The sequence below is a fragment of the Corallococcus sp. M7 genome (assembly GCF_054512695.1).
In genome coordinates, this window is sequence record NZ_CM137252.1 from 9704323 (window position 1) to 9932583 (window position 228261).

Below are 228261 nucleotides of genomic sequence, written 5' to 3' on the forward strand. Positions count from 1 at the left end.
AGCGGTAGAGGTCCTCCACCGTCGAGTACAGCGACCCGGCGGCATACGGCAGGGACATGTCCAGGTAGGTGGCGTTCACGTAGCCGTCCGGCGCGAGCTCGTAGCCGCTGGCCCGCTTGGGAATCACCGTGGTGGCGACGTCGTAGCCGGAGTCCTTCATGCCCAGCGGCGTGAAGATGCGCTCCTGCACCGCCTGCGCGTACGTCTTGCCGGTGACGCGCTCGATGATGGCGCCCAGCAGGAAGTAGCCGGAGTTGTTGTAGGCGAACTTCGAGCCGGGTTCGAACTCCAGGTCCCCGCTGGCGAACTGCTTCACGAAGTCCGCGACGGCGTAGGGATTGCGCGACACCTTGGCGAAGAAGTCCGGCGCGTTCGTGTAGCTGGGGATGCCGGACGTGTGGTTGAGCAGGTGGGTAAGGGTGATGCGCGAGCCCGTGTCCTTGCGGTAGTCCGGCAGGGCCGACACCAGCGTGTCGTCGAGCTTCAGCTTCCCCTCCGAGACCAGCTGGAGGATGACCATCGCCGTGAACTGCTTGGTCACGGACGCGATGCGGAACTTCGTGTCCGGCGTGTTGGGCACGTTCCATTCGAAGTTGGCCTGGCCGTAGGCCTTCTTCAGGATGACGCCCTTCTCGTTGGCGACGAGCGCCGCGCCGTTGAACTGGCGAAGCTGGTGGTACTGCGTCAGCAGCTTGTCCAGCTCCTGCTGCCGCGTCGCGGCACCGGCGGCGACCGCGGTTCCGGAGATGAGCAACAAGGCCACGGCCAGGAAGCGCAACGGACTCCAGTTCATTCGGTCTCTCCCACGCACGAGCCTACCTACGTCCCGCTGGCGGGGCGATTGCATCCTCAGGCGGTGTCGAAGCGGCGGAAGAACCAGCGGTTGAGCACCACCGCGCAGCCCAGGTACAGCGCCACCAGCGCGCCCAGCGACGCGAGGATGGCGGGCGGCGGCGGCACGAAGCCGAAGTAGTGCCCCATCGGCGTGAAGGGCAGCACGCAGGCCACCGCCACCACGCCCAGCGACGACAGCACCAGGAGCCGCGCGGGGGGACTGCGCGCCGCTCCGCCCCGGGTGCGGATGATGAAGATGACCAGCACCTGCGTGGTCAGCGACTCCATGAACCAGCCCGTCTGGAAGAGCGGCGCGTCGGCGCGGAAGCCGTGCAGCAGCACCGTGAAGGTGGCCGCGTCGAAGAGCGAGCTGAGCGTGCCGAACACCGCCATGTAGAGGCGCACGAAGCGCAGGTCCCAGCGGGGAGGCCGCGCGAGCTGCTCCGCGTCCACCGTGTCCAGCGGGATGGCCAGCTCCGACACGTCGTACAGCATGTTGTTGAGGAGGATCTGGATGGGCAGCATGGGCAGGAACGGCAGCACCAGCGACGCCAGGGCCATGCTCAGCATGTTGCCGAAGTTGGAGCTGGTCCCCATGCGGATGTACTTCATGACGTTGCCGAAGGTGCGCCGCCCCTCCTGGACGCCGTCGTGCAGGACGCCCAGCTCCTGGCGCAGCAGGAGCAGCGCCGCGGCCTCGCGCGCGACGTCCACCGCGCCCGCGACGGAGATGCCCACGTCCGCCTCGTGCAGCGACGGCGCGTCGTTGATGCCGTCTCCCAGGTAGCCCACCACGTGGCCGCGCTGTCTCAGCGCGCGCAGGATGCGGCTCTTCTGCGAGGGGGACACGCGCGCGAAGACGGTGGTGTCCTCCGCCCGCGCGCGCAGGCCCGGGTCGTCCAGCAGGGCCAGCTCCGCGCCGGTGAGCACGCCCCGCACCTCCAGCCCCAGCTCCTGGCAGACGTGCACCGCCACGCGCGCGCTGTCGCCCGTCACCACCTTCACCGCGACGCCCGCCGCGTGCAGCGCCGCCAGCGCGGGCCGGGCGCTCTGCTTGGGAGGATCCAGGAAGGAGGCGAAGCCCGCGAAGACAAGGCCCGTCTCGTCCTCCGGGGACAGCCGCCGGTCTTGAGCTGGGACGTCGCGCCAGGCGAGCCCCAGCACCCGGAAGCCCTGTTCGCCCAGGGCGTCGGCGCGGGCTTGCAGCGCCTCCCGCGCGGCCACGTCCAGGGCTCGCGGCGGGCCCTCCGGGACTTCACACGCTTCGCAGCGGGACAGCAGGGCCTCCGGCGCGCCCTTCACCACCAGGACGCGGCGCCCGTCCTTCTCCAGCAGCACGGACACGCGGCGGCGCTCGAAGTCGAAGGGCAGCTCGTCCTGCTTCCGCCAGCCCTGCGTGCACGCCACGCGCCGGGCCAGGATGGCCTCGTCCATGGGGCTGCGCAGGCCGGTGGCGAAGTGGCTGTTGAGGAAGGCCCACGCGAGGGTGCGCTCGCTGTGCCGGCAGGTGGCGTCCTCGGTGTGCTCCAGCCGGATGTTCGCCTCCGTGAGCGTGCCCGTCTTGTCGGTGCACAGCACGTCCATGCAGCCCAGGTCGTGCACCGCGCTCAGCCGCTTGACGATGACCTCCTGGTCCGCGAGCCGCAGGGCGCCCCGGGCGAGCGTCACCGAGACCACCATGGGGAGCAGCTCCGGCGTGAGCCCCACCGCCAGCGCCATGGCGAAGAGGAAGGACTCCAGCAGCGGGCGCTCCAGGGTCAGGTTCACCAGGAGCACGAACAGCACCATCAGGACCGTGAGCCGCAGCAGCATCCCGGAGAAGCGGCGCGTGTCCCGCTCGAAGGCGGTGGAGGCGACGGGCGCGTCCAGCCCCCGGGCGATGCCGCCGACCTCGGTGTCGCGGCCGGTGGCGAACACGAGCGCGAGCCCCGCGCCGCCCAGCACCGACGTGCCGGCGAAGACGGTGTTGCCCACCTCCGCGAGCGGTGCGTCCGCGGACACGAGGCCCGGCGCCTTCTCCACGGGGTAGGGCTCACCGGTGAGCAGCGACTCGTTCACGGACAGCGCATGGGACTCCAGGAGGCGCGCGTCCGCGGGGACACGGCTGCCGGTGGCCAGCAGGACCACGTCTCCGGGGACGAGCTCCGTGGCGGGCCGCACCTGCTCCGCGCCGTCGCGCAGCACCCGGGCGCGCAGGGCCACGGCGCCGCGCAGGTGCTCCGCCGCGTTGCTGGCGCGGTGCTCCTGGACGAAGTCCAGCGTCACGCTGACCAACACGATGACGGCGATGATGGCGGAGCTGGTCAAATCGTGGACCACGGCCGAGATGCCGCACGCCACCAGCAGCACCAGCACCAGCGGGTTGCCCAGCCGCAGCAACAGCTCCAGGGGGAGCGGCCGGCGGCGCCGGGACTCCAGCGCGTTGGGGCCCAGGGACTCGAGCCGCGCCCCGGCCTCCTGCTGGCTCAGTCCTTGGGAAGTGCTGCCCAGCCGGGCGAGGAGGGACTCCGCCAGCTCGCTCCAGGAGGGGGGCCCTTCACGCTTCGGTGCCGGCCCGCGCCGGTGGTGGCGCGGGGGATGCGCCACGGGCCTGGCACCCTGGCCGCTCAAGCGTTCGGCGCCCATCCCCGCAACGTGCGCAGTGCCCTCCGGGGAGACCAGCCGGCAGCGCGTGGAGGGGCGCTAGCTGGCGCCGTCTCCCTTGAAGGTGAGGACCGAGGCCGCGTCCAGCGCCTGGAGGAACCGGACCGCGAGCGGCAGGGCGACGCGGCCTCCCACGCCGCCGCCCTCCACGAACACCGCGAAGCCGATGCCGTCACGCACGCCGACGAACCACGCGTGCGTTTCGGGCGGCACGGACGTGCCGAACTCCGCCGTGCCCGTCTTGCCCATGAGGCCCGGGATGCCGGCGGCGGACTTCGCCGTGCCGTCCGTCACCACCGCGCGCATCAGGTCGCGGAGCATGACCGTGGTGCCCGGGTTCAGCCGCGCCTCCGGGCCGGGCGCCGCGTCCACGAGCAGGCGCGGCGCGTGCCAGACACCGGTGGCCGCCGCCGACACGACGGTGGCCATGTGCAGCGGCGTGACCAGGACGCGCCCCTGGCCCATGGCGTCCGCCGCGCGCTCGGCGTCGTCCTTCGGCGGAGGGAAGGTGGCGCCCGGTGACGGCAGCCCCACGTCGTAAGGCACCCCGAAGCCGAAGCGCCGCGCAGCATCCTCCAGCACGCGCGGGTCCAGCTTCGCCGCGAGCTGGATGAATGTCGTATTGCACGACAGCGCGAACGTCCGTCGCAACGTGGTGACGCCCAGCACCTCGGACTCGAAGTTGCGGAAGCGCTTGCGGCCCACCGTCACCTCCAGGGGGCAGTCCACGCGGGAGTCCGGCTTCAGGCCGCTTTCGAGCAGCGCCGTGGCCGTCACCAGCTTGAACGTGGAGGCCGGGGGATAGCGCCCCATCAGCGCGCGGTGCCACCCCTCCCCCAACGGCCGGCTGGCCATCGCGAGCACCTCGCCCGTCCGCGTGTCCACCGCGACCAGCGCGGCGGGCTGGGTGACGTCCATGAGCGCCGCCTCCGCCGCCGCCTGCACGTCCAGTCGCAACGTGGTGCGCACCGCGCGTCCCGGCTCGCCGTCGAAGCGGTACAGCAGGTCGCTGCCGCCGGCACGGCGCTGGAGCAGCACCTCGCCGGAGGGGCGTCCCGCCAGCGTCCGCTCCTGCGCGCGCTCCAGGCCGGACAGGCCCACCACGTCGCCCGGCTGGTAGGGCTGGCCCAGCGCCTGGAGTGCCTCCGCCGTGATGTCCCCCACCCGGCCCACCGTGTGCGCGGCGAAGCCCTCCGCGGGGGTGAGCCGCGCGGGCTTCTTGCGGAAGAAGATGCCGGGCACCGGCGCGAGCACGGGGCGCACCTGCTGGTAGCGCTCCGGGCGCACGTCGATGAAGGCGAGGAACTGCTCGGGCTGCGCGCTCGAGGCATTCAGCGCGGTGAGCACCTTCGCGGGGTCCACGCCGAGCTGCGACTGGAGCACGCTGGCCACGGCCGCGCGGTCCTTCACCTTGCCCGGCATCACGCCGATGCGAATCACCTCTCCCGGCACGGTGAGCGACTCACCGTCCGCATCGAGCAGGTCCGCGCGAGGGCCCCAGCTCCGCGTGCGTGCGAAGCGGTCTCCGGGCCGCGCGTCGGGATGGAACACCTCCGGCGTCCAGCGCAGGTGCCAGCGCTTGTTCCGGAGCACGAAGCGCAGGCGGGACTCGACCTCCCAGTCGCCCAGGCCCCGCAGCGAGTGCACGCCGTGGAACCGCACCACCGCCGTGGCGGCGTCCTGGGACTCGACCACCACCTGGTCGAAGCGCGAGGCGATGACGCCCAGGTCCTGCCTCCAGCGCGCGTGCTGCGCGTCGAAGTCCTGGGGCGCGTCCACGAGCACCTGGCGCTGCGCGGCCACGTCGTTGCGCGCCCAGGCCTCCAGGTACCGCAGGGCCCGGTCCTCGGCGCCTCCGGGCACCACGGCAGGCGCGGTGGGCGCGGCGGGCTTCGTGGCTCGCGGCGCGCACGCGGGAAGCAGCAACAGGAGCCAGAGCCCCACCCAGGAAATGACCGCCCGTCCGTACACGCGTCCCCCTCTACCGCGACCTCATCGCCGAGGCGAACATCCGGCGAGGGTCGCCTCCATCTGGACCGGCTGTCGGACCACCGCGCGCACGCACAGCGTGGATCAACGGACCGTCTGCTCCTGGGTCTTGCTCGCGCCGTCGCCCGTCGCCGTGATGGTCAGCGGGCCGGCGGTCGCGGCGCGGACGAAGAAGAGGCCTTCGCGCTGCGTGTTCTTGAGGCTGACCACCGTCACGGGCGCATCCGAGCAGTCCGGCAGCAGGTGGAAGGTCGCGCCCGGATCCGACGCGGCCAGCGTCACCTCCGGCACGGACAGCGCGGCCAGGTTGCCCACCAGGTCCCAGCCCTGCACCGCCAGCTCCTCCGAGCACGTCCCCACATCCAGCGTCCGCGCCGGAGTGGCGAAGCCCACCTGGCGCTCATCGCCCTGCGTCACCACGTCCACGCCGATGGCGTTCTCGTACAGCTCGCCGTTGTACCCGTCACCGCTGATCCGGTTGCGGCTGATGAGGTTGGCGGTCCCGTTGTCCGAGATGGCGGCCTGGTAGACCTGGTTCGTCAGGTCCTCGTTGCTCAGCTCATTGCCAATCACCTGGATGTTCTGGGGCGTGGCGGGCGGGTCGTAGTCGTTGCCCTCCGCCTGGATCAGGTTGATGCCGACGTCGTTCCCCACCAACTCGTTGTCCTGGATGAGCAGGTCGTGGCACAGCTCCCGCCCCGCGCCGTAGGACGAGCCGCCCACCACCAGGATGCCGGAGCCGTAGTCCGCGAACTGCAGGTCGTCGAACAGGAACGCGTTGCCCTGCACCTCGTTGCCCACCACCTGCCCGGAGGCGCCATACGCGAGCTGGATGCCGGTGCGCGAGATCCGGCTGGTCGGCCCCAGGCCGTCGATGGTGTTGTCCTCCAGCGTCACCGCCACCCGCCCCTGCACCACCACGCCCACCTTCTGGTAGCCCGTCAGCCGGTTGCCCCGGATGACCACCGGCAGCGGCGCTCCACCCGTCGCGCTGTTGCGCACGTCGATGGCGAAGCCCTCCTGGCAGCCGCTGATGTTGCTCGCCTGGTTCAGGTTCTCCACCGCCGTGTTCTCGATGGTGCCGCTCGCGTCCTCCAGCAGGATGCCGCGCAGCCGGTCCACGCCCGCGTCGCACACGTCCGACAGGTTGCGCGCCGTCACCGTGACGAACCGCACGTTCGCCACCGCGCCCCGGTTGCGCAGCACCGCGCCCTTGTAGTGCTCCCCCGCCCCTTCCTCGGACGCGGTCAGCGTGTGCCCGCCCCCGTCGAAGGTGTAGCCGTCCGGGATGAACACCGCGCTTTGCACCACGCAGTCCTCGCGCAGCGTCACCTGTCCCGGCGACAGCGTGATGGAACAGGCGGTCTCACCCGGGCCGCAGCGCCGGCCCATCCAGGTCACGGGGAAGGAGTGCCGCGAGCTCGCGCCCGAGGCGTTCGTCACCACCAGGTCCACGGTGGGCGTCACGTTCGCCGGCAGGCAGGAGACCTCCGTCCAGTCCACCGTGCTCGTCGCGCCAGTCCCCACCGGCGTGCCGAGCGCGCCGACGTTCGAGGACCAGGCGAACGTCATCGCCTCGCCACGCGGATCCGTCGCGGCCACCGTGAACGTCACGCGTTCACCCGCGAGCGCGCTGTTGGCGGACTGTGACGTGGTCTCCAGGACCGGCGGCGCTTCCGCGCGCACGCACAGGTTCACGAGCTGCGTCGTGCTTCCACCGAAGCCGTCCGTCACGGCGCCCTTGAGCTGACAGCCGCAGCCGTCCGTGGGCTCCGCCGTCGGCTTGAAGGCGGGGGTGGCCAGGGTGACGTTGTCGAAGGTGCCCTCGCACGTCGCGCTCCAGGCGTAGGTCATCCCATCTCCGTCCTCGTCCTTCACCGCCGCCGTCGCCGGGACCTGGAAGGTGCTGCCCAGCATCACGTCCTGGGGCTCACCGGCTTCGGAGGGGATGGGGGCCCGGTTGAAGCGCGTGTCCCCCAGCCACGCGGGCCCACGCACGGTGCCCACGGCGATCCGGAACTGGAGCGTGGACACCGCGCCCCGCGCGTCCGTGACCTGCAAGCCAATCAACGTGCCCTTCTTGCGCTCATCGGCGTCCTTGGGAAGGGCCGCCGTCCACTTGCATGAAGCCTCCGTGCAGTCGAGCACGCTGGAGGAGGCGGTCCAGGCGTAGGTGAGCGCGTCCGCATCCGGGTCGCTCGCGTGCGCGAGCAGGTCCACCGTCTCCCCGTCCTCGACGATGGCGGCCGGTCCGGTCACCGCGAGGATGTTCGGCGCATGGTTCGCCAACCCCGGGGGCGGGTTCCTCGTCAGCGTGGGCACCAGGACGGCGAGCGCTTCGCCATACCGGGGAACCCGCACTCCCGTCTCCAGCCTCACGGAGGCCGCGACGGTGTCCGGCGAGTCCATGATGTCCGCGGACAGGCGGACCTCTTCCCCGGGAGCATTCGGCTTCAAGCTGCCGGCCCAGGTGGGGCCACCCTCTGGCTCCTGCGTCAGGTTCTTCGTCGCGGTGCCCGCGCTCGCGCCCACGTAGAGAGGCGTCACCGCGCGGGGCGCCGCGACCACCACCCTCACGCCACCGGCCAGCGGCGCCGTGACGGCGGGCTCCTCCTCCACGCAACCGAACGTGGACAGCAGCAACAGCCCCACGAGGTGCAACGCACGGGCGGGCTTCAGGGTCACGGCATCCTCGGGGAAGGGGGACGGGAGTGGGAACGATACCGGGCCCTTCCCAGCCGTCCAATCCACGGGGAGCACGGGCCGTGCGCGTCCGGCATGCCGTCCAATGCCCGCCAGTCCCCCGCGACCCGAGGGTCGGTGCCACGGCAATCCTTGCTCGGCGCTGTACGGATCCACCCATCTCCCGCCGCATGGTCCCGCACGGCGTCGCGGTGTTGGGTTCCACCGCGTGCACCCGCCCGAGTCCCGCCGTCCCCAGCCCTGGCCCATCCGGTTCGCGCACTGGGCCAACGTGCCGCTGCTCGCCATCCTCGCGGCCAGCGGGTTGCAGATCCTCGTCGCGTATCCGCGCATGGGCGCCCGCGGGCGGCCCTTCGCGCTCTACCCCTTCCAGGACGCCACGCCGCCGTCGTGGCTGCGCCTGGGGGACTGGCTCGCGGGGGCGCGGAGCTGGCACTTCGCGTTCGGCTGGTTCCTGGCCCTCAACGGCTTCGTGTACGTGCTCTACCTCGCCCTCAGCGGCGAGTGGCGCCGCCGCCTGTTCCTCCCGCGCCGCGACACGCGCGATGCCGTGGCCACGCTCGCGTACTACCTGCGGCTGCGCCCCGCGCCCGTGCAGACGGGCCTCTACAACGGGCTCCAGCGGCTGGCGTACACCGCCACGCTGCTCATGGGCGCGCTGTCCGTCCTGTCCGGGCTCGTCCTCTACAAGCCCGTGCAGCTCCAGTGGCTCACCCGGCTCTTCGGTGGCTACGACCCCGCGCGCTTCGTGCACCTGCTGCTGCTCGCGCTGTTCGCGTTCTTCACCGTGGGCCACGTCCTCCTCGTCGCCCTGCACCCGCGCACCTTCGGGGAGATGATCACCGGCGGGAGGAAGCCCGATGCCCGCTGAGCGAGTCCTCACCCGCCGCCGCGTCCTCCTGGGCGCCGCCGCGCTCGCCACCAGCGCCTGTGACTCCCAACGTCCGCGCGCGGGCTTCCTCGGCGTGATGGACCGCTTCAACGAGCGCGCCCAGTCCGCCCTCTTCCACCCCCAGCGGCTCGCCCCCGAGGAGCCCATCGAGCAGCTCACTCCGCCCGGCGACTTCCCCCACTACTTCATCTCCGAGACCGTGCCCCTGGCCCCCGCGGGCTGGAGGCTCGAAGTGGGCGGACTCGTGGCCCGGCCGCGCGCCTTCACACTGGAGGAGCTGCAAAGGCTGCCCCGGACCGACTACCGGATCCGCCACCACTGCGTGGAGGGCTGGAGCGCGGTGGCGTCATGGCACGGCGTGGCCCTGCGCGACCTGGCTCGGGCCGTGGGCGCGGATCCGCGCGCGGGGTTCGTGGAGTTCCGCTCGTTCGACCAGGGCTACTACTCGTCGTGGGACGCGCCGAGCGCGCTGCACCCGCAGACCGTGCTCGCGTACGGCATGAACGGCGCGCCGCTCATCCCCGGCCACGGCGCGCCCCTGCGCCTCTATTCGGGCGTGAAGCTGGGCTACAAGATGGTGAAGTACCTCACCACCGTGCGCTTCCTCCCGGAGCCCACGGGGGGCACCTGGGAGGACCGCGGCTACGAGTGGTTCGCCGGCGTCTAGCGCTTGGAGTTGATGACGCCCGGCAGGAACGGCGTGAAGCCGCGCTTGCGCAGGCTCTCGCGCTCGGCGAGCAGGGCCGCCAGGGCGGCCTCGCGGGTGGGGTAGTGGTTCACGGCGGCGCCGTTGATGGCGCCACTGGTGTTGATGAACACGAGCGTCGTCGTGTCACCGCCGTAGCGGTACGAGCGGTGCGTGTTGCGCTCCAGCACCTCGCGGCGGACCTTGCCGAAGGTGCGCCCCGCCGTGTGGCGGACGACGAGCCCATCCAGGTTGATGAGCAGGTCCACCCGGCCGTTGAACTTCGCGAACTGGGCCTCCACCTCGTCCCGCCAGCGGAACACGTCCTCGTCCGTCACCAGGATGCAGTCGGTGAAGTTCGCGGTGACGACGTCGTGCTCGACGTCGCGCTCGAACGACATACTCCAGGCCATGTCACGTCCTCCTTCAGGCCTGCGCGACGTTGCCCGCGAGGAAGGCCGACACCAGCGCGGCCGTCTCCGCCGGACGCTCCACCTGGGGGTAGTGCCCCGGCCCCGGCAGGTGCGTCAGGCGCGCGTTGCGGATGAGCCCCACCACCGCCTGCTTGAGGAACACGGGCGGCAGGAACGGATCATCCGTGGCCACCACCAGCGTGGGCGCGGTGATGGCGGACAGCCGGTCCGCGAAGCCGCCCGCCGTCCAGGAATCGAAGCACTGCTCGATGGCGTCCTTCGACACCGCGCCCGAGTCCTTCAGCAGGACCTCCAGCGACTCCGGTGACAGCTGCTTGCAGGCCAGGCCCAGGATGGTCTTCTGCTTCTCCCGGTCCCCCGCGGAGGTGCGGAACAGCCCGGCCGCGTCCGGAGGCAGGGGCAGCCCCGAGGCGGGCACCGTGTTGAGCAGCACCAGGCCGCTGACGCGCGAGGGCGCATCCGCCGCCACCCACTTGGCGATCTGCCCGCCCATGCTGTGGCCCACCAGCGCGAAGCGCTGCGCCTTCGCGTGGTCCGCCACCGCGAGCACGTCCTTCGCGTACTGCTCCAGCGTGTACCCCGACGCCGGCCGCCCGGAGGACCCGGTGCCCCGGTGGTCCGGGACGATGAGCCGCAGGCCGGTCAGGTCCAGCTTCTCCACCATCGAGTCCCACACCGCGCCGGACACCATCCACCCGTGCACCAGCACCACGTCGCGAGGACCGTCCCCGAACACCCGGTAGTGCAGGGGTGTTCCATCCGTCGCGTGGGTCGTGGGCATGGGGGCTGTCCTCTTCGGGGGGAAAGACTGAGAAGTCACGTCTTGCAGGGGAGGCGTAGCAAGCCACGACTGGGGCGTGGCCGTCCACATGCTCGGGGGTTGCCTGACGGTCCGAGGAGCGAGCTGTCCTGACGGGTAGGTGCGTGGGGGAGGGAATGAAGGGTGGGAGCGGGTGCGCGCTTACGGCAGACTCGGGTGCGTCATGACGGATGGACGCAGCGGGACGGCGGGAGCGAAGCGCACGGTGTACTGCGAGGACGCGCTCGCGTGGCTGGACGCGCGGCCGGTGCTGGAGGGGTGCTCGATGGTGGCGTCGTTGCCGGACGTCTCCGAGTTCCCCCAGCTCACGGTGCCCCAGTGGAAGGACTGGTTCGTGGGGGCGGCGGCGAAGGTGCTGTCGCGGGTGCCGGAGGACGGGGTGGCGGTGTTCTACCAGTCGGACGTGAAGAAGGACGGCGCCTGGGTGGACAAGGGCTACCTGGTGTCGAAGGCGGCGGAGCTGGCGGGGTGCGACACGCTCTGGCACAAGGTGGTGTGCCGCAGGACGCCAGGGACGGTGACGTTCGGAAGGCCCGCGTACTCCCACCTGCTGTGTTTCAGCCGGGGGCTGAAGGCGGACGCGGCGAGGTCCACGGCGGACGTGTTGCCGGACCCCGGCGAGGTGACGTGGACGCGAGGCATGGGGCTCAACGCGTGCCTGGTGGCGTGCCGCTTCATCCTGGAGCAGACGCGAACGCGAACGGTGGTGGACCCCTTCTGCGGCCACGGCACCGCGCTCGCGGTGGCCAACGCCCTGGGTCTGGACGCGGTGGGCGTGGAGCTGAGCCGCAAGCGCGCACGCCGCGCGAGGAACCTCCAGGCGGCGTGGACGGGCGGAAAGCTGGTGCTCTCCAGCGCGGCTGGTGGCGACGAGGACGAGTCGTCGCCAGAGTGACGGCTCAGGCCGCCTGCGCTCCCGCGAGCGCGTGGGTGACGTCCTTCTCCAACTGGGAGAGGAACGTCTCGAACAGGCGCTCCTCCAGCGCGAGCGCGGGCTCCAGCGTCACTCCCGCCTTCTCCAGGCGCTGCTGGCAGGCGTCCTCGATGGCGCGGCGGTGGGACTGCTCCTCCACCACCACGCGCCCCAGCTCCTCGCGCACCACCGCGTGCCGCGTGGCCGCCTTGTAGAGCGGGTAGAGCACCATCGCCCGGCGCTCCACCACCGCCGTGGTGAGCAGGTAGTGCAGGTACACGTCCGTCGTCCCCGTGACGCCCGTCACCCACTCCGCCAGGTGCCGATCCAACGACTGGAACCACGCGGACGCCGCGCCCACGCTCAGGAACTCCGTCACGTCCTCGCGGCCCGCCACCTCACAGGCCAGCCGCTTGAACGTGAACGCGTGGCGCGTCTCATCCGCCAGGTGCCCCAGCACCTCCAGCGACGGGTGCCGGTCCGCCACCGTGCGCGAAATCTTCCGCGCCCCAATGAACTCCAGCAGCGACAACGTGTGCAGCCACCGCACTTCCAACTCGGGAGATTGAGCCAGCTGCCGCAACACCGTCTGGATTCTGTCACGCATGGTGCGCCCCTCTATCGCGCCGCGCACGCCCTCCCAAGCACTGTCGCTCCGGACAGGAGTCATCCCCCGCCCTGGCCGGAAGGCCAGGGACGGCGGACTGGCCAACAATGGCCATGCCCCCGCGTTTGACCGGAGGGCCGCCGCCGCCGTTTGCTTGCACCTGTCGAGGGCTGCGCCTGGTGCCGGGGGGTTGACCAGCATGCGTCCGTATCGCGGAGACCTGCATCCGTCCGGGCATCGTGCTGCCCGCGCCGCCGTGTCGCGGTCCGGCACCGGAGCGTGCGCATGAAGTCCCCGCCCCTGTCCTCCCGCCTGGGAGTGACAGCCTTCCGCCGCTGGATGCGCGCCCAGGACGCGGGCCGGCTCCTCGCGTCCCTGCGCGCGCGCCCCCTCGCGGGCCACCTCCTCCGGGGCTCGGCGCTCGTGGGCGCCGTCGCGTGGGCTCCCGGCCTCCACGCCTTCTTCGCCGTGCCCCTCACGCCCGCGCTCGCGTGCTTCCTGCCCGGCGCCGTCCACCGCGTGGCCTTCGCCTTCGTGCACGCGCGCCACCGTCGCGTGGGCGCGGGAAGCTGGCTCGCGTGGCTGCCGGGCCTGGCGCTGGAGCACTTCTTCCTCGCGGGCCTCACCGCGCTCGCCGCGCCTCCCGGGGCGCTCGTCCTCGGCGTGCTGCTCATCGGCGTCTCGGCGGTGCACGGCCGGCGCTACCGCGTGACGTGGCGTGAGCCCTTCCTCATGATCGGCACGCTCGCGGCCCTGCTGGGCGCGGCGGTCCTGGCGTGGCACTCCCGGAACGGGCTGCTCCTCGCTGTCATGGGGCCCACGGCCCTGGGCGCGCAGGTGTACCTGGGCTCGCTCGCCATGCGCTACGACCAGGCCCGCGCGGACGCGGACCGCCTGCGCGCCGCCGTGCACGCGCAGCTCGTGGAGCAGCAGGAGCGCGACGTGGGCCGCCTCACCCAGGCCATGGCGGAGATCCTGGGCCACCACCAGGGCATGGACCAGGCGCTGCACGAGGCCGGCACCGCCGCGGACATGATGAAGGCCTTCGGCACGCAGCGCGGCGTGCTCGCGCGCAGCGGCTTCGAGGACCAGGCCCGCCAGCTCCAGGACAGCCTGCGCCAGCTCCAGGAGATGGTGAAGGAGGTCCGCGCCAAGAGCCGCCGCTTCGCCGGCACGGAGCCGGAGGCCGTGGACCTGGGGCTCGTCCTGGAGTCCGTGCAGGCCCAGGTGTCCCTGCGCTTCCCCGACGTGGACATCCACGTGGAGATGCAGATGTCCCAGCCGCCTCGCGCGCTCCTGCGCGGCGGTCCGCTCACGCTGCGCCGGGTGGTGGAGAACCTGGTTGTCAACGCATGCGAGGGCAATGGCGAACAGGGCGCGTCCCGGGTCTTCATCCGAGCGCGCACCGAACCCCTCAGCGGACGCCTGGAGGTGGAGATCGAGGACGACGGACCCGGCTTCCCTCCGGAGCGCCTCAACGCGCCCGCGGAGGAGCTCTACACGACCAAGTCCCAGGGCACGGGGCTGGGCCTCTACACCAGCGAGTGCCTGCTCCGCGCCAGCGGAGGCCTGCTGCACCGGCACAACGGACCAGGAGGCGGCGCCCTGCTCCGCATCCTGCTGCCCCGGGAGTACCAATGAAGCCCCTCAGCGCACCCACCCCGACGCCGCCCACGCCCCTGACGCGAGGGCGCGCCGCGAATGAGTCGGTGGCCCCGTCCACCAGCCCGGCCCTGCTCACCCCGTTCGACGTGCGCGCCTACCACGAAGCCCTCGCCGCGCGCGGCCTCGCCCGCCAGGGCACGAGCCCCCGCGTGTACTGCCACACGGGGCTGGTGGACCGGCTGCCTCCCCCCGGCACGCCGGGGCCGGAGCTGCGCGAGCGGCTGAGGAGCTCGCAGGAGGCGATGCTCGCGGAGCTGGCGCGCGCCATGGGCCCCTTCCCGGAAGGCGGCGAGGTGCTGGACGTGGGCAGCGTGCTGGGCGGCAGCGCGCTCTACTGGGCCCAGGAGCACCGCGCGCGCGTGACGGCGATGGTGAGCGTGCCCACGCACGTGGAGCAGGTGCGCCGCTTCGTGCACGAGGCGGGCATGAGCGCGCACGTGCAGGTCCGGCAGTGCACGGGCGAGCCGCCCCGGCCCCGCGAGTGCTACGACGCCATCATCGCCGTGGAGAACACCTGCGACCTGCCCCGCGCGGAGAGGCTGCGCGGCGTGCACGACCTGCTCAAGCCCGGCGGAGTGCTCGCCATCGCGGACTGCTTCTGGGTGCGGCCCGACGCCGTGCATCCGACCGAGAACGCATGGAGCCGGCACCTGGGCAGCGTGAACGCGTTCCTCGCCGACGCGCACGAGGCGGGCCTGGAGCTGGAGGTGCACGACGACGTGTCCGCGCGAGCGGTGGGCTTCTGGACGCTGAGCTCGGAGCTGCGCGTCCATGAGCACATGGCCCGCGCGACCACGGACGCCCCCAGCCTGCGCGCCGCGCTCAACGCCATGCGCACCGAGTCGCGCCGCGAGCACCTGTGGCTGCAACAGGGCCTGATGGATGGAGGCCTGGAGTACGCGCTGCTCGTGCTGCGCCGCGAGGACTGATCCGCTCTTCATGGACAGACGGCCTGGCGGGCCCCTGTCCCATGGCCCGTGGGGAGGGCGGCCCGGCGTCATGCAGCGCCCGGACGATGCTCCCGCCCCGTTCCACCCCCAGCCTTGGGTTCGTCACACCAACAAGGGGGGACGTGCATGAAGGGTTTCACGCGATGGGTGGTGCTGGGGGCGGTGGCGGGCGCGATGGCCCTCACGGGGTGCCAGAGCAAGGAGCGCTCGCAGGAGGGCGGCGGGACGGGAGGCTCCGGGAGCATGCAGGGGACGGAAGGCACTCAGGGGACCCAGGGCACCGAACCCAGCATGGGCGCGGGGCAGGAACCGAGTACGCCCCCGCCCCAGGGCTCGACGATGGAGCAGGAGCCGAGCATGGGCGGCGCCGGTGACGCGGGCATGGGCGGCTCCGGCTACGACTCGGGCACGGGCGGCTCCGGCATGGAGCAGGGCTCCGGCATGGAGCAGGGCTCCGGCATGGAGCAGGGCTCCGGTGGCTCGGGCAGCGACACCGGCAACACGGGCTCCGGCACGGTCCCCGAGCCCACCCGCTAGGCACCGGTCATCAGGACGGCGCGGGCGTGCCCTGCTGGCGCGCCCGCGCCTCGCTCAAATCTTCACCATCAACGCGCCGGTGAGGCGGTTCTCCGTCTTCACCAGGTCGGGGCGCCAGCCGTCCACGAGCGAGCCCGGCGCGCCCTGGTTGCCACCGGGCGGCGTGACGCCTCCGCGTCCGGAGAAGTACGGCACGCTGGCGGCGCGGTGGTTGAACTCCACGCGGAAGGTGATGAACGGCTGGGGGATGACGTCCGCGGCCACCTGGACGTCCCAGGCGCGGTAGCGGTCGCCCGGGTTCGCGGTGAAGTACGGCGTGCCGGAGGCCGCGGTCGTCCCGTTGATGGGCGGCAGCAGCACCAGGTAGCGCCCGGGATTCGTGATGGCGCCACCGCCCACCGTCAGCGCCAGCCGGTTCTGGAGGAACCACGCGCGGTGGTACGCCATGAACCCCAGGAAGTATTGCGACCCGCAGTCCACGCCGCCGCCGAACTCACAGCCCGCGTCCAGCGTGAGTGATGCCGCCGCCTTGCTGACGAAGCCGCCCGGCGCGTCGTGGTACTTCACCATCACGCTGTCGTCGGTGTGCACGCGCTTGCGGCCCGGATTCCCCAGCGTGTCCGAGCCGTAATACTGGTTGCCCACCACCGACAGCCAGCCCGTGGGACGCCAGAGGATCTGCCCGCCCACGCCGTAGCCGTCGTTGAAGCGGCCATACGACTGCCAGCCATTGACGAGCCACGGTTCAATCTTGAGCGTGTCGCTGACGAAGATCTGGGCGCGCACGCCGTTGAAGAACCACGGCGTGTTCGACGACACGTAGGACGGCTGGTAGGTCCAGTTATCCGCGTTGTAGTAGCTCCACAAGCCGATGTAGCTCATGAAGATGCCGGCCTGCAGGTTGATGCCTCGCAGCGCATCGAAGTGGTAGCCGCCGTAGGCCTCGGAGACGTAGCGGTAGGCGTTGTCCAGGCTCCACTGGCCGCGCGTGGGGCTCGCGTCGTTGCGCGGCGTGGTCTGCGAGTACATGCCGAACTGGGTCATCAAGCGGCCCATGACGTTCTTGTAGAGAAAGTCCCCGCCCATCCCGAGCTGCGTGACCTGCACCTCGCCGTGGCGGAACACCTCGCTGGAGCCGGAGAGTGTGTCGTCCTGGGGGCGGTTGAAGCTGTAGTGGTACGCCGTATCCAGGCGGAACTCGCCGGTGAACGGACCGAAGCTCAGCGGCTTCTCGTTGGCGCCCGCGTTGCCGGGCAGCCAGGAGAAGTCCGCGAAGGCCAACGGCGCGGGGCGCTCATCGGACGGGGCCTGCGCTTCGGCGCGCGGTGCGAGCAGCAACACGGCGAGCGCGGGTAGGAACGGGAGCGGGGGCAGCCAGGAGGTGACGGGTCTCATGGCCGGGCGGGATTGCAGCCGTCGTACCCGGGGGTGGAACGCGCGGGACTCCAGCAACCCCGCGAGGTTGGCGAAGGGGTGCGGGCCCTGACGTCGTGCGAATCGCACGGAGCCCGCGCGGGACTTCGCGCGAAGCGCAAGAGGGGCGGACCGCGCGTCCGACGTGCGGGGTTTCCAGAGGTGAACGCGGCATGGGACCCGGGGGCATCCCCTGTGTCCACCCGCGCATCACCCCGGGGGGCGGGAAAGTCGGGAGGAAGGCAGGACTCGGGTACGGTGCCCGCACGATGCGCTTCTCCTTCGTGCACGCTGCGGATCTCCATCTGGACACGCCGTTCCGAGGAGTGGCCACGCACGGCCCGCTCCTGGAGCGCTTCCAGCAGTCCACCTTCCATGCACTCGCGCGCATCGTGGACGTGTGTTTGCGCGAGCGCGTGACGTTCCTCCTCCTGGCCGGGGATCTGTTCGATGTGAAGGACCGCTCGGTGCGCGCGCGGCTGGCGCTGCGCACGGAGCTGTCGCGGTTGGACCGCGCGGGCATCCAGACCTTCATCGTCCACGGCAACCATGATCCGCTGAGCGGAGACACCGGCACGCTGGGGCTGCCCGCGTCGGTGAAGGTGTTCGGCCCGGAGTGGGAGGACGTGGAGGTGCGGCGCGAGGGCCGGCGCCTGTGCCACGTGCAGGGCGTGTCCTATCCGGACGTGGAGGTGCGCGAGAACCTGTCCGCGCGCTTCCGCCGCACCGGCGAGCACTTCAGCGTGGGCCTGCTGCACGCGAACCTGGGCGGTGACGCGGGCCACGCGAACTACGCGCCCTGCACGGCCGCGGACCTGGCGGCGGGCGGGCTGGACTACTGGGCCCTGGGCCACGTGCACACGCGCGCGGAGCACCTGCTGCCCGGCGGCGGCGTGGCGGTGTACCCGGGCAACCCGCAGGGCCGGCACGTGCACGAGACGGGCGAGCGCGGCTGCGTGGTGGTGGACGTGGAGGACGGCGTCGCGCGCAGGAGGTTCGTGCCGGTGGACCGCGTGCGCTGGCACCGGCTGGACGTGCCGCTCGCGGGCGTCACGTCGCTGGACATGCTCCAGGCGGTGGCCACGGAGGTGGTGGAGTCGCGCTGCGCGGAGGACTTCGACGGGCACGCGGTGCGCCTCACGCTGGCCGGACGCGGCCCGCTGCACCGGGAGCTCGCTCGGCCCGGCGCGAGGACGCAATTGGAGGCGGACCTGCGCGAGCGGCTGGCGCGCGCGCATCCGCCGGTGCTGCTGGAGTCGCTGCGCGATGGCAGCCGGCCGGAGGTGGACCTGGAGGCGGTGCGCGCCGGGGGCGGCTTCCTGGGCACGCTGCTGGAAGAGGCGCAGGCGCTGACCCATGACGACGAAGCGCTCGCGGCGCTGTGGGACGACGAGGACCTGACGACGCTGGGACAGCGCCTCAAGCGGTTGGGCGTGGATGCGCTGGAGGCGCCCCGGCCGGAGCTGGTGTCGCAGGCGGGCCAGCGCGGCGTGGAGCAACTCCACGAGGAGGCATCATGAAGCCGGGCCTGCGCATCAACCGCTTCCAGGTGGACGGCTTCGGGCACTTCCGGGGGTACTCGGGCACGCCGGGGCCGGGGCTCACGCTGCTGTACGGGCCCAACGAGGCGGGCAAGAGCACCCTGCTCGCGTTCCTGCGCGGCGTGTTGTTCGGCTTCGAGAAGCGCGGCCAGCCGGAGCGCTACGAACCGGAGGGCGCGCTCTTCGGCGGCGAGCTGTGGCTGGACACGGCCTGTGGCCCGCTGGTGGTGCACCGCCACGGCGGCAAGCGCGCGTCGGAGGGCACGCTCACGGTGCGCGGCCTGGATGGACAGCCGCTGCCGGAGACACTGCTCGACCAGGCGCTGGCGGACGTGCCGCGCGAGCTGTTCTTCGAGGTGTTCGCCTTCCGCCTGGATGAGCTGTCCTCCTTCCAGCGGCTCGCGCAGCAGCGCGGCGTGTCGGAGGCGCTGTTCGCCGCGGGCATGCAGGGCGCGCGGCGGCTGCCGGAAGCCGTGGAGCGGCTGCGCAAGGACGCGGAGGCGCTGTACGCGCCGCGCGGGCAGAAGCCCGAATTGAACCGCGTGATGAAGGAGCTGGAGGAGGTGCAGCAGGCGCTGCGCGAAGCGGGTGACCGGCCCGCGCTCTACTTCTCCACGCGCGACCAACTGGCGGAGCGCATCGCGGAGGGCCACGCGCTGGAGATTGCGCGCAAGCACACCGAGCATGAGCTGGACCACGCCTCGCGGCTGGAGTCCGCGCTGGGAGACCTGGCGGTGCTCGCGCGCGACCGGGCGGAGCTGGCCACGCTGCCGGTGCTGGACACCTTCCCACCGGGTGCGGAGACGCGGCTGGAGGACGTGCTCCAGCGGCGCAAGACGTACCGGGCCCAGCAGGCGCAGTTGCACGAAAGGCTCGCGCCCATCGAAGAGGCACGGGAGCGGCTGGCGGCCCCATGGCCCGTGCGCGAGCGCGCGGAGTCCCTGCGCACGGCGCTGGCCACGTACTCGGGACACTCCGAGCAGCTCCGCTCGCTGCCCGCGCGCAGGGCGTCGCTCACCTCGCGGCGGCGGCAACTGGAGCAGTCGCTGGGAGAGCTGGGGCTCGCGGTGGACGCGGGCGGACTGCTCGCGCTGGACCTGGGCGCGCGGGCGCGAGGTGAGCTGGAGTCGCTCGCGGGACGGCTGGACGCGGCGGACACGGCGCTCGCGCAGGCGGAGGCGGAGCAGGCGCGCACGCGCGAGGAACGGGCCCGGCTGGAGACCGCGCTGGGGCGCGTTCAGGCGGAGCTGGAGGAACTGCCCGAGGCGCGGCCCGCGCAGGTGCGGCAGCGGCAGGCGGCGGTAGGACGGATGCGCGCGGTGCGCGGAGACCTGGAGCGGCTGGCCGAGCAGCGGCTGGAGCAGCGCCGTCAGATGGACGGTGTGCGGGCGCCCACGGACGCGGTGCCGCTGCGCTCGTTGTTGCCGCTGTCCTGGGTGGTGGCGGCGGCCATCGTGGCGTGGGGGTTCGCGGCGCTCGCGGCATGGCTCGCGGGCCCATCGGTGGGCGTGCTGTGCGCGGTGGGCGGTCTGTTGCTGGTGGGGTTGCTGCTGTTCGTGCGCCACCGCGTGGAGACGGCGCGCAAGGCCAGCCTGGACGCGCAGGCGGCGCGGCACCGCTGGCGGCAGCAGGAGGAGGAGCGCTTCCGCTCGGTGCAGGCCGCGATGTGCGCGCGGGAGGAGCTGCTCCAGCGGGAGCTGCTGAACGCCTCCGGCGCGGCGGGACTGTCCCCGGGAGCATCGCTGTCGGACCTGGCCGCGCAGGAGTCACAGCTCGCGGAGCTGCTGACGCAGGCCGAGCGGCGCGAGCTGCTGGTGCGCGAGGAGGACACGCTGCGCACGGCCTGGGACACGGCGGTGCGAGAGGACCAGCGCGTGGAGGAAGCACGGCTGTGCGCGAGCCAGCGCGAGGAGGTGCTGCGCGAGGAGTGGATGGCGTTCCTGGTGGCGCGCCGCTTCCCGGAGACCCTCTCCGCGGCATCGGCGCTGACGCTGTGGCTGGATGCCGCGGCGCTGCGGCAGCGGCTGTTGGACCTGCGCACGGACGAAGAGGAGTTCACGGTGGCGGAGGCCGCGTGCGACGCGGTGACGACGCGGCTCTTGCAGGAAGCGCGGGCCGCGGGCCTGCCCGAGGGGCCTCCGGAGACGGTGGCCGCGCGGGTGTCCGTGGCGCTGGAGGAGGCGCGCTCGCGGGCGGCCGACCAGCGGCACCTGGACGGTCAGCGCGGAGAGCTGCTGGCGGAGAAGGCGCGGCTGGACCAGCTGGCGCTGGACGAGGACCAGGCGTGGGAGGCGCTGCTCACGGAAGGCGGATGCCAGGACGAGGCCACCTTCCGCCGCCGCGCGGTGCAGGCGCGAAGGTACGCGGAGCTGGCGGCCCGGGTGCGCGAGCACGTCCAGCGGGTGCAGGCACTCACCGGCCTGGGTGAGAACGCGGCGAACGAGGAGGTCCACGCGGCGGGCGGTGAGACGGGCCTGAAGGAACAGCTCGCCACGCTGCGCGAGCGTCACAAGGCCGAGGGCGAGCGCCACAAGGCCGTGCTCACGGAGCAGGGCAGCCTGAAGACGCAGCTGTCGCAGTGGGAGAACGACGACCGCGTGTCACGGCTGCGCATCCAGGAGGAGACGCTGCGCGCCAAGGCGGCGGAGCTGGCCACGCGCTACGCGGCGGACCGGCTGACGCTGGCGCTGCTCGGGAGGGCGCGCCGGAGGTTCGAGGAGGAGCAGCAGCCGCGCGTCATCCAACTGGCGAGCGAGCTGTTCTCCGAGCTGACGGCGGGGCGCTACCGCCGCGTCTTCATCCCCGCCGGGGACGCGCGCGAGCTGCGCGTCAGCGACGGCACCCGGGACTGGAGCGCGGAGCAGCTGTCCCGGGGCACGCGCGAGCAGCTGTTCCTCGCGTTCCGGCTGGCCGTCATCCGCGACTTCGGAGAGACGCGGGGCGCGCTGCCGCTCATCACGGACGACGTGCTGGTGAACTTCGATCCAGAGCGGGCCCGGGGCGCGGTGAGGCTCTTCGCGAGGCTGGCGGAGGCCCACCAGGTCATCGCCTTCACCTGCCACCCGTGGCTGCGCGAGCACTTCGAAGCGGAGGGCGCCCACGTGCTGGAGCTGCCCGGCGCCACGAAGCCCCCCCGCGAGAGTCTGCGAGTCGTCTCCAGCGGCTAGCTAGAAGTCCTCCGCCACGAGCAGGCAGTCCCAGCCTTCATACGTGCCGTGGTACGACTCCACGATGTCGTGGATCTCCTCGGACACCGCGTCCACCCGCGCGTCGTCCACGGTGTCCACCCGGTGGAAGTCCAGGCGCCACTCGAACCCGAGCACGCGCCCGGGCGCCCGGACGAGCTCACACCGGAAGCCCTGGAACCCCGCGCCCCTCAGCCGGGCCTCCGCGTCCTTCGCGAGATGCTCCACCTGGAAGGACACGCGGTGCTCCACCTTCCGGGCCACGTCCAGCGGCTCCCCCTCCGTTCGAAGGAGCGCGACCCGCTGGCGGTTCATCCGCAACTGATAGTGCAGGGGCGGCGGGAAGAGCATCTGGAGATACGCCGTCCAGTGGGGGTCCCACGTCCGCGCCACGCCCACCTCATAGGCCCCCTGATGGGCCTGCACGAGCGGCCGTACCTGCCTGGCCGTGATGGACTTCGGGCCATACAGGTAGACGAACTGCACGCCTTGATCCACGAGGTGCCCGACCCTCAGCAGCCCCAGGGGACGCAGACACTCCTCCAGCGCGCCCTGCACCGCGAACACCGCGTCCTCCTCATCGCTGTCCCGGAGCCCGTTCGACATCGGGTTCTTCAAGGGCAGGGCCAGCCGCCAGAGCACGGGGTGGCTGGCCATGGGCGCGAGCGGATTGGCGCCCAGGTCGATGCCCACGGTCTGCGGCCCCTGCGTGGACCACCGGAAGTAGTCCTCGAAGGCTTCACGCCAGGGCTTCGCGAAGGACGGAGCGTTCATGCCGGGCAAGTCTACCTCCCGCGCGGCTCCAGACCCTGGCGCACAAAAAAATACTGGGAGCGCGCCCCCTCGACGCGCTCCCAGTAACTCAACCCCTCCCCCGAGGGGTCCCCCTCTCGGATGCGGCCCCCAAAGCTCCGCGTCCGTCCTGCTTTTCCTTCAAGACGTCGACTACCGAAAACCTTGAGTCCCGGAAGATCGACCCCCGAAACCCTTTCCCCCTCTGCCCGGTCCGCTCTTGCGTCCCGAGCCCTTGGACCCTGGTGGCTCTGCCCCCAGCATCCCCACCTCGCCTTCAATACGTCGGCCGCGAAAAACCTTGGTTCGGCCCTGTTTTTTTTCGCCGTCCCCCTCTGAAGAGGCCCGCGTCAGCGCTCCTGCTACAGTCGCCCACCCTGGAGGGGCGCCATGCGGAAGACGTCGGCGGTGGTCATTGGAGGCGTCGTGCTCCTGCTCCTCATGGGAGCCGGGGTCTTCTGGTGGCTGCGCCCCACTCCCACCGCCCCCGCGGCCCCACCCGCGGCCCGCGCCTCGCGCCGCCAGCTCCCCCCCGCGCCGCCCCCGCCGCCCCAGGGCGCCCTCCAGGTCCAGGGCCGCGTCGTCGACCTCCAGGGGCAGCCCGTCGCCGGCATCGAGGTCTCCGCCTCCGTCCCCCTCCCCGGGGAGACGCTGACGGAGCTGCCGTGTGACCCGAACGAGCCCGACGTGTCCCTGGCCTCGGAGGACTGCCTCTCGTCCGCCGGCAACCTCTGGGTCCGGGAGCTGGTGGAGGCCCACCGGGGCGGTGCCTTCGTCCTGTCGCGCACCACGTCCGCGCAGGACGGCTCCTTCACCCTGGAGGGCCTGCCCCAGGGGACGGTCACCCTCTGGGCCCTGGGCTCCCAGGGCGCGGGCCTCCTGGAGGATGTCGCCTCCAGCACCCGGGACGTGACGCTGGAGCTCGAAGCCAGCCAGCCGCTCACGGGCCGCGTGGTGGACGATGACGGCGCCCCCCTCTCCCAGGTCCAGGTGACCGTGATGCACCTGGGCACGGCGCGCTTCTTCGACGCGAAGACCGGCGCGGACGGCCGCTTCTCCGTGGGCCCCCTGCCCGACGACAGCTATGGCCTGCTCGCCGCCCAGCAGGGGCGCATCACCCTGTGGATGCGAGGGGTGGCCGTGGGCCCCCTGCCGGAGGACGTGGTGCTGTACTCCCCCCGGCGCATCGTGGGCACCGTGGTGGACGGCGAGCACCCCGTGGCCGGCGCCACCGTCACGGTGGCCGACACCGGGCTCGTCGCCACCACCGACGAGCGGGGGCGCTTCACCTTCGACGACATGTCCCCCGACGAGTACACCCTGGAGGCGGAGCAGGGTGGCCTCCTCGCGCGCGAACCGGTGACGCTCCCGGAGGACCAGCGCGAGGTCCAGGTGACACTGCGCCTGGGCACCACCTTCTTCGTGGAGGCCACCGTGCGCGACACCGCCGGCAAGCCCGTGGCCGACGCGGAGGTGAGCGCCGACCTGCCGGGTGAGCTCTCCAAGCACTACGGCACGCCCATCTATCAGCCGCTCGGCACCACCGACGCGGACGGCCGCGTGCGCCTGGGCCCCCTTCATGCCCGCGACTACGGCTTCCAGGTGGTGGCGGACCGGATGCTGGACCTCACCGAGACCCGCACCGTCGCCTCGGGCGGCCCCGCGCTGGACTTCGTCCTCTCCCCCGCCATCCTCGTGGAGGGAATCGTCACCGACGCCGCGGGCCAGCCGGTGGTGGACGCCGCCCTGTCGCTGCAACCCCCGGACCGCAAGCGCACGGTCAGCGCGCCTCCGCCCGTGTACGCGCGCTCGTTCATCCTGAGGCACCCGTCCTACGAGGCCCCCCTCACCTTCGACGCCACCTCCGACGCGGAGGGCCACTTCGCCATCAAGGTGGACCAGCCCCTCTCCGGAACCCTCACCATCGAGGCCGAGGGCTACCTGCCGCGCACGCTCCAGGTCCGCGCCCCCACCTCCGGCCTGAAGCTCACCCTGGACTCGGGCGCCACCGTGCGCGGCACCGTGACGAGCTCGCGCGGCACGCCCGTCAACGAGGTGGACGTCTCCCTGGAGAAGCAGGAGCCGGAGGCCCCGGAAGGAGAAGAAGACGGCGACGCGTCCGACAGCGAGCGCACGACCTTCGCGGGCTCCTCGGGCGAGGACGGCCGCTTCGAAATCAAGGGCCTGCCGCCCGGCACCTATGCCGTGTGGATGCGGACCTCCACGGGCGGCTTCGAGCGCCACCTGCCCGACCGCGTGGTGCTGCGCGGCTCGGAGACCGTGGACCTGGCGCTGCGCCTGGACATGGACGGCCGGGTGGGCGGCATCGTCGTGGACGCGGAGGGCCGGCCCCTGGCGGACGTCACCGTGGAGGCCACCGCGAAGGAGGAGGAGGACAGCACCGGCCGCGGGTACTCCCCCCTCTCCGCCACGACGGGCCCGGATGGCCGCTTCGTCCTGGAGCCGCTGGCGCGCGACTGGGACTACGAGCTGACGGCGGCGAAGCCGGGCTACGCGCGGCCCAAGCCGCCCAAGAAGGAGCGCCCCGACGAGGCCCCGGACGACGAGACCTTCGAGCAGCTGAAAGCGCGGCACAAGCGATGGATCGAGGAGCAGGAGGCCCCCAAGATCATCGCCCGCGCGGGGAACATGGAGGTGCGCATCACCCTCGCCTTCCAGGGCCGCATCACCGGCCGGCTGGCGAAGAAGGACGGCACGCCCATCACCCGCTTCACCGTGAACGAAGAGGCGGTGCGCGACCCGAAGGGCGCCTTCACCGTCTTCGTGGACGAGCCCGGCCCCCAGCACCTCACCTTCGAGGCGCCGGGCCACGCCCTCACCCAGCGAGACGTGGACGTCCCCGCCGGCCGGGACGTGGACCTGGGCACGGTGCCCATGGAAGCGGGCCACGTCATCAAGGGCCGCGTGGTGGATGACGCCACCGGCGCTCCGCTGGAGGGCGTGTCCATCTCCCTGTCGCTGCCGGAGGAAGGCGCCGCCAACGCGGAGCAGGCCAGGTCCTTCGCGGACGTCGACACCGGCCCGGACGGCACCTTCCAGTTGCCCTCCGTGGAGTCCCGGCCCTACCTGCTCACCGCGCAGGAGGAGGAACACGCGCTGCTCGAGCGCATCGTGGGCCCCACCGAGGACACGCTCGAGCTGCGCCTGCCCATCTCCACCCGCCTGGAGGTCACCGCGCGGGACGCCCAGGGCCGGTCGTCGTCGAACGTCCTGGCGGTCGTCTCGAAGGCGGACCCGGAGAAGGAAATCTCCGCCCCGGCGATGGACGGCGTGGCCCTGTTCCGCGACCTGGCCCCGGGCGACTACGTGGTGAAGATCGCGGGCGGGAACACCGGCAGGGCCGTGCCTCGCGTCGTGCGCGTGGAGCCGCACCGGGTCAACCGGGTGGACCTGCCGCTGACGACGACGGGCATCATGCTGAGGCTGCGCTGGGGCGAGCGCGGCAGGCAGGGCACCTCCTATCTCCTCCCCGGCCGGGTCCCCGCGCCGCCCGAATCGGCCTCGGCCGCGGAGGTGCGGTGGCTGCGCGAACAGGCACTCCCCGCGTTGATCCCCAGCATCGGAGGGCACTGGGCCCTCGTTCCTCCCGGTCCGTACACGCTTCTCGTGTTGCAAGAACGTGATGGACGCTGGCTCTCGTTCCGCGAGGACGTGACGGTGGGCCCGGGCACCCCGCGGGACACGCAGGAGGTGGAGCTCCCCGCGCTTCCGTGGTGAGGCGGGTCCGACATGCCTCGCGGTCCAGGGGAGCTGTGTTAAACCCCACGTATGACCCCGAGTGACGCGCTGAGCGCAGCAGACCTCGAACGTCTGGCCAGGGCGGAGGCACCGGACCTGGCCGAGTCCGTGCTGGCCTTCCTCGACCAGCCGGACCGCACGTCCGACACGCCGCTGCCGCAGGGCGCGCTGTCCTTCGACGCGCTGAAGCAGCTCCTGGAGCAGGCGCGCATGGACGGCGACAAGGCCGGCCGCCGCAAGGGCTCGCATGAGGCGTGGCAGCGCTTCCTCGCGCAGAAGGACGTGCCGCTGCCGCCGCGCCTGTTGCTCGCGGACCTGCTGGTGTCCCTCTACGAGAAGAACACCGAGCCCGCGCGCGCCGCCCTCATCACCCTGGTGAAGGAAGCGCCGCTGAAGTTCGGCCTGTGGGCGGGCCTCAAGCGCATCTACAAGCTGGCGGAGGCGCGCCACGACGCGGAGATGTTCGGCGCGCTGGCCTGGCGCTTCGACACCGAGCGCGGCGGACGCCGTCACCGCGAGGTGGGCGCCGGCACCCTCACCTACCTCCAGCGCCGGGCCTGGCGCTTCCTGCGTCAACTGGGCGCGGCCGTCCCGGAGCTCTACCCGCAGTTCGCGGTGGAGGTCCTGCGGCACTACGACCCGGACACCTCGTGGTCGCAGTGCTGGGTGGCGCACCACATCTGGGCGCACAACAGCAAGAACTACGGCGCGTCGCGCTTCCCCATCCAGCCCCCGGGCGACATGGTGAAGCAGCGCATGTACCCGGACGCATGGAAGCGCTCGCCGGACGCGCTGATGCGCCTCTTGGACACGTGCCAGTCGGACCCTGCCGCGAAGTTCGCCATCCAGGGCCTGCGCAAGGACCACCCGGAGGCGCTGCGCAAGGTGACGCCCGCGTGGCTGGACCGCCTGGCGCGCCGTCCGCTGGGCAGCGCGCACGACTTCCTGGTGGAGACGCTCCAGGGCTCGCCGGACTTCCACCAGGGCAAGCTGCGCGCGGCCGGGCTGCACGAGGCCGTGCTCGCGCTGCTGTTCTCCCCCAGCGACAAGGCCCGCGCCTACGCCATCGAGTACGCGCGCGGCCACGCGCAGGACCTGGCCCCGGACCGGCTGGCGGACCTGGTGGAGAAGGGCGAGGACGACGTGCAGAAGTTCGCCGCCGCCGCCCTGGAGAAGCACAAGCCGCGCGACCTGGGGCTGCCGCTCCTGGGCCGGCTGCTCGTGTCCAAGCCCACCGCGGCGTTCGCGGCGAAGTCGCTGGAGCAGTCCTTCGACCGCGCGGAAATCACGCACGACTTCCTGCGCGAGCTGCTCTGGGGCAAGCAGCAGCAGCTCGACTGGGCGAAGGGCTATGTCGCCACGAAGTACGCGGCCGGGGAGATGCCGGCGGACTTCTGGAAGGTGGCGCTCACGGAGGCGAAGCAGCGCTCGACGCGCCAGCGCATCGTGGAGGACGTGGCGATGAAGGCCCTGTCCACCTACAAGGTCGCGGACATCGGGCCGGAGTGGGTCCTGGACCTCGTCGCGCACCCGCGCCTGGGCCGTCAGGCGGCGCAGTGGCTCACCCGCGCGGACAGCCTGCCGGGCCTGGACGTGGAGCGGGTGAAGGCGCTCGTCTTCAACGGCAGGTTCCGCGGCACGGCGCTGGAGCTCCTGGGCAACCGCAAGCTCTTCACCGCGCGGCAGCTCACGGTGCCCTGGCTCTTGGCGCTGGCGCGCCGGGCGGACCCGCAGCTGCACGACTTCGCGCACCGCTACCTGCTGGCGAACGTGGTGCCCGCGGACTTCAGCGACACGGGCGACGCGGACGCGGACCTGGAGCGCCTGTTCGACCTGGCGCTGGGCGCGAAGCAGCCGCCGCCGGTGCGCGCGTTCGCGCAGATGTACCTGCGCTGCCACCACCCGGGCATCGGGCCGGAGCAGCCGGAGTCCAAGTCCTACGAGCTGCGCCCCCGCGCGCCGCGCAAGGCGTACTCGGCGGAGCGGCTGTGGCCCGCCCTGTTCGACGCGCGCGACGACGTGCGCCGCTTCGCGCTGACCATCGCCCGCTCGGAGCTGCGCGCGTGGGGCTACCAGACGCGCGTGTACGAGCTGGCGGACTCGGACGCGAAGGAGATCCGCAACCTGGCCTACGACGCCCTGCTCAACGCGGGCGAGCCGGGCGCGGACGCGCGCCACACGCTCCAGCCGGAGGAGCTGGACGCGGGCAAGGTGTTCGCGCTCACGGAGTCCACCAAGCGCAGCACGCGTGAAGTCGCCGTGGAGCTCATCCGCCGGCACTACGCGCGGCTGGGCGGCGCGGAGCGGCTGTCCGGCCTGATGCAGAGCGCGGACCGCGAGGTGGGCCTGTTCGCGGTGCGCCTGCTCTGGGAGAAGCACCGTCCGCTGCACCTGCCGGAGGGCTGGAAGCCGGCGGGCGGTGGCAAGGACGAGCGCGAGGCGGGTGGCACCACGCGCTTCAGCGACGTGGAGGCGCTGCGCACGTTCCTGCGGCGCATGATGTTCGGCCTGCCGCCCGGGCGCGCGAAGGAAGCGCGCGAGGGCGACGTGCAGCGCCGGCTGTCCGCGAGCGTGGCCAAGCGCCGCGTGGTGGAGCTGGTGCGCGACCTGGACCTGGAAGACGAGAGCTTCGCGCGAGTGGTGGCGCCCGTGCTGGGCGAGTTCACCGGCTCCGTGGCGAAGGGCGAGTGGCAGAGCTGCCTGGCCTCGCTGGTGCAACTGCGTGCGGCACACCCGGGCGTGCAGCTCGGCGGCATCTAGGACAACGACACCATGGCCAACCTCTCCATCGGCAACATCGAGAAGGTCCGTGCGCTGGCGGCCAATGCGCGCCTGCTCATCGTGGGCGGCACCCGCGCCGCCGCCGACAGCCGCCTGACCGCGTACGACGCAGCGAACAACAAGGTCCTGTGGACCAGCCCGCTGCCCGCGCACGTCCTGGGCGTGGCGCTGTCCGGCGAGCAGTTCGCCGCGGCGGGCGCGGACGGCACCGTGCGCTTCGGGTCGCTCACCGACGGCACCGTGAAGTTCCAGCTCCACAACGCGCACCCGGGCGGGTGCACGGCGGTGGCGGCCAGCCCGGACGGCAAGGTGCTCTACACGGCCGGCGCGGACGGCTTCGTGCGCGCGTGGGACTGGGAGAGCACGAAGAAGCTCAAGGAGTGGAGCGCGTCCTCGCAGCCGCTGCGCGCGGTGGCGGTGGACCCCACGCACACGTACGTGGCCTGCGCGGGCGACGACAGCGTGGTGCGCTCGTTCACGGTGGCGACGGGTGCGCGCCGCGACATGCCGGGCCACGAAGGCGCGGTGCGGGCGCTGGCCTTCACGCCGCGCGACGGTCGGCTCGTCTCCGCGGGTGACGACGGCAAGCTGCGCATCGGCTACCTCGTCGGCGCGGTGGAGTTCGAGGTCCGCGGCGACAAGGACAGCGGCCACGCGGGCTCCGTGCTGGGGCTGGTGTTCCCGCCCACGCCGCAGGCGGAAGCGGGCCAGGACCCGGCGGAGCGCATCGCGTCCGTGGGCAGCGACGGCAAGCTGAAGGTCTGGCGCCTGGACGAGCGCCGCAAGCCGCGCACCTTCGAGCTGGGCAGCAAGGCCCTGAACGCGGTGGCCTTCGCGCCCCCGGCGAACCCCCGCCAGGCGAAGCAGCTCCTGGGCTTCCTCTTCGTGGCCGGCGAGGACCGCCGCGTCACCCGCGTCACGCTGGGCACGGACGGCAAGCCCACGGACGAGACGACGGCCTACGGCCACGGCTTCGACGCCTTCAACGAGGCGCTGAAGGCCGCCCTCCCCCGCCGCGAGGCCGCGGTGAAGGAGGCGGTGGCCCTCCAGGAGCCGGAGGCGCTGGACTTCGTCCTGGGCGTGCTGTCCTCGGACAAGGACGTCGCGGCGCGCCGGCTGGCCGCCACGGAGCTGGGCAACCACGGCCGCACCGCCGCGCGCCCGAAGCTGCGCGACCGCCTCAACGACGACGACAAGACGGTGCGCGCCGCGGCGCTGGACGCGCTGGTGAAGCTGGAGACGGAGTCCCCGCTCGCGGCCCCTCGCGCCGCGCTGGACTCGCGCTTCACGGACACGCGCGTGCAGGGTCTGCGCCTGCTGGCGAAGCAGGGCAGCGTGTCGCCGCTGGTGCCGGGACTCATCGCCAGCAAGCTGCCGGACACGCACGCGGAGGTGGGCACCGCCGCGCTGGACGCGCTCACCACCGTGTCGCCCAAGGGCAGCACGGAGCCGCTGAAGCTGGCCTTCGAGCGCGGCCCCGCGGCCCTCAAGGTGGAGGTGCTGCTGCGCGCGTCCGTGGCGGGCCTGCTGGGCGACCCGCGCCTGCAACCGCTGGTGGCGCGAGCGCTGGACGACGCGGACCGGGACGTGCGCCGCGTGGCCTTCGCGGTGCGCGTGCTGGAGCGCCGCGCCCTGGCCGCCACGCTGGAAGCGAAGGACGAGGAGTTCGCGCGCACGGTGCGGGAAGTCAGCCGCATGCTGACGCTCCAGGCGAAGCGCGCGGCCGGAGAGACGGAGGCGAAGTTCACCACCGACGCGGAGCTGGCCGCCTCGCGCGAGCAGCTCTTCGGCAAGACGCCCGCCGGCACCGCGCTGACGGAGGCGGACCTGGAGCCGCTGCTCGCCGCCATGGCGTGCCGCATGCCGGACACCGCCGTGCGTGGCGCGCGAGTGCTGGCGCAGCTGGGTGACGGCCGCGCCCTGGGCGCCCTGCTCCAGCTGTCGCGCGAGGATGACGCCGCCATCCGCCGCGAGACGGCCACCGCGCTCCAGGCGTTGCAGGATCCGCGCGCCCGCGAGCGGCTGGTGTGGATGCTGGACGACGCGGACGGCGACGTGCGCGCGGCGGCGCTGTCGGCCGTGGTGGCGCTGGACGCGGACGCGCCGCTGTCCGCCGCGGAGGCCGCGCTGCGCTCCGGTCACGAGGACGTGCGCGTGCGCGGCCTGGACCGGCTGGTGAAGCTGGGCGCGAAGGCGGAGGGCGCGGAAGGGCTGCTGGGCGACGCGCTGGAGGACGAGTCCGCCAAGGTGCGCGGCGAGGCCTTCCGCACGCTGTGGGCCTGGAACGACAAGGAGCCCGTGAAGGCGCTGGACCGCGCGCTCGCGGGCCGCTTCCCGGACCTGCGCACCCGCGCGGTGGAGGTGCTCGCGCAGAAGGGCACCGACGACTGGGCGCTGGAGCGGCTGAAGAAGTCCGTGGAGGACCGCGACGCGGGCGTGGCCACCGCCGCCTACGAGGCGTGGGTGAAGCTGGCCGGCAAGGAGAAGGCGGAGCCGCACCTGGCCGCGCTCAACACCACGCACCCGGCCCTGCGCGAGAAGGCCGCCAAGGCCTCCGTGCACGCCCCGGCGGAAGCCATGCGCTCCGCGCTCCTCAAGCGCGTGCAGGACGAGCACCTGGACGTGGCCTTCGCCGCGCTGGAGGCGCTGGACAAGCTCATCCCGAACGAGAACGGGCCGCTGCTCGCGGGCATCGCGGCGTCGGCGCTGCCGGTGCGCGTGCGGGCCTCGGAGCTGCTCGCCCCGCGCGGCGCGGAGGACATCATCGAGCCCATGCGCGGGCTCATCACGGACAAGGACCTGGAGCGGATGTACCCGCCCGCCATCCTCGTCCCCCTGCGCATCCGCGCATCGCGCGCGCTGGCCACGCTGGGCTCGCGCCGCCTGCTGGGCTTCTACGCCACCACGCTCCTGCCCCACGAGGTGTCGGACCTCCAGGAGCAGGGCGCGCGCGGTCTCGCCACGGCCAGCCGCCGGGGTGATGAGGGCGCGCTGCTGGACGCGCTGGGCCACTCGCTGGTGGCGGCGCGTTCCTGGGCGGCGGACGGTCTGGCCCGCCTGGGTGACGTGCGCGCGCTGCCGGTGCTCACCGGGAACCTGCGCCATGAGCACCTGCCCATCCGGCTGGGCGCCATCCTCGCGTTCGCGGCCCTGGGCCACGAGGGCGACGGCGGCCTGCTGCACGGCCTGGAGGACTCCGCGCGCGAGGTGCAGGAGATGGTGTTCGCCATCGTGCTCGCGCGGGACCTGCGCGCCAGCCGCGAGGGTGGACCGCCGGACCTGCTGACGAGCGCGCTGTCCAGCGGCCGTCCGGAGGTGCGCTACGCCGCGGCCCGCGCGCTGGAGCTGCGCACGGAGCCGGAGGCCTACCGCGCGCACCTGGTGGAGGTGCTGCTGCCGCCGCGTCCGGAGAAGGCCGGCGACATGAAGGACTGGCCCTCGGAGGAGGACCGGGCGAAGCGCGTGATTGGCCTCGCGGAGGCGCTCTCCAGCGGTCAGCCGGAGCAGCGCTACGCGGCGGCGCAGGTGCTGCTGCTGCGCAACAAGCCGCTGGACTACTTCCGTGAGGCGCAGAAGGTCGCGCGCCCCAGCTCGCTCCAGGCCCCCTGGAAGCCGGAGACGGCCGAGGGCGCCGCGCACGTCATCCAGGCGTCCACGCCGGAGAAGCAGGGCACGGCCTCCGCCACGGGCAAGAGCTGGCTGCGCCGCCTCTTCTCCGCGGTGAAGCCGCCGGAAGGCGCGGGCACCGGGACGCCGAAGGACGCGACGCAGGCGGAGCGTCAGCACCTGCGCCGCCTCGCCTTCGGTGCCTACGTGGGCCTGCTGCGTCAGGTGACCGCGGGTGACGAGGAAGGCCACCGCGTCCGCCGCGACGCCGTGGACCGCGTGGTGAAGCTCACGCAGGAAGGCTACGCGGGCACGTCCGCCGCGGTGGCCGCCCTGTTGCGCGCGCTGGAGGACCCGCACCAGTTGGTGCGCCGGGCCGCGCTCGCGGGCCTCAAGGAGCTGTACCCCGCCGGCAGCGACGAGCCGCTGGCGCTGGCCCTGGCCTCGCTGTCGCCGGACGTGGCGCGCGCCGCGCTGGAGGAGCTGGCGGAGCGCGGTGACAAGGCCCGTCCGCGAGTGGCCGCGGCGCTCAACTCGCCGCTGCCGGAGGTGCGCAAGTCCGCCTTCGAGCTGCTGGAGAAGCTGAGCCCGCCGGGCAGCCTGGATCCGCTGCTGGCCGCGCTGGGCAGCGAGCACGCGGACCTGCGCGTGGGCGTGATTGAGCGGCTCGCGGGAGCCAACGACCCGCGCGTCACGGAGGCCCTGGGCCGCGCGATGGGCAGCGAGCACGAGGACCTGCGGCTGCGCGCCGCGGAGCTGCTCGCGTTCCGGGGCGACGACCGGGCGGTGGAGGTGCTGGGCACCTTCCTGCGCTCGGAGACGTCGGCCGTGGCCCGCCGCGCACAGGAGGCCCTGGCGCGGCTGGGGACCTCCGCCGCCGTGGCCGCGCTCGCCGCGCGCCTGACGGTGGCCACGGAGATTCCGGAGCGCACCCGGCTGGTGGCCGCGCTGGGCCGCACCCACCGCGCGGACGCGCTGGACGTGCTCGCGCGCCAGAGCGTGGAAGACGAGGCCCCGTCCGTGCGCCTCGCCTGCGTGACGGCGGCGATGCAGCTCACCTGGCCGCCGGAGCAGGAGAAGCTCAAGGAGCACGAGCGCGAGCTGAAGAAGCGCGACGCGGCGCTCGCGGTGCGCTTCCTGAGCGTGGCGGTGAAGAGCCAGGACCCCGAGGTCCGCAAGGCCGCCGCCCGCGAGCTGGAGCACGGCAAGAGCGAGGGCCAGGACGCGCTGCTCGTCCAGCTCTTCAACGACCGCGACGTCACCGTGCGCGCGGCGGCCGTGGAGCACTACTCGAAGCGCGTGGTGGAAGAGGGCGCGGCGGTGGAGCCGCTGGAGGAGATCCTCCGCGCCGGAGCCCGCGAGCTGATGCTGCCCGCGGCGGAAGGCGTCGCGCACCAGCGCCGCGCCAGCGCCCTGCGTCCCCTGCTGCTGTACGCGCGCGCCGGTGAGCCGCACGAACGCGGCCGGGCCCTGCTCGCCCTGGGCACCCTGGGCGACGTGCGGGCCCTCTCCGAACTGGAGACGGTGGCCGGCGGAGGCACGCCGGATGCCCCGGCCGAAGAGGACATGGTGTTCGCCGCCATCGAGGCGCTCGGCCGGCTCGCGAACCGGATGCCCGACGGTGAGGACCGCCGCCGCATCGAGGAGAAGGTGGAGGCCGCGGCCACGGACGGCGCCGCCTTGCAGCGCCAGGAGGCCGGCGTGCGCGGTCTGCGCGCCATCGGCGGAGAGCGCGCCCGGGTGAAGCTGGAGGCGCTGCTCGCCGACAGTGAGACGGACGACGACGTGCGCGCCACGGTCGCGGAGCAGCTCGGGAAGCTCGGAGACCCGGCCGCCGAGTCCGCCCTGGCCGCCGCGTTGAACGAGGAGGACGACGACCTCCGCGCCGCCGTGCGCAAGGCGCTGGACGTGCTCTTCCCCAAGGAGCGCACGCGGGTGGAGTTCCTCGCGGTGCAGAGCGAGCACGAGGACATCTCCGAGCCCGCCGCCACGTACCTCGCGAGCGAAGGCGACCCCGCCCTGCTCGTGCCCCGCCTGGCCACGCTGGACAACGTGGAGCTGCGCCTGCGTCTGCGTCGCGGCCTCGCCCGCCGTGGCGCGATGCCGGTGCCGGAGGTCATCGCCCTCTTCGGCCACGACAAGCCGGAGGCCCGCGAGGAGGCCGCGCGGCTCGTGGGCACCTGGACGGGTGACGCGCGCGAGGCTGGCGCCGTGGACACGGCCGGACTGACCCGCGCGCTGGTGGCCGCCGAACGGCGCACCGCCACCGCGTGGGCCTCCGCGCAGCCTGCGAAGAAGGAGCCCCTGGCCGCCGCCTGGGAGCGCCTGCTCTGGGCGGGCTCGCGGCTGGGCGCGAAGGAGCTGGTGGCGCCGTCCGCCGAAATCCTCCGCAAGGGTGAGGCCCAGGCCCCCGCCGCCGTGCGCCAGGAGGCGGCGCGCGTGCTGGGCCGCCTGAAGGCCACGAGCGAAGCGCAGGCCCTGCGCACCGCACTGGGCGACCCGGACGCGAACGTGCGCTCCGCCGCCGCGTCGGTGCTGGCCGCGCTGGTGCCGGAGCAGTCCTCGGCCTGGGCGCTGGAGGTGAAGCCCTTCGACCCGGTGGCCCTGGGCCCCACGGGCGCGAAGGTCGCCACGTCCGCGCTCACGGCCAGCGAGGGCCGCCGGCTCGCGGTCCCCGCCCTCTTGGCGAAGAAGGACCTGGAGCCGCTCAAGTCCGTGGCCGCCGACCCCAAGGCGGAGGTGAAGCAGGACGCCTGGGCCGCGCTGGGACGCCTGGGCGGAGACGAGGCCGCGGCGCTGCTGAAGACGGCCGCGTTCGACAAGTCGCAGTCGGTGGAGCTGCGCAAGGCGGCCTACCGCGCCCACAAACGTGCACGCCGGGCCGCTGAGCGCGCCCGGAAGGAAGGTCAACCGTCGTGAGCACCGCAACCGCACGTCATCCCGTCGCGCTGAGCTACGCCGCGCAGAGCGACGTGGTCGTCACGCCGGACGCCTCGCGCGTGCAGCTGGCCCTGGAGGGCTCGCGAGGCACCGTGGGCGTCAGTGGCCAGGTGAAGGACCCCACTCTCTTCCGCGACGCGCTGGCCGCCGCCTTCGCGGTGCTCTCCAGCGACCTGCGCTACCGGGGCCGCGACCGCACCGCGTACCTCGCGTACCTGATGAAGCAGGGCAAGCGCGCCAGCGCTCAAATCTGGGAAGCGCAGAAGGCCTTCCTCGACAACGCGCTGGAGGGTGAGGAGAAGAAGGACGCCGTCCTGGACCCCGTCCTCACGGTGGATCCGGACCAGGTCTCGCTGGAGGTCTTCTCCCGCGACGAGAGCGCCTACGCGCGGCTCGCCTTCGACAACAGCCTCTTCGACAAGCGCCAGGCCGCGCACGGCTCCACCTTCCTGGACGTGCCGCAGGACCTGCCCGCCCGGCTGGACCGCCTGCGCGCCTACGCCCCGGTGGTGCTGGAGGCCCACGTCGCCCCCACCGCGAAGCCCGCCCCCGCCACGGAGCCCCGCGCCCCGCGCACGGTGGAGGTGCCGCACGCGTGGCTGCGAGGCTTCCTCCAGGTGCAGTCCGCCGCGACGCTGCCGGCCACCACCTGCTCCATCGCGCCCATCGACCTGTACAACCTGCTCTTCGCGCTGCGCACCCGCCGCTCGAAGAAGGCGCCCCGCGCGCTGCGCTTCGAGCTGGTCCCCGGCGCCCCGCCGCGTCTGGTGCTGGAGCCCTGGGAGCAGGTGCTGGAGTGCCACGGCGGCGTGTACACGGGCGCGGCCCCCGCGGTGGTGCGCACCTTCGGCCGTCAGCGCCTCGCCGCGCTCGCGCGCCTGCTGCCCCACGCGAAGAGCGTGCACGTGCAGCTCCTGGGTCCGGGCCTGCCGGTGTTCTGGGTCATCGACCTGGGCGCGGCCACGCTGACGCTGGGGCTCACCGGCTGGACGGAGAGCGGCTGGTCCAGCGCCGCCGCCTTCGACGCGCTGATGCCGCGCGACGTGCCGGAAGGCCTGGCGGAGCAGCTGCGCAACCGCCTGCGCAAGGACGGGCCCCTCTCCTTCGACGTGCTGACGAAGGACGCGGGAGCACCGAAGGATCAGGTGCGCGCCGCGCTCCAGCTCGAATGCCTGCGAGGCCGCGTCCTCTTCGACGTGTCCCGAGGCACCTACCGCCCGCGCGAACTGATGCCCACGCCGGTGGACGAGGCCGCTCTGCGCTACGGCAACGAGCGTGAGGCCCGCGCCCACCGCCTGCTGGGCGACGGCGGTCCGGGGTCGGGCGAGGTGAAGCTCACGCAGGTGCACGACCTGGTCGGAGAAGGCACGCGCATCCAGGGAGAGGTCGTGGACCGCGAGGCGGTGCGCAGCTTCTTCCCCAGCTTCACCATGGACCTGGAGGGCCGCGTGAAGGACGCGAGCTGCGGCTGCCCGCACTTCCGCCGCTCCGGTCTGCGCGAAGGCCCCTGCGAACACATGCTCGCGCTGCGACTGGCGTACGCCCGCCGCCGCGCCGAGGAAGAAGCGCTCCGTCAGACGCCGGAGGGCCGCAAGCTCATCCGCGCGGAGACGCGCGCGTACGTGCGCCGCGACCCGGCCACGGGACTGGAGCAGGTGTATCGCGTGTCGCTCGACGGCAAGGTGGTGGCCCTCACGTGGGGCCCCCGCCTGGGCGACTCGCGTCACCAGCGCCTCTGGTTCGACACGGACACGGAAGCCCGGACGGCGTACTTCAGCCGTTTGGAGAAACTAACCGCGGACGGCTACATCGACGCGGCCTCGACTCTGGTGTAAACACTCACTCAACGGCCCGGCCGCCGACGGGGCGGCCGGAAGGATGGTGGCGCCGGACGAAAATCGAATAGCGAGTGGTCGAGAGAGGTCTGGACCGCATCAGCCTCAACGCCTCGAGCGTAGGAACGGCGCTGCGCCGTTCTGGTTGAAATGCTGGACACTCTCCGCAAGGTAGCCTGTTCTTGGCTCTCTCCCTCCCGAGCACTACCGTCGGGGCGGGAAGCGGAACCAACGACGCAGCCGCCGTTTTCCCACCCCGACGGTAGTGCTCGGGAGGGGAGAGCCGGTGAGGCTACCGTGCCCCAGGTGAGCTGGTGGTGCCTTCCTGGCCTCCCTCGACCGCTCGGATTCGTCTCCGTCGCCCCTCCCTGAGCCGCCGCGCCCGTCGAAGGTATTCTCGATGACCGCCAAGCTGGAGTCGTTCGTCCCCGCCGCTCCGCCGCAGGCAGCACCTGAAGTCACGCCCGCGGCCTCCCCCAACACCGTCGCGAAGCGCGAGGCCGCCAAGGCCGCGCACGACGCCCTCATCACGCGCTGGAAGGCCATCACCGAGGCCGGCGGCGCGGACGAATGGGTGCAAGCGCAGCTCGTGGCGAAGGGCGCGCTCGCGGATGAAGTCGACTTCTCCTCGTTGAAGGAGAAGGAGAAGACGGCCTGGAAGGAGAAGAAGAAGGCCGAAGCGGTGGAGCGCCGCGCGCTGGAGCGCCAGGCCCACGAAGCGTGGAAGGCCACGCACGTGAACCACCTGGGCGTGGGCATCTTCTGGAGCGAAGCCGGCCTGCCGGACAAGTTCGACCTGGAGCACCGCGAGGAGCGCGCGCGCCAGAACGGCCTGCCCACGCTGAACAACGCGGAGGAGCTGGCCAAGGCGCTGGGCCTGAGCGTGTCCAAGCTGCGCGGCTTCGCGTTCCACCGTGACGTGGACACGGGCTCCAACTACGTGACGTGGAGCATCCCCAAGCGCACCGGCGGCGAGCGCACCATCACCTCGCCCAAGCCGGAGCTGAAGCAGGCGCAGCGCTGGGTGCTCTCCAACGTCGTGGAGCGGCTGCCGGTGCACGGCGCGGCGCACGGCTTCGTGGCGGGACGCTCCATCCTCACCAACGCGCTGGCGCACCGGGGCGCGGACGTGCTGGTGAAGGTGGACCTGAAGGACTTCTTCCCCTCGGTGAGCTGGCGCCGGGTGAAGGGCCTCCTGCGCAAGGGCGGCCTGCCGGAGAACACCTCCACGCTGCTGGCGCTGATGTCCACGGAGGCGCCGCGCGAGCGCATGTCCTTCCGGGGCAAGACGCTGCACGTGGCGAAGGGTCCGCGAGCCCTCCCGCAGGGCGCGCCCACCTCCCCGGGCATCACCAACGCGCTGTGCCTGCGCCTGGACAAGCGGCTGTCGGCGCTGTCGCGCAAGCTGGGCTTCACGTACACGCGCTACGCGGACGACCTGACCTTCTCCTGGACGAAGGCGAAGGCGCCCAAGGCCCGCCGCGCGCAGGGAGCGCCGGTGGCGGTGCTGCTCGCGCGGGTGAAGGACATCGTGGAGGCGGAAGGCTTCACGGTGCACCCGGACAAGACGCGGGTCGCGCGCAAGGGCAGCCGTCAGCGCGTCACGGGGCTCGTGGTCAACGAGGCCAAGGACGGCACGCCCGCCGCCCGGGTCCCCCGCGACGTGGTGCGCCGCCTGCGCGCGGCCATCCACAACCGCCTGAAGGGCAAGCCGGGCCGCGAGGGCGAGTCGCTGGATCAGCTCAAGGGCATGGCGGCGTTCATCCACATGACGGACCCGGAGAAGGGCCGCATGTACCTGGCTCAGCTCGCGAAGCTCGAAGCCGCCACGCCCGCCCAGGCCTAGCGGGCCCCTGCCTTCTTCGTCCGCCGGGAAGGCTTCTTCGCCGGAGCCTTCTTCTCCACGGACGGAGCCACGGGCGTCTCCACCTCGGGAGCCACCGCCGGCTTCAACGCCGAGTCCGCGAACTCCCGCAGCCTGCGCGGATACTCCGCAGGCGCGGCAGCGGTGAAGTTGCCGTGCGACGCACCCGGGATGCGCCACGTCTGTGCATACGGCGCGACGTGCGTGAACAACTCATCCAGCAGCGGCTGCCCGGACTCCTCCGTCCCCGCGACGATGAACAGCGGCCGGGGCTTGATGCGGTCCACCGCGTCGATGGTCCGCACCTCATCCAGGGCAATCCCCCGCCGCCAGAACGGCACCAGCGCCCCCGTCTGGGTGACGACGCCGAAGCGGCGGAAGTCATACGCCGCCGCCAGCCACAGCGTGTTGAACGGGGACAACAGCACCACCGCCGCGACCTGCGGGTCCTTTGCCGCCACCTCCGCCACCGCCGCGGAGCCAATGGAGAACCCCAGCGCCCCCACGCGAGCCGGATCCACCTCCGGCTGAGCCCGCACGTACGCCAGCGCCGCGCGCACATCCTGGCGCTCCTTGTCGCCCCAGGTGGACGTCTCGCCCCCACTCTGCCCATGCGCGCGCAGGTCGAAGAGCAGCACGCCATACCCCGCGTCGCGCAGCACACGGGCCTCCGGCAGCAAATCCATACGGGTCTGCGACAAGCCATGCGCCAGCACCCACGCCGCCTTGTTCCGGGACGGCACGTACCAGCCGCGCAGCTCCACCCCATCATCCGTGCGCAGCGTCACCTCGCGCGCGGAGGCGAAGTCCGCGGGCAGCACCGCCGCCGGCCTCGCGTAGTGGAAGTACTGCTCGGAGCGCCATGCCGCGCGTCCGCCCAACGCCAGCGCCACCAGCAGCAACGGCAACACCAACACACCCAGCACCCGCCCCCACCGAATCCGCTTCAACAACCCGGCCATGTCCGCACCTCTCCGACAGCAAGCGACCCGTAAGCCAAGGCGGAAGTCACTGCCCGAGGCTGGTGTTGGATCCCGCCAGACATCTAGACCCTATAGGCGCCAATAGGGTCCTGATTTACAATTCAGGCGAACTTTAGCAGCGGCGGCAGAGTGACCGTCCTGGGTGAGCAGGCATGAAGACGTCGAAGACGGTCTATGACGCGGTGGTGGTGGGTTCGGGGGCCTGCGGTGGATGGGCAGCCAAGCAACTGACGGAGGCCGGGCTCCAGGTGCTGGTGCTGGAGGCGGGCCGCGGCGCGAACGCGGACCGGGCGCTCCACCTGATGCACCGTGTGAAGCAGAAGCTGGGCTACCGCATCGAGTCGGACGCCTCCCGCAAGTCGCGCCAGTCCATCCAGGCCACGAGCTTCGCCTGGCCATTCCATCCGCACGCCTTCGTGGATGACGTGGACAATCCCTACACCACGCCAGCCGACGCGCCGTTCGCATGGATCCGCGCGAGGCAGGTGGGCGGCAGGACGAGCGTGAAGGCTCACGGCCGCCAGTTCTACCGGCTGTCTGACTTCAACTTCCACGCGGGCAGCCTGGACGGGCTGAGCCCGGATTGGCCGCTGTCGCACGCGGACCTGGCGCCGTCCTACGAAATCGTGGAGCGGTGGATGGGCCTGTACGGCAACTCGGACGGCGTGGACACGCTGCCGGACTCCGTCTTCGCGGGGCCCGCGCCGCTGTCCCCCGGCGAGGTCCGCCTGCGCGAGAAGGTGAAGGCCCGCTGGCCCGACCGCCACGTCGTCGCCCGGCGGACCTCGAACGCGCCGGTGACGCTGCCGGCGGCGCTGAAGACGGGGCGGCTGACGCTGCGCTCGCACGCCATCGCCAGCCACATCCTGCACGACCCGAACACGGGCAAGGCGACGGGGGTGTCCTTCATCGACGCGAACACCGGCACCTCCGAGGAGGTGCGCGCGAAGGTCGTGGTCGTGGCCGCGGGCACCATTGAATCCACGCGGTTGCTGTTGCACTCGCGCAACCGGGCGTTCCCGGACGGCCTGGCGAACAGCACCGGGCTCGTGGGCAAGCACCTGATGGACCACATGTACCTGCGGGGCATCGAGGCGCGGATGAACCTGCCCTCGCACCTGCACCAGAAGGAACACGGCTGGGCGTACATCCCCCAGTTCCGCAACGTCACCGAGCGCCACCCGGACTTCGCCCGAGGCTACGGCGTGCAGGTCTTCACCTTCGATGACCAGATGCACATGGTGCCCTTCGGAGAGATGGTCCCGCGCGCGGAGAACCGCGTGACGTTGAGCGACACGGTGAAGGACCGCTGGGGCATCCCGGCGGCGCACATCGAGTGCCGTCACTCGGAGAACGACCTGAAGATGACCGAGGACGCCGTCACCTCCTGCCTGGAGATGCTGGAGGAGTCGGGCTGCACGGTGGAGAAGGTCAACAAGCAGCTCTCCGAGCCGGGCATGGCCATCCACGAGGTGGGCACCGCGCGCATGGGCAAGGACCCGAAGACGTCCGTGCTCAACCCGTTCAACCAGAGCTGGGACGTGCCCAACCTCTACGTCACGGACGGCTCCTGCTTCCCCTCGCAGGGCCCGCAGAATCCCACCCTGACGATGATGGCCCTCACCGTCCGCGCCTGCGCCCACCTGGTGGGCGAGCTCAAGGCCGGCCGCATCTGATTGCCCTCTGAAGTCACCGCGAGGGGCCCGGAAGCACGGGCCCCTTGCACGACTGGCTCGGATTTATTACCTACCAGTCAGTAACTAACCCTTCGCGCCATGTCCCGTCCCCCACGCGTCACCGACCTGCAGATCGATGAAGCGGCCCGAGCCGTCTTCCTGGCGCAGGGCCCGTCCGCGCCGCTCCAGGACATCGCGAAGCGGCTGGGCATCTCGCAACCGGCGCTGCTGCACCGGGTGGGCACGAAGGAGGCGCTGATGGCGCGAGCCCTCCGCCCCGTCCCGCCCACCGCGCTGGCGCTGCTGGCCCCAGGACCGAAGGACACCGCGTCCATCGAGGACCAGCTCCTGGAAGCGCTCCTGCACCACCGGGACTTCCTGCGCCAGTTGGTGCCCTGGTTGTTCGTGCTGCACTACTCGGCACTCGGCGGCGCGAGGGCCATGCACCTGGACACGCCACCCCCTGTCGCGCTGCGGGAGGGACTGACGAAGTGGCTCACCCGCGCGAAGCGGGCCGGAAGGGTGGACCTGGCCGAGCCCAGGGTCGCGGCGGAAGCACTCTGTGGAGCGCTGGAGGCCCGCTGCTTCAACGCCCACGTGGGCGGCGCCACCTACGCCCCGGGCGATGACGAAGCCGTCCTGCGCCAGCTCATCCGGATGCTGCTGACGCCAGCGGAAGCGCCCGCACGAAAGCCGCGCAAGAGGACCCCTCGATGACGACCACCACCCCCAAGCTGTCCCGCTCCACGGAGGGGCCCTGGCTGACCCTCATCCTGGGGGTGCTCATCGGCTTCGGGCCGCTGTCCATCGACATGTACCTGCCGGCGTTCCCCGCCATCGGCGAGTCGCTGCAAGCGACCGCGGGCGAGGTGGAGCGCACGCTGGCGACGTTCTTCGCGGGGCTCGCGGTGGGGCAGCTCTTCGCAGGCCCGGTGAGCGACCGCTTCGGCCGCACGAAGCCCCTCTACGCAGGCCTGCTGCTCTACGTCGTGGGCAGCATCGGCTGCGCGACCGCACCATCGGCGGAGGTCCTGGCGGCCTGCCGGTTCGTGCAGGCGCTCGGCGGCTCGGTGGGCATGGTGACCTCGAGGGCGGTCGTTAGGGACCTGCACTCCGGAGCGGCCGCGGCGAGGATGATGTCGCGCCTGGTGCTGGTGATGGGCCTGGCCCCCATCCTGGCCCCGCTGCTGGGAGGCTGGGTGCTGCGCGCCGCGGGCTGGCGAGCCATCTTCGCGAGCCACGCGGTCCTCGGGCTCATCGCCCTGGGAGCGGTCTTCGCCATCCTCCCGGAGACAGCGCCCCCGAGGAGCGGAGCCGCCCCCTCCAAGCCCTTCCAGACCATGTGGGGCATCACGAAGGCGCCGGACTTCATGGGGCACGCGTTGGCGGCGGGGCTCTCGCAGGCAGGGATGTTCGCGTACATCGGCGGCTCGCCCTTCGTGTTCATCACGTTGCACGGCGTGAAGCCGGAGCACTTCGGTTGGTTCTTCGGAGCGAACGCGGCCGGACTGGTGGCGATGTCCCAGATCAACCACTGGCTGTTGTCGCGCTCCTCGCCGGCCCGCGTGTTGAAGCAGGCGGTGCGGGTCGCCACGCTCGCGGGGATTGCGCTCGTGGCGGTGGCGTCGACAGGCTTCGGTGGGCTGTGGGGCATCGCGCTGTCGCTGTTTGTCTTCGTCTCCAGCCTGGGCGCCATCACGCCCAACGCGACGGCGCTGGCCATGGAGCAGCACGCGAAGCAGGCAGGCATCGCGTCAGCGGTGCTGGGAGCGCTGCAGTTCATGCTGGCGGCGGGAGCGTCCGCGGCGGTGAGCGCGAGCCACGACGGCACCGCGAGGCCCATGGCCCTGGGAGTCGCCATCGCCGCCCTGCTCGCCCTGGGAGCACTGAGCCTCGCGAAGCGAGCCCCGGCGCACTGAGCCACGGGTGGGATTGACACCCCGGAACGCGAAGCCCGATGGTGCGGCGCGAAATGCTCGCACCCTTCTACTCCGCGTGCCCTGTCTGCAATGAGACCAGTTCTCGTCCGGTCGTCGCGTTCCAAGAGCTGAGCTACGGCCGCTGCACGGGCTGTGGGCTCATCTACAAGCGGGAGCAGAAGCCAGGGCTGGGCGAGGGCTACGAGGAGAAGTACTTCAAGCACAACCGCGCGAAGTACCTGAGCCGCTGGGACCACCGGGTGCGCAAGTGCCTGCGGCAGGTGCTGGTCTGCCTGGAGTACGCGCCGCACGCGAAGGACCTGCTAGATGTGGGCTGCTCCGCGGGCTACGTGCTGGAGGCAGCGCAGCGAGCAGGCCTGAAGGCCACGGGCCTGGACTACTCCCAGTTCTCGGTGAACCTCTGCCGCGAGCGAGGCTACACCGCCGAGTACGGTTCGCTGACCCAGATGCCGTTCCCGGATGCGTCCTTCGACATCATCACGTTGAAGCACACGCTGGAGCACGTGGATCAGCCCATGGACGGGCTGCGGGAAATCCAGCGCGTGCTGAGGCCCGGAGGCGTGGCCTTCGTCATCGTGCCGGACGCGGCCTACTACAAGATCATCGTGATGCCGAAGAAGGGCCGCTCCTTCCGGCCGGACCGCCGAGGCTGGCAGCACCACGTCTACTTCTACGAGCACAACCTCGCGGACGCCTGCGCCCGGGCCGGAATGCATCCCGTGAAGGCCGGCAAGGACATCTTCCGGAGCAGGCTGGCGAAGGGAGTACGAGCCCCCTACGAGTACGTCCGCTTCGCCTTCCTCTGGGCCTGGGTCCAGGTGTGCCGCCTGACGCACATGCGCCGGGAGATTCAAGTCATCGCCCAGAAGCCCAACGCGGACGCGCAGCTCCCCGCCCCGCGCGCCGAAGCTGCCTGAGCGAGGCCGTTACACAGGCCGGCGAATCCACACCCCCAGCACCACGGCCAGCACGAGCGCCACGGGCCCCAACCAGTCCCCCCAGGTCCCCGCGAGCGAGCTCAGCCGATCCGCCGCCGGCACCCGCATCACGGTGCCAGCGCGCTGGTTGTCCTCGAGCTCCGAGGTCCACGTCCCCGCCGGGTCGATGAACGCGGAGATGCCCGAGTTCGTCACCCGCACCTGGGCCGTGCGCGTCTCGATGCTCCGAAACGCCGCATGCATCAGGTGCAGCCGAGGCGCGGGAGTGCCCGAGAACCACGAGTCATTCGACAGCGTGAGAATCAGGTCCGCCCCCTGGCGCACCTCCGCCGCGACGTAGTTGGGAAAGAGGGCCTCGTAGCAGATGAGCGGAGCGACCTTGAGCACCCGGTCGCCGTTGATCCGGAAGTCCACCAACCGGGGCCCCGGTCCACGCTTCCATCGGCCGGTCCACGGAAGCATCGCGCGCAGGGTGGGCGTATCCACCGCATCCGGAACCCACTCCGTGAGCGGGAACAGCATCGTCTTCCGGTACGCGGCCTGAGCCAGCTCGCCCGTCGCGGAGGGCCCCAGGAACATGGCGGCGTTGAACTCGCGTTCACCGTCCAGGTCGTAGGTACCGAACACCAGCGGGACACCCCGCTCCGCCACCCAGGAGCGGATCTCATCATCCAGAGCGCCGCCGTCCTCGCTCTTCGGGGTGCCGAACGTCGTCGGATACACCGTCTCCGGCCACACCAGCAGGTCCAGCGGCCCCGAGCGCAACAGCGCATCCGACATCGCGTAATGCGTATCCAGGATGTGGCGAACGACCTCGTAGGTCCCCTGCTCCGCGGCCAGCTTCTCGATGTGGGTGATGTTCGCCTGCACCGCGCCCACCACCAGCGAAGGAGCCGAGTGCACCGCCGAGCGCACCTGCCCCAGCCGCACCCATCCATAGCCCCAGCCCACAACGGCCAGCATCACCGCCAGGACCACTGACCGGAGCCGCAAGCCCTGCCGGGAAGCCAGTCCCTTACCCACGGAGACAACACACTCGTTGATGAGCAGCAGGCCCAGCGTGAGCCCCGGAGCACCAGCCAGGTCCGCGCCCTGGCGCAGCGTCTCCGAGGCATAGAGCGCGTGGCCCAGCGTCTCGGCGAACAGCTTGGGCGTGAACCACTCGGTGCCCACATACACGAGCGCGGTGAGCACGGGAGGCACCCACGCCAGGCGCGGCACATCCCCCACCCGCCGGCGCGCATACCAGCGCACCCATGCGGCGGTGATGAACTGGAGCTCCAGCACAGGTGCGATGAGCAGGAACACGCCCCAGCACAGCCACAACGGAGCACGGGAGTACGCCGCGATGGCGCCCGGGAACCAGCCGAACACCGCCGCGGTGAACGTCACCGACAGCAGCACGCCCAGCCCCACGGCGGCGCGAGCGGAACGAGCCCCGTCCAAGGCCGCGAGCCAGGGAGCCATGACCACCACGCCCAGCCACACCCAACCCGGTCGCAGCTGTCCAAAGGCCGCGAACAGCACGGTGGTCGCCGCGACGCCCAGGAGCGCCCCGGCCCACCTCTTCGCGGACGTCACTGCGAGTCCTCGTCCTCGACAGGAATCTCCAGCAGTTGGTGGGGCATGCCGGGGGGAGCCATCTCCTCGGGCACCACGCGGTTCTCCGGGATGGGGATGGGCTGCCCGTTGGCGTCCTTAGGCGTGAAGTCCGGATGGAACATCAGGATGGCCGCGAGCGGCTGTCCGTTGTCCGTCGTCTGGTAGTGGCGCATGTAGCCAGGAGGCAGCTCGAAGCCGTCGGGCACCACGAGCCCCCGCTTCAACGGCTTGGTGCCGCGCTGATACAGCGCCGTCCCGCTCTTGCCCTCGGAAGGAGGCGGCGGCTCATCGACAGGCATGGGAGCAGCTTCCTCCACGGGCAGGGGCGCGGCGACACGCGCGACGGCAGGACGCACCGAAGGGCGCGCAGGCTCCAGGGAGGGAGTCACCGGAGCGGGGCGCTCGGCCACGACCACCTGGGGCAGCTCCTCGACTGGAACAGGGCGGGAGAGCCACCAGAGACAGAGCCCTACGCACAGCCCGGTGATGCCGACGGCCCCACCGATGAGCCAGGAGCCCACGCCACCCGAGGACTCTCGCGAGGGCGTCACCCGCGTCACGCCATCGGAATCCGTGCGACGCTCAGGGCCAGGCTGCGGGGAACGCATGTTTTGAGGGGCCTCCGGGGTGCGTATGCTACGGAAGCCGCTCGCATCGAGGCAATGCGCGCGCGGCCATGCCCCTCCCATGACCGTCGACGCGTCCGGCCCCTTCCCCATCCACGCCTTCACACCCCGTCTGCGCGCCCTGGGAGCGTCTCTGCACGCCACGGTGCTGGGCACACTCGGCTACGCCACCGCGCTGCTGTTCAAGGACGTGCTCGCGGGCACCCAGACGCTGGCACCCGGGCCACTGGCGACGGGACTCGTGGTGGGGGGAGTCCTGCCGTTCATCGCGCTGCGCCTGCTGCGCCTGGGAACGAAGGCCACCGTCACGGTCCGGCCAGAAGGCCTGGTGCTCACCCAGTCCGGGGGAGCGCACTTCGAGATCCCCTTCGAAGCACTGGAGTCCATCCGCCCCTGGTGTCTGCCCATTCCAGGCCCGGGACTGACACTGCGGCTGCGCACGGGGAGAGCCTTCGACTACGGCCTGGAGGTACAGGCGCCCATGCCCCTGCTCGAGGCGATGGGGACGCTGGGAGCGGCACGAGATGATCCGCGGGTGCGCTACGCACAAGCACGAAGCGAGAAGTGGCGGGGGCGTTGGTACGACTGGACCTTGAAGTACGGCCTGGTCCCCGGAGTGCTCGCCGGCATCTTCTTCCGAGCGCACCAATACATCTCCTTCGGAGGCCCGTTCGGAGAGGCCCAGATGTACGGATGGACGGCGTACTTCACGTCCTTCGCACGCACCTGGTTGCCAGTGTTCCTGGCCCTGCTGTTGTTTGGTTGTTTCTGGAGAGCCTTCGCTGAAGCGTTTTGCTTCGGCGCCGCGTGGCTGGGTCCACGGTGGGCACGCAACGTCCGCATCGGAGCGGAGTGGACCTGCCGGACGCTGTATTACGTGGCCCTGCCAGTCTTTCTCGCGGTTCGCCTTCTGGGCTGAGTCTCAAAGACAAACAGCTGCGGGCGCGGATCATGCGCAAGCACAAGCCCGCAAAGACAAAGCCCCTGGCGCCTTGCGGCACCAGGGGCTTTCAAAAAGAATCCGGCAGCGACCTACTCTCCCACGCGGTTTCCCGCGGAGTACCATCGGCTCTGGAGGGCTTAACTTCCGTGTTCGGGATGGGAACGGGTGTGACCCCTCCGACATTGCCACCGGAAAAACGAATGACGGTGCATACGAAGGGTAAGTTGCAAGCTTCCGCTTGAGTGAAGCCTCTTCGAGAAGTCGAAGAAGCAATTGAAACAGCTGCCTTCCGGGCGGACGTACATGACGTCCTGGCCTCGGCCTTGGCCCCGAGTCCCTTACTCCCCTTGAGGGGGCATGCAAGAGAATGGGGGAAGTAAGCCGCTCGACTTATTAGTACTGGTTAGCTTAACGCGTTACCGCGCTTACACACCCAGCCTATCAACGTGGTAGTCTTCCACGAGTCTTCAGGGGCTTGCGCCCGGGATACCTGGTCTTGAGGTCGGTTTCCCGCTTAGATGCTTTCAGCGGTTATCCAATCGGCACATGGCTACCCAGCGATGCCTCTGGCGAGACAACTGGTACACCAGCGGTGCCTCCAACCCGGTCCTCTCGTACTAAGGTCAGAGCCTCTCAAGTATCCTACGCCCACAGCAGATAGGGACCAAACTGTCTCACGACGTTTTGAACCCAGCTCGCGTACCGCTTTAATTGGCGAACAGCCAAACCCTTGGGACCTGCTCCAGCCCCAGGATGCGATGAGCCGACATCGAGGTGCCAAACCTCCCCGTCGATGTGAACTCTTGGGGGAGATAAGCCTGTTATCCCCGGAGTACCTTTTATCCGTTGAGCGATGGCCCTTCCATTCAGGACCACCGGATCACTATGACCTGCTTTCGCACCTGCTCGACCTGTCGGTCTCGCAGTCAAGCTCCCTTATGCCATTGCACTCGACGCCCGGTTTCCAATCGGGCTGAGGGAACCATCGCGCGCCTCCGTTACTTTTTGGGAGGCGACCGCCCCAGTCAAACTACCCACCAGACAGTGTCCCAGTCCCGGCTGACGAGACGTGGTTAGACACCAGAAATCAACAGGGTGGTATTTCACCGTTGCCTCCACCGAACCTAGCGGCCCGGCTTCAAAGGCTCCCACCTATCCTACACAGTCAATCCCTAGTGTCACTGTCAAGTTGTAGTAAAGGTTCACGGGGTCTTTCCGTCTTGCTGCGGGTAAACTGCATCGGCACAGCTATTTCAATTTCGCTGAGTCCCTCTCCGAGACAGTGCGGAAGTCGTTACTCCATTCGTGCAGGTCGGAACTTACCCGACAAGGAATTTCGCTACCTTAGGACCGTTATAGTTACGGCCGCCGTTTACTGGGGCTTCGGATCATCGCTTCGCCTTGCGGCTGACGAATCCCCTTAACCTTCCAGCACCGGGCAGGAGTCAGACCCTATACGTCGGCTTGTCGCCTTCGCAGAGTCCTGTGTTTTTGGTAAACAGTCGCTACCGCCATTTCTCTGCAACCTCTCTCGGCTTCGGCTGTACGCCTACACCTACCAGAGGCCCACCTTCTTCCGAAGTTACGGTGGAAATTTGCCTAGTTCCTTGGAGGAGAGTTCTCTCAAGCGCCTTAGGATTTTCTCCTCACCCACCTGTGTCGGTTTGCGGTACGGACACCCTGCAGACTCCCTGCGGGACTTTTCTTGGAAGCCGAGCATCAGCGACTTACCCCTTGCGGGGCGCCATGGGGTCTCGGGGATGACTGCCGCGCCTTTATTCGTACGCGACACCCCTACGCCTTTAGACTGACACAACCACCGGTCAGCTCGCCTAGCTTTCTCCGTCCTCCCTCAGTTCAACGTCTGCAAGATGGCGCAGGAATATTAACCTGCTTGCCATCACCTACGCCTTTCGGCCTCGGCTTAGGACCCGGCTAACCCTGGGAAGATTAACTTGACCCAGGAAACCTTGGGTTTACGGCGAGGGGGTTTCTCACCCCCTTTATCGCTACTCATTTCGGCATCAGCACTCCCAGTCGCTCCAGCGGCCCTTTCGGTCCACCTTCGCTGCAACTGGGACGCTCCCCTACCGCCATGCATGCCAAACATGCATGACCCGAAGCTTCGGCACTAGTCTTGAGCCCCGTTACATTTTCGGCGCGGCCTGTCTTGACCAGTGAGCTATTACGCTTTCTTTAAAGGATGGCTGCTTCTAAGCCAACCTCCTGGTTGTCAATGACCTGCCACATCCTTTCTAGTGTTCACTTAGACTAGATTTGGGGGCCTTAGCTGTCGGTCTGGGTTATTCCCCTCTTGCCAATGGACGTTATCACCCACTGACTGCGTCCCGGGATAACAATTGCCGGCATTCGGAGTTTGATACGGTTTGGTAATCTGGTGAGACCCCTAGCCGTTTCAGTGCTCTACCTCCGGCATTGAATTACCCGAGCCGATACCTAAATATCTTTCGGGGAGAACCAGCTATCACGGAGTTTGATTGGCCTTTCACCCCTACACACAGCTCATCCCAGAAATTTTCAACTTTCATGAGTTCGGTCCTCCATGCGGTGTTACCCGCACTTCAACCTGGCCATGTGTAGATCACCCCGCTTCGGGTTATAATACACGCAACTTAGCGCCCTATTCGGACTCGCTTTCGCTCCGGCTCCACCTAACGGCTTAGCCTCGCTACGTATATTAAGTCGCCGAATCATGATGCAAAAGGTACGCTCTCGCACTGGCTTGCGCCGTAGTGCTCGAACTGCTTGTAGACATGCGGTTTCAGGTTCTTTTGACTCCCCTCACCGGGGTTCTTTTCACCTTTCCCTCGCGGTACTTGTTCACTATCGGTCGCCAAGGAGTATTTAGGCTTACCGGATGGTCCCGGCAGATTCAGACAGGATTGCACGTGTCCCGTCTTACTTGGGTAACCCGCTCAGCTCCAAAAGGCTTTCGTGTACGCGACTATCACGCTCTTTGGTGCGTCTTTCCAGGACGCTTCCACTAGCCTCTCAAAGTCCTACCGCGGACCCGCTACCCCATCGCCATTTGCATGGCGCTGGTTTGGCCTCTTCCCATTTCGCTCGCCACTACTTTGGGAATCACTCATTGTTTTCTCTTCCTCAGGGTACTGAGATGTTTCACTTCCCCTGGTTTGCTCTGAAACCCTATGAATTCAGGTTGCAGTAACGCAGCTATTCGCCGCGCTGGGTTTCCCCATTCGGACATCTCCGGATCAACGTTTGGTTGGCAACTCCCCGAAGCTTTTCGCAGCCACCCACGTCCTTCATCGCCTCTTGGCACCTAGGCATCCACCGCACGCCCTTAGTAGCTTACTTGCCCTAATCTCTTGTCTAACGCCCGCCTCCCGGCGGATTGTCGAAACTCGGAGACCAATGCCCAGACCTCTGCTCTTCGCTAGCAGGCCCGGAAGACATTCTTTATTGCTGTTTCTCACTGCTTCTTCTTGTGTGGGAGACTTCGCTTTTGTCCCGCCCAACTGCCTCGCGGCGCCAGGTGAGACTCATTTCGAAGTCGGCACTTCTGTTGAGAACTTCACTCAGCAGAAATTGCAACTTACCCTTCGTATGCACTTGTCAAAGAACGTCCCTGCGACTTCCAGGAAACTTGTGGAGCTGATCGGGATCGAACCGACGACATCCAGCTTGCAAAGCTGGCGCTCTCCCAGCTGAGCTACAGCCCCGACTTTCGCGTCGGCTCCCATTCGCATCCCTCCGTTGAGGGAGAATGGTGGGCCTAGGTGGACTTGAACCACCGACCTCGCGCTTATCAGGCGCGCGCTCTAGCCAGCTGAGCTATAGGCCCAAGCGGGGCTAAAGCATCGGCAGAACCCTACAGCGTCCTTCATTCTCAAAGAGCCGAGCACTGCTTCGCTCGGTCCTTCAAAACCAAACAGCAAGCCCGAAGTTCATAATGGATTGTTTATCGGAAACATTGACCTAGAGATGACCTGACAGCCCGAAGGCTGCTGGTGTTGCCTACTCGCCCGAAGGCTGAGTCCAACACCCGGTCTCCTTAGAAAGGAGGTGATCCAGCCGCAGGTTCCCCTACGGCTACCTTGTTACGACTTCACCCCAGTTACCGAGCACTCCTTGGGCATCTCTTGGTGAGATGACTTCTGGAGCAATCGACTCCCATGGTGTGACGGGCGGTGTGTACAAGGCCCGGGAACGTATTCACCGCAGCGTGCTGATCTGCGATTACTAGCGATTCCGCCTTCATGGAGTCGAGTTGCAGACTCCAATCTGAACTGAGACCGGTTTTCTGCGATTAGCTCCCCCTCGCGGGTTTGCAGCGCTCTGTACCGGCCATTGTAGCACGTGTGTAGCCCTGGTCATAAAGGCCATGAGGACTTGACGTCATCCCCACCTTCCTCCGGTTTAACACCGGCAGTCCCTCTAGAGATCCACTTGCGTGGCAACTAAAGGCGAGGGTTGCGCTCGTTGCGGGACTTAACCCAACATCTCACGACACGAGCTGACGACAGCCATGCAGCACCTGTCTCTCGGTTCCCTTGCGGGCACTCCCTCATCTCTGAAGGATTCCGAGGATGTCAAGACCAGGTAAGGTTCTGCGCGTTGCGTCGAATTAAACCACATGCTCCACCGCTTGTGCGGACCCCGTCAATTCCTTTGAGTTTTAGTCTTGCGACCGTACTTCCCAGGCGGAGAACTTAATGCGTTAGCTACGGCACCGCGGGGGTCAACTCCCACGACACCTAGTTCTCATCGTTTACGGCGTGGACTACCAGGGTATCTAATCCTGTTTGCTACCCACGCTTTCGCGTCTCAGCGTCAGTTACCGTCCAGGTGGCCGCCTTCGCCACCGGTGTTCCTCCCCATATCTACGAATTTCACCTCTACTTGGGGAATTCCGCCACCCTCTCCGGCACTCAAGCTCTGCAGTTTCGGGCGCACTTCCTCAGTTGAGCTGAGGGCTTTCACACCCGACTTGCAAAGCCGCCTACACGCGCTTTACGCCCAATAATTCCGAACAACGCTTGCACCCTCTGTATTACCGCGGCTGCTGGCACAGAGTTAGCCGGTGCTTCTTCTCCCGGTACCGTCAAGGCAAAGCGTATTAGGCTTTACGGTTTCGTCCCGGTCGAAAGTGCTTTACAATCCAAAGACCTTCATCACACACGCGGCGTTGCTGCGTCAGGCTTTCGCCCATTGCGCAAAATTCCCCACTGCTGCCTCCCGTAGGAGTCTGGACCGTGTCTCAGTTCCAGTGTGGCTGATCGTCCTCTCAGACCAGCTACCCGTCGTCGCCTTGGTGGGCCATTACCCCGCCAACTAGCTGATGGGCCGCGGACTCATCTGGTTGTGATAGCTTGTATACAGAGGCCACCTTTTCCCTCAGTCTCCGAAGAAACCGTGGGCTTATCCGGTATTAGCCAATCTTTCGACTGGTTATCCCAGGCATCCAGGCAGATTATCCACGTGTTACGCACCCGTGCGCCGCTCTACTAAGGGTTGCCCCTATTCGCGCTCGACTTGCATGTGTTAGGCACGCCGCCAGCGTTCGTTCTGAGCCAGGATCAAACTCTCCAATTGTATTCTTGGTTTGCTTGAACCGGCGTTCCCCGAGACCCGGCTAAGGAGTCTCGGCTCGCTGATTCGTCGGCACTCCCCTCCTCGCTGCGCTTTTCAGCGCTGCTCCTGGAGGTGAAGATGCCCTCAAAAAATTGACTGCGGTTTCCGCAATCCATTACTGCTTGGGCTTGCTATTTGGTTTTCAAAGACCGAGCCGCTTGTTTTGCTTCGCGACTTTTGCTACCGTCTACTTCGTTGCCGGTTTCGCTTCAACCGGCGGGGTTGCAGCTTCTATTTCAGTTCGCAGTCAGCGTCAACTTCGCTTTTGCGTCCTGCGGGCTGTCTCGAATCTCGTCGGCGCCGTCCAGTGACTTCCGCCGCTTCGTTTCGAGGGAGGCGGCTTCTACTTCAGCGCCGTCTTCCTTGTCAACCGCCTGCTGTCAGCTTTTCCCACCGCTTTGCGTCCGTCGTGTTGCCTTCCGGACTGCTGCTTCTTCGGTGGGGCGCGGCTTCTATCTCTTCGCCGCGTTCGCTGTCAACTCGCTTGGTTGACCGCCCTATTTCCTTGTCGGTGCTGCTCTCTCCACGAAGTACCTTCCGCGCCAGTGCGCGGGCTTCGTAGCGAGGGGCGCGGCTTGTACCACCACCGCATCCGCGATCAACCATTTTGGTGGCGACCGTTTGCTGCTTTCCGCCCTGCGTTCCGAGCTGCTTCGTTCGGATCCGGTCGAGCGGGGCGCGGCTTCTACCTCTTTGCCGCGTTCGGGATCAACAACCTTCGTCGATCCTTTTCTTCCCCCCGCGCTGACTTTCCGAGGCCCGGGGGCCAGCGGTTCGTTGCGCGGGGGTCCAGTCTCTAACGCTTCGGTTCGGCGACGTCAAACCCTGATTGATCCGGGCCTGATCATTCGCCCTCAGCCGCCGGGGATATGGGCACGCCGTTCCAAGGTGTGAACCCCCGGCTCCGGCTTTCTTCTTTCCCCGTCACTTCCCTCGGCGTGCTGCCTGCTCCTCGTCCAGTGGGGCGCGCCATCGTGTCCCGAAGAGCCCGTCCGCCAGAGGGAAGGTGATGTTGAAGTTGTGCCGGCCCATCCGGCTGGGATCGTGGTGCACCTGATGGTGGCGCCGAAGGAAGGAGACGCCGGGCAGCCGGGCGCTCCAGTGGTTGCCCGGCAGGTGCGTGGCGAAGTGCACCCATTCGTACGCCAGGTAGTAGCCGAGCGCCGTGGCGGCGAAGAGCCAGCCCGCGTTGGGGGAAATCAGCAGGAAGCAGAGCGCTCCGAGCGGGGCGGCGATGGCTCCCAGGAAGAAGAGGAGCAGCACCGGCGGGAAGAGCACCATCTTGAAGTCCCGGGGGGACTCGTAGGCCATCGCCTCGTGGGTGAAGAAGCGGTGGTGCTGGACGGTGTGCCGCTCGAACATCAGGCCCAGGCCCCGGGTGCGGTGGTGCATGGGGCCCCGGTGGCCGAGGAATTCGACGGTGTTCGCGAGCGCGATGACCGCGGGGACGCCGAGCAGCTCCCAGAGGCGGGGGGCCTCCACCTGGCTCAGCGCCAGGGCGATTCCGCCCAGGCAGACGAGGCTGGTGAAGGCGAAGTGGACCTGCCCCCGGTAGCCGGGCCCGATGGCCCGGCCCCGGTACTCCTCACGGAAGGCCTGGACCTTCTGGGGGACGGGGCGCGGGTCCATGCGTCAGGAGCGCTTCGGTCCCTTGTCTTCCGAGGGCTCTTCCTTCCGGCGCGCGAGCGACTTCTGCAGCTTCTTCATGCGGTCCAGGATGAGGGTGCGCTTCAGGCTGGAGAGGTGGTCCACGAAGACGTGGCCGTCCAGGTGGTCGATTTCGTGCTGGAGCACGTGCGCGAGCCGGCCGTCCGCCTCCAGCTCGTGCCACTGGGCCGTCTTGTCCTGGTAGCGGACCTTCACGCGCTCGACGCGGGGGCACTTCTCCCAGACGTCCGGCACGGAGAGGCAGCCCTCCTCGTACTTCACGCTCCCCTCCTTCGAGAGCATCTGGGGGTTCACGATTTCGAACTGGGTGCCGTCCTCGCGGCCGACGATGGCCACGCGAAGGGGGACCCCCACCTGGTTGGCCGCGATGCCGATGCCCTTGGCTTCCGCCATGGCCTCCGACATCTCCTGGAGGAGCGTTTCGAGCGCCGGGCCGAAGTCGGTCACGGGCTGGGTAGCGGTGGTGAGAACCTTGTGGGGCCAGATGACGATGTCGCGAGCCATGCGCGGACTCTGCCATGCGGCCCCTTCCATTGCTCGGCAGTTCCGCTAGACCGGCGGGATGCACCCGCACTCCCAGCTCATCACTGACTTCTATTCGGCCTTCCAGCGGCGCGACGCGGACGGCATGGCCGCCTGCTACCACCCGGACGTGGAGTTCAACGACGCCGTGTTCCAGGGCCTGCGCTACGCGGGGGCCACCTCCATGTGGCGCATGCTGCTGGAGCGCGGCAAGGACCTGGAGCTCGACTTCAGCCAGGTCCAGGCCGATGACCGCACCGGCAGCGTCCACTGGGATGCGCGCTACACCTTCAGCCAGACCGGCCGGAAGGTGCTCAATCGCATCGACGCGACCTTCGAGTTCAAGGACGGGAAGATTGTCCGCCACACCGACCGGTTCCCCTTCTGGACCTGGTCGCGGCAGGCGCTGGGGCCGGTGGGCTGGGCGCTTGGGTGGACTCCGCTCCTGCACAACAAGGTGCGCGCCCAGGCCGCCGCGGGCCTGCGCAAGTACATGAAGGAGCGCGGCGTTCAGGGGCCGTGACTCACTCCCTCACGTCGAGCGTCTTCAGCGTCACGGGCTCCTTGGGGCCCCGGCGTGACAGCGTTGCCTCGCAGCGCACCTGGCCCATCCAGTCCGTGTAGCGCAGCGACGCCCTACCGTCCGCGTGCAGCCAGAGCGTCGCGTGACCGTGGTTGCTCCGGTCCTGGCGCACGCCCGTCCATTCCGGGAAGCGCGGCCGGGATTCGAAGAAGCGGACCGGTGCCACCGGGTATTCCGGTGCGTCCCTGCGCTCGGAGGGAAAGCCTCCGTGGCCCAGGCTGGCGCCGAGGAAGGGCAGCCCTGGCGCGCGGTCGTAGAGCGCTCCGGCCTGGGCGCCTCCCCAGCACCAGAGGTCCACCCACTCACGCTCCACGACCAGGGGGCTCAGGTCCTCCGTCACCAGCGGGGCGAGCCGCTCCGCGTCCGGACCGTAGGGCGCGGCGTGGGTCAGCAGGATGTTCATCGCTCCGCGCCGGCGTCCCTCCGACAGGCGTTGCTCCAGCCATTGCAGCAGCGCGGGCTCGCGGTGGCGGTCCGCTTCGAACCACGCGGTGTCCAGGCCGATGAGCTGGAAGCGCTCCGAGGCGAGGCAGAAGTAGCTGCCCTCCTGCGGGTGACGGGAGCTCGCGCCCCGCCGCTCGTCCAGGTAGCGGAAGTAGGCGCCCGCGCCCGAGCGCATTTCCGGCGGCGCGTTCAGCGTCAGCAAGGCCGTCGTCCCGAGCAGCGGCTCCAGCGGCTCCGCCATGTGCGCGTCGAATTCGCCCTGACGGCCCGAATAGAAGACGCCGCCCAGGTGCACCGCGCAGTCCAGCCGCTCGCCGCGCATCACCAGTTGCCGGGCGATGTACCGGGAGGCGTATTCGCCCGTGCCGAAGTCCCCGAAGAGCGCCACCTCCACCGGATGACCGGGCTCCGGCTCCCGCAGCGGATAGACGAAGCGGCTCTTCGCTCCGAAGTGCCAGCGAAAGGGGGCCTGCCGCGCCGCCGCGCCCTGCTCCAACCAGACCGGGCCGCTGAACAACAGCCAGCCGCGCAGGTCCGCCCGCGGCTCGAAGCGCGTGCGCGTGGGGTCGATGGGGATCTCCTCCGTCCTCAGCGGGAAGGTGAAGTCCGCGGGCAGCCCTCCCGTCCCCTGACGGGCGTGGCGCTCCGTCGCGTCCAACTGCTCCTGGAGCTGGCCGGGGTCCGTGAAGAGCAGCTCGAGCTCCCGCAGCGCCTCCACGAACGCGCCCACCGTGACCTTCGCGCCCAGGCCCGTCTCCGTCCAGCGCAGCACGTCCTCCGGCTCCCGCAGGAAGGCGGACTTGAGCGCCTCCAGTTCCTCCGGACCGAGGAGGGGCAGGTCCGTGTCCTGCGGCGGCGGTGCCTCCGACGACTGCACGGGCCTTCCGCTCGCGGGCGGCCGATAGCCGAGCGATTCGTAGAGCGGATTCCACCTGCTTTCCATGCGTCCCCCTGGTGATGGCTTCGGATGCCCAGGGACGTATTCTCCCAGGCAACCCCGACATTCCTGCTCACCCTGGGGTGCTGCTCAGGGCCTGGCGGCGCCCGTGCCCTCCTTCCGGAAGGTGTAGAGCGTGTAGTGCGAGCCCGTGGCGAAGCCGGGCAGCTTGAGCGGGTTGAACACGCTCAGGTTCGTCATCACGCCGCCCACGAAGCCCGGTGGCACCTCCACCAGCTTGAGCGCGCCTCCCGCGAGCACCACGCCTGACTGGGGCTGGTCGTTGCTCACGAGCACGCACTCGCCCTGCGCGGTGAAGGCGCCCACCGGCAGGAGGAAGCGCGCGTAGAACGGGACCTGCGTGCCCGGGGTGAAGGCCCGGTCCGTCAGCCGGAAGCAGGCCGTGGCCGAGCCCACCCTTTCGTAGGTGCCGTCGCCCGCGGGCACGTAGAGGCCCGCGCCCAGCTTCACGGTGGGCGTGAAGGGCGCCGCCGCGCACACCGCTTCATCCGGTGGCGTCGCGGCGTCCTCCTGCGAGCGAAAGGCATACACCCACTCCGCGCCGGACTGCAGACGCACCGTCGCTGCCGCCTGTTGCTGGGACATGTCCAAACCCATCCTTCGTCGAGGACAGCGAGGACTGCGTGGGTCGTGCGCCGGTCACTGCCAGGACAGCGTGTACTCCGTGTCCACCGGGCCCGTCTGCCGGCCCTTCACCTGGACGCCTCGGGCACCGAGGGCCTCGATGACCGCCTGGAGCACGCCTTCGTGGTACGCGGGCGGCATGAAGTCCCGCTTCATCAGGAGCTTGCCCGCGCGCTCGCTGGTCCACTCCACGCTGCGCTCGCCGTAGCTCACCGCCGCGCGGTAGCCCGTGGGCAGGTTCGTCACCAGCCGCTTGGGGCTGTCACCCGCGAGCAGGAGCAGCGTCTTGCCCGCGGCCGACGACAGGAAGTCCGTGGTCGCCTGCGTGCCCATCTTGCGCAACATCGCGTCGAAGCCGCCCAGCTGCGGGCCCATCAGCTGCGCGCCCGTGAAGGACAGCTTCAGGAAGCCCGCCACCGGGTAGTTGAAGAAGTCCACGAACTTCTTCTCCAGCACCGCCGCCAGGCACTTCTCCACCGCGGCGTCGCCGCCCAGGATGCGCACCGCGTTCAGCGCGCCGTTGAAGAACATGCCTCGGGCCGTGTCGTCGGGGGTCGCCAGGGCCAGGCGCTTCTCCAGGTCCTGGGCAATGGCCGGCTCCAGGACCGTGACTTCCTTGCGCTGCTCACTCATAGAGGGGGGAATCTCCGGGGGGGAGGAGATGAACACCCGTGCGCACTACAGCCGCACGAGCTGGGCCCCATAATGGACGTTGGCTCCGACGGCCGCCACCACCACCAGGTCCCCACTGCCGAGTGCGACACGACCCTGCTCCAGGTCGTCCGCCAGGAGAATCAGCATCCCGGCCGCGGACGTATTGCCAATGCGATCCACGTTGCAGGCCACGGCCTCCTTCGGCAGGCCCGCACGGGCCACGAACGAGTCCATCACCCGCTTGTTGGGCTGGTGGAAGTAGTAGCGCTTCACCTGTTCACGCACCGTGGGGGTGAGCACCGCGTCCAGGCACTTCTGCATGTACTCCGGGTAGCTGCGCGCGACCTTGAAGCCGTCCACCACGAAGGCCATCTCGGACGGGCGCGTGCGGCCCGGCTGGTAGGGCAGCTTCAGCATGCCGCCGCCCCGGCGCGACACGAGCTCCGCGTACGCGTTGCCGGAGAACGAGGAGAGGATGCCCGGACCGTCCTCGTCACCCTCCTGCTTGCGCAGCACCACCGCGCCCGCGCCATCTCCGAAGACATACATGGACAGGTAGGCGTTGAGCGCCTTGGGGCGGCCCGGCGTGGGCGGCAGCTCGTCCGTGTAGACCTCGCGGTTGAGCAGCGGCGAGGTGAAAGCCGAAGCCACCACCGCCACCGTGCGGAAGCGGCCGCCTTCCATCATCTTGCGTACCAGGTCCAGCACGTAGGGCGTGCCGCCGCAGCCGTCGTCCACCACCAGCGCGAAGGCGTCCTCGCGCAGGCCCAGCCGCTCGTGCAGCGCCATGGCGTCGTGGTTGAAGTGCGGCGCGTCCGGGGTGCACGTCACCACGAAGAGCGCGTCCAGCTCCTTCGCCTCCACGCCGCCGCGGGAGAGGGCCTGGCGCAGCGACACCTCGCACATGTCCGTGTTCGTCGCCGGGTAGAAGCGCCCCAGCACGTCGTCCGGCGGCGGGATGGCGCGGCCCGTCTCGTCGTCGAAGTCCCAGAGGAAGCGGCGCTCCTTGATGCCAATCTTCTCTTCGATGCGGGCGGCCGACCAGCCGGGGATCGCCTTCGCGATCCGCTCGTTGGAGATGGTCCGTGCTGGGACGAACGAACCCGCTCCCACCACACACACCCGTTCGGTCATTTCCATGGCCTCGCGATTTCACAGCCTTGCCGGACGGGATGGATTCCCTGGCCTGGGTGCATAGAGCACGTTCCAGGCCACCTCCTAAGCCCTTGGAAAGACGGAGTTCCGGCTCCTGAATGCTTCACTCATGAAGTACAGGCCAGGACAGAACCGCCCCAGAGGCCTGTGAAATCCGCAGGATGCGGAATGTTTCAGAAGTGAAGCCATCGACGTGGAATGAATCACACGCGACGTGTCAATTCACCACTAGTGGACACCGGAAAGACTCACGGTGTCTGTCTTTGGTCCGGCCCTGTCAATGGCCCTCGCGTCGGCAAGGGTCCGCCGCCCCCTGCCGGGCGGGCGGTGGACTGACGACAAGCCCGCCGCGCCTCCCCCCCTTTGCCAGCAGGTCGCTCCGAGCCCGGACCGCACTACGGAGGACGCGGAAAATCGGATTTCGGCCACCCGGCCGCGCCGAATTTCTCTTCGGATATTGCGCGGGGCGGGGCCGAGTGGATCGCGCCCCTTTTAGAAGGGGATGTTGTCGTCGTCGCCGGGAGGCGGGATGTCGCCGTCGTCCGGCGGGTTGCCGTAGCCGTAGCCACCACCCCGGCCACCACCACTACCGCGCGCGGGGGCCTCGCCACCGCCGCCCTCACCGCGCTGCCGGGCAATCTCCGCCTCGATGGCGGCCAGGAGCTGGCGCTCCTTGTCGTGCCAGCGCGACTTGCTGGGGTCCGCCAGGGAACGGCGCGCGCCGTTGGCGTAGAACTCGAGGTCCTGGAGGCTGGCGCCGTAGACGGGGGCGCCCTTGCTGCGGCCGTAGTTGGGCAGAAGCGTGCCGTCGCCACCACCACCACCACCACCGGACGGGGCGCCCGAGGACGCGGGACGGCGATACGCCGGGGCCGACGCCGCGACGGGCGTGGCGCTCATGGACAGCTCGCCCAGTTGCAGCGTGAAGCCTTCGCCGTTCCTGTACGCCGTGCCCACCCGGACCTGCTCCACCGAACCGTCGGGACGGCGGACCGCGACGGTGACTGGATATTGCTCGCTCATGGGGCCGGGATTCACACCGCCAGGGCCCACATGTCAATCGAAGGAAGCAAGCCGTGTCGGGCCCGAGGCACGCACGGCGGGCCGCTCGGGGCGACCCGCCACGCGGGGAGGCGCGCGGACGACGTCCTCCGTCAGGTCAGCGACACCATGCCGCCGCTGGAGCCCTTCTTGCGCACCCACGCCTTGGGCTTGGGCGGCGCCGCGGGCGCGGCCGGCTTCGCGGCTTCCTTCAGCGCCTGGCTGCCCGCGCGACCGCGCGGCAGCGTGACGTCCGGGACCGACTGCGGCTTCGCGCCATCCACCCACGCGTCCGGGCGGCGGCCCGTGCGGATGAGCAGGCGCAGCTTCTGGTAGTGCGCCGAGCAGTAGCCCTTGGAGCGGCTCTGGCGCTTGCAGCCGATGACGGCGCAGGCCTCGTTGCCTTCCGCGGCGGCGGCCTTGGGCGGACGGCCCGGAGACTTCGCGGCGGGCGCCTTCACGGGCGCGGCCTTCGCGGCCGGCGTCTTCGCGGCGGGCGCGGCCTTCGCGGCGGGCGCGGACTTCGGCGGACGGCCCGGACGGCGGCGGGCCACCGGCTCCGGCGCCAGCGTGGGCGTGCGCACGCCCGCCACGGCTCCCAGGCGGCTGGACAGCGGCGCCAGGCGGTCGGTCACCGCGCGCAGCGCATCCAACGCATCCAGCCCCTTGGCCATACGGGCCACGGCCTTCTGAACGGGAGCCAGTTGCAGTTGCAACTCGCGGCGGACCATGTCGCGAAGTTCGGTTTCAAGGGAAAGTGGGGCCATGTGGGGCAGGATATACACCCAACCGCCTGGGGAGGGATGGAAACATTCCCCAGGATGTTAAAGGAACCATCCATGACTCCGGTTCCCACTCCTGTTCGCTTCCGCGGCACCGACTCCTACCTCACGAGCGAGGGCCTGCAGGCGGCCGTCAATTGCGCCCTCACGCTCCAGCGCCCCCTGCTGGTCAAGGGCGAGCCCGGCACGGGCAAGACGCTGCTGGCGGAAGCGATTGCCCAGGGACTGGGATTGAAGCTGCTCACCTGGCACGTGAAGAGCACCACTCGCGCGCAGGACGGCTTGTATGTCTACGACACCGTGCAGCGGTTGTATGACTCGCGCTTCGGGGACGGGGACGTGCGAGACATCCGGCGATACATCCGCATGGGTCCGCTGGGCGAGGCGTTCGCTTCTCCGGAGCGCGTGGTGTTGCTCATCGACGAGGTGGACAAGGCGGACCTGGAGTTCCCCAACGACCTGCTCCACGAGTTGGACCGGATGCGCTTCCGCATCTCCGAGACCAACGACGAGGTCGTGGCGAAGCACCGCCCCGTGGTGCTCATCACCAGCAACAACGAGAAGGAATTGCCTGACGCGTTCCTGCGCCGGTGCGTGTTCCACTTCATCGACTTCCCGGAGCGCGAGCTCATGCAGCGCATCGTGGACGTGCACCACCCGGGGCTGGACTCCGCGCTGGCGGACCAGGCGCTCAAGGTCTTCTACGAGCTGCGCGCGATGACACGCCTGCGCAAGCGGCCGTCCACGAGCGAGCTCATCGACTGGATTTCGGTGCTCAAGGCCAACGGCGTGGTGGAGCTGAAGCTGGAGGAGCAGCTGCCGTTCCTGGGCGCGCTGCTCAAGAAGGAGCAGGACCTGGTGGCGGTGGCGGAAGCCTTCGGCCGCGGCCGGCGGACGCGCGCTTAAGGCAGCACGGAGGCCACGCCATGTTCCTGCCGTTCTTCTACGAGCTGCGAAAGCGCGGGGTGAAGGTGGGCGCGCAGGAGGCGCTCGCCCTGGCCGGGGCGCTGAAGGCCGGGCTGCATGACAGCAGCCTGGATGGGTTCTACCACGTGGCTCGCGCGCTCCTGGTCCACTCGGAGACGCAGCTGGATGCCTTTGACCAGGCGTTCCTGTCCCACTTCCAGGGCGTCGCCTCCGACGCGCTGAAGCTCACCGAGGAGCTGCTGTCCTGGCTGGAGGAGGCGAAGGAGCGCACCGACCTGAGCCCGGAGGAGCTGGCGCTCCTGGAGCAGTGGGACCCGGAGGAGCTGCGGCGGCAGTTGGAGCAGCGGCTGAAGGAGCAGACCGAGCGCCACGACGGCGGAACGCGCTGGGTGGGCACGGGCGGCGCGTCTGCCTTTGGCAACAATGGCGCGGCCCGGCAGGGCGTGCGCATTGGCGGCACGGGTGGACGTCAGGGCCAGGCGCTGTGGCAGGCCGGGGCGCGCAAGTACGCGGGCTACCGCGACGACCTGGTGCTGGACACGCGGCAGATGGCGGTGGCGCTGCGCAAGCTGCGGGCCTTCGCGCGCGAAGGCGTGGCGGAGGAGCTGGACGTGGACGAGAGCATCGCCGCCACCGCGAAGAACGCGGGTGAGCTGGAGGTGGTGACGCGTCCGCCGCGCAGGCCCAACACGCGCGTGGTGTTGTGCATGGACGTGGGCGGGTCCATGGACCCGTACGCGCACCTGGTGAGCCGGCTGTTCAGCGTCGCCAGCCAGGCCACGCACTTCAAGGAACTGCGCACCTACTACTTCCACAACTGCGTCTACGGGAAGCTGTACGCCACGCCGCAGCTCACCGGTGGCATCACGGTGCCGGAGCTCACCGCGCAGGTGGGAAGGCATCACAAGCTGGTGATGGTGGGCGATGCGTCCATGGCCCCGTATGAGCTGGGCATCCGCACGGATGCCAATGGCCAGTACCGCCAGGAGGGGCTGGAAGGGCTCACGTGGCTGATGCAACTGGCGCAGCACTTCGAGCGCAACGTGTGGCTCAACCCGGAGCCTCGTGGGTCGTGGCGCTCGGGGACCATCGCGGTCATCGCCAATGTGTTCCCCATGTTCGCCCTCACCGTGGAGGGGCTGGGTGAGGCGGTGAACCACCTCACCCGGGGGAAGACGCCCCGGGGCGCGATGGCTCGCCGGTAATCATTGCTCCGGGCCGGAGAGGGGGTCGTCCTCCTTCCGGCCCAGGCGCCGCTCGATGGCCTTGCGGTGCACGCCCAGCAGTCTCGCGGCGGCGCTCTTGTTGCCCTCGGCGAGCGACATGGCTTCGGTGATCATCGCCTGCTCCAGGCGCTCCAGCTTGTCTCCCGCGTCGGGCATCCGCAGCAGCGTTCGCACGAGTTCCTTCATGGGGTCCTCACGTGAGCCCCCCTGCTTGGGACGACCGGGCAATCCGGCGAGGACCTCGGGCGTGATTTCGTCCGTTTCGGCGAACACCGCCAACCGGTCCACGAGGTTGCGCAGCTCACGCACGTTGCCGGGCCAGGCCATCCGCGTGAGCTGGTCCACGGCTTCGGAGGAGAAGCGCAGGGGCCGCCGCTGCTGCTGGACGAAGTGTGCGAGCAGCGCCGGGATGTCCTCGCGCCGCTCCTCCAACGATGGCACCCGGACCTCCAGCACGTTGAGCCGGAAGTAGAGGTCCTCGCGGAACTTCCGCTGCCGCACCAGCTCCTCCAGGTCCGCGTGCGTCGCGGCCGCCACCCGGCCCTGGAAGGCCTGCTCCGCCGTCGCTCCGATGGGACGGAAGTGCCCGGCCTCCAGCACTCGCAGCAGCTTGGCCTGGAGGCTCAGCGGCAGCTCCGCGATTTCGTCCAGGAAGAGCGTCCCCTGCCCTACGGCCTTCATCAGGCCGTCCTGCCTCCGGTCCGCTCCGGTGAAGGCCCCCCGCTCGTGGCCGAAGAGCTGTGACTCCATGAGCTGTTCGGGGATGGCGCCACAGTTGATCTCCAGGAGCGGCGCGTCCGGCCTGGGTCCCAGGGCGTGCAGCGCTCGGACCGCGCCTTCCTTTCCGGCGCCCGTGGGGCCCAGGACGAGGACGGGGCGGTCCGATAGCGCCACCCGGCGCACCAGGGACAACAGGCGCTGGTGCGCGGCGGAGCTTCCCACCATCCCTGGCATCCGCTGGGCGCCTTCGCGCGCGCGGAGGACCTGCACCTCCTGCTCCAACTTCCGCCGGTCCCGCAGTCCTTCGAGGATGGGGACGATGAGCTCCGCGCAAAGGTCGTCCTTGAGGACATAGTCGTAGGAGCCCAGGCGCATCGCGGTGCGGATCTCCGCCATCTCGCTGGAGGCGGTGACGACGATGGGGACCGTACTCGTGCGCTTGCGGATCTCCTCGATGAGGATGAGCCCGTCGCGGTTGCGTGAGTCCGCGCTCAGGCGGATGTCCACCAGCGCCACGTCGATGGGCTCCTCGGAGAGACACCTTCGCGCCTCGTCGAGACTGGCTGCCTCCCGGAACTCCAGGCCCGCCATGGAGGACAGCACCGTCGTGAGGACCCGCCGTGCGCTGCGCTGGTCGTCGATGATGAGGATCTTCATGCACTCTCCAGCGAACGGGGGTCCGCGAGGCGGTGGGCGTGGATGCGGAAGCAGGTGCGCCCCTGCTCGCGATGGACGGCGATGTTCCAGCCGAAGCGCCGCACGATTCGCTGCGTGACGGACAGGCCCAGGCCCAGCCCTTCCTTGCGCGTCGTCACCCAGGGGTCGAACAGCGTGTCCTTCGCGGCATCCGGGATGCCCGGGCCCGAGTCCCAGACCTCCAGGAGCTGCTCCGGGCCCTCCTCCCAGGCACGCACTCCCATCTGTCCGCCGTCCCCCGCGGCCTGGACGGCGTTGCGCAGGAGGTTGGCGAAGAGCTGCACCATGGCGTCAGGCTCCGCCAACAGTTGCAGCGATTCGGGGACGTCGACCGTGACGTGGATGCGCCTTGCCTGGACCTGATCCCGGATGAGGTCCAGGGCGCGGCGGGCTCGGGGCAGCACCGCCACCGGCTCCACGCGCGGCGGTGGCAGCGACAGCCGGCGCAGGGATCCGAGCATGCGCTCCAGCCGCTCAATCTCCTCCCGGCCGATGTCGACGTCCTCGGCTTCCAGTGGCTGGGATTGGCCTCCCTGGCGGAGCAGGTGGCGGAAGAAGTTCAGCGGATAGGCGATCTCGTGGGAGATCTCCGCGCTCAGCACCGCGAGGGCGAGCCGCTTCTCCTCGTGCGCCGCGCCCACCTGCGCCTGGCGGAGCACGTCGAGTTCCTGGAGGACCTGGGCATTGTGCAGCGCGACTCCGCCCAGGCTGGCGATGGTGTGGAGCAGCTCCAGGTCCGCGTTCGTGTAGAGCGCGGCCTGATGCTTGGGGGCCAGCAGCAAGACGCCTCGCAGCTCTCCGGATGAGCGCATGGGGACGAGGAGCTTCCGGTGCCAGGGGCCCTCCTGCGTCCACAGGTGTTCGCCGGATTGAAGGGTGGCCAGCGCGTCCTCGGGCAGGTGCTCCACCGTCGACCCTTCTCCCAGGTCGAGGACCTGGACCTGCCCCGTGGGCAACCAGCGCCGGACGACTCGCTCCAGCGTGTCCCGGAGGGCACCGGATTCACGTGGCGCGGACAGCTCGTCGCTGAGCTGTTCGACGGTGGGACGGAACTGGAGGGTGGCGGGGAAGAAGAGTCGGACCACGAGCGGTCTGCCGAGCAAGACCAGGGCCAGGAAGGTGGCGAACGCGACCAGCAGCGGCAGCGCCTGCGACACCGTGGAGACATCCAGGAACCGCCGCGTCGCGAGCCAGGCGAACGAGGCCGCGAGCAGTCCCGCCAGCACCAGGGGAATGGCCAGCAGGCGCCGCGTGAGCACCGCGGTCACCGCCAGCACGTTGTGCCGGATGAGGCCGTAGCCGATGGACAAGGGCAGCAGCGCGATGAAGCAGGGCACCACCAGGTAGAAGCCCCGGCCGGAGAACACAATCACCGCGAGCACGACCGGGAGCGCGGCGAGTCCCCAGGCCGCCGCGAGCAGCTCCGCCCGCGCGCGTCCGGTGCTGCCCTTGAGGCGGACGAGAATGGCCACACCGCAGACCAGCAGCGAGCCCTGGGACGCGACGTCCACCCAGTGGCGGACCCGGGCCGTGTCCAGGCCCAGGCCTGGCGCGATGAGGAGCCACGCCGCCGCGAGCACGGCCGCCACCGCCAGCAGCCACAGCGCGGTCAGCCAGAAGCGACGCAAGCGCACGGGCCGCTCCGGGAAGGCGTAACCCAGCCACACGCTGCCCACCGCCGTCCCCAAGCGCGACAGGATGAAGAGCGGCATGAAGGTGGCTTGCGTGTGGTAGTCGAACAGCGTGAGCAGGAAGACATGGCTGGAGATGCACAGCACGCCGTAGGCCAACGCTCCGTCCCTCCGACCCGCGAGCAGCAACACCAGCAGGCCGGACCACAGCAGGAAGCCGCCCACCAGGGCGTAGACCCCGAAGAGGAACAGGCCTTCTTCCACTCCGAAGTGGCGCAGGGGCTGGTTCAGGGTGAGGCGTTCGCCCCCTCGCCGGAGGAACGTCAGCGCCACGTGCGTGCGGCCCTGACGTTCGGCCTCCTGAACACAGATGCGCAGCTGCGTTCCGGGCAGGCCTGACTTCGCGACGTCTCCGTCTACCGGAGTGCCCTCGCAGGCCACGAGGAGGTCCGGGTGGCGCAAGGGCATCCGGCGGCCCTCGCTCCACGTGGGCAGGTAGACGGAGGAGAAGGCTCCGTAGGGATCCACCAGCAGCGATGCGAAGGGGGTGCCGAGCGTGGTCGACACCCGCCATGCCACTGCCGCGCTCAGCCCCACGCCCAGGACAGCGAGGAGGAGGACGGTCCACCACCGGCTGCGCGTCACGCCAGACGTCATGTCCCCGGGCTCCTTGCCCCTGCGGGTTCATGGGTTCGTGACGGCGGGCCCCCCATAGAGCTGTGTCACGGCCGCCACCAAGGCGAGAGCGCTCATCTCCGCCTGGAGTGACGACTTCCCGGAATGGGATTCATCCAGGGAACGTGCGCGTTCCGCAAGCCAGGCGCCCAGTTCGTGGAAGCCGCCTTCGCGCGCTACGGCCGCCCCGAGCCGGGCCACCCCGGGCGCGGTCCGCAGCAGGCCTCGGGGTGGATGGCCCAGGGCCTCCGGGAAGCCGATGCCGTGGAGCCGGGCGTCCTCGTCCGCGTCGAGGGCGTCATCGAGACACTGGGAGCTGAGCAGGAGCAGGTCGAAGGCGCGGCGGAACGTGGGCAGCCGCGCGGGGTCGCCGTGGGCGAGCAGGAGACAGAAGGCGCTGGTCCCCAGCCAGGAGACCTTCTGGCTCACGAGGCAGGCGTACTGGGCCATGGACAGCCTGCGGCGGGACAGCAGGGCCTTCTCGTTGGACACGGCCTCGGCCCAGTCCTCCAGGGCCGCCTTGATGGCCTCGGTCGCGAGGACTTCGTTTCCGGTCGCGTCCGTCAGGGATTGCAGCCACTGGTCGAACAGGGCCTGACGGAGCCGGGGCCACTCGGGGCGCTGTGGGACCTGGCCGTCGTCGAGCCGGTCGATGAGGAGCCCGAAGAAACCTCCGCGGTGGTGGGCGCGGAGGTAGCGGGCTTGGAGCTCTGGGGTGAGTGCGGGGCCCTGGCGCTCCGCTGCGTAGGCCGGGAGCTGCTGGAAGGGGGCCAGGGCGCTGTAGTCGTCCCAGCCTCCTTCGGGGTGCGCGGTCAGGCCCAGGTGGAAGGGGAGCTCCTTCGCGAAGGGCTGGAGGTCCGTGGGCAGCGCTTCGAGCGTGGCTGTGTATTCGAGGTCGCTGGGGCCCATGGGGTCAGTAGCACTTTCCTCCCTCAGGCATTCCAGGTGCGATGCATACGCCTCCTCCCTCGTAGGGTTCCAAGTCGCTCATACGTGAATCCCTGAGAAAAACAGCCATCTGACCAAGCAGCTCAGGATCAAACTCAAGCGAAACAATTGAACCATCCTCCTCGCCCACCAACCGATAATCATTATAAAGCAAGCCAAGAATAGCCTCAATAGCTCTCGGCTGCTTTCTCAAAGCCGCCATCTTCAAAGCATGAAGGTAGTTATGCGAAAGATGCCGGTCCCTGCCCGCAAACAAGCGGAAATAGATGGAAGCCAGCTCATGCGGCCCTACTTTCACGACCTCCCTAGTCCCAGGCGCATGTGGCAACTCTCCATCACCGAGCACAACAACACGCAATTTCGCAAACGCAGGATCAGTAAATGCGGTTTTCAATCCACCCCACTGCTTCTCACTCAACTCATACTTCACAGTCCCGTCTCGAACAGGGCCCGGGTTTATCTCAGCAAGCAAGCTATTAACCCGTGAAAGCGCCGCAGCATCGCCGCCTGGATCCCCAATAGCATTGCAGATTTCCCTAAGCTTCCCCGTCAGCTCGCGCATTCCCGTAGCAGGGGGCTTCGTGAAGATCTGACCATAAACAATTCTTAAAGACTCTCGCTCGTACTCCTTAACGGGAAGATTCGATTTCGATTCTCGTTGTTCACGCCCATCTTCCGACATGTACTTTCCTCCTCGAAGGATTGACGTCCTGAATAGACGGCCCATCGGGCATCAAGCATTCAAGCAACAGGCGTGCCTTTGCGTCCAGACACGGGCACATGACTGCCTCTAGGACGTAGCGCCTGTCTGGAGTGGACGAATCCGTCCACCTTGGTCAGGAAGCTGGCCGGATTCGGCCAATGCCTCGCGGCCTTGCCCTGGCGCACGGGCGGCATGTGACTTGCTCAACAGCGAGTCCTGTCAGGCCGACGCCGGGCTTCGCGGCTCCGCGTCCGGCTGGACCCGACCACAAGGAGAGGCACATGGCGAGTTCACCGAAGACGCGCAAGCGTTCGGGTTTGCGAAAGCAGGGAACCGGTACGCGCGCAAAGACTGGAAAGGTTCCGACAAAGAAGCGTACGGCAACAGCTGACAAGGCGCTGCTCGCGTTCAACGACACCGCAACCCGCCGCGTAGTGCTTTCGATGCCAACGGGCGAGGGAGGTACGGGGGGAAGCGTGTTCCGGCGGCGTCCAAACTCCGACGAACTGGTCGAGACTGATGTGACCGTCCGTCGCGGAGCGTCACACCCCCTGGAGAAGCGCTTGAAGCCTGGCCGCTACTACTACCAGATCAACTCTGGCATCGGAGACGGCAAGTTCACGCTCACCGCGAAGAACCTCGAGAACGGGCATGAGTGCGCGCGCGAGGAGCTTGAGGGTGTGCGGCCCGGCCTGGTCTTCGACTTCGAGGTCTGCTGATGCGAACGCTCCTTACCTCCATTGCACTGGCCTTGGGCTTGCTGGCCTCGGTGACGGCATCCGCCGGAAGCGACACGAAGGACGACGCGTCTCGCTTCGCGCCGCCGCGGCTCGAGCTGAAGGCAAATTCGAGCGGCGATGCCGAGTTCCTGGTCGCTCCCGGATGGCTCTTCGCGAGCAAGAACACGATGGTTGACTGGGTACCCCGGCTGGAGTTCACGGCCAAGACGTCCAAGGGTGTCGCATCCCTCCTGTCGATTGAAGAGGGTGACCTGGGTGACGCGGGCGAGTGGACGGTCGGCGCGTCACTGACCGTCCGCGACATGGAGATCAGCGACGAGGACGAAGGTGCCCAGCTCCTTCAACCGGTTCGTCAAGCCGCCTACAAAGAATGCTCGAGGATGTGTCGCGCCGAAGCGCAGCGGACGGACGAGGACAAGAAGTTCTGCGCCCTCCGCCAAAAGCATGTCCAGGCCGAGCTCCGCGAATGGCTGGAGGAGCAATCCGCCCCTCTCACCTCTGACCGCTTCTGCGACGCCAAGCGGGAGGCGGTGGCACATGCAGAGGCCAACCATCGAGCCAACAGGATCACGACCGAAGAGCTCAACCAGGTGAAGACGGAGGCACTCAACGTCTGCCTGACGCCGTGTTCCGATCCCACCGCGGCGCCCGAAGCCCGGGAGTACTGCTCGGCGACGGTGTTCGCCGGCAAGCCTATCGAGATCGACGCCGCCAGTGTCGGCCGGCAGAACATGTGCTCCGCTGGCCAGTTGAAGTTCGATGAGTTCTACAAGGCGAATCCCTGGTTGGTTGCGCGATATCCGCACAAGCAACTGAATGTCGGCGCCCGGTTCGGTGATGCGACGGTGAAGTACCTGGGCGGCGAGTCCACGGCCCTGGAGCTGAACAGCGATCACGCGTTCACCTGGTCATCGGGGGCGACGGGCTCTTGGCTGTTGGGGCGCGGCCAACGCGTCATGCCCATCGAGGGCATCCTCACGGTGGGCCGGACCGTCGAAGCACAGGACAAGGCGCGATGGTGTGTTCCATCCGGCACCGTGGTCTCCGACGATGTCCCCAGCGCACCCGCCGAGGTGTGTAACGAAGCACCTCTCGGCGCACCTGACTTCCCCACCAAGCTGCGACTTGGGCTGTATGCCGGGTACTTCAACGAGTTCGCCAACAGCTGGCGCATTTCCGCGGGTGTCGATGCGCGCCTTCCCCTCGGACGGGGAACCCGGTCGGTGTCCGTGGTGATGCCCATCTGGTTCAACGCCTCGAACGCCAGTGCCGAGTACAAAGGGCTGTTCCGAGTGCTCCCCTCCGTCAATTGGAGCAAGGCACCCGACAAGGAGACAGAGGTCACGTTCACCGTCTCGCTCGAGGTGCTCACACAGCCCACGATGTTCACCGAGCGGTTCGACGCGATTTGAGTGCCCTGCCGGACCTGCTCCCCCTGCTGAATCCAGGCGAGTAGGCCGCGATGGCGGTATCTCTTCCCCATGTTCCCGCCCATCAGCGTCCTGGATGCGCCTTCCAACCTGGGCCTGCGGCCCGCTTCCCCAGGTGCGATTCCGGGCGTGTACCGGCTGCCCCAGGCCCTGCGCGCGCAGGGCATCGTGGCGCGGCTGGGCGCGGAGGACGCGGGTGTCGTCACGCCTCCTCCGTACTCCCCCGACGCGGAGCCGGACATCGGCTTCCGCAACGGCGCGGCGCTGGGCCGCTACAGCGTGGCGCTCGCGGACCGCGTCGGCGCGCTGCGGGCCCTGGGACGGTTCGTGCTCTTGCTGGGCGGGGATTGCAGCGTGCTCGTGGGCTCATCGCTTGCGCTGCGGCGGGCCGGGGCGCATGGGCTGGCGTTCATCGACGCGCATGATGACTTCTCCTACGTGAAGGACCGTGCCCGCCTGGCGGGCTGGTTCACCGCGGCGGGACTGGACCTGGCGCTGGCCACCGGACATGGCCCCGATGCCCTGTGCGACCTGGAGGGCCTCAAGCCCTACCTGCGCGAAGAGGACGTCGTGCACCTGGGCCTGTCCCGCACCGCCGAGGACACCGCCGAGTGCGCGGTGCACGAGTTCGACACCTCGCGCATCGCTTCGCTGCCGCTCATCGCCATCCGCGAGCGCGGCGCGAAGGCCGTGGGCGACGAGGCCCGCTCCCGGCTGGAGGCACGAGGACTTCCGGGCTTCTGGATCCACGTGGACGCGGACGTGCTGGACCTGCGCGTCATGCCCGCCGTGGACTCACCGAACCCGGACGGGCTGCGCCTGGAGGAGTTGACCGCGCTGCTGGCGCCCCTGCTCGCGAGCCCCCAGGCGGTGGGCCTGGAACTCACCATTCTGGACCCTGACCTGGACCCGGAGGGCCACTGCGCCCGGGCCTTCACCGACGCCGTGGTCGCGGCGTTCGTCCAGAGCGGGCGCATTCCCGGAAAAACGCCCTGAGGTCCCCCGCCCGGCCGTCGGTGTGCCTGCCGACGGACGGGCGCGTTTGGTGCGGCGCGGCGGCTCCAGTTACGGCATGGTGCGCCCGCGACGCAGTCCTGCGCGGGAGGCCGCATGACGACCGAGAAAATCGATACCCAGGCAATCAACACCATCCGCACGCTGTCCATGGACGCGGTGGAGAAGGCCCATTCCGGCCACCCGGGCGCGCCCATGGCGCTGGCTCCCGTGGCCTACCAGCTGTGGCAGCAGGAGCTGAGATACGACCCGGCCACGCCCAACTGGCCGGACCGCGACCGCTTCATCCTGTCCAATGGCCACGCGTCCATGCTGCTCTACAGCCTGCTGCACCTGGCCGGCGTGAAGCGCGTGAAGGACGCCAAGGTCCTGGACGTGCCGGCCGTGTCCCTGGACGACATCCGCAACTTCCGCCAGCTGGACTCCGCCACCCCCGGCCACCCGGAGTACCACTGGACCACCGGCGTGGAGACCACCACCGGCCCCCTGGGCGCCGGCGTCTCCAACAGCGTGGGCATGGCCATCGCCAGCAAGTGGCTGGGCGCCCACTTCAACAAGCCCGGCTTCGACCTGTTCACCCATGACGTCTACGCCCTCTGCGGCGACGGCGACATGATGGAGGGCGTCGCGTCCGAGGCCGCGTCGCTCGCGGGCCACCTCCAGCTGCCCAACCTGTGCTGGATCTACGACAGCAACCACATCTCCATCGACGGCAGCACCAACCTGGCCTTCACGGAAGACGTGGGCCGCCGCTTCGAGGGCTACGGCTGGCGCGTGCTCAAGGTCACCGACGCCAACGACCTGGACGCGCTGTCCAAGGCCTACAAGTCCTTCAAGGACGAGCGCGGCAAGCCCACGCTCATCATCGTCAACTCGTTCATCGGCTTCGGCTCGCCCAAGAAGCAGGGCTCCGCCAGCGCGCACGGCGAGCCCCTGGGCGCCGACGAAATCAAGGCCACCAAGAAGGCCTACGGCTGGCCCGAGGACGCGCAGTTCCTGGTCCCCGACGGCGTGCAGCAGCGCTTCCAGGAGCGCCTGGGCGCTCGCGGCAAGGGCCTGCGCGAGGCGTGGGACAAGTCGCTCGCGGACTACCGCAAGCAGCACCCGGAGCTGGCCCGTGAGCTGGACGCGCTGCTCAAGCGCGAGCTGCCCGAGGGCTGGGACAAGGAGCTGCCGGTGTTCCCCGCGGACGCGAAGGGCATGGCCACCCGTGAGTCCGGCGGCAAGGTGCTCAACGCGCTGGCGAAGAACTACCCGTGGCTCGTGGGCGGCTCCGCGGACCTGAACCCGTCCACGAAGACGTACATCTCCAGCTCCACGTCCATCAAGCCGGGCGAGTACTCGGGCCGCAACATCCACTTCGGGGTGCGCGAGCACGCGATGGGCTCCGTGGTCAACGGCCTCAACCTGAGCCACGTGCGCGGCTACGGCGCCACGTTCCTCATCTTCAGTGACTACGAGCGCCCCTCCATGCGCCTGTCGTCCCTGATGGAGATTCCGTCCATCCACATCTTCACGCACGACTCCATTGGCCTGGGCGAGGACGGCCCCACGCACCAGCCGGTGGAGCAGCTGATGTCCCTGCGCGCGGTGCCGGGCAACATCGTGCTGCGCCCCGGCGACGCCAACGAGGTGACCGAGGCGTGGCGCTACATCGCGCAGCAGCAGCACCACCCGGTGGTGCTCGTGCTGTCGCGCCAGCCGGTGCCCACGCTGGACCGCACGAAGTTCGCTCCCGCTTCCGGCGTGGCCAAGGGCGCGTACACGCTGCTGGAGGCGGAGGGCGGCACGCCGGACGTCATCCTCATCGGCACGGGCACGGAGGTGGCGCTGGTGGTGGAGGCCGCGGAGAAGCTCAAGGCGGAGGGCGTGAAGGCCCGCGTGGTGAGCATGCCTTCGTGGGAGCTGTTCGAGCAGCAGCCCCAGGACTACCAGGACAGCGTGCTGCCCCCGGGCGTGAAGGCTCGCGTCGCGGTGGAGAAGGGCGCGGCGTTCGGCTGGGAGCGCTGGACGGGCCACACGGGCAGCGTCATCGGCATGCGCAGCTTCGGTGCCTCCGCCCCCATCAAGGCGCTCCAGCAGAAGTTCGGCTTCACCGTGGAGAACGTGGTGAAGGAGGCGCACGCCACCATCGCCAAGGCGAAGAAGCACTGACGCGCCTGTAGAAAAGAGAAGTGCCCCGGACCCTCCCCCGAAGGTCCGGGGCACCTCTGACTTCCAATCCCCCTACTTCAATCCCCCCGACTTCATCCCCCCCACTTCACCTCAGGCCGCGAAGAACACGGGGCGCGTGGGGCGCGGGTTGCTGACGAACTTCATCTCGTTGATCATCTTCTTGAAGTCCTTCTGGTCGATGCCCGTGGAGCCCTGGGCCTGCGCGCGGGTGGCGTACTTCTCGTAGGTGTCGACCACCTTCTTCGCCTCCGGCGTGAGGCGGTCGTAGTTCTGGCGCGCCCACTTCATCGTGTCGGTGAACTCGGTGCCGGCCGCCTGGCCGTCCAGGTCGCCCGCGCCCTTCTCGATGGCGGCGGTCAGGTCGTTGCCGGAGATCTTCCCCTTCTTGGAGTCCAGGCCCTCCAGCGCGTCGCGCATGGAGCTGTCGTGGAAGGTCTTGAAGCCCTCCATCTTCTTGAACATGGCGTCCGTCTCCTTCTGGGTCATGCCGTCCTTGCCGGCCTTCTTCGCGGCCTGCTGGTAGGTCTTCAGGACCTCCTTGGCCTCGGGCGTGAGGCGGCTCTCGTTCTTCGCGGCCCACTTCTCGAACTCCTTCAGCTCGGAGGTGGTGGAGTGGGCGTCCTTGTCGGAGATGCCGTCCTTGATGGCCTTGGTGAGGTCCTCGCCGGAGATGGGGCCCTGCTCCTTGTCGAGCGCCTCCGTGGCCTTGCGGGCGCTCACGTCACCGGCGCCCACCTTGGTCAGCTCCTTGTTGAGGGCGGCGGTCTCCTTGTCCGTGAGGCCGGTGCGGCCCTGGGCCTGCGCGGCCTTGGCGTGCTTGCGGTAGACGTCCAGGACCTCCTTGGCCTCCGGGGACAGGCGGCTCTCGTTCTTGGAGGCCCACTTCTCGAACTCCTTCAGCTCCGCGCCGCCGGCCTGGCCGTCGTGGTCCGCGGTGCCGTTCTTGATGGCGCGGGCCATGTCCTGGCCGGAGACCGTGCCGCCGTGGGTCTTGCTGTCCAGGTTGGCGAGCGCCTTCTTCGCGCTGGCGTCACCCACGTCGCGCATCTCCGCGAGCATCTTCTTGAAGTCGCCCTGGGGGATGCCGGACTCGCCGCGTGACTGGGAGAGCGCCGCGTACTTGCTGTAGATGTCCATCACCTGGCGGGCTTCCGGGGTGAGGCGCTCGCGGTTGTTGGCGGCCCAGTCCGCGACGGCGCGGTACTCACCGGAGGCGGCCTGGCCGTCCAGGTCACCGACCGCGGCCTCGATGCTGTCCGCGAACTGCTCCGCGCCGATGGAGCCGGAGGTCTGGTTCAGCTTGTTCATCTCCACCATGGCGCCCAGGTCCTTGGGCTGCCAGTTGTCGCGCGGGCCCCAGCAGCCGTGGCCCTGCGTGGAGAAGCCGTCGCCCAGGTGGGAGTGGCGGGACTGGAGGTCCTGGAGCTGCGACTTCAGGCCTTCCATCTGCGACTTCATGTTGTTGATGGTGGCCTTCATCTCCGCCGCCTGCTTCGCCGGGGACGAGGTGCCGCGCAGGACGGCGAGCTGCTTGTCGTTGACGGACGCCTTGTTGATGTTCGCGGTGACGGTGGCCTTGATGGTCATTTTTGATCTCCGGGTGGAGCGGCTTCCGTTGCGGAAGCGGTCATGCCGGGACCTATTGCGCGCGTCGTGCCAGCCCGCCGGGCCAGCACACCCTGAAGGATTCCGTGGGGTTACGCGGCGATGACGCAAAATCCGGGGTGGTGACAACAGTCACCAGCGGTGATGACTGTCACCATCCCCCCCGCCCCTGGGGTGGTGACGAAAGGCATCACTTCCGGCGCGCGGGCCTGAGCGCCTTGCGCACGCGCTGCTTGCCGGCGGGACGGTCCGCCACGTGGACGTAGCCCCGCTTGAGGAAGAACGGGAGCGTGCCCGTGTAGGCCATTCCGTTGCTGATACGCGCCGACCCCTTGGGCGGTTTCACCGGATAGCCTTCAAGGGTGGCGGCGCCTTCGCGACGCACCGCGGCCTCCACGGCGGCGAGCAGCGCGGTGGCCACGCCCTGGTTGCGCCAGTCGCGGTGGATGAAGAAGCAGGGCACGGAGGTGACGGCGTCCGCGTCGTCGCACTTGAAGCTGGGGGCTCGGTCCAGGCGCGAGAAGTGACGGCGCGGGCCGAAGGTGGCCCAGCCCACCGGTTCGCCGTCCGCGTAGGCGAGGATGCCCCTGGCCTCACCGCTCGCGACCAGGGCCTTGAAGCGGCGTTTGGCCTCGGGGCCTCGGACGTCGTCGTAGCGCTCGCCCTCCGGGATGCGCCAGTACATGCACCAGCAGCCGCCACAGGCGCCGTTGGGGCCGAAGAGCTTCTCGAGGTCGGGCCAGAGCTCCGGGGTGAGCTCCACGGTCTTCAGGTCGGGTGGCGCCATGGGGCGCCCGTTCTAGACGCCGCCGCGCAGCTCTGTCTCGGGCCAGAGGGCTCCGTCCCTGGGGGTGAGCAGGAAGGTCAACTTCCCCTGGTGGAAGCCTCGCACCGGCCCTGGGGGCTCCGGGTAGCCCGGGGGCAGGCGCCAGTCCGGGGGCTGGAGCGGCGTGGCGGCGATGGACTGGCCCTGGCGCAGGGCTCCCACGTCCTGGTCCGTGAGCGCTCGCGAGTGCGTCCAGGGGAGCAGGTCGCGGCCGTGCCGTTCGATGCGGGCGCCGGGGCCCGGGTCCTTCCATGGACCGATGGCCGTGCGCTTCAGCGCGGAGAGGTGCGCGCCACAGCCGAGCGCGCGTCCCAGGTCCCGGGCCAGGGAGCGGACGTAGTAGCCGCCCCGGCAGGTGAGCTCCAGGATGCTGGCCTTGGGCAGGTCGTGCGACAGCCAGCGCGCGGTGTGCAGGTACACGCGCGAGGGTGGCAGGTCCACGGCTTCGCCCCGGTGGGCCTTGCGGTAGGCGGGCTCACCGCCGAGCTTCTTCGCGCTGGTGGCGGGGGGCACCTGATCCGTCCAGCCGAGGAAGGGGCGCAGCGCGGCTTCGAGTTGCCCGGGCGTGAGCGCGGTCGCGTCTCCCTGGTGCACGGGGCGGCCGTGCAGGTCTCCCGTGTCCGTCTCCGTGCCCCACTCCACCCGGGCCTCGTAGACCTTGGGTGCCGCGTGCAGGTGTTCGAAGAGGTGCGTGGCCGGGCCCACCAGCATGAGCAGCAGCCCTTCCGCGAACGGATCCAACGTGCCGCCGTGGCACAGCGCCGTGCGGCGGCCGGGCCTCGTCGCCTGGGCTTCCTCCTGGAAGGCCCGGACGGTGGCGAAGCTGGTGGCGCCCACGGGCTTGTGCGTGAGGTAGAGGCCGGGCGTCATTCGTCGTTCCCGTCGCGCTTCACCGTCGTCGCGCCCATTTCCTTCTCCAGGTGCACGGGCGAAGTGCCGGTCTTGTCCGCGATGACTCGCGCCAGGGCCTCCGCGTGCGTCGTCACCCAGACCTGGCTGTATTCGGAGGCTCGCACGATGAGCCGGCCCAGGGGCTCCAGCAGGTCCGGATGCAGGCTGGTCTCCGGTTCGTTCAACGCGAGGAACGGCGGTGGCCTGGGACTGAGCAGCGCCGCCAGCAGGCACAGGTAGCGCAGCGTCCCGTCCGACAGCTCCGGCGCGGCCATGGGCCTCGACAGGCCGGGCATGTGCAGGAAGAGGCTGAAGCGGCCGTCCTCCGCGCGTATCTCCAGCCTGGAACCAGGGAAGGCGTCGTCGATGCCCTGTGCCAGGGCGCGGTCATCGCCAATCTCCCAGATGGTCTGGAGCGCCGCCGCGAGGTCGCGCCCGTCCGACGCGAGCACCGGCGTGCGCACGCCCACCTGCGGGTGCCGGGGCAGCGCGTCCGGGTCGGTGCGGAAGTGGTGGTAGAAGCGCCACGCGCTCAACGTGCGCTGGACCTCGCCCAGCCTGGGGAAGCGGTGCGGTTCGGCGAGTTGATCCATCACCGACTCCGAGCCCCACAGCTCCGTGGGGAACGTGATGCGCTGGCCGTCCGCGTCCCGGATGAAGGCCGTGCGGTCCTTGCGCTCCATCAACACCAGACGCCGCCCCCCCGCGTGCGCCCAGAGGTGCTCCTCCTTCACCTCCGGATCCAGGGTGAACATCGTCTGGGGTGGCGACGTGGGGACCACGCCGCATTGCAGTTCGTAGGTGAGGTCGTCCAGGTCCACCGTCACGCGCATGCGCGCCGGCTTCTTGGGGTCACGGGGGCCGGCCCACATCACGCTCGAGGTGCCGCCCTCGTCCGCCAGGGTGCGCGCGAGCCGGCCTTCCGCCGCCGCCGCGAGCAGGTACAGCGCCCGGTACAGGTTCGTCTTGCCGCTGCCGTTGGGCCCCACCACCACGGTCACCGGTCCCAGCTCCAGGTGGAGCTGACGCACGGAGCGATAGCCTGCGATGTCCAGACGCGTGAGGGGCATGGCGTGCGCGCGAGCCTATCCGGCCTGGAGCGCAAGAGCCTTCCCTTCATGCGGGGGGATGCTTGCGGGATGAATGGGACTTCAGTCACTCCGCGTGGAGGGAGCGTTCCTGCGTCCGAACCATTTCCAAGGACGCTCCACATGACTCCATTTCCCCGCTGGCTCCTGCTGCTGGCCCTGACCGGTTGCTCCTCGTCTTCATCCCCCTTCAGCGGTGACATGGAGGGGATTCCCGAACGGAACACCGCGCCCTGGGACGGCCGCGCGGAGGCGCTCCCCGAGCGCACCGACTCCGTGGACCCGGGGCCCTATTCGGACTGCGCCTTCACGCTCGCCGTCGGGGCCGCGGCCGTCTCGTGCGACGACGTGTCCCTCTTCGACCGATCCACGTGCACGCCGGGCGCGCTCGATGACCTGGACACCGTGGGCCTCTACTCCCTGAAGGTCCGTCCCTCCTCGGGCGACACCGCCTCGTCCAGCTACACCCTCCAGCTGCCACTCGGGGGTGGCAAGGGCACCCTCTCCGGCCAGGCACTGACCCGGCAGGAGATTGGCGCGGGTTCGTTCTTCACCTCGGCCGGGGACCTGGTGTTCATGGGCTGCACCCGGCCCACGCCCGACCGCATCAACGGCTGCTACGTCCAGTGCACGCAGGGCAGGGTCGGCACCGTGGGCACCTTCACCGCGACGCGCCCGGGCATCCGGGCCCGCGGTGAGTCCGAGTCCTCCGGCCTCACCCTCATGTCCGAGGCCTCCGTCTCCCTGGGCAGGCCCGTGGACGTCTACGTCACGAAGGGCCACGCGTACGTGGTCGCCGTGGGGACGGACAGCAAGCCCGGAGGCCTGGCGGTGTTCAACGTGAGGGACCCGGCCCATCCGGTGCTCACGAAGACCGTGCAGCTGGCCGGGGACTCGAACTGGAACGGCGTGTGGGCCAAGGACAACGCGCTCTACATCGCGAGCGCCAGCTCGGGCGTCATCGTCTATGACATCTCCAAGCCCGCGGATCCGCAGTACGTGCGCGCCGTGCCGGACGTGCCCCTCAACGTGCGCAGCGTGTTCGTGGAGGACAAATGGCTCTACGCCACGGCCCCGACGCCCGGTGACGCGGTGCTCATCTTCAACGTGTCCTCACCGCTCAAGCCCGTGGAGATCAACCGGGTGCCCCTGGGCGCCGGCGGCAGCGGCCCCCATGACGCCTTCGTGTACGAAGAGCGCCTCTACGTGAGCCACGCGGAGGCGGGCTACCAGGCCTTCGACGTGGCGGACACGAGGCACGTGTACCCGATGGGCGGATATTCCTTCGACGGTCAGAACGCCCACGCGAGCGCGGTGGGCACCTTCGCGGGCCGCACCATCGCCTTCGAGGGCGGCGAGCACCCCGGCTCGCACCTGCGCGTGCTGGATGTCACCGACCCCGTGAAGATGAAGCTCATTAGCGAGTACGCCCTGCGCCCGGAGACCTCCATCCACGACATCCTCCTCCGGGGCTCGAAGCTGTACATCGCGCACTACCAGGAGGGCGTGCGGGTGCTGGACGTGTCGGTGCCGCCGAAGCCGCGCGAGGTCGCGTACTTCCACACGTACCGGGAGACCGACCCGGACCGCACGGGCTCCCCGCTCGAGGGCGCCATCGGCATCCGCGTGCCGGGGGATGGCTTCATCTACGTCGTGGACACGTCCCGGGGGCTGCTCATCCTGTCCGAGCAGCGCTGAGCCGGAGCCTACGGAGGGGGCCGCACCGTCGTCCGGCCGCTGCCCACCTCCCGGCACAGCGCCCAGAAGTTGTTGAGGACCTTGTTGGACGGCAGTGGCTCCAGCCAGCGCTGCTCCTCCTCACCCGCCGTGGAGCTCTCCAGCCGCAGGCGCGCACGGACCTCTCCGCCCACGACCAGCGAGCCCTCCGAGCCGGAGGGCACCAGCAGCTCCACCTCCAGGTCCCCGGTCACGACATGATCCGCGCCCGCGGACAGCGCGCGCACGCGTTCGTTGCCAATCACCACCAGCCCCGAGTCCGCCGGGTCCCCATCCATCAGCGCGCCATGGACGATGAGGTCTCCCAGCACGACCACGGTCCCCGACAGGTGCACGTGGCCATGGAGCTCCAGGGGCCCCTGGTAGATGACCAGTTGATCGGAGTCCGCGCCGAGCGTGGTGAACGTCTCCCCGTCGCGCTGCCGGGTCTCCGAGAAGTGGGGGAAGGTCGCCACTGCCGCGCCGTGGCGTGACAGCGCGTGGGCGACGATGAACTCCCAGTCCGGGGGGCTGCGCGCTTCGGGGATGGAGATGGGCTCGAAGGCCTGCCGCGTCAGCGCCACCTCCAGCGCCTCCGCCATGCTGTCCAACCACTTGTCCCGCAGGCGCTGCTGCTCCGGCGTGGGCCAGGGAGGATTGCTGCTCCAGTGGTCCACCGCCGTCCCCCCGGGCAGGCGGGTGCGCAGGTCGGTGAGCGCGGCGTCGATGTCCGGGCGGCGTGGGTGCATGGCGGGCTTCTAGCGCCTCACGAGAGCCAGTGCATCCGCGCTAGACTCCTTGCGACTTCGCGTCGGCCGTGGACCGCGAAGCTTCCGCGGGGAGCCTCCCATCCATGACGTCTTCCATTCGCCTCCTGGGCACGGGCCTGTTCGCATGCGCCCTGTCCCTGTCCGGCTGTAGCGATTCCAACGAGTCCGTCCCGGGACCGTCGGAGCCGAAGCCACTCGTCGAGCTCACCGACTACGTCGACGTGGTCTCCAACGAGCCCTGCATGGACGCGAGCTACGCGAAGCCGAGCGCGAACTGCTCCGACCCGGCCAGCTTCAAGCTGACCGGCTGTGACCTGGCGGCGGTGGGCGCCGTGGAGCCTTCCGGCGTCTACCAGGCCATCTTCCGCTACAACGCCACCAGCAGATTCGGCGCGGGCTTCCGTCTGGATACCACCCCCAGCTTCCTGGGCGACCCCCTCGTTCGCAACGAGGTGGGCCCCCAGGGGTTCTTCATCACCGGGGAGATCATGAACTCCCAGCTCCGGTTGCAACGGTACGCGCTCGCGGGCTGCCGCGTGCCCGCGCCCGGCCACCTCACCGGCTGTTTCGTGCGCTGCACCGACGGCGTGCCGGACTACTCCGGCACCTTCCACGCCCAGCGGATGAACCTGGCCCACGAGGCGCCCACTGGCGCCCAGAGCATGCGCCTCGTCTCCGAGTCCGCCATCCCGGAGGGAGACCCCGTGGACGTCTACGTCACCCAGGGCCACGCCTACGTGGTGTCCCTGCCTCGGGGCACGACGGAGGACGGAGGCCTGAGCGTCTTCAACGTGGCGGACCCGGCCCACCCCACGCTGGTCACCCGCGTGAGCCTGCCCAACGACAATTACTGGAACGGCGTCTGGGCCAAGGGCGACGCGCTCTACGTCGCCAGCGCCAACTCCGGCGTCATCGTCTACGACATCTCCAACCCGGCCAGCCCCCAGTACGTGCGCGCGCTGCCCGGCGGCGCCATCAACGTGCACACCGTGTTCGTGGACGGCGACCGGCTGTACGCCATGTCCCCGTCCCCCAACGGGGAGACGCTGCTGTTCGACGTGGCCTCGCCGCTGGAGCCCCAGTTGCTCAGCCGCATCTCCGTGCCGCGAGAGGCGGGCGTCAGCTACCCGCACGACGCGTTCGCCTACCAGGACCGGCTCTACGTCAACCACACGCGCACCGGCTACGTCGTCATGGACGTCGCCCGCCCGGACGTGACGCCCGTGCTGGGCACGTATGCCTTCGACGGCCAGTACAGCCACGCGAACGCGGTGGGCACCATCAACGGACGCACCATCGCCTTCGAGGGCGGCGAGCGCTTCGGCGCGCACCTGCGCGTGCTGGACGTCACCGACCCGGCGAACATCAAGCTCATCGGCGAGGTGAAGAAGCGCGCGCAGACGTCCATCCACAACATGGTGCTGAAGGGCACGCGGCTCTACGTGGCCTGGTACCACGAGGGCGTGCGCGTCTTCGACGTGTCCCAGCCCGAGCAGCCGAAGGAGATCGCCGCGTTCGACTCCTTCCAGGAAGCGCACCCGCGCAGCACCGACAGCCTCTACCAGGGGGCCATTGGCATGCGCGTGCCGGGCGACGGGTACGTGTACGTCGTGGACCTGTCGCGTGGGCTGCTCGTGTTCCCGGAGCCGTGACGGCGGCTACTCCGTTTCGATGCGGTCACGGCCGTTCTCCTTCGCCCGGTAGAGCCGGGCGTCGGCGACGCGCAGCAGCTCGTCCAGGGTGGTGCCGTCGCCCGGCGCCACCGCGAGCCCCGCGCTGAAGGTGACGTGGAAGGTCTCGCCCGCGTCGCCCTCGAAGGTCATCGCGGACAGCTCCTCCGCCGTGCGGGAGAGGATCTCCTTCGCGCTCTCCGCGGACTCGCCCAGGAGCGCGACGACGAACTCCTCGCCGCCCCAGCGGGCGCGCAGGTCCTCGCGGCGGAAGCGCGCCCCCAGGAGCCGTCCCAGCCGCATCAGCACGCGGTCCCCCGCGAGGTGGCCGTGCTGGTCGTTCACCTTCTTGAAGTGGTCCACGTCCAGGAAGCACAGCGCCAGCGGCTTGTCGCTCCGGCGCGCCTCCGACAGGCGCGTGGCCACCGCCTCCACGAAGGGACGGCGCAACATCAGGCCGGTGAGCGCGTCTCGCTCCGTGCGCTCGCGCGACAGCCGGGCCCGCTCCAGCCTCGCGTGCACGCGGGCGCGCAGCTCCTCCTTCAGCACGGGCTTGGCCAGGTAGTCGTCCGCGCCGGCCTGGAACGCGGCCAGCCGGAACTCCAGCCCCACCTGCGCGGTGATGAGCAGGATGGGCAGCTCCTGCCACTCCGGCGTCAGGCGCAGGATGCGGCACAGGTCGAACCCGCTGGGCCCGGGCATCTGCACGTCCAGGAGCAGCAGGTCCGGGCGGTGCTGCGCGAGCGCGTCCAAGAGGCCGTAGGCGTTCTCCAGCCCCACGACCTCCACGGCGTCGCTCACCAGCGCCTGGGAGAGGGCTCGCACCGCCTCCGGGTCGTCATCCACCACCATCACCTTCGCGCGCTCCAGCCGGCGCGTGGCCACCAGCCGCTCCGCCGCGGCGGCGAAGTCCTGCTGGGTGAAGGGCCGGGGCAGGAACAGCGACGCGCCCGCGTGCGCCGCGTGCACGCGCTCCTGGAGGCCGCTGCCCGTGCTGGAGAAGGCCAGCGGCAGGGACTGGTGGCCCTCCATCGCGCGCAGCGCGCTCGCGGTGGCGAGCCCCGCGGAGCCCATGTGCAGGAGCGCCCCGTCCACCCACTGCTTCTCCACGGCGGCGCAGGCCTCCTGGGGCGTGGCGGCCGTCACCACGCGCACCCCTTCGCGCTCGCCCATCCGGCGCGCGTCCGCGAGCACGGACGCGTCCTCGTCCACCACGAGCAGCGTGCCCATGGCGGCGACGACGGCCTCCTCCGGCTCCGGCTCCGGGGTGAGGACCGGCAGCGACACCCGGTCCTCCAGCGCGCGGAAGCCCGCGTCCACCCGGGCCCAGTCCAGCGTGCCCCCGGTCTTCACCGGACGCATCACGTCCTCCAGCGCGCCCGCCGCGATGCTCACGTCGCGGAAGCCGTAGCTGCCCGCGGTGCCGTGCAGCTTGTGCACGACGCCGTAGGCCTCATCCAGGGCCGCCGCGTCGCCGTGGCGCCCCTTGCCGAGCAGGGCCTGGAGCGTGGCCAGCCGCTCCGGCAGCTTCGCGCCGTAGTCCGCGCTCAGGAGGGCCAGGCTCGCCGCGAAGTCGTCCACGGGCTCGGGGGCGTCCTCCTCCATCGCCTCCTGTGGCGGGGGCGGCGGCTCGGCCACCGCGAAGAGCTGCTCCAGCCACACCGCCAGCTCCTCCGGCCGGTAGGGCTTGTGCACCACGCGCGCCACGCCCAACTGGCGCGTGAGCAATTCGTGGCTCTTCAGGTCCTTCCAGAAGGCGGACGCGAAGAGCACCGGCAGGTCCGGCTTCGACTTGCGCAGCTCGCGGATGAAGTCCGCGCCCGTCATGCCCGGCAGCAGGCCGTCCACGATGGCGGCGTCCACCGGCCTGGACTGGAGCACCTCGCGCGCCTCGGCGGCGGTGCGCGCGGGGGTCACCTGGTAGCCCTTGTCCCGCAGGAAGGTGCAGACCAGGGCCTGGAGGTCGCGGTCGTCCTCCAGGAAGAGCAGCGTCTTGTCGTTGCGCGCGGTGCTCATGGCATCGCCTTTCGGGGCTCGGCCGCGGCGTCGCGGCGAGCCAGCAGTCCGTTGAGCAGCTCCCGCACGGAGGCCACCAGCTCCTCCTCGGAGGCGCGGGCCTTCGTCAGGTGCCGGGTGATTCCCAGGGTGAGCTGGCGCTGGTCGGTGCGCGTCAGCTCGCGGCCGGTGAAGACGATGAGCGGCGTGGCGCGGCCCTTGCCCTGGCGCAGGATGTCCACGACCTCGAAGCCGTCCAGCCGGGGCAGCCCCACGTCCAGCACGATGAGGTCCGGAGGCGTGTCGCGCGCGAGCGCCACCGCGCTCTCTCCGTCCGCCGCTTCGATGCACAGCGCGCCCAGCCGTTCGAACTGCGCGCACAGCACCCGGCGCGTGGTGGCGTCGTCATCCACCACCAGCACGCGCGCCTGGCCCGGCTGGCGCATGGCGTAGCGCAGTGTCTTGAGCAACCGGGTTTCATCCACCGGAGTCGGCAGCCAGTCCACCAGCAGCGCCGTGCCCGCGTCCTTCGCCCCCTGCTGCTGCGAGCGCCCGGACAGGGCCAGCACGGGCAATTCGCGCGTGCGCGGCTGTTCCCGCAGGCGGCGCACCCAGTCCAGCACGGTGCCGTCCGGCATCTGCGTGTCCACCAGCAGCGCGTCCGGCAGCGCGTGCTCCACCGCCTGCATGGCCTCCGTGAGCGTGGCGGCGCGCACCACCCGGTAGCCCTCGTGCGACAGCAGGCCGCGCAGGAGCGCGGACAGCTCCGCGTCCGCGGTGACGATGAGCACGTTGTGGCGCGACTCGTCCCGGGGCAGCGGCGCGACGGACGGGGCGCGCAGGGCCTCCAGGGTGAAGTGGAAGGTGGCGCCCTGGCCCGGGGGGCTCGACACGTCGATGCGGCCGCCGTGCTGCTCCACGATGGCCTGCGAGATGGCCAGCCCCAGACCGGTGCCGCCCTTGGAGCGGGTGTCGGACGCGTCCAACTGCTGGAAGCGGCCGAAGAGGCGGGGGAGCTTCTCCTCCGGGATGCCGGAGCCCTGGTCCGTGACGCTGAAGCGCACCCGGCCGTCCGCCGTGAAGCCGGCCGCCACCACCACGGAGGCGCCCTGGGGGGAGAACTTGATGGCGTTGGAGACCAGGTTGGTGAGCACCTGGATGAGCCGGTCGCGGTCGCCCTTGACCTGCGGCGCGCCCTCCACGTCCGAGCGCAGGGTGACGTGCGCCGTCTCCGCCATGCCCTGCACGCCCGCGAGCGTGGCGTCCACCAGCTCCTGCGCCGTCTGCGGCTGGAGCTTCAGCTCCAGCATCCCCGACTCCATCTTCTCCAGGTCCAGGATGTCGTTGATGAGGCGGATGAGCCGTTCGGTGTTGGTGCGCGCGATGCGCACCATGTCCAGCGCCTGCGAGGGCAACTCCCCCACGATGCCGTTCTCCAGGAGGCCCAGCGAGCCGCGGATGGAGGTGAGCGGCGTGCGCAGCTCGTGGCTCACGGTGGAGACGAACTCGTTCTTCATCCGCTCCACGGCCTTGCGCTCCGTGAGGTCGCGCACGAAGACGGTGGTGCGCGGCGGGCCATCCGCGTGCACGCGCGCGAAGGTGAGCTCCGCGGGGAACACGTCGCCATCCGCGCGCAGGCACGGCGATTCCAGGCGCGCCGCGCCGTTCTCCTGGAGGAGCGCGGCGTGGACGGCCTCCCGCTGCGCGGCCGGCAGCGTCGCGGGCAGCGCCAGCGACAGGAAGTCCGCGCCCACCGCCCGCGCGGATGGCAGGCGGAAGTGGGACGCCGCCGCGGGGTTGAACTCCGCGACGCGGCCGGACTCGTCCAGCACCACGATGCCGTCCGGAGACGCCTCCAGGATGGCGGCCTTGCGCGCGTCGCTGGCCCGCGCCTCCGCGCTCGCGGCGGACAGGGCCTGGGTGCGCTCCGCCACGCGCTCCTCCAACCCCCGGTTGAGCTCGCTCAGCGCCGCGGACGCCCGCGCCAGCCGCACCAGCACGACGAGCACGTAGACCACCAGCAGCAGGCACACGCCAAAGAGGACGATGCGCGTGCGCTCCGCGCGGGCCTGGGACTGCTCCTGGAGCTGGAGGTACGTGGTGATGAGCCGCTCGGCCTCGCCGGTGGCGCCGTGGTCCAGCAGCGCCTGGAAGGACGCGTCCGTGGCGCGCTGGAGCGTCATCAGCTCCCGCGTGCGGGCCTCCAGGGCGTCCAGCGCGGCGATGGCGGAGGCGGACAGCGGCTGCCTCCCGCGCGCCCGGGCCAGCCTCGCCAATGACGCCTCCACGCGGGCGCCCGACGCCTCTCCCGGAGCGCGCGAGGCGAGCAGCACGTCCACATCCATGGCCTCCACGTGCGCGCGCGGCGCGCCCTGGGGCAGCGCGGCGGCGGTGGCGGCGACGACGCCGGGGTAGGCCTCACGCAGGGCGGCGAGCCGCCGGTCCTTCTCGCGAGCCGCCGTCAGGATGGCGCGCGAGCCCTCCAGCACGCGCAGGTACGTGTCCAGGGAGGCGTTGAGCGAGCGCATCCCCTCCGCCGGGAGGAAGCCGGGCGCCGAGCGCAGCTGATGGGCGCGGGCGGCCAGCGCGTCGAAGTCCCGGTCGGACGAGCCATGCAGCTGCGCGATGCCCACGCGCTGGCGCAGCACGTCCTGTTCCAGCTCCGACGTGGCCACGCGCAGTTGCCGCAACTGGGTGCGGTAGCGGTCATGGTCGGCGGTGGAGCCCGGGCGGCCCAGGATGAACAGGGCACACAGCAGCACCAGGGCTCCGGCGGCCAGCGCGGCGGAGCGTTTGGACAGGCGGGGTTCCATCAGGGCACCAGGCGGCGGATTTCCTGCGGCAGCGTCATGGGGTCGAACGGCTTGCCGATGACGCCCACCGCGCCCAGCTCCAGGTAGCGCGCCACCTCCTGCTTCTGGACCTTGGCGGTCATGAAGATGATGGGCGTGTTCGCGGTGGCGGGCTGGGCGCGCAGCCGGCCGAACGTGGTGGGCCCGTCCATGCCGGGCATCATCACGTCCAGGAGGATGAGGTCGGGGCCCTCCTGGCCCGCCTTCTCCAGGGCCTCCGCGCCGGAGGACGCGAGCACCGTCTTCCATCCCCCCACACGGCTCAGGCTCAGCTGCCCGATGGTGCGGATGTCATCCTCATCGTCCACGAGCAGGACCTTCTCGATTTTCGCCATGGGAGGGAGTGCTCCAGGAAGACGGGTTTGGATCGCGGTACGGAAGGCAGCGGGAACTGGATGTCCGTCAGGCGACTTCAGGCCCGGATTCGCACTCCGGCAGGTCGAAGGAGAAGCGGGTGCCGTCCGTGGGAGAGGTGGTGAAGCGCAGGGTGCCGCCCATGCGAGCGACCAGGCCGTGGGCGATGGAGAGCCCCAGGCCGGTGCCGGGGCGCTTGCGGGTGTCGGACGCGTCCGCCTGGGCGAACTTCTGGAAGACGCGGTCCTGGAAGGCCTCCGGGATGCCGGGGCCGTGGTCCTGCACGCCCACGCGCAGGACGCCGTCCTCGCGGGTGAGGGACAGGGTGACGCGCTCGCCCTGGGGGGAGAACTTGATGGCGTTGGAGAGCAGGTTCGCCAGCACCTGGATGAAGCGGTCCTCGTCCACGCGGGCGCGGGCGTGGGGCAGGTCCACCACGGCCTCCAGGCGCACGCCGTATTCGTCCGCGTAGCCCTGGTGGGCCTGGAGCGCCTGGGCCAGCAGCGGCGCGACCTCCGTGGGCGCCAGGTGGAGGTCCAGCCGGCCGGACTCCATCTTCTCCAGGTCCAGGATGTCGTTGATGAGGCGCAGCAGCCGTTCGCTGTTCTTGTGGGCGATGCCCACCATCTGGGCCACCTGCGCGTCCAGCGGGCCGACGATGCCGCCGCTGAGCAGGCCCAGCGAGCCGCGGATGGAGGTGAGCGGCGTGCGCAATTCATGGCTCACGGTGGCGATGAACTCGTTCTTCATCCGCTCCACGCGCTGGCGCTCCTCCTCCAGCATGCGGGCCTGGGTGACGTCGCGGGCGACGGCGTAGAGCAGCCCCTCCTCCGGGTCCGGCACGGCGTTCCACTGGAGCCAGCGCCAGGTGCCGTCGCGGCAGCGGGCGCGGTGCTCGAACTGGAGGACGGGGAGGCCGTCCCGGGCGCGGGCCAGGTGCCCCGCGGTGGCGGCGCGGTCCTCCTCCAGGGCCAGGTCCACCAGGGACGTGCTGTAGAGCTCCGCGTCGGAGAAGCCCAGCGTGCGGCCCCAGGCGCGGGACAGGCGCAGGAAGGTGCCGTCCATGGCGGCGATGCAGAGCATGTCCACGGAGACTTCGAAGAAGCGCTCCTGCTGCTCCAGCGCCGTGCGGGCCTCGCGCGCGTCCAGGGCGTTGATCTCCCCTTCCGCCCAGGCGGCCATGTCCGCGAGCGCGGCGCGGTCCGCGTCCGGGAAGTCCCGGGGCTGCGAGTCGATGAGGCACAGCGTGCCCACGCGGCTGCCGTCCGCGCTGCGCAGGGGGTGGCCCGCGTAGAAGCGGACGAAGGGGGCGCCCAGCACCAGCGGGTTGTCGTGGAAGCGCGGGTCCTTCAGCGCGTCCGGCACGACGAAGGTGTGGGGCGAGAGGATGGCGTGGCCGCAGAAGGACAGCTCGCGCGGCGTCTGCGTGGCGTCCAGGCCGTGGCGGGCCTTGAACCACTGGCGGTCCTCGTCCACCAGCGAGACGAGCGCGATGGGCACGCGGAACAGGTGCGACGCGGTGCGCACGATGCGGTCGAAGCGCTCGTGGGCGGGCGTGTCCAGCAGACACAGCGCGCGCAGCGCCTGGAGGCGCCGCGGCTCATCCGCGGGCGTCGGGGGAGGAAGCATGGCGTGCCTCCCGTGCTACCCCACTTGTCTGCCATTGGGGAGAGGGACCCACCCGAAGGCCCGGCCCCCGGGTCCGGAGGACAGGCGAGCAACCATCCCATTGCAGTCCGGGAGGATTTGTCTGCTCTTATCGCCGTGCGGCCCGGCGCGATGGCCCCCGCCTCTTGCGGGGCGCGGGAGTGGGCGCGGACCCGGCCCCGGGCTTCGAGGGCATGACGGACACCACGGTGCGTACCACACGCGCCACGGCCTTCAGTTGGCGGGGCTCCAGGTCGCGCAGCGTGCGCACCAGGCGGCGCAACTCCAGCGAGTCCTCCTCGCGCGGCGGGGACCGGGACGGAGCCGGAGCGGAGCCGGCCCCCACGCCCAGGAGCGCGTCCGCGGACACGGACAGCACGTCGCACAGCCGCCGCAGGGTCTGGGCCCTGGGCAGCATGCGGCCGCGCTCCATGCGGCTGTAGACCTCCATGGCGATGCCCACGCGCTCCGCCACGTCCGCCTGAGTGAGTCCCAGGCGCAGCCGGGCGTCTCGGGCGGCGGCTCCAAACACCGTGTTCAGCTTTTCATTCACCGGGGCGGGCACATGCAAAACCTTGCATCTCTCCCCCGGGGCGCAAGTTTTCGTGGGCCCGGCGCTCAGCGCTCACGCAGCGCGAGCGCGCCCTGGATGATGAGCCCCATGGCCTTCAAGGCCTCTTCATCCAGGGGCCGCAGGGCGCGCACCAGCCGGCGCAGGGAGGGCGGATCCTCCTCGCGGTCCGCCAGCGCCAGCGTGAGCGCCTCGTCCGGGGGCGAGGGCCCGTCCAACCCCAGCAGTGTGTCCGCGCGGATGCGCAACACCATGCACAGGCGGCGCAAGGTGGTGGAGCTGGGCAGCACGCGCCCTCGCTCCATGCGGCTGTAGACCTCCATGGCGATGCCCACCTGGCTGGCGACGTCGCCCTGGGTCAGGTCCTGCCGCTCGCGGGCCTGCCGCGCCGCGGTGCCCACCGTGATGGCCAGCTCCTCGTTCATTGCCGCTCACCACCCCTGGCCGGACCGTGTCTCCCATGAAGTCAGGTGTCCGGCATCCTACCTGACACGGCAGCAACACTACCCCAAGGGGCGTGCGCCATGCTATGGACCTGCCACGTCTCATCATCCCTTGCACGCATGCATCCTCCCAGCCCCATTCTCCCTCTCCGATTGGACTCCCCACATCCAGAAGCCGCCTGGCATCCCCCGGGCGTAGGAGGCACCCCGCGATGAGCCTGGAGGGAGGACATCCGCTGCTGCTCCAGCCCCAGGAGGTGGTGGGCAGCTTCCGGCTGTTGAAGCGACTGGCCACGGGGGGCTACGGCACCGTGTTCCTGGCGGAGACCGGGGGCTTCCACGTGGCGCTGAAGTTCGCGCTCCAGGGGCCGCAGGACGCCGAGGACGGCTCGCAGGTGGACGCGCGCACGCTCAAGGAGGTGAGCGTGCTGCACCGCATGACCCACCCCAACGTGGTGGCGCTGCGCGGCTACCACCGCTGGCCGCACCCGCGCACGGGCTACCTGTTCCTGGTCATGGACTACGTGGAGGGTCCCACGCTGTCCGACTGGGCCAAGGATGCGAAGCCCACGGCGCGGCAGGTGGCGCGGCTGTTCGCGGAGCTGGCGCTGACGCTGGACTTCGTCCACCGCGCGGGCGTGCGCCACCGCGACATCAAGGGCAACAACATCATCGTGCGCGCGTCGGATGAACGGCCGGTGCTGGTGGACTTCGGCTCCAGCGACCACGCCTGCGCCCCGGCCATCACGGACGGACGGCCGCCGCCGGGCACGCCCAGCTACCGCAGCCCGGAGCTGTTGCGCTACTGGCTGAACAACCCCAAGGGCATGTCGCGCTACGTGTACCAGCCCACGGACGACCTCTATTCACTGGGGCTCACGCTCTTCCAGGTGCTCACCGGGGACTTCCCCTATCCCCCGGACCTGCCGGCCGCGGCGCTGCTGGGCGGAATCCAGAGCATCAAGGGGCGGGCCGCGCGCTCCATCAACCCGCGCGTGCCCCGCGCCCTCAATGACATCTGTGAGCGGCTGCTGCGCCAGGACGCCAGCCAGCGCTACCAGATGGGCGCGGATCTCTACGCCGACCTGAGCGCCGCGCTGGAGCGAGCCCCGGACAGTTGGGACACGCCGCTGTTCAACGCGCCACCGCCCCACGAGGCCGTCACGGAGGAATCCGACGCGTACTTCGACGGCAACGAGGAGGCCCGGGAGCTGCGCCGCTGGGCCCGCGCCTACGAGCGGCGCCTCCCCGGCGCCGCGCCCCACTCCAGCGCGTCCACGCCGCCCGTGCCGCCTCCGCCCGGCCCGTCACTGGGGCTGGCCGCGCCCATGCCCCCGCCCATGCCCTGGTGGGTGGTCCGGCGGCGGGCGTGGCGGCGGCGGTGGGAGCGGTGGCTCCGGCGTCTGGGATTGCGCCGGGACTCATGAACCCGACGGGTTGACTGTCTTCCGCACGACCCTGGAGGTTTTCCCCACGACAGGGTTTGTGCTACCTGCGGGGTGGAGCGATTTCCGCTCCACCTGAGAGGTAGGAAGGCAGGACATGAAGACGCCCGATACGACGACGGAGGAGAACCCCGGCATGCCCCGCCGGCCGCGCGTGCTGTTCACGGTGGGAGGCACGGCCTTCGAGTTCGTGCGCAAGCTGGAGGTGCGCTCCACCGGGGAGCTGCTGATGCTGGCGCGGCGGCGCTACCGGGGCGGGCTGGGTGGCCCGGTGGTCATCAAGCGGCTGCGCAACCCATCTGGCTTCGTGGAGCGGCGGCGGCTGGTGGAGGAGGTGGAGCTGACGTTCCGGCTCAACCACCCGGGCATCGCGAAGGTCTACCACCTGAAGGCATACCGGGGCGTCCCGCACGTGGTGATGGAGTACGTGGAGGGCCGGTCGCTGGACACGGTGCTCAACCTGGTGGCCATGCGGCGCAAGCCCATGTCGCCGGCCTTCGGCGCGTGGGTCGTCTCGGAGGTGGCCGAGGCGCTGCACCACGCGCACACGCTGCGGGACGAGTGGAACCGGCCGCTGGGCATCGTGCACCGGGACGTGAGCCCCCGGAACCTACGCCTGGGCGTGCATGGCGAGGTGAAGCTCACGAACTTCACCGCCGCGTTCTCCACGCTGCCGGGGCGGGAGATCACCAGCCGCCCGCTGGTGAAGGGAGACGTGGCGTACGCCTCGCCGGAGGCGCTGCGGCGCGAGCCCGTGGACGCGCGCAGCGACCTGTTCTCGCTGGGGCTGGTGCTGCTGGAGGTGCTGACGGGGACGCACCCGCTGGCGCAGGAGGGGGACGTGGCGCTTCCGCCGCCGCCGGACCTGCCGCTGGTGCAGGCGCAGGGGCCCACGTGGATGCCCCTGACGGAGGTGGCGGCGCGGATGGCGCTGGTGGGGCCTGAAGCGGTGGAGCGCATGGCGCGCGATGTTCCCGAGGGGCTGCGCGCGGTGGTGGCGCGGGCGCTACGCCAGTCCCCGGCGGACCGCTTCGGCACGGCGGCGGAGCTGGCGGCGGCACTGAGGGAGTGGCTGCGGGACCATGCGCCCGCGTACGGGAGGCAGGCCGCGGCGGAGGAGGTGGCGGAGGCGGCTCGGGAGGCCACGGGCCGGCGCAACCAGGCGGAGCTGCTGGAGGGCGGGCTGCACCCGGAGGAATTGACCGCCGAGGAGGCCGCGATGACGTCCGAGACCGCCGGGGCTGAAAGCCCGCCGCCGTTCCTCCAGGGCGACGACGTGACGCCGGACCTGAATGACGAGCCCCTGCCCCTCCAGGACCTGGTCGAGGATCTGGACGAGCTGGCCAGCCCGGACGAGGAGACACCGGGAGACGACTTCGAGGACGACGACGGCCACCAACCGGTGTGAACCCGGTGCCTGGGACTCCAGGCACCCGAGTCCCCCGGGACCAGCGGGGTCCCGCAAGGCGGCCATGACTGTCTTTTCCGGATTTCGCGCGAACAGCAAAGCATTGCAGTGTTTCGCGAAGCTTCCGTGAGTTGCCTGAATCCTTTCACTCATCAACCCACTGCGTCACCCGGCCGGCCCGCTCCTCCAGGTGGATTCCGAGAGGGATGACAATTCCTGTCACCGCGCGGGTCCGCCGCGACTGACACGCCTTCCACCCGCCAGTCGGCGCAAACCCAGACATTGACAGACTTTCACAGGAACCAATAAAAGGCGTGACAGCATTTTCACCCGCTGGCACTGTGATTTGAGTTTCCAGCAGTAGCCCAGACATGCGCCGAGGGCCGGGAGGTCCCCCCGGGTCGGCGCAGGCCTGTCCATTCCCTCCGTTCTCCCTGACGTCACCCGGCCGTGCTCGCTTCGAGCGCGGCACGGGGAACGTGTCTCCGGGCTCCGCCCCGGGCACGTGAGGCCGGCGTGTGCCCGCTGCGAGTCATTGGCCCTTTCCCTGGCTGTCTTTGTCTCCCCAAGGAGTGTCGAGTGAAGCGAACGTCTCCCCGTTGGTTCCGGTCGCGCGGCATGCTGGGCGCGCTGCTGCTGTCGCTGTCCTCCCCGTGGATCGCCGCGTGTAGCTCCGGCTCCAGTGCGCCGGAGCCCTCCGCGCCCGCCGAGCAGACCCAGTCGCAGGTCACGCTGAGCATGGGCTCCAGTGACTTCACCGCGCTGGCGAAGAAGGGCCGCGTCTCCGCGATGGAGTTCTCCCACAGCGACGTGAAGCGCCTGCGCGTCACCGTCTGGGAGCAGGGCAAGTCCGAGACGCCGCTCTTCGTGAACTTCGACCTGCTCAAGAACGAGACCACCGGCAAGTGGGCCGGCACCCTGCCCTTCCTCCCCAAGAGCCTGGCGCTCACCTTCTACGCGCAGGCCTACGGCGACGTCAGCGCCCTCACCGAGATCTTCAGTGGCACGCTCGACGTCACCCTCACGCAGGACTTCGAGACGCTCACCATCCCCCTGTCGCCCGCCACCGACGGCACGGAGATCAAGCTGCCGCGCATCGAGCGCATCAGCATCCCCAGGGCCTTCGCTTCCGGACAGAGCGGCAACCTCACCTTCGCCGTCGCCGCCTCCACGGGCGAGAAGCTGCACTACACCATCACCCCCGCCGCGGGGAGCGGCACCTTCACGCCGCAGGCGGGTGACATCACCCTGCTGGCGACGAGCGGCGCCTTCGTCAGCCTCTACACGCCGCCCGACAGCGTGCAGGAGAACACCGTCTTCACGCACACGGTCACGGTGAAGAACGAAGCGGGCCACTCCGTCAGCACCACCTTCACCACCACCGTCCAGCCCCGGGAGACGACGAGCGGCGTGGTCGACACCACCGTGAAGGTGCTCTTCAACCCCGTCATCCAGGGCCTGGATGGCCGGCGCCTCCGCGACGCGGACGGCAACATGACCTCCAACGTCCTCTTCACCGCGAAGGTGAGCGACGACGGCGCCCCGGAGACCCTCTCCTACGCCTGGGGCTTCACCGCCGCTGGCAGCCCCCTGCCGGATCCGCTGCCCGCCTTCACTGGCCAGACGAACCCGTCCACCCTCCAGCACTACACGACGTCCCTGCAGGGCACCCTCACGCTGGCGGTCAAGGACGCGGACAACGGCACCACCACCCTGTCGTACGCGCTGACGCCCAATCAATTCCCCGACACCCCTGTCGCCGAAGGGGAAATTACCGGCGTGAACGCGCTGCGCGCGGGCCAGAACCACACGTGCGCGCTGCTCAATGACGGCTCGCTGCGCTGCTGGGGCTACAACTTCTACGGCCAGCTGGGCCTGGGCGAGTCCCAGAACGTGGGCGACACGGAGAAGCCCTCCGACAAGCCCGCGGTGAAGCTACTGGGTGAAGGCTCCAAGGTCGCGCTGGGCGCCAACCACACCTGCGCCCTGCTGAAGACGGGCCTGGTGCGTTGCTGGGGCTCGGGCACCTCGGGGCAGCTGGGGTACGGCAACACGGCGGACGTGGGCGCGGCGGATGACCTCACCAAGGCGGGCTACGTCAACCTGGGCGGCCTGGCGACGAAGCTGGTGGCGGGCGGCAATCACACCTGCGCGCTGATGAACACGGGCAAGGTGCGCTGCTGGGGCAACAACTACTTCGGCCAGCTGGGCTACGGGAACACCCTCCACGTCGGTGACGACGAGCAGCCCTATACCAAGGGCGACGTGAACCTGGGCGCGGGGGTCACGGCCAAGGACATCACGGCCGGCTTCAACCACACCTGCGCGCTGCTCTCCACGGGCCGGATGCTGTGCTGGGGCCGCAACGCCGCCGGTCAGCTGGGCTACACCCATACGAACCAGGTGACCGAGCCCAGCACGCAGACGCCCGTGAACGTGGGCGACGTGGCGCAGTTGAGCGCGGGCGCCTACCACACCTGCGTGCAGACCCGGCAGGGCGCGGTGCAGTGCTGGGGCGCCAGCAACAACGGTCAGCTCGGCGCCACGGTGTCCACCACGGACTCCACCAACAGCAGCAGCTGCCGCGACTGGTCGCCCTACGGCTGCACCTATCGCATGCTGGCGCAGTCGGTCACCGTCAACCTGGGCGGCGCCACGGCCCTTCAGATAGCAACCGGCTACGACCACACCTGCGCGCTGCTCTCCAACGGCAGCGTGAAGTGCTGGGGCTCCAACGCCAACGGCCGGCTGGGCCTGGGTCCCAACCCGCCTTCGTCCACGACCGTACCCACCCTGGCCGTGGACCTGGACGGCTCCACCGCCTACCAGGTCACCGCGGGTGAGAACCACACCTGCGTGCTGCTGTCGACGGGCGCGGCCCGCTGCTGGGGCTACGGCGCGCTGGGCGCGCTGGGCTACGGGAACACGGCCACCATCGGCGCGAACACCTCGGCCAGCACCGGCGGCAACATCTCCATCACGCCGCCGTCCACGCCGTAGCTTTCATGCCTCTGGAGGCGGGCGCCTGGAGTGCCGGGGCGCCCGCCTCGCGGTCTGTCTTCACGCAGTCCTGCGGAGCGCACGTCGGGCTCCCGATTCGCAAACCTCCCGTGTGAGTCATGACGAAGCCCGCCGCCCTCGCGCTCCTCGTACTGTGCACCGTCGCCGCGTGCACCGCGCCGTCGTCCACGGGCGACACGCCGCAGGGGCCCACGTCCGCCGTGACGTTCACCATCGCCACGGACAGCACCGGCTCCCAATCCCAGACACGGCGAGCGCTGGGCTTCTCCTTCGCGGACGTGACGCGCATCCGCATCGACGTGGAGGACGCCGCCAGCCACAGCGCGCTGTTCACGAACTTCGATCTGGTGCCCTCCCCCTCCGGGTGGTCCGGCACGCTGCCGTCCCAGCCTCGCCATCAATCCCTCACGTTCATCGCGCGGGCGTACGACGGCGATAGCGCGCTCCTCTTCCAGGGCAGCACCACGCAGACGCTCATCGCGGACCGGGAATCCGTCGCCATCCAGCTGTCGCCCTCCGGCACCGGTGCACCCATCACCCTGCCGCGCATCCCCCGCATCCAGCTCCCCGGTGAGCTCGTCTTCGGGCAGCCCGCCACCGTCACCTTCTTCGTCGAAGCCAACGCCAACGAGGCCCTGTCCTTCGTCATCACCGCCGACCCTGCCGGAGGCTACTTCGTCCCCTCCAGCGGGACATTCACGCTCACCGGGACCTCCGGTGCCTTCGTCGCCCGCTACCTGCCCCCCTTCGGCATTCCCAGCCCCACCGACTACACGCACTCGCTCACCGTCACGAACCCGGCGGGGCACTCGGTCAGCACCACGTTCGTGACGCGCGTCCTTCCCGCGGACATGTCCATGGACTCGCTGGGCACCACCGTGCGCATCCTCTTCGCGCCCGTCATCCAGGGCCTGGCCGCGTCCCGCTTCGCGGGCACCTCCGACGTCGCGTGGTCGGCCACCGTGTCGGATGATCAGCCCGCACGCACGCTCGACTTCGCGTGGAACTTCATCCCGGACGCGCCCGTGACGCCGGCCCCTGGCTTCACCGCGCAGGCCAATCCCACCGTCCTCCAGCACTACGCGCCCTCGCTCCAGGGCCGGCTGTCCCTCCAGGTCACCGACGCCGCCGGAGCCCGCACCACCGCCACCTACCGCCTGGGCGCGCAGCAGTTCCCCGACGCTCCCGTGCGGACCGGCGGCTCCACCGACGTCGCCCAGCTCCGCGCCGGGGACAGCCACACCTGCGCCCTGCTCAACGACGGCTCCGTGCGCTGCTTCGGCAGCGGCGCGCAGGGCCGGCTCGGGTACACCGGCACCGCCAACGTCGGTGACGATGAGACTCCGGCTTCCAAGGGCCCCGTCCCCCTCGCTCCAGGCGAGAAGGCCGTGCAGTTGGCCACCGGCCTGGGCCACACCTGCGCACTGCTCTCCACCGGCCGCGTGCGCTGCTGGGGCGCCAATGCCTCCGGTCAGCTCGGCATGGGCCACACGCGCACCATCGGCGACGACGAACCCATCGCCAGCGAGGGCACCGTCGACCTGGGCGGCGCCCGTGTGCTGCGCATCACCGCGGGCGACCGTCACACCTGCGCGCTGCTCACCTCCGGCCACGTGCGCTGCTGGGGCGACAACACCCACGGGCAGTTGGGCCTGGGCCACACCGACGCGATGCCTCCGCCCACCACCGACGTCCCTGTCGGCGCGCCCGTGCAGGACCTGGTCGCGGGCGGCGACCACACGTGCGCCCTGCTCTTCTCCGGACGTCCCCGCTGCTGGGGCGCCAACGCCTACGGACAACTGGGTTACAGCCGTGACGACGATGTTGGTGACACGGAGTCGCCGTCGTCAGCCGGTGACGTGGACGTGGGCGGCACCGCCGTGCAGCTGGCCCTGGGCACCTGGCACACCTGCGCCCTGCTGGACACCGGCGCCCTGCGCTGCTGGGGCGCCAACGCCTACGGACAGGTGGGCAACGGCAACCCCGACTACGCCACGCCCCTGACCTCCGTGGCGCCAGGCTCGGGCCTCCGCGCCGTCCAGGTCGCCGCGGGCGCCCAGCACACCTGCGCCCTGCTCGAGTCCGGCCAGCTCCAGTGCTGGGGCAATGGCGCCCGGGGCCGGCTTGGGTATGCCAACACGCGCTCGCTCTCCGCGCCCGGCACCGCCTTCATCGACGTGGGCGGCGCTCCCGCCACGTCCATCACCGCGGGCGGCCAGCACACGTGCGCCGTGCTCTCCTCTGGCCGTGCGCTGTGCTGGGGCCTCAACACCTCTGGACAGCTCGGTTACGGCCACGTGCGCGCCATTGGCGATGACGAGGCACCCGCGCTCGCCGGGGGCATCCTCCTCGTGTCGCCCTGACACCGCGCACGGGAGGGCCTTGATGCCTGGCTGAATGTCAGACGTGTGTCCTTTGCTCTCCTGGGAGGTGTCACTCCCAAGGGAGCGTGGATGCGAAGGACGCGAAGTGGGGCTGCCTGGCTGTGGTCCGTGCTGTTGCGTCTCTGGGGTGGTGGAGGGGCCGTGGGACTGGGGATGAACCATGCGCGCTGACGCCTTCTTGCTGGCCCTGGTGTTGATGGCCACGGGATGCGCCTCCGTGCCGCAAGCACATGGACGTGGCCGAAGCTTGAGCCATGCGCCGCGCGAGGACTCCTCGCCCGTGTGGATGACGGCTCCGGACGACGAGCCCCCGCGCGCCTGGAGCGCGCCCCCACGCGTCCTCTCCGGGTCCGGGCAACGGCTCCTGCGCCGCCAGCAGCCGCGTGACAACGTGACCTCCGTGGGAGACGGCACTGTCGGGGGCGGGGACCGGAGCAATGCATCGACGCGGCAGGCAGTCCTCAACGCGACGAAAGACGTGAAGGGCTCCTTGCGCAGCGTCGAGGCCGCGTTCAGCAAGCTGGCGGCCCGTCCTCCAGACCCCTGGGGCTTCAGCCTCACCGGTGTCTTCACGCGCTACCTCGACCAGGGCACCCAGCAGGCGACGTGGCTCCATGGTGCGTTGGGGAGCGCCACCGCGTTGACGGAAGCGGCTTCGGAAGTGGGCGACACGGACATGGAGCTGGGCCTGCTGCGCATGACAGGGCCGAAGCTCCAGGCAGCTCAGTTCGGGACGCTCCTCTTGGCCACCTGGGTGGACTTCCTCCAACTCGCTGACGCCATTCTCAGAAACTGTCCCATGTGCAGTGCCGAGAAGCTCTTCACGGACCTTCACCGCGTGCAGGGGCTGATGGAGCCCACGCTGACAGACCTTGCCTCACTGGACCCGGAGCGAGTGGAGGCGGCGACCACCGCGATGCCCCATCTGCTGGGGAAGCTGACGCGTGAGTTCGACACGCTCCATCAAGAAACCCGCGCGACCATGAAACTCGGCGGGCAGGTCATCGCGGCGGTGCAGGCCGTGGAGATGGTCACGATGATCTCCACGATGAAGATGGCCATGCCGCGCGTGCCCCCCTCGGCCCCCGCGACGCTCGGCGTGGGACTGGCAATGAGTTCAGGTGGCGTCATGCTGGGCTCGCGGCTGGTGGTCTCCGCGGAGTGGGTGGAGATGATGCGAAGGCTCGTGCAGGCCGGCGTCATCTCCGTGCCTGCCGTCGGCGCGGCCGTCCTCATTCAGGGCGGACAGGTCACGATGGCTCAGGCGCACCAGGACCTGCCCAAGGGCGTGCGCGAAGCACTGGGGGATAGCCCGGAGGTGCGCGGCATGCGGGTGACCGGCAGGGCGGGGGCGGGCATGTCGGACGCGCCCAAGCACCATGTGCTGCCGCAGGAGCACCGCGAGTGGTTCGAGCAGCGCGGCTTCAAGGGCGACCTGGACATCGACCAGTTCTGCGTCCGGATGGAGCAGGCCCACCACGAGGCCATTCACGGTGGGGGGAGCTGGAAACTGGGACGCACATGGCCCGGCGAGTGGAATCGGCTGATCATGGAGGCTCTGCACGAAGCCGAGATCACCGCGGGCCGGAGGTTGACGCGGAATCAGGTCCTGGACATCGTCGTGGAGCGGATGAAGGTCTACAGAGTCCCAATCACTTTCACGAAAGGGAGGAGCCGATGAGCGACGGACGTGCATGGCGGGAGAACTGGAAGGCCCGCTTGTATGAGCGCGTCCGCGAGCGGGGCTACGACTCACTCACGGCTTTCGCCGAGGCCCGCCCCACCGCATCGTTGGTGGCGCTGGCCGAGGAACTGGGTCCGGACGACGTTGCCGGAATCCAGGTGTACGATGGGTTGGTGGCGGAAGCGTTGCGCAGCAAGCAAGTGACCCGCCTGGTACGTGGACAACTTGTGCGTGAGCTGTGGGGGAGTATCCCTGAGGGTTGGCCGGCCGTGTTGGATGACGACAACCGCTTCAAGGTCGCCAAGGCGGTCGGCCCCTGGATTGCCTATACCCCAGACACGCATAAGGAGCGCGCACGCCAATGCAGGACGTCGCTCCTCGCCAATCCGCCGCCTGCTGGCTGGCGTCCACGCGGTCCTGACGACGAGTTGCTCCGGACGCTCCTTCCCGATGAGGAAGCCTGACCGGAAGCGGTAGCCCTCAGGACACGAGGCCCGCGCTTCACGGGAGGGCCTTGATGCCTGGCTGCCTGCCCTCCAGGCCCGTGCGGGCGCTTCCGGAGCGGGTTGCCGGACACAGGGGGCGATGACGAACCTCCTCGACGGAGGGAATCCTTCATGGCCACCAACGACAAGCGTCCCGCACCCACGCAGCCCGCCGAGGATTTCTACGGACGTCCGAGGGCCCCAGAGCAGGGGGGCGAAACCCAGCGCGAAGGCCAGGGCTCCACGCCCTCCACGCCTCGCGACGAGCAGAAACCCCAGCGCCCCGACACCGAGGAGGAAGACGAGGAGCGCAAGCCCCGCCGCGAGCTGACCGAGGCCGACGAGAAGGGCATCCGCCCGCGCACCGGGGACGACGCCGACGACCGCGACCTGCGCCTGCGCGACGCCAGCGGCCTGCATCCGTATGACCCGCGCGAGCGCGCCCCGGGGTCATCGCTCGACGACATGCCGGACGGCGACGGCCCCCGCAGCGACGCGGGCACCAACCCGGTGTCCGACGTGTACCGCTACGGCCATCCGGACCGCATGCCGGACCGCGAGCGCTGAAGCCGGCGGCGCCTGGAAACACCCAGGGCCAGGAACCGGGCTCTTCCGCCCCGTCCTGGCCCTTCGTCACGTCCGGAGGCCAGCGGCGCTCAGCCCACGCGGCGCGGGGCGTGATCCAACCGGTGCGCGTCCACCCACGCGTCGGCCTGCGCCATCGTGTCCACGAAGACCGTGTCGAAGCTGGCCGCGTGGCCCGTGAGCAGCATGGCCACGGACATCGCCTTGCCCACCACGCGCTGTGACAGGTCGGACCCCACGTACACCACCGAGCGCATCCACTCCGCGCGCACGTTGTTGGCCAGGTACTTGCGCGACTCGGCCGGCAGCTCCGAGCCGGGCACCTCCGCCACCAGGTAGAACGGCCCCTGCGCCGCCATCTCCTCGTAGACGCGCAGCGCCCACTTCGCGTCCTGCAACCCCACGACGCCCGTGTACTTCGTGTGCAACACGTCTGGCGCCGTCATGCGGATCCGGTGCGCGCCACACGTCCACTCGCGAATCTGTTGCTCCATGCGGTCCTCCCCCCAGCTGCTGGAGGGAACCCTACGCCGGACCCCACCACCCCAGGGAAGTGCCCGGACGCGAACCTGCCCTTTCGTACAAGGAATCCCTGTCCATTGGATGTCAGACCCCCTCTGTACTGTGTACCCATTCCGACAGCCTTTCAGAGGGGGAAACACCATGACGGAAACCCGTGAACTGCCGCGAGTCTCGGTGAACAAGCTGGGCGAGTACCTGGTCGCCACGCCCGCCCGCCGCAAGCGCATCATCCACGACCAGAAGCACCCGCCGGATGCCCAGTACCTGCGCTATCCGGAGGCGTCCCAGGCCATCACGGACTTCCTCTGCCGGGGCCTGGACCTGAACGTGCTGCGGGAGTCCCAGCGCCGGTTCGCCTGCGCGGTGCCGCAGACGGAGTTCGAGGCGCAGCGCATGCAACTGTGCTCGGAGGCGCTGGAGCGCTTCGCGGACCTGGTGCCCTGGCTGGACCTGGACGACGCCATCATCAGCGCGGTGGGCGCGGAGCCGCCCGTGCTGGAGATGGCCGGGGTCACCATCAGCGTGCGCCCGGAGGTGGTGGTGCAGCGGCTGGACAAGCAGGGCAACCCGCGCGTGGGGCTGATGAAGCTCTACTTCTCCAAGACGCACCCGCTGGACGAGCGCAGCGGCCAGTACATCGGCACGCTGTTGCAGCGCTTCGCGGAGCAGCACCTGTGCCGCCTGGGCCCGGCGGACCACCGGCTGATGACCGTGGTGGACGTGTTCGCGGGCTCGCTGTTCGTCGCGCCGCGCGCGCACATCCGCCGGCTGGGCGACGTGGTGCTCGCGTGCGAGGAGATCGCCGAGCGCTGGGCCGTCCACTGACGGCCGGGCGAGGCCTCAGCGGGGCGCCGCTTCCTGACGGCGCCGGTGGGCCTCCAGCCACGCGCGGGCCTGGGCCTCCGAGTCCACGAACTCCGCCTCCAGCTTCGTGCCGCGGATGAAGTTGAGCGCCACCACGAGCGCGCGCAGCACTTCGCGGTGCGTGCGCTTGGCGCCGAAGAAGACGACCGCGCGGAACCACGTGGTGCTCACGTGTTCGGCCAGGTACTTGCGTGGCGCGACCGACAGCCCCTCGGAGCTGCTCAGGTCCACGACGAGGTACAGGGGCTTCTCCGGGCCCGCCCCCAGCTCGTGGAACACGCCCACCAGCTCTCGCACGTCCGTCTCTGAAAACGCTCCCCGGACCTTGGTCCAGAGGATGTCGGAGGCCTCCAGCGAGACACGCTGTGTCCCGAAGACCCACTCCCGCAGCACCGCCATGCCCTCTCCCACGCAGAGGGCAGCAGGGTACCCAAAACCCGGGGCCCGTCACCAGTCCGTGACCCCTTCTTTCCGAGGCAATCCGCCCGTCCAACCCTCCGGGTCACGCGCACGCGCACGCCACGTGCCCCTCCGGGCCGGGTCATTCCTCGCACGTCGCGTCATGGCGTGGGGGGGTGGCCGTTGTGTCACGGCCGGGTCAGCGCGAAGCAGGGCCCCCTGCGGGGCGTGGGCGGAAAGCCGCTATGCTCGTGGAGCGGGCGGCCAGACGGACGGCCGCCCCTGGGCGCATCTCCGGCCGGTTGTCGGAACGCGCTTCCTTGCTCACCGTGAAGGGTCGCGCCGCTGGCGCGGGGGATGGGAGCGTTGGTGCTGGAGTCCTTGTGGAGCAGACGCGCCGTGCTCGTGTCGGGCAAGGGCGGCGTGGGCAAGACGACGCTCTCCGCGGCACTCGCGGTGGCGGCGGCGCGCTCGGGCCGGCCGGTGCTGCTGGCGGAGCTGTCCCCGGACGAGGGCGGCCCGTCCACGCTCGCGGGGCTGGTGGGCGTGAAGGAGGCCGGGCCGCGCGTGGTGCCGGCGGGGCCGAACCTGTCCTTCGTGCGCCTGTCCGCGCAGGAGGGCCACCGGCTCTTCCTGGAGGAGACCCTGCCCGTGAAGTGGCTGGCGGAGGCCGCGCTGCGCTCCCGGGCGCTGCGGCGCTTCCTCGAGGCCGGCCCCGCGCTCAAGGAGATGGGGCTGATGTTCCAGCTCCTGGCGCTCCTGCGCCTCACGCACCCGGATGGCCGCCGGGTGCACCCGCTCACGGTGGTGGACCTGCCCGCCACGGGCCACGCGCTGGCGCTGGCCACGCTGCCCCGGAGCATCCTGTCGCTGATGCCGGGCGGGCCCGTGGGGCGCGCGGTGCGTGAAGGGCTGGACCTGCTCCAGGACCCCGCGCGCACGGGCGTGGTGGTCACCACGCTGCCGGAGCCCCTGCCAGTGAGCGAGACGCTGGCGCTGGTGGGCGAGCTGAAGGACGTGGGCCTGCCCCTGTCCGCCGCGGTGCTCAACCGCATGCCGGAGGACCCCTTCACGCCGGAGTCGCGCGCGGCGCTGGAGCGGCTGTTGGAGACGCACGGGCCGCACCGGGGGCAGCGGGCCCTGGAGCGGCTGGAGCGCGCGCGGCTGGCCCGGGAGCGGCTGGCGGCCGGCGTGGGCGTGCCCCACTGGGGCCTGCCGGAGCTGGCGCTGACGGGCATGGCGCTGGTGGAGCGGCTGGCGGAGCTCCTGGAGTCCAAACTCGAAGGGGCCGCGACCCGCGGCGGCCGGGAGGCCACGCCATGAACCTGGACGGCATGCTGCGCGACAAGCGGATCCTCGTGCTGTGCGGCGCGGGCGGCGTGGGCAAGACGACGACGGCGGCGGCGCTGGGCGTGGCCGCGGCGCGCGCGGGGCGCAAGGTGCTGGTGCTCACCATCGACCCGGCGCGGCGGCTGGCGGAGGCCATGGGGCTGAAGGAGAACGGCGCGGAGCCCACCTCCGTGCCTCCGGAGCGCCTGTACGCGGATGGAAAACGCGGCGAGGGCCGGCTGGACGTGTGGATGCTGGAGCCGCGCATCGTCTTCGAGCGCATGGTGCGCCGGCTGTCCGCCACGGAGAGCGCCGCGCGCACCATCCTGGAGCACCGCCTGTACCGCTTCCTGTCGGAGCTGGTCGCGGGCGTGCAGGAGTACGCCGCCGCGGAGGCGCTGGACGGCTTCATCGCGGAGGGCCACTACGACCTCATCGTCCTGGACACCCCGCCCAGCCGCCACGCGCTGGACTTCCTGGACGCGCCGGGCCGGCTGTCGCGCTTCCTGGACGAGCGGATCATCTCCCTCTTCGGTCCGGACTCGGGCCGCACGGGCCGGCTGTGGCAGGGCGCGCAGGCGCTGGTGGGCAAGGTGCTGGATGGCATCTTCGGCGGCGGCTTCGCGCAGGAGATGCGCACCTTCGTCGCCGCCTTCGGAGGCCTGTTCGCCGGCATCCGCCTGCACGCGGACCGGCTGCGCGAGCACCTGTCGTCGAAGGACGCGGCGTTCCTGCTCGTCACGTCGCCGGAGGCCGCCGCGCTGCGCGAGGCCACCTTCTTCCAGGAGGCGCTCCAGGCCAAGGGGCTGCCCTTCGCGGGCTACGTGCTCAACCGCAGCTGGGCGCGGGATGACGACCTGGCCCCGGCCGCCGCGCTGAAGCCGCACGCGAACAACGCCGCGGACACGGACGCCGTCAGCGCGCTGGAGCACCTGGCGGGCGTGGAGGACGCGCGCGCCAAGGCCCACCGCTCGCTGCTGGCGAGGCTGGCCGAAGGGCTGCCCCGGGGCGCGCTGGCCATCGCCGCGCCGGACGCGGGCGCGGACCTGGAGGACTTCCGGGGGCTGGTGCACCTGGGGGACGCGCTCACCGTCGTCTGACGTCCCGCCCGGGCTGCACCTCGCGCCAGGGCGGACGGGCGAGCGGCGCCGCACCTGGCCGGCTGGAGCTTTGCGCGTCCGGGCCCGCTTCCCATGTTCGCAAGTCGAGGAGGCTTGCGACGCACATGGGCACCAAGGACTACAGCAACGGAAACGGCAGGCATGACCTGGGGCGCGCGGACATCTCCACGCCTCCCACCGACGCGATGGCCACGCACCGCTCACCGGACGTGGCGCCGCCGGGCTCGCGCGAGCGCTCGGAGTCCGACGTGAGCGGTTGGAGCCCCGGGCGCGACGAGCTGCCCGCCGACCGGCAGGGGCGCTTCCACCGCGCCGCCGCGTGGCGCCTGGGCCGCGTGCGCACGGACGTGGACGACACCGGCACCTGGCGCGCGGACCGCGAGGGCGAGCGAGACGGCGGCACCACCGGGCCCTATGGCCGCGACGACCGGGACGTGCGCTACGCCACCGGCGCGGTCCCCCGGCGCACCCAGGGCGAGGACACCGTCCAGGAGATGCAGCCCCAGCGCGCCGACTACCGCGAGTGGGACCGCAGCGGCTACGGCGGCCAGGAGCCCCTGCTGCGCGACCGCCCCGCCCGCGCCGCTTCCCGCGAGGACGCGCGCCCGCGCGACCGGCTGGCGCCCCAGCGGGAGGAGCGCTTCCCGCTGGACCCCATGCTCCGCGGCTCCCGAGACACGTCCACCGCGTCCGAATCCTCGCGCCGCCGCTGGAGGCGCGAGCCGCTCACCGCGCGCGACATCATGACCCGCCAGGTGCGCACCGCCCGCCGCGACAGCTCCCTGCGCGAGGTGGCGCAGTTGATGCGGGACGAGGACTGCGGCGTGGTGCCCATCGTGGACGCGGGAGGACGACTCCTGGGACTGGTCACGGACCGCGACCTGGCGCTGCGCGCCTTCACGGGCCAGCGCGCCGTGGACGGCCTGCGCGCCTCGGACGTGATGACGGAGGACCTGGAGGCGGTGCTGCCGGAGGAGGACCTGCACGGCGTCATCGAGCTGATGGGCCGCCGCCAGGTGCGCCGCATCCCCGTGGTGGAGCCCGACGACCGGCTCGTGGGCATCATCGCGCTGGGGGACATCGCCAGCCGCGCGGACCAGGACGAGGAGCTGCAGGAGGCGCTGGAGCGCATCTCGTCCCGGCGCTCGTTCTGGAGCCGGCTGCGCTGATCAGCGCCTGAAAAGACGGGAGGCCTGAAGCGCCTCCCGTCCCGGCCTTCATGATCAGGCGATGGAGACGACCACGCCGGACGCGTCCGCCGTCACGGGGAACGTCTTCAGGTTCACCGTCGCCGCGCCACCGGGGTCGACCACGCCCGTCTTGCTGAACGTGGACGCGTGGCACGGGCAGAGCAGCTCGTCGAGGCCCGTATCGAAGCCCACCTCGCAGCCCTGGTGCGTGCAGACGGAGTCCACCGCGGAGTAGGAGCCGTCCGCCAGCTTGAAGACGAAGATGGTCTTGCCGTAGCCGGTGGGGTTGCCGCTCACCATGCCGCCGGTGTTCTGGAGGTCGGGGAACTCCGCGAAGGTGAGCGTCACCTTGCCGTCGACCACCGACGGGAAGTTGTCGCTGCCGGCCTTGAGGTTGATGCTCAGCACCTGCGTGCCCGCGTTGTACGTGGCCACGTACGTCTTGAGCGGCACCGTGGCGGGCGCCTGCGTCACCGCGCCCGTCGTGACGTCGAACTTCGAGATGTGGCAGGGGCACACGGCCTCCGTCCCATCGAAGCCCATGGGGCAGCCCACGTGGGTGCACGTGGCGGACAGCACCGCGTAGGTGTCCGCGGACGGGTGCACCACCAGCAGGTTCTCCTGCCCGGATCCACCCGGGAAGCGCAGCGTCACCGAGCCGCCCGCGCGGGACAGGTCCGGGTAGCGCTGCACCACCAACGACACGATGCCGTCCTCACCGGGCGTGGGCACGTCCAGCACCGGCGAGGGGTCGATGTTGGGCGCGCACGCGGGCGGAATGCCCGCGACCACCACGCCCGTGCCCAGCAGCTTCTTGAAGAAGTCCCGGCGCGACGAGCTCACGTGCCCTCCGTGAAGACGAGGTGCGGCTCCAGCACCAGCTCGTCATCCACCTTCACGAGCAGCAGCGTGGGGCGCTCGATGTTGTAGCCCTCCAGGCTGATCTTGAAGGACCCGTCCGCCGTCACCTGCTTCGCGGAGTCGAACTTCACCGTCATGGGGATTTCCACGTCCTTCGTCACGCCGTGGAAGGTGAGCTTGCCCTTGAGAGTCACCGGCACGGAGCCCGGGAAGGTGGCGGGCGGCTTCACCCCGGTGCCCACGGCCTTCACCTCCACCAGCGGGTACTTGGCGGCCTCCGTCACCTCCAGCATGTGCGTGTCGCGGTTGGAGTTCTGCGAGTCGAAGTCCTTCACCTGCGCGCGCACGGCCACCTGGAGGGTGCCGTCCGGCTTCAGGATGGCCTTGCCCTCGCTGGGGGCGGCCTTGCCGGACACGGTGTGCATCTTGTGGATGAGCTTGTAGGTGAGGGAGCTGGCGTCCTTCTTCACCGAGTACATCTTCGCGTTCTGCGCGGCGGCGGGCAGCGCGAACAGCAGGGCAGCGGAAAGAACGAGTCGTCGAGCAATCACGGCGTCCTCCAGAGGGGGATACGTCTTGCCTCCGCACAACGGCCGGCGCGCGGAGACATTCACGACAGGGGGAAGGGGGTCAGAAAGTGAGCGTGACGATGCCCGCGGCGACGCAGCCCAACGTGGCATAGCCCACCACCTGGTGCGCGGTGGCGTACTTCGGCTCCGTGATTTCGCCGTAGCTGTGGGTGGCGAGGATGCCGAGCACCGCCTGGGCAATCATCCCGGCGGTGGCCAGGCTCATGAAGATCTTGTGGAACGTCACCGTGTCCCACTGGAACGGACGCTCCACCGGATCCGGCGCCAGGATGCCCAGTGTGCCCACGGTGGCGAACAGCAGCGACGTGCCGATGACCACGCCCCGGTGCCAGGCGAGCAGCGAGCGGTTGTCCCCGCCGCCGTCGGTGAACGAACGGCTGAACTGGATCTGCCCCAGCACGGTGGCCGCGGTGAGGCCGCCCGCCATGGCCAGGCCCAGGCCCTGGTGCAGCTTGAGCATGGTGCGGCGCGTCTCCAGGTCCTTCTGGAGGTCGGGGTCCAGCAGGCCCTTGGAGGCCTCCGCCTCCGGCGTGAGCAGGTCGAAGTCCAGGCTGGGCTCGGAGGTGCTGGAGTCCTGCGGCGCGGCGGAGCCCGTGGAACCGGACTCCGGCGTGGCGGACACGGGCGGCGTGACGTCCGGCGTCACCGGCGCGGGGGCCGCGGGCGCGACTTCCTGCGGCGGAGGCGGCGGCACCGGCTTCGCGGGCTTGCGCTTCACGGGTTTGCGCTTCGCCGCCGCGACCATCACGGGAGCGTCCGGCGCGAGGGCCGCGCCAGCGGGGGAGGCCGCCAGGAACATGACGGCCAGGAGGGGGGAAATGACGCGAGTCATCATGGGGTTCCGGGGGGACGACGCGGCCCGTCGGAAAAAGGGGGGGCCATGCCTTCCCAGGCTACCCCGGCTCGCGGTCCAGGTGCACGGCAGTGCACACTGGGTCCGGGTGAACCTTGCGATGTCGGCATGTCCCTGGATGGCCGCAGCCATAAGAACCCCAGGGACCGCCGGAGGTCGCGTCCGCGTCAGGCCGGTGTCGTCGAGGGCACCTGCGAGCGGGGCGCGGTGCCGTGCGCCAGCTCCTGGCCCAGGGCGTGCGGGTCGAAGTAGGCGAAGAAGCGGCGGACCCGGTCGCCGTCCCACTCGATGATGGAGACGCCCTCGTAGGCGATGGCGGCCCCGTTGCGCCCGGTGCCCTGCGTCTCCCATTCGAGGGCCACGCGGTCGCCGGACTCAATCATGTTGCGGAAGGTGGACTTCACCTGGCCGAGGGTGCCCTTGTACTCGGTCCAGAAGCGGCGGGCGCCGTCGCTGCCGGAGAAGACATTGGGTGACGCGACGTTGCTCACCTGCGCATCGTCGGCGAAGAGGGCGACCATCGGCTCGATGTCGCCGTGCTCCTCCAGTTTCAACAGTGCGTCCACGAACCGCTGCGCTCGTTCCATCGGCATCGGGTGTCCTCGCTCGTCGCGAATGAGAAGTCAGGGGTGTGCCCGGAAAGGGTGCGCACGCGAGGGGGGCATGGCCCACCGCTGGCGGCTGCTCCCTCGTCCTCCGGACGGAGGCCCCACCCCCTTGCCCCCGGGTGGCCCGGTGGAGGAAGACAGGACGCCGACATGTCCCAGGAAGCCCACCGCCCCGAACCGCCGTCCAGCGCCCCGAGGAAGCAGTCCTGGCAGGAGGCCGAGGCAGCCCTGCTGGGCTTGGTTCCCCCCGTGGCCGATGGGAGTCAGACGGAGGAGGCGTCCGACGCTCCGGGGCCCAGGACCGTGGAGCATTCTCCGCCCGGCTGGGGCACGGTGGTCTTCGTATCGCTGTGCGCGCTGTACCAGCTGCGCCGGGTGATGCCGCTCGCGAACGTGACGCCATGGGACTTCCAGGCGCTGTTCACCCGGGGCTACGGCACCGTGGCGCTCCTGGTGCTGTTCCCCTCGCTGGTGTCGCTGTGGGGCATCGCGAGGGACGACCCGAATCGTCGGACCAGCGGGTCGCTGTGGCTCATGCTCCAGGCGGTGATCTGGGCGGTGATGGCCGTGGTGGCCCTGTTCAAGGGCGAGTTCGTCACGGCGCTGCTGATGCCGTGGCACCTGTCGCTGGTGTGCGCCATCGTGATGGCCATGTCGGCTCCGGCGTCGCTGGAGGCCCCCGTGCCGCCGCGCGCGAGCCCGCCCCCGCCCACCGTTCGGCCCGCCACGCCCGAGGACCGGGACGCCATCGAGGGCCTCCAGGACGCGGCGCTCGCGCGGCGTCCCACGACCTTCGAGGCGCCGGTGGAAGGCGAGGAGGACGCACGGCACCCGGTGCTGGTGGCGGAGGAGGACGGGCGCGTCGTCGCGTGCGTGGCCACCCGCGCCTACAGCTCGCGCGAGTGCTACGCGGACATCGCGGACTTCAGCCTCTTCGTGGCGAAGGACGTCCGGGGCCGGGGCCTGGACGAGTTGCTGCTGAAGGCGCTGCTGAAGGCCGCGGCAGAAGCGGGTTTCCACAAGCTCACCACCAGCGTCCTCGCGGACCAGTCGCACACCCTGAAGCTGTTCGAGCGCCTGAGGTTCACCACGGTGGGCACGCATGAGAAGCACGCGCGGGTGGACGGCGCGTGGCGCGACGTGGTGGTGGTGGAGAAGTTCCTGCGCTGAAGGGGCCGGGGCGGTTCCACGGACACTGTCTCCTCCTGGCACCCGAGGGCGGGGGGAGCCCCCCTTGCTCGCGGGCCTCCGCCGGAGGATGACTGTCCTCCAGGAGCACCCATGTCCCAGGAAGCCCTCCGTTCCGAGCCGTCGCACGCCGCCATCGACGAGGCGCCCGCCGACGTTCCCGAGTCCATCGCGGCGGAGTCGTTCCCGCCGCTGACGCTCCTGCTGGAGGAGGTGCGCTCGCCGGGGGTGGTTCGCGCGGACATCGACGCGCTCATCGTGGGCCTGGGCCGTCTGCCCGCGCCGGACGAACCGCTGCGCGAGCGGGCGGATCTGCTGCTGGGGCTCCTGGACCGGAGCAACCCGGTGGGGGACTACACGGGTTCGGGCGGGATGAAGGTGCGGCACGCGGCGAAGGAGTCCCTGATCTCCATGGGCTATCCGTACGCGATGGAGCTGCCGCCCGACCTGCTGGAGTCGAAGGGCACTGACGGCAGGCCGGCGGGGCTCACCGCGGGCAACGTCGTCCTGGCGGTGGCGAGCGCGCTGTACCAGTCGTCGGCCATGGTGGGGTTGTGGTTCTTCCTCAGCTACTTCCGGATGCCGGCGGCGGCCGAGGTGACCTTCGGCGTCGCCTCGATCCTCTGGATCTTCACCGGGCTCTCCCTGATGGGCCACCACACCCGGTCGAGGGACATGCAGTCCATCGGTTCGGTGGTGTTGTGGGTGGCGGCGGTGCTGTGGATGGTCGTCGCGCTCCCGTTGGCCCTGGTCTCGTATGGCGTGGCCCTGCTCTTCGTCCCCTGGCACCTCGCGCTGTGGACCGCCATCTCCCTGCGCCCGGAGGCCGAGGAGCCGGAGGCGCCAGCGAAGCGCACGTCGCCGTGAGCGCACTGCCCACGGTCCGGGCCGCCACGCGCGAGGATCGGGCGGCCATCGCTGCCATCTACAACGCAGCCCTCGCCGAGCGAGCCTCCACCTTCGAGACGCGCCCGCGCACGCCCGAGGACATCGACGGGTGGCTGGGCAAGCGCTACCCGGTGCTGGTGGCGGAGGAGGCCGGACGCGTCATCGCGTACGCCTCCACCGGCGCGTACAGCCCGCGCGAGTGCTACGCGGGCATCGCGGACTTCAGCGTCTACGTGGCACCGGAGGCCCGGGGCCGGGACGTGGGCCGGCACGTGATGGAGGCACTGTTGCGGGAAGCGGAGGCCGCGGGCTTCCACAAGCTGACCTCGCGAGTCTTCGCCACCAACCTGCGCAGCCGCGCGCTGCTGAAGCGGCTGGGGTTCCGGGAGGTGGGCGTGCACGAGAAGCACGCCCCGCTCGACGGTGTGTGGCACGACATCGTGGTGGTGGAGAGGGTGCTGCACGCGAACGTGAGGTAGTCAGCGCCGGGTGTCCTGGGCCCACTCCTCGCGCGTCCAGCCCTGCCGTTCATAGAGGGCGCGGCGCTCCGCGGGCAGGGCCTCCCAGGCGACGCCAGGGTCCAGGTCCTTGGGGCGGCTGAAGAGGCCGGGGATGTCGTCGCGGACGGCCTGGGAGGCACGCTCGGGGGTGAGTCCGCGCAGGCCGTAGCCCAGCTTGAGGCCGGCATGGCTCTGGCTCTCCTTGTCGGAGACCTCGAAGGAGACGCCGCCGCCGAACTCCGCGGTGCGAGGGTTGAGGGACGCATGAGCGCGGGCGTGGGAGCCGGCGCCCAGGGACAGCTCCACCTTGCCTTCGGAGTCGCGGCTCACGCTGGCGATGCCCAGCTCCAGCTGGAGCTGGGCCTCCGTCTTGCCGTGCGCGTCCATCATCACCTCCAGGCCCACAGGCCCGGCCTTGGTGGCGATGCCTGCCTGCGTCTGGACGTCGGTGGTGCCGCGCGCGGAGGCATGGGCGGTGCGCTTGAAGTGGAGCATCTCGAGGGACGCGCTCGCTTCGGCGGAGACGAAGGCACCGGCAGGACGTTCGCCGGAGAGGACCTGCGCGCGGGCGGTGACGGTCTCATAGGCCTGGACGAGCGAGTGTCGGGGGCGTCCCAGGCCGGCCTTCCATTCGGACTCATAGCGTTCGCGCTGCGGGTCGGACCAGGAGAGTCCGAGTGACGTCTCACGCAGGTCCAGCGACCGAGGAGGCCCGAGCGCGCGAAGCGCCTGGAGGCTGCCGGCCTGGGCCACGGCGTCGCCATAGCGTTGCAGGTAGGCGTCATAGGCGACGACAGCGGCACGGCCCGTGTCGGTGGCGTGAGCATTCACCGCGTCGCGAAGGGATGCAGGGAGCTTCGGATCATTGACGAAGGTCTCCGGCCGTCCAGGCATGCCAAGCGGTCCCGCCTCACCGCCAGGGCGCCGCGAGAGGACGCCGTTGGACGCGGCCTGCTCAAGGAAGGCCTGGCGAGACGGAGCATCCATCCGGGACACGTAGGCCGAGAGCAGTCCATCCCGGTCCATGCGCTCCAGCGTGGCGCGGTACGCGTCACGAGGCACGGAGCCGAGCGCATCGTGCGTGGCCTTCACATCGCTGCCGGTGAGGAAGGGGTTCGACAGGCTGCGCGTCAGGTGCGAGCGGACCGAGGCATAGACGTCCTCGGGAACGGGAGCGGAGGAGGAACGCAGCCTGCCCCCCATGGCCGCGAGCTCACGCGCGGACACGGCGGGACCGTCCGCATGCGTAGGGGTACGGGGTGTGGAAGGAGCAACGGAGGGACCGTCATAGGGCCGCAGCTCGTTGCGAGAAGGCGAGGACGCACTGCTCTCACTGACGGAGGTCCTGCGGGACGCGGTCGTGCCCACGCGGAGCTCCGGCGCGGGTGCATCGGGTTCGGGAAGCGTGGGGTCGGGGGACAGCGGACTGCTACCGGGCGCATCGATTCGGGACATCAGGCTCGCTCCGAGGAAGGAGGAGCCCGCGCCCTGTGCAGCCAGTACGCCACGCTCAGGTGCCCGGAATCACAGGCACCTTTTCGCATCCATGCGCCCGGGCGTGGGACCCGGGTCCCACGCACCAGACGGGCTCAGCCCAGCACGTCCTGCGCGCGGCGGTAGTACATCTCGCGGCTCGCGAGGCCGTTGTAGCCGCCGTTGATGCGGCGGGTGACCTCGCGGAAGTTGCCCGCGTCCGCGTAGCTGTTCAGGTTGCGCGAGCCCCAGTACCAACCCGCGATGCGGAACGCGACGTCCGGATCCTTCGCGCGCTCCGGGTGCCCTTCCAGGTCGATGCCCAGCGCCTTGCCCGCCGCACGGTAGTTCGCGCGGCCCGTGAGCTGGATGGGGACCCGGCCCTTGTAGCGCTTGCCGTCGCCCGGCTGCGTGTTGCCCAGGTCCTTGCGGCCCTCGTACGCGGCGCCGGAGGCGATCTCCTCCATGTAGCGCAGCTCGCCGCTCTCATGCGCCAACTGGGCCAGGAACATCTCCTTGCGGCGGGGCGTGTTGATGTTCGCCTCGGCCATCGCCTTGTTCAGGTGCGGCAGGTACTGCTCCGCCTTCGCCTGCGACAGGTTCGGCATGATCCGCCGCAACTGCGCCACCGTCACCCCACCCTTCCCACCCGACGTGCCCGGCGTCCCACCCACGCCCCCCGTCGACGGAGGCGGCTTCGACGTCCCACCCGAGCCTCCCGTGCGGCCCGGAATCGTCAGCTTCTGGCCCACGTAGATCTTGTTCGGATCCGCGATGTGGTTCGCCTGCTGCAACGCGCCCACCGACGTCCCGTACCGCCCCGCGATGCCGCTCAGCGTGTCTCCACTGCGCACCGTGTACGAAGCGCCCCCGGACGGCGGCTTCGACGTCACCGGCGCCGCGCCTCCACCCGCGCCCGGAATCGTGAGCCGCTGGCCCACGTAGATCTTGTTCGGGTTCGCGATGTGGTTCGCCTTCGCCAGCGCGCCCACCGTCGTGCCGTGCCGCCCCGCGATGCCGCTCAGCGTGTCCCCGCTGCGCACCGTGTAGCTGCCCGCCTTCGACGGCGCAGCCTGGAACCCGTCCGGGACCGTCAGCCTCTGGCCCACGCGGATGAGGTTCGCGTTCGCGATGTGGTTCGTCTTCTGGAGCGAAGACACCGACGTGTTGAAGCGCTGCGCGAGGCCGCTCAACGTGTCGCCGCTGCGAACGGAATAGGTCGTCACGGTTAAAACTCCGGGAAAAGAGGTAAATCAGTGCCCGGATTTTCGCGACGGCTGGGAATTAGTTTCCCAGGAAGACCTACTTTTCAGGTTGCTGCATCTATCCGCTATTCCTGCATCTTCGAGTCACGCAACCGTGACTGAAGGTCGCGGGCGGCGCGGGTGTCGTGCATCACGACGAGGCTCTGCACGTAGTACGCGAGCGCCCAGAGGTTCTCCTCCGGGATGGCGCCCTTCCACGAAGGCATCGCGGCGCCACCGACGCCCGCGGCCATCACGCGGTAGAGGTCCTCGCGCTGGGCCTGCGCGGTGTACGGCTGGCCCTCCACGCGGGTGTCCTGCGGCCACACGGTGCGCAGGCGGTGGAAGAGGAAGTCTGGCGGCAGCACCTTGGCGAACTGCGTGGCCTCGCCCTTCGCGTCCACGGTGAGCGAGTAGTCCGAATCCCGCTGCAGCGCCGTGTACGGATCCACGTTCGCCAGGTTCACCTTGCGGCCGGTGACGCTCTCCGTGAGCGCGGCGAGCTCCGCTCGGGGGAGGTACGCGACGTGGCAACTGGCGCAGCCTGCGTTGCCCTTGCCGGCCACGTGGTAGACGGTGCGGCCTCGCGCCACGGCCTCGGCTTCACGGCCCTTCCACGGATCTTCGGACAGGGCGATGGCGGCGCCAGGGGACTCCTGCTTCCAGCGCGGGCTGAAGGTCTTGAGGTACTGCACCACGGCGTCCACGTCCGCCGGAGGCACGTCCCACGCGAACATCGGCGTGCCGTGCAGGCCCCGGCGCAGCGTGCGTTTCAGCGCGTCGTCGGTGGGCAGTTCGCCTGCCGCCACGCCGCCGAACTTGTACAGGCCCTGGTGGAAGTTGCGCGGAGGAGGCCGCATCCCGGAGCCTGCGGGGCCCTGGCCGTCGCCCTTCTCGCCGTGACAGGACGCACAGTAGTGCGTGTAGACGTCATATCCACGCGCCAGCGTCGCGGCGGGGATGACGGTGCCGTCCGCGAGCTTCAGGGGCTCGAAGGTGGGCGTCTCCTTGCGGCACGCGGGAGCGAGCGCCCCCAACGCGAGCACGGCGAGCATGCGGAACGAGAAGCAGGAAGTGGGCTTCATGGGAGGTACACCACCGCGAAGAGGACGCCGTACATCACCGTCGAACACCACCAACCGGGCAGCGCGCGCCGCAACGGAGCGCTGGCGTCCTGACCGCGCAGGACGCGCAGTCCCGCGCGCAGCAACCCCAAGAGCACGACCCCCAGATGCGCGGCCTGCACCGCCGACAGGCCATACAGCGCGGAGGCGAACACACCGCTGTCGGGGACGCGCAGGTCCCGGTACCAGAACAGCACGTGCAGCCACGCGGCCTGCGTCGCCAGGACTCCCGCACCAGCGACCAGCACGCCCGCCAACGTGAGCCGGTTCGGTCGCGACTGCTTGAGTACGACGTGCAGCAGCACGACCCCGACGACGAGGAGCCCACCAGCCAGCGCGGGAACAAGGACACCCGGGCGCGCGGACACCGGAGGCCAGAAGCCGCGCAGCCGGTAGAAGCCCGCGGTGAAGGCCATCGCGCAGAAGAGCATCGCCGCCGCACCATGGGCGATGACGGTGCCGAACCAGAGGTTCGCTTCGTCACGTTGGGGGGACGTGGAGGCCAGTGTCCCGGCGGGGGCGTTCGTGCTCACGGGATTGGACTCTCGCATGCCTGGGCCCGGCGGAAAGCACCAGGAAGCCGGGCGGCCCCCCGTCCCTCGGAGCGGCACCCATCGACCGAATCACCTCCGCGCATCGCACCCGTGAGGAGGACGGCAATCGCGTGGGGCGCGGAGCAACGCACGAGACCAGTCCGGGCAGTGCCTACGGGCATTCAGGCTTCGTTGCATGGAAACCCGGCGCTAACGGCCCCGAGACTCAGGACTGCCAACGTACGAAGCCAGCTCAAGCAGGAGCCCACGCGCATCCGGGCAGCGTGGCACGGCACCTCGGCGCTAACGGCCCCGAGACTCAGGACTGCCAACGTACGAAGCCAGCTCAAGCAGGAGCCCACGCGCATCCGGGCAGCGTGGCACGGCACCTCGGCGCTAACGGCCCCCGAGCCTCCGGGACTGCCAACGTACGAAGGCAGCTCAAGCAGGAGCCCACGCACATCCGGGCAGCGTGGCACGGCACCTCGGCGCTAACGGCCCCGCGCCTCCGGGACTGCCAACGTACGAAGCCAGCTCAAGCAGGAGCCCACGCGCATCCGGGCAGCGTGGCACGGCGACCCGGCGCTAACGGCCCCGAGCCTCCGGGACTGCAAATCGAGCGAAGTCCTCGCGCCTCCAGGCCGCGTGGCATGGAAACCCGGCGCTGATGGCTCCGCGCACTCGGGACGACGAACGTACCAAGCGAGCTCCATCGGGGCTCATGCGCCGCCAAGCCGCGTGGCACGGAACTCCGACGCGAACGGTCCGCATCCCCGGGATGCGATGCGTCCCTGGCTCGCCCGTGCTTCCCGACGCAAGAACTCCGCGTGCGTGTGGGTCCGCCGGTAGTAGCCTGCCGCGCTGACTCCGATGGAACCCGCGCCCACTCCGCTCGCAGCGCCGTCCCTGTCCGTCCCCTCTCGTGCTTCCCGGGGCCTGGACCTCTGGCCGTTGATCATCGTGGCGCTGGGCGCCTGGGTGCTGCGTGCACTGGCGTTCTTCCATCGCTCCGGTGCCATGGGCTATCCCATGGACTACGGCGAGGGCGTGTACTTCTCCGCCGCGTCGCTCCTGCTGCGCGGGGACCTGCCCTACCGCGACTTCATCTTCGTCCATCCGCCCGGCGCCCTCCTGCTCTGGGCTCCCGGCGCCGCGCTCACGCTGGGGCTCGACGCGGCCACCGCCTACGGCATCACCCGCTACCTCGCCGCCGCCGTGGGCGCTTTGTGCGTGTTCCTCGCGGGCCGGGTCGCCTGGCGCGCCTGGGGTCCGGTCGCTGGCTGCGTGGCCGCGCTCGCCTATGCCGCGTATCCGGAAGCCGCCCTCGTGGAGCGCGGCACGTTCCTCGAGCCGCTGCTCAACGTCCTGTGCCTGGGCTTCGCGAACCTCTGGCTCGCCTCCGACACCCACTCCCGAGCACGCCGCATCGGCGCGGGCGTGCTCCTGGGCCTCGCCATCTCCGTGAAGATTCCGGGAGGACTCTGGCTCATCGCCGCGCTGCTCTCACGCCCGGGGAAGGAGTCCTGGCGCCGCGCGCTCCTGCCCGTGCTCGTCGCGTCCGCCACCTTCGTCGTCGTCGTGGGCCCGCTGGCCGCGCTCGCCCCTTCCGAGTTCCTCCGCGACGTCATCACCTTCCAGGCCGTGCGCCCGCCGGACGGCGAGCTGGACCGCTGGCTGCGCCTGCGTGAGATCTTCCACGAGCGCCGGTGGGGCGAAGTCGTCCTCACCCTCGTGGGCCTGGGCGCCGCGTGCGTCCGCGCCTTCCGTGCCGCTCCCGAGCACCGCCCCGCCGCGCGCTTCTTCGCCTCCGCGTTCGTCCTCAGCGTGGCCCTGTTCCTCGCGTCCAAGACCTACTGGAACCAGTACAACGCGCACCTCGCCGCTTCGGAGGCCGTGCTCGCGGGCCTGGGCGCGTCCGTGCTCCATGCCTTCAGCACCCGCTGGGGCCGCACGGCCTCACACGCCGTGGCCGCGCTCCTGTTCGCCGTCGCGTTCGTTCCCGGCGCGCGGCACGTCTACCAGAGCGCCCAGTTGCAGGCCCCGGACGTGGTGGCGCTCGCGAAGCACATCCGCTCCGACGTGCCTCCCAAGGCGTGCCTCTACTCCTTCGAGCCCGGCTGGGCGCTCGCGGCGGGCCGGCTCCCCATGGGCGCCACGCCCATCGTGGATGGCTACGCCACCATGCTCCAGGACGCCATGAGCACCGGCGACCGCTTCGAGACCACCGACGAGGCCCTCTCCGCCGATGAGGCCCAGCAGGCCCTGCGCATCATGCTGGGCGCCTGCCGCTTCGTCGTCCTCGGCTGGCGGGGCGAGTGGCAGCTCACGCCGCAGGGCCGCCCCTGGTTCAAGCAGCACTTCGTCCGCCGCTTCCCCGAGGGCACCGCCGGCGGCGTGGACCTCTGGGAGCACCGCTAGACGGCGCCCTCCACCCCGGGCACCGGCTGCACCACCGGCTCCTCCACGGCCACGCCCGAGGGCAGCGGCTCCGCCTGGCCAATCCAGTCGCGACCCAGTTGCTCCTGGACCTCCGGTTGCGACAGCGCATGCGGCCCGCGCAGCACCACCGCGCCAGGGCCCGCGTCCATCCACTCCAGCGTGCCCACGCGCCACGGGTTCGGCTCCGCGGCCCGGCCCCACCCGAGCGTCCGCACCAGGTTCACCACGAACACCAACTGCGCCGCGCCCAGCGCGAACGCCGCCCAGCTGGTCCACCGGTTCAACGTGAGCAGGTGCGCGAGGAACGTGTACTGGTACGGGTCATAGAGCCGCCGCAGCTGCCCCGCGTAGCCCGCCACCAACTGGCCACCGAAGACGGCGATGAACAGCACCGCGCTCAGGACCACGTGCACCTTGGCCATGCGCTCGTCCAACGCGCGCCCGTACATGCGGGGGAACCAGAAGTAGAGCCCCGCGAACACCGCGAGGAAGCTGGCCGCGCCCATGGTCAGGTGGAAGTGGCCCACCACCCACATCGTCCCGTGCAGCGGCACGTCCGTCGCCACCGCGCCCAGCGCCAGCCCCGTGATGCCGCCCAGGCCGAAGACAATCATCGTCGCCAGCGCCGCGAGCATCGGCGACGTGAGCCGCACGCTGCCCCGCCACAGCGTCATCAGCCAGTTGAGGAACATCACCTCCGCCGGCAGGGAGATCAGCAGCGTCAGCACCATGAACGTGCGCCCCAGCACCGGCGCCATGCCGCTGGTGAACAGGTGGTGCGCGTACACCGCGCCGCTCAGCGCCGTCACCACGCCCATGGCCCCCGCCGTCAGCCGGTAGCCGTGCGCGGGCTTGCGGCTGAAGAAGGCCACGAAGTCCCCCACCATGCCCCACGCGGGCAGGATGAGGATGTAGACCTCCGGGTGGCCGAACAGCCAGAACAGGTGCTGGTACACCACCGGGTCGCCGCCCCCGCCCACCGCCGCCGCGCCCGCGATGAAGAACTGCGTGCCCGCCACCCGGTCCAGCAGCAGCAGCACCGTGGCCGCCGCCAGCACCGGCACGAACAGCACGTTGAGCACCGCGCCGTAGAACAGCCCCCACACCACCAGCGGCATCCGGTCCCACGTCATCCCCGGCGCGCGGCAGCGCACCACCGTGACGACGAAGTTGAGCCCGTACAGGAACGCGGACACGCCCACGCACAGCACCGCCACCGTCACCAGCGTCTGCCCCAGCCCCGGCGTGAACGCGGGCGTCGCCAGCGGTGGATACGACGTCCAACCCGCGCTCGCCGGCCCCAGCCGCACCACGAACGACACCAGCATCAGCGCGCCGCCCGCCGCATAGGCCCAGAAGCCGAACGGCGACAGCCGGGGGAACGCCATCTGCTTCGAGCCAATCGCCAGCGGCAGCACGAAGTGCCCCAGCGCGCCGAAGAGCAGCGGCGTCACCGCGAAGAAGATCATCAACAGGCCGTGCATCGTGAACACGGCCGTGTACGTGGGCGGAGTGAGCGCGCCCTTCGACTCGGGCAGCACCCACGCGAGCCCCGGCACCGGCTGCCCGGGCCACGCCCACTGGAAGCGGATGAGCATGGCCAAGAGGCCGCCCACCAGCAGGAACAGGAACCCGCCCCACAGGTACTGCCGCGCCACGCGCTGGGGGTCCGTCGTCCAGAGCGACTTCAGCAGCGCCCCCGCCTTCATGGCGTCCTCCACACCCAGCCCCAGTGGGCCGCCGTGTCATCCGGGTCGTAGGCCTGCACCGCCTTGAGGCTCGCCTCGCGCAGCCACGCCGCGTACGCCTCCGGGGACAGCGCCGTCAGCATGCCGCGCATCCGGTAGTGGCTGGTGCCGCAGTGCTGATAGCAGGCCACCTCCCACGAGCCCTCGCGAGCGGCCTGGAACCACGTCTGGTTCACGCGGCCCGGGATGGCGTCCAGCTTCACGCGGAAGGCCGGCAGCGAGAACCCGTGCACCACGTCCGTGGAGACCAGCTGCACCCAGACGGGCACGTCCGCCGGCACGCGCAGGTCGTTCCACGTCACCACGTCGTCCTTCGTGCCGAACGCCCCGTCCGCGCCCGCGTACCGCGCCTCCCATGACCACTGGTGCGCGTTGATCTGGATGCGCACCGTGCGCGGATCCTCCGTGGGGACGCGGAAGTTCCAGAGCACGTCGTTCAGGTAGCCCTGGGAGCCCAGGAACAGCGTCCCGTCCACCACGCCGAACGCGCACACGGCCAGCCCCAGCACCCACGCCTTCGAGCGCCGCGTGCCCCCGTCCGGCGCCACCTTCCGGGCGCCCCGGAAGCGCGCCACCGCCAGCAGCATCCACCCGAGCATCACCGCCGCCAGCGCCACGTCGAAGCCATGGCTCGTGGCCAGCAGCGCGTCGATGCGGTCGCCCGTCGCGCTCGCGTTCTCCGGCGGCGCCAGGCTCCAGGCGCTCCGCGCGGGAGGCACCGCCAGGGGCGCCTGCGCATCCGGCGGCGCGACGTCGCTCGGGGATGACGAGGGCAACGCGGGGGACTGCGCCATCACGGGTGCTCCTGTTCCACGGGGGCCGAAGCCCGATCCGCCTTCCCCGCCCGCCAGGCCGCCCAGAGCCCCACGCCCACCAACGCGAAGGGCACCAGCATCAGCGCCAGCAGCAGCTCGCCCGCCCCACCCGGGGACTCCGGCGCCCGGGCCGTGCACGAGGGGCACGCCCACGCCGCCGCCGGCACCAGCCCTCCGACGAGCCCGAGCCAGCCTCCGAGCGCCAGCGCCCGGAAGCCTCCCCATCCGCCCTGCGAAGCGCGTCCACCCGGGGGCTGGAAGAGGGCCTGGGACATGGCCTCCGGGCTAGCACGCACCCAACGTCCCCTCAAGCAGCACCCCGTCCGCTCGGGAGCGGCCACTCTCCCTCATGCCTCGCATGCGGCCAGCCCCTACCCCGCCAGGCCCGGCGCTTGTGCGCCCCCCGCCGATGCCGTACGTGCCGACGCATGTCCGTCGAATCGCCCTCGTCTCCGTCCGCCGCTCCCCGCTCCCGTCCCGTCCGCCGCTCGTGGGTCTGGGCAGGCATCGCCGTGGCGTCGCTCGGCTTCATGGGGGTGGCGGTCCACGACATGGTGAAGGACCGCTCCCAGCCGCCGCCCCGCCTGGGCGCGCTGCCGGACTTCACCTTCACGCGGCAGGACGGACAGCCCTTCGGACTGAAGCAGCTCCGCGGCCGCCCGTTCATCGCCAACTTCATCTTCACCCGCTGCCCCACCGTCTGCCCCGTCTTCACGCAGAAGATGGCGCGCGTGCAGGAGCACACCGCGAAGCTGGGGACGGACCTCCAGCTGGTGTCCTTCTCCGTGGATCCGGCCTACGACACCCCGGAGCGGCTGGCCGAGTACGGGACGAAGTACAAAGCGGACTTCACCCGCTGGAACTTCCTCACCGGCGACTACGCCACCCTCAAGGACACCATCGTCCAGGGCTTCAAGATCAGCATGGGCCGCGAGGCCGGCGCCCCCGAGGACGACCTGCTCTCCATCTTCCACGGCACCCACTTCGTGCTGGTGGACGGCACCGGGGAGATTCGCGGCTACTACGACAGCGCGGACCCCGAGGCGACCCAGAAGCTGGAGACCGACGCCTTCCGCATCACCCGCGAAGAGGGCTGAAGCCCCCCCTTCCTGATCGCGCCCGCACTCCGGGTGCGACACGCCGGGTCGCACTCCACCCGGGCCCAAGCCCGTAACGGAGCCGAAATCGTAGCCCGCAAAGCCGAAAGGCCGGCCCCACCTCGCGGTGAGTACCGGCCTTCGTGCCTGAGTCACGCCAACTTCAGCGGGGAACTCAGTTGAGCAGCGCCGCCTGGGCGTGGGCGAACAGGTTCTGCACGTTCTGCTGCGCGGGCTGGGAGGCCAGCGCGCCGACCTTGTCCGCGCCATCCTTCACCACGCCGGCGATGTCCGCGATGGACTTCACGGTGGGGGCGAACTTGGTCAGCTGGGACAGACCGGCCAGGGGGCCCTTGGAGAGCAGGGACGCGCCGGAGTCGATGAACTTGTCCACGAACGGCTTCGCCAGCTTGCCCAGGCCGAACGGGAGCTTGTCCAGGAGACCGCCCGCGATGCCCTTCAGGCCGCCCGCGATGGCGCCCATGGGGTTCTGAACGAAGTTCAGCGCCTTGCCCGCGATGTTCGCGACGCCGCCCGCGATGTTGGAGACCGTCTTCGCGACGCTGCTGACAACCTTGCCGATGCCGCCCATGGTGAAACCCCCTACTTGAACTTGGTTTGGAGAGTGTGAGCCGGAGTGAAGCTTCAAAAGGATTCTCGGAGGGGGGAGGAAAATGTTTCCTCCCCATTTTCCGATCTATTTCACGGAGATTCCCAGGCGGGCTTCAGCCCCGGGTTCCGCCGCCGCCCTTCTTCAGCTGGTCCATCAGCTCCTTCTGCTTCGCCTCGTCCTGGGGGGCCTTGGGGGTCTCGGCCGCGGGGTTCAGGCTCGGCTTGCCGGCCCCGGCGCTCTTGCTGGCCTCGAACTCGGACTTGGCGAAGGGGTTGCCCTGGCCGGGCAGCTCACCCTTGGCGCCCGCGACCAGGAACTCACCGACCTCCTCCACCGTGTGCACGGGGAAGCCGTTCGCCTTCAGCTCCTCGTCGGACACGACGTTGAGCATGGGCTCCTTGTCCTTGTCCTGGGCGTACTCGAGCACCAGCTCGACGTAGTCCTCCAGCTTCATCCCCACGGCATCCGCGATGCGCTTCGTCTCGGGATCCTTGAGGAGCTCCGCGCGGACGACTTCCACGGGACGGGACAGACCACGCTTCTTGCCAGGGGCTTGCTGGGACATTGCGGTTTCGCTCCGGAGAGGAGAGGAAAGACGGCTGGGAACAACTCTAGCCCATCTTTCCAGTAGTACCCATTCCCCGCCCCGGACCGCCCCCGGCCCCCTCTGGGAGCCCCCCTTCGCGGGAGGCTCCATCGGGTTTCAGCGGACCGCGTTGCGGGGCGCGCCCTTGCGCGCGGGGGCCGCGGCCTTGCGCTTGGGCAGGATGCGGGTGACGGAGCCGGGGCGGCGGGCCGCGGCGGCGGCGCGCTCCTTCTCCTCGGCGGCCTTCAGCGCGGCGGCGCGCACGGCCAGCACCTCCGCCTGCTGCGCCCAGCGGCGCTTGAGCGCGTCCCGCAGGCCGTCGGTCTGCAGGTCCACCTGCGCCTGGTTCAGCCGGTAGTGCAGGTCCTCGCGCAGGGTGCCCCGGGTGAGGGCGGCCATCGCGGTGCCGGACACGCCCACCACCACCTTGGGCCGCTCCTCCTGCATCTGGAGGCAGCGCAGGATGAGGCCCTGGGCGTCCAGCGGCAGCTTGCCCGCGTCCGCGATGAACACCACGCCATTGGGCTGACGGAGCGCCGCGGCCAGCTCCTGGGCCTGGCGCACCTCCGTGAGCGGGACGCCGAAGTTGCGCGCGGCTTCCTCCGCCCAGGCCCTGCGCTCATCCTCGGTGCCCCCGTGGATGATCAGCGATGCTCGGTTGGAGACGAGGTCCTCTTCTCGATAACCGCGAAGAGCCACGGGATGCCCTACCCTTCTGGGAAAGCGGGTCCTCCCAAAGTCTAACGCCCTCCAGGGTCGCCTGTTCAATCCCTTACGTGCGGGAAAAAAACAGGGACCCGTTTCCCGGGGAGCCCCTCCACTGGACGCCCGTTCCCGGGTCAAACCGAAGGCACCACCATCACGGGCCGGCGGCAGCGCAGCACCAGCTCGCGCGCCACCGCCTCCTCCAGCACGTCCGGGACCACCTCGCGCCGGGCGGACGTGCCCACGCAGACCAGGTCCACGCCCTCGCGCTCCGTGGCCTGGCAGATGGCGATGGCGACGTCGTCCCCGCTGACCCCCTCCACGCTCCAGTGCACCGCCTGCGCGACCGTGTCCCCGGGCACCTGCGCCCAGAGCCGCTTCAGCACCCGGTCCCGCTCGCTGTCGGGCTCCGGGAGCACGCCGTGGAAGTCCCGGGGGCCCCGCTCGCGGCCCCGGAGCCGGTGCACGTGCAAGAGGTGCACGCGGCCGCCCGGCCCCACCAGCGAGCACGCCTGCGCGATGGCCTGTCCCGAGGCGACGGTGAAGTCCACCGGCACCAGCGCGCTCCGGGGCGGAGGAAGCCGGCGAGGCTCGCGCACTCCGGGAGGGATGCACGCCACGGAGCGCTCCGCGTGGCGCAGCACCCCTTCCGACACGGAGCCGTGCCACAACCGCTGCATGCCGCCGCGCAGGTGCATGCCCACCACCGTGAGCTCCGCGCTGCGCGCGTGGGCCACGTGCAGCAGGTGGTCCGCCGGGCGGCCATAGCCGGGCTCCAGCACCACCTCCACGCGCCCCTCGCCCTCCAGGTCGCCCAGGCGCTCGCGCACCTCGCGGTGGAGCACGCGCTCCACCAGCGGATCCAGCCCCTCCATGCTGCGCTCGCGCGGGTCCAGGCGCTCCACGTGCACGGGGGTGTGGATGCCCAGCCGCTCGCGCTCCTCCAGGGGCGAGCACACGTACGTGGCCAGCACGTCGCATCCGCCCACGCGCCGCAGCTCCCGCAGGAAGGTGATGGCCGCGTCGGACGTGGAGGAGCGGGGGTCCACCCCCACCATCACCAGCAGCCGGCGCCGGCCCCGGGCCCAGTCCAGGAGCGCCGTGTCCCGGCGCACCGCCAGCACCGGGGCGCAGCCGTGGCGGGCCAGGCGCTCCGCCAGGGACGTCTTGCGCCAGGGAGACGTGCGCCAGCCCTCGGCGGCCACCACCACCAGCCGGGCGCTGCGGCACTCCTCGTCCCCCAGCAGCGTCTCCACGGAGGCGCCCCGCTGCATGCGCGGCTCCACCATGCCCGCGAAGGCCCTCAGGCGCGCGGCCTCCGCGGCCAGCCCCCCTTCCGCGGCGGACAGGGCGTCCGGAGCCTCCGCGTCCGGCACCTCGTCATCCACCCCCAGGAGCAGCAGGGGCTCTCCCAGGCGGCCGGCGAGCGTCGCCGCGACGGTGGCCGCGTGCGCGGCGTCGGCGGACAGGTTGGTTGCGCAGATGATGGCCATGGCAGGGCCCCCCGAGGAGGCAATGCCCGCTGGAGCCTCCCCCGTCAGGAAGGATGCGCACGCCGGGTGCCCGGTGACGTGCGGCCCGGGCATGCCGGCCTGCCTGCCCACCAGGGTGGGGCGGCCCGGCGGCGAGGCCCTCCCTAGCGCAGGAGCTGCTGGTGCCCGTCGTGGTTGGTGTGGTCCTGGTTGTCGCCCGTGCCGCCGCGCTGGTTCTCACGGCCGAAGCTGGACAAGAACACGCCCTGGTCGCTGCTCGCGTAGTGGTAGGGCCGGCCCCAGGGGTCCAGGGGCACGGCGTGGAGGTAGCGGGGCACCAGTATCTCGTCCAGCTTCCCCTCCTCCGGCAGCTTCCCCTCGTGGTCCGCGCGGTAGCGCTCCAGCGCGTCCAGGATGAGGGTGAAGTCGGCGTGGATGCGCTGGGCCTGCTCGGGGTCGCGGCGGCGGAAGGCGGTGAGCACCAGGGCCACGACGAGCGCCACCGCGAACACCACCGCCACCCAGGGCAGCGGGGAGCGGCGGGACTTCTCGGGGATGGCGGACGGGGACGAGGTGGCGGACATGGCCCGCTCACCCTACCGCGTCAGAGGGCGCGGTAAAGCGGCACCGGCTGCTGCTTGCCCTTCAGGCGCACCGGCGGCAGGTCCTCGAAGGCGGTCTCGTTCGCGTCCACCAGCTCGCGCGTGCGCTCGCCCACCAGGATTTCCCCCGGCCCGGCCAGCGCGCACAGCCGCGCGGCCACGTTCACCGCGTCGCCGATGCAGGTGTACTCCGCCCGCATCGCGCTGCCGATGTTGCCGGACACCACCACGCCCGAGTTGAGCCCCACGCCCAGCTCCAGCACCAGGGGCCGGCCCTCGCGGCCGTGGGCCACCCACTCGGCCTCCGCCACGGCGCGCAATTCCGCCACGGCCTCCATCATCATCTTCGCGCACTGCAGGCCGCGGAGCGCGTCATCCGGGCGGCCCACCGGCGCGCCGAAGACGGCCATCAGCCCGTCGCCCAGGAACTTGTCCAGCGTGCCGCCGCAGGTGAGCACCGCGTCCGACAGCCGGCCCAGCACCTGGTTGAGCACCGCCACCACCTGTTCGGGAGGCAGGCTCTCCGCCAGGCCGGTGAAGTTGCGGATGTCCGCGAACAGCACCGTCACCTCGCGCTTCTCGCCGGCGAGCACCGCCGCGTCCGCGCTCTTGAGGATCTCCTCCACCACCGCGTCGGACGTGTAGCGCGCGAACAGCTTGCGCATGCGCTCCGTCTCGTCCGTGCGGCGCACCACGCTCTCGATGCGCGCCGCCAGCTCGTCCATGGACGCGGACTTGTTCACGTAGTCGTCCGCGCCCGCGCGCAGGCCGCGCACGCGCTCCGCCTCGCGGTCGTTGGCGGTGAGCATGATGACGGGGATGGCGCTGCGCGGGCCCTCCTTCAGCCGCCGGCACAGCTCCACGCCGTCCAGCCCGGGCATCTCCAGGTCGCTCAGCACGATGGCCGGCTGGAGGCGCCCCATGCCCTCCAGGGCTTCGTAGGGGTCCTGGAAGCAGAGGACCTCGTAGCCCAGGGCCACCAGCCCCTCCTGCACGAAGGCGCACGCCAGGGGGCTGTCGTCCACCACCACCACCCGGCGGCGCCCCTCCGTCGCGGGACGCGGCAGGTCCTGCCGGCCGACGATGCGGTTCTGCACGCCCAGCGCTTCGTAGATCTGCTTGTACGTGCAGTGGCCCAGCTCGACGAGGATCTCCCCCAGCCGCCGCCCGTCGCGCCGCTGCCGCGCCAGCGCCTCGTCCAACTGCGCGAGCGTCACGTACTTGAGCCCCACCAGCAGCTCGCCCAGGGGCGGCTGCGCGGGCCCCTTCTCGTGGTTCAAGCCCAGGGCCTCTCCCAATGCGTCCTGAATCTGCTCGCGCGACACGTAGCCCAGGGAGATGAGCGCCTCTCCCACGCGCTGGCCGGTGAGGGCCTGGAGCGCGAGCGCCTCCTGCACCTGTCCCGGCGTGACGACGCCCAGCTTGAGCAACAAATCACCGAAGAGGGGGTTTGATGCACTCACGTGGAAGCCTCCGTGACACGCCTGTCCGGCGAGCGTAGCGCAACCGTGGCCGTCAGTGTTCGAACACCCGACTGAAGGCCATGACGATCTCCAGGATGATCAACGCGACGATCATCACCTCCAGGACGTGCGAGCGGTCGATGTCCACCTCGCCCTTGAGCAGGCCATAGGTCTGCGCGAGCAGCTGCTGCTTGCGCGTGACGGAGGCCTGCCACGCGGGGATGCGCAGGCGGCGCACGGCGCCCTCGTAGACCTTGGCCAGGTAGAAATCGCCAATGATCTTCAGGCTGTTCTCCACCCGCTCCACGAACTCGTTGAGGTCCACGAGCGTGCCCAGCGTCTCGCGCGCGAGGTTGCGGTAGGGGCTTCGGAACAGCGTGAGCCAGCCGGGCTTGCGCGCCTGCACCTCGTCGTGGATGCGCGCGATGTGCTTGTCCAACCGCTCGTCGTAGTAGCGGAACTCCAGGAGCTGCGCGTTGGCGATCTCCAACAGGTCCGGGATGTCGCGCGAGCCGGATGGCTCGTAGACGAACGCGCTGTTCCAGTCCACGACGACCAGGTCATGGGCGGTGTAGCTGAAGCGCACCTGGGTGACGGCCTCGCGCTCACGCGGCGCGAGCGGCGCGGTGGTGCTCTCTCCCAGCAACAGCCGCGCGATGTCCGCGCGCTGGAACAGCTCCTCCGCGGAAGGGTTGCCCTGGATGCGCTCGGCGAAGATGACGGTGTAGCTCTCGCTCTGGTCCCAGAGGTGCGGCCCCTGCACGGCGGCGGCGATGGTGCGGCGCACGCCCTCCACCAGCTCGCGCGCCAGGTCCTCCAGGGCCTGGCTGTCATAGAGCTCGTCCGCGACCTGGGTGAGCGTCTCCCAGGTGGTGCCGGGAGCGACGGGGACGCGCAGGATGATGGACGCGGCGCCGTGGTCGAACAGGCGCGCGGTGGCGTCCACGGTGACGGGACCGCCGCGCAGCGCGAGCGGCCTGCGGCCCAGCTCATAGGCCACGGGCGGGTTGGGCAGCTGGATGTACTGGCTGTTCTCGCGCGACAGCTTCAAGCGGCGCGAGTCCTCCGAGAGCGCCTTGCGCGCGCGCTCCAGGTCGATCTCCTCCGCGATGTCGAACGTGCGGTAGCAGAGGATGTGGGCCTGTTCGAAGAGCAGCGTCATTCCGGCGGGCGCGGACATGGTGCGGTGAAGCCTACTCGACGTCCTCCCACAGGACCTTGAGTTCCAGGGGAAGCGCCTCGAAGGGTTCCGCGTGGACGGTCTCCGAGTTCCCGTAGGCCCCCAGTAGCAGGTAGTGGCCGCCTTCCAGCCGGAAGACCTCCAGCATGTGTTCGCGCGGGTCCACCATCCAGACGTGTTTGACGCCCTCTCGGGCATAGATGGGCAGCTTCCGGGCCCGATCCAACCGGAACGTCGACGGGGACATCACCTCGCACAGCCAATCCGGCGCCAGCGTGAAGCCCACGACGTCAGGCACCTTGGGCATCCGCTCCCGGCGCCAACCCGCGAGGTCCGGCACCAGGACGTCCTTGCCCAGGTGCAGCTCCGGCTCGGCAAGGATGATCCACCCTCCAGGGCCTCCACGGCCCCGGTCGAAGGGACCGTAGAGCTCGCCTCCCAGATGCCACGCCGCGACGGCATGCCGCGAAGCCGGCCGGGGGCTCGCGTACAGCTCCCCGTTGACGATCTCCCCCACCTGATTCGAAGGGAGCGCTTCCAGGTCGGCGTAGGTGGCGGGCTTTCGGGTCATCTCAGGGACGTGTAACCTAGCAGGTAGGGACATGCCCGGACACTCTCATGCCCGTCTGACACGTGTACCCCGGTGGCCGGGAGCCCTGGAAGGGCCCCCGGGCCTGAAACATCTCCGGATGTTTCACTCAGTCGCCGCCGCCCTCGGGCAGCTTGATGCCAATGCCACCCGGGCCCTCGCCGTTGTCCGGCATGTTGCCAATGTGGCCCGGCGTGGGGACGGGGCGGTCTCCCGCCTGACGCTTGTTCTTCTGTTCGTCTTCCGGAAGCTGCGGTTCCTTCCGGGGGCTTTCGTGCTCACCCATGGTGGCTCCTTCGCGGGTTGAGAGGATTTGACCTCTCCCAAGCTAGGGAGCCCGTGCCCCGGCTGGCACCCCGCCCCTGCCGGTCCGCGGAGCATGCGGGGGCACGAGCGGGGCCCAGGGGCCCTCAGGCGCCCCGGGGCTTCGCGGGCGGCGTCAGCGCCGTGCGCACGTCCCACAGCTCCGGGAAGAAGCGCAGGTCCAGCGCCTTGCGCAGGAAGCCCACGCCCGACGAGCCGCCCGTGCCCTGCTTGAAGCCGATGATGCGCATCACCGTCATCATGTGACGGTAGCGCCAGAGCTGGAACCGCTCCTCCGTGTCCACCAGCTTCTCGCACATCTCATACGCGTCCCAGTGCTTCTCGGTGTCCTCGTAGATGCGCCGGAACACCTCCATCACCTGGGGGCTCTTCTCATACGGCTGACGCCAGTCACGCTCCACGTGGCTTCTGGGAATGTCGTGGCCCATGCGCGCCAGGTGACGCAGGAATTCGTCGTAGATGCCGGGCGACTCCAGCAGGCGGTCCAGCTCCGCGTGCACGCCCTGCACGTGCTTGAAGGGCCCCAGCGCCGCGTCGTCCTTGTTGCCCAGCAGGAACTCCAGCGCCCGGTACTGGAAGCTCTGGAAGCCGGACGCGTGGCCCAGCGTGTCGCGGAACTCCAGGTACTCGTTCGGCGTGAGCGTCTCCAGCACGCTCCACTGCTCGAAGAGCATCCGCTGGATGTGCGCGACGCGCGCGAAAATCTTGAACGACGGCTCCAGCCGGTCCGCCTGGATGTAACGGATGCAGGCGGACAGCTCGTGGATGAGCAACTTCATCCACAGCTCGCTCGTCTGGTGCTGGACGATGAACAGCAGCTCGTCGTGATGGGGAGGCTGGGAACGGGGCACCTGCGCGGACAACAGGCGGTCCAACTGCAGGTAATCGCCATAGGTCGTCCGGCCCGCGAGGTCCGTGACGATTCCAGGCTCCAGGTCGCGTTTGTTCATGGCCCGGGCACTCATGCACACCAACCCCCTCGCGGCGCAAGCACATCCTCCGCGCGGTCACTCCTGCCACGTGCTTCCAGACGGAAGGACGCGGTCCACCTGTATGCCCGGGCCGGGGCGACGACTGATACTGCTTAAGCGTTCTTCTGAGCGGCTTCCGCGAGCGCCTTGGAGGCGGCGCGGCCACGGGGCAGCTTGATGTCCTCCACGCTGTTGGGGTTGGCGTAGTCGGACCACTCGGAGGGACGGCGGTTGGTCTTCTCCAGCATGCGCAGCTTCTGGTAGTGCGCGGCGCAGTAGCCCTTGGTGCGGCTGGGCTTGCCGCAGCCCTTGATGGCGCACTCACGGGCGCCGCCCTCCGCCGCCGCCGGCTTGCGGCCCCGGCGCTTGCCACCCGCCGCCGCCACCGGCGCGCTCACCGCGGCCCGGCCCGCCGGACGACCCACGGGACGACGACCGGCCTTGCCAGCCGCGGGCGCGTTCGCGCCGAAGAGGGGGCCCACCACCTGAGCCAGGGGCGCCAGCCGCTCGGCCACGCTGCGCAGCGCATCCAGGTCCGCCGTGCCCGACTCCAGACGAGACACCACGTCGCGCAGGGGCTTGAGCTGCACTTCAATCTCGTTGCGAATCATCTCGCGGAACGCCTTGTCAACTGACATTTCGACCAATCCTCGGTTTAAGGGGGGAGCATTGCCTTGGCGTGAACCGGCACGCCGGACTACCAATACCTTCCAGAAAGGCAATTGTCGAAGGAAGCGATAAAAAGTTGTGACGCCACTGCGTATCAGCAGGCGAGAAAGGCCCGGGAAATGGGGGCCGGCGACGCTTTCAGGCGCTTCTCACGCATCCCAATGCAGGGGTTCCAACAACGCTCCACGACCGGAGGCGGGGGGGTGCTGCGAGCGATCCAGCAGTTCCTCGTACGTCAGTGCCAGGTCGTGTCCCAGTTCCTCCAATTCCTCCTCGTCCAGGGACGCGGACAGGCGGGGGAGCACCCCGTGTTCCATGGCCTGCACATGCGCCACGACCTGATCCTCCAGCGTGAACAGGCGTGCCTGCCACTCGACACCGCGAGGCGTCAGCTCCTGCAATTCCTCCATCAATTCTCGCAGGGTGAGATGGTCCTCGGCCTCCTCGCGGGCGCGGGTGCGGCCCTCCACGCGAGTCAGCAGCGGCTGGACACAGCGCTCCTCCAGGCGGGAGTGCAGGCGCAGGAGGCGGGACAGGGCTTCCTGACCGTGAGTCAGCTCCTCCGTGTCCGCCTCCGAAGCCAGCCGCTCCAGCAGCTCCTCCAGCTCGCGGTGTTGCTGAAGAAGGATGTCAAAAGGGCCGGCCATGCCCCCAAGCATCAGCACGGCTCCGGAAGCAGACAACCGCACCCCTCCGGCGGCGGTGAAAGGCAGCCTGCTGGCGTGCATGCCCTTTTCCGGTGATGGCGGCGGTGGAGCCCCTGCCCGGCCGCCTGGTTCCAGGGTGCCGGCGCGCGAGGGCGGCCGCATCATTGGCTCCACCGTGGAAAACCCACTCACCAGCGTCCGTCAGGCCGTCTTCCGTTTCGCGGAGGGCGGCGCCGCCCTGTCCGCGCGTTATCACCGCGCCCGGCTGGTGGGAGCTGAACATTTGCCCAGACAGGGACCGTTGCTGCTCGTGGGCAATCACGGTGTCTGGGGATACGAGACCCCCGCCTTCTTCCACCTCCTGCACCAGGCCACGGGGCGCTATCCGCTGGGGCTCGCGGAGCGGGGGTTCTTCAAGATTCCCCTCGTGCGCACGGTGTTGCCCTGGCTGGGCGGGGTGGAGGGGACGCGGGAGAACGCGCTCCGGTCGCTCCAGGAGGGGCAGCTCGTCGTCTGTTATCCGGGCGGCGCGCGGGAGACCTTCAAACGCAGTCAGGGCCGCTACCGGCTCCGGTGGGAGCGTGCGCTGGGCTTCGTCCGGCTGGCCATGCAGGCCGGGGTGCCGGTGGTGCCCTTCGCCGGCTTCGGGGTGGATGACACCTTCTTCTGGCCTCCGGACGAGGACCGGTGGTGCGTGCGCCTGGCCGCGGAGGACAAATACCGCATGCCGTTGGTGATGGGATTGGGGCCCCTGCCGCTGCCAGTTCAATTAACCTTCGCCGTGGGTGAACCCCATGAGCCGCCGCCGTCGGGTGCGTCGGAGTCGCGCGTGAGAGCCTTCCGGGACCGTGTGGCCGCCAGCGTCCGGCGCCTGCTGCTGAGGGCCTGCCATGCTTGATACCGCCTCGACTCCCGTCCCCGCCCCGCCCCGCCCGCCGCCGCTGGTGCCGGACGTGGAAGACATCCAGCGAGGCTACGAGCGGCTGGACTGCGAGGAGCGCGTCGTCCGGGGCACGGCGGTGCGGCTGTTCACCTTCCCCGGGGGCAACAGGGATGTATCACGCACGGTGGTCTGTCTTCCGGGGCTGGGCGCCAGTGGCCGCTCCTTCGCGCCCATGGAGCCGCTGGCGGAGGCGTGGAACCTGCTGTTGTGGACGCCGCCGCTGAAGACGCCCGCGACCCATACGCCGTTGCAGTGGAACCTGTCGGTGCTCAACCACCCGGAGGCAGGGCTGCCGGAGCGCTTCGCGTTGATGGGGTCCTCCTACGGCAGCCTGCTGTCCATCGCGTATGCGTTGGAGCACCCCCAGCGGGTGAAGGCGCTGGTGCTGGTGTCGCCGGTGGCCAGCGTGCGCAAGGTGCGGCGGCTGGCGTTGACGCTGTCCACGCTGGTCCGTGCGCCCCGGCCGCTGGCGTATGTGTTCGCGCCCACGGTGGCGCGCGTGCTGGGAGGCCGGTGGCTGCCGGCGGAGGGACGGGCGGAGATCGTCCGCGAGGCCCGGCGCCTGTCGTCGCTGGAGCTGATGCGGCGGCTGCGCGACATCCTGGCCGCGGACTTCCTGCACCGGCTCCAGGAGCTGCGCGTGCCCACGCTCATCATCGAGGGCGGCCGCGACCTGCTGGTGCCTCCGGCCGCGGCGCGCGACGTGGCGGCGCATGTGCCGGGTGCCCGGCTGGAGTTCCTGGAGACGGCCAGTCACCTGCCGTACATGAGCCACCCGGAAGCGTTCAATGAACGCGTGTCCGACTTCCTGTCGCGGCACCCGGACTGAGCAGGCGTTATTTCTAGTCGCGGGGGAACACACTCAGATGACCACTGCCTCGGATCAGTTGTCCCGCTCCGCGCTGCTGTTCCTGTCGCGTCAGTCCAACCTGAAGGACGTGGCCACGCGGCTCAAACCCTTTCGCCAGCTGGCGTCCCGCTTCATCGCGGGAGAGACGCTGGAGGAAGCGGTGGACGCGGTGAAGGCCCTCACGGCGAAGGGGCTGATGGCCAGCTTCGACCACCTCAACGAAGCGGTGCGCTCACCGCAGGAGACTCGCGACGAGGTGAAGCAATACCTGCGGCTGCTGGCGCGCATCGACCAGGTGGGCGTGCGGGCCAACGTGTCGCTGAAGCTCACGCAGTGCGGCCTGTTGTTCGACCGGAACCTGGCGCTACAGAACGCGCGGGCGGTGGTGGCGGACGCGACGGCGCGGGACTCGTTCGTGCGCGTGGACATGGAGGAGAGCGCCGTCACGCAGACGACCCTGGACATCGTGCGGGATTTGCACTCGGAGTTCGGTGAGCGGCACGTGGGCGCGGTGCTCCAGAGCTACCTGCGGCGCACGGAGGAGGACGCGAAGGCCCTGTGCGCCGAGCGCGTCCGCATCCGGCTGTGCAAGGGGGCCTACCTGGAGGGTCCCGACGTGGCCTTCCCGGACAAGGCGGACGTGGACGCGAACTTCGTGCGCTGCATGCGCATCCTGTTGGACAGCGGCGTGTATCACGGCATCGCCACGCATGATGAGCGGATGATCGACGCCACGTTGGAATACGCCGCGCGTCAGCATCTGCCCAGGGGCGCCTTCGAATTCCAGATGCTGTATGGCATCCGGCGCGACCTCCAGGAGCAGCTGGCGAAGGACGGGCACCCGGTGCGTGTCTATGTCCCGTATGGGAAGCACTGGTATCCCTATTTCATGCGCCGGCTGGCGGAGCGTCCGGCCAACCTGTGGTTCGTGATGCGCAACCTGATGAAGGGGTAGCCCATGAGGAATCCATACGCCGCGGCCTATGTCGCCGGAGCCGTGGGTACCGGTGCGCTGGGATTGCTGGTCACCGTGCGCAACGCCTGGCTGGGCCATCCGCCGCCCTACGCCGCGCGAAACATCGCGCGGCACGTGCTGAGCCGGCTGTTCCGCCGGAAGCTGTCCCGGCATGAAGCGTCGCAGTGGGCCTTCGCGCTGCGCGCGGGCTATGGCCCCCTGCTGGGCATGGGCTGGGGCCTGGTGCGGGTGCGCACGGCGAAGTGGACCCTGCTGCACAGCGGCGTGCTGCTGGGCCTGGGGGTGCTGGCGTTCGAGCGCGCGGCCTTCCCCGTGTTCAAGGCGACGGCGCTCGCGAACACCTGGTCGCGCGCGGAGCACGTCTGGCTGTTCGCCCAGACGGCCCTGTTCGGCATCGTGACGGAGGCCACGATGCGCTGGCTGGTGAAGGAGGAGGAGCCCGCGCCCCAGGGGAGCGCGGGCTGAGGGCCTCCCGTCAGGACCTGCCGCCCTTGTGGGGGAGCAGCGTCTCCACCACTTCCTTCATGGACTGCTTGAGGAAGCCGCCCGCGTCCGCGTCGCCCTTCACCACGGCGGAGGCGAACATCTTCGCCTGCTCCACGGTGATGTGCGGCGGCAGGGGCGGCACGTCCGGGTCCGTATAGGCCTCGAAGACGACGGGCCGGTCCGCGGCCAGCGCCTCATCCCACGCGGCGGCGACGCGGTCCGGCCGGTCCACGCGGATGCCCTTGAGGCCCAGGGACTCGGCGTATTTCGCGTAGGGGAAGTCCGGCAGGTCCTGCGACGCGGCGTACTTCGGATCGCCGGCCATCACCCGCTGCTCCCACGTCACCTGGTTCAGGTCGCGGTTGTTGAGCACCAGGACGATGAGGCGCGGGTCCTTCCACTCCTTCCAGTACTTCGCCACGGTGATGAGCTCCGCGTTGCCATTCATCTGCATGGCGCCGTCGCCCACCACCGCGAGCACCGGACGGTGGGGGAAGGCGAACTTCGCGCCCAGGGCGTACGGCACGCCGCAGCCCATGGTGGCCAGGTTGCCGGACAGGGACGCCATCATCCCCTGGCGCACCTTCAGGTCGCGCGCGAACCAGTTGGTGGAGCTGCCCGAGTCCGCCGTGAGGATGACGTCCGCGGGCAGCTTCGGGGACAGCTCCCAGAACACGCGCTGCGGGTTGAGGGGGTTCGCGTCCGTCATGGCGCGCGCCTCCAGCACCTTCCACCAGCGCGCCACGCCCTTCTCCACGCCCTCGCGCCAGCTCCGGTCCTCCTTGCGCTTGAGCTGGGGGATGAGCGCGCGCAGCGTCTCCTTCGCGTCGCCCACCAGGCCCACCTCCATGGGGTGGCGCAGGGAGATCATCCGGCCATCCAGGTCGATTTGAACGCCGCGCGCCTGGCCCTCCGGCGGGAGGAACTCCGAGTAGGGGAAGCTGGTCCCCACCATCAGCAGCGTGTCGCATTCCTGCATCAGGTCCCAGCTGGGCTTCGTGCCCAAGAGGCCGATGGAGCCCGTCACGAAGGGCAGCGCGTCCGGCAGCACCGCCTTGCCCAGCAGCGCCTTGGCCACGCCCGCGCCCAGCCGGTCCGCGACCTCCACCACCTCGTCCGCGGCGCTCAGCGCGCCCGCGCCCACCAGCATCGCGACCTTCTTGCCGGCGTTGAGGACGTCCGCGGCGCGGCGCAGGTCCGCGTCCTGGGGAATCACTCGTGGGGATGCGTAGCCCACGCTGGAGTGCACGGTGCCGTGCTTGCGCGGGGGCGGCTCATAGGGCAGCTCCTGCAAGTCGTTGGGCAATATCAGACACGTCACGGTGCGCTCGGCCCGGGCGATGCGCACGGCGCGGTCCAGCGCGTGGCGGGCGGCGGAGGGCGCGGTCACCATGGTGACGTACTCGCTGGCCACGTCCTTGAAGAGCGTGGTGAGGTCCACCTCCTGCTGGTAGTGGCCGCCCAGGGCCGTGCGGGCCTGCTGGCCGACGATGGCCACCACGGGCTGGTGGTCCAGCTTCGCGTCGTAGAGGCCGTTGAGCAGGTGGACGGCCCCCGGGCCGGAGGTGGCCATGCACACGCCCACCTCGCCGGTGAACTTCGCGTGCGCGCAGGCGGCGAAGGCGGCCATCTCCTCGTGGCGGACCTGCACGAACTTCATCTCGGAGTTGCGCCCCAGCGCGCCCAGCACGCCGTTGATGCCGTCCCCCGGGTAGCCATAGATGCGGCGCACGCCCCACTGGATGAGGCGGTAGACCAGGTAGTCGCTGACGGTGGCGCTCATGCACGAAAAGCTAGTGACCAGGGCGCCCCCTGGAGCCCGGTGGCACGCGGGTGCCCGTTCCACCCGTCCGTGAGCGGGCCTGCGTGCAGGCGGCTACTGGCGGCTGGGAGGCTCCAGCTTGGGGTCCTCTGGCCCGCGCCTGCGCCGCCGGGCCCTGTCATGGGCGAGCTCCGGCCGTTTCTCCGCCAGCCAGGCGATGGCGTGGGCGGAGCTGGGGATGGTGAGCATCAGGAACGCGGCGACGAGCAGCCCTCGCAAGAAGAGCCAGGCGTCCGCCGTCGCCAGCGTGGCGCCGATGATGACCAGCGCCCCGCCGAAGGGCACCGCGCCCGCCGCGTGCACGCGCGTGAGCACCGAGGGCAGCCGGTACATGCCGATGATGGCGGCGGTGATGAAGAACAGGCCCAGCACCACCAGGGCATCGGCCACCCACTGCAACAGGGCGGACATCATCGGGTGTCCTCCTCGTCGTGGAAGGTGCGGCCGTGGTGCAGGTAGCGGGCGCCGGCCACGGTCTGCACGTAGGAGAGCAGGGCCAGCACCAGGGCCGCGTCCAGGTAGCCAGCCTCGCCGCGCGTGGCGCCGTACAGCGCCAGCACCGCGCAGATGACCAGGCCCAGCGTGTCCACGGACATGAGCATGTCCGCCGAGGAGCGCTGCCGCGAGGCCAGCAGCACCATCGCGCCCAGCAGGCCCACCATCCACACGATGGCCAGGGTGAAGAAGGTCTCGTGCATCGCCGGCGGCCTCCTACGGGAACACCGCGCGCTGGTAGCGCTGGTAGAAGTTGTCCTGCTGTTGGATCAGCTTGTCCGGATCCGACGCGTCCAGCGCGTGCACGCGCATCAGGCGCTTCTCCCAGTCCAGCTCCAGCAGCACCGTGCCCGGGGCCAGGGACAGGACCCACGAGGACACCTGCACGCCGCGCGCGGTGCGCTCGCCCATGGGGAACTCCACGACGCCCGCGTGGCTCGCGCGCTCGGCGGGACCGAAGATGGTCGCGAGCACATGGAAGCAGCTGCGCGTCACCAGCACGACCAGGGCCCAGCCGAAGCGGGGCAGGTGCAGCGTGCGGCGCCAGCGCTCGCGAGCGCTCAGCACCGGCGGCAGGCCCGCCAGGGGGAACAGGCGCATCACGCCCAGGGCCAGCACCACGCCCAGCGCGAGGTCCACCGGGTGGAAGCTGCCCACCATCAGCGCGTACAGCAGCGCCAGGGGCAGCGCGTGCGCGAGCGTGCGGAGCCTCATGGCAGCGTCCCCAGGCCCTGGATGGCGTCGCGTCCGGCGCGCAGGAGCGGCTCCGGCCAGAGGCCCACGACGATGAGCGCCAGGGACAGCGCGTACACCACGGCCCCCGTGCCCCGGTGCAGGGCCGCGCCCTCCCTCAGCCAGCGCTCGCGCTGATAGGCGCGGAAGAGGGCCAGCAGCGACAGGGCGCTCGCCAGCACCACCAGCCCCGCGAGCCAGGCATGCCCCTGCTCCAGCGCCGCTCGCAAGAGCCAGGCCTTGGACCAGAAGCCCGCGGTGGGCGGCACTCCCGCCGTGCTGAAGGCCGCCACCGAGTAGGCCCGGCGCGCCCGCTCACCGCCCCGGTCCTGCGCCAGGAACAGCGCCGTCTTGTCCACGGAGCCCGCGAGCGCCAGCGCCACCGCCGCGCACAGGCCCTCGCGGCCCTCCAGGCTCAGCGCGGCGATGATGAGCCCCGCCTGCGAGATGGACGCGTACGCGAGCACCTCGCGCGTGTCCCGCCGGGAGAGCGCGAGGATGGAGCCGTAGAGGATGCTCGTCGCGCCCAATATCTCCAGCAGCGGCCGGGCCTGCTCCAGCACCTGGGGCAGCACGTCCACGCCGAAGCGCAGCAGTCCATAGCTGCCGATGTTCGCCAGCGCTCCCGCGAGCAGCGCCGCCACCGTGGGGCCCGCGTCCCGGTAGACCGCGGGCGCCCAGAAGTGGAACGGGAAGAAGCCCAGCTTCACCCCGAACGCGCAGAGCAGCAGCGTGCCCGGCACCAGCAGCGCGAAGGGCGGCCCGGCCTGTCCCGCAGCGATGATGGACAGCATGTCCAGCGTGCCGGTGGTCAGGTACAGCATCACCACCGCCGTGAGGAACAGCGTGGACCCCATCAGGTTCACCACCACGAAGGTGAACGCGGCGCGCAGGTTGCGGGGCTTCTCGCCGTACGACGCCAGCCCGAAGGCGGCCGTCATCGCCAGCTCGAAGAAGACGTAGAAGTTGAACGCGTCCGACGTGAAGAACACCCCCGTGAGCCCCGCGCCCATGAAGACCACCAGCGCGGGGAAGCTGCGCGACGTGATGCCTCCGGCCACGTGCTCGTACACGAGCGTGCCCAGCAGCACCGCCGTGGACACCAGCGCGAACACGATGGACAGCTGATCCGCGCGCAGGCGGATGCCCACGCCCACCGGCCAGTCCCCCGTGACGAACTGGGGCGCCTGCGCGCTCCAGGCCTGGGGCAACAGCCACGCCGTGCACACGAGCGTGCCCGCGAGCCCCACGATGGCCAGCCACGCCACCCACGCGCGGCGTCCATCCAGGAACGCGAGCACCGTGCCCAGCACCCACGGCAGGAGCAGCGGACCCCAGAGCGGCATCAGGGGTCCTCCTTCTCCACGGCGTGCACGCGCTTGAGCTCCGCTTCCACCAGCCGGTCCGTGCGCAGCGAGCCGTGCGCCCGCTGCGTGCGGTGCACCAGGGTGAGCAGCAGCGCGGACACCGCGAAGCCGATGACGATGGCCGTGAGCGCCAGCGACTGGAGCACCGGGTCCGTCACCGGCCAGCCGGGCTGCACGCTCAGCGCCTCGCCCCGCTCCGGGAACGAGCCCGCGAGGATGAGCAGGACGCTGGAGTTGGTGATGAGCACCGTGCCGCACGCCACGCGCACCAGCTCGCGCTCCAGCACCATGCGCACGCCGCACGCGAACAGCAGGCCCACCACCAGGGACGCGATGAGGATCATGGCCCGGACTCCTCCTCCGAACCGGTGCGCAGGGCGAAGCGGTCGATGACGGTGACCACCAGCCCGAAGACGATGAGCATCAGCCCTCCCTCGAAGATGAGCGCGGTGTGCAGGTGGAGGCCTCCCACGCCCAGCTCCGGCTGGTCCGGCCGGGGAAAGAGGCTCATGGGCGTGTAGCCCGCGAGCACGGGCAGGAACGCGGTGCCCACCACGAGCACGAGCCCCACGCCCGCCAGCGGCGCCGCGTACCGCACCGCCACGTAGCGCCGGGCCTGTTCGCGGCCCACCGTCACGTACTGGAGCAGCACCGCGAGCCCCGCGAGCGCCCCGGCCGGGAAGCCGCCGCCCACCGACGCGCCGCCCTTCAGCCAGAGCGACAGCGCGATGATCAACGACGGCCACAGCAGGAGGCGCGACAGGGGTGGGACGAAGGAGATCATCGCTTCCCTCTGAGGCTCAAGAGGCTGGTGACGCCCAGCAGCGCCGCGACCACCACGGTCATCTCGCCCACCGTGTCCAGGCCCCGGAAGTCCGTGAGCACCGCGGCGACGACGTTGGGCGAGTGCGCTTCCTTCGCCAGCTGCACCGTGCGCGCGCCCACGCGGTCGGTGTGGAGATGGGACAGGGCGCTCCAGCTCAGGAGGAAGGCGCTCGCGCCCGCGACTCCCGCGGCCAGGCGGTCGCGTCCGCGGGGTTTCTGGGCCTCGTCCTGGGCGCGCTGGAGGCGGTCGCGGGGCAGCAGGGCCAGCAGGCCCGCGAAGAGCAGCGTGAAGGTGGTCTCCACCAGCACGGAGGTGAGGGCCACGTCGGGCGCGGCGGCGAAGGCGAACACCATCGCCAGGCTGAAGCCCACGCAGGAGATGAGCAGCACCAGCCGCAGGTGGCCCTTCGCGCGCAGCGTGGCCAGCGCGGCGGCGGACGCGAAGGCGAGCGCCATCACCAGCGTGATGTCCGCCCACCCCACGGGGCCCACCTTGAAGCGGTCGCGCAGCGGCGTCACGCCCAGCACCGCGAGGCCCAAGAGCCCCGTGGGCACCAGCACGGACGCCACGCGGTCGCGCAGGTCGCGCACCTCCTTCTCGTGCAGCCACGTGGACAGCCGATCCAACTGGTGCAGCAGCAGGCGGTAGCCCCGCTCGGCGCCCACGTGGGATGCGACGTCCAGCATGCGGGAGAGCGCGGGCGTCCACGCCCGGCGGGTGGCGAACATCGCCGCGCCCAGGATCCAGGCCCCCATGGCGAGCAGGTTCTCCGCGCGCGCGTCCAGGTGGTACGCGAGCTCCAGCGTGGAGGGCTCGCCGCGCATCGCTTCGGCGGCGGCACGCGCGGGCGCGACCAGGAGCCCCGGCATGACACCGCCCAGCAGGATGAGCGCGGCGAGCACGACGACGGGGGCCACGAGCAGGGGCGGCGCGGAGGGCACGTCCTGGCGCGGTCCTCCGAAGAGGCCCCACCACAGGCGCAGCGTGTACGCGAGCGTCATGCCCGCGCCCACGAGCCCGGCCGCCATGAACACGGGGCCCTCTTTCGCGAGCGCGTGGAAGAAGACCTCGTCCTTGAAGAAGCCCACGGTGAGGGGCAGCGCGGCGAGCCCCGCCGCCGCGACGGCGCTGGCGCCCGCGAGCACGGGGAGCGAGTGGCGCAGGCCTCCGACCTCGGACAGCTTCTTCTTCCCGGTGACCTGGGTGACGGCGCCCGCGGTGAGGAACAGGGCGGCCTTGCACGGCGCGTGGGCCGCCACGTAGAGCGGCGCGCCCTCGGAGCCCAGCGCCACCAGCACCAGCGCGTAGCCGTACTGCGCGATGGTGGAGTACGCGAGCACGCGCTTGAACGGGTCCGCCACCAGGGCCATCAGGCTGCCCATGCCCATGGACAGGAAGCCGATGGCGAGCAGGCCGTGGCGCACGTCCGTGGCGGGAGCGAACAGGGGGTAGAGGCGCTGGAGGAGGAAGACGCCCGCGGCGACCATCGCGGCCGAGTGCAGGTACGACGACACCGGCGTGGGCGCGGCCATGGCGCGCGGCAGCCAGAAGTGGAACGGCACCTGCGCGCTCTTGCCCAGCGCGCCCACGGCCAGGCACACCAGGGCGCCGGTGGACGCGGGGGACTGCGCGGCGCGCTCGAAGACGAGCGGCAGGGAGAAGGTGCCGTACTGGAGGCCCAGCGTCATGGCGCCAGCGAAGAAGACGACGGAGGTGGCGCCGGTGAGCACGAGCGACAGGAGCGCGGCGGCGCGCGACTCGGGGTCCTCGCGGTCGAAGCCGATGAGCAGGTAGGAGATGATGGTGGTGAGGTCCAGCGCCACGAAGAGCAGCACCAGGTCATCCACGGTGACGAGCAACACCATGGCGGCCATGAACGCGAGGATGAGCCCCTGGAAGCGCACCTCGTCGCGCGCGGGGCGGCCCTCCTCGTGGAGGTGGTGCGGCATGTACGCGCGCGAGTACAGGACCACGAGCGCGCCGATGCCGAGCGCCATCGCGGCATAGAGGCCGGACAGGCCGTCGCGGGTGAACTCCAGAGACAGGCCCCAGGAGGGGGCCCACGGGAGCACGAGGCGCGTGGGCGCCTGCGTCGTCCATTCATGGACCAGCGCCCCCATCGCCGCGAGCGCGCCCGCGGCGCCCATCCACGCCGCTGCGCCCGGACGCCACCGGCCCGCGACATAGGCGAGCGGCGCGCACGCCAGGGCCAGGAGGATGGGCAGGAGAAGGGGCATGGGCGAAGAGGCCCACGTTAGGAGTGGCCCGCTGACGCAGGCACACAACCGTCAGCCCCGCGTACGGAGCGTCACCCCGAGGTCACTCGTGGAGCCGGGGCCGTGCGCTGGTGGACAGCCGGCCGGCTTCGAGGGCCCGGTGCTACAGCGTGTCCAGCAGCTCGCGGCACTCGCGCCGCCAGTGGAGCGCGGTGGCGGGCACGGGGCTCACCCGCACGGAGCCGTCCGTGGGCTCTCGCGACAGGAGGCGCACTTCTTCCGGACGCACGTGCTCCAGCAGGTCCGGCGAGTGCGTGGCCAGCACCACCTGCACCGGCTGGCCTCCCGTGGACTCGCCTCGCGTCATGGCCCGCAGCAGCTCCAGGACCTCGCGCACCAGGCCCGGATGCAGGGCCCGCTCCGGCTCGTCCAGCGTGAGCAGCTCCGGCAAGGGGCGCTGGTACGGCAGCACCAGGAACGCGAGCAGCCACAGCACTCCGTCCGACACATAGTCGGGGCCGAACCAGACGTCCGGGCTCCAGCGGTCGCGGAAGCGCAGCCGGAAGGAGCGGTCCTCCAGGTCTCGCGCCACGTCCACCTCCGACAGCGACGGCACGCGCCGCGCCAGCTCCTGGGAGATGACGTCCCGCGTGGACATGGGCAGCGCCGCGAAGACGCTCGCGAGGTTGCCGCCCTTGCGCTCCAGCCACGTCGCCTTCGCGGAAGAGCCGCCCTCGCGCAGCGCCTCCATGCTCAGCGACAGCTGCTGCGTGGAGTGCCCCTGGCCGGGCAGCGTGTCCATCACGCTGAACGGATACTCCACGCGCGTGCGGTCGCCGTGCGCGTACGTCCATTCGATGGAGAGCGGGCGGGACTCATCCCGCCGCCAGAAGTCCGAAGGCTCGTACGCGAGCTGGTGCTGGAGCCCCTCCAGCATGGCGGTCTTCCCCGACGCCGAGGGTCCCACCAGGACGGTCAATGGCTCCAAGGCGAGCTGCACACGAAGCAGGCACCGGTAGTGCTCGAAGCGGACGGAGGCAATCACGGCGGGGAGCCTAGCGGCCTCCCCCCAGGGGCCGTCCATGGCTCGCGTCGGACCCATGTCTCGACGCAGGGTGTCCTCCACGCCCTCCAGGCGGTCAGGCCCTTCCCCGGCGCGGCGCCTTCGCTATGGGTGAAGCGGGTCCCCTCTCCGCGCGGGCGTTCCTACCCTCGACGGTGAAGGGAGTGAGGCATGCGGATGCGCGGAAGGATCCGGGCCGTGGACCGCGCGGTGGCGCCGTGGAACCTCCCGCGCGATGTCGTGCTCCCTGGAGCGCTCGCGGGAACGCTGGGCGCCTTCGCGATGGCGGTGCTCGCCTGCGCGTTCTCGGGCGTGCTTCACGGCGAGCCCTGGCGGCCGGCGCTCCTCGTGGCGGGGCTGTTCTTCCGCGATGGCGCGGCCCACGGTGTCATGGCGGTGCTGCTCGGGCTGTTCATCCACTTCGCCGTGGCGGGCGGACTGGCCACGGGCTTCGCGCTCCTGCTGCCACGCCGGGGCACCGCCGTCGCGGCGCTCTGCTTGGGGGTCCTCTACGGCATGGGCCTGTGGGCCGTGATGTCCCGGCTGATGATTCCATTCGCGTCGCCACCCCTCTCGCGCGAAGCCCCGTCCGCGATGCTGTTCCTCCTGCACATCGCCTTCGGCGCGGCGCTCGGCACGGTGCCCGCCGCACGCGACGTCCTCACCCGCATGGACCGGCTGCGCCGCCAGCTCCAGCTCTTGAAGGCCGCCCCACCCTGACCCTCACGGCTCCCTGGGACCCGCGGGCTCCGGTGGCCTCGCGCTCCTTGGGTCTTCCATTGCTCCCGGCAGCGCCTCCACCGGAAAGGGGCCGGGGGGAATCGTGGGCCGGAAGCGCGTGCGCGTCTCCAGCACGCAGACCGCCAGCAGCACCGCCACGAACACCACCGAGGTGATCAGCACCAGCCCGTTGCTCGCGCGCTGCTCTCGCAGGTGCATGTAGAACAGGGCGATGAGCAGCCCCTTCGCTCCCGCGATGAGCAGCGCCACCGGGAGCGACCAGGCTCCGTGCGGCAGCTTGTGCAGTCCGTACGTCAGCGCCGTCAACGCGAGCAGCACCGCGCCCACGAGCAGCACTCCGGCCACGCCCAGCTGACGCCCCGGCTTCTCCACCGCGTCCTCGGTCACGGGCCCGCTCCTCATGACAGGTACAGGATGGGATAGACGAACAACCAGATGACATCCACCAGGTGCCAGTACATGCCGCCCAGCTCCACCGGCGTCGCGTACCCCGCTCCGAATGTCCCCGACGCGGACCGCACGCCCAGCACTGTCAGCACGCTCACGCCCACCGTCACGTGCAGCGCGTGGAAGCCCGTCAGCAGGTAGTACAGCGTGAAGAAGAGGCTCGCCCCCACGCGCGGCACCTCCGTGAACCGGTACGCATCCCCCGGCAGCCCGCCGTCCCTCACGTGGTGCGCGTACTCCACGCCCTTCACCCCCAGGAACACGACCCCCAACAGCGCCGCCACCAGCAGCAACGCTCCGCCCAACCCCGGCCTGTCCTCCCTCACCGCGTGCACCCCGAGCGCCACCACGATGCTGCTCGTCACCAGGATGAACGTGTTCAGCGTGCCCAGCCCCACGTCCATCGTGAGTTGCGCCGCCCGGAACACCTCTGGGTACACCGAGCGATACACGCCGTAGGCCGTGAACAGCCCCGCGAACAGCAACACCTCCGTCGCGATGAAGACCCACATGCCCAGGTACGCCGCCTGCTTGCGCGCGTCCTCGGAGCCCCAGTGCCCGGTCACGGCCTCAGGCGGCATGCGGCACCTCCTCCCGTGCGTACTCGTGCGGACCCGTGGGGTACTCGGGCGTCGTGGTGAAGTTGTGCGTGGGCGGCGGAGACGCGCTCCGCCACTCGAAGCCCTCACTGCCCCAGGGGTTGTCTCCCGCGGCCGCGCCGTAGCGGAGGCTCCACGCCAGGTACCCCGCGATGGCCAGGAACCCGAACGCCAGCAGGGACGCGCCCGCCGTGGACGCCACGTGCAGCGACTGGAAGTGCAGCGGATAGTCCGCGTACCGCCGGGGCATCCCCAGGTTCCCCAGCAAGAACTGCGGCACGAACGTGGCGATGAAGCCGAAGATGATCAACACCGCCGCGCCGTTGGCCAGCTTCGTGGGGAAGCACCTGCCGAACATCTTCGGGAACCAGTAGTGCAGCGCCGCCAGGAACGCCATCACCGTCGCCCCCACCATGATGAAGTGGAAGTGCGCCACCACCGAGTACGTGTCATGCCAGTGCAGGTTCAACGACGTGGTCGCGTACGCCACGCCAATCATCCCTCCGAAGAAGAGGAAGAACATGAACCCCAGCGTGTAGATGAGCGGCGACTCCAGCGCGATGGAGCCCCGGTAGAGCGTGCCCAGCCAGGAGAAGATTTTTATCGCCGTGAAGATGGCCACCAGCATCGACATGGCGCCGAACGCGCCGGAGCCGAAGGTGGACTGGCCGGACGCGAACATGTGGTGGCCCCAGGTGAAGAACCCCACGAACGCGATGCCCAGCGTGGAATACACAATCATCCGGTAACTGAAGGCGTTCTTGCGGCTGAAGGCGGACACCGCCTCGCTGATGACGCCCATGGACGGCAGCACCATGATGTAGACGGCCGGGTGGCTGTAGAACCAGAACAGGTGCTGGAAGAGGATGGGGTCTCCCCCTCGCGCGGGGTCGAAGATGCCCGCGCCCACCACCCGCTCCAGCGCCACCAGCAGCAGCACCATGCCCAGCACCGGCGTGGCCAGCACCTGGATGATGGACGTGCCGTAGATGGCCCAGACGAACAGCGGCACCTTCATCCACGTGAGCCCCGGCGCCCTCAGCGTGTGCACCGTGGCGATGAAGTTGAGCCCGGTGAGGATGGTGGAGAACCCGATGATGAACACGCCCATCAGCACCGGCAGCACCGCCGTGCCCGTGGTCGTGCTGTAGGGCGTGTAGAAGGTCCAGCCCGTGTCCGCGCCGCCCTCGAACATGCCCCACAGCGCGACGCTGGCGCCCAGCACGTAGAGGTACACGGACGCCAGGTTGAGCCGGGGGAAGGCCACGTCCCGGGCGCCAATCATCAGCGGCACCAGGAAGTTGCCGAAGGCGGATGGGATGGCCGGAATCATGAACAGCCACACCATGGTGACGCCGTGGAGCGTGAACATCCGGTTGTACGCCAGGTGCCCCATGATGGTGCGGCCGGGCGTGAGCAGCTCGATGCGCAGCGCCAGCGCGAACAGGCCGCCCAGGAAGAAGAAGAAGAGCGTCAGCACCAGGAACATCACCCCGATGCGCTTGTGGTCGTGCGTCGTGAGCCACGACCACAGGGTCCGTCCGTCCGACAGGTAGGACTCAGCGGCCGGTGGGAACATAGACGGGCTCCTCGGCCGCGGTGACTCCCGGGCGCAGGGGACGCAGGGACTTGATGAACTCCACGAGCGCGCCGGTGTCCTCCGCGCTCAACCGGCTGTGGTAGCCGGGCATCACGGGCGCGTAGCCGGCCACGACCTTCGCCAGCGGATCCATCATGGACTCGGTGAGGTACGCCTCGTCCGCGAGCACTGCGCCGCCGCCCTCCAGAGGTTCCGTCCTGCCATACAGCCCCAGCCACGTGGGGCCGATGTGCGGCGCGCCCGTCACCGTGTGGCATTGCAGGCAGCCCTGCGCGGCGGCGACGCGTTCGCCCCGGACGGCCATGGACTCCGGGGTGCGGGCGCCGGGCAGCGCGGCCACGGGCAGGTTGCGGCGCTGCGCGTCCTGCCACGCCTCGAAGTCCGAGGGCGAGAGCACCACCACCTCGCCGCGCATCTGCGAGTGGTCCAGCCCGCAGTACTCCGCGCACAGCACCGGGTGCCGGCCGGGCTTCGGCGCTTCGAACCAGAGGTCGGTGTAGCGGCCGGGCACCGCGTCCCGCTTCATGCGGAAGTCCGGCACGTAGAAGGAATGGATGACGTCCCGCGAGGTGAGCAGCAGCCGCACGGGCCGGCCCGCGGGCACCACCAGCGTGTCGATGGCGCTCGGCCCTCCGGGATAGGTGAACTTCCACATCCACTGCTTGGCGGTGACGTACACGTCCAGCGAGTCCTGGGGCGGGCTCATCACCCAGACGAACTGTTTGAAGCCCAGGACGAACCAGAGCAGGAACAGCGACAGCGGCACGCCAATGAACAGCGCCTCCATCCACGTGGGCGCCACCACGCGCGGCGTAGGGTCGGACGCCGTGCGCCGGCGGTAGCGCACGAGGAACACGAGGCCGACGGCGCCAATGCCCACTGCCACCGCGAACGTGGTGAGGAGCAGGACGTAGTGCAGGTGGTCCACCTTCACCGCGAAGGTGGAGCCCTGCTCCGGGAGGAAGAAGAGGCGGCGCAGCAGCTCGTTCATCGCGCGCCTCCTTCACCTTCGGAGAGAAGCTGCCGCATGGCCGCGTCGATGGGCTGGTGGATGACGCCCGCGTCCGCGTCCACCCAGCCGTAGCCGTCCAGCCGCTCGCGCTGCCGCGCCTTCAGCTCGTCCGCTCTGCGGTCCAGCGAGAAGGGGGGCTGGTCGAGCATGCCGATCTGTTGGGTGCTCGGAGGCATGGGGAGGGGGCTCTCGGACGCGGGACGCCAGAGGACCCACAGGGCCCACGCCGCGACACTGGCCGCCGCGAGCAGCGCCAGCGCCACGGCCCCCACGCGCAGCAGCCACGCGGTGGGCAGCTTCTCCAGCTCCGGAGGCGGTGGACGGGCTTCGCTCATGGCGGGCGCACCTGGAGCGAGTGGACGAGGTACGGATCCGCCACGGGCACGGGGTAGCCGCCACGTGAGCGCCAGAGGGCCGCCGCCACGGACAGCCCGCCCACGCCCAGCCACGCGGTGAGCGCCGTCCAGGGGATGACGACGCGCTCCGGGGAGAGCGAGGGGAACAGCAGCCACGCGACATCCACGGCGTGCATCGCGAGCATCCACAGCGCCACGCCCCCCAGCACCCTCGGGCGCGACTTGAGCTCGCGTGACAGGAGCAGGGCGAAGGGGATGACGAAGTGCCCCAACACCAGCACGAGCGACAGCACGCCCCAGCCGCCCTCCAGGCGGACGCGGTACCAGCTCACCTCCTCTGGCAGGGCGGCGACCCACATGAGCATGAACTGCGAATAGGCGATGTAGGCCCAGAAGCAGATGAAGGCGAACATCAGCGTGCCCAGCCGGTGGTAGTGGCCTGGGGACATCAGGCTGCCGAAGTGCTGCGTGCCGCGCGTGGCCGCGCCCGCGATGATCATCAAGGCCAGCGCGCCCACGAACGCACCGGAGAAGACGTGGACGGCGTAGACGGTGGACTGCCACGTCGCCTCCAGCGACATCATCCAGTCCAGCGTCATGAAGGAGAACGTGAGGCCCAGCGCGGGCAGCGAGCCCCCGCCCAGCCGCCGCTGCCACACCGTCCAGCGCAGGTCGCCCGTCGCGTCCTGGCGCACGGACCAGCGGTACAGCAGGTGGCCCACCAGCCCCCAGGTGACGAAGTACAGCGCCGCGCGCGCCAGGAAGAAGGGCACGTTGTTGTAGAGCCGCCGGTGTTCGAGCACATGCAGCGTGTGCTCGCCCAGACTCGCGGCCGGAGCGACCCACGGAAACAGGTGCCGCATTCCCAGCGCGAGCGGCACGAACAGCACGAGGAACAGCGGCGCGGTGGCGGCGCAGACCTCCAGCGCGCGACGCAGCACCACGGGCCAGCGCGCCTTCGACGCGTGGAAGGAGGCGAGCAGCAGCAGCGCGCCCAGACACAGGCCCAGCCAGTAGGTAAAGCCGAAGAGGTAGCCCGCGAGGGCCTGGCGCACGTCGAGGAAGGCACCGACGGCGGTGGCCGCGAGGCCCACGACGCCGAGCACCGCGCTGATGCCCATCGCGCGCTGTCCGCCCTCGAAGCGTGGGAGCACGGGAGAGGTCATCGCGCGAGGACCTCCTCCTGGCTGGACCGCGCCCGCACGGTGGCGCGCGCGAAGGATGGCGGCGCCAGGCTCTCGGTCAGGAAGACCGTCTTCGAGAATGAGAAGGCAGGAGCCCGGCGAGGCCACCCCGTCGGCGGTGCCCCGTGGAAACCTGTCCGGCTGTCCGACAGGTTTGGATGCCCGTGTTCGACGGGAGCCGCCGCTCCATCCGGACCTCGGAAACCTGTCCGGCTGTCCGACAGGTTTGGGCTGCCGTTCCGGACGAGGGCTCTGCCGCCCAGAGTTCGGAAACCTGTCCGACTGTCCGACAGGTTTGGATGCCCGTGTTCGACGGGAGCCGCCGCTCCACCCGGACCTCGGAAACCTGTCCGGCTGTCCGACAGGTTTGGATGCCCGTGTTCGACGGGAGCAGCCGCTCCACCCGGGTCGCGGAAACCGGTCCGACTGTCCGACAGGTTTGGATGCCCGTGTTCGACGGGAGCAGCCGCTCCACCCGGGCCGCGGAAACCGATCCGACTGTCGGACAGGTTTGAACCGCCATGCGGGACAGGGACCGCTCCACCCGGGCCGCGGAAACCTGCCCGACTGTCCGACAGGTCGGACCGGAGTGACCGTCCCATCCGGATCGCGCAAACCTGTCCGACTGTCCGACACCTTTGGACGGCTGCGGCTTCGGGGGCTGCCGTTGCATCCGGGTCTCGGAAACCTGTCCGACTGTCCGACAGGTTTGGACAGCCGCGGTCGCGGGGGCTGCCGGTCCACTCCGGCCGAGGAGACCTGTCCGACTGTCCGACAGGTTTGGACAGCCGTGTCGGACGGGGGGTGTACAGAATGGGGGTCCAGGGACCCAGCGCGATGGAAGCCGGGGGCGTCATCGTGCTCCAACCTCCTTGCGCAGCCGTGCCTGCACGTCAGGCGGCGCGGCGGTGAGCGGCGCTCTCTGGCTGCGGCCCAGGGCTCGCAGGTACGCGACCACGGCCCAGCGTTCGTGGGGCGCGAGCTGTGGGCCGTAGGCGGGCATCACGCCGAAGCCGTGGGAGATGACCGCGAAGTAGAAGCCCGGCGGGTGCGGCAGATCTCCCGTCGTGGAGGGCTCGTTGAGCCGTCCCTCCATCGCGAGGCCTCGGGGTCCCACGAGCGCCGCCTGCCGGGCCCTCGCCGCGTCCGCGTCCCCTACCGTCACCTGCCCACTTCCGGAGGACGCCGCCCATGCCCGGGGCCAGCCCGCATCGCTCGTCCAGGCGACCGGGGCTTCGGGCCGCCCCGCATCGGTCGTGTCCCTCACGGCACCCCACCCGTCCACCCTCTGGGGCAGCGGGAACGCCTCCGGCCCCACCCTCGCGGTCACGGCCTGCGTTCCCGTGTACGGGGCTTCGCCCTCCACGACGCCGTAGACCACCTGCTTCGCATGGTCGTGCGGCACGAACAGCCCGGGCGGCCGGCGCTGCGGCATCTTCCTGGCCACGATGGCGTCCCCGTCTCCCGTCAGCCCGTGGCACACCGCGCACCAGGTCTCGTAGGCCGTGCGCCCCTCCTCCAGGAGCTGACGGGTCACCGGCACCGGCACGGCCTGAAGCCAGCCTCCGTCCGCCGTGAGCCCCTGCGTCTCCCCACGCGTGCGCCACTCCTGCGCCACCGTCCCCGGCACCAGGGGACGCATCGCCCGGCCGTCCTCGAAGAACGTGCTCGCCCCGAGCGCCTCCGCTCGCGGCTGCGACGCCATCGGATCCGTGTCGTCGCACGCGGCCATCCCGAGCAGCACCATGAGTGCCTGGCGCCTCATCGCGCCCCCTCCGCCACCACCGACACCTGCCGCGCGCCCAGCTCGCGCAGCGCCGCCTCCACCTTCGGCGCGTCCTCTCCGTCCACCACCACGCTCGCCCAGAAGCCGTCCACGGACGCGCTGCGGAAGGACTCCACGTCGAACACCGGGTGCGTCACGTGCGGGAAGCCGAAGAGCAGCATCAGCGCACCAACCACCGTCAGCGCCGCGCTCAGCACCCCCAGCTCGAACGTGATGGGCAGGTTCGTGGGCACGCTGTGCAGCGGCCGGCCGCCCACGTCCAACGGATAGTCCACCGCGTTCGTGAACCACTGGGTCACGTACGCGAACACCGCCCCTCCCAGCCCCGCCCCCAGGGTCAGCATCGGCAACCACGAGCGCTTCAGCCCCAGCGCCTCGAAGGTCTCCTCCACCGGGAACGGCGTGTGCGCGTCCAGTTGCTCGAAGCCCCTCGCCCGCAGGTCCTTCAGCGCGGCCACCAGCGCGCCACTGGACGCGAACTCCCCCAGCACCCAGTGGCGGCTCATGGCGCACCGCCTGGAGGTGTGCCCTGTTCACGCCGGAAGTGGAGCGACGCGTCCACCTCGCGCTGGAGTTCCTTCATCTCGCTCACGGACACGGCCGGCACGAACTTGAGGAACAGCAGGAACGCCGTGCCGAAGAACGCCACCGTGCCGCCCAGCAGGCTCCAGTCCACCCACGTGGGCCGGTACGCCGCCCAGGACGATGGCAGGAAGTCCATGCTCAGCGACGCCACCACGATGAGGAAGCGCTCCGTCCACATCCCCACGTTGATGAGCAGCGCCGCCACCCACAGCACCGCCACGTTCGTGCGCAGCCGGGGGAACCAGAACAACTGCGGCACCAGCACGTTGCAGAACACCTGCATCCAGAACAGCGGCGCGTACGGCCCGAAGAACTCGGCCTCCGTGGCGTGCATCTCGAAGGGGTTCCCGCTGAACCAGGCGAAGAAGTGCTCCTGGATGTAGCCGTAGGCCACCATCCACCCCGTGGCCAGCAGCACCTTCGCCATGTTGTCCAGGTGCAGCGGCGTCACCACGTGCTCGATGCCCAGCGCCTTGCGCGCCGGAATCAACAGCGTGAGCACCAGCGCGAAGCCGCTGAACACCGCGCCCGCGACGAAGTACGGTGGGAAGATGGTCGTGTGCCAGCCCGGCAACTGCGCCACCGCGAAGTCGAAGGACACGATGGTGTGCACGCTCACCACCAGCGGCGTGGCCAGCCCCGCCAGCAGCAGGTAGCCCGTGCGCCACTGCCGCCAGTGCCGCGCCGAGCCCCGCCAGCCCAGGCTCGCCAGCCCGTACCAGAAGCGCGCCCGGGGCGTCTTCGCCGTGTCGCGCGCCGTGGCCAGGTCTGGAATCAGCCCCACGAACCAGAACAGCAGCGACACCGTGAGGTACGTCCCCACCGCCGCGATGTCCCACGTCAGCGGCGAGCGGAACTGCGGCCACGCCCGCAGGCTGCTGGGATAGGGCACCAGCCAGTAGAACTTCCACGGCCGCCCCAGGTGCAGCAGCGGGAAGAGCCCCGCGCACGTCACCGCGAAGAGCGTCATGGCCTCCGCGAAGCGGTTGATGGACCCTCGCCACTTCTCCTGGAACAGCAGCAGGATGGCGCTGATGAGCGTCCCCGCGTGGCCAATTCCAATCCACCACACGAAGTTCGTGATGCCGAACGCCCACGCCACCGGGATGTTGTTGCCCCACGTCCCCACGCCCACGAAGAGCGTCACGCAGATGGCCACCACCAGCACCGCGGTCCCGGCCAGCCCCAGCCCCAGCAACGTCCACCAGGTCCGGCCCGCGGGGCGGTGCACGAAGGCCAGCAGCGACTCGCTGTAGGCGCGGTCGGAGTGGCGCCCCTCCAGCAGCGGGTGCTCGGTGAGCGGATCCCCGGGCGCGGGCACCTGCGGGTCGGCCGTGCTCATGCGCCTCCCTTCGGCGCCGGGTTCTTCAAACGCACCAGGTGCACCGTGCGCGGCCGGGTGCCCAGCGTGTTGAGCAGCTTGTAGTGCCTCGGGTCCTCGTGCTCGCGGCGCACGCGGGACCCCGGCGCGAGCAGGTCCCCGAAGGTGATGGCCTCCGTGGGACAGGCCTGCTGACAGGCGGTGCGGACCTCGCCGTCACGCACGTCCCGGTGCGCCGCGCGCGCGACGGTGCGGGCCCGTTCGATGCGCTGCACGCAGTACGTGCACTTCTCCATCACCCCGCGCGAGCGCACCGTCACGTCCGGGTTCTGGCGCAGCGTCGTGAGGGGCTCCTTCCGCTGGTACTCCAGGTAGTTGAAGCGGCGGACCTTGTAGGGGCAGTTGTTGGAGCAGTACCGCGTGCCGATGCAGCGGTTGTAGACCATCTGGTTGAGGCCCTCGTCCGAGTGGACGGTGGCGTTCACCGGGCACACGTATTCGCAGGGCGCGGCCTCGCAGTGCACGCAGGCCACGGGTTGGGTGATGAAGCCCGGGTCGTCCGGGTCGCCCAGGAAGTACCGGTCGATGCGAAGCCAGTGCATCTCCCGGCTGCGCAGCACGCCGTCGCGCCCCACCACCGGCACGTTGTTCTCCGACTGGCAGGCCACCATGCACGCGCTGCACCCCGTGCACCGGTGCAGGTCGATGGCCATGGCCCACTGGTGGCGGTCGCTCTTCAGCAGCGCGTTGGGCGGGTAGAGCCGCTCGCCGTCCTCCTGGAGCGAGTGGAGCGCCTGGGGCTTCGCGCGGAAGGACGCCTGCGGGAGCTGGAGCGCCAGTTGGCGGCCCTCCATGCTCCAGTGCTCCTGCGTGAGCGCCAGCGCGTGATGGCGGCCCGTGCGGGTGAGGCTCACGGTGGTGCCGCCCCACGGCCAGGAGGGGATCCGCAGCGCGTTCGCGTTGACGCCCACGCCCTGGCCCACGGGCCCGACGCGCTCGCGGCCGTGGCCCAGCGCCAGCGTCACCGTGTCGTCCGGCTGACCGGGCAGCACCAGCACGGGCACCTCCACCGCCCGGCCCAGCAGCTCGATGCGCGCGACGTCTCCCTTCTCCAGCGACAGGGCCCGCGCGGTGGCCGGAGAGAGCAGCGCCGCGTTGTCCCAGGTGAGCTTCGTCACCGGATCGGGCAGCTCCTGGAGCCACGCGTTGCCCGCGAAGCGGCCGTCGTACAGCCGCGAGTCCAGCACCAGGGACAGCTCCAGGCCCTCGGGTGCCTCACGCAGGTGGCTCGCGCGGGCGTCCGCTCGACGGTCCGGCATCGCCCCGATGGGCCGGGAGGACTCCAACCCCGCGACCTCCCGCGCGTCGCGAATCACCTCGGCTTCGTCCAGCACGGCCCGCGCGGGCGGGGCCTGGGTCTCCGGGATGACGCCGTCCGCGAGCCACGTCTCCCAGCGCGCCTCGAAGTCCGGCGGCGAGCCCACGCGTTCCCGCCACAGGGACTTGAGCAGGTCGTAGGGGCTCCGCGACTCCACGCCCGCGAAGACGGACAGGAGCTCCACCTCGGAGACCGCTCCGGGGAACAGGGGCGCGATGAGGGGTTGCAGCACGGACGCGGTGCCGTCCGGTGCGCGGCCGTCGCGCCAGGACTCGAAGGGATGCGTCGCGGGGACGAAGGTGGGGCAGAGCGCCGCCGTCTCGTCCTCGTGGAGGCCGTGGTACAGGCGGAAGGGGACACGCTCCAGATGGCGCGCGAAGTCCGATTCTACCATCGCCGTCCAGGCCGGGTTCCACGCCGTGATGATCAGCGTGTCCACCCGCCCGTTGAACATCTCCCCCATGAGCGAGTTCAGCGCCTCGGGCCCCCCATCCGGGAGCGCCACGGGGTCGAGCAGCCGGGGCGTGTTGCCCAGCGCCTCGTCCATCGCGAACGCCAGCTCATGCACCAGCGGGGGCTGGCGCGGGCCCACCGTCACCCGCCCCTGCCCCCGGTGCGCGAGCAGGTCCCTCGCCGCGCCGCGCACCCAGGCGCGCTGCGCATCCGTGAGCGCGGTCGATGGTACGCGCAGGCTCGCGAGCCCCGAGGCCAATGCTGGCGAGACACGCGGACGCGGCCCGCCTTCCGCGGAGGGCCCGTGCGCGGAACTTGATGGAGCGCGTGCGTTCGCACTGCCTCCACCGGCGGCTCCATGCGCGGAGCCCGCTGGAGCACTCGGGCCAGGCCCTGGCGCGGAACTTGATGGAGCACGTGCGTTCGCATTGCCTCCACCGGCGGCTCCATGCGCGGAGCCCGCTGGAGCACTCGGGCCAGGCCCTGGCGCGGAGTCCGATGGAGCGCGTGCGTTCGCATTGCCTCCACCGGCGGCTCTATGCGCGGAGTCCGATGGAACACTCGGGCCAGGCCCTGGCGTGGTCCCTGATGGAGCACGTGCGTTCGCATTGCCTCCATCGGCGGCTCCATGCGCGGAGTCCGCTGGAACACTCGGGCCAGGCCCTGGCGTGGTCCCTGATGGAGCACGTGCGTTCGCACTGCCTCCACCGGCGGCTCCATGCGCGGAGTCCGCTGGAGCACTCAGGCCAAGCCCTGACGCGGGCTGCGCTGGAGCGTGCGTGTCGGCGCCTTGTCCCGCTGGCGCATTGCCGCTCAACCCCGCGCCCACTTCCGCCGCCAGCGCGAGCATCAGCGCGACGCCCTGCGACGGGCGCATCCGCAGCCGTTCGTCGGCGAAGCCACCCGTGATGCTCAGCGTGCTCTCCGCCACCCACATCCGGTTCATCGCGTCCGGCTTGCGCGCGCTCACGAAGTCCCGCGCCGCGCGCAGGTGCCCGGGTTGTGTGGTCGCGAGGAAGTCGTCGTCCACCGCCACCACCACCGCGCGCCCCACGTCGTGCACCACGTCCAGCACCCTGCCGTACGCCAGCCGGGTGCCCTCGCGGCGCCCGTCCGCCAGGGCCAGGCCGCAGGGGATGATGCGCGCGTACGGGAAGCGCTCCTGGATGCGCGCGTACAGCGCCTGCACCAGCGGGCTGCTCGTGGGCTCCACCAGGAAGCGCAGCCCCGCGCCCTGGTCGGCGCGCTCGGCGTGCTTTCGCAGGGCATCCCGCACGGTGCTCCACGCGGCCTCCACGCCTTGCAGCCGCGCGGCCTTCGCTCTCGCGGGGTCGTAGAGCCCCAGCAGCGCCGCCTGCTCGAAGACGCCCGCCGCGCCCAGGCTGGCCGGATGCAGCGGGTTGCCCTCCACCTTCGTGGGCCGCCCCTCGTGGCTCTCCACCACCAGCCCCACCGTGCGGCCGTTCCACTCCAGCCCCGTGGCGAAGTGCAGCGGCACGCCCGGCGTCAGCCCCTCCGGCGGCGTCGAATACGGGAGGATCTTCTCCGGCGGCTGACGGAAGCACCCGCTGAAGCCCGCTGCCGCCAGCGACGCCGCCGCGAGTTGCAGGAAGGTGCGCCGCGCCACGCCCTCGGGCGGGAGCATCGCGCCGGGAGGATGTTCGCGTGACAGGTCCTCGCGTCCGGGGCCTCCCGCGCGCCACTCCTCCAGGCTGCGCCACGCGCGCACCGGCTCCGTCCCGTCAGCGCCGGGCGTGTCGCGGGCCTCCGTCCGTGCGGGGTCGGTCAGAAGTGGCATGTGTTGCAGTCCGTCCTCGGGTTCACGTCGAGCGCGGCCTGCACCGCGCGGCCCGTCTCCCTCGGGTCTCCGGGGGGACGCCACGTGAGGTTCGCGACCTCGGACACGGGGCGCAGCCACGGTGTCGGGTCGCGGTGACAGTCCAGGCACCAGCCCATGGTGAGCGGCGCCACCTGTTGCACCGCCGGCATGGTGTCCACGCGGCCGTGGCAGGTGACGCAGCCCACGCCCTTGTTCACGTGGATCTGATGGCTGAACCAGACATAGTCCGGCAGCGCGTGCACCCGGTTCCACGGCAGCGGCGCGCCGTCGAAGCCGCTGGCGCGCACCGGCTCCAGCCGGGCACTCTCGTTCCACACCTGCGCGTGGCATCCCAGGCAGCGCTGCGTGGGCGGCACTCCCGCCACCGGTGAGCGCCACGCGCCCTCATGGCAGTAGCCGCAGGGGATGCCCTCGTCGCCCACGTGGTGGCGGTGGTCGAAGGGAAGCGGCTGCTCGTGAGGCGTGAACGAGCCCCGCCCCAGCGGGTTGCGCGCGAGCAGCAGCAGGCCCGCCAGCGACACCGCGGGCACACCCAGAGCCAGGGCGATGAACGCCCGCAGCACCGAGTCAGTCCCCGGGCGGAACAGCGGAGCCATGGCCCCCCTTCCAACGTGGAAGCCTCCGCGGGCCTGGTCACCGGAGGCGGCGCGACTGTGGGCGCGGCCTCTCGGCAACCACCAGCCTCCCGTTCACGTCCCGTCGCGTTTCACACGGCCAGGACGCACGACGTTCGACAGTCCACAGCAACGCCGTCCACACGTTCAGCCTCGGGAGGCGTGCCGCACGGGGCACCTCGTCGGGCGCTCCAGCCGGCGCACCTGTTCGACGTCATCGAACCGTGGTGAAAGGGCATTCCATGATCTACGACGTGGTCATCGCAGGGGCCGGCCCGGTCGGCCTGTTCCTCGCCTGCGAGCTGCGGCTCGCGAAATGCTCCGTGCTGGTGCTCGAGCAAGCGGAGGATCCGCACTCGCCCCTGAAGCGGCTCCCGTTTGGCAGGAGAGGCCTCTGGGGCCCCAGCGTGGAAGCCTTCTACCGGCGCGGATTGCTGGAACAGATTGCGTCGCAACGTCGCGCCGATGAGAGGGCCCCGGGACCCATGGCGTCCGGAGCACAGCCCCGCGGGCCCGCCGGACACTTCGCGGGCATCCCGCTCGACTCCAGCAACATCGATTCGTCGCGGTGGACGTACCGGCTCCCAGGCCCGGCGGACACCCAGTTGGGGAGCGAGACGGAGCACCTCGAGCGCGTCCTCGCGACGCATGCGCTCTCCCTCGGAGTCGAGATCCGGCGCGGCCAGGGGGTCGAAGGCTTCGAGGTCTCGAACGATGAGGTCACCGTCCATGCCGGCGAGCAGCGCGTTCGCGCGCGGTGGCTCGTGGGCTGCGACGGCGGCCGCAGCACCGTCCGCAAGCAGGGGGGCTTCGAGTTCGTGGGGACCGAGCCCGAGTTCACGGGCTATTCAATCCAGGCCGAGCTCGCTGATCCGGAGAAGCTCCGCCCGGGCCGTCACTACACGCCGGCCGGCATGTACAACCAGGGGCAGCCTGGGGTCATCGCGCTGGCCGACTTCGACGGCGGCGCCTTCCATCGCACCCAACCGCTCACGCTCGAGCACGTGCAAGCCGTCTTGCGGCGCGTGTCCTGCACCGACGTGACCCTCAAGGCGTTGAGCGTCGCCACGACCTGGACCGACCGCGCGTACCAGGCAACGACCTACCGCAAGGGACGGGTGCTGCTGGCGGGCGACGCCGCGCACATCCATTCACCGCTGGGCGGCCAGGGCCTGAACCTCGGGCTGGGAGACGCCATCAACCTCGGGTGGAAGCTCGCCGCGACCCTCCGAGGCAATGCCCCCGAGGGTCTGCTCGACAGCTACACCGCGGAGCGGCACCCGGTCGGAGCGAGCATCCTCGACTGGTCGCGGGCCCAGGTGACGCTGATGCGCCCCCAGCGACAGTCCCGCGCGCTCGAAGCCATCCTGCGCGACCTCATCGACACGCGCGACGGCGCGACCTACTTCGCTGAACGGGTCTGGGGGGTGTCCCTGCGCTACGACCTGGGCGAGGCCCACCCGTTGGTGGGCCGCAGCTGCCCGGACTTCGAGCTGGAGGACGGAACGAGGCTGGGCACACGGCTCCGGGATGGAACGGGTGTGCTGCTGGACTTCGGCCGGCAGGCGTCACTCCAGGCGCTGGAGGGCCTCTGGGGCGAACAGGTCCGTTACGTGGCCCGCGACGCCAGGAATCGCCTGGGACTGAGCGCGTTGCTCGTGCGTCCGGATGGGTTCGTCGCATGGGCGAGCGAGACGACCCCGCATCCCGAGGAGGTCACACGCGCCGCGGCGAGGTGGTTCGCGAGCCGCGCGCGCTGAGCCCCAGGACTCAGGACGGCAGCGTGCGTCCGCGCACGGGCACGGAGGCCGCCATCACCGACGCCGCGCCCACGTAGACGTCCACCGGCGACAGCGGCCCCGAGCCCGGCAGCGCCGCCAGCTCGCGCACCACCGCGTCCCGCCCGTGGCACTCCACGCCGCGCTCCATGCAGTCGCGCAGCGCCGCCTGGAGCTCCACGGCGGAGTCCGCCCCGCGCGCATCCAGCAGCACCCCGCGCAGCACGTTCCGCAGCGCGGGCGACACCCCGCCCAGCGCCGCGTCCACTCCGGCCGCGTCCTCCGGAACCACCGTGTTCCCGGACACCAGCTCCAGCAACACCCGCCCCAGCGCGCGCAGGTCCTCCCGCGCCTCCACCGGCGAGTCCACCGCGTCCTCGCGCACGGGCAGTTCCACCACGTCCGGCCGCGACGGCGACGTGAAGCGGCGCAGCAGCGCACGCGCGGACTTGAGCCCGAAGTCCGTCAGCGTCACCTCGCCCCGAGGCCCCACGCGGATGCGGTGCGCATGCACGTCCCCGTGCACCACGCGCGCGCCATGCGCGGCCTGGAGCGCTCCCGCCACCTCCGCGCCCACGTGACACACGAACGCTTCCGACGGCCGTCCCCCCCGCCCCAGCACCCGCCGGCGCGCCGTGGCCAGCGAGCAGCCCGGGACGTAGTCCGACACCACCGTCAGCGTGTCGCGCACGTCCACCTGGAAGCCATGGAGCCTGGCGATGCCCGGATGCCGCAGCGGCACCGCCCGCGCCAGCGCATCCTCCAACGGACGCCGCGTCTCCGGCGCCAGCCCCGACGCCAGCAGGAACGTCTTCACCACCAGCGGGCGCGCGTCCACCGCGTCCTGCTCCAGCGGCCACACCAGGGACACCCACTCGCCCAGCGGGCCCCTCCCCAGCGGATGCAGGGGGGCGAACGCGGGCAGCCGGCAAGCGAACGGAAGCACGGACATGGCACCCTCCAACCCAACACATCCAACCCGTGACGTCAATCCCACGCAGCCTACGTCACGGGTCCTGCACTCCCCGACACCCGGGCACGAAGCCCAGAGTGCCGGGGAAGGCCCGAGGCTAGAAGTAGCCGCCGACCGTGGTGGTGATGCCGAGGGTCACGTCGTTGCCGGCGAAGTAGCCCTGCTCCGAGCCCAGGCTGCCCACGTCCTGGCTGATGACCGCGCGCACCTGCGGCCCCGCGCCGATGAAGAAGTGCGGCGTGAGGTGGAACAGGACGGGGGCGTTGAAGTCCAGGACGAAGTTCACGTCGCTGGCGCCCGGCACGTGGGCGAACTGCACGCCGAAGCCCGCCTTGGGCCAGAGCGACACGCGCTCGCCCAGCGGCAGGTGGTAGCCCACGCGGCCCAGCACGCCCAGGCCCACGACGGTGCTGTCACCGAAGCCGAAGGCCACCAGCGCGGACGCGCCAATCGACAGGTTCTGCTGGAGGAAGTAGTCCGCCGACGGCTCCAGGCGGATCAGGAACACTTCAGAGGCGGTGTTGTAGCCCAGGAAGCCGTTGAGGTCCTGGCTGATGACCATCTGGCCCGCCTGGCCGAACGACGACGACCGGCCCGGGTCCGCGTTCAGGTTCGGCTCCTCGGCCGCCACCGCCTGCGCCGACACCGCGAGGCCTGCCACCAGCGCCATGCCCGTCCACTTGTTGCTTCCACGCATCGATGTTTCTCCCCTCGTTCGCGCCCGGCCGACCCTTCCCGGTGCGCATGCGGGGCCCCTTCTAGCCAAAGAGCGCCCCAACGAAAGGATGTTTTCTGACCCACCCAACACTTCGTTGACACCCCACCATCAGCGCCGCGAACGGAAAAATCCTGATCGCGGCCCGCTGGGGCGCCCCTGGCGCTGGCGACGTCTGATCGCGCTCCTTCAGCGCGCGGCGCGCATCAGGCCGCGCGCGCCCAGCACCGCGCCGCCCACCACGCCGCCCGTGAGCGCGGCCAGGCCCAGCGTCGCGGTGAAGCGCTTCCACGCGGGTGTCGGCGGCACGCTGCCCCGGGGCCCCACGCCCTCCTCCACGGGGAGGAAGAGGTTGCCCTCGGGCCGGTCCAGCGGCTCGTCCGTCATCTGCATCCGCGCGCCGAAGCGGGAGAGCACCGCCTTGCCCACGGACGGCGCCACGCCGTTGAGCCACAGCATCAGCCGCCCCTGGAGGAACGCTGGCACCGACGTGCGGCCCGGCCGCTTCGCCAGCCGCACCACCGCGCGGGCCACCAGGTCCACGTCGTAGGTGGGCGGCACCGGCACGGGCTTCTTCCCCAGCATCGTGGGCGCGTGGTCGAACATGGGCGTGGACACGGACGGCACCATCACGTTGGACACGTGGATGCCCGTGCCCGCCAGCTCCAACTCCAGCGCCTGCGCCCACCCCAGCGTCGCGTGCTTCGAGGACGCATACGCGGACAGCAGCGGCGCGGCCCCCGACGCCAGCATGGACTGCACGTTGAGCAGGTGGCCGTGGCCCTGCTCACGGAAGTGCGGCAGCACCGCGCGCGCGAAGCGGAAGTAGCCGAAGCAGTTCACGTCGAACACGCGCGTGATGTGCTCCCAGGGCAGTTGGTCGAAGGAGCCGTAGGACTGCACCGCCGCCACGTTCACCAGGAGGTCCACGCGGCCGTAGTGCGCCACGCACTCGCGCACCACGCGCTCCACGTCCTCGGCCACCGTGACGTCGCCGTCACACACCAGGCACTCACCGCCGCGCTGGAGCACCTCCACGCGCAGCCGCTCCAGGGCCGACTGGCGCCGGGCGGTGACGCACAACCGCACGCCGGCCTCCGCCAGCCGCAGCGCGGACTGCCAGCCCACGCCGCTCGACGCGCCCGTGACGATGGCCACCTGTCCCCTCAAGTCCTCGTGACGCGCCATGCGCTTTCGCCCCTCCTCGCCCTGAGGTGGGCCTTCCGGCCGGGCTTCGCACGGGGCAAGCCCCCGGAATCCTCCGCGCCGCGCACGCTCGCCTGTCCGCCCCCCGGGCCAGGGAGCAGGCCTCCTTCAGGCCTACGTCCAGGAGACGTCGTAGACGGCGTCCACCAGCGACTGGGCCTGCCCGCGCACCTGCACGTCCTGCACGCCCGTCACCTCCAGCGCGGACTGGAGGATGCCTTCGTTGTAGGGCACCGGCATCAGCGAGCGCTTCATGATGACCCGGCCCGACGTGGGGCCGGTCCACTCCACGGAGCGCTCACCGAAGTTCAGCGCCGTGCGGTAACCGGAGTGCATCAACTCCAGGAGCCGCTTCGGGTCGCCCCCCGCCTGCTGCACGAAGTCGCGCGCGAACATGGAGTTGAGGAAGTCCAGCATCGCCTGCGTGCCAATCTGCCGCTGCGCCGCATCATGACCGCCGACGAGCGGCGCGAGCTGCTCCGCCGCCACGTAGGACAGCCGCAGGAAGCGCGGGAACGGATAGGTCTGCATGGGGATGAAGTCCGCGGTCTCGTCCACCTGCTCCAGACAGCGCTTCACCGCATCCGGTCCGCCCAGAAAGCGCACCGCGTCCAACACGCCCAGGAAGAACAAACCCCGGCTCGTCTCCTCCGGCGCCGTCGCGGCCAGACGGGCTTCCAGGTCACGAGCGACGTCCTCGGGGAGATTCAGCGAGCCAGCCGGCATCTGCGCCGTCCTTTGAATGAGGGGGAATGGACCAGGCGGGGACCTGACGGGGCGCGAGGATTCCACAGGTCTCGCGCCATCGCGAGTCCTCGATGCGCACGCGCCGCGCCATGCGACACATGTTTCACGACGTGTGAGGTCCTTCCGGGCCTTCCCCGGATGACGGAAGAAAGTGGCGCACCACTTCCATCAGCGACGCCACCGACACGGGCTTGCGCAGGTAGGCCGCCGCGCCCGGTGGATGGAAGGGGCTGCCGGACAGCACGATGATGGGCACGCCCTCCAACATGCGCTCCTGAGAGAGCCGCGCGAGGAAGGCCTGTCCATCCATCACCGGCATCATCAGGTCCATCAGCACCAGTCCCGGGCGGGGCTGGGACTGCAACCAGTTCCAGGCATCCTCGCCGTGGATGCACTGTGCGACGCGATAGCCCTCCATTTCCAACAGCGTCGCGACTGCTTCCCGGAGGTCTTCCTCGTCCTCGATCAAAAGGATGAGAGGGGCACTGTCCGTCATGCAGGTTCTCCACTCGCTCTCCGCGACGTGTCCGGCCGACACGTGGCTGTGGGTCTTCCTGCCCCGCCGAGAAGCCTTGAGGCCCACGGGGAGGGAGGAGCAGGAAGAGGCGTTTGGCACCGTGGAGAAATAACGACTTGGACCCCCCGGTCTGATTTCGCGCATCGCGCATTTCCGTGCCTGCCCGCCTGCTTCCGCGTCCGTTGCCGGACGTGGCCCCGGGTCCCACGGCACTGGTCCGCGACAGCGCGCGTCCCCATCTTGAGGGCCGGGATCCACGTGCGCGTCCCTGGGAGGAGCGGCCTTGAAGTTCCGCGACCTGATGAAGGGTTGGCCCGTGCTGCGTCAGTTCGCCCGGGGAGACAGCCGAGCGTTGGGGGACACGGCGATGTCCGCGCGAAGCCGCTCGCTGGCGCCGCGTACGAAGTCCGCGGACCGGGTGGTGAAGTCCATCTGCCCGTACTGCGCGGTGGGCTGCGGGCAGGAGGTGCACGTGCGCGACGGGCGCATCCTCGACATCGAGGGTGACCCGCATTCCCCCATCTCACGCGGCCGGCTGTGTCCCAAGGGTGCCGCCACCTTCCAGTTGGTCACGGGCACGCAACGCGTGCGGCAGGTCCTCTACCGCCGCCCCGGCGGCACGGAGTGGGAACCCATCGCGCTGGAAGAGGCGATGGACAAGGTGGCCGAGCGCGTGAAGCGCACGCGCGACGCGACGTTCGAGGTGAGGGACGCGGAAGGGCGGTGGGTGAACCGGACGCTGGGGATGGCGCACCTGGGTGGGGCGACGCTGGACAACGAGGAGAACTACCTCCTCAAGAAGCTCTTCAGCGCGCTGGGCGTCGTGCAGGTGGAGAACCAGGCTCGAATATGACACGCGTCCACGGTGCCCGGTCTGGGCATCACGTTCGGCCGCGGGGGAGCCACGACGTTCCAGCAGGACCTCCAGCACTCGGACTGCATCCTCATCCAGGGGTCCAACATGGCCGAGTGCCATCCGGTGGGCTTCCAGTGGGTGATGGAGGCGAAGGCCCGGGGCGCGAAGGTCATCCACGTGGACCCGCGCTACACGCGCACCAGCGCGGTGGCGGACCTCTACGCGCCCATCCGCGTGGGCACGGACATCGCGTTCCTGGGCGGGCTCATCCACTACGTGTTGGAGCACGAGCGGTACTTCCGTGACTACGTGGTGCAGTACACCAACGCGGCCACGCTCATCCGCGAGGGCTTCCAGGACACGGAGGAGCTGGAGGGGCTCTTCAGCGGCTACCAGCCCAAGGACAACCGCTACGACATCCACACCTGGCAGTACCAGGGCGTGTCCGGCGTGGTGCCGGCGGCGGGCCACAAGGAACTGACGGACGAGCCGGGCGCGGGCGCGGGTGGACACGACCACCGCGTGGACCTCCGCGACGAGCACCGTGACGAGACGCTCCAGCATCCCCGGTGCGTGTTCCAGCTCTTGAAGCGGCACTTCTCCCGCTACACGCCGAAGGTGGTGTCCCAGGTGTGCGGCGTGGACGAGGCGCTGTTCCTCGAGGTCGCGCGGACGCTGTGTGACAACTCCAACCCGGAGCGCACCAGCGCGTTCTGCTACGCGGTGGGCTGGACGCAGCACTCGGTGGGCGTGCAGTACATCCGCACGGCGGCCATCCTCCAGCTCCTGCTGGGCAACATCGGCCGGCCCGGTGGCGGCATCCTCGCGCTGCGCGGGCACGCGTCCATCCAGGGCTCCACGGACATCCCCACGCTCTACAACCTGCTGCCCGGCTACCTGCCCATGCCGCGCGCGAGCGGCACGGATTTGCTTACGCACTACATCCGCAAGAACAAGTCCGGCAGCGGCTGGTGGACGGAGTTCCCCAAGTACGCGGTGTCGCTGCTCAAGGCGTGGTTCGGGGACAAGGCCACGCAGGACAACGACTACCTGTTCCACCACCTGCCCCGGCTGACGGGCAATCACTCGCACATGCAGACGGTGGCGGACATGGCGGACGGGAAGCTCCAGGGCTACTTCGTCATGGGGGAGAACCCCGCCGTGGGCAGCATGAACGGGGCGCTCCAGCGCAAGGGGCTGCGCCAGCTGGACTGGCTGGTGGTGCGCGACTTCACGCTCATCGAGACGGCGGAGTTCTGGCGCACGGCGCCGGAGGTCCAGTCCGGACAGGTGCGGCCGGAGGACATCCAGACCGAGGTGTTCTTCTTCCCGGCCGCCGCGCACACGGAGAAGGACGGCACCTTCACCAACACGCAGCGGCTGCTGCAATGGCATCACAAGGCGGTGGAGCCGGCGGGGGACACGCGCAGCGAGCTGCACTTCGTCTACCACCTGGGACGCAAGCTGCGGCAACTCTACGCGGGCTCCACGGATCCGAAGGACGCGCCGCTGCTGGATTTGACTTGGGACTACCCCACGCACGGGCCTCATGAGGAGCCCTCCGCGGAGGCGGTGCTGAGGGAGATCAACGGCTACTCGGTGGCGGACGGGAAGCCGGTGGATGGCTTCACGGCGCTGAAGGACGACGGCTCCACGGCGTGCGGCTGTTGGATCTACTCGGGGTGCTTCAAGGACGGCGTGAACCAGACGGCCCGGCGCAAGCCGGGGCAGCAGCAGACGTGGGTGGCGCCCGAGTGGGGCTGGGCGTGGCCGTCCAACCGGCGCATCCTCTACAACCGCGCGTCCGCGGACGCGAACGGCAAGCCCTGGAGCGAGCGCAAGCGCTACGTGTGGTGGGACGCGGACGAGAAGAAGTGGACCGGCGAGGACGTGCCGGACTTCATCGCGGACCGGCCGCCGGAGTACCGCCCGCCCGAGGGCGCGACGGGGCTCGCGACCATCGCCGGCAATGACCCGTTCCTCTTGCAAGCGGACGGCAAGGGCTGGCTCTTCGCGCCCAGCGGGATGATGGACGGGCCGCTGCCCACGCACTACGAGCCCATGGAGTCGGTGGTGCCCAACCCGCTCTACGCGCAGCAGTGCAGCCCCACGCGCGAGGAGTGGAGGCGCAAGGACAATCCCTATCACCGGGCCTGGGGCGACCCGCGCTATCCATACGTCGTCACGACGTACCGGCTCACCGAGCACCACACCGCGGGCGGCATGTCGCGCTGGCTGTCCTGGCTGAGCGAGTTGCAGCCGGAGATGTTCTGCGAGATCTCGCCGGAGCTGGCGCGCGAGAAGGGGTTGAACAACGGGGACTGGTGCACGCTGGCCACGGCGCGCGGGGACCTGGAGTGCCGGGCGCTGGTCACGGAGCGCATCCGTCCGCTGAAGGTGAAGGGGCGGCGGGTGCACCAGATTGGATTGCCGTACCACTGGGGCGTCACCGGGCGCGTGCGCGGCGAGGGGGCCAACGAGCTGACGGCGTTCGTCGCGGATCAGAACGTGGACATCCAGGAGTCGAAGGCGTTCACGGCGGATCTGCGGGCGGGGCGGATGCGCTCGGGGGAGCGGGCCGCGGCGGGAGCGGCGCCGCCTCCGCCCGTGCTGCCGGAGGTGCCGCGCGACGTGACACCGCCCCAGGCCACGGACCATTCGGAGACGCAGGAACCCGAGGGGAAGGGATAGGCGCATGGGGAGCCGCAAGGGGTTCTTCACGGACACGACGCTCTGCATCGGCTGCAAGGCGTGCGAGGTCGCGTGCAAGCAGTGGAACCAGCTTCCGGACGACGGCTTCCACTTCACGGGGATGTCCTACGACCAGACGGCGCACCTGGGCGCGTCGACGTGGCGGCACGTGGCGTTCGTGGAGCGGCCGGTGCCGTTGCAGGGGCAGACGTCGGGCGCGGGGGACTTCTCGTGGCTGATGATGTCGGACGTGTGCAAGCACTGCCAGCGCGCGGGGTGTCTGGAGGCGTGCCCCACGGGCGCCATCGTGCGCACGGAGTTCGACACGGTCTACGTGCAGCCGGACGTGTGCAACGGCTGCGGCTACTGCGTGTCGGCGTGTCCATTCGGAGTGATTGACCGGCGCGAGGATGACGGGCGCGCGTGGAAGTGCACGCTCTGTTACGACCGCATCGGGGATGACCAGACGCCCGCGTGCGCGAAGGCATGTCCCACGGCGTCCATCCAGTACGGTGACCTGGATGAGCTGCACGCGCGAGCGGAGTCGCGGGTGCGCGACCTGCATCAGCGGGGCATGACGGACGCGTACCTGTACGGAAAGGACGCGGAGAACCAGCCAGGCACGGGTGGGCTCAACGCGTTCTTCCTGCTGCTGGACAAGCCAGAGGTCTACAACCTGCCGCCGGATCCGGTGGTGCCGACGAAGAAGGCGCTGCGCTCGTGGGCCTCGGTGGCGATGGGCGCGGTGGGCATGGTGGCGGTGGCGGTGGGCGCGGTGGCGTTCGGTCGGGAGGGGCGCGGATGAGTGACGACACGCTGTTGGATCGGCTCCAGCGCAAGTCCGACGGGCGGAACATCGACCCGCGCGCGGGCATCCTGGAGGGCGAGGGTTCCCAGCAGAAGGTGAAGGACCCGGAGCCCGCCCGGCATGGGATGGACGTGTTGCCCACGGTGCCGTCGCGGTCCGGGCCGGACAGCGCGGAGGCTCCGAGCTACTACGGCATGCCGGTGTTGAAGGAGCCGCTGTGGATCTGGACGGTCCCGGCGTACTTCTACGTGGGCGGGGTCGCGGGCGCGGCGAGCGTGCTCGGGGTGGCGCTGGAGCACCTGGGAGGACGCAGGCTGGAGCGGCTGGCGGGGCGCTGTCACGCGGTGGCCACTGCGGGGGACATGGTGAGCGCGGGGCTGTTGATCCACGACCTGGGCCGGCCGTCGCGCTTCCTGAACATGCTGCGCGTGTTCCGGCCCACGTCGCCCATGAGCATGGGTTCGTGGGTGTTGGCGGGGTCGGGAGCGGTGAACACGGCGGCGTTCGTGCTGCGGCGGATGCCTGGAGCCCTTGGGTTCATGGGACGAACCGCGGGCATGATGGGCGCGGTGCTGGGCCTGCCGCTCGCGGGGTACACGGCGGTGCTGGTGAGCAACACGGCGGTGCCGCTGTGGCAGCAGGTGGGGCGCACGCTGCCGCTGTTCTTCATGAGCTCCGCGACCGCGAGCGCCGGGAGCCTGCTGTCCCTGTTCCCGCACACGGACGCGGAGGAGCGCGTGCTGCGCCGCTTCCGTATCGCGGGGAAGGTGGCGGAGCTGTTCACGCGCGAGGCGGTGGAGCTGGAAGCGCGGCGGGTGGTGGAGGTGGGCAAGCCGCTGCGCACGGGGGCGTCGGGAGCGCTGTGGATGCTGTCTCGCACGTGCTCCATGGCCGGACTGGTGATGGACGTGCTGCCGGGACGCGCGCGTTGGAAGCAGGTGGCGGCGGACGTGCTGACCACGGTGGGAGCGGTAGCCGCGCGATACGCCGTCATCCAGGCGGGCCGGGCCTCCGCGCGAAATCCACAGGCCACGTTCCAGGGACAGCGCCAGGGCCTGGGCGCGGCCCAGGTGGACGGGAACACGGAGGCGTCGGACGGAAAGCCGCTGAGCTTCCCACTGCCCGTGCTCGGTCAGCCACAGGCGGGCATGCCCTACGCACGGTTCATGGCAACGTGACGCCGTAGCGGACCAGGTCCTCCGGCGTGTTCACGTTCGCCAGGGCACGCAGCTCCGGGTCCACCGCGCGCAAGGCGTCCACGGGCAAGGTCCGGGGCCGGAACCGCATCAGCAGTGCCCGCAGAGACGGATCCTCCACCAAGGCTTCACCCCAGCGTGACACCAGATCCGTACGATAGGCCGCGAACAGGGGCTCCCACCGGCCGTCTCGCTCGATGCACACCGCGTCCACATCCTCGCCCCGTGCATCCAGCACCACCCGCGCCGCGGCCTCCGTCACGAAGGGCATGTCACACGCCACCGCGAACACCCACCGCGTGCGGGCCGCGCCCAGGGCCGCGTGGACCCCTCCCGGCGCTCCCTTGCCCTTCACGGCGTCCGCCACCGTGCGGATTCCGAAGCGTTCGTACGGCCGCGGAACATTCGCCACCAACACCGTGTCCTCGAAATGCGACCCGAACGCCCGCAGCCGTTCCAAGGTTGTGAGCCCCTCCACGCTCAACAGCCCCTTGGCCACGCCCCCCAACCGGGTCCCCTGCCCCCCTGCCAGGATGGCCAGCGTTACGTCGGGAAAGGTCGCGGATCCGTCCATGTCCGCCGACCCTACACACCTCTCCTCCGCCCGGAAAACGCTTCATCTCGCGGATTTCGCCAAGCCCCAGAGGGAGGGAGCAACCGCCGCTCCCATGCCCCCCGTGGACAAGGCACGCGCCCCCCGTCGTAGAGTCCGCCGCCCCCTCGCCGACTCATGCCGCTGACTCCCCTCCCCGCCGCGCGACTGGCCGCGCTCGACGCCATCGTGCCCGCGGCCCCCGTGCGCCTTCCCCTGATGGAAGCCCATGGCCGGTTCCTCGCCGCTGGCATCGTCGCGTCACGCGCGCTGCCCGGCTGCGACAACTCCGCCATGGACGGGTGGGCCGTGCGCGCCGAGGAGACCCGGGGCGCCAACCGCGACCGCCCCGCGCGCCTGCGCATCGTCGACACCGTCTACGCGGGCCACCTCCCGCGCCGCGCCCTCCAGCCCGGCGAGGCCGCGCGCGTCTTCACCGGAGCGCCCCTCTCCCCCGGTGCCGACGCCGTCGTCCGCCAGGAGGCCGCGCGCCCCACCGACGACGGCACGCACGTGGACCTCTTCGTCTCCGTCGAGCCCGGCCATGACCTGCGCCGCGCCGGTGAAGAGGTGATGCCCGGCACGCCGCTGTTCTCCGCGGGCCAGCGCGTGGACGCCACCGTGCTCGGCGTGCTCGCGTCGCTGGGCGAGGACACCGCGCTCGTGCGCCCCGCGCCGCGCGTCGCCGTCGTCGCCACCGGGGATGAGCTCGTTCCCCCTGGTCAGCCCGCGGCGCCCCACCAGGTCTTCGAGAGCAACCGCCTCCTCGTGGCCGCCCTCGCCCGTGAGGCCGGCGCGGACGTCACGCACCTGGCCCGCTCGCGCGACGACGAGGCGGAGCTGCACGCGCGGTTGGAGCAGCTCGCGCCCCAGGTCGACGTGCTCATCACCACCGGCGGCGCTTCCGTGGGCGACAAGGACTGCGTGAAGCGCGTCCTCACCCGCATGGGCGCGCGCTTCCTCGTGGACGGCGTCGCGCTCAAGCCCGGCAAGCCCGTGGCCGTGGCCCGCCTGGGCTCCACCGCCGTCGTCGTGCTGCCCGGCAACCCCGGCGCCGCCACCGTCGCGTTCGACCAGTTCGCGCGCCCCCTCCTCTTCAAGCACCAGGGCGTCATCGAACAGCGCCGCGTCACCCGCGCCCGCATCTCCGAAGCCCGCCACAAGCAGGCCGGCCTCACCTACCTGGTCACCGTCGCCGCGCTCGAGACGCGCGAGGACCGCGTCGAACCGTGGGCCCGCCTGCGTCCCCAGGGCGCCGGACAGATTCTGCAGAACGTGGCCGCCCGGGGCTGGGCCATGCTCCCCGCCGGCCGCGCCGACTTCGCCCAGGGCGAGTCCGTGGACGTGCAGCTCTTCGACTCGCCGGACTTCCACGCCGTGGAGGCCGCGTGAAGCCGCCTTTCGCGCTCGCCTTCATCGGCCACTCCGGCGCCGGCAAGACGACGCTCCTGGAGCGCCTGCTGCCGGAGCTGGCCTCGCGCGGCCTGCGCGTCGCGTACGTGAAGCACTCCTCGGATGCGCACCCGCTCCACCGCCCGGGCAGCGACACCGCGCGCCTGGACACCGCGGGCGCGGTCCTCACCGGCTTCGCCACGCCGGACGGCACGCAGCGCACCACCCGGCAGCCCCTGTCGCCTTCACTCCTCGCGCGTGACGCGGACCGCGTGGACCTGGTGCTCGTGGAGGGCTGGAAGGACGGCCCGCTCCCGAAGCTGGAGGTGTGGCGCGAGGGACTGGAAGCCCCTCTCGCCGTCTCCCGCCCCGACGTGCTCGCCGTGGTGACGGACGCGCCCGCGCTTCCGTTCACTTCTGACTCGCGCCCGCGCGTGCCGGCCACCGTCTGTGCGGTCGCGGACTTCCTCACCGCGTGGCTGCGTGATCAATCCGCGCCAGCCAAGGTCTCCCGTCCAGAACCGCGCGGGGTCACCCACCGCGCCGTGCGCCGCTTCGACGGGGACACACTCCGTGCGGCCGAGGATGACCGCGTGGCCGTGGAGGAGCCCCTGGAGATTCGCGTGAATGGCGACCCCGTCGCCACCACCATGCGGACCCCCGGCCATGATCGCGAGCTCGCGGTGGGCTTCCTCTTCGCCGAGGGCATCCTTGACGATGGGGACGACCTGGGCAGCCTCTTCCACTGCGGCCACCCCGGCGAGGAAGGCTACGGCAACGTGCTGGAGGTCGTCCCCGCCGCCGGCGCCGTGCTCGACCTGGAGCGCGTGGAGGCCACCCGCCGCGGCACCCTCACCACCTCCGCCTGCGGCGTGTGCGGCCGCCGCGACGTGGACGACCTGATGGCCACCTGCGCGCCCGTCGCCCCCGGCCCCGTCCTCTCCGCCCGCACCGTGGCCCGCGCCACCGAACGCCTGCGCGCCATCCAGCACACCTTCGAGCTCACCGGTGGCGTGCACGCCGCCGCCGCGCTGGACGCCCACGGCGAGCTGCTCGTCGCGCACGAGGACGTGGGCCGCCACAACGCCGTGGACAAGGTGGTGGGCGCCCTGGTCCTGGCCGGCGCTGTGCGCTCCCCGCGCCGGTTGCCCACACCGCCCTTCCCCGCCGCCCCCACGGTCCTCGCCGTCAGCGGCCGGACCAGCTTCGAGATCGTCCAGAAGGCCGCCCGCGCCCGCATCCCCGTCGTGGTCAGCGTGTCCGCCGCCAGCTCCCTGGCCATCGACCTGGCCCTGCGTGCTGGCGTGACGCTCGCCGCGTTCTCAAGGAACGGCCGCTGCAACGTCTACACGGCGACAGAACGTCTGGAGCCCCAACCCCAACCTCCGGGATTTCCTCATGACTTCCGCCATGACGCATCCCGCTAGAGGGGCAGCCATCCAGACGTCAGACCGGCATCGTACATGCAGTCAGCGGCCCCGCCGGGTCAGATGCGAGTCCGGGTGGGATCCAATGACCCCGCCAGACTTCACTGTCCACGGACAGGAACTCACACCCGACGGTTGGGATGGGTGTGCAAGTTTTCACCTGTTGTCATGTCTTTCTTGCTGAGCAGTGGTTGCGCCGCGACGCAGTATTTGGCAGTCTTGCATTTCCTCCTGGTTAAACTTTTCTAGTCTAGACGGTATCCTCTGCAAGAGCCGAACGTGAGCAGAGGGGGGTGGACACGATGAGCAGTGCGACTGCAAGCGCCGAGGTCAAGGCTTCCGGGGCGACGGGGGTGACGGCCGCGGCCGAGGTCACCGATCCGCCGCGCCTGGCCCCTGGCTTCGCGGCGAAGCTGAACCTCACCGTGGATGTGGCGCTGCTGGTGGCGGTGCTGCTGGGCTCGGCGTGGATGCGCGGCGGGCTGACGTTCCCCATGAGCTGGGAGCTGCCCAGCATGGTGGTGACGGCGGTGCTGGTGTGGCTGATCACGGGCACGGCGCTGTGCCTCTATGACTCGCGCTTCGCCGAGCGCAGCAAGCTGGACCACGTGGCGCTGGTGTCCGTCACCACGCTGGCGGTGGTGACCATCCAGGCGGTGCTGGAGCTGGCGATGCCCATGGCGGCCCACGTGGGCCTGGCGCCGCTGCTCTTCATCTTCTGGCCGGTGGCGCTGCTCCTGCGGCTGGGCGTCTTCCGTCAGGTGGCCTCGCAGGAGGCCCCCACGGAGGAGGTGCTCATCGTGGGCACCGGCGCCATGGGCCGCTACACGGGCGAGGACCTGCTCAAGCGCGGCCGTCACAAGATCCTCGGCTACGTGCGCTTCCCGGAGGATCACGCCTCCGGTGACAGCCTGCCGGCGGACGTGCTGGGGCCCGCGGACGAGCTGGAGCGCCTCTTGCGCACGCTGCCCGTCAGCGAGGTCTACATCGCGGGCAACACGCTCAAGCAGGGCGAGTCCATGCAGGCGGCCATCAAGCTGGCGGAGCGCTTCGGCGTGCCGTTCGCGCTGCCGGCGCACTCGTTCCGCCTGGACCGCGCCCGCCCGGTGGAGTCCCGCGCGGTGGCGGACGGCTACCTGCACTTCGCCGCGGTGGCGCCCAAGCCGCACCAGATGGCCATGAAGCGCCTGTTCGACATCGCCGTCTCCGCGGTGGCGCTGTGGGCGCTGCTGCCGCTGTTCGCGGTGGTGGCGGCGGCCATCAAGCTCACCTCGCGCGGCCCCATCTTCTTCAAACAGCTGCGCACCGGTCAGCACGGCAAGCCGTTCTACATGCTGAAGTTCCGCTCCATGGTGGTGAACGCGGAGGAGCTCAAGGAGCGGCTGGCCGCGCAGAACGAGCAGACCGGCCCCGTCTTCAAGATGAAGAACGACCCGCGCATCACCGGCATCGGTCGTTTCATCCGCAAGTTCTCCATCGACGAGCTGCCCCAGTTCCTCAACGTGCTGCGCGGTGAGATGAGCATCGTGGGCCCGCGCCCGCCGGTGCCCAGCGAGGTGGCGAAGTACGAGACGTGGCAGCGCCGCCGCCTGTCCGTGCGTCCGGGCCTCACCTGCATCTGGCAGGTGTCCGGCCGCAACCAGATCTCCTTCGAGCAGTGGATGTACCTGGACATGCAGTACATCGACCACTGGAGCCTCACCGGCGACCTGCGGCTGCTGCTGCAGACGGTCCCGGTGGTCATCACCGGTCGCGGAGCAAGCTAGCAACCGGCATCTGATCGCGGGCCCGGCGTTGACGCGCCGGGCCCGTTCGTCTTTCCATGGGGCGGGCCTTCCTCCCCTGGCGTGCGCAGCCCCGAAGGCCCGCATCATCCATGACCGTGAACAGTCCGACCTCTCCCTCCGCTGAAGCCGACGACGGCGCCCGTGCGAACGAAGTGCGCGGCGCGGTCCGCAGCACCCTGCAGCTCGGTGGCTCGCTGATGGTGACGTACGCCATCGCGCTGGGCATCCGCGCGCTGATGCCGCGCTACCTGGGGCCGGAGGCGTTCGGCTACTTCAACTGGTCGGAGGCGTTCGCCGCCACGTTCTTCGTGGCCACGAACCTGGGCCTGGAGACGTACATCCGCAAGGAGGTGCCCGTCCGCCCGGAGCACGCGAGCGACTTCTTTGGCACCACCATGCTCTTGCGCCTGGGGATGACGCTCATCCTGATGGTGGCGCTGGCGCTGGTGCTCCACCACACCGGCGAGCCCCCGGAGGTGCAGCACCTGGTGCAGTGGTTCGCGGTGGCGCAGTCGCTCATCGTCATCAACGCGTCCATGGCCGCGCTGCTGCACTCCAAGGGCAAGGTCGCGGGCCTGTCCGTCTCCAACGTCATCACCAAGATTGTGTGGGGCGGCGGCCTGGCGCTGATGGCCGCGTTCGGCGTGGGCCTGCAGTGGCTGGCCGTGCCCATGGTGCTGTCGGAGGCGGTGAAGCTCGTCATCAGCTGGAAGCTGGCGAAGGAGCACCTGGGGCTGAAGTTCCGCATCGACCTGGCCGCGACGAAGAAGGTGATGAAGGCGTGCCTGCCGTTCTTCCTCACCGCGGCGGCGCTGGCGTGCAACGGGCGCACGGACATGTCGCTGTTGGGCAAGCTCGCGTCGAAGGAGGAGGTGGGCTGGTACGGCGGTGCGTTCAGCATCGCGGGGCTCACGTTCCTCATCTCGCCCATCTTCGGCTGGGTGCTGATGCCCATGATGTCGCGCGCGGCGGCCCGCTCCCCGGAGGAGCTGTCCAACCTGACGCGCCGCTCGCTGGAGGGCGTGCTCGCGTTCACCGTGCCGGTGATGATGGCCATGGTGCTGGGCGCGGACCTGTGGGTGCGCCTGATGTGCGGCCCCGGCTTCGAGCCCGCGGCGCTGCCCCTGCGCGTGCTGTCCCCCATCTTCGTGATGGCCTACGTCACCATGGTCAGCAGCATCTGGCTGACCATGTCCAACAAGGAGTGGTGGGTGACGCTGGCGGCCACCATGGGCGCGGTGGTGAACCCCATCCTCAACCTGATGCTCATCCCCTGGCTGTACGGCCGCATCGGCCCGTCCGGCGGCGCCACCGCCACGGCGCTCTCCATGTTCCTCACGGAGGTCATCGTCACGGTGCTCTTCCTCAGCCGCATGGGAAGGAACTCCTTCGACCGGCGTTCCCTGCTCATGGTGGCGAAGACGGCCGCGGTGTGCGTCGTTTGCGTGGTCCTGGACCGGGTGCTGTCCGGAGCGGGCTTGCAGGCGTGGCCCCGGCTGGGGCTGACGGCCGCCGCCTACGTGGCGGGCGTGCTGGGCACCGGCGCCGTACGCCCCTCGGAGCTGCTCCAGGTCGTGCGCATGGCGAAGCAGCGCGGTGGTAATGGTGCGGAAGTGGCCGTGCCGGCCGCCCCCGCCGCGTGAGAAACTCCAGCGCCATGCCTTCCCGCCCGTCCCGATTCCGCGGTCCCATCTCCCGCGCGCTCGCGTGCGCCGGACTGCTGCTGCTCGCCCCCGCGTGCAGCGGCCTGGGCAAGTACACCTGGGTGAACGACTACCAGGAGAAGCCCACCGAGTCGGACGCGGCCTACCGCATCGTCCCCGGTGACGTGCTCAACGTGAAGGTGTTCGGCCAGGAGGCGCTCACCACGCGCGCCAAGGTGCGCGAGGACGGCCACATCAGCCTCACCTTCCTGGACGACGTGGAGGCCGCGGGCCACACGCCGGCCCTGCTGGCGCAGCAGATCCAGACGCGGCTCAAGGACTTCATCAACCACCCCGTCGTCACGGTGTCGCTGGAGGAAGCGCGCCCCATGTCCGTGACGATGCTGGGGGAAGTGGCCAACGTGGGCGCGCACGTGCTGGACCCGGGCGCGACGCTGCTCCAGGCGCTGGGCGCCGCGGGCAGCTTCACCGACTACGCCCACCGCGACCGCATCTTCGTGCTGCGCCGGGACGACCCGCAGGCGGAGCAGCCCACGCGCATCCGCGTGCGCTACGAGGACATCATCCGCGGTGAAGGCCGCGCGGCCGCCTTCCGCCTGCGCCCCGGCGACGTGGTGGTGGTGGAATAACCCGTGCTGGACGCGGCCCTCGCGAGCCTGTGGCTGGAGGTGGCCTCCGCCTCCGTGACGTACGGCGCCGCGGCCCGCGTGGACACCCGCACGCGCTCCATGGACGCGCAGGCCACGGGTGAGGCTGTCGCCCCGGTGGCGGCGGACGTGGACATCGTCCCCACGCTGAGCCTCAAGTACGACGACGGCAGCGCGGTGGCGGAGGTGCAGTACGCGCCGCGCATCTCCTTCCGCGAGGCCACCACCAGCCCCCGCACCGAAGTGCAGCACGTGGGGCGGCTGTTGAGCGACTGGCGCCCGTCGCGCGGGCTCACCCTGCACGGCACCCAGGAGTTCGTGCTGGGCCAGGTGAACCTCTTCACCAACCTGCCCCTGGGCGGCAGCCTGGACGACGACCCGGCAGTGCCCGGGGACACGCCGGCCACCCCCATCCAGCCGCTGCCGGAGGGCGTGGACACGGTGTTCTTCCTGTCCTCGCTGACGACGCTGGCGGCGGAGACGGTGTGGCTGGGCCCGGGCTGGCGGCTGTCCGGCAGCGCGGGCTTCTCCGCCAGCGGCGGCCTGGACGACACGGCGAAGGAGGCGGTGCCCTTCCAGTACGGGCCTCGCCTGCAACTGTCCCTGGGCAACTCCCCCGCGCCCCGGCACACGCTCTCCACCACGGTGGCCTACACGGACTCGCGCTTCTCCACCGGCGCTCGCGCCTCCGTGACGACGTTCACCGGCGCCTGGACGCACCGGCTGGACCGGCGCACGTCGGTGGAGGCCGGGGTGGGCGTGGGCGTGGCGTACTCCGTGCGCGCGACGGAGGAGGACCCCACGGATGACCCGGACGCGCCTGGAGCCACGCCTTCAGCCGCCTCGTTGGGTCCCTGGCGACGGACAACCCTCCAGGTCGGGGGCACGCCCGTGGAGGACCCGCCGCAGCGCCTGGAGCTCTTGCCGGACCTGACGCTGGCGGTGTCGCACCGGATGCCGTCGCGCACGGCGGACTTCAACGGCCGGCTCGCCGCGCGGGTGACGCCCTTCGTGGACCGGCTGACGGGGCTCGTCTACCCGAGGGCCGACCTGACGTTGAACGGCACCTGGGCGCTGAGCCCGCGCTTCCGGTTCTCCGGGACAGGAGGCGGGGCTTTCGCGGTGGGCGGGGCGGTGGGAGACCGGCAGGTGGTGGGCGGTGTGGGCGCGGGTTGGACGGTGAACCGATGGGTGACCCTGGAGGTGGATACGCGCGCGGCCTGGACTCGCTCGCCCGACGTGGAGGCGGCCCGCACGGTGTGGTCCGCGACGCTGGGACTGACGGTCCAGAAAACGGGTATCCTCTGAGCCTCCCGCCATGGCGAAGCTCATCCTCCTGTCCGTCCTTGTTGCCACCATCGCGCTGCCCGGAGCGGCCGCGCGCGATGCGCATCCGTGGCGGGGGATGAAGAAGGCCATCCTGTGGGTGGCCCTCTTCAACATGGCGTACGCATATGGCGTGCTCGTCCTCGTGCCCAGGTACGGGTTCGGGTGAGGGAAGGAAAGGCGTCAGACGTGATGGAGCTCCAACAGCTCACCGTCCTCCTCGTGGAGGACTCTCCGATGTTCCGCGTCATGCTGCGTGACATGCTCCAGCAGATGGGCGTGAAGAACGTGGTGGAGCAGCCCAACGGCAAGGCCGCCATGGAGTACCTGGCGAGCGGCGAGCTCAAGCCGGACCTCGTGTGCCTGGACCTGACGTTGCCGGACGTGTCCGGCTACGACGTCTGCGAGCACATCCGCCGCACGCCCGCCATCGCGCACGTGCCGGTGCTGATGGTGTCCGCGCGCAACCTGCCGGAGGACAAGGCCTACGCGGAAGAGGCCGGCGCCAACGGCTACCTGGGCAAGCCCTTCACGCCCGAGGAGCTGGAGAAGCGCGTGCGTCAGGTGCTCAAGGCCGCGGCGCCCCGGGGCAGCGCGTGACCACGCCCGCCCCTCGCACGCCGCGCTCCGCCCCGCCCCCGCCGTACGTCCCCGAGCGCGAGGAGACGAACGCGCCGGCGGACCTCATCGACTGGGGCTTCCTGTTCGACGGGCTGGGCTTCGTGCGCAGGGCCATCTTCCGGCACTGGTTCCTGGGGCTGTGCATCGTCGCGGTGATGGCGGGACTGGGCTCCGCGGCGGCGAAGCTGATGCCGCGCAAGTACCACGTCGAGACGCGGATGCTGACGTACCGCAACCTCATCATCTCCTCGCTGGTGAACCCGGGCCGCTCCATCCCGGTGGAGGCGGATCAACCCACGCGCGCCGCGTGGGAGATGGTGCTCAGCCGCGGCAACCTCAAGTCCGTGGTGAAGAACGCGAAGCTGATTGAGTACTGGGACCACATGCGGTCCCCCATCAGCCGCCTGAAGGAGCAGTATCTGAAGAAGGCCCCTCCTCCCATGACGGACGAGGAGAAGGAGGAGGCGCTCATCGCGATGCTGGAGACCAGCCTCATCGTGATGGCGGAGGGCGGCAGCGGCACGGTCACCATCGGGGTGGACTGGAGCGACCCGCAGATGGCCTTCAACATCGTGGAGGCCGCGGCGCAGAACTTCCTGGACATGCGCCACGAGTCGGAGATGGGCGCCATCTCCGAGTCCGTGAACATCCTCCAGGGCCAGGTGGCCAACGAGGCCGCGAACATCAAGCAGGCCATCGCGGACCTGGAGCGCGCGGTGCGGGCCGCGGATGCGCGCCGCAAGAAGAAGGAAGCGGACCCCAAGCAGGCCAGCGCGCGGCAGGCGCTGTTGGCGACGGACCACGCGCTCGCGCAGCTGAAGTTCCTGGTGCAGGCCAAGCGCCGCGCCATCCGCGACGTGGAGGAGTTCCGCGGCCGCCGCCTCACGGAGCTGCGCGCGCAGCTGGCCGAACAGCGCGTCGTCTTCTCCCCGCAGCACCCGGTGATTGTGGACCTGGAGCAGCGCGTGGCGACGATGCAGGCGGACTCGCCGCAGCTGACGTCGCTGCGCTCCGAGGAGCAGTCGCTCATCCAGGAGTACCTGCGCATGGGCGGCACGGACGTGGACTCCGCGACGGAGGGCACCAGCCTGGCCGCGGGCTTCGGGCAGCCCCTGGCGGGCGCGATGCTGGGCACGCCGGATGATCCGGAGGTGGCGGTGGCCACGGACCGGATGCGCATGGTGGTGATGCGGCACCAGGAGAAGCTGCGCCGGCTGGACCAGGCGCAGACGGAGCTGGAGATTTCGAAGGTCTCCATGAAGCACCGCTACAGCGTGCTCTTGCCGGCGCTCTTCCCGGAGAAGCCGTCCAAGCCGAACCCGAAGCTCATCGCCATCGCGGGCGTGGTGGGCGGGGTGGCGCTGGCGGTGTTCGCGGCGGTGGCGCTGGACATCCTGCGCCGCCGGGTCCTGGAGAAGTGGCAGGTGGAGCGGCTGCTCAAGTTGCCGGTGCTGGCGGAGCTGGAACGGCGCTGAAGGTTCGTGCGCTCGGCCGTCCTTGAAGATGGCGCGAGCGCGGGGGTGACACTGTCGTGACGGTCTGGACCTGGGTGGACGTGGCGCTGTGCGTGGGACTGCTGCCGGTGGTGGTGGGCTGCGGCTACCTGCTGCTCCTGACGCTGATGTCGGGGCGCAAGGCGGCGCCGGTGCCGCCGTCGCCGGCGGTGCGGAAGTTCGACGTCATCATCCCCTCGCACAACGAGGAGCTGGGCATTGCCCGGACGGTGGCGAACCTGTCCGCGGTGGACTACCCGGCGCACCTGCGGCGCATCATCGTGGTGGCGGACAACTGCTCCGACGCGACGGCGGAGAAGGCGCGCGAGGCGGGCGCCACGGTGCTGGAGCGCCAGGACGCGGTGAAGCGCGGCAAGGGCTACGCGCTGGCGCACGCCTTCGAGCACAGCCAGCGTGACGGCTTCGCGGACGCGGTGGTGGTGGTGGACGCGGACACGGTGGTGTCCTCGAACCTGCTGCATGCGTTCTCCCGGCGGCTGGAGGACGGGGCGCACGGCGTGCAGGCGCACTACGGCGTGATGAACCCCACGGCGTCGTGGCGCACGCGGCTGATGACCATCGCGCTGGGGATGTTCCACCGCGTGCGCTCCATGGGGCGCGAGCGGCTGGGCGTGTCCTGCGGCCTGCGCGGCAATGGCATGTGCTTCACGCACGCGGTGCTGAAGCAGGTGCCGCATGACGCGTTCAGCGTGGTGGAGGACCTGGAGTACGGCATCCGCCTGGCGCGCGCGGGGCACCGCGTGCACTACGCCTGGGAGGCGGAGGTGCTGGGCGAGATGGTCACGGCGGAGAAGCAGAGCCGCTCGCAGCGTCAGCGCTGGGAGGGGGGCCGCGCGCAGATGCGCAAGCTGCACGGGTGGCCGCTCTTGAGCGACGCGCTGAAGCAGAAGAGCGGGCTGCTGTTCGACCTGTCCATGGACGTGCTGGTGCCGCCCCTGAGCCAGTTGGTGCTGGCGACGGTGGCGGGCTCGGTGCTGGCGGCCGGCGTGGTGTGGCTGTCCGGCGGCACGGCGGTGGCGGCGTCCGCGCTGGCGTCGTTCGGCCTGATGTCGCTGGCGCTGTACGTGCTGCGCGGCTGGTGGGTGTCCGGCGTGGGCGCGCGCGGCCTGCTGGACCTGGCGTGGGCGCCCCTCTACGTGGTGTGGAAGGTGTGGCTGATGGTGCGCGGCCCCGGCGCGGAGAAGCGCGGCGAGTGGGTGCGCACCACGCGCGAGGCGGAGCGGCGGTAGCGCGCGTCCGCGCGGTAGGGCCGGGCGCAGGGAGGCGCTCCTGCGCACCGTGGGCTCCGGGCTTGGGACTGGATCAGCCGGTCCGGGCCTTGGATGCCGGCCGCCGGGACCTGGCGGTGGAGGACTCGGCTTGGGCCTTGCGCTTGGGCGCGCCGAGCGACGCCTGGATGGGGCAGAGGGTGTCCGGCGGGCAGAAGCCTTCGGCCATCAGCGTGGTGATGGCGCGGCGCATGCGGCGCAGGTCGTCGATGCGCGCGTCGATGGCCTGGACCTTCGCCTCGGCGAAGCGGGCCACGTCTCGGGTGGGGGTGCCGCGCCGGTCGGTGAGGGCGAGGACGGCGGACACCTCCTTCAGCGTGAAGCCCAGCTCCTGTGAGCGGCGGATGAAGCGCACGCGGATGGCGGCGTCCGGGCCGTAGAGGCGCTGACCGCTCTCGCTGCGGTCCATGGGCAGCAGCAGCTTGCGGCGCTCGTAGAAGCGCAGCGTGGACAGCTTCACGCCGGATTCACGGGCGAGCGCGCCGATGCGCAAGGGGGCTGCTTCAACGGGCCGTCGCGGGGATGCCACCACGCCACCTCCTGGCGCCGAGGATGACACCGCCCTGGGCGAACATCCACGCCAGCTCCAGGACGAGGAACACGACGAGCGCTCGCGTCGCGCCCTGGGTGAGGGCCCACGCCATCCAGGTGGAGAACAGCGCCCGGCCCGCGGTGTCCACGGCGCCGTTGAACGCGGTGGGGTGCACGAGCCGCACCACGGACCACAGCGTCACGATGGTGCCGAACAGGGCCACGAAGAACAGGTGCGTGGACGTGAACGCGGGGAGCGGCTCACCGCCCAGACCCAGTGCCTGGTGCACGGACCGGATGCTCGCGAGCACGGCGTCCGCGGTCCACGGCGTGGCGAACGGGAGGGTGACGAAGAAGTCGTACAGCGCGCTGGCGAAGACGACACGGCGAAGCAGGGACGGTTCAGGGTTCATGCGAAGGACCGTAACCCCTGCACCAAGGTGCAGAGGCAAGGGCCTCCGTTCAGGTCCCCGTCGCGGGAGCCACGGCCCGCCGCGCGCCGAGCAGGAGCGCGCCCTGCACGAACATGCCCGCGGCCTCCATCACCAGGAACGCGCCAAGCACCCGTGATGCCCCCTGCGTGAGCGCCAGCACCATCCATGCGGCGACGAGCCCCCGGCCCACCGTGTCGATGGCGCCATGCAGCGCGGTGGGCTGGAGGACGCGGACCAACGCCCAGATGACGGCGAGCACGCCGAAGAGGGCGACGAAGAACAGGTGCATGGGCGTGAAGGCCGGCATCGCCTCACCGCCCAGCGCCAGGCCCTCGTGCACCTGGCGCATGACGCCCAGCATCGCGTCCGCCGTCCACGGCGTGGCGAACGGAAGCGTGACGCACAGGTCGTACACCGCGAAGCCACGAACGGCGCGCTGAAGCAGGGAGGCGCTCATCCCTGGAACACTAGCCCCCACCGCCCACGGGAAGCTCCCGGAAGAGGACATCCATGGACCCAAGGCCGCGCACGACCTCCACGAAACGCTCGGTCGCGACGATCAACGTCACGGCGTCCGTCAGCCGGAACACGTCCAGGTCCTTTGGCAACGACGCGTCCTCCAGCCGGCACTCCTCCGGCATGGCCGCATCCATCCGTCCACAGGTCTCACAGGGCGGCGGCCCCAACGGGAGCAACCGCCCACGCGCCGTGAGCTCCAGTTCATGGAGCGCCGGAATCGATGCCCCGCTTGAAGTCAGCTCCGCCCGCACCGGTACAAGGCCTTGAAGCCCAGCCGCTCGCAGTGCGTCCAGGGCATCCTCCCGCACCAGGAGCTTCCAGGGGTCCCTCAGGACGAGGGGGCCGAACGTCCCCTCCGCGGTCCCAACCAGGGGACCGAAGGTCGTTCCGGGCTCGACTTGAGCCCCAGGTGGCAACAACGGCTTCACCTGCTCCAGAAGCCGTGCGTAACGCGCGAAGGGTTCCAGGCGCGGCGTCTCAAGCTCCGTCCGCAGTGGATGCCGGGACAGGTCCACGGAGGGATACGCCAGGGCAATGCCGCTCCAGGTCTCACCGCAGGTGGGGCACTCCACGCCAGGCAGCATCCACCGCGCATCGGCCTGGTAGGTGCCCGTCCAGACGCGAGGCGCGTCGTAATGCGGCGTGCACAGCTCGAAGTAGCGCATCAGTCGTCCCTGGGGAACGGTCCCAGCTCGATGCTCTGCCAGTAGGTCGTCGTCAGCCCGAACAGACCGAACTGCTGGATCATCTTCGAGGCCTGCTCGAAATGCCGCGGCTTGGTGGCCCGGCCGTAGGTCCTCGAGAAGAACATGCGCCACTCGCCATTCCAGGGCCCTCCATCAGGTCCCCGATGGATCCGCGCGTGCAGGTCCTTGTCGATGGCCATGACGTAGTCATGCACGTTGATCCCCTTGGAGAGGAAGTATGCCGTGTACTGCTGGGGGAAGAGGTGGTGCTTCTCCTTGGGCCGCCGGGCCCATTCCTCCATGGCCTGCTGGCGGCGCACCTCACTCGGGAGGGGTTCGCGCGGATACCAGCGGAACACCATGACCGGCTGCCGGTCTCCTGGCAGTCCCTGGGCACTGCCCCAATTCCGCTGTGCGGTGCTCCCAGGCGCCACGAACACGGGCGCGGTCGCGCGCGTGCGGACAATCCCGGGGGACGCGAGGTCTTCACAGAAGAAGAGCGCGCATTCCGTCTCGGTGCAGAGCGTGGTGACGCAGCGGTCCTCTGCGTCCGGCTCGCAGCCCTGTCCGACCTCCGCCCGCGCCCAGACCCGGAGGGGAGCCTCCACGGGCGGCGTCCCCGAAGACGCACACCCCAGGACTCCCGCGATGAGGCCCAGCGCCCACCTTCGCATGGCAGCCCCTTCCTGGGGCTTCAGTCCGCCAGCGGCATGCCGAAGTCCGGCTGGCCGCGCTCGCCGGAGACCCAGCGATACACCTCCAGCACCTGCTCCGCCTTCGCCTTCCAGGTGAAGTGCTTGAAGATGCGCGCCCGCGCGCGCTCGCCCATGGGGCCAATCACGGACGGATCCGCGACCAGCTTCTCCAGGACGCCTCGCACGCGCTCCACGATCTCCTGCGGCGTGCCCATGGGGATGGCGAAGCCCGTGGACGGGCTGACGATCTCTCCCGGACCGCCGTAGTCCATCACGATGGGCACCAGTCCCAGCGCCATCGCCTCCGCCACCACCGCGCCGCCGAACTCGCGCACGCTCGGGAAGCCGAAGATGTGGTTCTTCGACAGGCGGCCCTGCAGCTCCTGGTGCTTCACCCAGCCCGCGAACGTCACGCCGCTCTCCAGGCCGCCCCTCGCCACCTGCGCGCGCAGGTTCTGCATCTCCGCGCCGTCGCCGATGAGCTCCACCTGCACCTTGCCCTCGCGCACCAGCGGCGCCGCCGCGTCGATGAGCATCGCCATGCCCTTGTACGGCACGAAGCGCCCCACGAACGCCACCCGCAGCGGCTCACCCGGCTTCGGCGGCTCCGCCTTCGCGCTCCCGAAGCGCCGCACGTCGATGGCGTTCTCCGGGATGTAGACCACCTTGTCCTGGTACTCCCGCGACAGCTGCGCCCGCGTCGCCCTCGAACCCATCATCAGCGCCGCCGCGTTCTGCCGCGTCGACTTGTAGAAGGGCATCAGCTTGTAGACGTCCCGGATGTAGCTCAGCCACTCGCGCTCACGCACGCGCGCGTCCCCGAAGCCCTTGGGCCACGGCAGGCCGCCGTTCATGGGGCCCATGATGAAGGGCACCCCCGCGTCCGCGCACCGCGCCGCCAACGTGCTGGGCGTCGTGGGGCTGATGGGCGTGTAGCGGTGCACCACGTCGAATTCCTTCGCGCGGATGCGGTCCCCGAAGCGCCGCCAGAGCAGCTCCTCGAAGTAGTAGTACGGCAGCACGCTCAGCGCCGTGGCCGTCGTCCAGCCCACGCCCGCCTTGCCGCGCAGCACCTCACCCACCTTCTCCAGCGGGCGCTCCACCGGCGTGGAGTCCAGGGCCGTGAAGTCCCTGCCCTCCACCAGCCCCTGCTTGAGGATGTTCTCGCGGTTGCGGACCTGGGTGACCAGGTGCACGTCCGCCACCTCGGCGAGCGCCCTTGCCAGGGACCAGCCTTCCAGGGGGACGCTCACCCAGTCTGGGTTGCACAGCTCAGCAATCAGGAGGACGCGGGGTCGGGTGCCAGCCATACGCCTTCCGCATCTATCCCAACCCGGGCCCGGGATATAGCCTCCCCCCCGCTCGAATGGCCTTCAAACCCTCGCTCGCCGCCTGGCTCCAGTACATCGTCATGGTCGTGGGCCTGGGCGCCGTCACGCTCGGTGCGGCCGCCGTGGGTAACGGGGACCCCATTGTCACCCTGGCGCCCGTGCTGGCCCTCACCGTGGTGTGGGTCATCCTGAAGGTGCCGCTGCGCTACCTGGCGCTCACGGTGCTCTACCTGGTGCTCGCGGTGGACTACACACCCGAGCGCCCCCAGTCGATGTTCTGGCCCTCCCCGCTGTTCCCCCTGGGGAAGCTGCTCTTCACGCAGATGCATGAGCTGGTGGGCATTGGCGCCCTGAGATTCCCGCTCATCGACGGGCTCATCATCGGCGCCATCGGCATTGGCATCTACCGGCGCGCCACGAAGTCCAAGATTGATCCACCGGTGGTGCCCATCCCCCGGCCGCTGGCGGTGGTGCTGGCGCTGTCGTTCTTCTCCATCATGTGGATGGAGGTGTGGGGCATCGCGCGGGGCGGGGACATCAAGAACTCGCTCTGGCAGTGGCACCAGGCGGCGGTGCTCCCGCTGGTGGGCATGATGTACCACTACAGCCTGCGCGGGCCGGAGGACTGGCCCGTGGTGGCGAAGACCATCATCGCGGCGGCGCTGACCAAGTCCGCGGTGAGCACCTACTTCGCGCTGGTCATCATCCCGTCCCAGCACCTGGAGGTGGAGTACACGACCTGCCACTCGGACTCGATGACGTTCATCTTCGCCATCACCGTGTGCATCGCGCGGTGGCTGGAGCGCCCCAAGTCCGGGCACGCCATCCGGGGCCTCCTCATCATCCTCCTGGTGTTCATCGGGATGTTCTTCAACGACCGCCGGCTCGCGTACGTGAGCCTCGTGGGTGGCCTGGCGGCGGCGTACTTCTTCAACCCGTGGACGCCGCTGAAGAAGTTCATCACGCGAGGCCTCATCGCGTGCTCGCCGCTGCTGGTCGTGTACTTCCTGGTGGGGTGGGGCTCCAGCAGCGGCATCTTCAAGCCGGTGGCGACCTTCCGCTCCATCATCGAGGGCCAGCACGCCGAAGGAGAGCTGGACTACCGCGACATCGAGAACCTCAACCTCATCGCCACCTGGAACACGAACCCCGTGTTCGGCACGGGCTACGGGCATGAGTTCCTGGAGCCCTACCCGCTGCCCAACATCGCGTTCGTGTTCCCCACGTACCGCTTCCACCCGCACAACTCGCTGCTGGGCCTCTTGGCCTTCGGCGGGTGGTTCGGGTTCACGGGCGTGTGGATGTACCTGGTGGTGACGGTGTACCTGGCGGCGCGCTCGTACCATCGAGCGTACGCGGCGGAACATCGAACAGCGTGCCTGGTCATCGTGGGCGTGGTGGCGTCCTACCTGAACCAGGTGTTCGGAGACATGGGCATCATCTCGTACATCTGCACGTTCCAGGTCGCGGTGTGCTCGGTGCTCGCGGGCAAGCTGGCCATGGTCACCGGCGCGTGGCCGTGGCCGCAGCGGGAGCAGGTGCTGGGCCTGAAGCGCGCGGCGCCGGAAGAGGTGCCGCCCTCCGGAGCGACGGCGGCCTAGCGCTGGATGCCGATGATGCGCCACTGGCGCGTGTCGATGGCGTACGTGGCGCTCGCATCCGTCACGGGCCCTTCGGAGTTGCAGACGTCCTGCCGGGGCACGAAGCGCACGAACATCACGCCCTCCGGGCCGGGCGACGTCCACACGTCGAAGGAGTCCCGCCGGTAGAGGCACAGCTCGTCCGCGGTCGCGTTCTTGTGCGGCTTCAGGTCCAGCGGGCGGAAGTCATCCATCGCCAACTGCGTCGCCACCGCCACCAGGGCGGGCGTCTGCGTGCGCCCCTCCGCGGGCAGGTCCAACGGGAACTGGAAGCGGGCCAGCTCCTGGTCGGAGGCGCGGGCCGGACGGATGGGCCGCCCGAAGAGGACACAGCCGCAGAGGGGCAACGCCAGCAGCGCCACGAGCCCGCGTTTCACGAACAGCCCTGACGAACCCTGGCGCCCCATCTAGTCCTCCACGGGCGTGATGAAGCCCGTGTCCTTGTCCGCTTCGTGGATGTACCCGATGAGCTTCCACGCCTTGCCCTGGCGCAGATAGACCTCACCCGGACGCGGCTCGCCCTTGTAGGGGACGAGCTTCGTCACCGTGCATCCTGAATCAAATTGGACCCTCAGGGTCCAACGTTGTGACTGACTCCAGCGGTCCTCCTGTGACATTCCCGACGGGAACCAGGGGTGGCTGTGGAAGTCCGCCAGCGTGGAGGGCAGGCCCCGGTCGTCCTTCACCACGCTGGGCACGCTGCAGCTCTTGCGGCGCAGGTCCGCGCCCACCAGCGTCGTGCGCCCCAGCGGCGACGGCCAGCTCGCGTAGTACTCCCCGCCGCCCAGCGAATAGATGAGCCCGCAGTACTCCTGGCCGTAGTCCCGCTCCTTCGCGCGCTCCAACGCCATCACCGCCGGACAGAGCTGGTCGATGACCTCGTCCACGTCCCGGGAGGGCTGGATGGCGGGCCACGGGCCCTTCACCCAGACCCTGGCGCCCCGCTGGCCGAAGAAGACCTCCCGGCCGCTCTGGAAGTAGGACGTGCCAGCGCAGCCGACGAGCAGCGCCACGCCCACGCTCCATGCATTCCGTCCGCGCATCCCGTCTCGCCGCTCCCGTGAGGGGAACCGCGAAAACGCATAGCACGGCCTAAACCATAAAACCAGAATTCATGGCAAAGCCTACCCGGTGCGGGCACGGAGCTCCGCGGCCTCGGCGGCGGCGGCGGTCAGGTGCTCCAGCTCCAGGTCGATGTGCTTCGCCTGCGGGATGGCGCGGCGGACCTCCGCCTCGATGGCGTCGATCTCCTCGCTCAGGGTGCGGATGAGGTGCCGGGCCGCGTCCGTCAGCGCGCGCTCGCGCTCCGCGCCCACCGGGGGCAGCCCCTGCGCGGGCAGGGCCTCCGCCAGCCGGGCCGCGACGAAGGACTCGCTGAAGCGCAGCTCCGCCTTGAACTGGTAGACCTCCGGGGTGAGCCGGCGCGTCTTCACGTCGTGCAGGTCCGCCAGGCTGGGGCGCGCGCGCAGCAGGTCCTCGAAGCGCTGCTCCACGTCCGAGGGCACCGACCGGCCCAGCAGCAGCTCCCGGTTCTCCACCATCAGGTAGATGGCGATGAGCCCCAGCAAGAGGCCCACCGTGAGCGACGCCAGCGCGTCCCACACCGGGTTGCCCGTCACGTGCGCCAGGGCGATGCCCGCCGTCGCCAGCACCAGGCCCAGCACCGCCGCGCCGTCCTCCAGCAGGATGGCCACCGACGCCGGATCGGCCTTCGTCCGCACGAAGCGGAAGAAGGGCTCGCCCGCGGCCTGCTTCAAGAGGCCGCGCACCGCGAACAGCAGCACGCCGCCCTCGATGAGGAACGACAGCCCCAGCACCGCGAACGTCACCGGCCCCGTCTCCGCCACGTGCGGGTGCAGGAGCGACTGGATGCCGTGGTAGACGGTCACGCCGCAGCCCACGAAGAAGATGCCGGACGCGGACAGGATGCCGAAGATGAAGCGCTCGCCGCCGTAGCCGTACGGATGCGAGTCGTCCTCCACGCGCGCCGCCCGCTTCAGCCCCAGGAACAACAGCACCTGGTTGCCCGTGTCCGCCGCCGAGTGGATCGCCTCCGACAACATCGCCCCTGAACCCGACAGGAAGAAGGCGATGAACTTGATGAGCGTGACCAACACGTTGCCGGACAGCGCGGCGATGACGGCCTTCAGCGATGAAGCAGGAGCGGACATGGAGGTGCCAAACCTACCATGGCGCCATGACGCGACGGGACCGGCGCCCTCCCGCCCGTCCGCCCCACGCCCTACCCTTGGCCCTCCGCGTCATCACCGCTGGACAGCCCGCGCCCAGGGTGATTGTTTGTTCTCAAATTATTTAAGGGTCAGGAGAGAGCCTTGCGTCGTTTCGTGCCGCCGTGGGTGTGGGCGTTGCTGCTGTTGGGTCCGGTGGGGACCTCGCGCTGAACGCGGGGTTGCCTCCGCCTCCGCCGGAGGTGGACCGGAGCACGCCCACGGCGACGGCGGCGGGGTTCCTGGACGCGGCGCATGCCCGGGACGCGGTGCGGGCGCCGCACTACCTGGACCTGTCGCGGCTGCCTCCGGAGACGCAGGCGGAGGAGGGGCTGAAGCTGGCGCGGCGGCTGGTGGTGGTGATGGACCGGACGCTGTGGCTGGACTTCGCGCGCATCGGCAAGGAGCCGGCGGGCCCCGGAGAGAGCGCCCGCCGCGAGGTGCTGGGCCAGGTGGCCACGTCGCGAGGCCCCCAGGACATCGTGCTGGAGCGGGTGGACGCGGAAGGGGGCCCGGTGTGGGTCTTCAGCGCGGACACGGTGGGCGCCATCGACACGCTGTTCCAGGAGCACGGGTCGCCGCTGCTGGAGATGCTGCCGCCGGTGTTCTTCACGCGCCCGCTGTGGGTGCTGGAGACGTGGCAGTGGCTGGGGCTGGCGGTCGTGCTCGTGGGGGCGTGGGTGCTGGGGCGGCTGGTGGAGGCGGTGGCGCTGCGGGTGGGTGCGCGGGCCGCGGGGCTGACGAAGTCCGGCTGGGATGACGAGCTGCTCGCCGCGGGCAAGGGGAGCATCCGCTTCGTGCTGGCGGGCATGCTGGTGGCGGCGGGCGCGCGGTTCCTCAAGCTGCCTCCGCCGGCGCAGGAGACGGTGGACCTGGCGGCGCGCTCGGTGATCATCGTGGCGGTGGCGCTCTTCGTGCTGCGCTTCCTCACCCGGGCCGCGCGCTTCCTGGAGACCAAGGTCGCGCAGTCGCCGGAGGGCACGAACGTGGCGCGGGTGCGCGGGCTGCGCACGCAATTGGCCATCCTGCGGCGCGTGGTGGAGGTGGCGGTGGTGGTGGTGGCCGCGTCGCTCTTGCTCCTCCAGTTCGAGGCGGTGCGCAACGTGGGCGTGTCGCTGCTGGCGTCCGCGGGCATCGCGGGCCTGGCCATTGGCCTCGCCGCGCAGAAGTCGCTGTCCACGCTGTTCGCGGGCATCCAGTTGTCCATCACGCAGCCCATGCGCATTGGCGACACGGTCATCATCGAGAACGAGTGGGGGTGGATCGAGGAGATCACCCTCACCTACGTCGTGGTGAAGGTGTGGGACCTGCGCCGGCTGGTCATCCCCATCACGCAGTTCCTGGAGAAGCCGTTCCAGAACTGGAGCAAGGTGTCGCCGGAGATATTGGGCACGGCGGAGCTGTACGTGGACTTCCGCACGAACGTGCCGGCGGTGCGCGCGGAGCTCAAGCGCATCCTGGAGCAGGAGTCCAACGGGCTGTGGGACGGCAAGGTGCAGGGGCTCCAGGTGACGGACCTGAGCGAGCGCACCATGAAGCTGCGCGCCCTGGTGAGCGCGGCGGACTCCGGCAAGGCGTTCGACCTGCGCTGCCTGGTGCGCGAGAAGCTGGTGGCCTGGCTCCAGGCCCAGCCGCACGGACTGCCGCTGGTGCGCGCGGAGGCCATGCCCCTGCCCCTCCCGGAGGAGAAGGCCGTGGGACCGGCGCTGCTGGCCGCGCGTGCGGGCAACAACGCTCGCCCGGAGCCGCAGCGCTGAAGTGAAGCTCACAGGAGGCACACGCTCCCGTGGATCCGGAGCGTGTGTCCCTACCGTTCAATCCGGCAGAGCGCGACGTCGAAGCCCGCCAGACGAACGGTTTTCACGTGCTCCAGCAGGTTGACGACGCTGAAGAAGAAGAGCGTGTCCGCGAGCGCCCCCTGCTTCCGGGTCGCGATGGCGTAGACGACGCGCGGCGAGCCCTTCATCCCGTCGAAATCCTTCGCGTTCCCATAGTGGTCATGGAAGAGCTTCCGGACCTTGTCCGCGTGCGCCGGCACGGAGCGGAACAGGCGCGCGGACACGCTGCCCTGGCCGAACAGGTGGCTCAGCGTGGCGGAGTCCTTCATGCTCTTCACGTGGACGAAGTCCCTGTGGGGGCTCAGCAGGTCGCAAACCTCCATCTTCCCCGTGTGGCCATCCGGGTAGAAGGGCTTCGCATCCAGCACCAGCCAGTTCTTCGTCTTGCCCACGTGCTTGTTGTACGCCCCCTCCTTCTTGAAGGTCTGGCTCCACTTCGGGAGCTGCAGCTTCGCCGTGACGTCGTCGAGTTCCCGCACCCGCTCGCGCACCTTCGCGATGTAGTCCGTGTCGACGCGGAACCATTGCCCCAGGGACAACACGTAGGTCGCGCGCGCGTGCTCCACCTGGGCAACCATGTACCGGTGGAGGTGGTCATTCGACGTCAGGACCTCCCCGTCGTCGTTCAAACCACGCACCCGGATCTTCTGGGGATCCCGCGGGACCTCGGGATGAGCCTCCAGGAAGTCGTAGACCCCTTCGATGTCCAGGTCCTCGAACTCCTGGGATTGATGCCCCTGCGACAACCGCCATCGGGTGATGCGCTCGTCCGGCATCTCCGGGAACGCCACGGCGAGCTCTTCGTGCGAGCGGTCCATCAAGAGCCCCGCCAGGTATCCTTCCAGCACGGGGATGAGCGGGTTGCGCGCCTTGAGCGGCCGCAGGTAGTCGATGAAGCCGAAGTGCTTCTTGTACTGGGTCTTGCGGTACTGCGTGAGGAACGTCTGGCAGTGCGCCCCCAGCTCCTCGACCGTGCACTTCATGGACAGCTTGAGGGAGTCCGCGCCCACCATCTTCTTCGTCAGCGCGGTGGACAGCGGGCGGCCGCTGACCTTCTGGAGCCAGTCCAGCTCCGTGCTGATGTCGAACTCACCCACGTTCCGCCCCGCGTTGAGGTGCGTCCGGCGCTGGCGGCTCACCCGGTCCACCCGGCGGGTGTCCACCATGTCCAGCGCGTCGGGGTCTACTTCGTTGAGGACCACCTTGAGCCCGAAGTCCGGCTCGATGAGCGTGCGATCAATGGCCCCCAGCCCGAATCCGAACGTGAGCGCGAAGACGCGTCCGTCCACCTGGAGGAACATCACGAAGGCGTTGGACTGGTTCTTCAACCGGAGGTCCTCCAGGTCGAAGGCCGTCCCCAGCCAGGGCATCCACTTGGGCGGGGTCGACCTGCTGGCCTGGACCCACGCGACACAGGGGAACGGGAGCGCTTCGTGGGGCTTCAGTTCGCGGTAGCCCTCCTTGCGCTGGAGCTGGCCGAGTTCAGAGACGACGTCGCGAAGCAGGTAGACCGTCAGATTCATGGGGAGCCCTACCGGTGATCCTCGAAGTGAGGAACACCGACTCAACCCAGGGGCCGGCTCGCGGACCATGACCCGGAAGAGGGACCCCTCCTCCCCCTTTCGAGGGACTCAGTGCCACGTGCCCACGGAGAGCCGGCGCTCCTCCGCGATGGGCTGGAGCCGCTCGCGCAGCTGTTCGCGCACCTGGTGGAGCCACCAGCCCACCGTGCCCGTGGAGCGGCCCACCTGGGCGCCGATGCTCACGTAGGAGCGCCCCTGCGCCCGCAGGTGGAAGACCTCCCGCTGCTGCGGCGGGAGGCGCTCCACCGCATCGCGCAGGTCCTTCTCCTGGATGAAGGTCCAGAGCTCGCCGCCCTCGGACTCTTCCGGGTCGTCCGCGAGCACCGTCACCCAGCCCGCGTTCACCGCCTTGCGCTGCTCCGCGCGGTGGTGGCGCAGCAGGCTGATGGCCCGCGTGTTGATGACCCGCCCCGTCCACGCCCGGAAGGCCTCCGGCCCCTGGAGGTGCAGCCGCTCCTTCCACGCCTCGTCCAGCGCGTGCTGCACCAGGTCCTCCGCGTCCGCCGCGTTCCCCAGGATGCGCTGCGCGTGCTTCAGGAGCCCTGAACGGAATTGGATGACCAGCGCCGCGAACGTCTGCATCTCTTTGTCAGCCATGGAAGTGCCCCCCGAGCTCCGTTTCCGTGCAGGGTCATGATGACAAAGCCTTCCAATACGGACATGGCATTCTTTGCGGGGATTACCAAGAGTGTCTGGAAATCCTATCCCACCCGGGGATTTCCACCGCCACCGTCACGAATGCATCCAGTGTCTGTCTTTTGGATGTCCACCAAGGGCAGGTGGCCCGGGGTTTCCGACAGAAGCGCGCCAGGATGATCAGCATTCGTCATCCCGGGTGGAGACTCACGACGAAGGCCCTCCGGGGCGATTGACCGTGGGGCAAAACGCCCCGGTGTGGCGAGGCTCCCGGGCGGATGGGGCAGAACGCCCCGCCCGATGCCTGAAACACGGGTGAAAACACGGCAGGGTTCTTGCTGACACGTCCCTGTCTCACGGCCGGTGCCGGGTTCTCTTGCCCCACACCCCATGCGGATCCGGCGCTGGCCGCGAGGCAGGAAGGCGGCAACTGCTCATGCTGGAACAACGGCGCCCGGAGTCGGCCGTCCGCGACGTGCTTCCCTACCGGAAGCCGAAGCTGGGACGGGACTACTGGATCAAGGACAACGCCCTGCCCAACGCGCTGGAGGTCTACGAGCGCAACCTGGCCCGCGAGGACTGGACCCAGGGCGCCCCGTGGCGGCCTGAAATCTGGCCCGGCATCCGCGCCCCCCATGCGCTCACGCCGCAAGAGCTGGCGCCCATCGAGCAGTGGATCTGCGAACAGGCCGGCGTGCGCGCCCTCAAGCAGGAGTCCCCGGCGCAGGGCTCGCTGTCCCACAACCACGTGCAGCTCGTGGGGGAGAAGGAGTCCACCGCGAAGCCGCACGTGGACTCCCTGGCGCTGTGCGACTTCGCGGGCGTCATCTACCTGCACCCGAAGCCGCCCGTGAAGCACGTGGGCACGTCCTTCTACCGGCTGCGCATGCCCGGCGGCGGGCTGGGCGGCAACACCTGCCCTCCCGGCTGCGTCAACCTCACCCAGGCCTTCGGCCTGACCAGACTGCCCGCCAACGCGTGGGCGCAGGACGTGGAGGTGGAGAACGTCTTCAACCGCCTCATCGTCTACCGAGCCGACTTCGTGCACTCGGCGACCGCGTACTTCGGGCAGGGCGACAAGCGCAGCAAGCGCGCCACCGCCCTGTTCTTCTGGAAGGCCGTGCGCTGACGGCTACGCGAGCATCCGCGCCAGCATGTCCGCGCTGCGCTCGCTGCTGAACTGCTCCTCCACCTTGCGGCGGCCGGCCTCGCCCAGCCGCACCGCTTCGGCCGGATCCCGCGCCAGCTTCTCCAGCTTCTCCGCCAGCACCGCGGGCGCCTGCGGCGGCACCAGCACGCCGTCCACGCCGTCGTCCACCAGCTCCTTCACGCCGCCCGCGCCCGTCACCACCACCGGCGCGCGCATGGCCATGGCCTCCATGATGGCCACGCCCAAGGGCTCCTGGAGGCTCGCCAGCGCGAAGAGGTGCGAGCGCTGGATGCCGTCCTTCACCACGTCCTCGCTCACCGCGCCCAGCAGCGTCACCGCGTCCGTGAGGCCGTCCTGCTGGAGCTTCGCCTCCAGCACCTTGCGGTACGTGGTGCCGCCCGCCTCGTCCTCGCCCGCGATGGACAGCCGCGCGTCGATGCCCTTCTTGCGCAGCATCCCCACCGCGTCGATGAGGTCCGCGTGCCCCTTGCACGGGTTCAGCCGGCCGCACGCGAACAGCCGCAGCGGACCTTCCCCGGACCACGGCTCGTAGGGCACCGAGCGCTGGAAGCGCGACAGCTCCACGCCCATGGGCGCCAGTTCAATCCGGTCCGGCAGGCTCCCGGCCAGCTCCTGGCGCACCTCCGCCAGCAGCTTCTTCGTGATGACGAAGGCGAACTTCGCGTGCCGCCACTTCTCCCGCTGGTTCGGACCGTAGTCGTCCAGCGGCCCGTGCAGCGTCATGCTGTACGTGAGCCCGGACAGCAGGTGCGCGAACATGGCCACGTGGGCCGCGTTGGCGCAGGAGTGCACGTGCACGTGCGTCCAGCCGCGCTCGCGAGCCAGCGACGCCAGCCGGCCGCCCATCACCGCGAACGCCACCAATTGCGCGCGGCCCTTCGCGTCCAGGCCCTCCGCACGGGCGATGGAGGCCAGCACCCGCGCCCAGCCCGTGGGCATGGCCCGGGCGATCTCCAGCGCGGCCATCGCCACGCCCAGGGGCGGCGGCGGCGCCAGGTACTCCGTGCGCTTCATGGCCTCCCGCGCCCAGCTGTGGCTGATGATGCGCGCGGGCGGCGGACGGGTGGACACCAGCTCCGGTGACACGCCCTTCCCCGGCAGCGCCTGCAGCTCGCGCCAGAAGAAGATGTGGGTCTGTCCGGGGAACTCGGGAATCAGGTAGCCGATCTTCTGCACCCCTCTTCCATAACACGCCGCGTCCCCCAGGCTCCCCGGGCCCGGGCCGCGGCTCCCAAGTCCGTTGGGGGGTGTCAGCCGTGACAGCAGACCGGTGGCGCGCTCCTTCGCCTGCCCGCCCGCCCGGGTCGTTGGGTCATGACGCCTCATTGCGTTATACCGTCCGCGCTCCCATGTCCGCCGATTCGAGCCCCCCGACGCCCGCCGAGGAGACCCCGCCCGCCAGCGCCGTGCCCTCGCCGGAGCTGTCGCGGCTGTGGTTCGCGCTGGACCGCCGCGCCTGGAGCTACCTGGTCGTCGTCCCCGCCCACCCCGGCGCCCCCGCGCAGGACGCGGCCCAGGCCCTGATGGAGGCCGGCGCGCCCTACCCGGAGCCGCCCCTGCGCCTGGTGGACGCCACCGGCATCGAGCCCGCCGGCGCCCCGCGCATGGTCCAGGAGGTGCGCCGCCGCGTGGAGCAGGGCGAGCGGGTCATCGTGGTCATCGACTCGCTCATCACCCACCCCGCGAGCCTCCCGCTGGCCCTGGCCGCGGACACCGCCCTGCTGGTCGTCACCCTGGGCGAGACGGACTTCGGCTCCGCGCAGAAGACCCTCAAGCTGGTGGGCGAGGACCGCTTCGCCGGCAGCGTCACCTTCCCGCGTCCCACGAAGAAGCAGAAGCGCGCCGACGCGGCCAAGAAGAAGAAGCCATGAGCCCTTCCGACTCCCCCGCTGTCCCGGCCCCCCGGCTCAGCGTCGTCATCGCCACGTACAACCGGCTGCCCCTCATCACCCGTCTGCTCCAGCAGCTGGCCGGACAGACGCTGCCGCCCGAGGACTTCGAGGTGGTGGTGGTGGACGACGGCTCCGCCTCCGACGTGAAGGGCCCGCTCTCCGCGCTCAAGCTGCCCTACACCCTGCGCGTGGAGGTGCAGCAGAACGCGGGCGCCGCCGCCGCGCGGCACCGGGGCGTGCTGGCCGCCCGGGCCCCGACGGTGCTCGTCACGGATGACGACATGCAGGTGGCCTCCGACTTCCTCGCGCGCCACCTGGCCCACCATCCGCCCGGCTCGCGCAACGTGGTGCTGGGCCGCATCCGGCCGGACCCCGAAATCGGGGACATGCCCCTCTTCGAGCGCTGGTACGCGCACCTCAACAACCGCATGGCCGAGGAGCTCTCCGTCCCCGGCGCGAAGGCGCGCGGCAACCACCTGTACACGGGCAACGTGTCCTTCCCCCGCGCGGACTACGTGGGCGTGGGCGGCTTCGACAAGACGCTGGGCCAGTCCGAAGACGTGGAGCTGGGCGTGCGCCTGGAGAAGGCCGGCTGCGCGTTCCTCTTCGCGCCGGACGCGTACGTGCTGCACGGCAGCGACCACGTCAGCTTCGAGAAGTGGATCCGCCGCGCCCACCGCTACGGCATGTTCGACACCCACGTCTCCGTGAAGCACCCGGACGTGAAGGGCGTGAACCCGTGGCGCCTCTTCTTCGAGACGAACCTGCTGTCCCGCCCGCTGCTCGCCTCCGCGGTGGTGGCGCCGGAGGCGTCGCGCCGGCTGACGGAGGCCGTGGTGAAGGCCTCCGGTGTCGCGGACAAGCTGGGGCTCACGGGCGCCGCGTTCGCGGGCACGTCCGTGGCGTACGGCATGGAGTACCTGCGCGGCGCCCGCACGGAGGCCGGCGGCTGGGTGGGCGTCGCCAAGGGGCTCGCTCGCTACCTGCAGGGCCGGGGAAATCCCCAAGGATGAAAGCCATGTTCGGAGCCCTCATCTCGGACGCGTTGGAGATGGCCAAGGCGGCCACCGGTACGTCGGACGCGAAGTCCATCGCCAAGGTGGTGCTGACCAGCGACTCGTACCGCATCACCGCGCTCAACCGCGCGCGGGAGGCGGCGCTGGCCTTCCACATCCCGCTGGTGAACCACGTGCTGCGCGTGGCCCAGACAGCGGTGATGGGCATTGAGATTGGCAAGGACGTGACGCTGGGCAAGGGCGTGTACTTCGTGCACAGCCTGGGCGTCGTCATCGGCGGGGACGCGCGCATCGGCGACCGCGTGCGCTTCTACGGCAACAACACCGTGGGCACCGCCAAGGACAACGGCTACCCCACCATCGAGGACGACGTCTGGATTGGCGCGGGCGCCCGCATCCTGGGGCCCGTGCGCATCGGGGCCCGGTCGCGCATTGGCGCGAACGCCGTGGTGCTCCAGGACGTGCCGCCGGACAGCGTGGCGGTGGGCATCCCCGCGCGCATCTTCCCGCGCAAGGACCTGGACGAGGTCCCGCTGTAGCCGTTGTTGATTGCTGATCCGCTGTGCCGGGTTCGTTCCGGGGGATGCGTTGAGGAAGGTCATGGCAGAGACGAAGCACGGACGGTGGAAGCGGACCGTCATCCTCACCTGCGCGGTGCTGGGCGGCGGCGCGGGCGTGGCCATGGCGCAGCAGGGCGCCTCGAAAGAGGCCCCACCGGCCGCGCAGCCCGCCGCCACCGAAACCGTGGCCGTGTACGACGGGGGCCTCCAGGCCGGATGGAAGGACATCGGCTGGGCACCGCGTGAGACGCCGAAGGGCGCGCCCGCGCGGCTGCGGATGTTCAACTACGGCGGGTGGATCCTCTACCGGCCCAAGCTGCCGGGCGCGTACGGCGCGCTGACGTTCCGCTTCACCGCCCCGGAGTCCTACGGCGAGTTCCTGGACGTGCGCCTGGACGCCCCCGGCGCCGCGACGTTCCCGCACGTGCGGATCAGCCCGGAGTTCATCGTCAAGAAGGACCGCGAGTGGGCGGAGGTCGTCGTGCCCATGGAGGTCCTCAACCCGCGCGGTGAGCCCTTCGACCGCCTGGTGCTGCGCGCGTCGAAGGACGTGGGCCGGGACTGGGTGCTCTTCGACAAGGTGGCCCTGGTGCCCCTGTCGCCGGACGTGGCCGCCGCGCGCGCCGCCGGTGGTGGCCGCATGGGCCGGGGCGACGGCCGCGAGTCGAAGATGATCATCGACTGCACCGCGCCGTCCAGGCCCATCAGCCCGCTCATCTACGGCATCGCGCTGGACGGCAACAAGGAGACCACGGACACGCACCAGTGGAAGCTGGGCGCCACCATCCGCCGCTGGGGCGGCAACCCCACGTCCCGCTACAACTGGAAGCTGGGCCGCGCGTGGAACACCGGCAACGACTGGTACTTCCGCAACGTGCAGCTCGGCTTCGGCGCGGATGACTTCCTGGAGTCCAACCGGAAGAACAACGTCCAGTCCGCGCTCACGCTGCCGCTGATTGGCTGGGTGGCCAAGGACACGTCCTCCGTGGGCTTCCCGGTGTCCACCTTCGGCCCGCAGCAGGCCCAGGACGACACGGAGCCCGCGGGCGGCAACGGCGTGCGCCGCGACGGCACGCCCCTGGTCCCCGCCGCGCCCACCACGACCAGCGTGCAGGCCCCGCCGGAGTTCATCTCCGAGTGGGTGAAGTCGCTCAAGGCCGCCAGGCGCGGCGTGAACATGTACATCCTGGACAACGAGCCCGCCCTCTGGAGCTCCACGCACCGGGACGTGCATCCGGATCCGCTCACCTACGACGAGCTGCTCAAGCGCACCATCGAGTACGGCACCGCCGTGCGGAAGGCGGATCCGGAGGCGGTCATCGCCGGTCCCGCCGAGTGGGGCTGGACGAACTACTTCTGGTCCGCCGCGGACTTCGCCCCCGGCCGCCCGCCGTACACGGACCGCCGCGCGCACGGCGACGTGCCGCTGCTGCCCTGGTACCTGCGCGAGCTGCGCGAGCACGAGAAGAAGACCGGCGTGCGCCTGCTGGACGTGGTGGACGTGCACTTCTACCCGCAGACCAACGTGGGCCTGGGCCTGGAGGGCGCAACGGATCCAGAGACCAACGCGCGGCGGATCCGCTCCACCCGCGCGCTGTGGGATCCGACGTACAAGGACGAGTCCTGGATCGCCGAGCCCATCCAGCTCATCCCCCGCGTGAAGCAGTGGATCGCGGAGAACTACCCCGGCCGGGGCATGTCCATTGGCGAGTACAACTTCGGCGCCATGAAGCACATGAGCGGCGGCCTGGCGCAGGCGGAGGCCCTGGGCCGCTTCGGGCAGCAGGGGCTCACGTCCGCGTTCTTCTGGCAGTACCCCGCGGAGAACAGCCCCACGTTCTGGGCGTTCCGCGCGTACCGCGACTTCGACGGGCGCGGCGGCCGCTTCCAGGACCACGGCCTGTCCACCACCGCGGCGGAGGGCACCAGCCTCTTCGCGTCCCGCGACGCGTCCGGCAAGAAGCTCACTGCCGTATTGCTCAACTTCGACCCCGAGCAGGCCGCCCAGGCGCAGCTGGAGTTCAAGGGCTGCGGCTCGCTCAACACCGTGCGCGTCATGGGGTACTCGGGCGCGCCGGGCGGATTCACCGAACAGGCCACCGGCACCAAGGCCGAGCAGACCCTGTCGCAGCGCCTTCCCCCCTACTCCATCACCGTGCTGGACCTCACGGTGAAGTGAAGACGACGCCTTGACCACCGCACACGCCCCCGCCGCCGCTTCTCCCCGCCCGCGCCTGAACATCGGCCAGCTCACCATCGACCAGCTCACCTTCCCCCAGGCCATCACGGCCATTGGCGAGCTGGTGGACGCGCACCAGGGCGGCTACGTCTTCACCGCCAACGTGGACCACGTGGTGCTCGCGGAGACGAACACGCGCTTCCGTGACGCGTACGCCAAGGCCACCATCTCCGTGGTGGACGGCATGCCCATCGTCTGGGCGTCGCGCATGCTGGACGTGTCCCTGCCGGAGCGCATCGCGGGCTCCGACCTCATCCTCCCGCTGGTGAAGCTGGGCGCCGAGCGCAAGTGGCGCATCTTCCTGCTGGGCGCGGGCCCGGGCGTCGCGGAGAAGGTGGGCAAGCAGTTCCAGGCGCAGTACCCCGGCATCGAGGTCGTGGGCTGGGACTCGCCCATGGTGAACCTGGACGCGGGCGACGCGCAGAACGATCCCATCGTCGCGCGCATCCGGGAGAAGGATCCGCACCTGCTCTTCGTCGCGCTGGGCAGCCCCAAGCAGGAGGTCTGGATTTCCCAGGTGGCCCAGAAGCTGGGGCCCACGGTGGCCATCGGCATTGGCGCGGGGTTCGACTTCATCGCCGGCACCGCCAAGCGCGCCCCCGAGTGGATCGCCAAGGCCGGCTTCGAGTGGCTCTACCGCCTCACCCACGAGCCCAAGCGCCTGTGGCGCCGGTACATCCTCAATGACTCCCAGTTCGGGATCATCCTGCTGCGCGAGCTGTGGAAGCGCACCCGGGGTTCACAGGAAGGCTGAGTCCCGGCGGACTCGCAGGACTGGCCGTATGTCCTTGATTTCTCAGGCTGTAGGCCCTTCCCCCTCCCTGGACAGTTACAGCCAAGCTTGAGTATTCTAGCCCCGCACGCCTTTCGCGGGGTGCTTCTTCCAGCCGGACGCGGGTGACGGATCACCGGGGCGCCGAGGTGAGGCGCGGGTGGACGGAGCCGGGGTGTGCGCTGGGGGCTCCGAGCCTCGCGTCCGGGTGTGCCCACCCGCAGGCCCCCTGGACGTCCCCTCATGTCATCCGCCGTATCCCGTACGTCGCCCCGATGGGCGGCGCGACTCGTCATGTTCGCGGTGCTGGTGCTGTCGGCCTTCAGCCCGCCGGCCTCCGCCGCCACCAACACGGAGGCCACGCAGAAGGCCATCCAGTTCCTGAGCGCGGACGTGGCCAACTGGACCACGTCGCAGAACTGCATCGCGTGCCACCGCCAGGGCGCGGCGGTGTTCGGCCTGTCGAGCGCCAAGGCCAATGGCTACAACATGGCGCAGGCCACCCCCAACGGCCGCACCATCCAGGGGAACCTGGACCTGCTGGGCGCGCGCATCAAGACGGACCAGAAGCCCGCGGGCAACTGGCTGCACGAGGGCAGCCTGTACCCCAACGAGAAGACGAGCTGGGCGTCGTTCGGCCTGGCGGGCTTCGACCAGTACGTGTCCACGCAGTACAGCAGCGCGCTGGTGATGGCGGCCAACTGGGCCGTGAGCGTCCAGCAGGCCAGCGGCCGGTGGCCGGAGGACCACATCAACTTCCCGGTGGACCACGGCAGCGTGCCGCTGACGGCGCGCTTCCTGGTGACGCTGTCGCAGGCGAAGCAGCGCGTGGACCCCGCGAAGGCGGCGCAGTACCAGACGGCCATCGACAAGGCGGCCGCGTACCTGCGCGCGAACCTCAACAACAACGACACGTCCGGCACCGGTGACGGCATGCCGTACACGTTCCAGAAGTCGTGGGCCATCGTGGGCCTGAAGGCCGCGGGCGCGGGCCTGAACAACGTGAACGCCAACGCCATCCAGACGCTGGCGAACCAGCTCATCGCGATGCCGGCGGTGAGCGGCAAGGGCTGGGGCAACCTGCCCTCGGACGCGTCCAACGACTTCGCCACGGGCATTGGCGTGTACGCGCTGTGCCTCGCGGGCAAGGAGCCGGCGAGCAACGCGCGCCTGTTCAACGCCATTGAGTGGCTGAAGTCCCGCCAGGCGGCGGACGGCAGCTGGGGTTCGGGCACGGCGTCGCCGGACATCCCCACGACGTTCGCGTCGCTGGGCCTGGCGTGCTTCGGTGACTTCAGCGTGGAGGTGTCCGTGGTGGGCGAGGACACGAAGATGTTCCCCATCTACGACCCGGCCGCGCAGGAGACGACCTACACGTTCAAGGTGAAGAACCACGGCTACCAGGCGGACACGTACACGCTGAGCACCGCGGGCGGCCTGCCGGGCTGGACGGCCACGCTGAGCCGGCCCACGGTGTTCCTGGCCTCCGGCGCGGAGTCCACGGTGACGCTGACGGTGCGCGCTCCGGCGAACCTGCTGCCGTCGCTCCTGTCGGAGGTCACGGTGACGGCGTCCTCCGGTGGCGCGCCGGGCGTGTCCGCTTCGGCTCGCGCGAAGACCTATACGCCGCCGCCTCCGCCCGTGACGGGCGTGGCGACGACGACCGCGATTGTCACTCCGGCGGCGAACGCGAGCGTGACCATTGGCAATTGGACGACCCTGTCCGCGCGGGTGCGCAACGCGTCCAACAACGCCGTGGTGACGGGGCCGCTGAAGGGCGTGGTGACCTTCTTCGTGGCGGGCGTGGCGATTGGCGCGGATGACGACGCGGATGGCGACGGCGTGTTCTCCCTGGATTGGAACATCGCGACGGACAGGTGGTCCGCCACGGGCGCGCAGGACTACCGCGCGGTGTACTCCGGCGTGACGCTCCAGCCGAACAGCCAGAACCTGCTGGGCAGCACGGCGGCGCAGACGTTGAACATCCATGCCTATCCGTACACGCCGCCGGAGGTCATCATGGGCAACCAGCCCGCGTTCCTCCGCGAGACGACGCTGAACGCGTGGGGCTTCGTGAAGCCGGCCACCAACGGCGCGGTCATCACCTACGCGGCGTTCATCGTGAACGGCGGCGCGCCGGTGGTGGTGAACCCCGAGCTGAGCGGCGGTCTGGTCTACGTGCCGGTGGAGCTGGTGGAGGGGCCGAACATCATCCAGCTCACGGGCCGCGACAACCTGGGCGGCATCACGACGAAGCAGATCAACCTGACGGTGGACCGCGTGCCGCCGGTCATCACCCTCCAGTCGCCGGTGCAGGGCCAGGTGGTGGGGAGCCTGGTGGACGTCATCAGCCAGATTGACGAGCAGACGCCGACGCGCGTGGAGACGCAGTGGGTGAACACCACGCTGCTGGAGTTCGGCACCGGCACGGTGACGCACCCGGTGAGCCTGCCGAACTTCGGCGAGCAGGGCATCCTGGTGCGCGCCACGGACTCGGCGAACAACGTGACGGAGGCCGTGGTGCACGTGTTCGTGGACCCGGGCACGCCCACGGTGACGACGGACCCGGCGGACGGGGCCACGTTCGGGCCGCGCGCGAACCACACGCTGCCGTATGTGATTCGCGTGTCGTCCGTGTCCGCGACGACGGTGAAGCTGGGCGCCCAGCAGTTCCAGTTGCCGCGCGGCGGCGGTGAAATCCAGACGTCGGTGACGCTGGCGCCGGGGGTGAACACGCTGACCCTCGACGCGACGAACGAGGCGGGCCGCACGACGCGCGTGACGCGCACGGTGCGCTACGACACGCAGGCGCCCACGGCGACGCTGGTGACGCCGGCGCCGGGCAGCACGGTGGGTGGCGTGGTGACGCTGACGGCGCGGGTGACGGATGCGCTGAGCAGCATCAAGAACGTGGCGTTCACCCGGGACGGGTCGGGCATCCGCGCCGGCACGCTCCAGTCGAACGGCACGTGGACCGCGGCGCTGGACACGCGCGAGCTGCTGGATGGCACGCACACGGTGGACGTGTGGATGACGGACGCGGTGGACAACTTCGTCATCCAGAGCTTCAGCTTCACGGTGAAGAACAACTAGCCCCGTCTGTCATTGACGGCGGTGCCCCTTCGGGGCGGGAGGTCCGCACGGGCCTTCCGCCCCGTTGTCTTTGGAGCGCATGCTGTTGGGCATGCGTGCACACAGGGCCAGCGTGTGGATGGTGTTGTTCGTGCTGCTCACGGGCTGCGCCAGCGGGCCCACGGTGCGGCTGCGCACGGAGCGGGGGACCCGGACGTATGCGCCGGTGACGTGGGACCGGCGCGTGCCGGTGAGCGCGCGCGAGTTCGAGGAGGCGCTGGCGCGGCTGGTGTTGGAGGTGCCGCTGACGGTGAGGTCACCCAGGGTGGTGCGCGCGGTCGCGAAGAAGGGAGCGCAGCTGGACCTGGGGTTTGGGTTCATGCTGCGGGAGGGGTACGGGCGGTGGTGCCGGGCGCATGAGGCTTCGAAAGATTGTCTGTCCTTGTTGGAGGATGGGGCGGGTTTCGGTGAACTGGACCGGCTGACGCTCGCGGTGGGCATGTCGCTGGACCCGTTGCGCGCGAGCATCGGGGCCGCGTTGCAGGACACGCTGAACCCGGAGTTCTTCGTGTCCGTGGTCTCGGGAGCGATTGCGTCCTGGGTGGTGCTGGCCGCGGCACCGGAGCCCGTGTTCACCAAGGCCGCGGCGGTGATTGCAGCTGTGTTCCTGGCGTACGTGGGCGTGCAGTCGTTCCTTGCTGTGGTCCGTGCATGCGGGGCGCTGAAGGATGCGACGGACCGAGCGCGGACGTTCCAGGAGTTGGAGGAAGCGGCGGAAGTCTTCGCGCAAGCACTGGGGCCAGAGGTAGCGCGCGTCTTCGTGCTCGCGGTGACGGTGCTGGTGAGTCACGGCGTGACGATGGGGTTGTCGTCATCGCTCAGCTTGATGCCACGCTTCCCGGATGCGGTGAGAGCGGGCGCGGCGAATGCGGGCTTCAACCCGGCACGCGTGTTGGACGTGAGCGCAGTGGCGGTGGTGGACGGCGTGGTGGAGGTGACGCTCGCGTCCACGGCGGTGGCCATGGCCACGATGGGCCCGCCTCCTCCGAGCAGCTCAGGAGGTCCGGGCAAGTGGGTGCAGGTGAATGAGTCGATGTCCGACCGTGCCCGCGACTATCAAGCCCAGGTGACGGGAGCGCCGAAGGGCTCCGCATACCGGCTCAAGGTAGGCGACGACGAGGTCGACTTCGACGGCTACGACCTGGCCGACGACCTGCTGCTGGAGGCCAAGGGCCCGGGCTACGCGAAGTTCATCCAGGACAACATGTCACTGAAGGAGTTCTTCAAAGGCTTTGGCAAGGTGGTTGCGCAAGCCAGGCGCCAGGTCAGTGTGGCAGGAGGACGGCGCATCCGCTGGATTGTCGCGGAGGAGCGCTTCGCCACATTTCTTCGTAAAGCATTCGAAGCCAATCGATACCCCATCGAAGTGGTCTCCATCCCCCCAATCAAGTGAGGCATGCTGAGACCATGCTCGAGACGCATTTCGCGGGTTGCTACTGGCTGGCCCGACCTGAGCCAGTGGAAGTCTGCGCCAGACGCCTGGAGACCTTCCTCGGCAAGATGGCCCTACTCGAGCCAACCTGGAACCGCTGGCATCAATCCGCGGCGACCTTCGAAAAGGCACGCAAGCGACAGGTCCAGGCAGATACCAAGACGCTCGCGAAGCTCCTGGGACAGAAGAGCAACCGGTTTGGCGGCGCCTCCGATTTCTGGCTCTGGGCTGGAGAAACGGAGGATGAAACTTCGGGTATCAACGGCAACTGCGGCGGCTCTTCGATACACGCGTGCTCCGCCTGCATCCTCCACTCGCTGGGCCAGAGCGAGGTCGCGAAGCGAGTCGTGACCGCGCCAGTCATGACCGGCGTGGTGCGCGCCATGGCGCTCGCGTGGGAACCTGAGTTCGCCCTGGCGGCCTCCGACCAGCACCGGGAGCTCGTCGCAGTCCCCATGGTCGAGAATTACATCGGCTGGGTCACCTACCTCGCCGACTTCCGCGGGTCCGTGCCTCCGCTGCCCTCCTCCGTCCAGGTGGAGCACATCCCGGACCGGGGCACGCTCATCACCCTCACGCAGGAGAAGTTCAGCGTCTCCAACCCCGCCCACGTCGCCCTCGCCGCGGACGTCCAGGCGCGCCTCCAGGCGGCGGGGCTGCTCACCCCGCTGCGCCCCTGGGGCACCTAGCCCTTCAGCGCCCGGCCTTCGCGAACCTGCGCAGCAGCGTCTCGTGCGCCGGGTGGCGGGCCACCAGCGCCTCCGCCTCCGGCAACTCGAAGTCCGCGAACTCGAAGCCCGGCGACACCGTGCAGCCCACCAGCGTGTACGCGCCCAGCGGCTCCGCCGCCTGGAGCACCCCCGCCGGCACCAGCACCTGCGGCTGATGGCCCTGCGTCACGTCCCGCCCCAACACCGGGGACTCCACCCGGCCGTCCTCGTGCACCAGGTGCAACGCCAACGGCTCCCCGTCGTGGAACAGCCACAGCTCGTCCGCGCCCACCACCCGGTGCCACGCGGAGAACTCCCCCCGCTGCAACAGGTAGTAGATGGCCGTCCCCGCGGACCTGCGCCCTCGCAGCGTCTGCACCTGGAACGCCGCCCGGTACGTCTCCCGGTAGTAGCCGCCCTCCGGATGGGGCTTGAGGTCCAGCCTCCTCACCAGCTCTTCAACCATGGTGGACCCAGTCTAACGCCACGCCCCCTCAGGGCTTCTTCTTCTGCTGCTGCATCGCGGACGCCACCAGGTTCATCAGCTTCAGCTGCACCGGCGTCAGCCGCCGCAGGTTGCGCATCAGCCGCCGCATCTCCGGCACGTCCTCCTCCGTCCGCACCCGGGGCTTCTCCTTCGGCGGCGGCGCCGCGAACTCCTCGCCCAGCCCCAGCAGGTCATGCGGCGGGATGTTCAGGACGACGCACAGACGGCGCAGGTTCTGCACGCTCGGCAGCATGTGGCCGCGCTCCAGCCGGCCATACACCTCGGACGCCATGCCGATGCGGTCCGCCACGTCCGCCTGCGTCAGACCCAGCTTCACCCGGACGTTCCGTGCCGCCGAGCCGAGGATTCCCGCCAGTTCCGTGTCCATGCCCTTCTCAGTCCCGGGTGCGTGGGGCCTCCATGGCACCGGGCGCTGGGCTTAACCCTGAAGGTCGTGTCATGTCACCTTACCTCTGGCGTTTTTTCCGACCTTCCACGCCCTCCCGGGACCGTCCCTCTCAGGGGGTGGGCTCGGGCACGGGCGCGCGCCGGCGCTCGGCCGCGGTGAAGAGCAGGGCCATGGGCAGCCCCAGGAACACCGCGTGCCACACAATCTGCAGGAACTGCGGGACGCTCAGGAACCACGGGAAGTAGCCGCGCGCCAGCAGTTGGAAGTCCACCAGCCACACGAAGATGCCGAAGAGCATCCCCACCGCGGCCTGGAACTCCCAGCGCCCCCGCCCGTCCACCGGCAGCATCGCGTCCAGCAGCGCGTACACCACGCCCCAGCCCGCCGCGATGACCAGGTGCACCCCCAGCCCCACCGCGACCGCCATCGCCGTGGACACCTGCGGCGTGAAGGCCGGCGGCCCCAGCACCACCGCCGCGCTCATCCGCACCGGCACCAGCGGCCCCTCTCCCGCCGCCACCGCCAACGCCGTCTGCGCCAGCGCCAGCAACACGCCCGCGGCCAGGCCAAACAACAGCCCGTTCGTCAGCGACCAGGGAGTGGGAGTCCTCCGTGCCATGGTGTGCCTCCTCGGGGGTGCGCGGGCGCCGGAAACGGCCCCGTCCCCTCAAGGCTGCGCACCGCACGCGGAAGGGGGCAGCCACCTCGCCCCCCGGGCCGCCCCAGCCCCACCCGGACGGACGGCCAGGGGCCCCTTCACCCCGCTGCCGGGCCTGCCATACGGCCAGTCATTTCTTCCCCTACGATTTCGGGCCAGTCCGTAAGTTCTTCAGACGTCATCGCTGACCCACCGCGAAAGTGCCTGGAATTCCCGGCAGCGGAGGATGGGCACGCGGTTCGCAAGGCCGGAGGAGCGTCGAGGAACCCAACCCGTGTCCCAGTCTTCCGCAAGAAACCGCCTGGTCCTGCCGTACCGCGTCCACTACGCGCCGCCCGCGTGGCGGGAAGTGGGTCGGATGTCCTCCGAGGCCTTCGAGGCCCTGCAACAGACCCTGGCGCGGTTGGCGGAGCGGTCGAAGTCACACGACTCGGTGGCGGGCCCCGCGCGGCACCGCGTGGAGGGGCATGACCTGGAGCTCGTCTACGAGAAGGACCCTCGCGCCAGCACGCTCACGCTGCTCGCGGTGACGCGGCTGGGCTGACACACGAAGGGGCCCGCCTGCCACGGGGCCCCCGGGTTCACGCGCTCCGGCCGGACAGCCGGCCCACGGTGGCCAGCAGCTCGTCCGGGACGATGGGCTTCTTCAAGAGGCCGCCCGTGTCCGGCAGCGCCTCCGCCCCCACGCCTGACAGCAGCAGCACCGGCACGGCCTTCAGCCGCGGCCAGTCCGCGCGCAGGTGGCGCAGGAACTCCGGGCCGTCCATCACCGGCATCCTCAGGTCCAGCAGGATGAGGCTCGGCGGAGGCAGGTGCTGGAGCTCGTCCAGGGCCTCGCGGCCATTGGCGGCGACGGCCACCTCGTAGCCGTCGGCTTCCAGGATTTCGGCGATGGCGGCGCGAGCATCCTCGTCGTCCTCCACCACCAGCACGGGCTTGTGCGGCACGGGCTGAACCATGTCCCTCAGCATAGAGACCCCCTCCCCCACACGGGCACGCCTTCCCGGAATACCCAGACAACTGGTGGACAGATGACCGCCTTGGAGGATGACCCCCTTGGGGCCGGGTCGGCCACTCTGGGAGGTTCGGGAGTCATGCTGACGCTGCCCGTCTACCTGGAGCTGGGCGCGGTGGGGCTGGGGGCCCTGTCGGGGGCGCTGCACGCGCTGCGGCGGGAGCTGGACGCCATGGCGGTGCTGGCCCTGTCCATCTGCACCAGCGTGGGGGGCGGGATGCTGCGCGACGTGCTGCTCGGGCAGACGCCCGCGGCGCTGCGCTCGTCGCGCTACCTGCTGGCGGTGGGCGCGTGCGCGGTGCTGGCCGTCCTCTGCGGGCCGTGGCTGTCCCGGCTGCACCGGGCGCTGGACGTGGTGGACGCGCTGCTGTTGGGCATGTGGGTGGTGCTGGGGCTGGAGAAGGCGCTCACGTTCCAGCTGCCCCTGCCGTCCGCGGTGTTCCTGGGGCTCGTCACCTCCGTGGGCGGAGGCGTCATCCGGGACGTGCTCCTGGGCGAGCGCACCGCGCTGGTCTCCCCCGGCGAGCTGTACGCCACCGTCGCGCTGCTGTGCGGCCTCTTCTACGTCGCGCTCGCGGTGGGGCTGGAGTTGCCCGCGCCCCTGGCCGAGGCCGCCGCCATCGCCGGGGCCAGCCTGCTGCGCCTCACCGCCATGTGGCGCCGGTGGCGGCTGCCGCCCCGGTTCGACCTGCTCCACCTGCTGGACCGGCTCCAGTCGCGCCGCCAGCGCGGCCCGCCCTGAGGTTCGAGCGGCGCTCCGGGGAGTATCTTTTGGACAGAAACGAACTCTTCGGTCCAGAATTCCCCGACAGGGTTCTCTTCCTTGGCTAGGACTCCGTGTCACCGCGGAGGGGAAGCGGGCTCGCAAACGTGTGCTCCCTCACGGGTCTGTCCCACCAGGGGGGCCCGGGGGGTTAGCGGGGCCTGGAGCCCCTTCCTACCTTGGGCCGACCATGTCGCTGAGGAGCCAGGAACAGGGGAGCGCTCGAGTCCCCCAGCAGGCCATGCCGTGGAAGGTCCGGGCCTGGCGGGAGCTGGAGGCGGGGCGGGAGCGCATCCAGTCGATGCTCGCGCCGCTGCCGGAGGCGGAGTTGATGCGGCAGCACTCGCCGCTCATGTCCCCGCTCGTGTGGGACGTGGCCCACGTGGCGAACTACGAGGAGCAGTGGCTCCTGCGCGCGCTGGGGGCTCCGGCCTTCACCGACCCCGCGTTCGACGCCATCTACGACGCCTTCCGCCACCCGCGAAACACGCGGTCCACGCTGCCGCTGCTGGAGCCGGAGGCCGCCTGGGCCTACGCCACCCGCGTGCGCGAGGCGGTGGGCGCGCACCTGGAGACGCTGAGCGAGGACAGCGCGGATCCGTTGATCCACGGCGGCTTCGTCTTCGGCATGGTGGCGCAGCACGCGCAGCAGCACGCGGAGACGCTGGCGGCCACGCTGCAACTGATGACGCATGTGGAGTACCACCCGGTGGAGGCGCTGCGCCCCCAGCCCGGCGCGGTGCCGCAGCACGAGGTCTTCATCCCCGGCGGCCCGGTGCGCCTGGGCAGCGACGACCCGTGGGCCTACGACAACGAGCGCCCCCGGCACGTCGTGGAGCTCAAGCCCTTCCTCCTGGACGCGCACCCGGTCACCACGGGGGACTTCCTCGTGTTCGTGGAGTCCGGCGGCTACGAGGATCCGCGCTGGTGGGACCCCAAGGGCTTCGCGTGGATCCAGGCGGAGCACATCCGTCACCCGCTCTTCTGGAGTCCGCAGGGCAACCACGTCTGGCTGCGCCGCCGCTTCGGCACGGTGGAGCGTCTGCCCAAGGACGAGCCCGTGCAGCACGTGTCCTGGTACGAGGCGGACGCGTACGCGCGCTGGGCCGGCAAGCGCCTGCCCACCGAGGCCGAGTGGGAGAAGGCCGCGCAGGGCAGTGACGGCATCCCGCGCGCGCACCCCTGGGGCGACGCCTCGCCCACGGACGCGCACGCCAACCTGGGCGGGACGCGCTGGGGGCCGTCGCCCGTGGGCAGCCATCCGCTGGGCGGCAGCGCGGACGGTGTCTGGGGATTGCTCGGCGACGTCTGGGAATGGACCGCCAGCGACTTCCAACCGTACGCGGGCTTCCGGGCCTTTCCGTATCGCGAGTACTCGGAGGTCTTCTTCGGAGACACCTCCAAGGTGCTGCGCGGCGGAGCCTGGGCGAGCGCGCCGGTGGCGGTGCGCAACAGCTTCCGCAACTGGGACTTCCCCATCCGCCGGCAGATCTTCGCCGGCTTCCGCTGTGCACGCGACGTGAGGTGAGGGTCACATGAGGATGAGGTCGGAGCAGAGCGAGGCACGCATCGCGGAGGACTACGCGTCGCCGGGCGTGAAGGTGGACGTGCACGTGCAACCCGGTGACGCACGGCACTCGCTGCGCGCGGAGGTGCTGGAGGGGCTCTGCCACGGGCCCCACAAGGAGCTGAGCCCCAAGTGGCTCTACGACGAGCGCGGCAGCCAGCTCTTCGACGACATCACCCGTCTGCCGGAGTACTACCCCACGCGCCGTGAGCGCGAAATTCTGCGCGCCCACGCGGATGACGTGGCCCGGCTGAGCGGCGCGGACACGCTGGTGGAATTGGGCAGCGGCACCAGCGAGAAGACGCGCCTGCTCCTGGACGCGATGGACGCGGCCGGACAGCTCAAGCGCTTCGTGCCCTTCGACGTGAGCGAGGCCTTCCTGCGCAAGGCCGCGGAGGACCTGGCGCGCGAGTACCCGCGCATCGCCGTGCACGCGGTGGTGGGCGACTTCGAGCAGCACCTGGGCCGCATCCCGGGCGGCGGCCGGCGGCTCATCGCCTTCCTGGGCGGCACCATCGGCAACCTGAAGCCCGCGCAGCGCGCGCTGTTCCTGCGCGAGCTGGCGTCGGGGCTGAAGCCCGGGGACGGGCTCTTGCTGGGCACGGACCTGATCAAGGACCGCGAGCGCCTCTTCGCCGCCTACAACGACAGCGCGGGCGTGACGGCGGACTTCAACCGCAACGTGCTGCGCGTGCTCAACCGCGAGCTGAACGCGGACTTCGATCCGGAGGCCTTCGAGCACCTGGCCCCGTTCGATGAGACGAACAAGTGGATCGAGATGCGCCTCATCTCACGCAAGGCCCAGTCCGTGTGGCTGAAGGACCTGGAGCGGCGCGTGGAGTTCGCGGAAGGCGAATGTCTGCGCACGGAGGTGAGCTGCAAGTTCTGTCGCGAGCAGGTGCAGGCGGAGCTCAGCGACGCGGGCCTCGACCTGGCCGCGTGGTGGACGGACGCTGACGGAGACTTCGCGCTGTCGCTGGCGATGAAGCGGTAGGGCTCAGGGCCGCCCGGCGCTGCGCTTCAGCGGCGCCGGGACAGGGCCCGAAATCCAGACGGTGATGACGACGGTGCGGCCTAGCGGCGGCGCGGGGGATCGCGGCGCACGGGCACCGGCACCGGAGCCGGCTGCTGCTGCGGGCGCGTCCACGCGGCCCAGAGCGCGGCCGCCGCGGTGATGACGAGTCCCCCCGCCGCTGCTAGCTGCTCACCCAGGGGCCCGATCTCCACGGCGGCCAGGGGGAGGGGAAGCATCTCGGTGAGCGTCATGCGCGGACTCCTTACGAGGGGCACAGCGTGAAGACCCGGGACGGGCGGGCGCTCGACACAGGTCGGGAAGCTAAGGTTAGGAAGTCGGAAGGCTTTCGGGAAGTCCCGGGGACTCCGGCTGACAGCACGTGGACGGAATTGCACCCCGGGCCGGCCCCGAAGTCCATCCCCTGTGAGTCGCAGCCGCTCGAAACCTCACGCTCATCACGTAATGAGGACACCCGGGCCGCGCAGGACGTTCCCGGGTTCTCCTCCGCCGTCGCTTATCGGCCTTCCGGGTGGCGCTTCTTCCACTCCACCTTCATGCAGTGGTCCTGCACCACGCGGATGCCCGCGCGCGCCAGCCGCTCGGCCGCGGCGTCATTGCGGATGCCCAACTGGAACCACACCGCGTGCGGTTTCTTCTCCAGCATCGCGTCCACGTGCGCATCGATGTCGTCCGGCCGCAGGAACACCTGCACCACGTCCACCTCTCCGGGCAGGTCCTTCAGCGAGATGGAGATGGGGGTGCCCAGGATGCTCCCCTGCTCGCCGTGCGTGGGCACGGGCAGGATGACGAAGCCGTGGTCCTGGAGGAACTTCGGGATGGCGTGCGCGGGCTTGTCCGCCTGTGCTTCCGGGCGGATGCCCAGCACGGCGATGCGCTTCGTGCGCGCGAGCAGCTCGCCAATGCCTTCCGCGTCTTCGATGAGGTTCTTGCGCCAGTCGTCCATGAGGCCTCCGCGCTCCTTCATAAGGAGGCCGCAGCCCTCGCGCAGGGACTGTCAGCGGGGCGCGGCCTGGACCTGGATGGTACGGCAGGCCTCGGTGGCCAGGCGGACTTCCTCGGTGGTGGCGCCGGGGAGGCTGGCGCAGAGGAACAGGTCCTCCCCCACGCGCCGGGCGCCGAAGAACGCGGGCGCCTCCGGTCCCACGCCGCCGTCCGCCAGGGACGGGGCCATGGTCACGCGCAGGAGGGCGAAGGACGGAGTGTCCTCCTCCTGGTCCAGCGACAGCGTGAACTGCTTCATCTGCTGACGGACGTTGTCCGCCAGCGTCTCCGAGGAGGGCATCTGCTCGCCCTGCCCCGGCTTCAAATCCACGCGCAGCGCCGGGCGGCCGGGAGGGCCGCCTGGAAGCTGCCGTCGGTGGCCACCTGCGCGGACCAGCCCGGCGGCAGCGGCACCTTCACGCCCGAGCGCAGCCCCGCGTCCTCCCCGGAGACCTCGTCGACCGGCGTCTTCTTCTGGCAGCCCTCGCAGCCGCCGAAGAGAACTCCGAGCGAGACGAGCCCGAGGCCCAGGAGCCTCGGGGTCCTCCGCGCGTGGGACGCGAGCACGCGCACCGTTACTTCTTCTCTCCGGGCGGCGGCGGGTTTCCACCGCCCTTGCCCAGGTTCTCCATCTTGAGGGAGCCCTCGAAGATGACGCCGCGGTCCATGGAGAGCGACGGCGTCTCCAGGTTGCCCTTCACGCGGCCCGGCTGCTTCAGCTCGATGAGCTGCGTGGCGCGCACGTTGCCTTCCACGGTGCCGTTGATGATGACGGTGCCGGCCTGGATCTCCGCCTGCACGCGGGCGCCGTCGCCAATGACGAGCACGTCCTTGGTGACAATCTGCCCGTTGAACTTGCCGTCGATTCGAACCTGACCTTCGAAGGTGAGCTTCCCCTCGAACTCGCTTCCCTTGCCCAGAAGCGTGTGAACCTCACCCGGACGCGTCGACACGAAATCCTCCTCCCGTTTGAACAGGGGCTTGCTGGGTGCTTCGTCTTTCTTCCCGCCAAGGAGCGCCACGCCCTACTCCTTCCTCAGAAGCTTCAACAGCCTGTCGAGGTCATCGTAGGAGAAGAAGTCGACTTCCAGGGTGCCTTTTCCCGGGCTTTTCTCCGACAGACGGACCTTTGTTCCCAACCGACGCTGCAGCTCCTCGGTGAGGGCCTTCACCTGCGGGCTCACCTTGGGCGCCGGCTTCCCTGCGTCCTTGCCACCCTTCGCGGACTTGCCCTGCTGGACCAGCCGCTCCGTGTCGCGCACGGACAGCTTCTTCTCCGTCACCTGCTTCGCCAGGTTCTGGAGCTCCGGCAGCCGGGGCACGCCGAGCAGCGCGCGAGCGTGGCCCATGGACAGCGACCCGTCCGCCACCATGGCCTTCACGTCCGGGGGCAGGGCCAGCAGGCGCAGCGCGTTCGCGACGGTGGAGCGCTCCTTGCCGACCTTCTGCGCCACCTGCTCCTGCGTGAGCTTGAACTCCTCCACCAGGCGCCGGTAGCCGTCCGCCTCTTCAATGGGGTTGAGGTCCGCCCGCTGGAGGTTCTCCACCAGGGCGAGTTCGAAGGACTCGGCCTCCGTGACCTCGCGCACGATGGCGGGGATCTCCTTCAGGCCCGCGGCCTGGGAGGCGCGCCAGCGGCGCTCGCCCGCGATGATGAGGTAGCCGTCGCCGCCCTTGTTCGGGTTCTTCCGGACGAGGATGGGCTGGAGCAGGCCCTGCGCCTTGATGGAGTCGGTGAGCTCGGTGAGCTTCGTCTCGTCGAAGTGGCGGCGGGGCTGGAGCGGGTCGCGGTGGATGGACTCGATGGCCAGCTTGAGCACGCCGGGCTTCGGCGGCGGCGCGGCGGGCGCCGGAGCGGCGGGGGCGGCCTGGGGGATGAGGGCGGACAGGCCCCGGCCCAGGGCGCGCTTCTGGGTGTCTGCGTTCTTCTGCACGGCGGTTGGGAACTCCCCGCGCCGGCCTGGGACCGGCGCGCATGGGCCTTGGGTGCTTCACGGCGAACCGGGCACCCGGTCCCACCATTCACATCTCTCTATTAAGGAGGCGACCGGTCAGGCGACCCGGCGCTTGGACGGCTTGGGGGAGTCCCGGCGCATCAGCTCGCGGCCCAGGGCCAGGTAGCTCTCGCAGCCCTTGGACTTGATGTCATAGAGGATGATCGGCTTGCCGAAGGACGGGCACTCGGACAGGCGCACGTTGCGCGGCACGACGGCCTGGAAGACCTGGTCCTTGAAGTAGCCGCGCACCTCATCCACGACCTGGTGGGCGATGTTGGCGCGCGCGTCGAACATGGTCAGGAGGATGCCCTCCATCTTCAGCGAGGGGTTGAGCCCCTGCTTGACCAGGTCGATGGTGTGCGTGAGCTGCGACAGACCCTCGAGCGCGTAGTACTCGCACTGGAGCGGGATGAGGACGGAGTCCGCGGTCACCAGCGCGTTGAGCGTGAGCAGGCCGAGCGAGGGCGGGCAGTCGATGATGATGTAGTCGTACTTGTCCTTGAGCGGCAGCAGGGCTTCGCGCAGGCGGAACTCGCGGCGCTCCTGGTTGACGAGCTCGACCTCCGCGCCGGTGAGGTCGGGCGTGGCGGGGATGACCTGGAGGAAGCGCAGCTCGGTGGGGTGGACCAGCTCCGAAGCGGGCCGGCCTCCGAGGAGTGCGTCGTAGACGGTGCCGGTGAGGTTCTCGCGCTTGATGCCCAGGCCGCTGCCGGCGTTGCCCTGGGGGTCCATGTCCACCAGCAGGGTGCGGCGCTCCGCGGAGGCGAGGCTCGCGGCGAGGTTGATGGCGGTGGTGGTCTTTCCCACGCCGCCCTTCTGGTTGGAGATGCAGATGATACGACCCACGTGGCCCATCCTCTCTCGCCCCGGCTGACGCCAGAGCCCCGCCCGCGTTTCGCGCGGACGTGCGCGCGAATCGGGGCCTGATCAGGCAGCTAGCACGGGGTTCGAGGATGGATCAATTTCCCATCCAAGGTGGGACTTGGGCCCTGCCCGGCCCCTCGCTCGGGGGCCCGTGGGCGGTGGAAATTCGCGCGGATGAGGGTGGCTGCGCGTGCCTGCTCGGCTGCTTTCGGGGTGGCGATTCCGTGCGGGGCGGAAGGGTGTTGGGTTTTTCAGGAGGTCCCGCGCGGCGAGTTCGTGGTGACGGCTTCACGCGGTTCGTGAGTTCGCCGTTTCACGTAGAACCGGTCGGGCTTCGTAAGTTCGTGCGGCGGGTGGATTCGCGCGAGCCGGTCCGGCGACTTCGGTCCGTGGGGACGCAGCTCAAGCGCGCCGTCCGGCACGGCGCCCATCATCGGTCCGGCGTTCGCGCGGTTCGTGGATGCACGGGTCCAGCCACGACCACCGGCGGCTCCACGTGGAACCCGCGCCATGCCGCCGCGAACCGCGCCAACCGGAGCCGCCCACGCCAGGCGTTCCCGTGACCGCCTCTACCAACGCGAGCAACGCGGACGGGTCACCTTCCACGAACCACGCTTGAGGCGTGGAGGCATCGGGTAAGCCGCTCCCATGAGCGACCGTCCCCTGATGCGCACCGCGGGTTGGAAGGACGGTCGGGCCATGCTCCGCACGAACCCACTCAACGCGGACGGCGCTTCGAAGCTGAGCCGGTCACTTGAACAACCGCCCGCGGGTGCGACCACTGCGACATGGAAAGACGGTCCGCCACTTCTCGCGCCTCCCCATCCAATGAGGGGCGGGACATCGAAGGCGAGTCACGCGGCATGAACGGATGCGAGCACCGCCACGCGGCCTCACGGTCTGACCTTCCGGAATCGAGGCAGTCGGAGGTCGTCCATCCAGCCAGCCGTTCTACATGGAGCACGTAGGAGGCCGAACCCCCGCCATGTGGAGAGCCGGACCAGCGCGCTTCGCGGACCACGCCAACTGAAGTCGCACGCCCGCAGGCTCCACGTGGAACGCGCATGAGCACGCGGACCTCGCCACGCGGAGGAACGGTCCACGCGTTTCTTGGACCGCGCCAAGCCAAGCCCCCGCACCCGTGCCCCCAGGTTCCACGTGGAACCCGCCGGAGGTCGAGCGCCGCCATGCGGAAGAACGGTCCGGTGCGTTTCAGGGACCACGCCAACGCAAGGCCGCCATCCGTGCCGCTCGTTCCACATGGAGCACGCGAACGCACGACCTCACGATGCGCAACAACGGCCCAGCGCACTTCGCGGACCACGCCAACTCAAGGCCGCGCATCCGTGCCGCTCGTTCCACGTGGAACACGCGAACGCACGAACTCACGATGCGCAACAACGGCCCAGCGTGCTTCGCGGACCGTGCCGACCAACGACCTTGCCTTCGCGCCGCGCGTTCCACACGCGTGAGCTCGCGAACCTCGCCACGAAGAGAAACGGTTCGACGCGCTTCGCGGGCCGTGCCGACCAACGGCCTCGCCTTCGTGCGCGCGTTCCACGTGGAACACGCATGAGCACGCGAACCTCACCACGAAGAGGAACGGCCGACGCGCTTCGCGGAACACGCGTGAGTTCACGAACCTCGGCATGAGGAAGAACGGTTCGACGCGTGCCGTGAACCGCGCCAACTCAAGGCCGCACGCACGCGCTGACAGGTTCCACGTGGAACACGCGCACGCGGCGGCGAGTACACGGTTCCCACAACCAGGTTCCCGACCCAGCACCGCTTCAGATGAACCGCGCCACACCGTTTCGAACAGGCGGCGCGAAGGACGAGGACGGTGCCAGGCCATGGCCGAACACCGGCGTTCCACGTGGAACACGCGGATGCGGTCGCGAGCACATGAGCGAAGGAAGGCTCGGCATTCACCGTGGCCACGGGCGCCTTCAACGCGACAGGTTCACGCAGCCGTTCCACGTGGAACACGTCCACGCCATCTCAAGCGCGTGCAGCGAGCACCTGCGCAGCAACAACGGGCAGGCGAGGCACGGTCCAGAAGCCGCGGGGACCTGCCCTGTCCAGCCAGTGGATCCACCAGCACGTTCCACGTGGAACACGCTCAAGCCGTTCCAACCACCGCGCATCGAGGAGCCTTCAGCGCTTCATGCGAACCCAGGTGGCTGAAGGCACGGTCACCACCATGAGGTTCCACGTGGAACACGCGCAGGTGAAAGCACGGTCCCGCGCCGTTCATGAAGACAGCGCCTCAAGGCAGTGGCTCCACCACGTTCCACGTGGAACACGCCCTCACCTTTCCCAAGCGCTGAACCCACCGGTGCTCGTTGAGAACTGGAGCCCGCTTCAAGCCCTGCATTCATGCCGGGACGTTCCACGTGGAACACGTCATGGGAGCCGCGAAATGGAAGTGCCTGAACCACTTCCGGCACGCGTTCTTCGAACCGAGGTTGGGGAAGGAGCAACCAGCCTGGGGCTCCCTTCCATCCACTTCGCTTCGCCTCCGCCAACCATGAACCACGGCATGGATGCGTGTTCGGATCCGCGACCCAACGACCCGCGAACCGTTGTGACGCGGGTCTGATGAAGAGCCGTTCATGCGGCCCCTTCTTCAGCGCCCAGCAGCACATCCAACGCGCTGCCCTTCACGCTCACGGCCGCAGTCCAAGCAACCAGCGGAGCCCCTTCTTGGAGCGTGTTCCACGTGGAACAAGCGAAGCCGCATGGGCGCCAGCTCCCCTCCCCTTCACTCCATCAAGCGCTCCAGGACAGGCACCGTTCAACACCACGGCGAACAACCGCGCGCCGCTTCAGCGCTTGTTCTTCAGTGCCTCCACACGCGGACCCGTGTCCGGCCGTGTTCCACGTGGAACACCGGTCGAGCACTCAGCCCGTGCTTCCATCGCTTCGCTTCTTCGATGTCCATCAAGCACCGGATCCGGTGAGCGCATGCGCATGCTCCGCGGGCCCGTCCATGCGGATGCCTGAACTCGAAGCCGTGGCGCGATGCGGACCAACCCGCATGCCTGCGCGCGGACAACGGCGTGAGTCCCATGCTTCGTGAACAGCTTTTCGCGCGGCATCTCGGTGGTCCTCAGTCGGGACTCAACCGCATCCATCTCTGGGCCCGTCTAGCGGTCCATCAGGCAGCGCGTGTTCCACGTGGAACATGGGTATCGCGTGGTCCGCCTCCACTTCGCGCTGCTCGCCGTACACGTGTTCCACGTGGAACGCGCGGCTCCCAACGTCGCGCCGCGAGTCCGCCCGCATGTGCTTCACGCGGGACTTTGGCGGTGCGTTCCCAACTCCGGTCCAACACGCGGCGGAACTCATCGCGTGTTCCACGTGGAACGTGGGCATCACGTGGCTCGCCTCCACTTCGCGCCGCCCGCCGTGCACGTGTTCCACGTGGAACGCGGAGCATCAGGACCACGAACGCATCCGGACGACTTCGCCGTGGACGTTCCACGTGGAACAGGAAGCCGCTCAACGTGGGTGCAGCGCATCCGGTCCAGATGCGCTTTCACGCGAGGCCTCGGACATGCGTTCTGTCCGCATGAAGGTCCGGGGCTCGGGTCGCTGCCGTGCTTCGCGGCGACGGTCCCGGACTCCGCTTCATCACGCGGCGGAACTCACGGGCGTGTTCCACGTGGAACACGCGCCGCCGTGCTTCACCGCTCAGCGCGACCAGGCTGCGCGTTGAAGCACGACGCGGTAGCCGTCCGGATCCTCGAAGGTCCTTCCGTTCGCGTCCCAGTACGGATTGCGCGACCGCACCGGGGCGAAGCCCGCGGCCTCCATGCGGCGGACCCGCTCCGCCCACGCTTCCGGGTCCGGCACGTAGAACACCAGGAGGTGGTCTTCGGATGGAGCTCGCGGTGCTTCGTGTCCGCGCTCCACCGTGAACTCCAGGTGGTACGGCGCACCCTCGTGTCCAAGCATCACGCCGTCGAACCCCGCGTGGTCCTCGAATCCTCCGAGCACCTCGAAGCCCAGCCCGTCCCGGTAGAAGCGCACCACCGCGTCCAGGTCCCGTGCCGGCCTCGCGACCCGCAGCTTCACCACGTCCATGCGCTGCCCTCCCCTTCCCGGATCCGCATCCGGGTGGTGCCACACATAGGATGAATTGACGCTCTTTTCGCGCGGACCTCGGGCCTGCACCTTGTGCCCATGACCACGAAACAGCAGCCCCTGAACTCCGGCTTCGGCGCCACCACCACCGCTCGCGAGGCGCTGGGCACCACCCGACTCGATGGCACCGTCGCCATCGTGACCGGCGGCTACGCGGGCATCGGACTGGAGACCACCCGCACGCTCCACGCCGCGGGTGCCACCGTCATCGTCCCCGCGCGGACTCCCGACAAGGCCCGCGCCGCGCTCGCGGGGTTGGAGCGCGTGGAGCTGGAGTCCATGGACCTCTTCGACCCCGCATCCATTGATGCGTTCGCTTCGCGCTTCATCGCGTCCGGCCGCCCGCTGCACCTGCTCATCAACAACGCGGGCATCATGGCCGCCCCGCTCACCCGCGACGCGCGTGGGTTCGAGTCCCAATTCGCCACCAACCACCTGGGCCACTTCCAGCTCACCGCTCGGCTGTGGCCCGCGCTGAAGCAAGCGAACGGCGCGCGCGTGGTGTGCCTGTCATCGCGCGGCCACTTCTTCTCCGGCGTCGACTTCGACGACCCGTTCTTCCAGCAGCGCCCCTACGACAAGTGGGTCGCCTACGGGCAGTCGAAGACCGCGAACATCCTCTTCGCCGTCGGACTGGATGCGCGCGGACAGGCCCACGGCGTGCGCGCGTTCGCCGTCCACCCCGGCGGCATCCTCACGGACCTGGCCCGGCACATGTCCGAGGAGGAGCTCCGCGCCTCCATCGAGAACTCCGACAAGATTGAACCGCTGAAGACCGTGGAACAGGGCGCCGCGACCACGGTCTGGTGCGCGACCAGCCCCCAGCTCGTGGGCAGTGGCGGCGTCTACTGCGAGAACGCCGACATCGCCGTGATGGCACCCGCCGACGCCACCATCCGGCGCGGCGTGAAGGACTTCGCCGTGGATCTGAAAAAGGCCGACCGGTTGTGGTCCTCGAGCGAAGCGTGGACCAGCGTCCGCTTCAATCCGTGACGCGCGGTCCGCGGATCCGCACTACGTCCGCGAGAACAGCGCGCGCGTGCGCTCCAGGTTGGGACCGGGACGTGGCGAGTAGAAGGACACGCGCAGCTCCCGGCCATCGGGTTCCGAGTACGTGAGCGTGACGTTCTCGAACGCGATGGGCCCCCACTTCGGCAGAAGGAACACCTTCGCCATGGAGGCGGTCTCCACCACGTCGTGCTCGCTCCAGAGGCGCGCGAACTCCGGGCTCACGGACTGGAGCTTCTCCGCCAGCGCGTCGAACTCCGACCGATCCGCGGCCCTGGCGGCGTCCATCCGGAACCCCGCCACCGCGCGGCGCACCACCTCATCCCACGAAGGCATGCGCGCGCGCCGCTCGGGATTCATGAACAGCGCCCACAAGCCATTGCGCGCCTCCGGGGAGGAAGCCGGCAGTTCCAGGTCCGCGTAGAGGACGGTCGCCGGCGCGTTCCACGCGACGATGTCCCACCGTCGAGTGGAGACGAGCGCCGGAAAGGGATGCGCATCGAGCAGCCGTTGAAGCGCGTCACTCACCGACTCCGGTGAGCGCACGGGCATGGACGCGGGCCGGCCGTGCGCCAGCGCGAAGAGGTGCAGACGCTCCGTCGGCGTGAGACGGAGCGCGACCACCAGGCGCTCCAGCAGCGGTTCGGAGACGTGGATGTCCCTCCCCTGCTCCAGCCACGTGTACCAACTGACGCCCACGTCGGCGAGCCGCGCCAGTTCCTCGCGGCGAAGGCCCGGCGTGCGCCGCCGCGAACCGGAGGGAAGTCCCACGTCCTCCGGACGCAAACGCTCACGGCGGCTGCGAAGGAATTGCGCGAGCTCGACGCGCCCGGAGCTGCGGGAGGTGTCCGTCACGCGGCGGAACGTTAGGCGAACCGTCCGCGCGCGGCATCGGAACCGCGGTGTTCCACGCGTCGCCCGCGAATGCTCGGAAGGTGCCCTCCCCTGCCGGCGGGCCAGGTCTCTTCGGGTTGCATGGCGTCCTGTCTCCATTTACATAGCACACTATGCACATCGCGAAGACAGTGGGCATCATTGGAGGCGGTCCGGGCGGGCTGACGTTGGCGCGGATCCTGGAGACACGGGGCATCGCGGCCATGGTGTTCGAGCTGGATGAGCACCCGCTCGCGCGTCCGCAGGGAGGTTCGCTGGACCTGCACGGCGACTCGGGACTGCGCGCGCTTCGCGAGGCCGGACTGGAGGCCGGGTTCAAGGCCGTTGCCCGGTACGACGACCAGGGCGACGCCATCTATGACGCCCAGGGGACGCTGCACTTCCAGCACAACGAGGCGAGCGACGGCGACCGGCCAGAGATTGACCGCACGCAGCTGCGCTCGCTCCTCCTGGACAGCCTCCCCGCGGAACGGATCCGCTGGGGAAGCAAGGTGTCCACGGTGGAGCCGCTGCCCGATGGGCGCTACCGCGTCGTGGGCCCCACGGGCTCACTGGGAGAATTCGACCTGGTGGTGGGCGCGGATGGCGCGTGGTCGAAGGTCCGTCCGCTCGTGTCCCCTGCGATGCCGGCCTTCACGGGCGTGCTCTTCATCGAACTCCAAATCGATGACGTGGACACGCGGCATCCGGCGGTCGCGAAGCTGCTCCCCCGAGGGAAGATCTCCGTGGTCGGAGGCAACCAGGGGCTCATCGCCCAGCGCAGCAGCAACGGTCACGTGCGCGCGTACTTCATGTTCCGGGTGTCCGAGACACAGCTCCAGCAGGGGCTCGTGGACACGGCCTCGCCTGCCCGCGCCCGCGGACAACTCAAGGCGCTGCTCCCGGGGTGGGCGCCGTCCCTGCTCGCGTTCATCGATGCGTGCAATGACAGCCTCGCCGCGCGCCCCATCGTCGCGCTGCCAGTGGGACACCGGTGGACGCACCGGCCGGGCGTGACGCTGCTCGGGGACGCGGCCCACGTGATGCCGCCCTTCGGCGGCGAGGGCGTGAACATGGCGATGCTCGATGGACTGGAGCTGGGGCTCGCGCTCGCGGCGGACTCCGACTGGAGCCGGGCCGTGAAGGGCTACGAGGCGGCCATGTTCGAGCGCGCCGCCATCGCGGCCGAGGGCTCCATGCAGGGCATGGACTTTCTCTCCGAGCACGCGCTGGAGCACGTGCTGGAGCACTTCCGGGAGATCCAGCAGGAGATGGCGGGCGCGCACTGAATCGCGGGCCCGACCGCCCTCCCCTCCCCTACTGCTTCGCGAACACCGCGACCTGGCGCTCGGCGCCGGAGAACGGGAGCCGGTACGACCGGGCGGACACCACGCGCAGGTTGCGCTCGGCCGCGCGCGACTGGAGCTCCGCGTCCGTCTGCTGCTTGCCCAGCATCGCCACCACGCGCCCGCCCTCCTCCACATAGGAGGGCGCCAGGCTCAGCCAGTCCGGCAGGTCCATGAACGCGCGCGCGATGAGCACCTGCGCGCGCGGAATCCCCTCCGTCTCCGGCTCCCCTTCCGCCCGGGCGTGCAGTCCGCGCACGCCGACGAGGCCCAGGCTGGCTGCGGCGGCCTTGATGAACGCGATCTTCTTGCCGACCGTGTCCACCAGCGTCACGCCCATCTCCGGCAGCTCCAGCTTGAGCGGCAGTCCGGGGAAGCCGGCGCCCGCGCCCAGGTCCAGCAGCGACGTCGCGCCCCTCACCTCCGGCAGCACCGCGAGCGAATCCAGGAAGTGCTTCTCCAGCACCTCCTCCGGCGCGGTGATGGCCGTGAGGTTCACCTTCGCGTTCCACTTCAGGAGCTCCGCCATCAGCCGCTGGAGCTTGGGGCCCACGTCCGGTCCCACGGTGATGCCCAACGCACTGCATCCGGATGCCAGCTGATCTGCGAACCGCGCGTTATCCACAACACCTCCACCCCGAAGGGCCCTTCAAGTCCTTGGAATCATTCAGGGGAAATCCATCCCCAGAAATATCCACACGTTATCCACAGCCCTGTTCCTGATCACTTGACGGCCCCTGTCCCCGCTTGAGCGCGACCAGGAGCAGGGACAGCGCGGCGGGAGTCAGGCCCGGAATCCGCCGGGCCTGCCCCACCGTCCCGGGCCGGTGCGAGGACAGCTTCTCCACCGCCTCCGTACCCAGACCGCGCACGTCAGAGAAGCGGAACGTGTCCGGGATGCGCCAGCGGTCGGACGCCTCCGCCTCGCGCGCCGCGGCCCGGGCGGCCTGGGCGATGTAGCCCTCGTACTTCACCTCCACCTCCACCTCCTCCGCGACGTCGGGGGTGAGGGCCGGGAAGTCCGCGCGCTCTTCCGCCAACTGCGAGTACGTCACCTCCGGACGCTTGAGCCGCATGGCCAGACCGGTGCGCTTGAGCCGGGCGACCTCCGCCGTCACCGCATGGGCCCGGGCCTCCGCGCGCTCCAGGGCCTCCTTCGGCAAGAGCCCCACGCGATGCCCGTGACGCGCGAGCCGCAGATCCGCGTTGCCCTCGCGCAGCTTGAGCCGGTGCTCGGAGCGGCTGGTGAACATGCGGAACGGTTCATCCACGCCCTTGGTGACCAGATCATCCACGAGCACCGCGCCGTGCGCCTCATCGCGGCCCACGACGAGCACCGGTTCGCCCTTCACCTGGAGCGCCGCCTGGATGCCGGCCCACAGGCCCTGGAAGGCGGCCTCCTCGTAGCCGGAGGTGCCGTTGAGCTGGCCCGCGAAGAACAGGCCCGCGACGGCCTTCGTCTCCAGCGTGGGGTGCAGCTGAGTGGGCGGCGCGAAGTCGTACTCCACCGCGTAGCCGTAGCGGATCACCTCCACGCGGGACAGGCCCGGGATGGTGCGCAGGAACTCCAACTGCACGTCCGCGGGCATGCTGGTGGAGAGGCCCGCCGGATACACGAGCGGCGACGTGGGCCCTTCCGGCTCGAGGAACACCTGGTGCCGTTCGCGAGCGGCGAAGCGCACCACCTTGTCCTCCAGCGACGGGCAGTACCGGGGCCCGCGCCCCACGATGTCCCCCTGGAACAGCGGCGAGCGGTGCAGGTTGTCGCGCAACAGCCGGTGCGTCGCCTCCGTCGTCGCGGTGAGGCCGCACGTCACGGAAGGCTGACGCGGGAACGGCAGGCCCTGCTCCACCTGCGTGCGCCAGGAGAAGGGCCGCACGCCCACGTCTCCCGGCTGCGGCGTGACGGCGTCCCAGTCGATGCTGTCGCGGGACAGGCGCGCGGGAGTGCCCGTCTTGAAGCGGCCCAGCGTGAAGCCGAGCGCGTGCAGTGACTCCGAGAGGCCGCGCGCGGCTTCGTCTCCCAGCCGGCCACCGACCTCCTTCTGCTCGCCCACGTGCATGAGCGCGCGAAGGAAGGTGCCGGTGGTGAGGAGCACCGCGCGGGCCACCACCTGGGTGCCATCCCCCAGCACCACGCCCTTCACCCTCCCCTCCTCCGCGACGACGGCCGCGACTTCGCCTTCGCGCACGGTGAGGTTCGGCTGGGTGAAGAGCACGGCCTGCATGCCGGCGGCGTAGGCGTCGCGGTCACAGAGGACGCGAGTGGCCTGCACGGCGGGGCCCTTGGAGGGATTGAGGACCTTGACGTGCGTGCCCGCGAGGTCCGCCGCGCGCCCCATCTGTCCCCCGAGCGCATCCAACTCGCGCACCAGGTGGCCCTTGGCGGTGCCGCCCACGGCGGGGTTGCAGCTCATCACGGCGGCGCGCTCGCGCTTGAGCGTCACGCCCAGGGTGGACAGGCCCATGCGAGCACACGCGAGCGCCGCCTCGCAGCCCGCGTGGCCCAGCCCCACCACGACGATGTCGTATCGGAGTTCCATCGCGTCCCGGGGGGTATCACGCCCCGGCGCGTCCGTGGCAAGCCGGGCATGGGCATGGGGACACCGTCCACCCGGCTGGTTCCTCCCCTACCTGGGTCGTTGCCCAAACACAGACATGGACTGGCCAAGTTTGGGAGCACGCGAGGCGGGCAGTGGGAGGGGTAACAACGCCGCCCGCCTCGCGCGCACCAGTCATCGTGGATCCGTCAAGGGCGCGCCTGACACACCGGTGGCGTCTCTGGCCCTTCGACGGCGATGGCATCCATGGGACCTGCCCACACGAGTCCCCCGGCCCTCGTGTCTTCACATGGCGTCGCACACACGGGGGCCGGAAAGCGGCCCAGGCGGTGAGGGCGCATGGGGGCTCTCGGACTCGAACCAGCGAGGCCGGCGGACCCTCCGTGTGCGCGACGGGGAAGGGTATAGCG

At 70.2% G+C, this 228261-nt stretch carries 192 protein-coding genes, 2 tRNA genes, 3 rRNA genes and 1 pseudogene (1 of these 198 only partly in view); 80 read left to right on the top strand and 118 right to left on the bottom strand.

Features of this window, described 5'->3' with window-relative positions:
• The 4 genes from ACX114_RS39180 to ACX114_RS39195 form a co-directional block, all read right to left on the bottom strand.
• Nucleotides 1-793 carry the 5' portion of a serine hydrolase gene (locus tag ACX114_RS39180; RefSeq protein ID WP_459293059.1) on the bottom strand. Its footprint begins 674 nt before the window's first position, so the window shows 793 of its 1467 coding nt (coding positions 1-793); its start codon is at nt 791-793; its stop codon lies off the left edge, out of view.
• A 56-nt stretch (nt 794-849) separates the two neighbouring features.
• Nucleotides 850-3420, bottom strand: a complete 2571-nt coding sequence (gene mgtA / locus ACX114_RS39185) for a magnesium-translocating P-type ATPase (protein ID WP_459293061.1) — start codon at nt 3418-3420, stop codon at nt 850-852.
• A gap of 96 nt (nt 3421-3516) precedes the next feature.
• On the bottom strand, nt 3517-5448 hold the full coding sequence (locus tag ACX114_RS39190; protein WP_459293063.1) for a peptidoglycan D,D-transpeptidase FtsI family protein: 1932 nt from the start codon (nt 5446-5448) through the stop codon (nt 3517-3519).
• Between the two features lie 102 nt (nt 5449-5550).
• Nucleotides 5551-8151 (bottom strand): right-handed parallel beta-helix repeat-containing protein, encoded by a 2601-nt coding sequence (locus tag ACX114_RS39195; RefSeq protein WP_459293065.1) that lies wholly within the window; start codon nt 8149-8151, stop codon nt 5551-5553.
• A gap of 226 nt (nt 8152-8377) precedes the next feature.
• On the opposite strand from ACX114_RS39195, the gene ACX114_RS39200 reads away from it, so the two are divergent.
• Nucleotides 8378-9040 carry a cytochrome b/b6 domain-containing protein gene (locus tag ACX114_RS39200; protein WP_459293067.1) on the top strand — a complete coding sequence of 221 codons (663 nt, stop codon included), beginning with the start codon at nt 8378-8380 and terminating at the stop codon, nt 9038-9040.
• On the top strand, nt 9030-9728 hold the full coding sequence (locus ACX114_RS39205; protein ID WP_459293069.1) for a molybdopterin-dependent oxidoreductase: 699 nt from the start codon (nt 9030-9032) through the stop codon (nt 9726-9728). Before ACX114_RS39200 ends, ACX114_RS39205 begins: the two co-directional genes overlap by 11 nt.
• Here ACX114_RS39205 and ACX114_RS39210 read toward each other — a convergent pair.
• Both ACX114_RS39210 and ACX114_RS39215 read right to left on the bottom strand, forming a co-directional pair.
• The gene (locus tag ACX114_RS39210; protein WP_459293071.1) at nt 9725-10159 is read right to left on the bottom strand and encodes a hypothetical protein; all 435 of its coding nucleotides are present in this window, start codon (nt 10157-10159) and stop codon (nt 9725-9727) included. The genes ACX114_RS39205 and ACX114_RS39210 overlap by 4 nt on opposite strands.
• Nucleotides 10160-10172: 13 nt before the next feature.
• Nucleotides 10173-10961, bottom strand: coding sequence for an alpha/beta fold hydrolase (locus ACX114_RS39215; RefSeq protein WP_459293073.1), 789 nt, complete (start codon nt 10959-10961; stop codon nt 10173-10175).
• Nucleotides 10962-11163: 202 nt separating this feature from the next.
• Here ACX114_RS39215 and ACX114_RS39220 point away from each other — a divergent pair, with 202 nt between their 5' ends.
• A complete protein-coding gene (locus ACX114_RS39220; protein WP_459293075.1) occupies nt 11164-11895 on the top strand; it encodes an SAM-dependent methyltransferase in 732 nt (243 codons plus the stop codon).
• Between the two features lie 4 nt (nt 11896-11899).
• Here ACX114_RS39220 and ACX114_RS39225 read toward each other — a convergent pair whose 3' ends face one another.
• The gene (locus ACX114_RS39225) at nt 11900-12520 is read right to left on the bottom strand and encodes a hypothetical protein (RefSeq protein WP_459293077.1); all 621 of its coding nucleotides are present in this window, start codon (nt 12518-12520) and stop codon (nt 11900-11902) included.
• Between the two features lie 285 nt (nt 12521-12805).
• Here ACX114_RS39225 and ACX114_RS39230 point away from each other — a divergent pair, with 285 nt between their 5' ends.
• From ACX114_RS39230 to ACX114_RS39240, 3 genes are all read left to right on the top strand, one after another.
• Nucleotides 12806-14161 carry a sensor histidine kinase gene (locus tag ACX114_RS39230; protein ID WP_459293079.1) on the top strand — a complete coding sequence of 452 codons (1356 nt, stop codon included), beginning with the start codon at nt 12806-12808 and terminating at the stop codon, nt 14159-14161.
• Nucleotides 14158-15114, top strand: a complete 957-nt coding sequence (locus ACX114_RS39235) for an SAM-dependent methyltransferase (protein WP_459293081.1) — start codon at nt 14158-14160, stop codon at nt 15112-15114. The genes ACX114_RS39230 and ACX114_RS39235 overlap by 4 nt, the downstream gene beginning before the upstream one ends.
• Before the next feature lie 147 nt (nt 15115-15261).
• On the top strand, nt 15262-15672 hold the full coding sequence (locus ACX114_RS39240) for a hypothetical protein (protein ID WP_459293083.1): 411 nt from the start codon (nt 15262-15264) through the stop codon (nt 15670-15672).
• Nucleotides 15673-15726: 54 nt separating this feature from the next.
• Here the strand turns inward: ACX114_RS39240 and ACX114_RS39245 are convergent, their stop codons facing one another.
• Nucleotides 15727-17067, bottom strand: coding sequence for an outer membrane beta-barrel protein (locus ACX114_RS39245; protein WP_459293085.1), 1341 nt, complete (start codon nt 17065-17067; stop codon nt 15727-15729).
• A 287-nt stretch (nt 17068-17354) separates the two neighbouring features.
• Between ACX114_RS39245 and ACX114_RS39250 the strand changes: the two genes are divergently transcribed.
• Nucleotides 17355-18605, top strand: coding sequence for a metallophosphoesterase family protein (locus ACX114_RS39250; RefSeq protein WP_459293087.1), 1251 nt, complete (start codon nt 17355-17357; stop codon nt 18603-18605).
• Nucleotides 18602-21793 (top strand): AAA family ATPase, encoded by a 3192-nt coding sequence (locus ACX114_RS39255; RefSeq protein WP_459293089.1) that lies wholly within the window; start codon nt 18602-18604, stop codon nt 21791-21793. Before ACX114_RS39250 ends, ACX114_RS39255 begins: the two co-directional genes overlap by 4 nt.
• Here ACX114_RS39255 and ACX114_RS39260 read toward each other — a convergent pair whose 3' ends face one another.
• Nucleotides 21794-22585 carry a DUF695 domain-containing protein gene (locus ACX114_RS39260; protein ID WP_459293091.1) on the bottom strand — a complete coding sequence of 264 codons (792 nt, stop codon included), beginning with the start codon at nt 22583-22585 and terminating at the stop codon, nt 21794-21796.
• Between the two features lie 408 nt (nt 22586-22993).
• Here ACX114_RS39260 and ACX114_RS39265 point away from each other — a divergent pair, with 408 nt between their 5' ends.
• From ACX114_RS39265 to ACX114_RS39285, 5 genes are all read left to right on the top strand, one after another.
• The gene (locus ACX114_RS39265) at nt 22994-26341 is read left to right on the top strand and encodes a carboxypeptidase regulatory-like domain-containing protein (protein ID WP_459293093.1); all 3348 of its coding nucleotides are present in this window, start codon (nt 22994-22996) and stop codon (nt 26339-26341) included.
• A gap of 51 nt (nt 26342-26392) precedes the next feature.
• Nucleotides 26393-29122, top strand: a complete 2730-nt coding sequence (locus ACX114_RS39270) for a hypothetical protein (protein WP_459293095.1) — start codon at nt 26393-26395, stop codon at nt 29120-29122.
• Between the two features lie 12 nt (nt 29123-29134).
• Nucleotides 29135-35668: a HEAT repeat domain-containing protein gene (locus ACX114_RS39275; protein ID WP_459293097.1), complete on the top strand. Its 6534-nt coding sequence runs from the start codon at nt 29135-29137 to the stop codon at nt 35666-35668.
• Nucleotides 35665-37524 carry an SWIM zinc finger family protein gene (locus ACX114_RS39280; protein WP_459293099.1) on the top strand — a complete coding sequence of 620 codons (1860 nt, stop codon included), beginning with the start codon at nt 35665-35667 and terminating at the stop codon, nt 37522-37524. The genes ACX114_RS39275 and ACX114_RS39280 overlap by 4 nt, the downstream gene beginning before the upstream one ends.
• A 400-nt stretch (nt 37525-37924) precedes the next feature.
• Entirely contained in the window at nt 37925-39370 is a 1446-nt protein-coding gene (locus ACX114_RS39285) for a reverse transcriptase family protein (protein ID WP_459293101.1), read from the top strand.
• Here the strand turns inward: ACX114_RS39285 and ACX114_RS39290 are convergent.
• Nucleotides 39367-40350: an alpha/beta hydrolase gene (locus tag ACX114_RS39290; RefSeq protein ID WP_459293103.1), complete on the bottom strand. Its 984-nt coding sequence runs from the start codon at nt 40348-40350 to the stop codon at nt 39367-39369. The two genes, ACX114_RS39285 and ACX114_RS39290, sit on opposite strands and share 4 nt — an antisense overlap.
• Before the next feature lie 173 nt (nt 40351-40523).
• On the opposite strand from ACX114_RS39290, the gene ACX114_RS39295 reads away from it, so the two are divergent.
• The 4 genes from ACX114_RS39295 to ACX114_RS39310 all read left to right on the top strand — a co-directional run bounded on the left by ACX114_RS39295 (nt 40524) and on the right by ACX114_RS39310 (nt 44904).
• Nucleotides 40524-42047, top strand: coding sequence for a GMC oxidoreductase (locus tag ACX114_RS39295; protein ID WP_459293105.1), 1524 nt, complete (start codon nt 40524-40526; stop codon nt 42045-42047).
• A 99-nt stretch (nt 42048-42146) separates the two neighbouring features.
• Nucleotides 42147-42764, top strand: coding sequence for a TetR/AcrR family transcriptional regulator (locus ACX114_RS39300; protein WP_459293107.1), 618 nt, complete (start codon nt 42147-42149; stop codon nt 42762-42764).
• Nucleotides 42761-43966, top strand: coding sequence for a multidrug effflux MFS transporter (locus ACX114_RS39305; protein ID WP_459293109.1), 1206 nt, complete (start codon nt 42761-42763; stop codon nt 43964-43966). The genes ACX114_RS39300 and ACX114_RS39305 overlap by 4 nt, the downstream gene beginning before the upstream one ends.
• A 53-nt stretch (nt 43967-44019) precedes the next feature.
• A complete protein-coding gene (locus ACX114_RS39310; protein ID WP_459293111.1) occupies nt 44020-44904 on the top strand; it encodes a class I SAM-dependent methyltransferase in 885 nt (294 codons plus the stop codon).
• Between the two features lie 9 nt (nt 44905-44913).
• On the opposite strand, the gene lnt is transcribed toward ACX114_RS39310, so the two are convergent.
• Nucleotides 44914-46506 (bottom strand): apolipoprotein N-acyltransferase, encoded by a 1593-nt coding sequence (gene lnt / locus ACX114_RS39315; RefSeq protein WP_459293113.1) that lies wholly within the window; start codon nt 46504-46506, stop codon nt 44914-44916.
• Nucleotides 46503-47078, bottom strand: coding sequence for a hypothetical protein (locus ACX114_RS39320; RefSeq protein WP_459293115.1), 576 nt, complete (start codon nt 47076-47078; stop codon nt 46503-46505). Before ACX114_RS39320 ends, lnt begins: the two co-directional genes overlap by 4 nt.
• Before the next feature lie 136 nt (nt 47079-47214).
• Here ACX114_RS39320 and ACX114_RS39325 point away from each other — a divergent pair, with 136 nt between their 5' ends.
• Nucleotides 47215-48072, top strand: a complete 858-nt coding sequence (locus ACX114_RS39325) for a hypothetical protein (protein WP_459293117.1) — start codon at nt 47215-47217, stop codon at nt 48070-48072.
• A 100-nt stretch (nt 48073-48172) separates the two neighbouring features.
• On the opposite strand, the gene rrf is transcribed toward ACX114_RS39325, so the two are convergent.
• The 7 genes from rrf to def form a co-directional block, all read right to left on the bottom strand.
• A 5S ribosomal RNA gene (rrf, locus tag ACX114_RS39330) occupies nt 48173-48289 on the bottom strand.
• 179 nt (nt 48290-48468) lie between these two features.
• Nucleotides 48469-51435 (bottom strand): 23S ribosomal RNA (locus tag ACX114_RS39335).
• Between the two features lie 292 nt (nt 51436-51727).
• Nucleotides 51728-51800 (bottom strand) — tRNA-Ala (locus ACX114_RS39340).
• 45 nt (nt 51801-51845) lie between these two features.
• Nucleotides 51846-51922, bottom strand: a tRNA-Ile gene (locus ACX114_RS39345).
• 214 nt (nt 51923-52136) lie between these two features.
• A 16S ribosomal RNA gene (locus tag ACX114_RS39350) occupies nt 52137-53673 on the bottom strand.
• The 16S, 23S and 5S rRNA genes sit together here with 2 tRNA genes alongside, the layout of an rRNA operon.
• A gap of 963 nt (nt 53674-54636) precedes the next feature.
• Nucleotides 54637-55341: a sterol desaturase family protein gene (locus tag ACX114_RS39355; protein ID WP_459293118.1), complete on the bottom strand. Its 705-nt coding sequence runs from the start codon at nt 55339-55341 to the stop codon at nt 54637-54639.
• A gap of 3 nt (nt 55342-55344) precedes the next feature.
• A complete protein-coding gene (gene def / locus ACX114_RS39360) occupies nt 55345-55884 on the bottom strand; it encodes a peptide deformylase (protein WP_459293120.1) in 540 nt (179 codons plus the stop codon).
• A gap of 58 nt (nt 55885-55942) precedes the next feature.
• Between def and ACX114_RS39365 the strand changes: the two genes are divergently transcribed.
• A complete protein-coding gene (locus tag ACX114_RS39365) occupies nt 55943-56425 on the top strand; it encodes a nuclear transport factor 2 family protein (protein ID WP_459293122.1) in 483 nt (160 codons plus the stop codon).
• Nucleotide 56426: 1 nt separating this feature from the next.
• Here ACX114_RS39365 and ACX114_RS39370 read toward each other — a convergent pair whose 3' ends face one another.
• From ACX114_RS39370 to ACX114_RS39395, 6 genes are all read right to left on the bottom strand, one after another.
• On the bottom strand, nt 56427-57872 hold the full coding sequence (locus ACX114_RS39370; protein WP_459293124.1) for a hypothetical protein: 1446 nt from the start codon (nt 57870-57872) through the stop codon (nt 56427-56429).
• An 84-nt stretch (nt 57873-57956) separates the two neighbouring features.
• A complete protein-coding gene (locus ACX114_RS39375; protein WP_459293126.1) occupies nt 57957-58472 on the bottom strand; it encodes a hypothetical protein in 516 nt (171 codons plus the stop codon).
• Between the two features lie 54 nt (nt 58473-58526).
• On the bottom strand, nt 58527-59144 hold the full coding sequence (locus ACX114_RS39380) for a DUF2378 family protein (RefSeq protein WP_459293128.1): 618 nt from the start codon (nt 59142-59144) through the stop codon (nt 58527-58529).
• A gap of 45 nt (nt 59145-59189) precedes the next feature.
• Nucleotides 59190-60299 (bottom strand): 3-oxoacyl-ACP synthase III family protein, encoded by a 1110-nt coding sequence (locus ACX114_RS39385; protein ID WP_459300402.1) that lies wholly within the window; start codon nt 60297-60299, stop codon nt 59190-59192.
• Between the two features lie 513 nt (nt 60300-60812).
• Nucleotides 60813-61343: a hypothetical protein gene (locus ACX114_RS39390; protein ID WP_459293130.1), complete on the bottom strand. Its 531-nt coding sequence runs from the start codon at nt 61341-61343 to the stop codon at nt 60813-60815.
• A 131-nt stretch (nt 61344-61474) separates the two neighbouring features.
• Entirely contained in the window at nt 61475-62092 is a 618-nt protein-coding gene (locus tag ACX114_RS39395; RefSeq protein ID WP_459293132.1) for a vegetative protein, read from the bottom strand.
• A 108-nt stretch (nt 62093-62200) separates the two neighbouring features.
• Here ACX114_RS39395 and ACX114_RS39400 point away from each other — a divergent pair, with 108 nt between their 5' ends.
• Nucleotides 62201-63049 carry an AAA family ATPase gene (locus tag ACX114_RS39400; protein WP_014400711.1) on the top strand — a complete coding sequence of 283 codons (849 nt, stop codon included), beginning with the start codon at nt 62201-62203 and terminating at the stop codon, nt 63047-63049.
• A 20-nt stretch (nt 63050-63069) separates the two neighbouring features.
• The gene (locus ACX114_RS39405; RefSeq protein ID WP_206786689.1) at nt 63070-64275 is read left to right on the top strand and encodes a vWA domain-containing protein; all 1206 of its coding nucleotides are present in this window, start codon (nt 63070-63072) and stop codon (nt 64273-64275) included.
• Here ACX114_RS39405 and ACX114_RS39410 read toward each other — a convergent pair whose 3' ends face one another.
• The 4 genes from ACX114_RS39410 to ACX114_RS39425 are packed head-to-tail and all read right to left on the bottom strand — an operon-like array spanning nt 64276 to nt 69648.
• On the bottom strand, nt 64276-65673 hold the full coding sequence (locus ACX114_RS39410) for a sigma-54-dependent transcriptional regulator (protein WP_459293134.1): 1398 nt from the start codon (nt 65671-65673) through the stop codon (nt 64276-64278).
• On the bottom strand, nt 65670-68000 hold the full coding sequence (locus ACX114_RS39415; protein WP_459293136.1) for a sensor histidine kinase: 2331 nt from the start codon (nt 67998-68000) through the stop codon (nt 65670-65672). Before ACX114_RS39415 ends, ACX114_RS39410 begins: the two co-directional genes overlap by 4 nt.
• Before the next feature lie 27 nt (nt 68001-68027).
• Nucleotides 68028-68927 carry a hypothetical protein gene (locus ACX114_RS39420; RefSeq protein ID WP_459293138.1) on the bottom strand — a complete coding sequence of 300 codons (900 nt, stop codon included), beginning with the start codon at nt 68925-68927 and terminating at the stop codon, nt 68028-68030.
• 4 nt (nt 68928-68931) lie between these two features.
• Complete coding sequence (locus ACX114_RS39425; RefSeq protein WP_459293140.1) at nt 68932-69648, bottom strand: hypothetical protein; 717 nt, start codon at nt 69646-69648, stop codon at nt 68932-68934.
• A gap of 584 nt (nt 69649-70232) precedes the next feature.
• Here ACX114_RS39425 and ACX114_RS39430 point away from each other — a divergent pair.
• The 4 genes from ACX114_RS39430 (at nt 70233) to tkt (ending at nt 75007) form a co-directional block, all read left to right on the top strand.
• A complete protein-coding gene (locus tag ACX114_RS39430; RefSeq protein ID WP_459293142.1) occupies nt 70233-70388 on the top strand; it encodes a hypothetical protein in 156 nt (51 codons plus the stop codon).
• Nucleotides 70388-71821 carry a hypothetical protein gene (locus ACX114_RS39435; protein WP_459293144.1) on the top strand — a complete coding sequence of 478 codons (1434 nt, stop codon included), beginning with the start codon at nt 70388-70390 and terminating at the stop codon, nt 71819-71821. Before ACX114_RS39430 ends, ACX114_RS39435 begins: the two co-directional genes overlap by 1 nt.
• A gap of 69 nt (nt 71822-71890) precedes the next feature.
• The gene (locus ACX114_RS39440) at nt 71891-72835 is read left to right on the top strand and encodes an arginase family protein (RefSeq protein WP_459293146.1); all 945 of its coding nucleotides are present in this window, start codon (nt 71891-71893) and stop codon (nt 72833-72835) included.
• 114 nt (nt 72836-72949) lie between these two features.
• Nucleotides 72950-75007, top strand: coding sequence for a transketolase (gene tkt, locus ACX114_RS39445; RefSeq protein WP_459293148.1), 2058 nt, complete (start codon nt 72950-72952; stop codon nt 75005-75007).
• Nucleotides 75008-75118: 111 nt separating this feature from the next.
• Here tkt and ACX114_RS39450 read toward each other — a convergent pair whose 3' ends face one another.
• From ACX114_RS39450 to ACX114_RS39465, 4 genes are all read right to left on the bottom strand, one after another.
• Complete coding sequence (locus tag ACX114_RS39450; protein WP_459293150.1) at nt 75119-76615, bottom strand: hypothetical protein; 1497 nt, start codon at nt 76613-76615, stop codon at nt 75119-75121.
• 208 nt (nt 76616-76823) lie between these two features.
• Nucleotides 76824-77420 carry a GNAT family N-acetyltransferase gene (locus tag ACX114_RS39455; protein ID WP_459293152.1) on the bottom strand — a complete coding sequence of 199 codons (597 nt, stop codon included), beginning with the start codon at nt 77418-77420 and terminating at the stop codon, nt 76824-76826.
• 12 nt (nt 77421-77432) lie between these two features.
• A complete protein-coding gene (gene truB, locus ACX114_RS39460) occupies nt 77433-78329 on the bottom strand; it encodes a tRNA pseudouridine(55) synthase TruB (protein ID WP_459293153.1) in 897 nt (298 codons plus the stop codon).
• Nucleotides 78326-79420: an AAA family ATPase gene (locus ACX114_RS39465; RefSeq protein ID WP_459293155.1), complete on the bottom strand. Its 1095-nt coding sequence runs from the start codon at nt 79418-79420 to the stop codon at nt 78326-78328. The genes truB and ACX114_RS39465 overlap by 4 nt, the downstream gene beginning before the upstream one ends.
• Nucleotides 79421-79561: 141 nt before the next feature.
• On the opposite strand from ACX114_RS39465, the gene ACX114_RS39470 reads away from it, so the two are divergent.
• Complete coding sequence (locus tag ACX114_RS39470; protein WP_459293157.1) at nt 79562-81136, top strand: LVIVD repeat-containing protein; 1575 nt, start codon at nt 79562-79564, stop codon at nt 81134-81136.
• A gap of 8 nt (nt 81137-81144) precedes the next feature.
• On the opposite strand, the gene ACX114_RS39475 is transcribed toward ACX114_RS39470, so the two are convergent.
• Entirely contained in the window at nt 81145-81903 is a 759-nt protein-coding gene (locus ACX114_RS39475) for a hypothetical protein (protein WP_459293159.1), read from the bottom strand.
• A 104-nt stretch (nt 81904-82007) separates the two neighbouring features.
• On the opposite strand from ACX114_RS39475, the gene ACX114_RS39480 reads away from it, so the two are divergent.
• Nucleotides 82008-83576 (top strand): LVIVD repeat-containing protein, encoded by a 1569-nt coding sequence (locus ACX114_RS39480; protein ID WP_459293161.1) that lies wholly within the window; start codon nt 82008-82010, stop codon nt 83574-83576.
• Between the two features lie 6 nt (nt 83577-83582).
• On the opposite strand, the gene ACX114_RS39485 is transcribed toward ACX114_RS39480, so the two are convergent.
• The 6 genes from ACX114_RS39485 to ACX114_RS39510 form a co-directional block, all read right to left on the bottom strand.
• Nucleotides 83583-85610 carry a response regulator gene (locus tag ACX114_RS39485; protein ID WP_459293163.1) on the bottom strand — a complete coding sequence of 676 codons (2028 nt, stop codon included), beginning with the start codon at nt 85608-85610 and terminating at the stop codon, nt 83583-83585.
• Nucleotides 85607-88402: an ATP-binding protein gene (locus ACX114_RS39490; protein WP_459293165.1), complete on the bottom strand. Its 2796-nt coding sequence runs from the start codon at nt 88400-88402 to the stop codon at nt 85607-85609. Before ACX114_RS39490 ends, ACX114_RS39485 begins: the two co-directional genes overlap by 4 nt.
• Nucleotides 88402-88776, bottom strand: a complete 375-nt coding sequence (locus ACX114_RS39495) for a response regulator (protein WP_014400722.1) — start codon at nt 88774-88776, stop codon at nt 88402-88404. Before ACX114_RS39495 ends, ACX114_RS39490 begins: the two co-directional genes overlap by 1 nt.
• 67 nt (nt 88777-88843) lie before the next feature.
• Complete coding sequence (locus ACX114_RS39500) at nt 88844-90424, bottom strand: GAF domain-containing sensor histidine kinase (protein WP_459293167.1); 1581 nt, start codon at nt 90422-90424, stop codon at nt 88844-88846.
• A gap of 127 nt (nt 90425-90551) precedes the next feature.
• On the bottom strand, nt 90552-90995 hold the full coding sequence (locus ACX114_RS39505; RefSeq protein WP_459293169.1) for a helix-turn-helix domain-containing protein: 444 nt from the start codon (nt 90993-90995) through the stop codon (nt 90552-90554).
• A 65-nt stretch (nt 90996-91060) separates the two neighbouring features.
• Nucleotides 91061-91438: a helix-turn-helix domain-containing protein gene (locus tag ACX114_RS39510; RefSeq protein ID WP_459293171.1), complete on the bottom strand. Its 378-nt coding sequence runs from the start codon at nt 91436-91438 to the stop codon at nt 91061-91063.
• Between the two features lie 230 nt (nt 91439-91668).
• Here ACX114_RS39510 and ACX114_RS39515 point away from each other — a divergent pair, with 230 nt between their 5' ends.
• The 7 genes from ACX114_RS39515 to ACX114_RS39545 all read left to right on the top strand — a co-directional run bounded on the left by ACX114_RS39515 (nt 91669) and on the right by ACX114_RS39545 (nt 102450).
• Nucleotides 91669-92883: a serine/threonine-protein kinase gene (locus ACX114_RS39515; protein WP_459293173.1), complete on the top strand. Its 1215-nt coding sequence runs from the start codon at nt 91669-91671 to the stop codon at nt 92881-92883.
• A 115-nt stretch (nt 92884-92998) separates the two neighbouring features.
• Nucleotides 92999-94309, top strand: a complete 1311-nt coding sequence (locus tag ACX114_RS39520; RefSeq protein WP_459293175.1) for a serine/threonine-protein kinase — start codon at nt 92999-93001, stop codon at nt 94307-94309.
• A 579-nt stretch (nt 94310-94888) separates the two neighbouring features.
• Nucleotides 94889-97309 (top strand): RCC1 domain-containing protein, encoded by a 2421-nt coding sequence (locus tag ACX114_RS39525; protein ID WP_459293177.1) that lies wholly within the window; start codon nt 94889-94891, stop codon nt 97307-97309.
• A gap of 119 nt (nt 97310-97428) precedes the next feature.
• Complete coding sequence (locus ACX114_RS39530) at nt 97429-99693, top strand: RCC1 domain-containing protein (protein ID WP_459293179.1); 2265 nt, start codon at nt 97429-97431, stop codon at nt 99691-99693.
• Between the two features lie 181 nt (nt 99694-99874).
• Nucleotides 99875-101395 carry a DUF2380 domain-containing protein gene (locus tag ACX114_RS39535; RefSeq protein WP_459293181.1) on the top strand — a complete coding sequence of 507 codons (1521 nt, stop codon included), beginning with the start codon at nt 99875-99877 and terminating at the stop codon, nt 101393-101395.
• The gene (locus ACX114_RS39540; protein WP_459293183.1) at nt 101392-101862 is read left to right on the top strand and encodes an NUDIX hydrolase; all 471 of its coding nucleotides are present in this window, start codon (nt 101392-101394) and stop codon (nt 101860-101862) included. The genes ACX114_RS39535 and ACX114_RS39540 overlap by 4 nt, the downstream gene beginning before the upstream one ends.
• 153 nt (nt 101863-102015) lie before the next feature.
• Nucleotides 102016-102450 carry a hypothetical protein gene (locus ACX114_RS39545; protein ID WP_459293185.1) on the top strand — a complete coding sequence of 145 codons (435 nt, stop codon included), beginning with the start codon at nt 102016-102018 and terminating at the stop codon, nt 102448-102450.
• Nucleotides 102451-102539: 89 nt separating this feature from the next.
• Here ACX114_RS39545 and ACX114_RS39550 read toward each other — a convergent pair whose 3' ends face one another.
• Nucleotides 102540-102962 (bottom strand): STAS/SEC14 domain-containing protein, encoded by a 423-nt coding sequence (locus tag ACX114_RS39550; protein WP_120564542.1) that lies wholly within the window; start codon nt 102960-102962, stop codon nt 102540-102542.
• Nucleotides 102963-103131: 169 nt separating this feature from the next.
• Here ACX114_RS39550 and ACX114_RS39555 point away from each other — a divergent pair, with 169 nt between their 5' ends.
• A complete protein-coding gene (locus tag ACX114_RS39555; RefSeq protein ID WP_120559418.1) occupies nt 103132-103815 on the top strand; it encodes a hypothetical protein in 684 nt (227 codons plus the stop codon).
• 15 nt (nt 103816-103830) lie between these two features.
• Here ACX114_RS39555 and ACX114_RS39560 read toward each other — a convergent pair whose 3' ends face one another.
• Nucleotides 103831-104253, bottom strand: a complete 423-nt coding sequence (locus ACX114_RS39560) for a SpoIIAA family protein (protein ID WP_459293188.1) — start codon at nt 104251-104253, stop codon at nt 103831-103833.
• Nucleotides 104254-104622: 369 nt separating this feature from the next.
• On the opposite strand from ACX114_RS39560, the gene ACX114_RS39565 reads away from it, so the two are divergent.
• The 3 genes from ACX114_RS39565 (at nt 104623) to ACX114_RS39575 (ending at nt 107872) form a co-directional block, all read left to right on the top strand.
• On the top strand, nt 104623-105576 hold the full coding sequence (locus ACX114_RS39565) for an ArsA family ATPase (protein ID WP_459300404.1): 954 nt from the start codon (nt 104623-104625) through the stop codon (nt 105574-105576).
• Nucleotides 105573-106682 (top strand): ArsA family ATPase, encoded by a 1110-nt coding sequence (locus tag ACX114_RS39570; RefSeq protein WP_459293190.1) that lies wholly within the window; start codon nt 105573-105575, stop codon nt 106680-106682. Before ACX114_RS39565 ends, ACX114_RS39570 begins: the two co-directional genes overlap by 4 nt.
• 125 nt (nt 106683-106807) lie before the next feature.
• Nucleotides 106808-107872: a CBS domain-containing protein gene (locus ACX114_RS39575; RefSeq protein WP_459293192.1), complete on the top strand. Its 1065-nt coding sequence runs from the start codon at nt 106808-106810 to the stop codon at nt 107870-107872.
• Between the two features lie 54 nt (nt 107873-107926).
• On the opposite strand, the gene ACX114_RS39580 is transcribed toward ACX114_RS39575, so the two are convergent.
• The 4 genes from ACX114_RS39580 to ACX114_RS39595 form a co-directional block, all read right to left on the bottom strand.
• Nucleotides 107927-108736: a Rieske 2Fe-2S domain-containing protein gene (locus ACX114_RS39580; protein ID WP_459293194.1), complete on the bottom strand. Its 810-nt coding sequence runs from the start codon at nt 108734-108736 to the stop codon at nt 107927-107929.
• The gene (locus ACX114_RS39585; RefSeq protein WP_459293196.1) at nt 108733-109305 is read right to left on the bottom strand and encodes a YceI family protein; all 573 of its coding nucleotides are present in this window, start codon (nt 109303-109305) and stop codon (nt 108733-108735) included. The genes ACX114_RS39580 and ACX114_RS39585 overlap by 4 nt, the downstream gene beginning before the upstream one ends.
• Before the next feature lie 79 nt (nt 109306-109384).
• Nucleotides 109385-110179 carry a hypothetical protein gene (locus ACX114_RS39590; RefSeq protein ID WP_459293198.1) on the bottom strand — a complete coding sequence of 265 codons (795 nt, stop codon included), beginning with the start codon at nt 110177-110179 and terminating at the stop codon, nt 109385-109387.
• A 185-nt stretch (nt 110180-110364) separates the two neighbouring features.
• A complete protein-coding gene (locus tag ACX114_RS39595) occupies nt 110365-110790 on the bottom strand; it encodes a nuclear transport factor 2 family protein (RefSeq protein WP_459293200.1) in 426 nt (141 codons plus the stop codon).
• Nucleotides 110791-110955: 165 nt separating this feature from the next.
• Here ACX114_RS39595 and ACX114_RS39600 point away from each other — a divergent pair, with 165 nt between their 5' ends.
• From ACX114_RS39600 to ACX114_RS39610, 3 genes are all read left to right on the top strand, one after another.
• Nucleotides 110956-111975: a GNAT family N-acetyltransferase gene (locus tag ACX114_RS39600; RefSeq protein ID WP_459293202.1), complete on the top strand. Its 1020-nt coding sequence runs from the start codon at nt 110956-110958 to the stop codon at nt 111973-111975.
• A gap of 111 nt (nt 111976-112086) precedes the next feature.
• Nucleotides 112087-112860 carry a hypothetical protein gene (locus ACX114_RS39605; RefSeq protein ID WP_459293204.1) on the top strand — a complete coding sequence of 258 codons (774 nt, stop codon included), beginning with the start codon at nt 112087-112089 and terminating at the stop codon, nt 112858-112860.
• The gene (locus ACX114_RS39610; protein ID WP_459293206.1) at nt 112857-113360 is read left to right on the top strand and encodes an arsinothricin resistance N-acetyltransferase ArsN1 family A; all 504 of its coding nucleotides are present in this window, start codon (nt 112857-112859) and stop codon (nt 113358-113360) included. Before ACX114_RS39605 ends, ACX114_RS39610 begins: the two co-directional genes overlap by 4 nt.
• On the opposite strand, the gene ACX114_RS39615 is transcribed toward ACX114_RS39610, so the two are convergent.
• The 4 genes from ACX114_RS39615 to ACX114_RS39630 all read right to left on the bottom strand — a co-directional run bounded on the left by ACX114_RS39615 (nt 113361) and on the right by ACX114_RS39630 (nt 117755).
• Nucleotides 113361-114608: a hypothetical protein gene (locus tag ACX114_RS39615; RefSeq protein WP_459293208.1), complete on the bottom strand. Its 1248-nt coding sequence runs from the start codon at nt 114606-114608 to the stop codon at nt 113361-113363.
• A 362-nt stretch (nt 114609-114970) separates the two neighbouring features.
• Nucleotides 114971-116080, bottom strand: a complete 1110-nt coding sequence (locus tag ACX114_RS39620) for a glycoside hydrolase family 19 protein (RefSeq protein ID WP_459293210.1) — start codon at nt 116078-116080, stop codon at nt 114971-114973.
• 104 nt (nt 116081-116184) lie between these two features.
• A complete protein-coding gene (locus ACX114_RS39625) occupies nt 116185-117183 on the bottom strand; it encodes a c-type cytochrome (protein WP_459293212.1) in 999 nt (332 codons plus the stop codon).
• Nucleotides 117180-117755, bottom strand: a complete 576-nt coding sequence (locus tag ACX114_RS39630) for a hypothetical protein (RefSeq protein WP_459293214.1) — start codon at nt 117753-117755, stop codon at nt 117180-117182. The genes ACX114_RS39625 and ACX114_RS39630 overlap by 4 nt, the downstream gene beginning before the upstream one ends.
• Before the next feature lie 870 nt (nt 117756-118625).
• Here ACX114_RS39630 and ACX114_RS39635 point away from each other — a divergent pair.
• Nucleotides 118626-120173: a glycosyltransferase 87 family protein gene (locus tag ACX114_RS39635; RefSeq protein ID WP_459293216.1), complete on the top strand. Its 1548-nt coding sequence runs from the start codon at nt 118626-118628 to the stop codon at nt 120171-120173.
• Here the strand turns inward: ACX114_RS39635 and ACX114_RS39640 are convergent.
• The 3 genes from ACX114_RS39640 to ACX114_RS39650 are packed head-to-tail and all read right to left on the bottom strand — an operon-like array spanning nt 120170 to nt 123032.
• Nucleotides 120170-121903 carry a cytochrome c oxidase subunit I gene (locus ACX114_RS39640; protein ID WP_459293218.1) on the bottom strand — a complete coding sequence of 578 codons (1734 nt, stop codon included), beginning with the start codon at nt 121901-121903 and terminating at the stop codon, nt 120170-120172. The two genes, ACX114_RS39635 and ACX114_RS39640, sit on opposite strands and share 4 nt — an antisense overlap.
• Nucleotides 121900-122736 carry a cytochrome c oxidase subunit II gene (locus tag ACX114_RS39645; RefSeq protein ID WP_459293220.1) on the bottom strand — a complete coding sequence of 279 codons (837 nt, stop codon included), beginning with the start codon at nt 122734-122736 and terminating at the stop codon, nt 121900-121902. Before ACX114_RS39645 ends, ACX114_RS39640 begins: the two co-directional genes overlap by 4 nt.
• On the bottom strand, nt 122736-123032 hold the full coding sequence (locus ACX114_RS39650; RefSeq protein WP_459293222.1) for a hypothetical protein: 297 nt from the start codon (nt 123030-123032) through the stop codon (nt 122736-122738). The genes ACX114_RS39645 and ACX114_RS39650 overlap by 1 nt, the downstream gene beginning before the upstream one ends.
• Before the next feature lie 153 nt (nt 123033-123185).
• On the opposite strand from ACX114_RS39650, the gene ACX114_RS39655 reads away from it, so the two are divergent.
• On the top strand, nt 123186-123854 hold the full coding sequence (locus tag ACX114_RS39655) for an SCO family protein (protein WP_459293224.1): 669 nt from the start codon (nt 123186-123188) through the stop codon (nt 123852-123854).
• 175 nt (nt 123855-124029) lie between these two features.
• Here ACX114_RS39655 and ACX114_RS39660 read toward each other — a convergent pair whose 3' ends face one another.
• The 12 genes from ACX114_RS39660 to ACX114_RS39715 all read right to left on the bottom strand — a co-directional run bounded on the left by ACX114_RS39660 (nt 124030) and on the right by ACX114_RS39715 (nt 133675).
• Nucleotides 124030-124446 carry a hypothetical protein gene (locus ACX114_RS39660; protein ID WP_459293226.1) on the bottom strand — a complete coding sequence of 139 codons (417 nt, stop codon included), beginning with the start codon at nt 124444-124446 and terminating at the stop codon, nt 124030-124032.
• A 133-nt stretch (nt 124447-124579) separates the two neighbouring features.
• Nucleotides 124580-125032 (bottom strand): hypothetical protein, encoded by a 453-nt coding sequence (locus tag ACX114_RS39665; RefSeq protein WP_459293228.1) that lies wholly within the window; start codon nt 125030-125032, stop codon nt 124580-124582.
• A gap of 138 nt (nt 125033-125170) precedes the next feature.
• A complete protein-coding gene (locus ACX114_RS39670; RefSeq protein ID WP_459293230.1) occupies nt 125171-125752 on the bottom strand; it encodes a Fis family transcriptional regulator in 582 nt (193 codons plus the stop codon).
• Between the two features lie 140 nt (nt 125753-125892).
• Entirely contained in the window at nt 125893-127251 is a 1359-nt protein-coding gene (locus ACX114_RS39675) for a universal stress protein (RefSeq protein ID WP_459293232.1), read from the bottom strand.
• A gap of 143 nt (nt 127252-127394) precedes the next feature.
• Nucleotides 127395-127814, bottom strand: coding sequence for a type II secretion system protein GspG (locus ACX114_RS39680; RefSeq protein WP_459293234.1), 420 nt, complete (start codon nt 127812-127814; stop codon nt 127395-127397).
• A gap of 20 nt (nt 127815-127834) precedes the next feature.
• Complete coding sequence (locus ACX114_RS39685) at nt 127835-129295, bottom strand: adenylate/guanylate cyclase domain-containing protein (protein WP_459293236.1); 1461 nt, start codon at nt 129293-129295, stop codon at nt 127835-127837.
• 52 nt (nt 129296-129347) lie between these two features.
• Nucleotides 129348-130475: a hypothetical protein gene (locus ACX114_RS39690; RefSeq protein ID WP_459293238.1), complete on the bottom strand. Its 1128-nt coding sequence runs from the start codon at nt 130473-130475 to the stop codon at nt 129348-129350.
• Nucleotides 130476-130488: 13 nt separating this feature from the next.
• Nucleotides 130489-131046, bottom strand: a complete 558-nt coding sequence (locus ACX114_RS39695; protein WP_459293240.1) for a Uma2 family endonuclease — start codon at nt 131044-131046, stop codon at nt 130489-130491.
• 127 nt (nt 131047-131173) lie between these two features.
• Nucleotides 131174-131350, bottom strand: coding sequence for a hypothetical protein (locus tag ACX114_RS39700; RefSeq protein ID WP_158616773.1), 177 nt, complete (start codon nt 131348-131350; stop codon nt 131174-131176).
• Nucleotides 131351-131474: 124 nt separating this feature from the next.
• The gene (locus tag ACX114_RS39705; protein ID WP_206882619.1) at nt 131475-132338 is read right to left on the bottom strand and encodes a tryptophan 2,3-dioxygenase; all 864 of its coding nucleotides are present in this window, start codon (nt 132336-132338) and stop codon (nt 131475-131477) included.
• 134 nt (nt 132339-132472) lie between these two features.
• Nucleotides 132473-132997, bottom strand: a complete 525-nt coding sequence (locus tag ACX114_RS39710) for a cell wall protein (RefSeq protein ID WP_120592783.1) — start codon at nt 132995-132997, stop codon at nt 132473-132475.
• Between the two features lie 180 nt (nt 132998-133177).
• Nucleotides 133178-133675 carry a hemerythrin domain-containing protein gene (locus tag ACX114_RS39715; RefSeq protein ID WP_459293243.1) on the bottom strand — a complete coding sequence of 166 codons (498 nt, stop codon included), beginning with the start codon at nt 133673-133675 and terminating at the stop codon, nt 133178-133180.
• Between ACX114_RS39715 and ACX114_RS39720 the strand changes: the two genes are divergently transcribed.
• Genes ACX114_RS39720 through ACX114_RS39735 form a run of 4 tightly spaced genes read left to right on the top strand, consistent with a single transcriptional unit; the run spans nt 133674 to nt 136909 of the window.
• Nucleotides 133674-134573: a lysophospholipid acyltransferase family protein gene (locus tag ACX114_RS39720; protein WP_459293245.1), complete on the top strand. Its 900-nt coding sequence runs from the start codon at nt 133674-133676 to the stop codon at nt 134571-134573. The two genes, ACX114_RS39715 and ACX114_RS39720, sit on opposite strands and share 2 nt — an antisense overlap.
• Nucleotides 134566-135447 (top strand): alpha/beta fold hydrolase, encoded by an 882-nt coding sequence (locus ACX114_RS39725; protein WP_459293247.1) that lies wholly within the window; start codon nt 134566-134568, stop codon nt 135445-135447. The genes ACX114_RS39720 and ACX114_RS39725 overlap by 8 nt, the downstream gene beginning before the upstream one ends.
• 37 nt (nt 135448-135484) lie before the next feature.
• Nucleotides 135485-136423: a proline dehydrogenase family protein gene (locus tag ACX114_RS39730; RefSeq protein ID WP_459293249.1), complete on the top strand. Its 939-nt coding sequence runs from the start codon at nt 135485-135487 to the stop codon at nt 136421-136423.
• A gap of 3 nt (nt 136424-136426) precedes the next feature.
• A complete protein-coding gene (locus tag ACX114_RS39735) occupies nt 136427-136909 on the top strand; it encodes a hypothetical protein (protein WP_459293251.1) in 483 nt (160 codons plus the stop codon).
• A 10-nt stretch (nt 136910-136919) separates the two neighbouring features.
• Here the strand turns inward: ACX114_RS39735 and ACX114_RS39740 are convergent, their stop codons facing one another.
• From ACX114_RS39740 to ACX114_RS39780, 9 genes are all read right to left on the bottom strand, one after another.
• A complete protein-coding gene (locus tag ACX114_RS39740) occupies nt 136920-138713 on the bottom strand; it encodes a thiamine pyrophosphate-requiring protein (protein ID WP_459293253.1) in 1794 nt (597 codons plus the stop codon).
• Nucleotides 138714-138806: 93 nt separating this feature from the next.
• Nucleotides 138807-139166 (bottom strand): cation:proton antiporter, encoded by a 360-nt coding sequence (locus tag ACX114_RS39745; protein ID WP_459293255.1) that lies wholly within the window; start codon nt 139164-139166, stop codon nt 138807-138809.
• Entirely contained in the window at nt 139163-139450 is a 288-nt protein-coding gene (locus ACX114_RS39750; protein WP_206786610.1) for a monovalent cation/H+ antiporter complex subunit F, read from the bottom strand. Before ACX114_RS39750 ends, ACX114_RS39745 begins: the two co-directional genes overlap by 4 nt.
• A 13-nt stretch (nt 139451-139463) precedes the next feature.
• Nucleotides 139464-139961, bottom strand: coding sequence for a Na+/H+ antiporter subunit E (locus ACX114_RS39755; RefSeq protein ID WP_459293257.1), 498 nt, complete (start codon nt 139959-139961; stop codon nt 139464-139466).
• Nucleotides 139958-141325: a complex I subunit 5 family protein gene (locus ACX114_RS39760; RefSeq protein ID WP_459293259.1), complete on the bottom strand. Its 1368-nt coding sequence runs from the start codon at nt 141323-141325 to the stop codon at nt 139958-139960. Before ACX114_RS39760 ends, ACX114_RS39755 begins: the two co-directional genes overlap by 4 nt.
• Nucleotides 141325-141690 carry a sodium:proton antiporter gene (locus ACX114_RS39765; protein ID WP_459293261.1) on the bottom strand — a complete coding sequence of 122 codons (366 nt, stop codon included), beginning with the start codon at nt 141688-141690 and terminating at the stop codon, nt 141325-141327. Before ACX114_RS39765 ends, ACX114_RS39760 begins: the two co-directional genes overlap by 1 nt.
• Nucleotides 141687-142130 carry an MnhB domain-containing protein gene (locus tag ACX114_RS39770; RefSeq protein WP_206786606.1) on the bottom strand — a complete coding sequence of 148 codons (444 nt, stop codon included), beginning with the start codon at nt 142128-142130 and terminating at the stop codon, nt 141687-141689. The genes ACX114_RS39765 and ACX114_RS39770 overlap by 4 nt, the downstream gene beginning before the upstream one ends.
• A complete protein-coding gene (gene mbhE / locus ACX114_RS39775) occupies nt 142127-144409 on the bottom strand; it encodes a hydrogen gas-evolving membrane-bound hydrogenase subunit E (protein WP_459293263.1) in 2283 nt (760 codons plus the stop codon). The genes ACX114_RS39770 and mbhE overlap by 4 nt, the downstream gene beginning before the upstream one ends.
• A 142-nt stretch (nt 144410-144551) precedes the next feature.
• Nucleotides 144552-145433, bottom strand: a complete 882-nt coding sequence (locus tag ACX114_RS39780; protein ID WP_459293265.1) for an AAA family ATPase — start codon at nt 145431-145433, stop codon at nt 144552-144554.
• Nucleotides 145434-145628: 195 nt separating this feature from the next.
• Between ACX114_RS39780 and ACX114_RS39785 the strand changes: the two genes are divergently transcribed.
• The gene (locus ACX114_RS39785; RefSeq protein ID WP_459293267.1) at nt 145629-146171 is read left to right on the top strand and encodes a hypothetical protein; all 543 of its coding nucleotides are present in this window, start codon (nt 145629-145631) and stop codon (nt 146169-146171) included.
• A gap of 3 nt (nt 146172-146174) precedes the next feature.
• On the opposite strand, the gene ACX114_RS39790 is transcribed toward ACX114_RS39785, so the two are convergent.
• The 11 genes from ACX114_RS39790 to ACX114_RS39840 form a co-directional block, all read right to left on the bottom strand.
• Complete coding sequence (locus ACX114_RS39790) at nt 146175-146579, bottom strand: cytochrome C oxidase subunit IV family protein (protein WP_459293269.1); 405 nt, start codon at nt 146577-146579, stop codon at nt 146175-146177.
• A gap of 11 nt (nt 146580-146590) precedes the next feature.
• Nucleotides 146591-147220: a cytochrome c oxidase subunit 3 gene (locus ACX114_RS39795; protein WP_459293271.1), complete on the bottom strand. Its 630-nt coding sequence runs from the start codon at nt 147218-147220 to the stop codon at nt 146591-146593.
• On the bottom strand, nt 147210-148817 hold the full coding sequence (locus tag ACX114_RS39800) for a cbb3-type cytochrome c oxidase subunit I (RefSeq protein ID WP_459293272.1): 1608 nt from the start codon (nt 148815-148817) through the stop codon (nt 147210-147212). Before ACX114_RS39800 ends, ACX114_RS39795 begins: the two co-directional genes overlap by 11 nt.
• Entirely contained in the window at nt 148798-149829 is a 1032-nt protein-coding gene (gene coxB / locus ACX114_RS39805) for a cytochrome c oxidase subunit II (RefSeq protein WP_459293274.1), read from the bottom strand. Before coxB ends, ACX114_RS39800 begins: the two co-directional genes overlap by 20 nt.
• The gene (locus tag ACX114_RS39810; protein WP_459293276.1) at nt 149826-150185 is read right to left on the bottom strand and encodes a hypothetical protein; all 360 of its coding nucleotides are present in this window, start codon (nt 150183-150185) and stop codon (nt 149826-149828) included. The genes coxB and ACX114_RS39810 overlap by 4 nt, the downstream gene beginning before the upstream one ends.
• On the bottom strand, nt 150182-151372 hold the full coding sequence (locus ACX114_RS39815) for a hypothetical protein (RefSeq protein WP_459293278.1): 1191 nt from the start codon (nt 151370-151372) through the stop codon (nt 150182-150184). Before ACX114_RS39815 ends, ACX114_RS39810 begins: the two co-directional genes overlap by 4 nt.
• A gap of 871 nt (nt 151373-152243) precedes the next feature.
• Nucleotides 152244-153155, bottom strand: coding sequence for a c-type cytochrome (locus ACX114_RS39820; RefSeq protein ID WP_459293280.1), 912 nt, complete (start codon nt 153153-153155; stop codon nt 152244-152246).
• Nucleotides 153152-153682, bottom strand: coding sequence for a DUF3341 domain-containing protein (locus ACX114_RS39825; protein WP_459293282.1), 531 nt, complete (start codon nt 153680-153682; stop codon nt 153152-153154). The genes ACX114_RS39820 and ACX114_RS39825 overlap by 4 nt, the downstream gene beginning before the upstream one ends.
• Nucleotides 153679-155103 carry an NrfD/PsrC family molybdoenzyme membrane anchor subunit gene (gene nrfD / locus ACX114_RS39830; RefSeq protein ID WP_459293284.1) on the bottom strand — a complete coding sequence of 475 codons (1425 nt, stop codon included), beginning with the start codon at nt 155101-155103 and terminating at the stop codon, nt 153679-153681. Before nrfD (ACX114_RS39830) ends, ACX114_RS39825 begins: the two co-directional genes overlap by 4 nt.
• Entirely contained in the window at nt 155100-158711 is a 3612-nt protein-coding gene (locus tag ACX114_RS39835; RefSeq protein ID WP_459293286.1) for a TAT-variant-translocated molybdopterin oxidoreductase, read from the bottom strand. Before ACX114_RS39835 ends, nrfD (ACX114_RS39830) begins: the two co-directional genes overlap by 4 nt.
• Nucleotides 158699-159349, bottom strand: coding sequence for a cytochrome c3 family protein (locus tag ACX114_RS39840; RefSeq protein WP_459293288.1), 651 nt, complete (start codon nt 159347-159349; stop codon nt 158699-158701). The genes ACX114_RS39835 and ACX114_RS39840 overlap by 13 nt, the downstream gene beginning before the upstream one ends.
• A gap of 260 nt (nt 159350-159609) precedes the next feature.
• On the opposite strand from ACX114_RS39840, the gene ACX114_RS39845 reads away from it, so the two are divergent.
• A complete protein-coding gene (locus ACX114_RS39845; RefSeq protein WP_459293290.1) occupies nt 159610-161127 on the top strand; it encodes an FAD-dependent monooxygenase in 1518 nt (505 codons plus the stop codon).
• Between the two features lie 10 nt (nt 161128-161137).
• Here the strand turns inward: ACX114_RS39845 and ACX114_RS39850 are convergent, their stop codons facing one another.
• The 5 genes from ACX114_RS39850 to ACX114_RS39870 all read right to left on the bottom strand — a co-directional run bounded on the left by ACX114_RS39850 (nt 161138) and on the right by ACX114_RS39870 (nt 165282).
• On the bottom strand, nt 161138-162097 hold the full coding sequence (locus tag ACX114_RS39850; RefSeq protein ID WP_459293292.1) for a protein kinase: 960 nt from the start codon (nt 162095-162097) through the stop codon (nt 161138-161140).
• Nucleotides 162098-162215: 118 nt separating this feature from the next.
• Nucleotides 162216-162815: a hypothetical protein gene (locus tag ACX114_RS39855; protein WP_459293294.1), complete on the bottom strand. Its 600-nt coding sequence runs from the start codon at nt 162813-162815 to the stop codon at nt 162216-162218.
• A 207-nt stretch (nt 162816-163022) separates the two neighbouring features.
• The gene (locus ACX114_RS39860; protein WP_459293296.1) at nt 163023-164021 is read right to left on the bottom strand and encodes an SDR family NAD(P)-dependent oxidoreductase; all 999 of its coding nucleotides are present in this window, start codon (nt 164019-164021) and stop codon (nt 163023-163025) included.
• Nucleotides 164022-164153: 132 nt separating this feature from the next.
• A complete protein-coding gene (locus ACX114_RS39865) occupies nt 164154-164765 on the bottom strand; it encodes a DUF2378 family protein (protein ID WP_459293298.1) in 612 nt (203 codons plus the stop codon).
• 124 nt (nt 164766-164889) lie between these two features.
• Complete coding sequence (locus ACX114_RS39870) at nt 164890-165282, bottom strand: response regulator (RefSeq protein WP_459293300.1); 393 nt, start codon at nt 165280-165282, stop codon at nt 164890-164892.
• Between the two features lie 322 nt (nt 165283-165604).
• Between ACX114_RS39870 and fdh the strand changes: the two genes are divergently transcribed.
• Genes fdh through nrfD (ACX114_RS39885) form a run of 3 tightly spaced genes read left to right on the top strand, consistent with a single transcriptional unit; the run spans nt 165605 to nt 170836 of the window.
• On the top strand, nt 165605-168850 hold the full coding sequence (fdh, locus tag ACX114_RS39875; protein ID WP_459300406.1) for a formate dehydrogenase: 3246 nt from the start codon (nt 165605-165607) through the stop codon (nt 168848-168850).
• A gap of 4 nt (nt 168851-168854) precedes the next feature.
• Entirely contained in the window at nt 168855-169655 is an 801-nt protein-coding gene (locus ACX114_RS39880) for a 4Fe-4S dicluster domain-containing protein (RefSeq protein WP_199738877.1), read from the top strand.
• Nucleotides 169652-170836 carry an NrfD/PsrC family molybdoenzyme membrane anchor subunit gene (gene nrfD / locus ACX114_RS39885; protein ID WP_459293302.1) on the top strand — a complete coding sequence of 395 codons (1185 nt, stop codon included), beginning with the start codon at nt 169652-169654 and terminating at the stop codon, nt 170834-170836. Before ACX114_RS39880 ends, nrfD (ACX114_RS39885) begins: the two co-directional genes overlap by 4 nt.
• On the opposite strand, the gene mobA is transcribed toward nrfD (ACX114_RS39885), so the two are convergent.
• Complete coding sequence (mobA, locus tag ACX114_RS39890) at nt 170823-171428, bottom strand: molybdenum cofactor guanylyltransferase (RefSeq protein ID WP_459293304.1); 606 nt, start codon at nt 171426-171428, stop codon at nt 170823-170825. The two genes, nrfD (ACX114_RS39885) and mobA, sit on opposite strands and share 14 nt — an antisense overlap.
• Before the next feature lie 156 nt (nt 171429-171584).
• On the opposite strand from mobA, the gene ACX114_RS39895 reads away from it, so the two are divergent.
• The 11 genes and pseudogenes from ACX114_RS39895 to epsU all read left to right on the top strand — a co-directional run bounded on the left by ACX114_RS39895 (nt 171585) and on the right by epsU (nt 183053).
• Nucleotides 171585-172838: a molybdopterin molybdotransferase MoeA gene (locus tag ACX114_RS39895; RefSeq protein WP_459293306.1), complete on the top strand. Its 1254-nt coding sequence runs from the start codon at nt 171585-171587 to the stop codon at nt 172836-172838.
• Nucleotides 172835-173230, top strand: a pseudogene (gene mobB / locus ACX114_RS39900) (molybdopterin-guanine dinucleotide biosynthesis protein B); the annotation flags it as partial. The gene ACX114_RS39895 and the pseudogene mobB, both read left to right, overlap by 4 nt.
• Nucleotides 173231-173317: 87 nt before the next feature.
• On the top strand, nt 173318-174265 hold the full coding sequence (gene fdhD / locus ACX114_RS39905) for a formate dehydrogenase accessory sulfurtransferase FdhD (RefSeq protein ID WP_459300407.1): 948 nt from the start codon (nt 173318-173320) through the stop codon (nt 174263-174265).
• 293 nt (nt 174266-174558) lie between these two features.
• On the top strand, nt 174559-176031 hold the full coding sequence (gene epsZ / locus ACX114_RS39910) for an exopolysaccharide biosynthesis polyisoprenyl-phosphate hexose-1-phosphate transferase EpsZ (RefSeq protein ID WP_223743316.1): 1473 nt from the start codon (nt 174559-174561) through the stop codon (nt 176029-176031).
• A gap of 110 nt (nt 176032-176141) precedes the next feature.
• Complete coding sequence (gene wzx / locus ACX114_RS39915; RefSeq protein WP_459293308.1) at nt 176142-177695, top strand: exopolysaccharide biosynthesis flippase; 1554 nt, start codon at nt 176142-176144, stop codon at nt 177693-177695.
• A gap of 14 nt (nt 177696-177709) precedes the next feature.
• Entirely contained in the window at nt 177710-178345 is a 636-nt protein-coding gene (gene epsY, locus ACX114_RS39920; RefSeq protein WP_459293310.1) for an exopolysaccharide export protein EpsY, read from the top strand.
• 3 nt (nt 178346-178348) lie between these two features.
• Nucleotides 178349-179671 carry an exopolysaccharide export protein EpsX gene (gene epsX, locus ACX114_RS39925; RefSeq protein WP_459293312.1) on the top strand — a complete coding sequence of 441 codons (1323 nt, stop codon included), beginning with the start codon at nt 178349-178351 and terminating at the stop codon, nt 179669-179671.
• A gap of 10 nt (nt 179672-179681) precedes the next feature.
• A complete protein-coding gene (locus tag ACX114_RS39930; RefSeq protein WP_014400807.1) occupies nt 179682-179858 on the top strand; it encodes a hypothetical protein in 177 nt (58 codons plus the stop codon).
• 23 nt (nt 179859-179881) lie between these two features.
• Entirely contained in the window at nt 179882-180289 is a 408-nt protein-coding gene (gene epsW / locus ACX114_RS39935) for an exopolysaccharide biosynthesis response regulator EpsW (RefSeq protein WP_120564615.1), read from the top strand.
• Nucleotides 180286-181785: a PCP family exopolysaccharide biosynthesis protein EpsV gene (epsV, locus tag ACX114_RS39940; RefSeq protein ID WP_459293314.1), complete on the top strand. Its 1500-nt coding sequence runs from the start codon at nt 180286-180288 to the stop codon at nt 181783-181785. The genes epsW and epsV overlap by 4 nt, the downstream gene beginning before the upstream one ends.
• Nucleotides 181786-181841: 56 nt before the next feature.
• Nucleotides 181842-183053 (top strand): exopolysaccharide biosynthesis GT2 family glycosyltransferase EpsU, encoded by a 1212-nt coding sequence (gene epsU / locus ACX114_RS39945; protein ID WP_459293316.1) that lies wholly within the window; start codon nt 181842-181844, stop codon nt 183051-183053.
• Between the two features lie 73 nt (nt 183054-183126).
• Here the strand turns inward: epsU and ACX114_RS39950 are convergent, their stop codons facing one another.
• The 6 genes from ACX114_RS39950 to epsH are packed head-to-tail and all read right to left on the bottom strand — an operon-like array spanning nt 183127 to nt 187267.
• Nucleotides 183127-183621: a MerR family DNA-binding protein gene (locus ACX114_RS39950; protein WP_459293318.1), complete on the bottom strand. Its 495-nt coding sequence runs from the start codon at nt 183619-183621 to the stop codon at nt 183127-183129.
• Nucleotides 183596-184036 (bottom strand): hypothetical protein, encoded by a 441-nt coding sequence (locus ACX114_RS39955; protein WP_459293320.1) that lies wholly within the window; start codon nt 184034-184036, stop codon nt 183596-183598. The genes ACX114_RS39950 and ACX114_RS39955 overlap by 26 nt, the downstream gene beginning before the upstream one ends.
• A 49-nt stretch (nt 184037-184085) precedes the next feature.
• Entirely contained in the window at nt 184086-184514 is a 429-nt protein-coding gene (locus ACX114_RS39960) for a hypothetical protein (protein WP_459293322.1), read from the bottom strand.
• A gap of 10 nt (nt 184515-184524) precedes the next feature.
• Nucleotides 184525-185241, bottom strand: coding sequence for a SitI6 family double-CXXCG motif immunity protein (sitI6, locus tag ACX114_RS39965; RefSeq protein WP_459293324.1), 717 nt, complete (start codon nt 185239-185241; stop codon nt 184525-184527).
• Nucleotides 185241-185936, bottom strand: coding sequence for a SitA6 family polymorphic toxin lipoprotein (gene sitA6, locus ACX114_RS39970; RefSeq protein ID WP_459293326.1), 696 nt, complete (start codon nt 185934-185936; stop codon nt 185241-185243). Before sitA6 ends, sitI6 begins: the two co-directional genes overlap by 1 nt.
• Nucleotides 185937-185956: 20 nt before the next feature.
• On the bottom strand, nt 185957-187267 hold the full coding sequence (epsH, locus tag ACX114_RS39975; protein WP_459293328.1) for an exopolysaccharide biosynthesis glycosyltransferase EpsH: 1311 nt from the start codon (nt 187265-187267) through the stop codon (nt 185957-185959).
• A 56-nt stretch (nt 187268-187323) separates the two neighbouring features.
• Here epsH and wzy point away from each other — a divergent pair, with 56 nt between their 5' ends.
• A complete protein-coding gene (gene wzy, locus ACX114_RS39980) occupies nt 187324-188889 on the top strand; it encodes an exopolysaccharide repeat unit polymerase (RefSeq protein WP_459293330.1) in 1566 nt (521 codons plus the stop codon).
• Here the strand turns inward: wzy and ACX114_RS39985 are convergent.
• The 3 genes from ACX114_RS39985 to ACX114_RS39995 all read right to left on the bottom strand — a co-directional run bounded on the left by ACX114_RS39985 (nt 188886) and on the right by ACX114_RS39995 (nt 191099).
• The gene (locus ACX114_RS39985; RefSeq protein ID WP_459293332.1) at nt 188886-189335 is read right to left on the bottom strand and encodes a hypothetical protein; all 450 of its coding nucleotides are present in this window, start codon (nt 189333-189335) and stop codon (nt 188886-188888) included. The genes wzy and ACX114_RS39985 overlap by 4 nt on opposite strands.
• Nucleotides 189336-189971 carry a hypothetical protein gene (locus tag ACX114_RS39990; RefSeq protein WP_459293334.1) on the bottom strand — a complete coding sequence of 212 codons (636 nt, stop codon included), beginning with the start codon at nt 189969-189971 and terminating at the stop codon, nt 189336-189338.
• Between the two features lie 81 nt (nt 189972-190052).
• A complete protein-coding gene (locus ACX114_RS39995) occupies nt 190053-191099 on the bottom strand; it encodes a cation diffusion facilitator family transporter (protein WP_459293336.1) in 1047 nt (348 codons plus the stop codon).
• A 239-nt stretch (nt 191100-191338) separates the two neighbouring features.
• Here ACX114_RS39995 and ACX114_RS40000 point away from each other — a divergent pair, with 239 nt between their 5' ends.
• The gene (locus ACX114_RS40000) at nt 191339-192913 is read left to right on the top strand and encodes a mechanosensitive ion channel family protein (protein WP_459293338.1); all 1575 of its coding nucleotides are present in this window, start codon (nt 191339-191341) and stop codon (nt 192911-192913) included.
• Between the two features lie 50 nt (nt 192914-192963).
• Here ACX114_RS40000 and ACX114_RS40005 read toward each other — a convergent pair whose 3' ends face one another.
• Nucleotides 192964-194517 carry a DUF6119 family protein gene (locus ACX114_RS40005; RefSeq protein WP_459293340.1) on the bottom strand — a complete coding sequence of 518 codons (1554 nt, stop codon included), beginning with the start codon at nt 194515-194517 and terminating at the stop codon, nt 192964-192966.
• 108 nt (nt 194518-194625) lie between these two features.
• Nucleotides 194626-195174: an RNA polymerase sigma factor gene (locus ACX114_RS40010; RefSeq protein WP_459293342.1), complete on the bottom strand. Its 549-nt coding sequence runs from the start codon at nt 195172-195174 to the stop codon at nt 194626-194628.
• Between the two features lie 475 nt (nt 195175-195649).
• Between ACX114_RS40010 and ACX114_RS40015 the strand changes: the two genes are divergently transcribed.
• Nucleotides 195650-196342 carry a DUF6445 family protein gene (locus ACX114_RS40015; protein ID WP_459293344.1) on the top strand — a complete coding sequence of 231 codons (693 nt, stop codon included), beginning with the start codon at nt 195650-195652 and terminating at the stop codon, nt 196340-196342.
• Nucleotides 196343-196345: 3 nt separating this feature from the next.
• Here the strand turns inward: ACX114_RS40015 and epsE are convergent, their stop codons facing one another.
• Complete coding sequence (gene epsE, locus ACX114_RS40020) at nt 196346-197560, bottom strand: exopolysaccharide biosynthesis GT4 family glycosyltransferase EpsE (protein ID WP_459293346.1); 1215 nt, start codon at nt 197558-197560, stop codon at nt 196346-196348.
• A 173-nt stretch (nt 197561-197733) separates the two neighbouring features.
• Between epsE and ACX114_RS40025 the strand changes: the two genes are divergently transcribed.
• The 8 genes from ACX114_RS40025 to ACX114_RS40060 all read left to right on the top strand — a co-directional run bounded on the left by ACX114_RS40025 (nt 197734) and on the right by ACX114_RS40060 (nt 208116).
• Nucleotides 197734-198255, top strand: a complete 522-nt coding sequence (locus ACX114_RS40025) for a hypothetical protein (protein WP_459293348.1) — start codon at nt 197734-197736, stop codon at nt 198253-198255.
• Entirely contained in the window at nt 198252-199289 is a 1038-nt protein-coding gene (epsD, locus tag ACX114_RS40030; RefSeq protein WP_459293350.1) for an exopolysaccharide biosynthesis glycosyltransferase EpsD, read from the top strand. Before ACX114_RS40025 ends, epsD begins: the two co-directional genes overlap by 4 nt.
• 5 nt (nt 199290-199294) lie before the next feature.
• A complete protein-coding gene (gene epsC / locus ACX114_RS40035) occupies nt 199295-199831 on the top strand; it encodes a serine O-acetyltransferase EpsC (RefSeq protein ID WP_014400828.1) in 537 nt (178 codons plus the stop codon).
• Between the two features lie 61 nt (nt 199832-199892).
• Complete coding sequence (gene epsB, locus ACX114_RS40040; RefSeq protein ID WP_459293352.1) at nt 199893-202031, top strand: GH44 family glycoside hydrolase EpsB; 2139 nt, start codon at nt 199893-199895, stop codon at nt 202029-202031.
• Between the two features lie 10 nt (nt 202032-202041).
• Nucleotides 202042-202845, top strand: a complete 804-nt coding sequence (gene epsA / locus ACX114_RS40045; protein ID WP_459293354.1) for an exopolysaccharide biosynthesis glycosyltransferase EpsA — start codon at nt 202042-202044, stop codon at nt 202843-202845.
• A gap of 261 nt (nt 202846-203106) precedes the next feature.
• Nucleotides 203107-205956, top strand: a complete 2850-nt coding sequence (locus ACX114_RS40050) for an Ig-like domain-containing protein (RefSeq protein ID WP_459293356.1) — start codon at nt 203107-203109, stop codon at nt 205954-205956.
• 91 nt (nt 205957-206047) lie between these two features.
• A complete protein-coding gene (locus ACX114_RS40055; RefSeq protein ID WP_459293358.1) occupies nt 206048-207388 on the top strand; it encodes a restriction endonuclease fold toxin 5 domain-containing protein in 1341 nt (446 codons plus the stop codon).
• Between the two features lie 14 nt (nt 207389-207402).
• Nucleotides 207403-208116: an immunity 52 family protein gene (locus ACX114_RS40060; protein ID WP_459293360.1), complete on the top strand. Its 714-nt coding sequence runs from the start codon at nt 207403-207405 to the stop codon at nt 208114-208116.
• 4 nt (nt 208117-208120) lie between these two features.
• Here the strand turns inward: ACX114_RS40060 and ACX114_RS40065 are convergent, their stop codons facing one another.
• From ACX114_RS40065 to ACX114_RS40075, 3 genes are all read right to left on the bottom strand, one after another.
• On the bottom strand, nt 208121-208603 hold the full coding sequence (locus tag ACX114_RS40065; protein WP_459293362.1) for a cupin domain-containing protein: 483 nt from the start codon (nt 208601-208603) through the stop codon (nt 208121-208123).
• Nucleotides 208604-208631: 28 nt separating this feature from the next.
• A complete protein-coding gene (locus tag ACX114_RS40070) occupies nt 208632-209012 on the bottom strand; it encodes a helix-turn-helix domain-containing protein (protein ID WP_120564778.1) in 381 nt (126 codons plus the stop codon).
• A 130-nt stretch (nt 209013-209142) separates the two neighbouring features.
• Nucleotides 209143-209652, bottom strand: a complete 510-nt coding sequence (locus ACX114_RS40075; RefSeq protein ID WP_459293364.1) for a hypothetical protein — start codon at nt 209650-209652, stop codon at nt 209143-209145.
• Between the two features lie 313 nt (nt 209653-209965).
• Between ACX114_RS40075 and ACX114_RS40080 the strand changes: the two genes are divergently transcribed.
• Entirely contained in the window at nt 209966-210235 is a 270-nt protein-coding gene (locus ACX114_RS40080; protein ID WP_147447378.1) for a hypothetical protein, read from the top strand.
• A 37-nt stretch (nt 210236-210272) separates the two neighbouring features.
• Here ACX114_RS40080 and ACX114_RS40085 read toward each other — a convergent pair whose 3' ends face one another.
• Nucleotides 210273-210650, bottom strand: a complete 378-nt coding sequence (locus tag ACX114_RS40085) for a response regulator (protein ID WP_459293366.1) — start codon at nt 210648-210650, stop codon at nt 210273-210275.
• 135 nt (nt 210651-210785) lie between these two features.
• On the opposite strand from ACX114_RS40085, the gene ACX114_RS40090 reads away from it, so the two are divergent.
• The 3 genes from ACX114_RS40090 (at nt 210786) to egtD (ending at nt 214030) form a co-directional block, all read left to right on the top strand.
• Nucleotides 210786-211448: a trimeric intracellular cation channel family protein gene (locus tag ACX114_RS40090; RefSeq protein ID WP_459293368.1), complete on the top strand. Its 663-nt coding sequence runs from the start codon at nt 210786-210788 to the stop codon at nt 211446-211448.
• 262 nt (nt 211449-211710) lie between these two features.
• On the top strand, nt 211711-212997 hold the full coding sequence (egtB, locus tag ACX114_RS40095) for an ergothioneine biosynthesis protein EgtB (protein WP_459293370.1): 1287 nt from the start codon (nt 211711-211713) through the stop codon (nt 212995-212997).
• 7 nt (nt 212998-213004) lie between these two features.
• Nucleotides 213005-214030, top strand: coding sequence for an L-histidine N(alpha)-methyltransferase (egtD, locus tag ACX114_RS40100; protein ID WP_459293372.1), 1026 nt, complete (start codon nt 213005-213007; stop codon nt 214028-214030).
• Nucleotides 214031-214110: 80 nt separating this feature from the next.
• Here egtD and ACX114_RS40105 read toward each other — a convergent pair whose 3' ends face one another.
• From ACX114_RS40105 to ACX114_RS40140, 8 genes are all read right to left on the bottom strand, one after another.
• Nucleotides 214111-214302 (bottom strand): hypothetical protein, encoded by a 192-nt coding sequence (locus tag ACX114_RS40105; protein ID WP_014400841.1) that lies wholly within the window; start codon nt 214300-214302, stop codon nt 214111-214113.
• Nucleotides 214303-214565: 263 nt separating this feature from the next.
• On the bottom strand, nt 214566-215015 hold the full coding sequence (locus ACX114_RS40110; protein WP_459293374.1) for a CoA-binding protein: 450 nt from the start codon (nt 215013-215015) through the stop codon (nt 214566-214568).
• A 51-nt stretch (nt 215016-215066) separates the two neighbouring features.
• Complete coding sequence (locus tag ACX114_RS40115; protein ID WP_459293376.1) at nt 215067-215384, bottom strand: hypothetical protein; 318 nt, start codon at nt 215382-215384, stop codon at nt 215067-215069.
• Complete coding sequence (locus ACX114_RS40120) at nt 215375-215620, bottom strand: hypothetical protein (RefSeq protein WP_459293378.1); 246 nt, start codon at nt 215618-215620, stop codon at nt 215375-215377. The genes ACX114_RS40115 and ACX114_RS40120 overlap by 10 nt, the downstream gene beginning before the upstream one ends.
• 8 nt (nt 215621-215628) lie before the next feature.
• A complete protein-coding gene (gene bacM / locus ACX114_RS40125; RefSeq protein ID WP_223744348.1) occupies nt 215629-216075 on the bottom strand; it encodes a bactofilin BacM in 447 nt (148 codons plus the stop codon).
• A gap of 3 nt (nt 216076-216078) precedes the next feature.
• Nucleotides 216079-216987 carry a ParB/RepB/Spo0J family partition protein gene (locus ACX114_RS40130; RefSeq protein WP_459293380.1) on the bottom strand — a complete coding sequence of 303 codons (909 nt, stop codon included), beginning with the start codon at nt 216985-216987 and terminating at the stop codon, nt 216079-216081.
• Nucleotides 216988-217104: 117 nt separating this feature from the next.
• On the bottom strand, nt 217105-217896 hold the full coding sequence (locus ACX114_RS40135; RefSeq protein WP_459293382.1) for a ParA family protein: 792 nt from the start codon (nt 217894-217896) through the stop codon (nt 217105-217107).
• Between the two features lie 3714 nt (nt 217897-221610).
• Entirely contained in the window at nt 221611-222003 is a 393-nt protein-coding gene (locus tag ACX114_RS40140) for a VOC family protein (RefSeq protein ID WP_459293384.1), read from the bottom strand.
• Between the two features lie 99 nt (nt 222004-222102).
• Here ACX114_RS40140 and ACX114_RS40145 point away from each other — a divergent pair, with 99 nt between their 5' ends.
• Nucleotides 222103-223056 carry an oxidoreductase gene (locus ACX114_RS40145; RefSeq protein WP_459293386.1) on the top strand — a complete coding sequence of 318 codons (954 nt, stop codon included), beginning with the start codon at nt 222103-222105 and terminating at the stop codon, nt 223054-223056.
• Nucleotides 223057-223077: 21 nt separating this feature from the next.
• Here ACX114_RS40145 and ACX114_RS40150 read toward each other — a convergent pair whose 3' ends face one another.
• Nucleotides 223078-224064 (bottom strand): helix-turn-helix transcriptional regulator, encoded by a 987-nt coding sequence (locus ACX114_RS40150; protein ID WP_459293388.1) that lies wholly within the window; start codon nt 224062-224064, stop codon nt 223078-223080.
• Between the two features lie 14 nt (nt 224065-224078).
• Here ACX114_RS40150 and ACX114_RS40155 point away from each other — a divergent pair, with 14 nt between their 5' ends.
• Nucleotides 224079-225233 carry an FAD-dependent oxidoreductase gene (locus ACX114_RS40155; RefSeq protein WP_459293390.1) on the top strand — a complete coding sequence of 385 codons (1155 nt, stop codon included), beginning with the start codon at nt 224079-224081 and terminating at the stop codon, nt 225231-225233.
• Nucleotides 225234-225261: 28 nt separating this feature from the next.
• On the opposite strand, the gene rsmG is transcribed toward ACX114_RS40155, so the two are convergent.
• Nucleotides 225262-225915, bottom strand: coding sequence for a 16S rRNA (guanine(527)-N(7))-methyltransferase RsmG (gene rsmG / locus ACX114_RS40160; RefSeq protein WP_459293392.1), 654 nt, complete (start codon nt 225913-225915; stop codon nt 225262-225264).
• Nucleotides 225916-225991: 76 nt separating this feature from the next.
• Complete coding sequence (gene mnmG, locus ACX114_RS40165; RefSeq protein WP_459293394.1) at nt 225992-227833, bottom strand: tRNA uridine-5-carboxymethylaminomethyl(34) synthesis enzyme MnmG; 1842 nt, start codon at nt 227831-227833, stop codon at nt 225992-225994.
• Nucleotides 227834-228261: the final 428 nt, after the last annotated feature.

Bases quoted from the DNA above. Each gene is read 5' to 3' on its own strand.
- ACX114_RS39860 (WP_459293296.1), bottom strand. From the start codon at position 164,021: ATGGCGCGTCACGAGGACTTGAGGGGACAGGTGGCCATCGTCACGGGC.
- ACX114_RS39275 (WP_459293097.1), top strand. From the start codon at position 29,135: ATGGCCAACCTCTCCATCGGCAACATCGAGAAGGTCCGTGCGCTGGCG.
- ACX114_RS40010 (WP_459293342.1), bottom strand. From the start codon at position 195,174: ATGGCTGACAAAGAGATGCAGACGTTCGCGGCGCTGGTCATCCAATTC.
- nrfD (WP_459293302.1), top strand. From the start codon at position 169,652: ATGAGTGACGACACGCTGTTGGATCGGCTCCAGCGCAAGTCCGACGGG.
- ACX114_RS39855 (WP_459293294.1), bottom strand. From the start codon at position 162,815: ATGCGTGGAAGCAACAAGTGGACGGGCATGGCGCTGGTGGCAGGCCTC.
- ACX114_RS40090 (WP_459293368.1), top strand. From the start codon at position 210,786: ATGCTGACGCTGCCCGTCTACCTGGAGCTGGGCGCGGTGGGGCTGGGG.
- ACX114_RS39420 (WP_459293138.1), bottom strand. From the start codon at position 68,927: ATGGGCCCCAGCGACCTCGAATACACAGCCACGCTCGAAGCGCTGCCC.
- ACX114_RS39750 (WP_206786610.1), bottom strand. From the start codon at position 139,450: ATGCACGAGACCTTCTTCACCCTGGCCATCGTGTGGATGGTGGGCCTG.
- ACX114_RS39415 (WP_459293136.1), bottom strand. From the start codon at position 68,000: ATGACGTCTGGCGTGACGCGCAGCCGGTGGTGGACCGTCCTCCTCCTC.
- ACX114_RS39995 (WP_459293336.1), bottom strand. From the start codon at position 191,099: ATGTCCGCTCCTGCTTCATCGCTGAAGGCCGTCATCGCCGCGCTGTCC.
- ACX114_RS39960 (WP_459293322.1), bottom strand. From the start codon at position 184,514: ATGAGCGCCTCCCTGCTTCAGCGCGCCGTTCGTGGCTTCGCGGTGTAC.
- ACX114_RS39600 (WP_459293202.1), top strand. From the start codon at position 110,956: ATGTCCCAGGAAGCCCACCGCCCCGAACCGCCGTCCAGCGCCCCGAGG.
- ACX114_RS39810 (WP_459293276.1), bottom strand. From the start codon at position 150,185: ATGAGCGAAGCCCGTCCACCGCCTCCGGAGCTGGAGAAGCTGCCCACC.
- ACX114_RS39405 (WP_206786689.1), top strand. From the start codon at position 63,070: ATGTTCCTGCCGTTCTTCTACGAGCTGCGAAAGCGCGGGGTGAAGGTG.
- ACX114_RS39485 (WP_459293163.1), bottom strand. From the start codon at position 85,610: ATGAGCACCGCGCGCAACGACAAGACGCTGCTCTTCCTGGAGGACGAC.
- ACX114_RS39655 (WP_459293224.1), top strand. From the start codon at position 123,186: ATGTCCGTCGAATCGCCCTCGTCTCCGTCCGCCGCTCCCCGCTCCCGT.
- mobA (WP_459293304.1), bottom strand. From the start codon at position 171,428: ATGGACGGATCCGCGACCTTTCCCGACGTAACGCTGGCCATCCTGGCA.
- ACX114_RS39545 (WP_459293185.1), top strand. From the start codon at position 102,016: ATGGCCACCAACGACAAGCGTCCCGCACCCACGCAGCCCGCCGAGGAT.
- ACX114_RS39845 (WP_459293290.1), top strand. From the start codon at position 159,610: ATGATCTACGACGTGGTCATCGCAGGGGCCGGCCCGGTCGGCCTGTTC.
- ACX114_RS39865 (WP_459293298.1), bottom strand. From the start codon at position 164,765: ATGCCGGCTGGCTCGCTGAATCTCCCCGAGGACGTCGCTCGTGACCTG.
- ACX114_RS39695 (WP_459293240.1), bottom strand. From the start codon at position 131,046: ATGACCCGAAAGCCCGCCACCTACGCCGACCTGGAAGCGCTCCCTTCG.
- mbhE (WP_459293263.1), bottom strand. From the start codon at position 144,409: ATGCCCCTTCTCCTGCCCATCCTCCTGGCCCTGGCGTGCGCGCCGCTC.
- ACX114_RS39675 (WP_459293232.1), bottom strand. From the start codon at position 127,251: ATGGCCATCATCTGCGCAACCAACCTGTCCGCCGACGCCGCGCACGCG.
- epsD (WP_459293350.1), top strand. From the start codon at position 198,252: ATGAGCCCTTCCGACTCCCCCGCTGTCCCGGCCCCCCGGCTCAGCGTC.
- ACX114_RS39570 (WP_459293190.1), top strand. From the start codon at position 105,573: ATGAACCTGGACGGCATGCTGCGCGACAAGCGGATCCTCGTGCTGTGC.
- ACX114_RS39515 (WP_459293173.1), top strand. From the start codon at position 91,669: ATGAGCCTGGAGGGAGGACATCCGCTGCTGCTCCAGCCCCAGGAGGTG.
- ACX114_RS39400 (WP_014400711.1), top strand. From the start codon at position 62,201: ATGACTCCGGTTCCCACTCCTGTTCGCTTCCGCGGCACCGACTCCTAC.
- ACX114_RS40060 (WP_459293360.1), top strand. From the start codon at position 207,403: ATGCTCGAGACGCATTTCGCGGGTTGCTACTGGCTGGCCCGACCTGAG.
- sitA6 (WP_459293326.1), bottom strand. From the start codon at position 185,936: ATGCGAAGGTGGGCGCTGGGCCTCATCGCGGGAGTCCTGGGGTGTGCG.
- ACX114_RS40110 (WP_459293374.1), bottom strand. From the start codon at position 215,015: ATGGACGACTGGCGCAAGAACCTCATCGAAGACGCGGAAGGCATTGGC.
- ACX114_RS39840 (WP_459293288.1), bottom strand. From the start codon at position 159,349: ATGGCTCCGCTGTTCCGCCCGGGGACTGACTCGGTGCTGCGGGCGTTC.
- ACX114_RS39385 (WP_459300402.1), bottom strand. From the start codon at position 60,299: ATGACCGAACGGGTGTGTGTGGTGGGAGCGGGTTCGTTCGTCCCAGCA.
- ACX114_RS40105 (WP_014400841.1), bottom strand. From the start codon at position 214,302: ATGACGCTCACCGAGATGCTTCCCCTCCCCCTGGCCGCCGTGGAGATC.
- ACX114_RS39690 (WP_459293238.1), bottom strand. From the start codon at position 130,475: ATGTCCGCGCCCGCCGGAATGACGCTGCTCTTCGAACAGGCCCACATC.
- ACX114_RS39230 (WP_459293079.1), top strand. From the start codon at position 12,806: ATGAAGTCCCCGCCCCTGTCCTCCCGCCTGGGAGTGACAGCCTTCCGC.
- ACX114_RS39930 (WP_014400807.1), top strand. From the start codon at position 179,682: ATGGCGAAGCTCATCCTCCTGTCCGTCCTTGTTGCCACCATCGCGCTG.
- ACX114_RS39235 (WP_459293081.1), top strand. From the start codon at position 14,158: ATGAAGCCCCTCAGCGCACCCACCCCGACGCCGCCCACGCCCCTGACG.
- ACX114_RS39800 (WP_459293272.1), bottom strand. From the start codon at position 148,817: ATGTTCCCACCGGCCGCTGAGTCCTACCTGTCGGACGGACGGACCCTG.
- ACX114_RS39450 (WP_459293150.1), bottom strand. From the start codon at position 76,615: ATGACCATCAAGGCCACCGTCACCGCGAACATCAACAAGGCGTCCGTC.
- ACX114_RS39745 (WP_459293255.1), bottom strand. From the start codon at position 139,166: ATGATGTCCGCCCTGTTGCAGTGGGTGGCCGATGCCCTGGTGGTGCTG.
- sitI6 (WP_459293324.1), bottom strand. From the start codon at position 185,241: ATGCGCTACTTCGAGCTGTGCACGCCGCATTACGACGCGCCTCGCGTC.
- ACX114_RS40150 (WP_459293388.1), bottom strand. From the start codon at position 224,064: ATGGAGACAGGACGCCATGCAACCCGAAGAGACCTGGCCCGCCGGCAG.
- ACX114_RS39245 (WP_459293085.1), bottom strand. From the start codon at position 17,067: ATGAGACCCGTCACCTCCTGGCTGCCCCCGCTCCCGTTCCTACCCGCG.
- ACX114_RS39440 (WP_459293146.1), top strand. From the start codon at position 71,891: ATGTTCCCGCCCATCAGCGTCCTGGATGCGCCTTCCAACCTGGGCCTG.
- epsB (WP_459293352.1), top strand. From the start codon at position 199,893: ATGGCAGAGACGAAGCACGGACGGTGGAAGCGGACCGTCATCCTCACC.
- ACX114_RS39990 (WP_459293334.1), bottom strand. From the start codon at position 189,971: ATGCGCGGACGGAATGCATGGAGCGTGGGCGTGGCGCTGCTCGTCGGC.
- ACX114_RS39470 (WP_459293157.1), top strand. From the start codon at position 79,562: ATGACTCCATTTCCCCGCTGGCTCCTGCTGCTGGCCCTGACCGGTTGC.
- ACX114_RS39650 (WP_459293222.1), bottom strand. From the start codon at position 123,032: ATGTCCCAGGCCCTCTTCCAGCCCCCGGGTGGACGCGCTTCGCAGGGC.
- ACX114_RS39500 (WP_459293167.1), bottom strand. From the start codon at position 90,424: ATGCTTCCTCCCCCGACGCCCGCGGATGAGCCGCGGCGCCTCCAGGCG.
- ACX114_RS39490 (WP_459293165.1), bottom strand. From the start codon at position 88,402: ATGGAACCCCGCCTGTCCAAACGCTCCGCCGCGCTGGCCGCCGGAGCC.
- ACX114_RS39770 (WP_206786606.1), bottom strand. From the start codon at position 142,130: ATGATCTCCTTCGTCCCACCCCTGTCGCGCCTCCTGCTGTGGCCGTCG.
- ACX114_RS39240 (WP_459293083.1), top strand. From the start codon at position 15,262: ATGAAGGGTTTCACGCGATGGGTGGTGCTGGGGGCGGTGGCGGGCGCG.
- ACX114_RS39735 (WP_459293251.1), top strand. From the start codon at position 136,427: ATGAGGAATCCATACGCCGCGGCCTATGTCGCCGGAGCCGTGGGTACC.
- ACX114_RS39765 (WP_459293261.1), bottom strand. From the start codon at position 141,690: ATGATCCTCATCGCGTCCCTGGTGGTGGGCCTGCTGTTCGCGTGCGGC.
- ACX114_RS39265 (WP_459293093.1), top strand. From the start codon at position 22,994: ATGCGGAAGACGTCGGCGGTGGTCATTGGAGGCGTCGTGCTCCTGCTC.
- ACX114_RS39605 (WP_459293204.1), top strand. From the start codon at position 112,087: ATGTCCCAGGAAGCCCTCCGTTCCGAGCCGTCGCACGCCGCCATCGAC.
- epsC (WP_014400828.1), top strand. From the start codon at position 199,295: ATGTTCGGAGCCCTCATCTCGGACGCGTTGGAGATGGCCAAGGCGGCC.
- ACX114_RS39710 (WP_120592783.1), bottom strand. From the start codon at position 132,997: ATGTCAGTTGACAAGGCGTTCCGCGAGATGATTCGCAACGAGATTGAA.
- ACX114_RS39820 (WP_459293280.1), bottom strand. From the start codon at position 153,155: ATGAGGCGCCAGGCACTCATGGTGCTGCTCGGGATGGCCGCGTGCGAC.
- ACX114_RS39355 (WP_459293118.1), bottom strand. From the start codon at position 55,341: ATGGACCCGCGCCCCGTCCCCCAGAAGGTCCAGGCCTTCCGTGAGGAG.
- ACX114_RS39555 (WP_120559418.1), top strand. From the start codon at position 103,132: ATGACGGAAACCCGTGAACTGCCGCGAGTCTCGGTGAACAAGCTGGGC.
- ACX114_RS39530 (WP_459293179.1), top strand. From the start codon at position 97,429: ATGACGAAGCCCGCCGCCCTCGCGCTCCTCGTACTGTGCACCGTCGCC.
- ACX114_RS39955 (WP_459293320.1), bottom strand. From the start codon at position 184,036: ATGAACCCTGAACCGTCCCTGCTTCGCCGTGTCGTCTTCGCCAGCGCG.
- coxB (WP_459293274.1), bottom strand. From the start codon at position 149,829: ATGAACGAGCTGCTGCGCCGCCTCTTCTTCCTCCCGGAGCAGGGCTCC.
- ACX114_RS39380 (WP_459293128.1), bottom strand. From the start codon at position 59,144: ATGAGTGAGCAGCGCAAGGAAGTCACGGTCCTGGAGCCGGCCATTGCC.
- ACX114_RS39465 (WP_459293155.1), bottom strand. From the start codon at position 79,420: ATGCCCCTCACGCGTCTGGACATCGCAGGCTATCGCTCCGTGCGTCAG.
- ACX114_RS39755 (WP_459293257.1), bottom strand. From the start codon at position 139,961: ATGAGGCTCCGCACGCTCGCGCACGCGCTGCCCCTGGCGCTGCTGTAC.
- tkt (WP_459293148.1), top strand. From the start codon at position 72,950: ATGACGACCGAGAAAATCGATACCCAGGCAATCAACACCATCCGCACG.
- ACX114_RS39535 (WP_459293181.1), top strand. From the start codon at position 99,875: ATGCGCGCTGACGCCTTCTTGCTGGCCCTGGTGTTGATGGCCACGGGA.
- ACX114_RS39475 (WP_459293159.1), bottom strand. From the start codon at position 81,903: ATGCACCCACGCCGCCCGGACATCGACGCCGCGCTCACCGACCTGCGC.
- ACX114_RS39455 (WP_459293152.1), bottom strand. From the start codon at position 77,420: ATGGCGCCACCCGACCTGAAGACCGTGGAGCTCACCCCGGAGCTCTGG.
- def (WP_459293120.1), bottom strand. From the start codon at position 55,884: ATGGCTCGCGACATCGTCATCTGGCCCCACAAGGTTCTCACCACCGCT.
- wzy (WP_459293330.1), top strand. From the start codon at position 187,324: ATGGCCTTCAAACCCTCGCTCGCCGCCTGGCTCCAGTACATCGTCATG.
- ACX114_RS39205 (WP_459293069.1), top strand. From the start codon at position 9,030: ATGCCCGCTGAGCGAGTCCTCACCCGCCGCCGCGTCCTCCTGGGCGCC.
- ACX114_RS39550 (WP_120564542.1), bottom strand. From the start codon at position 102,962: ATGGAGCAACAGATTCGCGAGTGGACGTGTGGCGCGCACCGGATCCGC.
- ACX114_RS39680 (WP_459293234.1), bottom strand. From the start codon at position 127,814: ATGTCCGCCACCTCGTCCCCGTCCGCCATCCCCGAGAAGTCCCGCCGC.
- ACX114_RS39835 (WP_459293286.1), bottom strand. From the start codon at position 158,711: ATGCCACTTCTGACCGACCCCGCACGGACGGAGGCCCGCGACACGCCC.
- epsH (WP_459293328.1), bottom strand. From the start codon at position 187,267: ATGGCTGGCACCCGACCCCGCGTCCTCCTGATTGCTGAGCTGTGCAAC.
- ACX114_RS40065 (WP_459293362.1), bottom strand. From the start codon at position 208,603: ATGGTTGAAGAGCTGGTGAGGAGGCTGGACCTCAAGCCCCATCCGGAG.
- mnmG (WP_459293394.1), bottom strand. From the start codon at position 227,833: ATGGAACTCCGATACGACATCGTCGTGGTGGGGCTGGGCCACGCGGGC.
- ACX114_RS39595 (WP_459293200.1), bottom strand. From the start codon at position 110,790: ATGCCGATGGAACGAGCGCAGCGGTTCGTGGACGCACTGTTGAAACTG.
- ACX114_RS39250 (WP_459293087.1), top strand. From the start codon at position 17,355: ATGCGCTTCTCCTTCGTGCACGCTGCGGATCTCCATCTGGACACGCCG.
- ACX114_RS39270 (WP_459293095.1), top strand. From the start codon at position 26,393: ATGACCCCGAGTGACGCGCTGAGCGCAGCAGACCTCGAACGTCTGGCC.
- ACX114_RS39705 (WP_206882619.1), bottom strand. From the start codon at position 132,338: ATGAACAAACGCGACCTGGAGCCTGGAATCGTCACGGACCTCGCGGGC.
- ACX114_RS39375 (WP_459293126.1), bottom strand. From the start codon at position 58,472: ATGTCCCAGCAACAGGCGGCAGCGACGGTGCGTCTGCAGTCCGGCGCG.
- ACX114_RS39575 (WP_459293192.1), top strand. From the start codon at position 106,808: ATGGGCACCAAGGACTACAGCAACGGAAACGGCAGGCATGACCTGGGG.
- ACX114_RS39225 (WP_459293077.1), bottom strand. From the start codon at position 12,520: ATGCGTGACAGAATCCAGACGGTGTTGCGGCAGCTGGCTCAATCTCCC.
- ACX114_RS39425 (WP_459293140.1), bottom strand. From the start codon at position 69,648: ATGTCGGAAGATGGGCGTGAACAACGAGAATCGAAATCGAATCTTCCC.
- ACX114_RS39825 (WP_459293282.1), bottom strand. From the start codon at position 153,682: ATGAGCCGCCACTGGGTGCTGGGGGAGTTCGCGTCCAGTGGCGCGCTG.
- ACX114_RS39895 (WP_459293306.1), top strand. From the start codon at position 171,585: ATGCCGCTGACTCCCCTCCCCGCCGCGCGACTGGCCGCGCTCGACGCC.
- ACX114_RS39725 (WP_459293247.1), top strand. From the start codon at position 134,566: ATGCTTGATACCGCCTCGACTCCCGTCCCCGCCCCGCCCCGCCCGCCG.
- ACX114_RS39720 (WP_459293245.1), top strand. From the start codon at position 133,674: ATGCCCCCAAGCATCAGCACGGCTCCGGAAGCAGACAACCGCACCCCT.
- ACX114_RS39495 (WP_014400722.1), bottom strand. From the start codon at position 88,776: ATGGCGAAAATCGAGAAGGTCCTGCTCGTGGACGATGAGGATGACATC.
- ACX114_RS39310 (WP_459293111.1), top strand. From the start codon at position 44,020: ATGCTCGCACCCTTCTACTCCGCGTGCCCTGTCTGCAATGAGACCAGT.
- ACX114_RS39665 (WP_459293228.1), bottom strand. From the start codon at position 125,032: ATGTCCCAGCAAGCCCCTGGCAAGAAGCGTGGTCTGTCCCGTCCCGTG.
- ACX114_RS39325 (WP_459293117.1), top strand. From the start codon at position 47,215: ATGACCGTCGACGCGTCCGGCCCCTTCCCCATCCACGCCTTCACACCC.
- ACX114_RS40015 (WP_459293344.1), top strand. From the start codon at position 195,650: ATGCTGGAACAACGGCGCCCGGAGTCGGCCGTCCGCGACGTGCTTCCC.
- ACX114_RS39520 (WP_459293175.1), top strand. From the start codon at position 92,999: ATGAAGACGCCCGATACGACGACGGAGGAGAACCCCGGCATGCCCCGC.
- ACX114_RS39645 (WP_459293220.1), bottom strand. From the start codon at position 122,736: ATGGCGCAGTCCCCCGCGTTGCCCTCGTCATCCCCGAGCGACGTCGCG.
- ACX114_RS39625 (WP_459293212.1), bottom strand. From the start codon at position 117,183: ATGAAGCCCACTTCCTGCTTCTCGTTCCGCATGCTCGCCGTGCTCGCG.
- ACX114_RS39215 (WP_459293073.1), bottom strand. From the start codon at position 10,961: ATGCCCACGACCCACGCGACGGATGGAACACCCCTGCACTACCGGGTG.
- ACX114_RS39590 (WP_459293198.1), bottom strand. From the start codon at position 110,179: ATGATGACTCGCGTCATTTCCCCCCTCCTGGCCGTCATGTTCCTGGCG.
- ACX114_RS39880 (WP_199738877.1), top strand. From the start codon at position 168,855: ATGGGGAGCCGCAAGGGGTTCTTCACGGACACGACGCTCTGCATCGGC.
- ACX114_RS40140 (WP_459293384.1), bottom strand. From the start codon at position 222,003: ATGGACGTGGTGAAGCTGCGGGTCGCGAGGCCGGCACGGGACCTGGAC.
- ACX114_RS40050 (WP_459293356.1), top strand. From the start codon at position 203,107: ATGTCATCCGCCGTATCCCGTACGTCGCCCCGATGGGCGGCGCGACTC.
- ACX114_RS39985 (WP_459293332.1), bottom strand. From the start codon at position 189,335: ATGGGGCGCCAGGGTTCGTCAGGGCTGTTCGTGAAACGCGGGCTCGTG.
- ACX114_RS39715 (WP_459293243.1), bottom strand. From the start codon at position 133,675: ATGGCCGGCCCTTTTGACATCCTTCTTCAGCAACACCGCGAGCTGGAG.
- ACX114_RS39295 (WP_459293105.1), top strand. From the start codon at position 40,524: ATGAAGACGTCGAAGACGGTCTATGACGCGGTGGTGGTGGGTTCGGGG.
- ACX114_RS39785 (WP_459293267.1), top strand. From the start codon at position 145,629: ATGCGCGGAAGGATCCGGGCCGTGGACCGCGCGGTGGCGCCGTGGAAC.
- egtB (WP_459293370.1), top strand. From the start codon at position 211,711: ATGCCGTGGAAGGTCCGGGCCTGGCGGGAGCTGGAGGCGGGGCGGGAG.
- epsY (WP_459293310.1), top strand. From the start codon at position 177,710: ATGCCTTCCCGCCCGTCCCGATTCCGCGGTCCCATCTCCCGCGCGCTC.
- ACX114_RS40005 (WP_459293340.1), bottom strand. From the start codon at position 194,517: ATGAATCTGACGGTCTACCTGCTTCGCGACGTCGTCTCTGAACTCGGC.
- ACX114_RS39255 (WP_459293089.1), top strand. From the start codon at position 18,602: ATGAAGCCGGGCCTGCGCATCAACCGCTTCCAGGTGGACGGCTTCGGG.
- ACX114_RS40055 (WP_459293358.1), top strand. From the start codon at position 206,048: ATGCGTGCACACAGGGCCAGCGTGTGGATGGTGTTGTTCGTGCTGCTC.
- ACX114_RS40075 (WP_459293364.1), bottom strand. From the start codon at position 209,652: ATGGCACGGAGGACTCCCACTCCCTGGTCGCTGACGAACGGGCTGTTG.
- ACX114_RS39395 (WP_459293132.1), bottom strand. From the start codon at position 62,092: ATGGTCCGCCGCGAGTTGCAACTGCAACTGGCTCCCGTTCAGAAGGCC.
- ACX114_RS39660 (WP_459293226.1), bottom strand. From the start codon at position 124,446: ATGGGCGGCATCGGCAAGGTTGTCAGCAGCGTCGCGAAGACGGTCTCC.
- ACX114_RS39815 (WP_459293278.1), bottom strand. From the start codon at position 151,372: ATGACCTCTCCCGTGCTCCCACGCTTCGAGGGCGGACAGCGCGCGATG.
- ACX114_RS39795 (WP_459293271.1), bottom strand. From the start codon at position 147,220: ATGCCGCCTGAGGCCGTGACCGGGCACTGGGGCTCCGAGGACGCGCGC.
- ACX114_RS39730 (WP_459293249.1), top strand. From the start codon at position 135,485: ATGACCACTGCCTCGGATCAGTTGTCCCGCTCCGCGCTGCTGTTCCTG.
- ACX114_RS39305 (WP_459293109.1), top strand. From the start codon at position 42,761: ATGACGACCACCACCCCCAAGCTGTCCCGCTCCACGGAGGGGCCCTGG.
- ACX114_RS39640 (WP_459293218.1), bottom strand. From the start codon at position 121,903: ATGAAGGCGGGGGCGCTGCTGAAGTCGCTCTGGACGACGGACCCCCAG.
- ACX114_RS39290 (WP_459293103.1), bottom strand. From the start codon at position 40,350: ATGGCCGGGTTGTTGAAGCGGATTCGGTGGGGGCGGGTGCTGGGTGTG.
- wzx (WP_459293308.1), top strand. From the start codon at position 176,142: ATGACCGTGAACAGTCCGACCTCTCCCTCCGCTGAAGCCGACGACGGC.
- ACX114_RS39480 (WP_459293161.1), top strand. From the start codon at position 82,008: ATGACGTCTTCCATTCGCCTCCTGGGCACGGGCCTGTTCGCATGCGCC.
- ACX114_RS39560 (WP_459293188.1), bottom strand. From the start codon at position 104,253: ATGGCGGTGCTGCGGGAGTGGGTCTTCGGGACACAGCGTGTCTCGCTG.
- ACX114_RS40025 (WP_459293348.1), top strand. From the start codon at position 197,734: ATGTCCGCCGATTCGAGCCCCCCGACGCCCGCCGAGGAGACCCCGCCC.
- ACX114_RS39370 (WP_459293124.1), bottom strand. From the start codon at position 57,872: ATGGAAAGCAGGTGGAATCCGCTCTACGAATCGCTCGGCTATCGGCCG.
- ACX114_RS39700 (WP_158616773.1), bottom strand. From the start codon at position 131,350: ATGGGTGAGCACGAAAGCCCCCGGAAGGAACCGCAGCTTCCGGAAGAC.
- ACX114_RS39260 (WP_459293091.1), bottom strand. From the start codon at position 22,585: ATGAACGCTCCGTCCTTCGCGAAGCCCTGGCGTGAAGCCTTCGAGGAC.
- epsW (WP_120564615.1), top strand. From the start codon at position 179,882: ATGGAGCTCCAACAGCTCACCGTCCTCCTCGTGGAGGACTCTCCGATG.
- ACX114_RS39390 (WP_459293130.1), bottom strand. From the start codon at position 61,343: ATGAGCGAGCAATATCCAGTCACCGTCGCGGTCCGCCGTCCCGACGGT.
- ACX114_RS39740 (WP_459293253.1), bottom strand. From the start codon at position 138,713: ATGAGCGCCACCGTCAGCGACTACCTGGTCTACCGCCTCATCCAGTGG.
- ACX114_RS39760 (WP_459293259.1), bottom strand. From the start codon at position 141,325: ATGCCGCTCTGGGGTCCGCTGCTCCTGCCGTGGGTGCTGGGCACGGTG.
- ACX114_RS40070 (WP_120564778.1), bottom strand. From the start codon at position 209,012: ATGGACACGGAACTGGCGGGAATCCTCGGCTCGGCGGCACGGAACGTC.
- ACX114_RS39300 (WP_459293107.1), top strand. From the start codon at position 42,147: ATGTCCCGTCCCCCACGCGTCACCGACCTGCAGATCGATGAAGCGGCC.
- ACX114_RS39365 (WP_459293122.1), top strand. From the start codon at position 55,943: ATGCACCCGCACTCCCAGCTCATCACTGACTTCTATTCGGCCTTCCAG.
- egtD (WP_459293372.1), top strand. From the start codon at position 213,005: ATGAGGATGAGGTCGGAGCAGAGCGAGGCACGCATCGCGGAGGACTAC.
- ACX114_RS40155 (WP_459293390.1), top strand. From the start codon at position 224,079: ATGCACATCGCGAAGACAGTGGGCATCATTGGAGGCGGTCCGGGCGGG.
- ACX114_RS39510 (WP_459293171.1), bottom strand. From the start codon at position 91,438: ATGAACGAGGAGCTGGCCATCACGGTGGGCACCGCGGCGCGGCAGGCC.
- ACX114_RS39410 (WP_459293134.1), bottom strand. From the start codon at position 65,673: ATGAAGATCCTCATCATCGACGACCAGCGCAGCGCACGGCGGGTCCTC.
- ACX114_RS39870 (WP_459293300.1), bottom strand. From the start codon at position 165,282: ATGACGGACAGTGCCCCTCTCATCCTTTTGATCGAGGACGAGGAAGAC.
- ACX114_RS40085 (WP_459293366.1), bottom strand. From the start codon at position 210,650: ATGGTTCAGCCCGTGCCGCACAAGCCCGTGCTGGTGGTGGAGGACGAC.
- ACX114_RS39435 (WP_459293144.1), top strand. From the start codon at position 70,388: ATGCGAACGCTCCTTACCTCCATTGCACTGGCCTTGGGCTTGCTGGCC.
- nrfD (WP_459293284.1), bottom strand. From the start codon at position 155,103: ATGAGCACGGCCGACCCGCAGGTGCCCGCGCCCGGGGATCCGCTCACC.
- truB (WP_459293153.1), bottom strand. From the start codon at position 78,329: ATGACGCCCGGCCTCTACCTCACGCACAAGCCCGTGGGCGCCACCAGC.
- ACX114_RS40145 (WP_459293386.1), top strand. From the start codon at position 222,103: ATGACCACGAAACAGCAGCCCCTGAACTCCGGCTTCGGCGCCACCACC.
- ACX114_RS39635 (WP_459293216.1), top strand. From the start codon at position 118,626: ATGGAACCCGCGCCCACTCCGCTCGCAGCGCCGTCCCTGTCCGTCCCC.
- ACX114_RS39285 (WP_459293101.1), top strand. From the start codon at position 37,925: ATGACCGCCAAGCTGGAGTCGTTCGTCCCCGCCGCTCCGCCGCAGGCA.
- ACX114_RS39850 (WP_459293292.1), bottom strand. From the start codon at position 162,097: ATGTCCGTGCTTCCGTTCGCTTGCCGGCTGCCCGCGTTCGCCCCCCTG.
- ACX114_RS39210 (WP_459293071.1), bottom strand. From the start codon at position 10,159: ATGGCCTGGAGTATGTCGTTCGAGCGCGACGTCGAGCACGACGTCGTC.
- ACX114_RS39540 (WP_459293183.1), top strand. From the start codon at position 101,392: ATGAGCGACGGACGTGCATGGCGGGAGAACTGGAAGGCCCGCTTGTAT.
- ACX114_RS39220 (WP_459293075.1), top strand. From the start codon at position 11,164: ATGACGGATGGACGCAGCGGGACGGCGGGAGCGAAGCGCACGGTGTAC.